The organism is Pseudomonas koreensis (assembly GCF_012986595.1).
Taxonomy (GTDB): domain Bacteria; phylum Pseudomonadota; class Gammaproteobacteria; order Pseudomonadales; family Pseudomonadaceae; genus Aquipseudomonas; species Aquipseudomonas koreensis.
Genome location: NZ_JAAQYM010000009.1, coordinates 111,133 through 328,857 on the forward strand (window position 1 = coordinate 111,133; position 217,725 = coordinate 328,857).

Below are 217,725 nucleotides of genomic sequence, written 5' to 3' on the forward strand. Positions count from 1 at the left end.
CCGCGTTGGGGCGAACATCATTTGAGCAGCGATGAATAAGCTGCTGGCGATCGTGCTGGCGCTGCAACTGGCCGGCTGCGCCACCGCGCGTACGCTGGATGCCGCAAAACCGGGCGCGCCGGTGGTGTATTCCGGGACGCGCCTGGATTTGTATGCGATGAATGGCGGGTGTTGTGCGATGGACCGGTTCGGGGCTGAGGCGCCGAGCTATCCGGGGGTGGATCTACCGGCCAGTGCGTTGCTCGATACGCTGTTGCTGCCGTTATCGTTACTCACCGTGATCGGTGTGGGGTTTCAGGCGACTGGCGGGTTGTAAGGATCAAAAGATCGCAGCCTTCGGCAGCTCCTACAGGGTGAACATAAATCCCGTGTAGGAGCTGCCGAAGGCTGCGATCTTTTGATTTTGGGGGTGCTTTGCACTCCATTGCCAGCAGGCTGGCTCGCACAGGCATACGCGGCGCAAATGTGGGAGCGGGCTTGCCCGCGAAGAAGCCAGCCCAAAAACCACAAAACTACTTGCCGAGCTTGCGCAATTCATCCGATTCGATAACCCGCACCCCATCCTGTTCTTCCAGCGCCAGACGCCACATCGCCCGGGCCAGTTGGCAGGCTTCGATGCCGCGGTACTTGCCGGGAATCAATTTCGACAGCGGCCCGGCCAATTGCTCGGCCAGGCGTGGCTCCGTGCGCTCACCCAACAGCAGCGACGGCCGGCAAATGGTCAGTTGCGGCCAGTCCTGGGCGCGCAGCGCTTGCTCCATTTCGCCTTTGACCCGGTTGTAGAAAATCGATGACTTCGGATCGGCGCCCAGCGCACTGATCACGATCAGATGCCGTGCGCCCATCTCCCGCGCGCGTTTGGCGAACGCCACCACCATGTCCAGATCCACCGCGCGAAACGCGGCTTCCGAGCCGGCCTGCTTGATGGTGGTGCCGAGGCAGCAATAGGCGATATCGACGCGACCACTGAGTTGCGGCAGAAACGCCTGTGGGTCGCCGACCGGGTTTTCCAGGTGCGGATGTTCGGCCAGCGGCCGGCGTGACGGGGCGAGCACGCGGGTGATCGTCGGCTCGTTGAGCAAACGGTCGAGCAGGTGTTCACCGGTCAATCCGGTGGCTCCGGCAAGCAATACGTGCTGAGGCGTCAAGTACATAGTGTCTCTCCCTTGATACTGTTCAGCTTAGTTGCTGTTTGTTGCTCCGTCGTTCAATGCAGCGCTTTGCAACGCTTTTCTTGCTTGCTGTTTGCGTAGCAGTTGCCAGTGCGACAGCACGGTCTTGGGCGCCCAGATCTGTGGTTCCGAGGCTTCGAAATTGTCCGCCAGTTCACGTTCGGCAACGGTGGCCTTGGCCAGTTTGAAGGCTTGTTCCAGGTCGTCGGTCTGGTTCAGCGCCTGGGCAAACAAGGCGTCGCCGAAGTAGGTGAAGTTGGCTTCTTCCGAGCAGCCGAACGACACGCGATCGGCACGCGACGCGGTCATGATCAGTGTGCGCTCATCTTTCAGCGCGGGGATGAAACCGCCGGAGTAGCACGAGGAAATCACGATCACCTTGTCGCGATTTTTCAGGGGGGCGAGCACGGCTGCGAGTTCGTCGGCGGGCAGGTCGGCCAGTTCCATACGCGGCTGGTCGAGCACCAGCTCGTGTTCGGCAGTGCCGTGGCTGGTCAGGTAGATGAAGATCAGGTCTTCCGGGCCGCTGCGTTCGGCCAGGGTCTGCGCGGCACGGCGCAGGTTTTCGCGGGTGGCCATCGGCCGGTCGGCGAGATGTTCGCGGTGGTTGACCAGACGAATCTGGCCATAGGCACCGAAGCGCGTGGTGAGCATGTTGGCGACGTAGTCCGATTCGCGCAGGAACACGCTTTGCTTGCCGTCGCCGCCGAGGGTCAGGGTGTACAGCTCCACCGCCGGGGTCGAGGCGGGCACGGCGGCCAGCGCGTTGTCGAGCAGGCGGCCCTGAGCCAGCAGGCCGAGTTCGAGGGTGTCGGGCAACAGCTTGCCGTCAGCGTCACGCACGCGCTGGCCGTTGATCCAGGTGCCGCTGAGCACGGTGCCATCGGTCAGCACCAGGGTGCCGCGCCCGGCGTAGCTGTCGCTGTCGAACTCGCCGATGTAGAAACTGCCGTCAGACAGGTTCAATCGGCCCTGTCCGCTGAAACGCCAGTCATTGAAGTAGCCGACGTAGTGGCTGCCGTCGGCGCCGATCAATTCGCCCTTGCCGGTCAGCGCGCCTTCCTTGAACTGGCCGAGCCAGACGTCGCCATCGGCGTTTTCATAGCGGCCCTTGCCGTGCAACTGGCTGTTCTTGAAGCCGCCGACATAGATGTCGCCATCGGCACTGTTGAAGGTGCCGTTGCCTTCGAGCTGGCCGTTGACGAAATGGCCGCTGAACGTATTGCCACTGGCGTCGCCGCGCTGGCCTTCGCCGTTGGGTTTACCGTGGGCGAACTGGCCCTGATAGGAGCTGCCGTCGTCCATTTCCAGACGGCCCAGCCCGGAATACTGATCAGCCTTGAACTCGCCACGGTAGGTCATGGCGTTTTCCTTGAGGGTGCCTTCGCCGTCGCGTCGACCCTGCTTGAAACCACCGGTGTAACTGCTGGCGTTGGTGGTCAGGCTGCCCTGACCATCGAACAGACCCTGCTGGAACTGGCCGCGATAGACCTCGCCGTTGCTGCCGTGCCACTCACCCTGGCCGTGCCATTGGCCCTTGTCGAACTGCCCGGCGTACCAGCTGCCGTTGGGGTAGTCGACGCGGCCCTGGCCTTGCAGCAAGCCGTTGACCAGTTCGCCGCGATAGCGTCCGCCGTCCGGCAGGCGCGCATCCGGAGGCAGCAGCGATTCGCCGTCGCCGCACGCGGTGAGCATCAGGGTCAGGGCAAGGGGGGCAAGAGAAGCGAGTGAGCGCATAGCGGGATCCGGGCAATTAGGCGACCGAGTATGCCGCAGCTATGTGACCTTATACAGCCGGGAAAACAGCGCTGATGCGAAACAGCGTGCGCCGTTTCGCATCCGGTCAATCAAACGAAGCAGAGCGACAGCGGCTCGGCGATGTAGGCCGGTTTGTCCGAGCCCTCTATCTCCAGCGTGGCGGTGGCTTTGAGCAGCCATTGCCCGGGTTTCTTCTCGGTGACTTCGGCGAGGTCGACCTTCAGGCGGACTTTTGAATTGACCTTCACTGGCTGGATGAAACGCACGCTGTCCAGGCCGTAGTTGACCACCATCTTCAGGCCTTGCGGCAGCACGAGGATGTCTTCCATCAGTTTGGGGATCAGCGACAGTGACAGGAAACCGTGGGCAATGGTGCTGCCAAATGGCGTTTGCGCGGCTTTGACCGGGTCGACGTGAATGAACTGGTAATCCCCGGTGGCTTCGGCGAACAGGTTGATGCGCTCCTGATCGATGGTGAGCCATTCGGAACGTCCGAGTTCCTTGCCGACATAATCTTTGAGCTCTGCAACGGGAACATAGGGCATTGAGACTCTCCTTGGGTTCATCGGTTTTATAGTTTTTCAGGTGGGGGATTTGACCGCCCTGCGAACCACTGTAGATCATCATGGCGATTTGCTCCGGTCAACTGACCATGCTTTTGGCGAATGCCGATCCATAGCGCTGCCGTGCTTATAATGCCGAGGACTTGCGGGGGGAGATGTCTGATGTTGTTACGTGGCCTGACCATGCTGGTGCTGTTCCAACTGCTCGGCACGGCGCTCAACCATTTGCTGTTGCCGGTGCTGCCGGGCCCGATCATCGGCCTGCTGCTGTTGCTGGTGTTCCTGATCATTCGCGGCGAAGTCGGCGAGCCGCTGAACCTCGCGGCCGGCAGCCTGTTGCGTTATCTGCCGTTGCTGTTGGTGCCGCCCGCCGTCGGCGTGATGGTTTATGCGAGCGACATTGCCGCCGATTTCTGGGCGATTGTCGGCGCACTGGTGCTGTCGTTGATCCTGTCGATGGCCTTCGCCGGGGTGCTGATGCAGCGGCTGGTCAAGCGCCACGCGCACCGCTCGGAGGAGTCCTGATGCTGTTCGATTGGCAGGGGGCGTGGGCCTCGGTGATCCATCATCCGCTGTTCGGCATCGGCATCACCCTCGGTGCCTATCAACTGGTGCTGGCGGCGTTCGAGAAAACCCGCTGGATCTTTTTGCAACCGGTACTGGTCTCGATGCTGTTGGTGATCGGCGTGCTGGTCGGCTGCGGCCTGACCTACGCCGAGTACCGCAAGAGCACCGAGATCCTCAGCATTCTGCTGGGCCCGGCGACGGTGGCGCTGGCGGTGCCGCTCTATCTCAACCTCAAGCGTATCCGCCAATTGTTCTGGCCGATTTTTACTACGCTGGTGATAGGCGGGGTGGTCGCGACAGGCATGGGCGTTTTGCTCGGCTGGTGGTTCGGTGCCGAGCACATGATTCTGATGACCATGGCGCCGAAGTCGGTGACCTCGCCGATTGCCATGCTGGTGGCCGAGCAGATCGGTGGAGTCGCGGCGCTGGCGGCGGTGTTCGTGTTGATCACCGGGGTGATCGGCGCGATCTTCGGTCCGGCGTTGCTGACCCGGCTCGGCGTGCACAGCCCCGAGGCGCGCGGCATGGCACTGGGCATGACCGCACACGCGGTCGGCACCTCGGTGGCGTTGCAGGAAAGCGATGAATGCGGCGCCTTCGCGGCGCTGGCGATGAGTCTGATGGGCGTGGCCACGGCGGTGTTCCTGCCGTTGGCGGTGTCGATGGTGGTGTAAGGAAATGTCTATGAGTCTGCCGCTTTTCCCGCTGAACACAGTGCTGTTTCCTGGCTGCAATCTCGATTTGCAGATCTTCGAGGCGCGCTATCTGGACATGATCGGTCGCTGCATGAAACAGGGCGTCGGCTTTGGCGTGGTGTGCATCCTCGACGGCCACGAAGTCGGCGTCGCGCCAGAAGGCTTTGCTCTGGTCGGCTGCGAAGCGCGGATCACTGATTTCCAGCAACAGGACAACGGTCTGCTGGGGATTCGTGTGCAGGGCGGGCGGCGTTTTCAGGTGCTGCGCACCGAAGTGCAGCGCGATCAGTTGATCCTGGCCGACGTCGAGTGGCTGGACGACGAACCCGAGCAACCGCTCCAGGACGAGGACGCTGATCTGGTGGCGCTGCTCAAGGCCTTGGCCGAGCACCCGATGGTCGAGGCTTTGAACATGGGCACTGAGGCGTTGGGCCAGCAGTCACTGGCCAATCAACTGGCCTATCTGCTGCCGTTCGCCGAAGAGGACAAGATCGACCTGCTGCAACTCGACGATCCGCAGCAGCGGCTGGATGCTATTCAGGCGTTACTTGATGAGTTGCAAGGCGAGTTGTTCGCGTAGTTTTACTTTGAATTAACTTGGTGTGTTTGCCAGCATTGTTTTGGTTTTGTCTTTATCTTACTTTTTATTCATCAACAAGAAGTTGATGGTTTTAATAAAGATAAGGATGGAATCATGACGGTTTACGAGGATGAATGGGCGTTTTGGGATGACATAGCCGGGAAGTATATTTTCAAACACGCAGACACCGATCAAAACGTTTCAAAGGTTATTGAGGCTGCAGGTGTTTACGCTGATCTGATGGTCGTCGCTCGTCGTAAACGAAGGGCGGGAAGAATTCCTGAAGGCGATATGCCCCGGGTGTCAGTAACGGCAGCCAGTTTCAGGATGGATGGCGCTTCCAAATAAACTGCATGTTTCAATAATTACGGCCATTTGCAGTTTGTAGGCAGTATGGCGTCTGCGTGAGTGTCTTTTATGTCTCCGATCAAAATCAATGGCAATTCCTTTACTGTAAATCTTTACGTGGATGGCCTGCCGGTCGTTCTTAATCAGCAGCGTTTGAAGCAGCGCTTGCGCGATGTGCGGATTACCAGGCGTGAGCGACTGGAGGTCGAGGTTGCTCTGGCGAGCCGCGAGGGTTCGGACTTTCTGACATTGGCAGATCATGAAGACGATAAGCCTCTGTTGTTCCGGTTGGTGCCGCAAGGTGACAAGTACACAATCCAAACGATTTTAAAAGGCGATTATGATGAGGGGTATCTGGCGATCAGTAAGTCTGCTCGCCATGTTTTTGTCGGTGATGTGGTTCAGAGTCGTCAATTCACGTTGGTAAAACATGATGTGGAGAGTGCGCGGTTCAGTGATCTTGATAAAGGCCCTTGTTATGTTGCTCTCGCGGTTGACGGGCGGGGCGCGATATACCTGGCCCATGAAAATGGCAAGCGCTACTTCAAGGACGTTGATCCGAATATGACCAAGCATGATGCGTTCAACAACAAGCCAGTTACGTTTGTTCTGAAAGTTATCGAAAGACCCGAAGGCTAATGATGATGAGCGCCAGCCGATTCGATTTGACTGTCTCGGCGGCGCCTCATCAACGTTGCCATCAATAGGCGTAACGCAACATCGTATGCGGTAAATGCCGAAGGACGAAGAAACCGAACAGTGCGACCAGCGCCGGCAACACCAGCCACCAGACTTTTGGCGGCAAGGGGGCGAGTGGCATCTGGCGTTGACTCAGCCACAGGGCTGCCGCGCAGACGCACGCCGCCAGCATTGCGCCGGCCAGAACATCGGTCGGCCAATGCGCGCCCAGGTACACCCGTGACAAGGCAATCGCCAGTGCCGGAATACAGCCGAGCAGCAGCCACGTCAGGCGCATGCGTGGCGGCTGGCCGCGTCCGGCCAGCACAGCGAGGGAGAGAAACAGCGCAAACGACCCCGATGCGTGACCACTGGGCATGCTGAAACTGGTCAGCGGTTCGGTCAGGACTTCCGGTCGTACCCGGGCGAAGAACTGTTTGGTCCCGGTATTCGCCAGCGCCGTGAACAACAGTGTGCCACCCACGAAAATAGCCTGACGCCATTGTTTGCACAGCAACAGCAGGCCGGTCAGCAAGGCGCTGAAGATGAACATGTTGCGGAACTCGCCGATCAGCGTGAAGGTGACCGCGATTTCATCCAGTGCCGGTTGGCGGTGTTCCTGCACCAGCGTCATCACACCTTGATCGAGTGCCGAGAGATACGGATAGCCGATGAACAGGCCGATCAGAATCAGCAGGCTCATGCTGCTGATCCACAATGTGGCCCGGCGATGCCGGCGCAAGCTGCTGTTGACACTGAGGCCGACCATCACCGCGATGCTGGCGGCGACGATCCCGGCCTGTAGCCAGAAACCTTCCGGCAACGGCAAGCGGATTGCCGCGCTGGTGGCCCAGCCTGGCAGCAGATAGGCGACACTCCAGCCGGCAGCGGCCAGCAGGCTGACGGCGGCAAAGCGCGCGAAGGGCATGTCGCACATGCCGGCGACCATCGGCAGCATGGGGCGCAACGGGCCGATAAAACGGCCAACCAGCAGGCTGGCGATGCCGTAACGCTGGAAGTAGGTTTCAGCGCCGGCCATCCATTCCGGGTGATGGCGCAGGCCGGGCAAACGGCGGATGTTCTGGTGGAAATGGCGGCCGAGGTAATACGACACCGCATCGCCCAGAAGCCCGCCGAGAAAGCCCAGCAGCAGGGTTTCGCTCAACGGCAGTGCGCCGCTGCCGGCCAGGACGGCCACGGCAAACAACAGCACGGTGCCAGGCACGATTATCCCGGCAATCGCCAGACACTCCACGAATGCGACGATAAATACCGCAGCCGCCAGCCACTGCGGATTGGCGGCAAGCCAACCGGTCACGCTATCGAGCCATGGGCCCATAAAACCACTCCATCAAATCTTCAATTGATCCTTGTAGGAGTGAGCCTGCTCGCGATGGCGCCTGGTCAGTCGACTTCTTCGTTGACTGATACACCGCTATCGCGAGCAGGCTCACTCCTGCAGTGAGTTCCTTTTACTTCAGACCTGCCTCTAACCCCGGCAGCAGCAAGTAATCGCGCCCTTCGACCTGACCCCGGCGCAGGGGGTTCCGCGTGCACCATGGTGCATAGCTGGCGTCGACGAAACGGTACATCAGGTGTTCATCCCGGCCCTGGGGGATACCCAGCCGGGTCGTCTGAATGATCTGTGACGGCGCCGGGCCAGTGTCTTCCACCAACAGCCATTCATGGTCGAAACGCTTGGCGTCCCACGCCGGCACCTTCAAGCCCAGTGCCTTGCACAGCAACGTCTGGCCGGCGCAGAGCTTTTGCGAAGGGCGTGGACGGCCCTGTGCATCGGGGTTGTTCAGCAGCATCTGCGCCAGGCTCGCCGGCCCGCTGATTTCATCGACCCAGGGATAGGCGGATTTGATCAGCACGGCGTTGCCCGGTCCCTGGGCGCTGAAGTTCAACGAATCACCACCGCGGGCGTAATACATATAGATGTGCCCGCCATCCAGAAACAAAGCCTTACGCTTTTCCGTGTAGCCGAGGGACGCGTGACTGCCTTTTTCCGCGCAGTAATAGGCTTCGGTTTCGATGATCCGGGCGCTGAGCCACAGATCACCGACCCGGTGGCGGATGACTTTACCGAGCAGGTCGCGAGCCAGCACTTGCGCATCACGGTCGAAAAAAGCGTCCGGAAGGCCCAGTGGCAGGCGCTCGGCGGTGGCGCGAACGGTCAGGTTGGACATGGCAAACGGTGTTTATCCAGGCGAAGGAGGTCGTGATGATAACAATCCGAGACTTAATTACGGCTGAACGTCGGCAAATTGCGGTCCATTTCGACCATCCGCCTGTCACCGCTGTTAGTCCCGGGACGCGACAGCTATAATCTGCCGCTTTCCTCTTTGCCAAGACCCCAGCAGACCATGACTGAGTCCGTTCTTGACTACATGACCCGATTGGGTCGCGCCGCCCGCGAAGCTTCCCGGGTCATCGGCCGTGCCAGCACCGCGCAGAAAAACCGCGCCCTGCAGGCTGCTGCCAATGCCCTGGACGCCGCGCGCGCCGAGCTGGCCGCAGCCAATGAACAGGACCTGGCCGCCGGTCGCGCCAACGGCCTGGAGCCGGCGCTGCTGGAACGTCTGGAACTGACCCCGGCACGCATCGACGGCATGATCGTCGGCTTGCGCCAGGTCGCGGCACTGCCGGACCCGGTCGGGGCGATCCGCGACATGAGCTTTCGCCCATCCGGTATTCAGGTCGGCAAGATGCGTGTGCCGCTGGGCGTGATCGGGATCATCTACGAATCCCGTCCCAACGTGACCATCGATGCCGCCAGCCTGTGCCTGAAGTCGGGCAACGCGACCATCCTGCGCGGTGGCTCCGAAGCGATTCATTCCAACCGGGCGATTGCCGCGTGCATTCAGCGCGGTCTGGCCGAGGCCGAATTGCCGGCAGCGGTGGTGCAAGTGGTCGAAACCACTGATCGTGCGGCGGTTGGCGCGATGATCACCATGCCCGAGTACGTCGACGTGATCGTGCCGCGCGGTGGCCGCGGCCTGATCGAACGCATCAGCCGCGATGCCCGCGTGCCGGTGATCAAGCACCTGGACGGCATCTGCCACGTCTATGTCAGTGCCCACGCCGATCTGCCGAAAGCCCAGCGCATCGCCTTCAATGCCAAGACCTACCGTTATGGCATTTGTGGCGCGATGGAGACCCTGCTCGTCGATCAACGTGTTGCCAAGGATTTCCTGCCGTCGATGGCTGCGCAGTTCCGCGAAAAAGGCGTCGAGCTGCGTGGCTGCGAGCGTACCCGGGCGGTCATTGACGCCGTGGCGGCCAGCGAAGACGACTGGAGCACCGAGTATCTGGCGCCGATTCTGTCGATTCGTGTGGTTGACGGATTGGACCAGGCGATCAAACACATCAACCATTACGGCTCGCACCACACCGATTCGATCGTCAGCGAAAACCTCGCGGACACCCGTCGTTTCGTGGCCGAAGTCGACTCGGCGTCGGTGATGATCAATACCCCGACGTGTTTCGCCGATGGATTCGAATACGGATTGGGTGCCGAGATCGGCATTTCTACTGATAAGCTGCACGCCCGTGGCCCGGTGGGCCTTGAAGGACTGACCTGCGAGAAGTACATCGTGGTCGGTGATGGCCAGTTGCGCGGCCAGGCGACGGTCTGACTTGTCCGACCTCGACCTGACAGTGCCGCAAACCGGCAGCGAGTCGCAGCCCCGACGCATTGGCGTCCTGGGTGGCACGTTTGACCCGGTGCACATCGGCCATTTGCGCGGTGCACTGGAAGTGGCCGAAGCGCTGCTGCTCGACGAGCTGCGCATGATGCCCAGCGCCCGGCCGCCGCACCGCGATACGCCGCAGGTGTCGGCGCAGGACCGGTTGGCGATGGTCGAGTGCGCGGTGGCCGGCGTGCCGCCGCTGGTGGTGGACGCCCGCGAATTGCAGCGGGACAAACCGTCCTACACCATCGATACCCTGGAGTTGATGCGTGCCGAAATGGCCGCTGAGACCCAGGTTTTTCTGCTTTTGGGCTGGGACGCATTTTGCGGCCTGCCCACTTGGCACCGCTGGGAAGAGTTGCTCCAGCATTGCCACATCCTGGTGCTACAGCGCCCGGACGCCGACAGCGAACCGCCGGATGCCTTGCGCAACCTGCTGGCAGCGCGTTCGGTGAGCGACCCGCTGGCCCTGAAAGGGCCGAGCGGACAGATTGCATTCGTCTGGCAGACACCGCTCGCGGTTTCCGCCACCCAGATCCGTCAACTGCTGGCCAGCGGTAAGTCGGTACGTTTCCTGGTGCCCGACGCGGTCCTGGCCTACATCGATGCGCACGGTCTGTACCGTGCGTCGAACTGAACAAGGCGTGCTTCACTGATACGAATCCACGTATCGCCAAGCCGCCGAATACATGAGCAAAACGAGTTTTATATGACCGACAAAGATGTAAGCAAAGTTAAGCGCAAAGGCACGTTCAAGAGCGCACCGCTGCCAGAAGTCGCCAACACCAACGAGCCGCTCAAGGGCGACGAGCTGGTCAAGGTTGCCGTGGCAGCCCTGGAAGACGTCAAGGCACAAGACATCCAGATCATCGATGTTCGCGACAAGCAGAGCATCACTGACTACATGATCATCGCTACCGGTACGTCGAATCGCCAGATCAACGCGATGCTGGACAAGGTCCGCGAAGAAGTCAAAAAGCAGGGCGCCAAGCCGCTGGGCGAAGAAGGCAAGGGCGACAGCGACTGGGTACTGCTCGACCTGGACCTGGTGATCGTGCACATGATGACCGCCTCGGCACGTCAGTTCTACGACCTGGAGCGCCTGTGGGCCGGTGCCGAGCAAAGCCGTGCGGCAGATGCCAAGCACCACAGCCCGGAAAACACCCACGAGCACTTCACCAAGCTCAACAAAGACCAGCTGTAAGGGATTGCTGTGCGACTGCGACTGATCGCCGTCGGTTCACGCATGCCCAAGTGGGTGGAAGAAGGCTGGCATGAATATGCCAAGCGTCTTCCGTCCGAGCTGGCGCTGGAACTGGTGGAAATTCCGCTCAATACCCGTGGCAAGAACGCCGACGTGGCCCGTTTCATCCGCCAGGAAGGCGAAGCCATGCTGGCCAAGGTCGGGCCGAACGAGCGGATTGTCACGCTGGAAGTCCACGGCAAGCCCTGGAGCACCGAGCAACTGGCGGTCGAACTCGACCGTTGGCGGCTGGATTCGCGCACGGTCAACTTCATGGTCGGCGGCCCCGAAGGGCTGGCGCCGGAAGTCTGCGCCCGCGCCGATCAGCGCTGGTCGTTGTCGCCGCTGACCTTGCCGCACCCGCTGGTGCGGATCCTCATCGGCGAACAGCTGTACCGTGCCTGGACCGTGCTGTCCGGTCACCCTTACCACAAGTAGTCCTGCCCTCATGTCTCAGCCGATCCGCATCAAGGACCACGAAAAGGACGCCCGCCTGGTGCGCAGTCGCGTCGTGTTCGGGGCCGTTGCGGTCATGCTGTTGATCTGCGTACTGATTGCGCGGCTGTACTACTTGCAGGTGATCCAGTACGAGTACCACTCGACGCTTTCGGAAAACAACCGCGTCCATGTGCAGCCGATTCCGCCGACTCGCGGGCTGATCTTCGACCGCAACGGCGTGGTGGTGGCGGACAACCGTCCCAGCTTCAGCCTGAGCATGACCCGCGAACGCTCCGGCGACTGGCAGCAAGTGCTCGACGTGATCGTCGAAGTGCTGCAGCTGACGCCCGAGGACCGGGTGATCTTCGAAAAACGCATGCGACAGGGGCGCCGGCCGTTCGAGCCAGTGCCGATCCTGTTCGAGCTGACCGAAGAGCAGATCGCCCGGATTGCGGTGAACCAGTTCCGCCTGCCAGGGGTGGAAGTGGTTGCGCAACTGGTACGCCATTACCCGCAGGGCGCGCATTTTGCGCACTCGGTGGGTTACATGGGGCGGATCAACGAGAAAGAGCTGAAGACCCTCGACCCGGTCAACTACAGCGGCACCCATCACATCGGCAAGACCGGCATCGAGCGTTTCTACGAGCCTGAACTGCACGGGCAGGTGGGTTACGAGGAAGTCGAGACCAACGCCCGGGGCCGCGTATTGCGCGTACTCAAGCGTACCGATCCGATTCCCGGCAAGGACATCGTCCTCAGCCTCGACATCAAACTGCAGGAAGCGGCGGAAGCCGCGCTCGGCGGGCGTCGGGGTGCGGTGGTGGCGCTGGATCCGAAAACCGGCGAAGTGCTGGCGATGGTCAGTCAGCCGAGTTTCGACCCGAACCTGTTCGTGACCGGTATCAGCTTCAAGGCCTATGCCGAGCTGCGCGATTCCATCGACCGGCCGCTGTTCAACCGGGTGCTGCGCGGTCTGTATCCGCCGGGCTCGACGATCAAACCGGCGGTGGCGATTGCCGGCCTCGATGCCGGTGTGGTGACAGCGTCGAGCCGGGTCTTCGACCCCGGTTACTACATGCTGCCCAACTACGATCACAAGTACCGCAACTGGAACCGTACCGGTGACGGTTTCGTCGACCTCGATACGGCGATCATGCGGTCCAACGACACCTATTTCTATGACCTGGCGCACAAGCTGGGCATCGATCGGCTGTCGGCCTACCTGAACAAGTTCGGCATCGGCCAGAAGGTCTCGCTGGACATGTTCGAAGAATCCCCCGGCCTGATGCCGTCCCGCGAGTGGAAGCGCGCGACCCGCAAACAGGCGTGGTTCCCGGGCGAAACCCTGATTCTGGGGATCGGCCAGGGCTACATGCAGTCCACGCCGTTGCAGTTGGCGCAGGCCACGGCACTGGTGGCCAACAAAGGCATCTGGAACCGGCCGCACCTGGCCAAGACCATCGAAGGCGCAAAACCGCTGGACGAGAACCCGATGCCGGACATCATTCTGCGCGATCCGTCGGACTGGACCAAGGTCAACCACGGTATGCAGCAGGTAATGCACGGCGCTCGCGGTACCGCGCGCAAGGCGGCGATCGGTGCGCAATACCGGATCGCCGGCAAGTCCGGTACGGCGCAGGTGGTGGCGATCAAACAAGGTGAGAAATACGACCGCTCCAAGGTTCAGGAGCGCCACCGCGACCACGCCTTGTTCGTCGGGTTCGCCCCGGCCGACAACCCGAAAATCGTGGTCTCGGTGATGGTCGAGAACGGTGAATCCGGCTCCGGTGTCGCCGCGCCAGTGGTGCGCCAGGTGATGGATGCCTGGCTTCTGGACCAGGATGGTCGGTTGAAGGCCGAATACGCCGGTCCTATCAGTGCGGAGGCTACGGCCCGTGATGAATAATTTTGATCGCATGCTCTCCAGCGAGGATGTGATGCGTCGCCGTGCGACGCTGCTGCAACGTCTGCATATCGATGGTCCTTTGTTGATCCTGCTGCTGATCCTCGCCGCAGGCAGTCTGTTCGTGCTGTATTCGGCCAGCGGCAAGAGCTGGGACCTGCTGGGCAAACAAGCCACGTCGTTCGGCATCGGCCTGGTTTCGATGATCGTCATCGCGCAATTCGAACCGCGTTTCATGGCCCGCTGGGTGCCGCTCGGCTACGTGGTCGGGGTGGTGCTGCTGATGGTGGTGGACATCATGGGCCACAACGCCATGGGCGCCACGCGCTGGATCAACATACCCGGGGTGATTCGCTTCCAGCCTTCGGAGTTCATGAAGATCCTGATGCCGGCGACGATTGCCTGGTACCTGTCCAAGCGCACGCTGCCGCCGCAGCTCAAACACGTTGGCATCAGCCTGCTGCTGATCGGCGTGCCATTCATTTTGATTGTGCGGCAGCCCGACCTCGGTACGTCGCTGCTGATTCTGGCCGGCGGCGCGTTCGTGCTGTTCATGGGCGGGCTGCGCTGGCGCTGGATCCTCAGCGTGCTGGCCGCCGCCGTACCCGTGGCGATCGCCATGTGGTTCTTCATCATGCACGACTACCAGAAGCAGCGGATCCTGACTTTCCTCGACCCGGAAAGCGATCCGCTCGGCACCGGCTGGAACATCATTCAGTCGAAAGCCGCCATCGGTTCCGGCGGCGTGTTCGGCAAGGGCTGGCTGCTGGGCACCCAGTCGCACCTGGACTTTTTGCCGGAAAGCCACACCGACTTCATCATTGCCGTACTGGGCGAAGAGTTCGGCCTGGTGGGCATCTGCGCGCTGTTGCTGATCTATCTGTTGTTGATCGGTCGCGGCCTGGTGATTACCGCCCAGGCGCAGACGCTGTTCGGCAAATTGCTCGCCGGCGCGCTGACCATGACGTTTTTTGTTTATGTTTTCGTCAACATCGGTATGGTCAGTGGCCTGTTGCCGGTGGTGGGGGTGCCGTTGCCCTTCATTAGCTACGGAGGAACTTCGCTGGTGACACTGCTGTCAGCGTTTGGGGTTTTGATGTCGATTCATACGCATCGCAAGTGGATCGCACAGGTTTGAATAAGGTGAAGAGTTCAATGCAAGTCATGCGCAGCTGGGCGACTCGATACGCGCCATGGGTCGGCCTGGTCGGCATCCTTGGCAGCGCGCAGGAAGCGCTGGCCGGCGATTACGAAGGCTCGCCGCAGGTGGCCGAGTTTGTCGGTGAAATGACCCGCGACTACGGTTTTGCCGGTGAGCAACTGATGGCGGTGTTTCGCGAGGCCCAGCGCAAGCAGGCAATTCTCGACGCCATCTCCAAACCTGCCGAGCGCGTCAAACAGTGGAAAGAATACCGCCCGATGTTCCTCACCGACGCGCGCATCGCCCGCGGTGTGGACTTCTGGCGTCAGCACGAGGCAGTACTGGCCCGCGCTGAGCAGGAATACGGCGTACCGGCACAAGTCATCGTGTCGATCATCGGCGTCGAGACCTTTTTCGGACGTAATACCGGTAATTATCGGGTGATCGATGCCTTGTCGACCCTGGGTTTCGACTATCCTCCCCGTGCCGAATTTTTCCGCAAGGAACTGCGTGAGTTCCTGCTGCTGGCCCGTGAGGAGCAGGTCGATCCGTTGACTCTCAAGGGCTCGTACGCCGGAGCGATGGGTTTGCCGCAGTTCATGCCGAGCAGCTTTCGCGCCTATGCGGTGGATTTTGACGGTGACGGTCACATCAACATCTGGACCAATCCGGATGATGCGATCGGCAGCGTTGCCAGCTATTTCAAGCGCCACGGCTGGGTCGCCGGCGAGCCGGTGGTCAGTCGCGCGGATGTGCGTGGCGAGCAGGTCGACGACGGCCTGACCACCGGGATCGAACCGACAAAGACGGTTGGAGAGTTGCGGGCGCTGGGCTGGTCAAGTCATGATGCGCTGCGCGATGATATGCCGGTTACTGCATTTCGCCTCGAAGGCGACAACGGCCCTGAATACTGGATGGGCCTGAAGAATTTCTACGCGATCACGCGTTATAACCGCAGCGTGATGTACGCCATGGCCGTATATCAACTGTCTGAAGAGCTGGTAAAAGCACGGGGCGTCAAGTAATGCGGGCATTGCCTATGAATAAACCCCTGAAGCTGGTGGCTTTCGCTGCATTGGCGGCGCTGGTCGTCAGTTGTTCGACCAGTCGCGCGCCCACTCAGAAAACCTCCTCTACTACCGCGGTGCGTGCGCAGCCGGGTCTGGACATCAACCGCGCGCATAAAGATGGCGCGCCGTGGTGGGATGTGGATGTTTCGCGCATTCCGGACGCCACGCCGACCCTGCACACCGGCCCGTACAAGGCCAACCCGTACACCGTGCTGGGCAAGACCTATTTCCCGTTGCAGGAATCCAAGACCTACGTGGCTTCGGGCACGGCGTCCTGGTACGGCACCAAGTTCCACGGGCAGAACACCGCCAACGGCGAAGTGTATGACCTGTACGGCATGAGTGCCGCGCACAAGACTCTGCCACTGCCAAGTTACGTTCGGGTGACCAACCTGGACAACAACAAGAGCGTGATCCTGCGGGTCAATGATCGCGGCCCGTTCTATTCGGACCGGATCATCGACTTGTCCTACGCGGCCGCCAAGAAACTCGGTTATGCCGAAATCGGCACCGCGCGGGTCAAGGTCGAGGGCATCGATCCACAGCAATGGTGGGCCGCCAAGGGCCGTCCGGCGCCTCTGATGCTCAACGAGCCGCAAGTCGCGCAGAATAGCGCCCCGGTGATCACGGCTTCGGCCGGTACCATCGAGCAGTGGACGCCGCCGCCACAGCAACATGCTTCTGACACTGTCCCTGTACAGATCAGCGCAAAAAAAAACGCTTCTGCACCAGCGTCTGGCCAGTATCTGCAGGTGGGCGCGTTCGCCAACCCGGACGCTGCAGAACTCCTGAGGTCGAAGCTCAGCGGGATGGTGAGCGCTCCGGTGTTCATCAGCTCGATCGTGCGCAATCAGCAGACCCTGCACCGGGTACGCCTGGGGCCGATCGGGTCGCCGGGTGAAATCGCCCAGGTGCAGAACAGCGTGCGCCTGGCCAACCTCGGTTCGCCGAGCGTGGTCACAGAGTAAGAAACGTAGCACTTGATTGACGGTTCACTTGCGGTTTTGGGGGGTGAACCAGGTTGTTGGCTCGTCGAAGAACAAAAGCCCGGCAAGGGTGACTGGAGTGAGCAACTGAACACGCGATGGCCCGTTAGAAGGCTGTCTGAATAGTTTTGCCCTCGGGCAAGTTTCCATTAGCGATTTCGAGAGACGGATGAACATCACCACCTTTGCCAAACGCCTGTGTCTGCTAGTCCCGCTGCTCCTCTCGCCAGCCGCCTTCGCGGCCGAGATGATGCCGTCGCCACCTCAACTGGCTGCAAAAGCCTACGTGCTCATGGACGCCAGCAGCGGCAACGTGCTGGTGGAGAACAACGGTGACCAGCGTCTGCCGCCAGCCAGCCTGACCAAACTGATGACCGCGTACATCGCTACGCTGGAAATCCGTCGTGGCCAGATCGGTGAAAACGACCCGGTGACCGTCAGTGAAAACGCCTGGCGTACCGGCGGTTCGCGGATGTTCATCAAAGTCGGCTCGCAAGTGACCGTCAGCGACCTGCTGCACGGCATCATCATCCAGTCCGGCAACGACGCCAGCGTCGCGCTGTCCGAGCACATCGCAGGTAGCGAAGATGCCTTCGCCGACCTGATGAACAAGACGGTCGCCGATCTGGGCATGACCAACTCCCACTTCATGAACCCGACCGGTCTGCCAAACCCTGAGCACTACTCGTCGGCTCACGACATGGCGATCCTGGCCCGCGCGATCATCCACGAAGACCCGGCTCACTATGCGATCTACTCGCAGAAAGAGTTCTTCTGGAACGGCATCAAGCAGCCTAACCGCAACCTGTTGCTGTGGCGCGACAAGACCGTTGACGGTCTGAAAACCGGTCACACCGACGAAGCCGGCTACTGCATGGTGTCCTCGGCGGTACGTGACGGCCAGCGTCTGATCGCGGTGGTGTTCGGCACCAACAGCGAAGTGGCCCGTGCTGCTGAAACCCAGAAGCTGCTGACCTACGGCTTCCGCTTTTTCGAAACCCAGACCTTCTACCAGAAGGGCACCGAACTGGCTCAGGCCCCGGTGTGGAAGGGCACCACCAGTCAAGTCAAGGCCGGCCTGGCTGAAGACCTGACCATGACCCTGCCAAAAGGCCAGCTGAAAAAGCTCGCTGCGAGCATGACCATGAACCCGCAACTGACCGCGCCAATCGCCAAGGGCGACGTGATCGGTAAAGTCGAAGTGAAACTGGACGACAAGGTGGTGCACAGCGCCGACCTGATCGCCCTGGACGCTGTCGAGGAGGGTGGTATCTTCCGCCGCATGTGGGATAGCATCCGTCTATTCTTCTACGGCTTGTTCAACTGATTAGTGTTGACCTGCATGGCCCCGCCCCGATCCGGTGCGGGGCCATGCGCGTTATCACGGCTTGCGCTCAAGAGGCCGTTACGCCATGACCGATACTGAAGTAAAGGCGCCAAAGATCGAATTCCCGCAGACTGATTATCCGATTAAGGTGATCAGCGATACGGGTGTTGGCAACAAGGACAAGATCATCGAGATCGTCCTGAAACACGCGACCATCAATGATGAGCGCATCGACGAGCGTTCGAGCAGCAACGGCAAATACACCACTATTCAATTGCACATCGTCGCGACCGATCAGGACCAGCTGTACAACATCAACAGCGAACTGCGGGCGACCGGCTTCGTACACATGGTGTTGTGATGCCGGGCACGCTGGGCTTTCGCGAGCTGGGCCAGATGGCTTACGAGCCGGTCTGGCATGCCATGCAACGCTTCACCAACGAACGCGGCAGTGATGCCGCCGACGAAATCTGGCTCGTCGAGCACCCTCCAGTGTTCACCCAGGGCCAGGCCGGCAAGGCCGAACACCTGTTGCTGCCGGGAGATATCCCGGTGGTACAGGTCGATCGCGGCGGGCAGGTGACTTATCATGGCCCCGGCCAGTTGGTCGCCTATCTCTTGCTGGATGTGCGCAAACTGGGTTTCGGCGTACGTGATCTGGTCACGCGCATGGAACAGTGCCTGATCGAACTGCTGGCCAGCTACGGCGTAACCGCTGCAGCCAAGCCGGATGCTCCCGGCGTCTACGTCGACGGAGCGAAAATCGCTTCTCTGGGTTTGCGGATTCGCCACGGTTGTTCCTTTCATGGCCTGGCCCTGAACGTGGATATGAACCTGGAGCCGTTTCGACGGATTAATCCCTGCGGCTATGCCGGGCTGGCGATGACCCAGCTGAGCGATCACGCAGGATCGATTGAATTTGCCGAGGTAAGTGCCCGGCTGCGTGCGCAGCTCGTCAAACACCTCGACTATGCTGAGCAGACGACCCTGACGGGCGGAATCGACTGATATGACTACTGATGCAGTGCAAACCATGATCCCGACGCTCGACGTGACCGAGCGCCCGGCCCCGCGTCCCAAGGTTGAAGCCGGCGTCAAGCTGCGCGGCGCCGAGAAGGTTGCACGCATCCCGGTAAAGATCATTCCGACCACCGAGTTGCCGAAGAAGCCTGACTGGATTCGTGTACGCATCCCGGTTTCGCCGGAAGTCGACCGGATCAAGAGCCTGCTGCGCAAGCACAAGCTGCACAGCGTCTGCGAAGAAGCGTCCTGCCCGAACCTGGGCGAGTGCTTCTCCGGTGGCACCGCGACCTTCATGATCATGGGCGACATCTGCACCCGTCGCTGCCCGTTCTGCGACGTTGGCCACGGTCGTCCGAAGCCACTGGACGTCAACGAACCGGAAAGCCTGGCGATTGCCATTGCCGACCTGAAGCTCAAGTACGTGGTGATCACCTCGGTTGACCGCGACGACCTGCGCGACGGCGGTGCCCAGCACTTTGCCGACTGCATCCGCGAAATCCGCAAGCTGTCGCCGAACGTGCAGCTGGAAACCCTGGTCCCGGACTACCGTGGCCGCATGGACATCGCCCTGGAAATCACTGCCGCCGAGCCGCCGGATGTGTTCAACCACAACCTGGAAACCGTGCCGCGCCTGTATAAGGCCGCGCGTCCGGGTTCGGACTACCAGTGGTCGCTGACCCTGCTGCAGCGCTTCAAGCAGATGATGCCGCACATTCCGACCAAATCCGGCCTGATGCTGGGCCTGGGCGAGACGGACGAGGAAGTCATCGAAGTCATGAAGCGCATGCGCGAACACGACATCGACATGCTGACGCTGGGCCAGTACCTGCAACCGTCCCGCAGCCACTTGCCGGTGCAGCGTTTCGTGCACCCGGACACCTTCGCCTGGTTCGCCGAGGAAGGTTACAAGATGGGCTTCAAGAACGTTGCTTCCGGCCCGCTGGTACGTTCGTCGTACCACGCCGACGAGCAGGCGAAACTGGTCAAGGCCGAACTGCTCGGTTCCTGATTCAGCGCTGAATGCTTCACAAAATACCCGCTTCGGCGGGTATTTTTGTTTGGGGGTGTTGAGCACTGAACCTTGTGGCGAGGCAGCTCGCTCCCGCTGGGTTGCGAAGCGCCCCCCAATATCTTCGGGACTGCTGCGTACTCCAGCGGGAGCAAGCTCCCTCGCCACAAGTCACTGGGCCACAGTGCCTCTTTTGTTTATCTCTGTTCCTGACTACTGTGTGCCCATGACTTTTCGCAGGGAGACCCATGGATGACCGTTCGACCGACTCACACCCTCGTTGCCCACAAACCTGTACCGGCACTGCCATCCGAAGGGCTGATTGGCGTGATCGCCCCTGCCGGGCCCGGTGCGCTGGACACCGAAAAAGCCGTGCAGTGGATGCGCGCCCGGGGTTACCGGTTGCGGGTGTTTCCCGGTGTCTACGAAAAGGACGGCTACCTGGCCGGCAGCGATGACGTACGCCTCAATGACCTGCATGCCGCGTTCGCCGACCCTGAAGTTGACGCGATCATCTGTCTGCGCGGTGGCTACGGCACGCCGCGCCTGCTGGACCGGATCGACTTCGATCTGCTGAGCCGCCACGCCAAGCCGTTTGTCGGCTACAGCGACATCACCGCGCTGCATCTGGCGATCAGCCGCTACGCCGGGTTCGTCACCTTCCACGGTCCGTTGCTCAATGCCGACCTGTTGGGTGACAAGGAGCCGCCGACCGTTACCTCCTTCTTCGCCATGCTGCGCGGTCAATTGAAGGCGGGCAGTGTGCTGAGCCATCCGGTGGCTTATCCGTTGACCACAGTCGAGCCCGGCATTGCCCATGGGCGGCTGCTGGGCGGCAATCTGGCGATGATTGCCTCGACGCTGGGGACGCCTTACGAGATCGACGTCGAGGGTGTGATCCTCTTGATCGAGGACGTCAACGAGCCGCTGTACAGGATCGATCGCTTGCTCACGCAGATGCGTCTGGCCGGCAAACTCGCAAGGTTACGTGGGGTGCTGGTTGGTGATGTCGCCGGAGTCGATGTCGAGGCGTTGAACCGCTTGCTCAAGCAGACTTTCGAACCGTTGCGAATTCCAGTGCTGTCGGGGTGGCGGAGCGGGCATTGCGATCCGAACCTGACGCTGCCGATGGGCGCGCTGGTTCGACTGGATGCGGGGAAGAAGGAGTTGATGCTCGAGCAGGATGTGGTGACCCGATAAAGCAAAAGATCGCAGCCTGCGGCAGCTCCTACAGGAACGCATTCCGATGTAGGAGCTGCCGCAGGCTGCGATCTTTTGATCTGGCTTTATTGAGTCCGCAGGCTCTCAAGCAGCTTATGCGTCGGATACCCGTCCGCCGGCCAGCCAAACGCCTGCTGGGCGCTGCGAATCGCTTTACGCGTGTTGGCGCCGATGATTCCGTCAGCCGTGCCTGCATCGTAATTACGTGCGCTCAGCAGGGTCTGCAATTCGATGCGCTCGGTGCGGCTCAGTGGCAGGTCGTCTTTCGGCCATGTGCCGTTGATCAGGCCAGCGCCTTTGAAACGCTCGGACAACAGACTGACCGCCAGTGCGTAGGACGAGGAGTTGTTGTACTTGAGGATCGCCCGGAAGTTGTCGAGGATCAGGAACGCCGGGCCACGGTAACCGGCCGGCAGCAGCAGGGCGGCGGACAGTTGTTCCGCACCGGCTGGGGCCTGACCGCCATTGGGCAGGATCACACCCAGTTGACGCCATTCGGCAACGGTCTTGCGAATCGCGCCATCGGCCAGGGTGTAGTTGAAGCCGCTCGGCAGTTGCACTTCGAAGCCCCACGGCTGACCGCGCTGCCAGCCGGAGCTTTGCAGGTAGTGCGCGGTGGAGGCCAGCGCATCGGCCGGGCTGCCCCAGATGTCGCGGCGACCGTCACCGTCAAAATCCACGGCGTGGGTGTTGTAGGTGGTCGGAATGAACTGGGTCTGGCCCATCGCACCGGCCCACGAGCCGAGCATCTTCTCCGGTGTGATATCGCCCTGCTGCAGGATCTGCAGCGCGGCGATCAGTTGCGCATGGGCAAACCCCGGGCGACGGCCTTCGTAAGCCAGGGTCGCCAGCGAGTTGATAACAGACTTGGTGCCCTGGAACTGGCCGAAATTGCTTTCCATGCCCCACACCGAGACGAGTGCCTGGCGATCCACGCCATAACGCTGCTCGATGCTCTGCAGGACGTCGGCATACTGACTGATCAACGCCTGACCCTTGCGTACTCGCAGCGGCGACAGCGCGCCGTCGAGGTATTCCCAGACCGGGCGGGAGAACTCCGGCTGGCTGCGGTCGGCGCGGATCACGCTGTCGTCGAAACTGACATTGGCGAAGGCGCGGTCGAAGACATCCGCACGAATCCCGGCGGCGAGGGCGTCCTTGCGGAAACCTGCCTGCCATTCGGCAAAGGTCTGGGTCGGTTGAATATCGAGATTGTCACCGGACAGCACTACCGGCGGGATGACCGCGGGGGCCGTGACAGCGGGTACGGTCTGTAACGGTTGCGCATCGGCGGCGGTCGGTTTTTCTGCGCAGGCGACAAGCAGAATGAAGCTGGAGGCAGCGATCAGTTGGCGAACGGGCCAACGACGGGAAAGACTCAAGGGCATGCACAGTTCCAGGGGATACGAATCAGGTGCAGACCTTAACATGACCGGGGGGTGCTGTGCTTCAGGCAGCCAGAAAGTAAGAAGCCTCCCAGCTATTAGACTGGAAGGCTTCGCGGCGGTAGCTGCCTTTACCCTTGGTTGGTCGTTCCTGGCGGCTGCGGAACAGGGGTTGGGCGATGATGGATTTGGCCTTGTTCGGGCCATGTTTCGATGGCTTTTTGCTCATGAGGGTTCTCTTGAGTGAGTGGGTTTTGCGCGGCAAATAATCTGCCGATGTCTGGCGTCTGTCTATAGGGCGAATGCAGGTGTTTTTGTAGGAAAACAAGATCAAAAGATCGCAGCGTGCCGCAGCTCCTACAGGGATTAGTGTAGGAGCTGCCGAAGGCTGCGATCTTTTGCTTTTATTCGGCGGGAAGAGTCAGACGCTGCCCAGCCATCAACAGCGCCAGTCGGCTCAGGCTCATCCACGGCGAACCGGCGGCCTGGCCCTTGATCTGTGCGTCGATGCGCTGGGCTTCGAGCAACAACTGCGCCCAGCGTGGCGCCGAGTAGCGTTGCAGGGCTTTGCTCATCAGCGGTTTGCGCTTGTCCCAGACCGGCGGTTTCGCCTGACTGAAGCACTTGTCCAGTGGCGTGCCCTGGCTGTACTGCAGCGAGATATTGGCCAGCAGGCGCAACTCCCGCGCCAGCGCCCAGAGAATCACCGGTGGTTCGACGCCTTCACCGCGCAGCCCTTCGAGCATGCGCAGTGCGTGGGCCGGTTCGCCGTTGAGCACGGCATCGGTCAGGCCGAATACGTCAAAACGGGCGCTGTCGGCCACCGCGGCCTGCACGGTTTCGAGGGTGATCTGCCCACCTTCGGCCATCAGCTTGAGCTTTTCGATTTCCTGCGCGGCGGCGAGCAGGTTGCCCTCGACGCGCGCGGCAATCAGTTCGACCGCGTCCTGACTGGCAGACAAACCGGCCTGCGACAGACGCTGGCGAATCCAGCTCGGTAGCTGATTGGCATCCACCGGCCAGATCTGGATGAACTGGGTCTGTTGACCTTCGACCAGCGCCTTGCCCCACTTGGTCTTCTGCGCACTGCCATCGAGCTTGGGCAGGCTGATCAGCAGCACCGTGTCTTCGGCAGGGCGCGAGCAGTATTCGATGAGCGCGGCAGCGCCCTTGTCACCGGGCTTGCCCGAAGGCAAGCGCAATTCCAGCAGGCGCTTTTCGGCGAACAACGACATGCTGGCACCGGCCTGCAGCAACGTGCCCCAATCGAAATTGGCGTCGGCGGCGAACACCTGGCGTTCGTCGAAACCTTGCTGGCGGGCAGCACTGCGGATGGCGTCGGCGGCTTCCTGGCACAACAGCGGATCATCGCCACTGATGATATAGACGGGCGCAAGCGCGCCTTGCAGGTGTTTGCCGAGTTGAGCGGGAGCGAGCTTCATAAGAGAGGGCGAACGGGGCGCCTTAGCGCCCCGTACGTCTTACTGCTGCGGCAGTTCGAGCGGCGACTGGCGCGGGGTTTCCGCTTCAGCCTTCTGTGCCGCCTTCAACGCATCGGCTTCAGCCCGGGCACGGTCGTTGGCCGCTTGCTGCAACTGCTGCAGTTGAGTCGGGGTCAGCTGTTGCAGGCGCAGCATCATGCGCTGAACCAGCTCGCGACGGGTTTCGTTGCGGGCGTCGTTCGCTTCCTGGTCGGAACCGACGAGGTTGTTGCCGTCGTGGATGAACACCTTCTGCACTTCAAGCTTGTCGCTCAGCAGGTTCAGATTGTGTTCGCCAACGATGTCGTAGTTCAGCACGGTGGTCACTTGGTACTCACCCGTACGACCGGCGCCGGCGTAGCTGAGAATGCGCTGGTTTTCCTGTTCGTCAGCCAGGTACAGCTTGTACTGCGCGCCGTTGTAGACCTTGACGCCGCTGGACTCGAGCACCTGGCGCAGTTGAGTCACGGTCGGGCCATAGGCGTTACGGGCGCTCAGGTCGAGCTCCTTGATCGCCAGTTCGTTGGTGCCGGTGCCACGCAGCTGGAAACCGCAGGCGCTCAGCAGAACGGCGAGGCCCATCACCAGCAGATTGCGTTTGATCATTGTGTTGCTCCCCTTGAAACCATGTGGGCCGACCCTGCGGCCCGAAAGGTTTTACAGAGCGCCAGGCAGGCCTGACGCTCAATCCAATTTAGCTGGCGACGATGTTGACCAGTTTGCCTGGCACGACGATGACTTTGCGAATGGTCAGGCCGTCGACGAAACGCAGGACGTTTTCGTTGGCGCGGGCAGCCGCTTCGACTTCTTCGCGCGTTGCGCTGGCCGGCATGTCGATCTGGCCACGCAGCTTGCCGTTCACTTGAATGACCAGTTGCAGGCTGTCTTGTACCAGGGCGCTTTCATCCAATGCAGGCCAGCCGGCATCGATCACGGCGTCGGCATGGCCCAGTTGCTTCCACAACTCATGGCTGATGTGCGGCGTGATTGGAGCCAGCAACAGCGTGACGGCTTCCAGGCCTTCGTGAATCAGCGCGCGGTCCTGTTCGGTGGCTTGCGCGGCTTTCTCCAGCACGTTCATCAGCGTCATCACCTGAGCGATGGCGGTGTTGAATTTGTGGTTCTGGCCGACGTCGTGGCTGGCTTGCTTGATGGCCAGGTGGATCGCGCGGCGAACGGCTTTCTGCTCGTCGTTCAGGCCGGTGATGTCCAGTTTGCCCGGCAGGCCCTGGGTCACGTGGGCCTGCGCCAGACGCCAGACGCGCTTGAGGAAACGGTGCGAGCCTTCAACGCCGGAGTCGGACCATTCGGCGCTCATGTCAGGCGGCGAGGCGAACATCATGAACAGACGGCAGGTGTCAGCACCGAACTGATCGATCATCGACTGTGGGTCGACGCCGTTGTTCTTCGATTTGGCCATTTTTTCGGTGCCACCGATTTCCACCGGCAAGCCGTCGGATTTCAGTTTGGCGCTGATGACCTTGGCCTTGCTGTCACGCTCCAGTTCCACGTCCGCCGGGTTGAACCAGGTGTAGGCACCATTGGCTTCACGACGATAATAGGTTTCGGCGATCACCATGCCCTGGGTCAGCAGGTTCTTGAACGGCTCGTTGGAGCTCACCAGGCCTTCGTCGCGCATCAGCTTGTGGAAGAAGCGCGCGTACAGCAGGTGGAGAATCGCGTGCTCGATACCGCCGATGTATTGATCCACCGGCAGCCAGTGGTCGGCCGCGGATTTTTCCACCAGACCGCCTTCGAAGTGCGGCGAGGCGTAACGGGCGTAGTACCACGAGGACTCGACGAAGGTGTCCATGGTGTCGGTTTCACGCTTGGCAGGCTGGCCGCATTTGGGGCAGCTGCACTCGTAGAATTCCGGCATGCGCGCCAGCGGCGAACCGGCGCCGTCCGGCACCACGTCTTCCGGCAGCACCACTGGCAACTGGTCTTCCGGAACCGGGACATCACCGCAAGTGGCGCAGTGAATGATCGGGATCGGGCAGCCCCAGTAGCGCTGACGGCTGATGCCCCAGTCGCGCAGGCGGAACTGGGTGCGCGAGGCACCGAGGTTTTTCTTGATCAGGGCGACTTCGATGGCGTCGAACGCGCTGGTGAAGTCCAGACCGTCGAATTCGCCGGAGTTGATCAGCGTGCCGTGCTCGCCGTAGGCGTCCTGCCACGGGGCCGGGTTGGTGTCACCGGAACTGGTGCGCACCACCGATTTGACCGGCAGGTTGTACTTGTGGGCGAACTCGAAATCGCGCTCGTCGTGAGCCGGCACAGCCATTACTGCGCCGTCGCCGTAGTGCATCAACACGTAGTTGGCGACCCACACCGGCAGTTTTTCACCGGTCAGCGGGTGCTCGACGAACAGGCCGGTCGGCAGGCCTTTCTTCTCTTGAGTGGCAACGTCGGCTTCGGCCACGCTGCCGCCCTTGCATTCAGCGATGAACGCTTGCAGCTCAGGATTGTTCTGCGCGGCCTGGGTTGCCAGCGGGTGCTCGGCGGCCACGGCGACGTAAGTCGCGCCCATCAGGGTGTCAGGACGGGTGGTGAAGACCTTGAGGGTGCCTGCTTCGCCGATCGAGTCGACGTTGTACGGGAACTGCACTTCCATGCCGCGGGATTTGCCGATCCAGTTGCGCTGCATGGTCTTGACCTGTTCCGGCCAGCCCGTCAGTTCGTCGAGGCTCTCCAGCAGCTCATCCGCGTAAGCGGTGATCTTGAAGTAGTACATCGGGATTTCGCGCTTTTCGATCAGCGCGCCGGAACGCCAGCCGCGACCGTCGATCACCTGTTCGTTGGCCAGTACGGTCTGGTCGACCGGGTCCCAGTTCACGGTGCCGTTCTTGCGGTAGATCACGCCTTTTTCGAACAGGCGAGTGAACAGCCATTGTTCCCAGCGGTAGTAGTCCGGCTTGCAGGTGGTCACTTCACGGGACCAGTCCACCGCCAGGCCCAGGCTGCGCAACTGGGACTTCATGTAGGCGATGTTTTCGTAGGTCCACTTGGCGGGCGCCACGTTGTTCTTCATCGCGGCGTTTTCCGCCGGCATGCCGAAGGCGTCCCAACCCATGGGTTGCAGAACGTTCTTGCCTTGCATGCGCTGGTAGCGGGAGATCACGTCGCCGATGGTGTAGTTGCGCACGTGCCCCATGTGTAGCTTGCCGCTGGGGTAAGGGAACATCGACAGGCAGTAGTAGGTCTCCTTGCCTGGCTGTTCACTGACTTCAAAGGACTTTTGCTCGTCCCAGAACGACTGGGCGGCGGCTTCGATTTCACGGGGCTGATATTGTTCGTGCATGGCTACTTTTGTACTGGATAGGGGTGGCCTAATCCTCTTCAACGCGCCATCCGGGGGTGCTCCGGACAAGCTGGAAGTGGAATTACAGGAAGCGCCGTAGCATACATGACCGCGCTTGGCCTAGGGAAACCCTGATTACAGCAGTTTGGCCGGTAAAAAACGTGGCGAGGGCCGTTGGTCGCGGCGTGCAGCCGGTTTGTGCAGCGAAGCTAAGCTCTAATTGGGGAGTGAGTCTTATCTTCAATGAGGTGAGGGATGGTGGAGCAACGGCAAAAAAACGTGACGAAACCCGAGTTGTACGAACGGTTGATGGATCGTCTGGGCATGGCTCTGGACGCTGCAAAAACCGCTGGCCGGCTGCGCGATGAGCGCCCCCTGGAACTGGAATTGCGTGGCTTGAGCCCCGCCGAGTTCAAACTGGTCAAGGCCTATCTGGATCGCAGTGAGCGTGAAACGCATGGATACCTGTCGCAGGCAGTGAAACAGCTCGATGCAACACATTCAGCCAAGGTCATCTGGCTCAAGGACAAGGCGCCCGGCAGAGACACCGTCAAGGTTCGTTCTGTGCAGGCCAAGTAAGCGCATGGCAGGTCAAAAAACGGATCTTTTTCACAGGGATCCTACCTATCGGTTGTAACGCTTTATTAACACTCTTAGGCTTCGGGCATCTCTGGAGATGCCCCGATGCCTTTTCGTTACTTCATCAAACAACTTCTATTGCCGCCCGGCATTCTTTTGCTGCTGTTGCTGGTCGCCTGGTGGCTGCGCCGCTCCCGGCCGCGGCTGGCCGGCCTTTGCTTTGCCCTCGGTTTGGGCGGGTTCTGGCTGATGAGCCTGCCGGTGGTCGTGCAATGGGGCGCCAAAGCGCTTGAGCGCGAACCGCCGCTGCCCCTTGATGCGTGGACGGCGCTGGCGCAACGGGCCGATGCCATCGTGGTGCTGGGCTCGGGGCGTGAGCGCGGTGATCTGGCCTGGGGCGAGGATCAGCCGACCGGTGTGGGGCTGGAGCGTCAGCGCTATGCCGCGCGGCTGGCCAAGGCCTCGGGGTTGCCGATCCTCACCAGTGGCGGCTTGCACTACGGCACGCCGCCGACCGAGGCGAAGCTGATGGCCGATTCGCTGCGCGATGATTTCGGCGTGACCACGCGTTGGCAGGAAGGCGAAAGCCGCACCACGTGGGAGAACGCCAAGTTCAGCGCCGACATCTTGTTGCCTCAAGGCATCAAACGCGTCGTGGTGGTCACGCAGGCCTGGCACATGCCCCGAGCGGTGTGGTGTTTCGAGCAGGCAGGATTCGAAGTGGTGCCGGCGCCCGTAGGGTTTCTCGGCACTGACAATGCGCGACCGTTTGGTGGCTGGCTGCCGGAGTTCAAGTCGATCTGGCAGAGCGGGCAACTGTTGAATGAGGCGGTGGGGCAGGTGGGGTATTCGCTTTTTTACCGCTGAAGATCAAAAGATCGCAGCCTGCGGCAGCTCCTACATGGGGATTTGTGTTTTCCCTGTAGGAGTTGCCGCAGGCTGCGATCTTTGCTTTTAAAGGGTTTTCGACATCCGGCTCGCCATCAGCGCCCAGCCAAACAGCAACACGCACACGATGATCAGCGGCCACGAGCGCCATTGCAGGTACGGCGTCAGGTTGTGCATCGGCACCACTTCGCCATACAGGATGCCCTGCTCGAACTGAGGGATCTGCTCGGTGATCTGCCCGTACGGGTTGATCAATCCGGTCACGCCGTTGTTGGTGGCGCGGATCATCCAGCGCCCGGCTTCAAGTGCGCGCATCTGCGCCATCTGCAAGTGTTGCAGCGGTCCGATCGAGGTGCCGAACCACGTGTCGTTGCTGATCGTCAGCAACAGATCGCTACGTGCCGACAGGCCGGCGGCGAATTCCGGGTACACCACTTCGTAGCAGATGAACGGCGCAATCTGATAACCCTTGGCCTGCAGCAACGGTTGATCCGCCGGGCCGCGAGCGAAGTCGGACATCGGCAAGTCAAAGAACGCGATCAAACCGCGCAGCAGATCCTGCAACGGCACGTACTCACCGAACGGCACCAGTTTCTGCTTGAGGTAGGTGCCATCGCCTTCGCCGACGACAGTGATGCCATTGAAGAAGCGTCTTTCATGGCGGACCATTTCGCGAATCGGCACACCGGTGATCAGCGCCGATTTACGCTCGGCGGCGAAGTTGCCCATCATGTTCAGGTAGCCCTCGGCGGACTCCTTGAGCACCGGCACCGCGGTTTCCGGCCAAATCAGCAGGTCCACCCGCTTGGAGCGGAAGCTCAGGTCGCGGTACAGCGCCAGTTGCGCGTTGAGCTGCGCCGGGTCCCACTTCATGCTTTGTTCGACGTTGCCCTGAACCGCGGCAACGCTCAGCGCGGGGCCGGATGGGCTGGTCCAGGCGTGACCCTTGAGGGCAATGCCGGCGACCCACGGCCCGACCAGCAACAGCAGGCCGGCGGCGATAAAACCTTTGCGACCGGTCTGCAGCAGGCGCGGTGCGTTGTAGATCAGTGCCGCTGTCAACGCGAGAACGAAAGACACTAGCCACATGCCGCCGACCGGTGCGAGCCCGGACAACGGGCCGTCGAGTTGGCTGTAACCGGAGTAGAGCCACGGGAACCCGGTGAGGAACCACCCGCGAAAGGCCTCCTGACCGACCCACAACGCGGCAAACGCCAGCGCGTCGGCCAGCGGAGCTTCGTTGCGGCGCAACCAGCGCGCCCAGACCCATGCGGGCAGGGCGAAGAAAAACGCGATCGCTGCGGTAAACAGCAGCATCAGGAACCCGGCCAGCAGCACCGAGGCGCCGCCGAAATGGTGGATGCTGTAATAGATCCAACTGGTGCCGGCGCCGAACAGGCCGAAACCGAAGCACCAGCCACGTCCCAGCGCCTGACGCGGTTTTAGCTCACGCAGGCCGGCATAGAACAGACCGACCGCCAGCAAGGCCAGCGGCCAGATGTTGAACGGGGCCAGCGCGAAGGTAGTGATTGCACCGGCCGCCACGGCCAGCAGGTTACCGGGCCAGCCGGGGCGGGTTGTCCAGCGCATTTCTATCCTTAATGATTACCGAGCGATTGGCGTGAGTCGCAGCAAATGAATCCGACGGCTGTCGGCGTTCAGGATGCGGAAACGATAGGCGCCGATTTCAGTGATTTCGTTACGTTTTGGCAAGTGCCCGAACGCGCTCATCACCAGACCGCCGACGGTGTCGAACTCGTCGTCGGAGAACTCGCTGTCGAAGAACTCGTTGAAGTTCTCGATCGGCGTCAGTGCCTTGATCAGGAAGTCACCGCTGGGCAGCGGCTTGATGTAACTGTCTTCTTCGACGTCGTGCTCGTCTTCGATGTCGCCGACGATCTGCTCCAGCACGTCTTCAATCGTCACCAGACCGGCCACGCCGCCGTATTCGTCGATGACGATGGCCATGTGGTTGTGGTTGGCACGGAATTCACGCAGCAACACGTTCAGGCGCTTGGACTCCGGCACGAACGTGGCCGGGCGCAGCAGATCCTTGATGTTGAAGCTGTCGCCGTTCTCCTTGAGGATCAGCGGCAGCAGGTCCTTGGCCAGCAGGACGCCCATCACGTCGTCGTGGCTTTCGCCAATGACCGGGTAGCGCGAGTGGGCCGAATCGACCACGGCCGGGAGGAATTCGCGAGGTGTCTGGTTCGCCTTGATGCTGACCATTTGCGAGCGCGGGACCATGATGTCGCGTACTTGCAGGTCTGCCACTTGAATGGCGCCTTCGACGATGGCCAGCGCTTCGCTGTCCAGCAGTTTGTTCTGATGTGCATCACGCAGCAGCTCAAGCAGCTCCTGACGGTTCTTCGGCTCGTGGGCAAAAGCCTGGGTCAGTTTACCCAGCCATGACTTCTGCCCGTTGCTCGATCGATCTTCGCTCATAGCGATTACTCTGAATCCTTTGTTGTAACGATAGGGGATGTTTCGGTTTCGTCGTCCGCGTACGGATCGGGATAGCCCAATTCGGCAAGCAACTCGCGTTCCAGTGCTTCCATTTCTTCGGCTTCGTCGTCATCTATATGGTCGTAACCGAGTAGATGCAAGCAGCCGTGAATGACCAGATGTGCCCAGTGTGCTTTAAGTTCCTTGCCCTGCTCGACGGCTTCGCGCTCGACCACGGCGACGCAGATCACCAGATCGCCGAGCAGCGGGATGTCGAGAAACTCGTCGGGCACTTCGGCCGGGAACGACAGGACGTTGGTCGCGTAATCCTTGTGGCGCCAGGTGTGATTCAGCTCACGCCCTTCTTCCTCGTCAACCAGACGAATGGTCATTTCCGAATCGGCGGTGCGCTGGCGCAGGGCCAGTTCGCACCATTGACGGAACTCGGCTTCGCTCGGTGCGTTCGCTTCAGTGGCGATTTGCAGGTCCAGCTCAAGCATCGCGCGAAGGTTCCTTGGGGGCATCGGCACGACTTTCGAAGCGCTCGTAGGCTTCGACAATCCGCTGCACCAATGGGTGGCGCACGACGTCTTTGGGCTGGAAGTGGGTGAAGCTGATGCCCGGAACGTCCTTGAGCACTTCGATCACATGATGCAGGCCGGACTTGGTGCCGCGCGGCAGGTCGACCTGGGTGATGTCGCCGGTGATGACCGCAGTGGAGCCGAAGCCGATCCGGGTCAGGAACATCTTCATCTGCTCGACAGTGGTGTTCTGGCTTTCGTCGAGAATGATGAAGCTGTTGTTCAGCGTACGACCGCGCATGTAGGCCAGTGGCGCGACTTCGATCACCTGGCGCTCGATCAGCTTGGCCACGTATTCGAAGCCGAGCATCTCGTAGAGTGCGTCGTAGAGCGGGCGCAGGTACGGGTCGATCTTCTGGGCGAGGTCGCCGGGCAGGAAGCCGAGTTTTTCACCCGCTTCTACCGCCGGACGCACCAGCAGGATGCGGCGGATCTGCTCGCGCTCCAGGGCATCGACGGCACACGCCACGGCCAGATAGGTCTTGCCGGTACCGGCCGGACCAATGCCGAAGTTGATGTCGTTGCCAAGGATTTCCTTCACGTAGCGCAGCTGATTCAGGCCGCGTGGGCGAATCATGCCTTTCTTGGTGCGCAGGGCGACGGACGCTTCGGCCGGGGCGTGATTGTCCAGCTCGACCACGGCCGATTCCTGGAGGAACAGGTGCACCAGGTCTGGCGACAGCTCGGTACCCTTGGTTTCCCGGTACAGGCGGCGCAGCAGGTTTTCCGCAGACGTGGTGTGCTTGGGATCGCCGATCAGTTCGAACTGGTTTCCGCGGTTGCGGATCTCGATGGCGAGGCGCTGTTCGATCAAGCGCAGATGCTCGTCGAATTGCCCGCACAGATTGGCGAAGCGGCGAGCCTCAAAGGGCTCGAGGATAAAACGATGTGGTTCTATGGGTGCGTTCAAGGTCGTATTTAGCCGCCCTGGGGCAATTAAGATGAAATCAAGGATAACGCCAGTGGCGTGGGTGCGAAAGCTCTTAAAACAGTCTCAGTGGATAACGGTGGCGAGGGAGCTTGCTCCCGCTGGAGTGCGAAGCGCTCCCAAATCCTCCAGCCTCGATCATTCAGGATGATCGGGGTGTCTGGTTTGCGGCTGCTTCGCAACCGAGCGGGAGCAAGCTCCCTCGCCACAAAATATCTGCGACTGGCGTTACTGAATTAAAGAGCCACGCAGCGAATGCGGTTGCGCCGCGTCGATGTGCACGTCGGCGAACTGGCCGATCAGGGTCGGATTGTCGCAGCGGAAGTTGACGATACGATTATTCTCGGTACGCCCTTGCAGCTCGCCCGGGTCTTTCTTCGAGTAGTCGGTGACCAGAATGCGCTGGATCGAACCGACCATTTGTCGGCTGATCTCGAACCCTTGTTGATTCAGACGGTGCTGCAAGGCATTCAGGCGTTCTTTCTTCAGTTCTTCCGGGGTGTCATCGGCCAGATCGGCCGCCGGGGTGCCCGGGCGCTGGCTATAGACGAACGAATAGGAGAAGTCGAAGCCGACATCGGCAATCAGTTTCATCGTCTGTTCGAAGTCTTTCTCGGTCTCGCCCGGGAAGCCGACGATGAAGTCCGAGCTGATGCAGATGCCCGGTACGGCGGCGCGCAGTTTGCGCAGCTTGGACTTGTACTCCAGCGCCGTGTGGTTGCGCTTCATTGCCGCGAGAATTCGATCGGAACCCGACTGCACCGGCAAGTGCAGGTGTTTCACCAGCTCCGGCACTTCGGCGTGGGCCTGGATCAGGCTGTCGGAAAACTCCAGCGGGTGCGAGGTGGTGTAGCGGATGCGGTCGATGCCGTCGACGGCGGCCACCACGCGAATCAGCTCCGCCAGATCGGCCAGGCGACCGTCGTGGGTGGTGCCGCGATAGCCGTTGACGTTCTGCCCCAGCAGGGTCACTTCACGCACGCCGTTTTCGGCGAGGTGGATGATTTCGGCGATCACGTCGTCGAACGGCCGGCTGACTTCTTCGCCACGGGTGTAGGGCACCACGCAGAACGTGCAGTATTTGCTGCAGCCTTCCATCACCGACACGTAAGCGCTCGGGCCATCGATGCGCGGCTCGGGCAGGTGGTCGAATTTTTCGATTTCCGGGAACGAGACGTCGACTTGCGGCAGCTTGCTGCTGCGCGCAGCGTCGATCATTTCCGGCAGGCGGTGCAAGGTCTGCGGGCCGAACACCACGTCGACGTACGGTGCGCGATCACGGATCGCCGCGCCTTCCTGGCTGGCCACGCAACCGCCGACGGCGATCACCATGTCCGGGTTGGCCAGTTTCAGTTCGCGCCAGCGGCCGAGCTGCGAGTACACCCGGTCCTGGGCGCGCTCGCGGATCGAGCAGGTGTTGAGCAGAATCACGTCGGCGTCTTCCGCGCGCGCGGTGACTTCCAGGGCCTGATGTTCGCCCAGCAGATCGACCATGCGCGAGCTGTCGTACTCGTTCATCTGGCAACCGTGGGTTTCGATGTAAAGCTTCTTGGCCATGGAGTAGGGTCGTCACGTGATTCAAAGAACCGCGCATTATAGGGAACAAGCCCTCAGGTTCCTACCGCTGCGCGTCCGGTGGCTATGCTATAGTTTGCGCCCTCATTTTTATCCCCGATGTTATCCCCCCGCCATGACCAAACGCGAAGCTCCAATCTATAAGGTGATTTTCCTCAACCAGGGCCAGGTGTTCGAAATGTACGCCAAGCAGATCTATCAAAGTGATCTGTGGGGCTTTCTGGAAGTGGAAGAGTTCGTCTTTGGCGAGCGCACGCAAGTGGTCGTCGATCCGAGCGAAGAGAAGCTCAAGGCGCAGTTCGAAGGCGTGGTGCGCAGCTTTGTGCCGATGCATTCGATCGTGCGCATCGACGAAGTGGAACGTCTGGGCACCCCGAAAATCAGCGAAGCCCGTGGCGCGGTTGGCAATGTGATGCCGTTCCCGATGCCGATGCCTGAGAAGTAAAACTGATTGAGTGAGGGGCTCTTGTGGCGAGGGGATTTATCCCCGATGGGCTGCGAAGCGGCCCCTCACCTGCAACTTTGATTTTCCTGAATTACCGCGCTGAATGGATTTGCGACTGCTGCGCAGCCGATCGGGGATAAATCCCCTCGCCACGATGAGTAATCACCACAGACTCATTCTGCTGACGTTCAGGGAAGCGGCGAAAACGGCGTACGCCCGTCGGCGCTCTGCAGTTCCATCAGGTATTTACGGAAAATTTGCCCGAGCACCTGGGTTGCGGTTTCGAGGTCTTCGCGGGACATTTTTTCGGAGACTTCGTCGGCCGTGTCCAGGGCATCTTCGGCGCCGTTGACCGCAGCCATCTTCAGCACGATATACGCCTGAATGTTGTTGGCCTGCACGCCTTCACCGTGGAAGAACATGGTGCCGAGCTTGAACTGCGCCTGAGCGTGGCCTTGCAACGAGGCCTTTTCGAAGTAGCTCAGGGCTTGATTGAGGTCGCGTGGCGCATTCTTGCCGTCGTAGTAGAACTCACCCAACTCGTATTGCGCTTGCGCATCCCCTTCGTCCGCCGCTTTCTGGCAGGCAGCCAGCGCCTGCGTGACGTCTTGCGGCTGAGTATTGAGGGTGCAACGACCCATCGCCGGGATCAACAACGAGTTGCCGCCTGCTTGTGCATGCGCGAGCAGGGGCTGAAGGAGCAACAGGCAGCCCAAGGCAAGGGTGCGGCCGGTGCGGTTCATGGGAATCGACTTACCTCTGAAGGGCACGCGGACCCATCGAGGGATCCAATAAGCGCGCATTATGAAATAAGCAGGGCCAACCTTACAAAGTCTTTACTCGTTTTTCTGCTGCGCGGGGAATATATCGCCCACTTTCTGGCGGATTTGTAGCAGAGGTGTGGGGAAAATGGCGTGGGTGTAGGTGAAAGCTGACGCTGGCAATGGCCAACGTCAGCGGTACGGCCATTACTTCAGTGCAGCGAAGGCGCGCTCGGCAGCGTCCAGGGTGATTTTCAGCTCGGCGTCGCCGTGGGCGATCGAGGTGAAACCGGCTTCGAATGCGCTTGGCGCCAGGTACACGCCGCCTTCCAGCATCAGGTGGAAGAAGCGACCGAACAGTGCCGCGTCGCTGGCCATCACATCTTCAAAGGTGACGATGTCGTCGGCGCCGCTGAAGTACAGACCGAACATGCCACCCGCCTGCGTGGTCACGAACGGGATGCCCGCCGCATCGGCGCGTTGTTGCAGGCCGTCGAGCAGGCGCGTGGTGTAGTCGGTCAGTTCGGCGTGGAAACCCGGACGGCTGATCAGGCGCAGGGTGGTCAAGCCGGCGGCCATCGCCAGCGGGTTACCCGACAGCGTGCCGGCCTGATACACCGGACCCAGCGGCGCGATGCGCTGCATGATTTCACGCTTGCCGCCGAAGCAGCCGACCGGCATGCCGCCGCCGATGATCTTGCCGAAGGTGGTCAGGTCCGGAGTCACACCGTAGTAGGCCTGGGCACCGCCGAGGGCAACGCGGAAACCGGTCATCACTTCGTCGAAAATCAGCACCACACCATGCTTGTCGCACAGCGAACGCAGGCCTTCGAGGAAACCCGGCGCTGGCGGCACGCAGTTCATGTTGCCGGCCACCGGTTCAACGATGATGCACGCCACGTCCTGGCCAACTTCGGCGAGCATCTGCTCAACCGCGTTGATGTCGTTGAACGGCAGGGTCAGGGTGTGTTTGGCGAATGCCGCCGGCACACCGGCGGAGCTCGGTACGCCTTGGGTCAGTGCGCCGGAGCCGGCCTTGACCAGCAGGCTGTCAGAGTGACCGTGGTAGCAGCCTTCGAATTTGATGATGCTGTCGCGACCGGTGTAACCACGGGCCAGACGGATTGCGCTCATGGTCGCTTCGGTGCCGGAGCTGACCATGCGCACCATGTCCATCGACGGCACCAGCGAGCAGACCAGATCGGCCATCTCGGTTTCCATCGCGGTCGGCGCGCCGTAGGACAGGCCGTGTTGCAGTTGATTGCGCACCGCGTCGAGCACTTCCGGGTGGCTGTGGCCGAGGATCATCGGCCCCCACGAGCCCACGTAATCGACATAACGCTTGTCATCTTCGTCAGTGACGTAGGCGCCTTCGGCGTGCTTGAAGAACAGCGGCGTGCCGCCCACGCTCTTGAACGCGCGAACCGGCGAGTTCACGCCTCCGGGAATGTGTTTCTGGGCATTGGCAAACAGCGTTTCGGAACGAGACATGATCGGGCTCTCAAATCAGATTTTCAGAAGTTCGTTGAAGGCGCGGGCGCGGCGGGTCACTTCGGCGGTGCTCTGGGCACCGAACAAACCGTGGACCACGGCCAGCAGGTCGACGCCATGGGCCACCAGCGGCGCGGCGTTGTCGAGGGTGATGCCGCCAATCGCGCAGACCGGCAGATGCAGCTTGCGTTTGGCCTCGTCGAGCAGATCGAGGCTGCAGCTTGGCGCGCCGGGTTTGGTGTTGGAATTGAAGAAGCGGCCGAAGGCGACATAGCTCGCGCCTTCTTTGGCGGCTTGTTCGGCCAGTTCGAGTTGCGCGTGGCAGGTCGAACCGATGATCGCCTTGGAACCGAGCAGGGCGCGGGTCGGTGACAGCGGGCCGTCGGTCTGACCCAGGTGCACGCCGACATTCAGGCGTGCGGCCAGTTCGGCGTCATCGTTGATGATCAACTGGGTCTTGTAGCGCTCGCACAGGTCGCGCAGTGCTTCGGCCTCGCGCAGGCGGCGGGCCTCGTCGCTGCTTTTGTCGCGGTATTGCAGCAGGGTGACGCCGCCTTCCAGCGCCGCCTCCACGTACGACAGAAACTTGCCCGCCAGCAGTTCGCTGTCGGTGATGGCATACAGGCCACGTAGTTTCATCAGGCAGACCTCACGACGTTACGAGCAAAAATCCAGCGGCAGGCGACGCGGGACGAACTGGCCTTTGCCCAGTTGTTCGGCATCGCGCAGGGTACGCCAGGTGTAATCCAGTGCCGTGCGTACGGCGCTGGCGAGGTTTTCACCCTGGGCCAGACGACCGGCGAGGGCGCTGGCCAGGGTGCAGCCGGAACCGTGATAGCTGCCTGGCAAACGCTGGCAATAGAAGGTTTCACGCAGGCCGTCACGGCTGTACAGGCGATTGTGGATTTCAGTTTCGTCGCCATGACCGCCGGTGATCAGCAGGTTTTTGACGAACGGCAGGAGTTTTTCAGCGCACTCGTCTGCGGTGCCTTCCGGCAGTTCGGCGAGGATCCGCGCCTCGGGCAGGTTGGGCGTGGCAATGATCGACAGCGGCAGCAGACGCTCGCGCATCGCATAGCCGACTTCGTCCTTGCCCAGGCGTCCGCCGCCACCGGCGCGCAGCACCGGGTCGCAGACTACTGGCAGGTGCGGGTGCGCCGAAAGCAGTTCGACCACGGTGTCGACCATTTCCAGCGAACCGAGCATGCCCAGTTTGACCGCAGCGACTTCGGAGTCGTTGAGCACGGCATTGGCCTGGGCCAGTACCCACTCACGGTCGAGGACGCGGAAGTCAGTGACGTTGACGGTGTCTTGCACCGTCAGGGCGGTGACGGCCGGAGCCGCATGGCAACCCTGCGCGAGCAGGGCTTCGATATCTGCCTGCAAGCCGGCGCCACCACTGGGGTCGTGGCCGGAGAGACAGAGGACAACGGGGCGGGAGCTGTAGATATTCATGGTGCGCGAGCTTACCACCAAACCTGATTTTCGGGTTCAGTCCTGACGGTGTTTGCGAGCAGATTGTCGGACAACACTGCAGCTACCATTGTGGCGAGGGAGCAAGCGCCCTCGCCACAAAAGCGGATCACAATGATTAAGCTGACCAACTCAACAGCTCTAGTCCGCTGCTTTGCTCTGAAACGCCCGTTCTAGAGCCTTTGTAGGAAAAATTTCGATGGTGCTCAATGGCCATCAACGGCTATGCTAGTCTGGATCCAAACCAATAACAGGTAATACCGGTTTTACGTCTACTCAAAGGGAATGGGGGGCTTCCTGACACAACCGGACGAGCCACGCTGGGGCTTCAATGCGCTATTTGCTGATGTTGCTGTTCTGCTTGCCCCTCCTCGCAAGCGCCGTCGAGTTCGACGAAAATACCCAGAGCCTTCCCCTGGGCCGCTCCCTGCAAGTGTTCGAAGACCCGAGTGGTCAGGCGAGCATCGCCGACGTCCGCGCCCAAGCGGCGGCGGGCAATTTCAAACCCCACGATAAAGCCACGCTCAATGCCGGTTACTCGCGCTCGGCGTTCTGGCTGAAGATCGACCTGCATTACCGTCCGAACAATCCGGCCGCGCAGCGCACCTGGCTGCTGGAGCTGGCGTACCCGCCGCTCGATCATCTTGATCTGTATAGGGCGGATGCCAACGGCGACTATCGCCTGATCCGGCAGACCGGTGACGCCTTGCCGTTTGCCAGTCGCGAAATCCGTCAGAACAACTACCTGTTCGACCTGAGCTTCACCCCCGACCAGCAGCAGACCCTGTACTTGCGGCTGGCCAGCGAAGGCTCGATCCAGGCGCCGGTGACGTTGTGGTCGAGCACCGCGTACCTCGAAGACCAGCCGGTGCGCCTGTATGTGCTGGGGATCATTTATGGCGTGCTGCTGGGGATGCTGGTCTACAACCTGTTCATCTACCTGAGCGTGCGCGACACCAGCTACCTCTATTACATCTTCTACATCGCTTCGTTCGGCCTCTATCAACTGTCGGTAAACGGCGCGGCGGTGCAGTATTTCTGGCCGGACAATCCGTGGTGGGCCAACGCCGCCACACCGTTTTTCATCGGTTGCGCCGGGCTGTTCGGCAGCCAGTTCGCCCGCAGTTTCCTGCAGACCAAAACCCACAGCCGCTGGCTCGACCGCTTGCTGATTGCGCTGATCGCCTTCGGCGCGCTGGTGGTGGGCTTGTCGTTGATGACCAGTTACGCGTTGTCGCTGCGCTTGGCGACCGTACTGGCGCTGACCTTCACCGTGGTGATCTTCGCCGCCGGGATCCTCGCCTGGTGGCGCGGCCTGCGGGTGGCGCGTTATTTCATCATTGCCTGGTCGGCGTTCTTGCTCGGCGGCATCGTCAATACGCTGATGGTGCTCGGCCTGCTGCCGAACGTGTTCCTGACCATGTACGCCAGCCAGATCGGTTCGGCGATTGAAGTGGCGCTGCTGTCGCTGGCGCTGGCCGACCGCATCAACGCGATGCGCGAGCAGCAGGCACAGACCCTGTTCGACGCCGGGCAGAAACTCGAAGTGCTCAACCAGCAACTGGCCCACAGCAACAAGCTCAAGGACGAATTCCTCGCGACCCTGACTCACGAATTGCGCACGCCGATGAACGGGGTGATCGGTTCGCTGGAGTTGATGCAGACCGTCGAGCTGGAACCTGAGCTGGAGCAATATCAGCAAACCGCCGCCGGTTCCGCCCGGGACATGATGCGCATGGTCAATGGCATCCTCACCCTCACCGAATTGCAGGCCGGCAAGCTCAAGGCGACGCCGGGCAGCTTCAGCCTGCGCGCGGTGGTCGAGGCCTTGCGCGTGCAGTTCGACGGCAACGCGGCGAGCAAGTCGCTGGACTTCAAGGTCGAGGTGCTGCCGACCCTGCCGGACCGTTTGCACGGCGACAGCGCCAAACTGGCGCAATGCCTGGAGTGCCTGCTGGACAACGCGATCAAGTTCACCCGGGTGGGTGGCCTGGCGCTGCGGGTAACCGGCAAACCGGCGGCGGACAACCGCTTGGCGCTGTCGTTTGCAGTGATCGACACCGGCATCGGTTTCACCGATCTGGGCGAAGCGACGATGTATCAGCGCTTCTTCCAGCTCGACGGCTCGATGACCCGCGAATACGGCGGGCTGGGCGTGGGGCTGGCGATCTGTCGGCAACTGGTCGAGCTGCTCGGCGGCAAGCTCACCCATCGCTCCGAACCGGGGCGCGGCAGCCGTTTTCAGTTGGATGTCGAATTCGAACTGCCGGCGGTCGAAGCCGCGCCGAGCCCAGCCCCGCTACAGGAGCGCAGCCGCGCACCGCAGGACTGCACGGTGTTGCTGGTGGATGACAACAGCGTCAATCAACTGGTGATGCGCGGCATGCTGCTCAAGCTCGGTTTCCGTGTGCGCACGGCGGACAACGGCGCGGCGGCACTCGATTGCCTGCAACGGGAAACCGTTGACGCGGTGCTGATCGACTGCCAGTTGCCCAGCCATGAAGGCGCTTCGCTGTGCTGCCAGATCCACGCCTTGCCGGGCTGTGCCAATGTGCCGGTATTCATGCTGGCCCAGGGCGCGGATCGCGAACATTGTGCGCCCGGCACACGCATTGATTACCTGAACAAACCGGTGAAATTCGAAGACCTGCAAACGGCGCTGGAGCGTCGGGTGCTCAGCGCGTAACAGGGTGAAAGCGCCGGCAGTTCGGCGTATATGACACTTTGATCAGCCACGGGCCAGTGCTTAACTGAATCCCTTGGCTGACCAAAGGAGCCCCGTCATGAACCTGCATCAGTTCGCCGAAACCCACGAAGTCACCAACCAGCCACCGTCGCTGGACGGCGCCAACCTGTACCGCATCGACCTGCCGCTGCAGGAGTGGTCGCGCCGTTTTGGCGCCGGTTGGGCCGAGTCGCGGATCGATGCCTACGGTGCGCTGGCGGGCGGGCCGCTGATGGAAGCGGGGTTCCTCGCCAACCAGAACAAACCGGTGTTCGTCAGCCATGACCGCTACGGCCATCGCATCGATCTGGTGGAGTTTCATCCGGCCTATCACGAACTGATGCGCACCGCGATTGAACATGGCCTGACCTCGTCGCCCTGGACCCATCCGCAGCACGGCGCGCATGTCGCCCGCGCCTCGATGAGCTACCTGCACAGCCAGGCCGAGGCCGGCAGCGGTTGCCCGTTGACCATGACCTTCGCCAGCGTGCCGGCGCTGCGCTTGCAGCCGGATCTGGCCGAGCAGTGGCTGCCGAAAATCCTCGCCACCGAATATGACCCGCGCAACGTCGGCATGGCGCACAAGGCCGGCGTGACCATCGGCATGGCGATGACCGAGAAACAGGGCGGCACCGATGTGCGGGCCAACACCACCAAGGCGTATCCGGTGGGTGCCAGTGGTCCGGGCCAGGCGTATGAACTGGTCGGGCACAAGTGGTTCTGCTCGGCGCCGATGTGCGATGCGTTCCTGACGCTGGCGCAGACCGACAAAGGCCTGACCTGCTTCCTGCTGCCGCGCCATCGTCCGGACGACACGCGCAATCAGTTCTACATCCAGCGCCTGAAAAACAAACTCGGCAACCAGTCCAACGCCTCCAGCGAAGTGGAATTCCGTGGCGCCCTGGCGTGGATGGTCGGCGAAGAGGGGCGTGGCGTGCCGACCATCATCGAGATGGTGGCGATGACCCGTTTCGATTGCATGGTCGGCTCCAGCGCATTGATGCGTCAGGCGCTGACCCAGGCCAGCCACCACTGCGCGCACCGCAAGGTCGGCGGCAAACTGCTCAGCGAGCAACCGTTGATGCAGAACGTGCTGGCCGATCTGGCCCTGGAAAGCGAAGCCGCGCTGGCCCTGAGCCTGCGCATGGGCCAGGCGCTGGATCATCTCGACGACCGCCACGAAGCACAATTCGCCCGGCTGGTGACGGCGGTGGGCAAATACTGGATCTGCAAGCGTGCGCCGGCGATGATCAACGAAGCCGCCGAATGCATGGGCGGTGCCGGGTACGTCGAGGAGAGCATCCTGCCGCGCCTGTATCGCGAGGCTCCGGTCAACTCGACATGGGAAGGCTCGGGCAACGTGCAGTGCCTGGACGTGTTGCGGGCACTGTCGAAGGAACCGGGTGTGCTCGATGTGCTGTTCAGCGAGTTGGGGGACGGTCATGGCGACAAGCGCCTGGCCGCGCATATCCAGCAGTTGCAGGCGCAGTTCAAGGACACCAGCGATATTCAGTACCGTGCGCGGCAGTTGACCGAGGATATTGCGCTGGGGCTGCAGGCCAAGCTGTTGCTGGAGGCGGGGAATTCGGCGGTCAGCGATGCGTTTATTGCCAGCCGGCTGAGCGGCGGCGGTCGAGTCTACGGCGCGTTGCCGCGTGGGCTGGATGTTGAAGCCATCGTCGCCCGCGCAACCCCACAAGACTTCTGACCCTACACAAATCCCCTGTAGGAGCTGCCGAGGGCTGCGATCTTTTGATCTTATAAACAGCAAGATCAAAAGATCGCAGCCTTCGGCAGATCCTGCAGGGATCTAGGTGACCCATATATTGTGCGGTTGCCAACATGCCACTGTTCCCGTGAGACCACGATGCAGGCAAGATGAAGCTCTGCAAGTCAGAACACAGGAAGCTGATCGTGACCGAAGCGTTTATTGTCGTTCAAACCGCCGAACAAGCCGTGGACCGTCTGGCCGAGCTGCACGAGCGGGCCACCACTGCGCTGAACTCGGCGCTCAAGCGTTACCTCAAGGATCGCGTCGAGCCTGACGCCGAGCAGCGTGCTCTGTTTCGTTATCCCGAACTGCGTCTGACCTACCACTGTCAGGGCGAAGTCCCGCAGACCACCCGCGCCTACGCCAAGGTGCAACTGCCGGGCACCTACAGCGTCACCGTCACCCACCCCAAGGCGTTCCGCAAATACCTGCTGGAACAACTGGTGCCGTTGATGCACGACTTCACCGTGACCGTGGAAGTCGGCGTCAGCCAGCAGAATATTCCGTACCCGTACGTGGTCGAGCAGGGCGATGAACTGGCCGGCTCCGGCGTCACCGCTGCGGTGCTGGCGCGGGTGTTCCCGAGTACCGACCTGTCCGCCGCCACCGATGGCATCGCCGACGGTCTCTATGACTGGGAAAACACCGATCCGCTGCCGCTGGCGCTGTTCGACGCCGCGCGGGTCGATTTCTCCCTGCGCCGACTGGTGCACTACACCGGCAGCGACTGGCGCCATGTGCAGCCGTGGATTCTGCTGACCAACTATCACCGCTACGTCGACCAGTTCATCGTCCATGGCCTGGAACAACTGCGCAACGACCCGCGTTTCGTGCGCATGGTCCTGCCGGGCAACGTGATCATCGAGAAGGGCATGGACCACGGCGAAGCTTCGGCAATTGCCGCTGGCGTGGTCTGGCACCGCTACCAGATGCCGGCCTATCACCTGATCGCCAACGATGGCCATGGCGTGACCCTGGTCAACATCGGCGTCGGCCCGTCCAACGCCAAGAACATCACCGACCACCTGGCGGTGCTGCGTCCACATTGCTGGCTGATGATCGGCCACTGCGGCGGGCTGCGTCAGTCGCAGACCATCGGCGACTACGTGTTGGCCCACGCCTACATGCGTCGCGACGGGATTCTTGATCGCGTGGTGCCGCCGAACATTCCGATCCCGGCACTGGCCGAAGTGCAGCTGGCGCTGCAACAAGCGGCGGCCAACATCACCGGCGAGCAGGGCGAAGAGCTGAAAAAGCGCCTGCGCACCGGCACCGTGCTGACCTACGACGACCGCAACTGGGAGCTGCGCTGGGCCCAGGAACGTCCGCTGATCAACCTGTCCCGCGCCGTGGCCGTGGACATGGAAAGCGGCACCATCGCCGCCCAGGGTTATCGCCTGCGGGTGCCGTATGGCACGTTGCTGTGTGTCTCGGACAAACCGCTACACAGTGAAATCAAGCTGCCGGGTTCGGCCAACGCGTTCTACGAGCGCGCGGTCAGCCAGCACTTGAAGATCGGCATCGAGGCGGTGGATCTGCTGCGCACCGAACTCAACTCGCTGCACTCGCGCAAACTGCGCAGCTTCGACGAGCCGCCGTTCCGTTAACGGTTAGTCGTGGTCATTTGGCGATCCGGGCACTAGCATTGTCAGCCCAGATCGCCAGATGTTGTTTTGCCCATGTCCCGTCCTCCGCGTCCCCCTTCACGCCGTCCCGGTGCGAAGCCATCCTCCTCAGCTCCACGCCGTGTCGCCAAGGCGCCGCCTGCCGAGCCGAAGCTAATCCTGTTCAACAAACCGTTCGATGTGCTGACGCAGTTCAGCGACGAAGGCGGGCGGGCGACGCTCAAGGATTTCATCGAGGTGCCCGGCATCTACCCGGCCGGACGCCTTGATCGCGACAGCGAAGGTTTGTTGCTGCTGACCAACGACGGGCAGTTGCAGGCGCGGATTGCCGACCCGAAACACAAATTGCCGAAGACGTACTGGGTGCAGGTCGAAGGCGAGCCGACGGCCGAGCAATTGCAGCGGCTGCGCGACGGTGTCGAACTGAATGACGGCATGACCCTGCCCGCCGAGGCGCGGCAACTGGATGAACCTGAACTGTGGCCACGCAACCCGCCGGTACGCTTTCGCAAAAGCGTGCCGACTTCATGGCTGGAGTTGGTGATTCGCGAAGGACGTAACCGTCAGGTACGACGCATGACCGCAGCGGTCGGCCTGCCGACGTTGCGTCTGGTGCGGGTGCGGATTGGTGACTGGACGATCGAAGGCCTCGATCAGGGCCAATGGAAAGAAGTGCCGGCGCGTCTATAGAGCGCCGGATTCGATCAGGCCGATCACCACGCTCTTGATGATGAAAGCGGCCACGCCCAGGCCCAGCACGAAGAACAGAATGAACGAGCCGAAACGTCCGGCCTTGGACTTCTTCGCCAGATCCCAGACGATGAAACCCATGAAAATGATCAGGATGCTGACCAGGCCAGTCATCATCCACTCTTCGAATACTGCAGGATCCATTGGGCATCTCCGGCGCGCGCAGGGCTGAAAGGGCTGGGCGATTATACGCCGAGGGGGATTGCGGGCGCATTGACCTGTGTCGGTGTGCCACACCTCTCCAAACAATGCTGCCCCCTGTAGGAGCTGCCGAAGGCTGCGATCTTTTGATCTTGATCTTGAAAAGCAGAATCAAAAGATCGCAGCCTTCGGCAGCTCCTACAGTACGGGAGTTAGTTGCGCAGGTGGGTCAAGGGCAGTTCAGTGCTGTTGAGCACCTGATTCAGCACAAAGCTCGAACGCACGCTGGTCACGCCTTCAATCCGCGTCAGGTGCCCCAGCAGCAGTTTCTGATAGTGATCCATGTCCGGCACCACCACTTTCAACTGATAGTCGGCATCGACCCCGGTCACCAGGCTGCATTCCAGCACCTGCGGCAGGGTGCGGATCGCCGCTTCGAAGTTTTCGAAACGCTCCGGTGTGTGCCGGTCCATGCCGATCAGCACGTAGGCGGTCAGGCTCAGGCCGAGCATCTTGCGATCGAGCAACGCCACTTGACGTGAGATGTAGCCGTCGTCCTCCAGTTGCTTGACCCGGCGCGAGCAGGGCGAGGGCGACAGACCGATGCGCTCGGCCAGTTCCTGGTTGGAGATGCGGGCGTCGCGCTGCAATTCAGCCAAAATACTCAGGTCGTAGCGGTCGAGTTTGCTCATGAATCAGTCCTTGTTTGTAACTATTGCGGCAGATTATCTATCCAGGGTTAAAAATTGCGCAAGTGATGTTTATTTGAGCAATCTTCGCAATCCTCTGTCGCCGCTCCCGGCCTATTCTTATCACCAGAATCACTGCTCGGTAACACAGTCCACTGCGGCCCGCCCAAACAGGCCCGCCGCGGCCGCCACCCCCACCGGGGATGTGCCGGCCCCCGAGCTGCACACTGTCCAGAAGACGGCGTGAGGTGAGCCGACGTCAAAAGCGTCGAGCCAGGACGAAGTTCTCTAGAAGGGAGGCCGACGGGTCTCCCTTTTTTCTTGCCCGCGATTTTTGTGCCTCGCAGCGCGGCGATCCTCAATAAATAAGTTTCGTGACTGATAACCTGTCGCAGAACCCGGTGTGTGTAATCCCGGTCTTAGTAGCAAGCCCTGTTAATACCCGCAGTGAGGAAAAGCATGAAGTCGCGCATCTGGCGTCTGGCCGGTGTTGGTTTGCTGTGTGTGAGCGTCAGTGCGCAGGCACTTGCCGACGATCCGGAGAGCCGCAGTCCTAATGGTGGACGCGGCCCTGAGCATCAGGGAAACAACCAGGGCCATGGCGGCAATAATCAGCCCCACGGGCAGAACAATCCGCCGCCGCAAAATCAGCCGCGGCCGCAGAACAACGAAATCATTCGGGGCGACAACAGCCGCCAGTTCGAACACAACGGCCAGCAGCACAATAACGGCCAGTGGCAGAACCAGAACCGCGCACCGAACCCGCCTGCTCCGGTTCACCAAGCGCCACCGGCCAACAACCTGCCAATCCAGCCGCGGCCCGACACCGTGCGCCAGACTCAGGAGCCGCGCCAGGGCTACTACCGCGACGAGCGTCCGCAGAACGGCTACCACAACCAGCAATGGCAAACCGGCAACCGGCCCAATGACAATCGCTGGCCGGGTCGCCCGGACGGGCATGGCAACGGTTGGGGCCCCGGCCCGCAATACCGCCCGGGGCATGTGATCGACCGCTTCCCGGATCGCGAATATCGTGTGCCGTATCGCGGCCAGGATTACTTCTATTCCGGCGGCTACTGGTATCGCCCGCAAGGCCCGCGCTACATCGTCGTGCAGCCGCCGCGAGGGATTCGTACCCAGTATCTGCCGGACTATGCCCGTGAAGTGTGGATCGGCGGGGCGCTGTTGTTCCTCGCTGCCGGTTCCTACTATGCGTATGAGCAAGCCACGCAGGATTACGTGGTGGTCGAACCGCCGGTGCAGCAACCGCCGCAACCGCAGCCGCAATCCCAGGGCTATGACGTCGAGGCTTATCCGGCCAACGGTCAGTCACCGGAACAGGTCCAGCAGGACGGTTACCAGTGCTACCAATACGCGGTGCAGCAAAGCGGTTTCGATCCGCGTACCGCGACGTATCAACCGGCGCCCGAAGTGGTGCAGGCGTACCGTCAGGCTCAGGGCAATTGCCTGAGCAGTCGCGGTTATCAGGTGTCTTACTGAAGCCGGGTTTGCGCCCGTTCGGTCTTGACCACTTCCTGCGGGTCGGCGTGCACCAGCACCTCGGCTCGCGGGTAGGCGGCGTGGATCGCATCCGCCGCCTGATCGCTGATGCCGTGAGCGACTGACAGCGTCAGTTCTCCCGGCAATTCCAGATGCAGCTGCACGAACCAGTGATTGCCCGAGATCCGCGTGCGCAGATCATGCGCACCCAGCACGCCGGGCACGCTGCAGGCCAGTTCGAGCATGTGCTGACTGACGTCCGTCGGCAGCTCTTCATCCATCAGCACCGAAAAACTTTCCCGGGCGATCTGAATCGCACTCCACAAAATGTACCCGGCAATTCCCAAACCGAACCATGCATCGAGCTGATGAAAGCCCATCCCGGCGAGAATCAGCGCGATCAGAATGCTGCCGTTGAGCAGCATGTCCGAACGGTAGTGCAGCGAGTCGGCGCGTACGGCGTTGGAGCCGGTCTGCTTGACCACGCGATGCTGCAATGTCAGTAGCGCAGTGGTCAGCAGCAGGGAGAACACGATCACCCCGATGCTCAGCCACGGCGCGCCGAGCGGCTCCGGTTGCTGGATGCGCTCATACGCCTGAAAGGCGATCAACACCGCACTGCCTCCGATGAACAGCGCCTGCGCCATGCCCGCCAGCGATTCGGCCTTGCCGTGGCCGTAACGGTGATCGTCATCGGCCGGGCGCAGGGCGTAATGCACTGCCAGCAGATTGAGCAGCGAGGTGACGCCATCCAGCGCCGAGTCGGTGAGGCCGGCGAGCATGCTCACCGATCCGCTGAGCCACCAGGCGATGGCTTTGGCGATGATCAGCGTGCAGGCCACCGCCACCGAGGCGCGGGTCGCCAGCCGCAGCAGGCGGGCGTGTTCGGGGCTGGTGGTCATGTGATTTCCTTATGCGGCGGGTTGCAGGCCAAACATCGCCAGTTGTTGCGTGCTGCCCTTGTGCTGGATCAGACGTGGATCGTCCAGTGGCAGGTTGCGGCCCAGTTCAGTTTCGAGAATAGCCTGCAACTTGAGGTTATCGACCTGACCGTCCGGGCCAATGGCCTGTTTCAGTTTGGCTGGATCGACCTGGGCGGTGTGGCCCGGTTCGAAATAGATCGCGCCGGTGGTGAAGTCGACCGCGAACGCGATCAGGCCGGGGATGACGTAGAACAGCAGGCCCACGGCGTCGAGCACGGCAATGGCCGGGTCGATCTTGCCGTCAATCTGACCGCGCCGGTCCGGGTAGAAAATCGAACCACAGGCGGTGAGTTGAGTGAGCAGGGTGGCGACCAGTACACCGCCGATCAGGCGAGAAGGTAAACGCATGGGATAGATCTCCTGAGTCATCTAAAAACGAAGCAGCGCTGTGTGGAATTAAGACCCTGACAAACGCCCGGCAGTTCGCCGTTATACTCGCGCCTCTGTTTGGGAGCCAGCATGATTTCTTTGCCGATCGATGAAGTTTTACCCGCCCTGCGTGAAGCGTTGGCGACACGCCACGAAGCCGTGCTCGAAGCACCGCCCGGCGCCGGTAAAACCACCCGCGTGCCTCTGGCCTTGCTCAATGAAGCGTGGCTGGCCGGGCAGACCATCCTCATGCTCGAACCGCGCCGTCTCGCCGCGCGTGCGGCGGCTGAACGACTGGCCAGCGAACTGGGCGAGAAGGTCGGTGAAACCGTCGGTTATCGCATTCGCCTCGACAGCAAGGTCGGCCCCGACACCCGTATCGAAGTGGTCACCGAAGGTATTCTCACCCGGCGCCTGCAGGACGATCCGGCGCTGGAAGGCGTAGGCCTGCTGATCTTCGACGAATTCCACGAACGCAGCCTCGACGCCGATCTGGCGCTGGCCCTGAGTTTGAACGGTCGCGAACTGTTCCGAGCTGAACAGCCGCTGAAAATTTTGCTGATGTCCGCCACGCTGGAAGGCGAGCGTCTGGCCGGGTTGCTGGATGACGCGCCGATCCTGCGCAGCGAGGGGCGCATGTACCCGGTGACGATGCGCTGGGGGCGGCCGTTTCAGCCCGGCGAATACATTGACCAGCGTGTGACCCAGACTGTACTCGAAGCCCTGCACGATGAGACCGGCAGCCTGCTGGTGTTCCTCCCGGGGCAGGCGGAAATCCGTCGCGTGCATCAGCAGTTGAGTGATGCCATTGGCGAGCGCAATGACGTTTTGCTCTGCCCGCTGCACGGCGAACTGGATCTCAACGCTCAGCGCGCCGCCATCGACCCGGCCCCGGCCGGCCAACGCAAAGTGGTGCTGGCGACCAACATCGCCGAGACCAGCCTGACCATCAACGGCGTGCGCGTGGTGATCGATGCCGGGCTGGCGCGGGTTCCGCGTTTCGACCCCGGCAGCGGCATGACCCGCCTCGACACCCAGCGCATTTCCAAGGCCAGCGCCACCCAGCGCGCGGGTCGGGCAGGGCGCCTGGAGCCAGGCGTGTGTTACCGCTTGTGGTCGCAGGATCAACACGAGCAAATGGCCGCTTACGGCAGTGCGGAAATTCTGTCGGCGGACCTGGCCAGCCTGGCCCTGCAACTCGGGCGTTGGGGTGTAACCCCGGGCGAACTGGTCTGGCTCGATGTGCCTCCGGCAGCGGCTTATGCACAGGCGCAGGATCTGTTGCAGCGACTCGGCGCGCTCGAAGGCGAGGCGCTGACTTCGCACGGTCAGGCCATGGCCGAGTTGCCGGCGCATCCGCGCATCGCCCATCTGTTGCTGCGCGGTCAGGCGCTGGGGCTGGCGCACATGGCGTGCGATGTTGCGGCACTGCTCGGCGAGCGCGATATCCTGCGCGGTGCCGGTGCGGATCTGCACAGCCGACTGGTCCTGCTTTCCGGCGAAGAACGTGCGGCACGCGGGGCTCAGGGTGGCGTGCAGCGCGCCCGGCAACTGGCGCGGCAATATCGTGGTTATCTGCGCGGCAAGGCTAGCGCGCCGGTCAGCGATCCCGATCACCCGCGCTGGCTCGGTGCGCTGCTGGCGCTGGCCTATCCGGACCGTGTCGCCCAACAGCGGCGTGCCGGTGGCGCCGAATATCGTCTGGCCAATGGTCGCGCTGCGCTGTTCGCCGAAGCCGACAGCCTGATGAAGGAGCCGTGGATTGTGATTGCCGACCTCGGCAGCCGTCAGGGCCAGCGCGAGGAACGGATTTATCTGGCGGCGGATTTTGATCCGGCGCTGTTCGATTCAGTGTTGGCCGAGCAGGTCCGTTGCGTCGATCAACTGGACTGGGACGAACGCGAAGGCGTGCTGCGCGCCGAGCGTCAGCGCAAGGTCGGCGAACTGATCCTCAGCCGTGAACCGTTGAACGGTCTCGACGAAGCCGCGCGCAGTCAGGCGCTGGTCAATCTGGTGCGGCGCAAAGGTCTGGAGTTGCTGCCGTGGACGCCGGAACTGCGTCAATGGCAGGCGCGGGTCGCCTTGCTGCGACAACTGGATCTGAACGCTCAGGCTGAAAGCCAATGGCCGGATGTCAGCGACGCGACGTTGCTGAACACCCTCGAGCATTGGTTAATGCCTTACTTGGGCAAGGTCTCGCGGCTCAGCCATTTCGCCAATCTGGACCTGTCGAGCATCGTCCGTAACCTGCTGCCGTGGCCGTTGCCGCAGAAGCTTGATGAGCTGGCGCCGCATCACCTCAGCGTGCCGTCGGGGTCATCGATTCGTCTGGATTACAGCGAACAGCCACCGATTCTCGCGGTGCGTTTGCAGGAGCTGTTCGGCCTCGCCGAGACGCCCCGGATTGCCGGCGGCCGGCAAGTGGTCAAGCTGCACCTGTTGTCCCCGGCGCGGCGCCCGGTGCAGGTGACGCAGGACCTGGCCAACTTCTGGCGCAGCACCTATGCCGAGGTGAAGAAGGATCTGAAGGGGCGGTATCCGAAGCATTATTGGCCGGATGATCCGCTGGTGGCCGAGGCCACGGCACGGATCAAGCCACGCAAGTGAGCCATGCTTGCCCGGTCTCGTCCGGGCAGTGCCTGCTATTGATCAGGCCTTGCCGTAGAGACTTTGCGAAGCACGGCGTCTGTGCTTGATGCTGTGGCATACCCACACCAGGGCGATCCAGATCGGAATTGCGTACACCGCCATCCGGTTGACAGGATCCATCAGCATCACCGCCATGATGAACACCATGAAGGCCAGACAGACATAGTTGCCGTAGGGGTACCACAGGGCCTTGAATCGCGGTGTCTGTCGGGTCTGGTTCAGGTGTTGGCGAAATTTTCCATGGGCCAGACTGATCATCGCCCAGTTGATCACCAGCGTTGCAACCACCAGCGACAAGAGCACTTCCAGGGCGTGCTGCGGGATCACGTAGTTCATCACGACGGCGATCAAGGTCACTGCCGCGGTGGCGAGGATCGAGCGCACGGGAACGCCGCGTTTGTCGATCTTGACCAGGCTTTGCGGCGCGTCACCTTGCTGGGCCAGCCCGAGCAATATCCGGCTGTTGCAGTAGGTGCCGCTGTTGTAGACCGACAGCGCAGCGGTGAGGACCACGAAGTTCAGAATGTGCGCGGCGGTATTGCTGTCGAGCATTGACCACACGCGTACGAACGGGCTGCCACTGTAGGTATCGCCAGACGCATTGAGCGACGTCAGCAGGCTGTCCCACGGCATCAATGACAACAGCACGACGAGTACGCCGATGTAGAAAATCAGGATGCGGTAGATCACCTGATTGATGGCCTTGGGAATGACACTGCGAGGCTGTTGCGCTTCAGCGGCGGTAAAACCGAGCATTTCCAGCCCGCCAAAGGACAGCATGATAATCGCCATGGACATGGCCAGGCCGCCAATCCCGTGCGGGAAAAAGCCGCCGTGCTGCCACAGGTTACTCACCGACGCCTGCGGTCCTCCGTTACCGCTGACCAGCAGGTAGCTGCCCATGGCGATCATCCCGATCACCGCCAGGACCTTGATGATGGCGAACCAGAATTCCGCTTCGCCAAACACTTTGACGTTGATCAGGTTGAGCGCATTGATCAGCACGAAGAACACCGCAGCCGATACCCAGATCGGTATCTCGGGCCACCAGTAATGCACGTACTTGCCGACGGCCGTCAGCTCGGACATGCCGACCAGGGTGTACAGCATCCAGCAGTTCCATCCCGACAGGAAACCGGCGAATCCGCCCCAGTACTTGTGGGCGAAATGGCTGAAAGAGCCGGCCACCGGCTCTTCAACGATCATTTCGCCCAGCTGCCGCATGATCATGAAAGCAATGAAGCCGCAAATCGCGTAGCCGAGGATCATCGACGGCCCGGCAAACTTGAGTGCGCCCGCCGAGCCCAGGAATAGTCCCGTACCGACGGCGCCCCCCAGGGCGATCAATTGAATGTGTCGGTTTTTCAGGCTGCGTTTCAGTTGGCCTGAGTATGCATGGAGGCCATTCATGAGAAAGCACCTTCGCAAGGTTGCGTGGATTTTTGCAGGGAGTTTGCGAGGTGCAAGGCAAGCCGTTGCAACGACGCGCCGGTGCCAATCGCGGGAGAAAGGGGTTTTTCCACAGTCATACGGATTCTGATCCTTCAGATTATTTCTATTTTTATCAGTGAGTTAGATCGATTTTGCAGCGCGGTTTGCGGCGAATCAGTGCGCGTCGTCGCTAGAAATCTATTGGAAGAAACATATTTCTATATGTTGAATTTGTAAATGGGGGATGGTATCTAATGCACCGCACATGGACATGCCAACGATTCCAGGGACGTGAGGAGTGATGACTGTGACGGGCAGTAATGCACAAGGGATATTCGATTTTGCGGTCGGCACCCATGCCGATCCGGCAGGCTATTTTTCAGCGGCGGCAGACGACATCCGGGCACAGCTGCTGAGTGAAGGTGCGGTGCTCATTCGCGGCGCCCATCCGTGCAGGGATCCTGAACTGTTTGAACGGGCCATCGGCGCGCTGGGATTTCACACTCGCGATTATGTCGGTGGCAGCTCTCCACGCTCGACGATCCAGGGCAAGGTCATGGAAGCGACGCGCACCCCGCCTGACTGGTCGGTGATCCTTCACCAGGAAATGGCCTATGTAAAACATCCCCCCGAGATCATCGCCTTCGTCTGTGTCGAGCCTGCGGGGCGAGGCGGAGAGTCGGTGGTCGGGGACATGCGCAAACTGGAGCAGTTGATTGATCGCTCGACCTTCAAACAACTGACCGATCGCGGGATTAAGTTGCGCCGGACGCTGCCCGGCGAGGCACGGGTGAATCTCAAACCCGGGGTGAAAAAAAGCTGGCAGGAGACGTTCTCCACTTCCAGCACCGCTGAGGCAGAAGTGCTGTGCCGGGCGCGGGGATGGGACTTCGAATGGAGTGGCGGCGACCTGATCCTCTGGCAGGACTGTATCTCCCCGATGCGCCAGCACCCGCGCAAAGCGGCAGAGATCTGGTGCAATCAAGCGCACTTCTGGGGGGCGGCCGCGATGATCGAGTGGGCGCGTATCGATGGTCGCGAACAGGACGCCAGTGAACTGGCGAAGGCGCAGCGCAACACTCCGCAACTGTTGGAGGCCATGTGTTTCGGTGACGGCGAACCACTGCCGGATGAACTTACCCTCGAGCTGTTCCACACCGTCAGAAGTGTTGAACAGGATGTCGATCTGGGGGCGGGCGATATTTTACTGCTCGACAATTTCCAGTATGCGCACGGTCGGCGCGCATTTTCGGGCAACAGGACAATCAACGTGATCATCGCCAATTGGGCCGATGATCAGGCACACGTAGCTCAGGGATGAAAAGATGACGATTCAGGAAAAGAACTTCACGTCGGACAGCACGTTTGTACTGAACCCCGGCGTCGATGTCAGTCTCAAGGACTTGATCAAGTATTCCCGGCCCGGGGCCCAGGTGGTCGCCTCGCAAGCCACCCGGCAACGGGTTCAGGCATCGCGAGAAGCCTTGGAAAACCTCGTCGCACAGGGCGCGGTGATTTATGGCGTGAACACCGGAATGGGTGGTTTCGTTGATCATCTGGTGCCCATCGAGAAAGCCCACGAGCTTCAATCGAACCTGATTCAGGGCGTCTCGACCAACGTTGCCGAGCGGTTCCCGGACAACGTGGCGCGAGCCACCATGTTTGCGCGAATCGTCTCCCTGTCCCGTGGCAATTCGGCACTCTCGCTGGAGAATTTCGACCGCTACATTGCTATCTACAACGCGGGCCTGATTCCGGAAATTCCGAGCAAGGGCTCGTTGGGGACGAGTGGCGACCTGGGGCCTCTGGCAGCGGTTGCGCGGATGCTGACCGGAGACGGTTACGCCTATCTTGACGGCGTCCGGATTCCGGCAGCGCAAGCCCTCGAGCAATTGGGCCTGGCGCCGCTCCACCTGAGTTACAAGGAAGGGCTGGCGCTGATCAATGGCACCTCCTGCATGGTCGCAGTCGCGGCGATGAATGTGGTCGAAGCCCGGGAATTGCTCGAGCAATACACATCGATCTCCGCCTTCTCATTTGAAGCGTTGCAGGCTCGAGTGCGTCCTTTTCATCCCGATGTTCACCAATTGAAACCGCACCTGGGCCAGCAAAAAATTGCCGAAGCCATCTGGGCCGATCTTCAAGGCTCGGAACTGGCAATTGACGATCTCGAGCTTTCTTCGCAATTGAGCGCCCTGCGCACCGACCAGGTACGCCAGGAAGACATGCCCATTGAAGATGCCTATTCCATTCGCTGCACCCCGCAAATCCTCGGACCGGTGCTGGAAACCATCGAGTTTGTCGAGCGCGTGGTCGGCAACGAACTGAACTCCTCCAACGACAACCCGTTGATCACCCCTGAAAACGGCCAGGTTTTTCACAACGGGCACTTTCATGGGCAGTACATCGCTTCGGCCATGGACTACCTGACAATCTCCATCATCACCCTCTGCAACCTTTCGGATCGGCGGATCGATCGCTTCCTGACCAAAGCCAACAGCAATGGTCTGCCGTCGTTCCTGTGCGCGGAAAACGGAGGTCTGCGTTTCGGCCTCATGGGCGGGCAATTCATGTCGGCGTCGCTGACGGCGGAAAACCGTTCGCTGGCCACCCCTGTCTCGATCCAGACCCTGACCACCACCGGTGATTTCCAGGACGTGGTTTCCTTCGGCCTTGTCGCCGCACGCCGTGTGACCGAAGTGCTGCAGAACACCCGTTACGTCCTCGCGTTCGAACTGATCTGTGCGGCCCAGGCCGCCGATATTCGTGGCAGCGCCAAACTCGGGCCGAAGGGCCGCGCCTGGCATGCGCGGGTGCGTGAACATATTCCGTATCTGGATCGGGATGTGGCATTGACCAGTTACCTGGAAGCGATCGTCGCCCAGGTACTGGGAGGGCACAGCCGATGAGTTCGTCCGGGAAGGGCAATCTGTTCGCAACGGCGACCACTGACCGTGTCCGGTTGCATGCCAACGAAAATCCGTTGGGTGCATCGGGTCTGGCCCTGCATCTGTGCGCCTCGATGCCGGCGCTGCTCAGCGAATATCCCGAAGTCACTTACAAGTCTCTTCGCCTGGCAATCGGCGAGCGCTGGCGGGTTGATCCCGAGCGCGTAGTGGTGGGGGCGGGCTCCGATGAACTGATCGATATCGCATTGCGTAGCCTGTTGAAGCCCGGCAGTCGCATCGTGACGCAGCAGCACAGCTTCAAGATGTACAAAATCCGCGCCGCGCTGCTCGGGGCCGACTACAGCGAGATGGCCCCGGACGCCAACGGCGACTATGAAGCTGCATTGATACGTGCGCTGGAGAACAAGCCGGACGTGGTGGTGCTGGTCAATCCGTCCAATCCTTTGGGCGACTATCTGTTGCCCGCGCAACTGTTATCGCTGGTGGCCCTGATTTCGCCGACCACGACCGTCATCATCGATGAAGCGTACGCAGAGTTCGCGCCGGACCGGGAAAACACTGCCGGCATTCAGATCGTCAACAGCCGGGAAAACGCGATATGTCTGCGCACGTTTTCCAAGGCCTACGGTATTGCGGGTCTACGCCTTGGCTGGGCTTACGCGAGCGGCGATCAGGTGCCGGCGCTGCAAGCGCGGCGTGCGCCGTACAACGTCAGTTCGTTTTCCGCCCTGGCAGGAGAATACGTCCTGCAGGACTGCGATCATCTGGACAAGACGGCGGCGTATTGTCAGGCCTGGGGGCAGGAGCTCGTGAGTCTGTTCAAGGCTCATGGCATTGAAGCCAGAAGCCGCTACGTCAACTTTGTTTTCGTCGAATGCGTCAGCCAGCCACGCTGCAAGGACTTGCATCAGCACCTGGAGAGTGCAGGTTTCCTGACGTCTCGGTTGACCGACTATGGTCTTGATACGTGCCTGCGAATCTCTTTCGGAAACGAGGCCCAGATGACCCGCTTGTGCACTGTACTCAAGCAAAAACTGCAAACCATGGAGCTTGCCTGAAGCCAGCGGGGCATGGAGGCCCTCGGCGATTGCCTGGGGCCTCCAAGGCAAGATCAGCGAGACTTTACCTGAGGTAAACATGAGCCAGACGCTGCCTTTGTTTCACGATGAACCGTACCTCAAGCAGCTGGATTGCCGAGTCGATCTGCTTGAACGCGACGACGCCGGTCTGCCGTTCGCACTCCTTGGCGAGACCGTGTTCTACCCCCAGGGCGGCGGGCAGCTGGGCGATCGGGGGGTGTTGAACATTGCGCCCGGCGGGGAGGGTGAGGCACAGCGCACGCTGGAGATCGTCGCGACGAAAAAAAGGGATGACCAGATCAGGCATTACCTGGGCATTGATGACGAAGCGTTCACCCAACTGCAGGCGCGGGTGATCGGCCAGCAGGCGACCGCCACGCTGGATTGGTCATTGCGATATCATCAGATGCGTGTTCATTCGGCGATGCATTTGATTCATTGCATGCTTGAGCGGACGCTCGGGCGAGCGATTGCACACCCCGTACGTTCGCCGCTGAGCGACGAGGGTGGAGAGAATCAATACGAGTTTGTCGGTGAGTTCGACGAAGACAGTCTGAGGCGGGCGACAGACGCCTTGAATGAGTTTTGCTCTGCAAGTCATGAGATTCGTACGGAAGCGGATACCAGCCAGGGACAGGGATTTCGTTGGTGGCAATGCGAAGACTGGTCAATCCCCTGCGGGGGCGTTCATGTGCGTAATACGCAAGAAATAGGCGTGGTAACTTCCAGTATGAAGATCAAGAAGAATACGACCAGAGTGGTCGTCACTCTGTCGGCAGAGGCTGAAGAGCTTGGATAGCAAACGAGCGTTTGGCGCATTTCTCATGCAGTTTCGAATCGACGCGGGGCATCTGAAGATTTCCACGTTTCTCGACGAGGTCGATATTCCCTTTTCGGCCAATTACTACCGCGATGTCGAGGCTGGAAGGAAGTATCTGAGCATCGATGCCGCCGTCGAACTGCACGATCACCTTGGAATCGATGCCGCCAGCAAAGTCAGTTTTGATTATTTCTGGCACTACTTCAGGGACTTGTTGCCGGCTGACGTCCACGAGATGTTGTTCGGCAAAGGCGTCGAAGTCCCCGATCTGTCTTCGCGGCTGGAGCTGCGCGAGCACGACTCCAAAATCTTGCGTCGGGCTCTGAGTCTGAGCCGCTACGAGCGTGAGTTCATTGTCACCGAAGAGGTGATAGCCGCATTCGAGGCGCAATTCGAACTGCTGCCATTGATGACGTATCTCTACATGGTCGACAGCGCCTCCGTGGCGGAGATTCAGCTGGTGTGCCAGCAGCTCGGTCTTGCCTACGACCCAAGCACTGAAGCGTTCCTCAACCTGGTCTCCAAGGCACGGGCAACGCCGGATGAGCCGTTTGTCCGGCATGCACCCACGCTGAGGATGCCAAGGACCGTGGACGCGTTGAAGTTGAAGGATCAGTTCCTGCGCCATGAAGTGGACCGGTCGCTGCTCAAGCCTGAGAAGAGTGAATACTTCGATGTTTCTGGCTCCTTCAAATACAGCTCGATGGTGACGCTCAAGGACGCCGAAATAGAACAGATTCAGGACCGTCTGGTGGATCTGTTCTCTGTCATTGAAGTGCACAACAAGTCAGGCCGTCAGCTGGAGGATTCAGGCGCGCAGCCTTATTTCTTCGGGTTGGTCGTTTCCGGACGTCCGGAGTACGACGGGCGTGCGGCCCGAGCCAGTAAAAAAGCCGAGGAGTGAACAGCCACAGGGCGCTCGCCGCCTCTGTGTTGCATGAACCGGCGAGGGCCAACCGTTCACAGGAGTGCGCGGGACAGTGCAGTGAACGGGTCGCTGAAAAATAGCCCGGCCGTAATCAGTCAGAACAGGGATGAGATGAATGAATGCTCCAGTCGTAGAGAAACTCCGTCAGTTGTTCGGCGAGCGTTTAAGGCTCGAACAGGGGATCCGGCAACAGTTCTGCCAGGCGCCTCCGGGGATCGAGCTGAGCCCTCCCGATGCCGTGGTGACGGTTCACAGCGAAGACGAAATCGTTCAGGTCGTGAAGCTCTGCCGTGAGTACGGTGTTGCGCTGATCCCGGCGGGCGCGCGTTCATCCCTCGAGGGGCAAATCAATGCGCCTCAGGGTGGCGTCTGTGTCGACTGTTCGGAAATGAACGCGATTGTCGATGTGAACGTCACCGACATGACGGCCACGGTTCAGCCGGGCGTCACTCGCGAACAACTCAACAGCCATTTACGTGACACCGGGCTGTTCTTTTCCGTCGACCCCGGCGCCAACGCTTCCATGGGCGGGATGGCGGCCACCCGTGCTTCGGGTACCAACTCGGTGCGCTACGGGACGATGGCCGGGAATGTCAAAGCCGCGCGCTGGATCATGGCGGACGGCTCAGTCGCCGCCATCGGTTCTCGCGCGCCGAAATCGGCCATGGGTCTGGATCTGTTGGCGGTTGCCGTAGGTTCAGAGGGCACGCTGGGCATCTTCAGTGAATTGCAAGTCCGGCTGCATCCGGTGCCCGAGGCCATCGTTGCCGGTGTCTGTTCGTTCGACTCGGTGGACAGCGCGGTACAGACCGTGGCCAGCGCCCTGGGCCAAGGTCTTTCGATTGCCCGGATCGAGCTGCTGGATGTCACGGCCGTGCGTGCCTGCAATGCCTATTCCCCCGCATTGGGTCTGGTGGAAACGCCGCATCTTTTTCTGGAGTTCCATGGCGACCGGTCCACGGTCGCCAGCAGTGTCGAGCTGTTCAAGGATTGCGCCGGCGAGTACGGCGGGCAGGTCAGGATTTCCGAGCGTCTTGAAGAACGCACGGCCCTGTGGAAAGCCCGCCATGACGCCTGGTGGGCATTTCACGCGTTCTACAAGGGGCGCAAGGGGCTGGCCACCGATGTCTGTGTTCCGTTGTCTTGCCTGAGTGCCTGCATCAGCGCCACTGCGGCCGACATTGCTGCCTCCGGTCTTGATGCGCCGCTTATCGGTCATGTTGGCGACGGTAATTTTCACCTGCTGATCATGCTCGATGAAGGTCAGGACGAAAGTGCAGAAATTCAGGCGTTTCTCAGTCGACTGTCGAGTCGCGCGTTGTCATTCGGCGGCACGGTCAGTGGCGAACATGGGGTCGGTCAGGGCAAGTTGAAGTGGATGTCGGCGCAACACGGAGCGGCGCTGCAATGCATGGCGGCCATCAAATCGGCACTGGACCCGGACAACCTCTTCAATCCCGGCAAGATGTATCACGCACTGCCTGTTGATGCTCGATAACCATCGATTTTTCATTTTTAAGGATGGATGTGAAAGATATGCGCCATATTTTGATAGTGGGTATTAACAAGGTCTCCATCAAGTACGTGTGTGAGGCGATCCGCAGTGCAGGCTTTGAACCGATATTGTCCGTTGACCCTTCGGGTTTTCACGGCGCGGCGAAAAACGTCTTTGAAGGCGTCACCTGCATTCCGGCCTTTAGCGACAAGGAAGCGCTGTCCGGTTACTTGAAGTCCGAGCCGGCGCTGGTCGGAATGATCCATAGCATCACGACCTTCTTTGACGAGTTGTTTCCGGTTGTCTGCGCGATTGCCCAAGAGTTCGGCTTCAACGCGCCACCCGCGGTGTTTGCGCAGCTGTCATCCAAGGAATACGTGGGCAGCCTGGTCCCCGAGCACGTGCCTGCCGAGACTTGCGTGTCGCTGGCCGATGGCGACTTCACCTTGCCCTGGCTGACACCCGGTCAGCAAAACGATGTGGTGCTCAAACCTTCGGTCGGCTCCGGTGCGGTGGCAACCACGCTGCTCTCGATTGCCCCGGACGCTGATCCTGTCGCTGTGATCCGCTCGGCCATCCTCGACAGCGGAATCGATGACCCGCAAGCCATTGCCTGGATTGTCCAGGCGCATTGCGTGGGTGATCTCGTCAGCCTGGAGGGCTTCGCCCAGGATGGCCGAGTGGTTTTCCTTGGCCTGTCACGGCGCGATCGCGTGGGATTCACGGAAGTCGCCAACCAATTCCCGGCCAACGCCCGGATTGCCTCGCCCGTGCGCACGAAGATCGAGACGGCGGTTCGTGATCTGATCGCCCGCTCAGGCTTTGACAATGGCTTCTTCCATTGCGAGTTCATCGCGAACGAATCCACGGCTTATCTGATCGACGCGAACATGGGGCGTCTCGGCGGCGCGAGCATCGTCGAGCAGATTGCGCTGGCCTACGATCTGGCACCCGCGACGGTCCTGCAGCACGTGGCGCTGCTGCCACTGGGCTTGCTGGAAGCTCCGCTTCAATACCAGCCTGTCGAGTCCTGTCGCCAGACCTTGAGCTACTGGTATTGCCTGGATCACGAGGCGATCGTGCATGACTGGGAGATTCCGCCAATGGCCTCCATTCATACGCCCATCGCCAACGTCGGCAGCGTGATCCAGCCCATCGGCACGTCTGACTACGCCTGGATCGGCATGCTCACCGGCTATGCCGATGTCGTTGCGCGCGAGATTGGCCAGGTACGTGTCCTGACCGATCGTGGCCCTAGAAGCCCGGTCTTCAAATGATTTACTTCGTCCGGTTTCTTTCGTCCGCCGCCTGGAGTTGCTTCTATCCGTTCATGGCCATCTGGCTCAATGCCGCCGTAGGCCTCAGTACCAGTGCGGCGGGGGTCGTTGTCGGGTTCGCGATTGTCTCCAACCGCATCGGAGCATTGGCCTTTCAGGGCATGCTGGACAAGGTCGAGCGGCGCCGGGAAATAGCCTTGGCGTTGTTCTGTGTGGCGGTGGTGGCGCTATTGATGCTGGTCACGGCCTCGATGGGCATCACCAACGTGTTCATCTGGGTCGCGCTGGTCGTGGTGTTCGGTGTCTCCAACTCGATCGCCACAATCTCGCAGATTTCCTACATCGTTCAGTATTTTCGCGAGGGCGAGCACGAGCGCGTGCTCTCCTACGAGAATGTTGCCGCGAACGCCGGGGCCGGGGTTGCACCATTCGTGGCGTCGTTGATCCTTGCCGGCACCGGCTACTGGTTCGTCGCCCTGCCGCTGTTGCTGGGTGTGCTTGCCACCGCATCCACCCGTCTGATTCCACAGGTGGTGCGCAGCGCAGGCGTGGAGTTTGCCGCGCAGTCTTCCACGTTGGGCGAAACCGAGGCCTCTCCCAAAGTCGTGGCATTCATGGCGATCAACTTTTTGACCATGATCGGCTATGCGCAGTTTTATTACGTGTTCCCTACCTATGCCACCGAGCGCTTCTCCAGTGAACTGGTGGGCGTGCTGTTCCTGGTGGCCAGCGGCATCATCATCTTCAGTCAGGTTTACGTCACCTCATTCGCGCAACGTGTCTCGCGGCTGTGGCGGGTCATCGTTTCCAACCTGTTGATCGGCGCGGGCTGCCTGCTGTTGATCATTTCCTCGCAGGCGCAGGCGATCCTGTTTGTCGTGGTGGTGTTTATCGTGATCGGCGAGATGATCTGCGGCCCGCTGTACCAGGCGCAGGCCGTGAAGATCTGGCGCGGGCGCAGTTCCGTTGCGATGGCCGTGCAGACCTGTGTCTGGGGCGCCGCCGAGGCGACCGCCGCAGTGCTCGGCCTTCTGGCGGTGGCGAACGAACTGAGCTTCATGTCGTTCCTGCTGGGGTTTGCCGCCTGTGTGATCGCCGCTGTGGGCGCCTGGATATCGATTGCGCTGAAACGCCCACTGATCGGCATCGACGTCGAGCAGCGGTCAGTTCAGGTTTCCTGAGGACGCCAGACCGGGGCGGATCAAACAGATGCTCGATGTGCCGATTGAGCGCCCGCGCTCACTGGACTGGTCATGCAGCGCGCGTTCATCGACATGAAACGCGAGATTCTCGTGCTGCTGCATGATGACCTCGAGGAAGTGCATTGACCTTCCGGTGGCCCACACGGATTTTTGTGTGACTTGTGTTCTATGGCGCAGCCGGGAGCAGGAACCGCGCAATCACCGGCAAGTGATCGGAAATGCGCAAGGTATCGTCCTGGCGCACCCTCGCTTCCACCCGTTTGATCTTCGGGCTGTAGAACAGATAGTCGACGGTGCGATCCGGGCCATTCAGGCCGGGGTCGTTGGGGTAGTGGGTCAACCAGTGTGCGCGGTCGATGCCGCTGGCTTCGTTGTTGGTCGGGATCATCGGGTACTTGTCCCACAACAGGTGCAACGCGCTGTCGATCGAGTAGGGCGTGCGCTGCTCGGTGGGCAGGCGCTGATACTGGCCCAGCGGCAGCAGGTTGAAGTCACCCCCGATCAGCCACGGCAAGCCCTGGCTTTCGTACTTGTCGAGCACCTTGGCCACCGCCGTCACTTGCGCCTGCAAGGTGTCGTCCGGTTGGCTGGCGCGATCCAGGTGTGTGTTGAACACCGTCAGTTGCCCGCCGTCGCTCAGCGGCAGTTTGGTGGCGAGCAGGGCATCCTTGGGGGCGAACTGACGGGCGATGATGTTCGCCGCAGGCACCAGCAATTGCAGGCGTTCAGCGTGTTCGATGCGGTAGCGGCTCAGGGTCGCCAGTTGCCGGCCAACGCTGCCGAAGATGTGCGGGTCGGGAACGAAATCGGCCTTCCAGTCGAAGGCGTGGGCGCTGCACGGGTAGAGGTCGGTGAGCCGTTCTTGCAGCAGCTTGAGCTGATTCTGGTAATCACTGGCCTTGGCGCCGTCATCCAGTTCCTGCAGCAGCACCACATCGGGCTGCTCGTCGCGAATCACCCGCGCCACTTCATCGAGGCTGAAGGCCATGTCTTCCGGGGTGGGCGCCTCATCCGTGCCCTGGGCCAGGTCATTCCAGAACACATAGCGCTTGCCCGCCAGGTACTGCACGTTCCAGGTCATGACTTTCAGGGCTTGCCCGGGCACCAGGTTCGGTGGGGACCCAATGCAGGTGACGGGCAGGGTTTCCCGGGCATCGGGGCGCCAGGTCAGGCTGTAGATCAGCCCGCCGATCAGGGCGATGGCGAACACAATCAACAACAGGGTGTAGCGCAGCAGACGGGGCATGGCTCGGCTTATCGCGTTACAAAAGTGACCCCGAGCATACCCGACCGCAGACGCTTGGCCCAAGGGCCGTGAAGTCAGACCGCTCCGCTGCGTTTGTCAGGCAATTCGCTGATCAGCATGAACAGGCGGAACAGCACCACACTGGTGAACAGTTGCAGGAAGCTGTGCGCACTGTCGATCAGCACCGCGATCAACGGATTCTGCGGGTCGGGGTACACCGCCAGGGTCGCGCCCTTGAGCAACCACAACGGTCCCATCACGCACAGAATGCACAGCAGGATCCGCCAGAAATGGCCACGGGTCAGGCGCAGGCTTTCCTTCATTGCCTGCAACGGCCCCATGCCGCGCAGCACCAGCAGGTATTCACCGAATGCGAGCATGACCATCAGCATCAGACCCGGCAGGAAATACAGCGACAGCCCCAGCAGGATCAGCAAGGTATTGAGTGCCGTGAGCAGGGCGAAGCGCGGCCACAGGCGGGTGGACATCGCCAGCAGGTCGAGGGTGCGCGGGGCTTCGCCACGGGTGCGTGCGTCGAGGAACAGGATCAGCGCGGCGGTGTACAGCGGATACACCAGCAGACCGACCACCACGCTGGCGGCGGAGAAACTGTCCGGGTCGGTGACGTGGTCCACCACTTGCTGCAGCGCCGCCTCGAAGATCACGAGGGGCAGGCACAACTGCACGATGCTGGCCAGATGGCGTTTGAAAAAATACAGAGAGTCGCGCAGTACATCGAAGGCATTCATCAGTCGGTATCGCAGGTCGAAAACAGTGGCTCACTTTAACCGATGATGCGCGGGCCGACACAAACGTAAACATTCGGTAAAGGTCGTTGAAACATCCTGTCACTGCCTCCATTACAGAGATGCGCCATGTCCACAGTGGACACGGGCAACGTTATCCCCGGCAATCTACGAGGTCGCCATGAACAGCGAAGAGCAAACCCTGATCGATGGACTGTTTTCCCGGCTGCAACAGGCCGAAACGGAGGCAGCCCCGCGCGACGCCCAGGCCGAGGCGCGGATCAAGGAACACCTGACCCGCCAGCCGGCGGCAGGTTATTTCATGACCCAGGCGATTCTGGTGCAAGAGGCGGCGATCAAGAGCCTCGACGAACAGAACAAGCAGCTGACTCAGCAAGTCCAGCAATTGCAGGCCGAACTGCAAGCAGCCAAGGCCCAGACCGCGGCCCCGGCAGCCAGCGGTGGCGGCGGTTTCCTGTCCAGCATCTTCGGCGGCGGCAGCTCGCGCCCGGCGCCGACTCCGAGCGCTCCGGCCTCTACTGGCGGCTGGCGTGAACCGGCACCGCAGCAGAACTTTGGTGCGCCACCGCCACAACAGAACTATGCCGCGCCACCGCCTAACTACGCACAGCAGGCAGCCCCGGCAGCGGGCAGCAGCTTCCTCGGCGGTGCCCTGAAAACCGCCGCTGGCGTGGCCGGTGGTGTGATGCTGGCACAAGGCATCAGCAGCCTGTTCCATCACAACCAGCAGCCCGAAGAAATCGTTGAAGTGATCAAGGAAGAGCCAGCGCAAGTCGCTGACCAGAGCGGCAACGACTGGGGCAACGATCAGCGCATGGCCGATAACGGTTTCTCTGGCAATGACCAAAGCGGGTTTACCGACACCGACTACAGCGACGACAGCTCATCGTTCTTCGATGACGACGATTCGTTCGTCTGACCAACGGTCGGCATCGAACCTTGTGGCGAGGGAGCTTGCTCCCGCCGGGGCGCGTAGCGGCCCTTTCTTTTAAATAGAAGGGCTTGCTGCGCAATCCAGCGGGAGCAAGCTCCCTCGCCACACTGCCTTTTACTGGCATACTGAGCGCCTTTTTCGGGCCCGGCGCCTGATCCCGCTTCGTGCGCTATGCGCTCACAGGAATCCCGGTGAAAAAAATCGCAGTGTTCGCCGACGTGCAGAACCTCTACTACACCGTGCGTCAGGCCTATGGTTGTCACTTCAACTACGCCGCATTGTGGGCCGACATCAGCAAGGACGGGCAGATCGTCGAGGCCTATGCCTACGCGATCGACCGTGGCGACAGCAAGCAGCAGCAGTTTCAGCAGATCCTGCGCAACCTCGGCTTCACTGTGAAGCTCAAGCCCTACATCCAGCGCAGCGACGGCTCGGCCAAGGGCGACTGGGACGTGGGCATCACCCTCGACATCATGGACGCCGCCGATCACGTCGACGAAATCGTCCTGGCCTCTGGTGACGGCGATTTCGACATGCTGCTCGAACGCATCATCAACAAACACGGCGTACAAGCGGTGGCCTACGGCGTGCCAGGCCTGACCGCCAACTCGCTGATCCGCGCCGCCAGCCGTTACGTGCCGATCGAAGGCGCGTTGCTACTGAAGAATTAAGCTGAAAAATTGATTTGAACGGAGTTGAACCCGGTTTGGAACGCATTGCAGTCATCGACTTTGAAACCACCGGCCTGTCGCCGAACAGCAGCTGTCGCGCCACGGAAATCGCCGTGGTCATGCTGGAAAACGGACACATCGTCGAGCGTTACCAGAGCCTGATGAACGCTGGCGTGCGCGTCCCGGCCTTCATCGAGCAACTGACCGGCATCAGCAACGCCATGCTGCGCAGCGCCCCATCGGCGGAAAAGGTCATGGAAGAGGTCAACGAATTCGTCGGCTGCACGCCACTGGTGGCGCACAACGCATCGTTCGACCAGAAATTCTGGGACTTTGAACTGGGACGGATCAAACGCACCCGGCTGCAGAACTTTGCCTGCTCGCTGTTGCTGGCGCGTCGGTTGATGCCGGCGGCGCCGAATCATAAGCTCGGCACCCTCACCACCTTCGCCCGCCTGCCGCACACCGGCCAGGCGCACAGGGCGATGGCGGATGCGGAGATGGCGGCCAACCTGATGGCGCATCTGGCTGAGGAACTGCGGCACAAGCATGGGGTGCGTGAGCTGAACCACGACCTGTTGTGCAAACTGCAGAAAGTCCCGGCGGCCAAAGTCAGCGAACACCTGCAGCGCTACCGCTGATCCCGAACCTTCGCGGATCTCTGTAGGAGCTGCCGAAGGCTGCGATCTTTTGACTTTGACTTTTAGAAGCAAGATCAAAAGATCGCAGCCTTCGGCAGCTCCTACAGAGGCGTTTCGGTGGGGCTGACTATTTGCCGTTGCTTTCGATATGGCTAAGCGGCACGCGCTTCTCGATCGCACTCGACAACACAATCGAGGTCTTGCTGAAGCCGAACTTCGCCACCCGATTGATCAACTCCTCCAGCTCCGTCATCGAACCCACCGCGCCCTTCATCATCACGCAGGGATCGCCGGTCACTCGAAAGCACTCGGTGAGTTGCGGGATTTTCGCCAGTTCGTCGTAGACCTTCTGACTGCCGTTCTGGTGCAGGCGCAGTTCGATCATGCACTGGATCGGCAAGCCGATTTTCGACAGGTCAATGTTCGCCTGATACCCGGTAATCACCCCGGACGCCTCAAGCTTGGCGACGCGCTCGGCCACCGCCGGGGCGGACAGGTTCACCTTGCGCGCCAGATCGGCGTAGGACGCTCGACCGTTTTCCAACAGGGCGCTGAGCAGCATGCGGTCGTATTTGTCCAAGGCCGGACTCCTTAAATTGCCAGACTTTCGAAATCACGGTTTATCCCGCTGATCTCCGTTCTTTCAAAAGTGTACCGGCGCGATAAACAGGTTTTGTAGCTTATTTTTGCTCGCGGGCCTTTCTAGAATAATTCATCCGCTACCGCTGACTGTCGAGCTGCCCATGCCTGCCTTGCGCCGTTTTTCCTTGCCGTTGATCGCCGCGTTTTTCGCGCTGTACGTGATTTGGGGATCGACCTATCTGGTGATCCGCCTCGGCGTCGAATACTGGCCGCCGCTGATGCTCGGCGGGGTGCGTTTCGTGATTGCCGGCAGCCTGATGTACGCCTTCCTGCGCTGGCGCGGGGCACCGGCGCCGACCTGGGCGCAGTGGAAAGCGGCGGGGATCATCGGGATTTTGCTGCTCAGCTTCGGTAACGGCGCGGTCAGTGTGGCCGAACACACGGGCGTGGCGTCCGGCGTGGCGGCATTGGCGGTGGCGACGGTGCCATTGTTCACCTTGCTCTGCGGCTATTTCTGGGGTGCGCGCAATACGCGGCTGGAGTGGGCCGGGGTGGCGCTGGGGATTGTCGGCATCGCCATGCTCAACATGGGCTCCAACCTGCAATCGAGTCCGTTGGGTGCGGCGCTGCTGATTTTTGCGGCGGCGACCTGGGCGTTTGGCTCGGTATGGAGCAAGCACCTGCCGCTGCCGCAAGGGGCGATGGCCAGTGCCGTCGAGATGCTGGTGGGCGGCGTGGTTTTGCTGATCGGCAGCGCGGTGAGCGGCGAACACCTGCAAGCGCTGCCGCCGGTGGAAGGCTGGCTGGCCTTGGGCTATTTGATTTTCTTCGGCTCGATCATCGCCTTCAATTCCTACATGTATCTGCTCAAGCACGTGCGCCCGGCGGCGGCCACCAGTTATGCCTACGTCAACCCGGCGGTGGCGGTGCTGCTGGGGATCGTGTTCGTCGGCGAGACCATCGGCATGGAAGAAGCGCTGGCGATGCTGGTGATCATCAGCGCGGTGGTGCTGATCGGTCTGCCACAGTGGCGTCGGCCGGCGCAGCCGCTCGTCGTGGAGGCGCCGAAGACAGTCGTTCCAGCAGAACAGCGTGTGAATTAGGGTAAACTGCGCGGCATTGCACATTCTTTTTGCAGACTTTTTTGCACATCCGCGCTGAATTTTCCTACGGTACTCCCATGACTTTCGCCTCCCTTGGCCTGATCGAACCCTTGCTGCGCTCCCTCGAGACGCTCGGCTACCAGACCCCGACGCCGGTTCAGGCGCAAGCCATTCCGGCCGTGCTGGCCGGTCGTGACCTGATGGCTGCAGCCCAGACCGGTACCGGCAAGACTGCCGGTTTCGCCTTGCCGCTGCTGCAGTTGCTGGCCATGGAAGGGCCGAAAGTAGCCGCTAATTCGGCGCGTGCGCTGATTCTGGTGCCGACCCGCGAGCTGGCCGAGCAGGTTCATGAATCCGTGCGCCAGTACGCGGAAAACCTGCCGCTGCGCACGTATGCGGTGTACGGCGGCGTCAGCATCAATCCGCAGATGATGAAGCTGCGCGGCGGCGTCGATGTGCTGGTCGCCACGCCGGGTCGCCTGATCGACCTGTTCCGCCAGAACGCGCTGAAACTCGATCAGTTGCAAACCCTGGTGCTGGATGAAGCCGATCGTATGCTCGACCTGGGCTTCTCCGAAGAACTGGCGAACATTTACCGCATGCTGCCGAAAAAGCGCCAGACCCTGCTGTTCTCCGCGACCTTTTCCGATGACATCCGCCTGCTGGCCGGGCAGATGCTCAACGATCCGCTGAGCATCGAAGTCAGCCCGCGTAACGTCGCGGCCAACACCGTCAAGCAGTGGATCGTGACGGTGGACAAGAAGCGCAAGGCCGAACTGTTCGTGCACCTGATGCGCAAGAACAAGTGGAAGCAGGTGCTGGTATTCGCCAAGACCCGTAATGGTGTGGATGCACTGGTCGAGAAACTTCAGGGCCTGGGCGTGAACGCTGACGGTATCCACGGCGACAAACCACAGGCGACCCGCCAGCGTGCGCTGGATCGGTTCAAACTCAGCGAAGTGCAGATTCTGGTGGCCACCGATGTGGCTGCCCGTGGTCTGGATATCGAAGATCTGCCGCTGGTGGTCAACTTCGACCTGCCGATCGTGGCTGAGGATTACATCCACCGCATCGGTCGTACTGGCCGTGCCGGTGCGACCGGTGAGGCGATTTCGCTGGTGTGCGCCGATGAGGTGAACATGCTCTCGGCCATCGAGATGCTGACGCGTCAGACGCTGAAGCGTCAGAACGAACCGGACTTCGAACCTGAGCACCGCGTGCCGGATACCGATGCCAGCGGTCAGGTGATCAAGAAGCCGAAGAAACCGAAAAAGCCGAAAACCTCCGGCGGCGGTGGCGGCAAGCGCAATCTCGGTAAATGGGTCGACAGCGGCGAGACTCAGGCGCCGGAGCCTTCGATCAAGCCTGTACGCAAGGTGCCGGTGTTCAACACTGGGCCGCGCAAGCGTAAACCTTAATATTCGCTGCACCTGTAAGACCGCTATCGCGAGCAGGCTCACTTCTACATTGGATCGCATTCCCCTGTAGAAGTGAGCCTGCTCGCGAAGGGCGCAACGCGGTCCTCAGTTCTTGCGCAACCACTCCAGCATCCCCAAACCCGCAGATCGCCCGCTGGCAAAGCACCCGGTCAGCAGATAGCCGCCTGTCGGCGCTTCCCAATCCAGCATCTCACCCGCACAAAACACCCCCGGTAACGCCTTGAGCATCAAGCGCTCATCCATCGCCTCGAACGTCACGCCACCCGCGCTGCTGATCGCTTCGTCCAGCGGACGGGTTTTCACCAGGGTCAACGGCAACGCCTTGATCGCCCGAGCCAGCAGCGCCGGATCGGCAAAGGTCGCAGCGTCAGTCAATTCACGCAACAACGCCGCTTTCACCCCATCAATCCCGACCTGACTGTGCAGATGCTTGGCCATCGAGCGCGAACCACGCGGTTTGCTCAACGCTGCCTGCAATTTATCCACAGGCCGGCCGGGCAGCAGATCGATGTGCACCGTGGCCGAGCCGTGCGCATTGATCGCCTCGCGAATCCGTGCCGACAGCGCATAGATCAGGCTGCCTTCAACCCCGGTCGCCGTAATCACGCATTCGCCCAAGCGTGGGATATCGTCGTTCAAACCGATGGCGACGTTTTTCAGCGGTGCGCCGGCGAATTTGCTGACAAGAAGTTCGCTCCAGGCCTGCACCTCGAAGCCGCAATTGCTCGGCTGCAATGGCGCCAGTCCTACGCCTTTCTGCTCCAGGGGCAGCATCCACGCGCCGTCCGAACCCAAGCGTGACCAACTGCCACCGCCGAGGGCGAGCAGGGTGGCATCGGGTTTGACGGTGATTTCGCCGTCGGGGCTGGCGATGCGCAGTGCGCCTTGTTCATCCCAACCAAGCCAGCGGTGGCGGGTGTGGATAACCACGCCGCTGTCGCGCAGGCGCTTGAGCCAGGCGCGCAGCAAAGGCGCGGCCTTCATGTCGGTGGGGAATACCCGGCCGGAGCTGCCGATAAAGGTTTGGATGCCCAGGTCATGAATCCAGCGGCACAACGCGTCGGCGTCGAAGGCGCGCAGCAGCGGGGCGATCTGCGGTGCGCGTTCGGCGTAGCGCGAGAGGAACGCCGGGTAGGCTTCGGAATGGGTGATGTTCATGCCGCCGACCCCGGCCAGCAGGAACTTGCGCCCCACCGACGGCATGCCGTCGTACAGATCGACGCGCACGCAGGCCTGGCTCAGCACTTCGGCGGCCATCAGGCCGGCGGGGCCACCGCCGATGATGGCGACGTGAGCGGGGAGGGGGGCGGAGGTATGGGTCATGGCGTGCGCTGCGGTATGGCGGGATAAGGCGCGCATTCTAACAGCCGGGATCCGTGTAGGAGCTGCCGCAGGCTGCGATCTTTTGATCTTGGACTTGAGCAAACAAAGATCAAAAGATCGCAGCCTGCGGCAGCTCCTACAGGTGGATCGACGGTAAAGTCAGTGGGCTGGTCAAAAAACAACCATCGCGCTGTACGCCAAGCTCACTGTGACCTGTAGTCCCTTTCGCTCAGGTTATCCACAGGCCGTTCCACAGCCATTGTGGGTAACGCAGCACAGCTTAGTGACAACCGTGTGACGTCCAGACCCGTTGCGCGCTGTGATGCAGGATGCCGTGGCGGCGGGCGAGGGCGTGGCGATCCTTGCTGTAACCACCACCAATTACGCCGACCACCGGGATATCGCGACCCAGGCAATGGCGCATCACGCTTTCATCGCGGGCGGCGACGCCAGCGTCTGTGAGCTGCAGATAACCGAGGGCGTCGTCCTTGTGCACATCGACCCCGGCGTCGTACAGCACCAGGTCCGGTTGATACATCGGCAGCAGGTAGTTGAGCGTGTCATCCACCACTTTCAGGTAATCAGCATCGCCCATGCCCTTGGGCAGCGGAATGTCCCAATCACTTTCGGCCTTGCGTGCAGGAAAGTTCTTTTCGCAGTGCAGGGAAACGGTGATCGCCTCCGGGGTGTCATGGAGGATTCGCGCGGTGCCGTCGCCTTGATGCACGTCGCAATCGAAGATCAGCACCCGGTTCACCCGACCGCTTTGCAGCAGGTAATGGCTGATGATCGCCAGGTCATTGAAGATGCAGAACCCGGCCGGGTAATCGTAGTGGGCGTGATGGGTGCCGCCGGCCAGGTGACAGGCCAGGCCATGCTCGAGGGCTTTCTCTGCCGCCAGAATCGAACCGCCGACCGCCCGCACGGTGCGTCGGGCCAGCGCTTCGTTCCACGGCAGACCGAGGCGCCGCTGGTCTTCGCGGGACAACTCACCGCTCATGTAGCGTTCGATATAGCGACGGTCATGGGCCAGGGCGAGGATGTCGTTGGGGCAGATCTGCGGGCGCAGCAGGTCGGCGTCGCGGGTCAGGCCGCTGTCCACCAGGTGATCGCGCAGCAAACGGAATTTATCCATCGGGAAGCGGTGATCCGCCGGAAACTCGGGGCTGTAGTCTTCGTGGTAGATCAGCGGCAGTGGCATGGTGATTTCGTATGGCTGTTGAAGATAGGGAACGCAGGAAAGCGTGAACGATCCTACCAGCGATGTAGACTTGCGGCATGGAAATGGAGGGGCACGATGGAGCCGATAAACGAACTCGAAAGCGCACGCTTGTTGATGCGCCAGTGGCGCGATGAGGATTTGCCGGCATTTGCAGCGATGTGCGCCGATCCTCAGGTGATGCGCTATTTTCCGGCGCCGATGAGTCGCCTGGAAAGCGCGTCGATGATCGGCCGCGTGCGCGGGCATTTTGCCGAGCACGGTTACGGCCTGTGGGCGCTGGAGCGCAAGGACAGCGGCGAGTTCATCGGTTTTACCGGCCTCGGTGTGGTGGGCTTCGATGCGCCCTTCACCCCGGCGGTGGAAATCGGCTGGCGCCTGGCCCGCGAGCATTGGGGCCTGGGTTACGCCAGTGAGGCGGCCTGGACGGCATTGCGCGCAGGCTTTGATCGGCTGGCCCTGAAGGAGATCGTGTCCTTCACCGCGCAGAGCAATCTGCCGTCGGAAAAAGTCATGCAGGCGATTGGCATGCATCACGATCCGGCCGATGATTTCGATCACCCCAAGCTTGCCGTCGATCACCCGCTGCGTCGGCATCTGTTGTACCGCATCACCCGGGAGCAATGGCTACAGACCTTGCATGGCTAAGCCGACACGGACGTTTACAATGGCGCGACAGTGGCTCGCGCCAGAACCTGAATGGGCCGCCGCAGCCAAGACTGCGCGGCATAGCGTTGTGTGAGGAGAGTCTGAATGAGCCAAGTGTTGGAAGATCTGGTCGACCTGCTGACCCTGGAACCGATCGAGGAAAACCTGTTCCGTGGCCGCAGCCAGGACTTGGGTTTCCGTCAGTTGTTCGGTGGTCAAGTGCTCGGCCAGTCGCTGTCGGCGGCCAGTCAGACGGTTGAAGAGGCGCGCCATGTGCATTCGATGCACGGCTATTTCCTGCGCCCGGGCGACGCCAAGTTGCCAGTGGTGTATTCGGTGGATCGTGTGCGTGATGGCGGCAGCTTCAGCACCCGCCGCGTCACGGCGATCCAGAAGGGGCACCCGATCTTTACCTGCAGCGCGTCGTTTCAGTACGACGAGGAAGGCTTCGAGCACCAGAGCCAGATGCCGGTGGTGGTCGGCCCGGAAAACTTGCCGTCGGAGCTGGAGCTGACCCAGCAGCGTGCGCACCTGATCCCCGAGCACATGCGCGAAAAACTGCTGTGCCCGAAACCGATCGAAGTACGCCCGGTCACCGAAAAGGACCCGTACAACCCGCAGCCGGCCGATCCGGTGAAATACGTGTGGTTCCGCGCCGACGGGGCGCTGGCCGACATTCCGGCGTTGCACAAATACCTGCTGGCCTACGCCTCGGACTTCGGTCTGCTGACCACCTCGATGCTGCCCCACGGCAAGTCGGTCTGGCAGAAAGACATGCAGGTCGCCAGCCTCGATCACGCGCTGTGGTTCCACAACGATCTGCGCGCCGATGACTGGTTGCTCTACGCCATGGACAGCCCGTGGGCCGGCAATTCCCGGGGTTTCTCCCGTGGCAGCGTGTACAACCGCGCCGGGCAACTGGTGGCGTCGGTGACCCAGGAAGGCCTGATTCGTCACCGCAAGGACTGGGCATGAGCTTGAGCGATGTGAAGCACTGGGTGTTCGACATGGACGGCACCCTGACGGTCGCGGTGCATGATTTTGCGGCGATCCGCGTGGCACTGGCGATTCCGCCGGAGGACGACATCCTCACTCATCTCGCGGCGTTGCCGGCCGACGAAGCGGCGGCAAAACACGCGTGGCTGCTGGAGCATGAACGTGATCTGGCGTTGGGTTCAAAACCGGCGGCCGGTGCGGTGCAATTGGTGCGCGAGCTGCACGGGCGGGGTTATCGCCTTGGCATCCTGACGCGCAACGCGCGGGAGCTGGCGCATGTGACGCTTGAAGCGATTGGCCTGGCCGACTGCTTTGCGGTGGAAGATGTACTGGGCCGCGATGAAGCACCGCCCAAGCCGCATCCCGGCGGTTTGCTGAAACTGGCCGAGGCCTGGAACGTGCCGGCCAGCGAGATGGTGATGGTCGGTGATTACCGCTTCGACCTCGACTGCGGGCGAGCGGCCGGGGCGCGGACGGTGCTGGTGAATCTGCCGGATAACCCGTGGCCGGAATTGACCGACTGGCATGCGCAGGATTGTGTCGAGTTGCGGCGGATGCTCTCGGCCTGAGTTCTTTATTGTCTGAAATGACGTCTTCGCGAGCAGGCTCGCTCCCACAAGGGAATGCATTTCAACTGTGGGAGCGAGCCTGCTCGCGAAGAGGCCAGAACCGCCGCAAGGATTACTGATCGAACAGGGCCTTCTGCCCCTCGGGCGACGTCAGCATCCCATCACCGTTATGCCCGACCCCGGGCACTTCCACCAGGCGCTGGTTCACGCCTTCCGGATGCCGGCGCAGTAAATAACCGAAAAACAGTTTGCCGCGCATCAAGCGGTAAGCCCCTTGCGCCTCGGCCTCACAGCCTTTATCCAGCGCCGGATGTTGCGGGTCGATGTCCTGCTGCCCGAGCAGATAAATCACTTCGCGTTTGATGTAACTGCTTTCAAGCTGCAACGGCGTTTGTCCACCGGCGTACACCGGCATGTCGCTCAGACCGTACTTCCAGCGATTGAAACCCGGGCACTGCGCGTGATCGAACGCCACGGGCCGCTGTTCGTTGAAATAAGCATACGAAGACGGATTGGCCACGACGTAACGCAGGCGAATGCCGTTGGCCTTCAGCGCCGGTTGATCCTTGGCCAGCAAGGCATAACGCTGCACCACCTGACCGCCACCGGAATGGCCGAAAATCACGATCTGCTTCACATCCGGAAACTGCTTGCGATCGGTAACCCGCGTGACGATTTCATCCAGTGCGGCGTAGGAGCTCAGCGGATTCGGGCCTGTGGATAACCCGCCGCCCATCCACTCGTTGCCTTTCCAGCGCAGCAAGGTGTTCGGCAGGGAATACAGAGCCACGTCACTTTCGTTGAGGAACTGCGGCGCGATCACCAGCGTGTGGGCGGTCTGCCCGGCCAGTTCGGCGGCGCTCTCGGCGCTTTTGCGATAGGTCTCGGCGTTGCGCAGACGACCGTGGATGACGATCAGCACGCGTTCGATTTTCTCCGGCGCCGGACCGATGCCGACGGCCATTTCCCCGGCCTTCAATTGCAGGCGCCCGGGGCTGATCGCGTCGACACCGGCGGCCTGGGCACTGCCGCCGATGATCAGTAAAGCCAAAAGCCATTTGCGCATTTACAGGTTTTTCGCCGCGAAGGTATCGCACTGGCCGACCTGGCCCTGCGCGAAACCGGTTTTGAACCAGCGCACCCTTTGCGCCGACGTACCGTGGGTAAACGAGTCCGGCACCACTCGGCCCTGACCCTGTTGTTGCAGGCGATCATCACCGATGGCGTTGGCCGCGTTCAAGGCCTCTTCGACGTCGCCGGGTTCCAGCCAGTTCAGGCGCTTCTGCGCATGGTAGGCCCAGACGCCGGCCAGGCAGTCGGCCTGCAATTCCTGACGCACCAGCAAACCGCCGTCGCCCTGCATCTGCCGGCCTTGCTGGCGCGCGGCCTGAATTTTCGCCGAGACGCCAAGCAGCGTCTGCACATGGTGCCCGACTTCGTGGGCGATCACGTAGGCCTGGGCGAAGTCGCCGGCCGCCTTGAAGCGCTGGGCCATTTCCTGGAAGAACGCCATGTCCAGATAGACCTTCTGATCCGCCGGGCAATAGAACGGCCCGGTGGCAGAAGTCGCCAGACCGCAGGCGGAATTCACCCGGTTGCTGAACAGCACCAGGGTCGGGTCTTTATATTGGCGCCCGGCCTGCTGAAAGATCGCGCCCCAGGTGTCCTCGGTGTCGCCGAGGATCGAACGGACGAATTCGGCCTGCTGGTCGTTGGCCGGGGGCGCCTGACGGGTTTGCGTGCTGGCCGGCGCCGATTGCTCGGTCATTTGCCCGGTGAGCTGGCCGAGGATCTGCAATGGATCCTGTCCGGTGATCCAGCCGATGCCGACGATCAGCAGAATGGCCCCGAGGCTCAGGCCCTTGCCGCCACCGAAACGCATGCCACCGCCACCGCTGTCGCCCTCATCACCCCGGGCGTCGACGACGTTGTCACTGCGTCGGCCTTTTTTCCATAGCATGTGGGAATCCTCTATCTGTACGTGGTGATGAGTGTTGCTGGTGTGTGAGTGTGGCGCCAGTCCGGTCGTCCGTCCATTGGCGCACACGCAAGCAGGCCCGGCCTCGGGTGCCGAGGACGGGCCTGTTATTGACGAGCCTTTGGGCGACTAATTCAATCGATTGGCGGATTTCTCTTGCCGCACGGCGCCTCAGCGGTCGAAGGCGTCCCACACGGGTGCGAAATCCGGGCTGACCTGACGCTGGTCCTTCGGCAGTGCGGCGATCAGTGCGCGGTCTTCATCATCCAGTTCGACCTTCAGCGAGGCCAGGTTCGCCAGTTGATTGGCCCGGCTGCTGGCTTTGGGAATGGCCGCCACGTTGGGCTGATCCAGCAGCCATTTCAGCGCCACTTGAGTCGGCTGCACACCGTGTTTTTCGGCGATCTGCCGGATCTGCGGGACGTCCGAGACCTTATTGCGCGCCAGCGGTGTGTAGGCGGTCAGCGCCAGTTCGCGTTGGCGCGCGTAGTCGAGCAGGGCGTTCTGGCCGAGCAGGACGTGGTACTCGACCTGGATTGCGGAGAGGGGAATACCGTATTCCTCGACGACTTTGCGCAGCAGCGGCAGCGGAAAATTCGCCACGCCGATGTTGCGCGCCAGACCCTGTTCCTTGAACGAGGCCAAGGTGTCGAGGGTGCGCGGCAGATCCCAATCGGTGCTCGGCCAGTGGATCATGAACAAGTCGACGTAATCACTGCGCAAGGCCTTGAGGCTGCGCTGCATCGAGTGGCGCATCGCGTCGGGTTGCAACTGATCCCACCAGACCTTGGTGGTGACATGAATCTGTTCGCGGGGTGTCGGCGTATTCGCCAGCGCTTGTCCGACAGCGTCTTCGTTGTTGTAAGCCGCTGCCGTGTCGATGTGGCGGTAGCCGAGTTCCAGTGCTTGTTCCACGGCGCGGGTACATTCGTCGCCGAGCATCGGCCAGGTGCCGAGGCCGAGTTTCGGCATGTTCAAACCCTGGGCATTAACGATGTGCTGCATGGTCGATCTCCTGTTCGAAAGCAGTGATGCCGGCGATATCCCGGGCGGCGATGTAGCCGAACGTCAGCGCCGGGCCGAGGTTGATCCCGCCCGCCGGATAATGCCCGCCCATGATGCTGGCCATGTCGCCACCGGCGGCGTAGAGCCCGGTGATGGGCTGGGCATTGGCGTCCAGCACTTGCGCGTGCGGGTTGACCTTGAGGCCGGCGAAAGTGCCGAAGCAGCCCGGTTGGACTTTCACGGCATAAAAAGGGCCTGTCTCTATTGGGGCAACGCAGGGGTTGGGAAGGTTCGCCGGATCGCCCTGTTTGCGGTTATAGGGCGTTGAACCGCGCCCGAATAGCGGGTCTTCACCGAGGCGAGCATGCTGGTTGTAGTGCTCCACGGTATGGCGCAACCCGTCGGGTTCGATGCCACAAGCAATGGCCAATTCTTCAAGGGTGTTACCGGTTTTCAGATAGCCACTGCGGATAAATTCCGACACCGGCAACGGAAATGGCCGCGAGATGCCCAGGCCATATCGTCGTTGAAAGGCGCGGGTGCAGATCAGCCAGGAGGCGACTTGTTCGCCCTCGGGCGCGGCGGCGACCATGGCGCTGACGTAGTCGTAATAACCGTTGGCTTCGTTGACGAAGCGCTGGCCGTTGCGCAGCACGCCGATGATCCCCGGTTTGCCGCGTTCGATGATGTGTGGGAAATGGCCGATGCTGCCGTCGGCATGCGGCACTTGTGAGACCGGCGCCCAGGCCACGGGCGAAGCCACGTTGGTATTGACCTTGGCACCGACGCTTTCGCCCAGGCGCAGGCCATCGCCGTTCACCGCCAACGGTGGCAAGGCCCAATGTTCATGACCGGTGGGCGTGCGCGGAAACAGCGCTTGGCGCCGTTGGATGTCGTTGGCAAAACCACCCGCCGCGAGCACCACGGCTTTGCGTGCATGAATGCGACGCGGGCCTTTGTTGGTGTTGACCATGGCCCCCGAGACGCGGGCGCCGTCACGCAACAATTCTGTCACCGGCGCAGACGCCCACAGCAGGACGCCAAGGTCCTCGGCGGACTTCGCCAGGCGCGCAACCAGCGCCACACCGTTGACCAGTTGCAGGGCCCGTCCATGTATCGCCAGATCGAGCAAGTGCCGAGTGAAACGGCGGGTTACGTGCCAGGCGGCTTTTAATGAGCGAGTGAGGTTGAGAAACGCCGAAAGATCAGCGCCGGCCATGATCGGCATGCCCATGAAGGAGGTTTCGCGCATAGTTGTGCGCAAACGCTTGAGCAGGCGTCCGACCTTTCGCCCGTCGTAAGGCGCAGCGATCACCGAACGGCCGCCAGTGCCGGCGCCGGGTGTGTCGCCGTGAATATCGGCGATGGCATTGCCGTCGGCGAATTGCAGGGCCGTGTGCTGTTCGAAAAACGCGACCATGTGCGGCGCCGCAGTGAGGAAGGCGTCGACCATTGCCGGGTCGTAATGCTCGCCGAGTTCATGGCGCAGGTAAGTGCGCGGTTGCTCGACGTCTTCGACGATGCCTGCGCGCCGGGCCAGTGGATTGCGCGGCACCCACGCCCAGCCACCGGACCAGGCGGTGGCACCGCCGAATACCGGGTCTTTTTCGACGACGATGACTTTCAGGCCGTGCCACGCCGCCGTGACCGCCGCAGACAGACCGGCAGCGCCGGAGCCGACGACCAGCACGTCGCAGTCAATATCGGGAAGTTCGGCAGGCATCAAGTAAAGCTCCGCAGATTAATTTTTATTGGAATTTGATTCCAGAAATTAACCAGTGAGCGTGAGCTGTAACAAGCCTTGTTTGGGTAAAGTGGGCGGTTATCGCACGGCCAGTTCCGGATTTCGCTTTGCGAGAGATGTCTTCTAGAATCGGCCAAATTTCACTTGGATTTACCCATGGCCGGCAGTCAGATCGAACGGGTTTTCAGCGTGCTGGAAAGCCTCACCAGTGAATCGCGCGGGCTGCCGATGCAGACCTTGGCCGAGCAACTGGATATCCCGAAAAGTGCGACCCACCGTTTGCTCGCCGAGCTGATTCGTCTGGGTTACGTGCGGCAGAATGCCGACACCCTGCGCTATCACCTGTCGACCAAACTGGTGGCGATGGGGTTTCAGTATCTGGCGAGTAGCGGTGCCGACATCGTGCAACCGGTGCTGGATCGACTGGCGCAGGAAACCGGTGAACTGGTGCGTCTGGGGGTAATCGATGGCGAGCGCCAGACCTGGATCGCCAAGGCCCAGGGCGCGCGCACGGGCCTGCGTTATGACCCGGACATGGGCCGCGATGCGCCGCTGTTCTACACCGCCTCCGGGCATGCATGGCTGGCTTGCATGAGCGACGCCGAAGCGTTGTCGCTGGTTGAACGCCAAGGCGTGGAAGTGCCGGTGGACATCGGGCCGAACGCGCCACGCTCCAATATCGAACTGCTGGAACGCCTGCGCCTGGCGCGGGAGCAGGGCTACGCCTGTGTCGAGGAAAGCTCGGCGGTGGGCACCTCGGCGATCGCTGCCGTGGTCAAGCATCCCGTTGATGGGCGGGTCATCGGTGTACTGAGCATTGCCGGGCCAAGCGCGCGGATGCCTGGCGCGCGTCTGCACGAACTGGCGCCGTTGCTGGTGACGTTCACCGAGGAGTTGTCGGCGGCCAGTCTGGCCTCTGAATTGTTCATCTGACCCGCACCGCCCCCTGTAGGAGCTGCCGCAGGCTGCGATCTTTTGACGTTGATTTTCAAAATCAAGATCAAGAGATCGCAGCCTGCGGCAGCTCCTACAGGTTGAGCGTCGAGTATGAAATTGTGCGGTGTTCGCACGGTTTTCCCATCACTGGGTGTTTGATTCTGGAACGCGGTTCTAAATTGTTGCTGGAGTGACTTTTCTAACAACAATCACAAGAGGATCGCGCCTTGACTCTACCCCTTCGCATCGCCCTGATCGGCGCCGGCAACATGGGCCAGCAGCATTATCAGCACCTGAAAACCATGAACGAGGCTCGCTTGTGCGCGGTGGCCGATCCCGGCCCGCAGGCGCCTGCGCTGGCGGCAGAGTGGGGCGTGGCGCATTTCGCTGATCATCGTCAGATGCTGGAGCAGACACGGCCAGACGCGGTGATTGTGGCCAATCCGAATAATCAGCATGTCAGTACAGCTCTGGATTGCCTCGCTGCCGGTGTGCCGGTGCTGCTGGAGAAACCGGTCGGTGTGCATCTGCAGGAGGTGCGCGAGCTGGTGGCGGCGGTCAAACGCAGTGGCGTGCCGGTATTGGTCGGCCATCATCGGCGCCACAATCCGCTGATCGTCCGTGCCCATGAGTTGCTGCAGAGTGGTGCGCTCGGGCGGCTGACCACGGTCACCGCGCTGTTTCAGCTGCGCAAACCCGACGCTTATTTTGAGATCCCGTGGCGCCGTGAACCGGGGGCGGGCCTGTTGCTGACCAACCTGATTCACGACCTCGATCTGCTGCGCCACCTGTGCGGCGAAGTGCACTCGGTGCAGGCCATCACCGACAACGCGGTGCGTGGTTTTGCCAATGAAGACAGTGTGGCGCTGTTGTTGCGGTTTGCCGACGGTGCGCTGGGGACGTTGACCGGGTCTGATGCGGTCGCCGCGCCGTGGAGCTGGGAGCTGAATTCCGCAGAGAACCCGGTCTATCCGCGTCAGGCTGATCAATCGTGTTACTTGCTGGCGGGCACCGCCGGGGCTCTGAGCATTCCACAACTCAAGCGTTGGCATTACGCTGCCGATCAAGTCGATGCCGGCTGGCACCAGCCCTTGATTGCGGTGCAGGAACATTGCGAGGCGGGAGATGCTTTGCGTTTGCAACTGCAACATTTTGTGCGGGTAGCGCGGCGTGAAGTCGAGCCATTGGTCAGTGCGGCGGATGCCGCGCGGACCCTGGCGCTGGTCGAGGCGATTCGCGGGGCGGCGGCCAGCGGTCGCGCCTGCACGCCGGCAGAGGTCTGAACATGCGCGAACGAATCCTGTCCCTGGCCAGTCTCACCGTACTCGAATTGTCGCCACCGCAGATAGTCGAGGTGGCCGCCCGTGCCGGTTACAGCCATGTCGGCCTGCGCCTGGAACCGGCGACCCCTGAGGAATACCACTTTGCGCTGGTGGCCGATGGCGGTTTACGGCGTCAGACGCTGGCGCGGTTGCGCGACACTGGCATCGCTGTGCTCGACGTGGAAATCCTGCGCCTGAAGCCGCACACCGTGGTCGCCGATTTCGAGAAAATTCTGGCCGTTGGAGCGGAGTTCGGCGCCAGTGAATTGCTCGTCGCCGGCAATGATCCGGACGAGCAGCGGCTGACCGATCACTTTGCCGCACTGTGCGATCTGGCGGCACCTTACGGCTTGCACCCGCATCTGGAGTTCATGCCCTGGACCGATGCGCGCAACCTCGAACAGGCGCTGCGCATCGTCGCCAATGCCGACCGGGACAACGCCGCGGTGCTGGTCGATGCCTTTCATTTTGATCGCTCCGCTTCACGACTGGAGGATTTGGCCGACGTCCCGCCTGCACGTCTGCGTTACGCGCAATTGTGCGATGTAGCGGGGCCAAGACCGGCGGACATGGCCGAGATCTTGCGTCAGGCTCGCAACGAGCGGCGGTTTCCCGGCGAGGGCGATTGTGACTTGCTCGGTTTGCTGCGCAGTCTGCCGGCTAATATTCCACTGAGTCTGGAGATTCCCACGGTCAAACTGCTGGAGCAGGGCGTGAGCGGATTGCAGCGGGCGCGGATGGCCCTCGCCAGGACGCTGGAATTGTTGGCGCGCTTGTAAGTCTTGTTTGTGGCGGGGCGCCAGCGTCCTCGCCAGTGTTTATTTTTCCTTCAGAGAGAGCCCATGACCGTTAGCACCCCGCTGTCCGGTGTCAACCAACCCTTCAAGGGGATCTTGCTGATTGTCGTGGCGACTTTCCTGTTCTCCAGCCACGACGCCCTGTCGAAATACCTCTCGGGTTTTTACCCGATCATCATGGTGGTGTGGGCGCGGTATCTGGTGCACACCTTGCTGATGGCGGGGATTTTCCTGCCGCAATCGGGGTTGCGCGTGCTGCGCACCAAACGGCCGTTGTGGCAGTTGGCGCGGGCACTGTGCCTGCTCGGCACCAGCCTGTTTTTCACCACTGCGTTGCTGTACATCCCGCTGGCCGAAGCGACGGCGGTCAACTTTCTCGCGCCGGTGCTGGTCACCGCATTGTCGGTGCCGTTGCTCAAGGAAAGGGTGACGCGCGGGCAGTGGATTGCGGTGATCTGCGGATTCATCGGCGTGCTGATCATCGTCCACCCGGGCGGTGAATTGTTCACCCCGGCGGTGTTGCTGCCGTTCTGCTCGGCGCTGTTTTTCTGCTTCTACCAGCTGCTGACCCGCAAGCTCAGCGAGGTCGATAGCCCGACCACCAGCAACTTCTTCGCCGGTTTGTGCAACACGCTGGTGATGAGTGCGCTGGTGCCGTTCTTCTGGCAAGTGCCGACGTTGACGCACGCCGTGTTGATGCTGGCGCTGGGCAGTTGCGGGATGACCGCGCACCTGTTTCTGACCCAGGCGTTCCGTCACGCTGCGCCGGCGTTGCTGGCGCCGTTCGGCTACTGCCAGATCGTGTTTGCCGGGTTGTTGGGCTGGGTGGTGTTCAATCACACGCCGAGCTTGTTGACGGTGATCGGTATCGCGGTGATCTGTTGCAGCGGCCTGGCGGCGGCGTGGCAGCAAAGCCGTAGGTGAAGGATCCACAACCCCCTGTGTAGGAGCTGCGGCACGCTGCGATCTTTTGATATTGAACATCAAAAGATTGCAGCGTGCCGCAGCTCCTACAGGGGGAGGCCGGTTACTCGGTGATCTCGGGAATCTTGCGCGGCGCCATAAAGTACATCCAGGTCAGCGCAATGAAGTACATCGCCGGAATCAGCGTGAACAGCACGGTGTAGTTGTTGTTGGTGACGGTCAGGATGTGGCCGACGATCTGGGTCATGAACATCCCGCCGATCGCGGCGCACATGCCGCCGAAACCGAACACCGTGCTCATCATGTGCTTGGGCGTGTAGTCCATCACCAGGCTCCAGATGTTCGCAGTCCAGGCTTGGTGCGCGCCGATCGCCAGGGAGATGGCCGCCACCGCCACCCACAGATTGCTCGAACCGGCGGCCATGATCACGCCGATGATGCAGCAGGCGAACAGGAACATCGACAGCAGCCGCGCCTTGATCGAGTTCATGCCGCGACCGATCAGGAACGAGGACAGAATGCCGCCGCCGACGCTACCGAAGTCAGCCGTGACGTAGATGATGATCAGCGGGATGCCCATCTGGGTCACGTTGATGCCCAGGTTGTATTGCTGATTGAGGAACGGCGGCAGCCAGTACAGGTAGAACCAGAACACCGGCGCCGTCAGCGAATAGGCGAGGGCGAAGGCCCAGGTGCCACGCATGCGCAGGATGCGCGAGAACGGCACGCGAGCCTGTTCCGGTTCGACTTCCTGCTGGATGTAGTCCAGTTCGGATTGTTTAACGTTCGGATGATCTTCCGGGTTGAAGTATTTCAAGCCCCAGAACAGTAGCCAGATCCCGCCCAGTGCCGACATGCACAGGAACGCGGCCTGCCAGCCCCATACGTGGAGGATCAGCGGCAGGAGCATCGGCGTGAACATCGCGCCGACGTTGGTGCCGGCGTTGAAGATGCCGGTGGCGACTGCGCGTTCACCGGCCGGGAACCACAGGCGAGTGGTTTTCACGCAGGCCGGGTAGTTGGCCGCTTCGGTCAGACCGAGGATGAACCGGCAGACCATGAAGCCGACGGCCGACGTCGCCAGGCCGTGGGCGCCGGTGGCCAGGCTCCAGAGCAGCACTGCGCAGAAGAACACGCGCTTCACGCCGACGCGGTCGATCAGGCGGCCCTGCAGGACGAAGCCGATGGCGTAGCCGACCTGAAACCAGAAGTTGATGTTGGCGTAATCCATCGCCGTCCAGCTCATTTCCTTGGCGAGGATGGGCTGCATGACGCCGAGGGCGGCGCGATCGATGTAGTTCAGGGTCGTGGCGAAAAACACCAGCGCCAGCATGCCCCAACGGGTCTTGCCGACGGCCATGGCGCCGCGGATCTTGTCGCCGATGCCACCCGTGGCAGTGCTCATGGCCGGGGCCATGCGGGAAGTCTGTGAAGGAATCATTGTTCCACCCGTTTTTGAATTTGTTATGTGGTGTTGTTTGCAAGGCACTGCGACCGAAGGTTCACTTGCGGACTCAATGTGACGTCGATGGTGGGCAGTGGACGAAAAATCGTCAATTCGTCGAATCGCCATAGTGTTCGATAATCGCACGCAAAACTAACCGGCTGGTACACTTTAAATTGCTGCTGAAGACGATGCAGCCAATAATTTCCCTCACTATAAAAAACGTCCTGTGTAGGAGCTGCCGAAGGCTGCGATCTTTTGAATTTCCTTTTCAGGATCAGGATCAAAAGATCGCAGCCTTCGGCAGCTCCTACCTTAAAGATAAGCGCGGCGAAGTCCGGGAGTAGAAACATGCAGCGTTCCATTGCCACCGTTTCCCTGAGCGGCACCCTGCCGGAAAAGCTCGAAGCCATCGCTGCCGCCGGGTTTGACGGTGTCGAGATCTTTGAAAACGACCTTCTGTATTACGACGGCAGCCCTCGGGAAATCCGGCAGATGTGCGCCGACCTGGGCATCGCGATCACCCTGTTCCAGCCGTTCCGCGACTTCGAAGGCTGCCGGCGTGATCGCCTGGCGCGCAATCTGGAGCGCGCCGAGCGCAAGTTCGACCTGATGCAGGAACTGGGCACCGACCTGGTGCTGGTATGCAGCAATGCCTCGGCGGACAGCGTCGGCGACCGGCAGATCCTGGTCGATGATCTGCGACTGCTGGCCGAACGTGCGGGCGCTCGCGGGCTGCGCATCGGTTATGAAGCGCTGGCCTGGGGCCGGCACGTCAATACTTATCAACAGGTCTGGGACATAGTGCGCGAGGCCGATCACTCGGCACTCGGCGTGCTGCTCGACAGCTTCCACACTTTGTCGCTGAAGGGCGATCCCCGCGCGATTGCCGACATTCCCGGCGACAAGATCTTCTTCGTGCAAATGGCCGACGCGCCGATTCTCGCCATGGATGTGCTGGAGTGGAGCCGGCATTTCCGCTGCTTCCCCGGGCAGGGCGAATTCGATCTGCCGGGGTTCCTCGCGCCGATCATCCAGAGCGGGTACACCGGGCCGTTGTCGCTGGAAATCTTCAACGATGGTTTCCGCGCCGCGCCGCCACGGGCCAACGCCGCCGACGGTTTGCGTTCGCTGTTGTACCTGGAAGAGAAAACCCGTGAGCGTCTGGAGCAACACGTCACGCCGGTGAGCAACCGCGAAATCCTGTTCGAAACGCCGCAGGCCAGTGAGTACAACGGCATCGAGTTTCTTGAGTTCGCGGTGGACGAAGCGCTCGGCGCCAAACTGACGAACTGGCTGGAACGCCTCGGTTTCGTCAAGGCCGGGCAGCACCGTTCCAAGAGTGTGAGCCTGCTGCGTCAGGGTGATATCAACCTGATCCTCAACGCTGAACCGTATTCATTCGGCCACAGTTTTTTCGAGGCCCACGGCCCGTCGCTGTGCGCCACCGCTGTGCGGGTCAAGGACAGCGCCAGCGCCCTGGCTCGTGCGGTCGCCTATAAGGGCCAGCCCTATCGCGGACTGGTCGGCCCCAATGAGCTGGAACTGGCCGCGGTGCGGGCGCCGGATGGCAGCCTGATTTATCTGGTGGATGAAGCGGCGGATGTCTATGGCACCGACTTCAACCTGCTGCCGAACGCTCAGGCTCGTGGCGGCCTCAAGCGCATCGATCACATGGCCATGGCGCTGCCGGCCGACAGCCTCGACAGTTGGGTGCTGTTCTACAAGAGCCTGCTGGATTTCGAGGCCGACGATGAAGTGGTGCTGCCCGACCCTTACGGGCTGGTGAAGAGCCGCGCGCTGAGAAGCCGCGACAGTTCGATCCGCTTGCCGCTGAACATCTCCGAGAACCGCAACACCGCGATCTCACATGCGCTGTCGAGTTATCGCGGTTCTGGCGTGCATCACATCGCCTTCGATTGTGACGACATCTTCGCCGAAGTCAGTCGCGCCAAAGAGGCTGGCGTGCCACTGCTGGATATCCCGCTCAACTACTACGATGACCTCGCTGCTCGCTTCGATTTCGATGACGAATTTCTCAGCGAACTGGCCTATTACAACGTGCTCTACGACCGTGATGCGCAGGGCGGCGAGCTGTTCCATGTGTACACCGAGCCGTTCGAAGGGCGCTTCTTCTTCGAGATCATCCAGCGCAAAAACGGTTACGCCGGTTACGGTGCGGCGAACGTCGCGGTGCGTCTGGCGGCGATGGCCAAATCACGCAGTGGCGCGGTACGCCAGGCGAAGTTGTAGGAAATTCGTAAACGCGGGATTAAACACGGGCCACGTGGCTTCCTTCACTGTGCAGCGCGGCCCATAATCGCCAACCTGTGCAGTGATGGCCGTGAGCCCGCAATGACAATGACATCAGAACTCCCCGCCGCTCCCGTCGTATCTGGCATCGAGCCGCGCAAGAGTCGCAAGAACAACCCGGAAAAGACCCGCGAGAACATCCTGCAGGAGGCGATCGTCGAGTTCGTCCAGCAGGGCTTGTCCGGCGCCCGCGTCGACGCGATCGCCGAGCGCATCCACACCTCCAAACGCATGATCTATTACTACTTCGGCAGTAAGGAGCAATTGTACGTCGAGGTGCTGGAGAAGCTTTACGGCGACATCCGCAGCACCGAAAGCCGCTTGCACCTGGCCGAGTTGCCACCGGTGTTGGCGATCCGCCGGCTGGTGGAGTTCACCTTCGATCACCATGACCGCAACGTCGATTTCGTGCGCATCGTATGCATCGAAAACATCCACAACGCCGAGTTCGTGAAGCGTTCCGATGCGATCAAGGCGATGAACAACACCATCCTCGATTCGCTGGGCGAGATTTTGCATCGTGGTGCCGAGGAAGGCGTGTTCCGCGCCGGCCTCGACGCGCTGGACGTGCACTTGCTGATCAGTTCGTTCTGCTTCTACCGCGTGTCGAACCGGCACACGTTTGGCGAGATTTTTCAGATCGATCTGCCGGATGAAAACATCAAACAGCGGCATCGCGAGATGATTTGCGAGTCGGTGTTGCGCTACCTGCAAGCCTGACGCATTCCCCCGGCAGGAGTGAGCCTGCTCACGATGGCGGTGTATCAGTTGTCATTGTTGTTTACTGACACACCGCCATCGCGAGCAGGCTCACTCCTGCATATTCACCCATTCATGCTTTGGAAATGCGCGAGCATCCGCTGCGCATCCGGCACCACACCGCTGAACAGTTCAAACGCCTTCACCGCTTGAAACACCGCCATGTTGCCGCCATCCAGCGTGCGGCAACCGAGGGCGCGGGCGTTGCGCAGCAGTTCGGTTTCCAGCGGGAAATACACGATCTCCGCGACCCACAATTCCTTGCGCAGCAACTCCACCGGCACCGGCATGCCCGGTAGTTTGGCCATGCCCATTGGTGTTGTGTTAACCAAACCGTCGGCCATATTCAGCGTGCCCGGCAGATCGCGCCCGGCGACGGCACGGCCGGCGCCGAAATGCTGGTTGAGGTTGTTCGCCAGACTCTCGGCGCGCTCGCGGTCGACGTCGAAGATGCTCAGTTGCCGGACACCTTCGCTCAGCAGCGCGTGAGCCACTGCTGCCCCGGCGCCGCCAGCGCCCATCTGCACCACTCGCTCACGGGTAACGTCCTGCAAGCCGCGACGAAAACCTTCGGCAAAGCCCAGGCAATCGGTGTTGTGGCCGATGCGCTTGCCGTCCTTGAGCACCACGGTATTGACCGCACCGATACCCCGGGCTTCCGGCGACAATTCATCGAGCAGCGGGATAATCGCCTGCTTGCACGGGAAGGTGATGTTGAGGCCGGTGTAGTGCATGCGCTCGGCGGCCTGCAGCAAATCGGGCAGGGCGTTGCTGTCCAGTTGCAACTGATCGAGGTCGATCAGGCGATACAGGTAGCGCAGGCCTTGCGCGTCGCCCTCATGTTCATGCAGCGAGGGCGTGCGCGAGGCTTGAATCCCGGCGCCGATCAGTCCGGCCAGTATTACCGGTTTGCGGCTCATGCTGCGCGCCCCTTCAGCCGCTGGCTGAAATGTTCCAGGGCCAGACGATAGCCATGACTGCCGAAGCCGCACATCACCGCAGTGGCGATGGCCGAGACGAACGAATGATGGCGGAACGGCTCGCGCGCGTGGACGTTGGACAGGTGCACTTCGATCACCGGCAACTCACTGGCAACCAGCGCGTCGCGGATCGCCACCGAAGTGTGCGTCCACGCCGCCGGATTGATCACGATCCCGGCGCAACGACCGCGCGCGGCATGAATCCAGTCGAGCAATTCGCCTTCGTGATTGGTCTGGCGAAACTCCACGGCCAGACCGAACTCTTCGGCAGCGCGGCCGCACAGGGCAGAGATATCAGCCAGGGTTTCGTGACCGTAGGTCGCCGGTTCACGGGTGCCAAGCAGGTTCAGGTTCGGGCCGTTGAGCACCAGAACGATAGGGGGCATGGGGTCAAACTCCACTTATTGTTTTTGGCTTGGGCCGAGGATTTCAGCCTGTGGAGGTAAAATGTACCAGATGGTTACCATGGTCAATTGAAGTGCTTGAGCCTAAGAGTTTTGTGTTCGGTGATCGCACAGATCAAAAAACGCACCCACAAAAAAGCCGTCATCACGACGGCTTTTTTGCATCCGGGAACCGGTAATCAACGCCGGGTAAGCAACACCCCGGACTCCATGTGATGCGTCCACGGGAACTGGTCGAACAGCGCGCAGCGGGTGATGCGGTGCGTGTCGTGCAACTGGGCGATGTTGGCGGCCAGGGTTTCCGGGTTGCAGGAGATGTACAGGATATTGTCGAAACGCCGGGTCAGCTCGCAGGTGTCCGGGTCCATGCCGGCGCGCGGCGGGTCGACGAATACGCTGCCGAACTCGTAGCTTTTCAGGTCGATGCCGTGCAGGCGACGGAACGGACGCACTTCGTTGAGCGCTTCGGTCAGCTCTTCGGCGGACAGGCGCACCAGCGTGACGTTATCCACAGCGTTTTCGCTGAGGTTGCTCAGTGCGGCGTTGACCGACGTTTTACTGATCTCGGTGGCCAGCACGTTGCGCACGCGGGTGGCGAGCGGCAGGGTGAAGTTGCCGTTGCCGCAGTACAGCTCCAGCAGGTCGTCAGTGCGATCGCCGAGTGCTTCGTATGCCCAGTTGAGCATCTTCTGGTTCACCGTGCCGTTGGGCTGGGTGAACGCGCCTTCCGGCTGGCGGTAGCTGAAGGTGCGGCCGCCGACTTCAAGCTTCTCGACCACGTAATCGTGGCCGATGACTTCACGTTTGCCCTTGGAACGACCGATCACGCTGACGTTGAGATCCGCGGCCAGTTGGGTCGCAGCGGCATGCCAGTGCTCGTCCAGCGGACGGTGATAGCACAGGGTGATCATCGCATCGCCGGCCAGAGTGGTCAGGAATTCCACCTGGAACAACTTGTGGCTCAGCGCCGAGCTGGCCTGCCACGCAGCCTTGAGCTGCGGCATCAACTGGTTGATGCGCAGGCTGGCAATCGGGAACTCTTCGATCAGGATCGGCGTGCGTTTGTCGTCCTGGGAGAACATCGCGTAATGCCGCTCACCGGCCTCGCGCCACAGGCGGAATTCGGCGCGCAGGCGGAAGTTCTGCAGCGGCGAGTCGAACACCGTCGGCTCCGGCGCATCGAACGGGGCGAGCAGGTCACGCAAGCGCGTGACCTTGTCTTCGAGCTGAGTGGCGTAGGCCTGGGAATCGAAAGTCATGCGTTGAACCAACCCAACTTGATCACGAACAGAATCGACAGGATCACCAGCGCCGGGTTTAGCTCACGGGCGCGGCCCGACAGCAGTTTGATCACGGTCCAGGAAATGAAGCCGAACGCGATGCCGTTGGCGATCGAGTAGGTGAACGGCATCGCCAGCGCGGTCACGACAACCGGTGCGGCGACGGTGATGTCTTCCCAGTCTATTTCCGCCAGGCCCGAGGTCATCAGCACGGCGACGAACAGCAGTGCCGGCGCGGTGGCGAAGGCCGGCACGCTGGCCGCCAGTGGCGAGAAGAACAGCGCCAGCAGGAACAGGAACGCCACAACGACAGCCGTCAGACCGGTGCGGCCGCCAGCACTCACGCCGGCCGCGGATTCGATGTAGCTGGTGGTGGTCGAGGTGCCCAGCAGCGAACCGGCCATGGCCGCGGTGCTGTCGGCGATCAGGGCGCGACCCATTTTCGGCATGTGGCCATCCTTGCCCATCAGGCCGGCGCGCTTGGCGACGCCGATCAGGGTGCCGGAGTTGTCAAACAGGTCGACGAACAGGAAGGCGAAGATCACGCTGACCAGACCGATGTCCAGTGCGCCCTTGATGTCCAGTTGCATGAAGGTCGGGGCCAGCGAAGGTGGCATCGAGGTCACGCCGCCAAACGGAGTGAAGCCCATGGCGATCGATACGATGGTCACCGCCAGAATGCCGATCAGCACCGCACCGCGCACTTTCAGGGCCTCAAGCGCAACGATCAGGGCGAAGCCGAGGGTGGCGAGGATCGGCGCCGGTTGTTTCAGGTCACCGAGGCCGACCATGGTCGCCGGGTTGCTGACCACGATGCCGGCGTTGTGCAGGGCGATCAGGGCCAGGAACAGACCGATACCGGCGGCAATCGCCGAGCGCAGCGGCAGCGGGATGCTGTTGATGATCCATTCGCGGATGCGGAAGATCGACAGCAGGAAGAAGCACACCGCCGAGATGAACACCGCGCCCAGCGCCACTTGCCAGGTGTGGCCCATGTGCAGAACCACGGTGTAAGTGAAGAAGGCGTTCAGGCCCATGCCCGGGGCGAGGGCGATCGGATAGTTGGCGATCAGGCCCATGATGGTCGAGCCGATGGCGGCTGCCAGACAGGTGGCGACGAACACCGCGCCCTTGTCCATGCCGGTCTCGCCGAGAATGCTCGGGTTGACGAACAGAATGTAGGCCATGGCCAGGAAGGTCGTGACGCCCGCCAGAATCTCGGTACGCACGTTGGTGTTGTGTGCCTTGAGTTGAAACAGCCTTTCCAGCATGTCTGCTCCCCGTGGCGCGCGTGGCGCCGTGAATGTATCGACCTCAACAGCAAAGCACAGACCGTCGCAAGCGCCTGGGAATTTGTGGTGGGCCGGAAAAAGCCGCGCATCATACCAGCAGCGTGAGGAATATGGCGGTTGTTGGTGCCGAACGTCGTCGAAGTTTTGCCACAGGGCCAAGTGCGCCATACTGCGCGCTGAATTTTTCGGGGAAACGCGATCACATGGGCAAGCGCTGGATGAAGGCTTTCTGGGTACTGGCGGGGCTGATGGCCGGGTCGAATGCGGCGCTGGCCGCCTCGGCGGCGCCGTTGACGCAAGTCAAAGTGATCAAGGTTCAGTCGCCGGCCTGCGGCCTGGAAGACATTGCCGACAACCAGCCGCAAACCCAGTGCAATCACAGTGGCCCGAGTATCAAGGTGTATGTGCTGGAAGTCGGCTATGGCCAGAATCAGCCGCACGCCACCCTGGACGGTTTTGAAGTCAACGGCACCCGGGCTCCGGTGTGCGCTTTTGATAACGGTAATCTGACCGAGTGCACCCCCGGCAGCAACACTGTCGGCTCGCTGTATACCTTCGATCTGGCGGGCAAGCAGGAAGGCACGTTCAGCTTCAGCAACACCTCGCTCAACGCGCCGCGCAACACGATGTCGACTCAGCTTTACATCAAGTAACGGCTGGCACCGAACAGGGTGGGGCAAAGCTGACTACGCTTGGAAGATCACCCAGCGGATGGCGCCCATGACCTTTAGAGCCCTGATTACCCTCGCCGAGGGCATCGATGATCTGCAATGCGTGACCCTGATCGACGTGCTGCGCCGCGCCGGCGTCGAAGTCGTGGCGGCCAGCATCGAAGGCCGGCGCATGCTGACCTGCGCGCGCGGCACGCGCCTGACGGCGGATGGCATGCTGATCGATGTGCTGGCGCAGACCTTCGACCTGATCGTCCTGCCCGGCGGCACCATCGGCGCCCAACACCTCGCGGCGCATCAGCCACTGCAACAACTGCTCAAGGACCAGGCCAGCGCCGGACGCCTGTTCGCCGCCATCGCCGAATCCCCGGCTGTCGCCCTGCAAGCCTCGGGCGTCTTGCGCCAGCGGCGCATGACCTGCCTGCCGAGTGCCAGTCATCAACTGTCAGGCTGTACGTTTGTTGATCAACCGGTGGTGGTCGACGGCAACTGCATCACCGCCCAGGGCTCTGGTGCCGCACTGGCGTTTGCCCTGACGCTGGTTGAGCAGCTTGGCGGTAAAGCATTACGGACCAAGGTGGCGGGGGAGATGTTGGTTTGACGAGAGTCAGACCTTCGCCTCTTCCACCGGCACATGCATCCGGTCGCGTTTGGCCAGGGTCGGGAACAGTTTGATCCACGTCCCGGTCACCACCAGGGTGCCGATTCCGCCCATCACCACCGCCGGCACAGTCCCGAACCAGTGCGCAGTGAGGCCGGATTCGAATTCGCCCAACTGGTTCGAGGCGCCGATGAACAGGCCGTTCACCGCGCTGACCCGGCCGCGCATTTCATCCGGGGTTTCCAGTTGCACGAAGGAGGCGCGGATCACCATGCTGATCATGTCCGCCGCGCCGAGCACCACCAGCACTGCCAGCGAGAACCAGAAAGAAGTCGACAGGCCGAAGGCGATGGTCGCAACGCCGAATACGCCGACGGCGGTGAACATCACCCGGCCGACATTGCGCTCGACGGCAAATCGCGCCAGGAACAGCGACATCCCCAGCGCGCCGACCGCCGGCGCCGAACGCAGCAGGCCCAGGCCCCAAGGCCCGGTGAGCAGGATGTCTTTGGCAAACACCGGCAGCAACGCGGTGGCGCCGCCGAGCAGCACGGCGAACAGATCCAGCGAGATCGCTCCGAGAATGTCCGGACGGCTGCGTATGAAGCGGATGCCCGCCAGTAACGAGTCCAGCGTGGCTTTGCCTTTGTTCAGCGGCGTCTGTCGCGCGGGCAGGTTGAGCATCAATGTGCAGGCGATGACGTAGAGCAGCACCGTCGGACCGTAGACCCAGACACTGCCGAACGCATAGAGCAAGCCGCCCATTGCCGGGGCGACGATGGTCGCCGATTGTTGTGCCGACTGCGCGGCAGCAACGGCCCGGGGGAACAGCGCGGTGGGCACGATGCTCGGCAGCAGCGCCTGGGTGGTCGGCAACTCGAAGGAGCGTGCGCCGCCGAGCAAGAAGGCGAGGATGAAGATCATTTCCCGGGTGATGTGATCAGTGGCGCTGCCAATCGCCAGCGCCAGCGCGATCAACGCCTGCAGCGACTGACAGATCGCCGCGACCCGGCGCCGGTCATAGCGGTCGGCGACATGCCCGGTGTGCAGCATGAACAGCACCCGCGGAGCGAACTCGACCAGACCGACCAGACCGAGGTCGAGCACGTTGCCGGTCAGTTGGTACAGATTCCAGCCGATCGCCACGGTAAGCATCTGGAAGCCGCTGGCAGTGAAGATCCGGGCGAACCAGAACGCGAGAAATGGACGATGGTGACGTAACAGCAGGGGCTCTTGGCTGGGCATCTGAAGGCAGGTCTGGCTCGAGGGGAACCACGAGATTATCACCAGTCTGTAACAGGAAGTTGCTATGACAAAAAAATTAGTTAGCCAGACATCTATCCTCCAATCCTTGTTCTCCTGTGGTTTTCCTGTGGCGAGGGAGCTTGCTCCCGCTGGAGGGCGAAGCCCTCCTGAGCATTTCTCTAAATAGGTCAAGGTTGCAGGTTTTACGGCCGCTGCGCAGGCGAGCGGGAGCAAGCTCCCTCGCCACAAGGGATTTCGCCGCTCCGGGAATGTCTTTCAGTGCGTTGCCCAGGCGATGAGGCAACTTGTCACGCGGCAAACGACCACGCGGTTCTTCGTCGGAAATGGGACTACTCTTTCAACGTTGCTTGATCCAGATCAAGACCCTCCCGGGCCATGCTCTGGTGGCCCGATGGCCAGACTCCCTGCGTTGCGATGGTTGTTAAAAAAGAACGAATCAGAATTCGCCGCACTCCATATCCGTGGGGGCAGTAGGTGCAGGGGCCACAAGCCCCGACGCCGGTATTACCTGACAGAGGAAGACTTATGTTCGGTTTAGAGGCACTCGATCTCGCCCGAATTCAGTTCGCGTTCACGATCTCGTTCCACATCCTGTTCCCGGCCATCACCATTGGTCTGGCGAGTTACCTGGCGGTGCTCGAAGGCTTGTGGCTGAAAACCCATAACGACACCTACCGCGACCTTTACCATTTCTGGTCAAAGATCTTTGCCGTCAACTTCGGCATGGGCGTGGTGTCCGGATTGGTCATGGCCTATCAGTTCGGCACCAACTGGAGCCGCTTCTCGGACTTCGCCGGTGCCGTCACCGGGCCGTTGCTGACTTATGAAGTGCTCACGGCATTCTTCCTCGAGGCCGGTTTCCTCGGGGTGATGCTGTTCGGCTGGAACAAGGTCGGGCGCGGCCTGCACTTCTTCTCCACCGTGATGGTGGCGATCGGCACGCTGATCTCGACGTTCTGGATCCTCGCGTCCAACAGCTGGATGCAGACCCCGCAGGGCTTCGAGATCGTCAACGGTCAGGTGATCCCGACCGACTGGCTGGCCATCATTTTCAACCCGTCGTTCCCGTACCGCCTGATGCACATGGCGACGGCGGCGTTCGTCGCCACGGCGTTTTTCGTCGGCTCGTCGGCAGCCTGGCACCTGCTGCGCGGCAGAGACAACCCGGCAATCCGCACCATGCTGTCGATGGCGATGTGGATGGCGCTGATCGTGGCGCCGATCCAGGCGGTCATCGGTGACTTCCATGGCCTCAACACCCTCGAGCATCAGCCGGCGAAAATCGCCGCGATCGAAGGCCATTGGGAAAATAAAGGCGACGAAGCCACGCCGTTGATCCTGTTCGGCTGGCCGGACATGAAAGAAGAGAAAACCAAATTCGCCGTGGAGATCCCGTACCTCGGCAGCCTGATCCTGACCCACTCGCTGGATAAGCAGGTTCCGGCGCTCAAGGAGTTCCCGCCTGAGGACCGGCCGAATTCGACCATCGTGTTCTGGTCGTTCCGGATCATGGTCGGCCTCGGTTTCCTGATGATCTTCACCGGTCTGTGGAGCCTGTGGCTGCGCAAGCGTGATTCGCTCTACACCTCGCGGCCGTTCCTGTACCTGGCGTTGTGGATGGGGCCGTCCGGCCTGATCGCGATCCTCGCCGGCTGGTTCACCACCGAGATCGGTCGTCAGCCGTGGGTGGTCTACGGGTTGATGCGTACGGCGGATGCGTCGTCCAACCACAGCTTCATGCAGATGAGCATCACCCTGATCATGTTTGTCGTGGTGTATTTCGCGCTGTTCGGCGCCGGCCTGGGTTACATGATGCGCCTGGTGCGCAAAGGGCCGAAAACCGACGAGGGCAAGGAAACCAACGACGGTGGTCCTGGGCAGAAACGCACACCGGCCCGTCCGTTGTCCGCGGCGGATGATGAAGGCGCCGACGCTGACCAGGCTCGCAGCCTGGAAAAGGAGATTTGACTCATGGGTATTGATCTTCCGCTGATCTGGGCCGTGATCATCATCTTCGGCATCATGATGTACGTGGTCATGGACGGCTTCGACCTGGGGATCGGGATTCTCTTCCCGTTCATCCCGGGCAAGACCGACCGTGACGTGATGATGAACACCGTCGCCCCGGTTTGGGACGGCAACGAAACCTGGCTGGTGCTGGGCGGTGCGGCGTTGTTCGGCGCCTTCCCGCTGGCCTATTCGGTGGTGCTGTCGGCGCTCTACCTGCCGCTGATCTTCATGCTGATCGGCCTGATTTTTCGCGGCGTGGCGTTCGAGTTCCGCTTCAAGGCCAAGGACGACAAGCGCCACCTGTGGGACAAGGCGTTCATCGGCGGTTCGGTGGCGGCGACGTTCTTCCAGGGCGTGGCACTGGGCGCGTTCATCGACGGCTTGCCGGTGGTCAATCGGCAATACGCCGGCGGCTCACTGGACTGGCTGACACCCTTCACCCTGTTCTGCGGCGCCGCGCTGGTGGTGGCCTACGCCTTGCTCGGCTGCACCTGGCTGATCATGAAAACCGAAGGCAAGTTGCAGGAACAGATGCACAACCTGGCGCGGCCGCTGGCGTTCGTGCTGCTGGCGGTGATCGGCATCGTCAGCCTGTGGACGCCGCTGGCCCATCCGGAAATCGCCACGCGCTGGTTCAGCAAGCCGAATCTGTTCTGGTTCATGCCTGTGCCGATTCTGGTGCTGGTGACTCTGTACGGCTTGATCCGCGCCGTGGCGCGCAACGCCAACTACATGCCGTTCCTGCTGACCCTGGTGCTGATTTTCCTCGGCTACAGCGGTCTGGGCATCAGCCTGTGGCCGAACATCGTGCCGCCGTCGATCTCGATCTGGGACGCCGCCGCACCGCCGCAGAGCCAGGGCTTCATGCTGGTCGGTACGCTGTTCATCATCCCGTTCATCCTGGGCTACACCTTCTGGAGCTACTACGTGTTCCGCGGCAAGGTCACCCATGAAGACGGTTACCACTAGTCTGCCGCTCCCCTCACTTGGTGGGAGCGAGCCTGTTCACGCTGGCGTCGTACGCGGCGCCAGCGTCTGACGGAGGATCGATGCAATGAACGGCAAACATTCCCTGCACGAGATTGAAGAAGCCGAAAAAAAGCCGCTGTGGCAGCGGCTCGGCTGGTTGGCCCTGATCTGGATCGGTAGCGTCGGCGCGCTGTTCATTGCGGCCAGCCTGATGCGCCTGTTCATGAACGCGGCCGGCCTGACCACCCACTGAAACATCCCGTCCCGTTGCCTTTGGGCACGGATTTATGACCCTCTGTACCGCGGAGGGTTTTTTTTGCCTGGCGTTTACTTGCGCGCTTTGAGAATCACGAATTTCGGCGTTGCCGCCACTTGCTCGACGCCACGGAACAGCCGCGCCAGTTTGCTGTGATACCCCAGGTGACGGTTGCCGACGATGTACAACGCACCGCCCACCACCAGCGCCTCGCGCGCCTGCTGGAACATGCGCCAGGCGAGGAAATCGCCGACCACTTGTTGTTGATGGAACGGCGGATTGCACAGCACCACGTCCAGCGACTGCGGCTCCTGCCCGGCCAGACCATCACCGGCCCGCACGGTCACTGCGCGCTCGCCCAGGGCGGCGCGCCAGTTTTCAGCGGCCGATTGCACGGCCATGAACGATTCGTCGACCAGCGTGTAATGCGCGTCAGGGTTCTGCAGCGCACTGGCAATGGCCAGCACGCCGTTGCCGCAGCCGAGGTCGGCGACGCGCGCGCTGCCGAGGTTCTTTGGCAGATGCGGGAGAAAGGCGCGGGTGCCGATGTCCAGGCCTTCGCGGCAGAACACGTTAGCGTGGTTGAGCAACTCGATGGCGGGCTCGTCGAGTCGGTAGCGCGAAGGGTAGGGCGAAGTCGCCGGGGCTTTGGCTTCGGGCGTGGCGATCAGCAGGCGAGCCTTTTTCACCGCCAGCGAAGCCTGCACCGGGCCAATGTAGCGTTCCAGCAGATCCCCGGCCGCACGCGGCAGGTGCTTGACCATGGCCGCCGCCACCACTTCGGCGCCGGGCGCCAATTGCCCTTGCAGGCGAATCAGTTGTTCTTCCAGCAAGGCGAGGGTCTTGGGCACGCGGATCAACACCCGGTCAAACGGCCCGATCAATGGTTCGCTGGCCGCAATGCCGGGCACCGCATCGAACGCAAGGCCGTTGCGCACCAGGTTTTTTTCCAGGCCCTGAAAGGCCAGAAACGAGTCGCCACTGCTGCTGACCTGAACCTTGCCCGCCAGACTTGCAGCCAGCGCTCCAAAGCTGTCGTTGAGCACCAGAACCCGAGTGTCTGCAGCCGGTTGCTGCGCGGCCAGGTGGTTGAGCAGGTATTCGTCAGCCGCATCGAAGGCTTGCAGCGGTTCGTTCTGCTGTTCGGGTTGGCGGATCAGATCGAGTTGGGCGAAGGGGGTTTCGAGCAAGGGCATGGTGCGGAAACTCTGGTTAATCAACGGGTGGCCCGCAGCCCAGGGTCTCGCGGCGGACCGTCCGAGTGGACTTCGGCGCTTAACTCACGCCATCACTCAGGAAGGTCACAAATGGTACGTTCTTTTTCGCTCAAATACTCGCAGGTTTTAGGCGGTGGGGGCGTCGAGCAAACCACAACGAGTGGCGGCGGTGACGGCGGAAATCTTGTTGCAGACGTCCAGTTTGACGATCACGTTTTGCACGTGATAATTCACGGTCCGCTCGCTCAGACAAAGAATCCGGGCAATCTCGTAGGCCGTTTTGCCCACAGCGGAGAGCTGCAGCACTTCCAGTTCCCGCGGCGAAAGGTGCGGGGGCTGGGGCTTTTTGAGCGGTTTGGGCAGGGTTCTGGCAAATAGCTCACTCATATGGCTGGCCGCATAGAAGATATAGCCAAAATGCTCGTACAGCTCGAGCGCCTCCAGCGCCGCATTTTTCCTGACAAGACTGAGCGTGGTACACAAGCCGCTGGCTTGGTTGTGGAACGACTGGGACCAACCGTGGCGCAAACCGTGTTGCTGTTGTGCTCCCCATAACTGTGGCGTCTGCGCAAACACTTCTTCGGTCCAGACAATGGGCAGTACGCAGAGATTGCAGTGGGCTATTACCGGATCGATCTTGCTGTAGCTTTCTTTTTCATAGAGTTGATTCCACTCTTTAGGGTAGTTATTGATTTGCAAGGCTTTAAAGTCGGCATTCCGTTCAGTTGATGTCAATGTGATAGCGCAAAAATTGAAACCAATGTTTTGAGCAAATCGCAGCAGAATCGGATAAGCCGTCTCTATTTCTCTTGCGAAAGACAGTTGCTTTAATTGAGACGCCTTCCACCTTTCCATGAAAACTCTCCGTTACGCGTTACTGGGGTGCCGGTTTGGATCCAACGAATCCTGCACGGAAACGAGTGTAGGACATGTCCTACACGAAGAGTCGAATTTTTCGCTCTTTGGATAGAAGTATTCATGGCGATAAAGTTATTAAGCCGGAATAGAGCGGTATATTTAAGTTGTCATTCAATGTGTGAGCGGTTGTTTTAAATAGGTAAATATTTCAATGGGTGACGCCGCCAAATGAGATGACATTACAAAAACAGTGGTGTTTGTCGTGGCGGATTCAGCGAAACTGTCAGAGTCCCTTCAGTGGAGTCGCCCATGACTGCCAGCGCAGAGAAATTCACCGCCCAGACCTTGCTCGACGTGCAACCCCTGACGCCCAGCCTGTTCACGCTGCGAACCACGCGCGATGCAGGTTTCAGGTTCCGTGCAGGGCAGTTCGCCCGCCTTGGGGTGGAAAAGGCTGATGGCAGCAGGGTGTGGCGCGCTTATTCGATGGTGTCCTCGCCGTTCGACGAATTTCTCGAGTTCTTTTCCATCGTGGTGCCGGGGGGCGAATTCACCAGTGAGCTAAGCCGATTGCGGCCTGGCGATACATTGCTGGTAGAACGCCAGGCTTTTGGCTACCTGACGCTGGATCGTTTCGTCGACGGTCGGGATCTGTGGCTGTTGTCCACGGGAACGGGGGTGGCGCCGTTTCTGTCGATCCTGCAGGACTTCGAGGTGTGGGAGCGGTTCGAGCGGATCATCCTGGTGTACAGCGTGCGCGAGGCGCGAGAGCTGGCCTACCTGGATCTGATCGAGCAACTGGCCCAGCGTGATTACCTGGCCGAGCATGCGCACAAGTTGCGATTCATCCCCACGGTCACCCGCGAGGTCCATCCCGGTGCTCTGAACGGCCGTATCACCACACTGATTGAAAGCGGTGAGCTGGAACGCGAGGCCGGGCTGGAGCTGACAGCGGAACATTCGCGTGTGATGTTGTGCGGCAATCCGCAGATGATCGACGACACCCGGGCACTGCTGAAAAAACGCCACATGAACCTGAGCCTGACGCGGCGTCCCGGGCAGGTGGCGGTGGAAAACTACTGGTAAAAAAAACGGCGCCCTCAGGCGCCGTTTTCAATCATGCTAGCGTCAAGGCCGGTCGTTCTGGGCTTTGAGCAGATCGCGGATCTCGCCGAGCAATTCTTCTTCCTTGGTCGGAACCGGTGGCAGGGAAGGTGCCACGGCTTCTTCGCGCTTGAGGCGGTTGATGGCTTTGACACCCATGAAAATCGCGAAGGCGACGATCATGAAGTCGAGGATGCTCTGGATGAATTTGCCGTAAGCCAGGACCACTGCCGGGGCCGTGCCCTCGGCGGCTTTGAGCGTAATGGCCAAATCACTGAAGTCCACCCCACCGATCAACAGGCCGATTGGCGGCATGATCACGTCACCGACAAACGACGAAACGATCTTGCCGAAGGCGGCACCGATGATGATACCGACGGCCATGTCGACCACATTGCCTTTGACCGCGAAGGCCTTGAACTCACTTAGCACGCCCATAGGTTATTTCCTTGTTACAGATGAGGTTGGTGTACGCAGTGTAAATCAGCAAAACGCGTCCTGCGCGAAACACCTTCTTACAATGCCCGATTTTATCGACACATGAATCGACGATTAGTTTGCAAAGTGCCACTAATCGCGCGCGAAATACGCTGTAACTCGCTGATCGGGAAGCGAAAATTTTCAATCATCGAGTTACGAACTTTCTATTTATGTTCGCGGACATAGCCCTCTAGCCTCTGGTTGGCGCACCTGGATGCGCCCAAAAAACCAGAGGAACCTGATATGAATTCCACGTTTGGATTGGGGGCTTTTCCCCATCGCCGTACGCTCGGCGTACTGACCGCCAGCCTGTTGACCTTCTCCGTGCACGCCGCGCCCCTGACCCGGGACAACGGTGCCGCGGTGGGCGACAACCAGAACTCGCAAACCGCCGGCGCCACTGGCCCGGTGCTGCTGCAGGACGTGCAGTTGATTCAGAAACTGCAGCGTTTCGACCGTGAGCGCATTCCCGAGCGCGTCGTGCATGCACGCGGCACAGGTGCCCACGGCACATTCACGGTGACCAACGACCTCAGCGACCTGAGCAAGGCCAAGGTGTTTGCCGCCGGCCAAGTGACACCGGTGTTCGTGCGGTTCTCCGCCGTGGTGCACGGCAACCACTCCCCGGAAACCCTGCGCGATCCACGGGGCTTTGCCACCAAGTTCTACACCGCCGATGGCAATTGGGATCTGGTGGGCAACAATTTCCCGACGTTCTTCATTCGCGATGCGATCAAATTCCCGGACATGGTGCACGCCTTCAAGCCTGATCCGCGAACCAATCTGGACGATGACTCGCGTCGTTTCGACTTCTTCTCGCATGTACCAGAAGCGACCCGCACCCTCACCGAGCTGTATTCCAATTCCGGAACGCCGGTCAGTTATCGGGAAATGGATGGTAACGGTGTACACGCCTACAAGTTGGTCAATGCCAAGGGTGAAGTTCACTACGTGAAGTTTCACTGGAAGAGCCTGCAGGGAATAAAAAACCTGACCCCGGGGGAAGTGGAAAAAGTTCAGGGCAAAGATTACAGTCATATGACAAATGATCTGGTCGCCAATATTAATAAAGGCAACTTCCCGAAGTGGGACTTGTACATCCAAGTGCTAAATCCGCAAGATTTGTCCAAGTTTGATTTTGATCCATTGGATGCCACCAAGATCTGGCCAAATGTTCCAGAGCGAAAAGTTGGACAAATGGTGTTGAACCGTAATCCGGCGAATGTATTCCAGGAAACCGAACAAGTTGCCATGGCACCGGCCAATGTTGTTCCGGGTATCGAACCTTCCGAAGATCGTCTGTTACAAGGACGAGTGTTCTCTTATGCCGATACGCAGATGTATCGCCTGGGTGCCAATGCTCTGCAGTTGCCGATCAATGCGCCCAAAGTTGCCGTCAACAATGGCAATCAGGACGGTGCGATGAACTTCGGCGCCACCCAGTCTGGCGTCAACTACCAGCCGAGCCGTCTGCAACCGCGCGAAGAGCCACAAAGCGCGCGCTACAGCCAGTTGGCGCTGTCGGGCAGCACCCAGCAGGCGAAGATCCAGCGTGAGCAGAACTTCAAGCAGGCCGGCGATCTGTACCGCTCGTTCAGCCAGCAGGAGCGTCAGGACTTGATCAACAGTTTCGGCGGTTCGTTGGCGACCACCGATGACGAGAGCAAGCACATCATCCTGTCCTTCCTTTATAAGGCCGACCCGGAATACGGGACCGGTGTGACCAAAGTGGCCAAAGGCGATCTGAGCCGGGTCAAGGCACTGGCAGCGAAACTGGTCGACTGATCTCGACGCCATGCAACGCGGGGCCTGGTTCAGGCCCCGTTCTGCCAGGAGAGTGTTTATGCGTGTTTGTCTTTTACTGTTGCTGGGTTGCCTGTGCTGGACAGCGCAGGCCGGGCAAAGCCCTGAGGCGATCAAGGCGCAGTTGCAGGATTATTACTTCGATGCCGCCCGGCGCGGTGATGTGCCGATGCTCGACACCTTTATCGAGTCCGGTTACTCCCTCGATACCCGCGACAGCAAGGGTTACACCGCGCTGATTCTGGCGGCGTATCACGGCCAGGGCGCGGCGGTTGAGCGCTTGCTGGCGGCGGGCGCGGATGCCTGCGCGCAGGATCAACGCGGCAACACGGCGTTGATGGGCGCGATTTTCAAAGGTGAGATGCAGATTGCCCGGCGGTTGATGGCGACTGATTGCAGCCCCGATCAGCGCAACGGCGCGGGGCAAACTGCCGCGATGTATGCCGGACTGTTCAAGCGTGTCGAACTGCTCGATGCGCTCAAGGCCAAGGGCGCCGACCTCAATGCCGAGGATCCGCTGGGCAACAGTGCCGCACGTCTGGCCAACGGCGAAATCCACACCGCCACGCCGCGCTGAACGGTGGCTGCGTTATCATCGCGGTTTTTCCCGGGGGATCCAGATGGCCAAGGCCAAGCGCATGTACGGCTGCACCGAGTGCGGCGCAACCTTTCCCAAGTGGGCGGGCCAGTGCGGCGAATGCGGCGCCTGGAACACCCTGACCGAAACCATGATCGAAAGCGGCGGTGCCACGGCGCCCACCGGGCGTACCGGCTGGGCCGGGCAGCAAGCGCAGATCAAGACCCTGGCCGAAGTCAGCATCGAAGAGATCCCGCGCTTCTCCACCGCGTCCGGTGAGCTGGATCGGGTGCTCGGTGGTGGGCTGGTCGACGGTTCGGTGGTGCTGATCGGCGGTGACCCGGGTATCGGCAAGTCGACGATCCTGCTGCAGACCCTGTGCAACCTCGCCAAGAGCATGCCGGCGCTGTACGTGACCGGCGAAGAATCTCAGCAGCAAGTCGCCATGCGCGCCCGCCGGCTGGGGCTGCCACAGGATCAACTGCGGGTGATGACCGAAACCTGCATCGAAACCATCATCGCCACCGCCCGCCAGGAAAAACCCAAGGTGATGGTGATCGACTCGATCCAGACCATCTTCACCGAACAATTGCAGTCAGCCCCCGGTGGCGTGTCGCAAGTGCGCGAGAGTGCGGCGCTGCTGGTGCGCTATGCCAAGCAGAGCGGTACGGCGATTTTCCTCGTCGGCCACGTCACCAAGGAGGGCGCGCTCGCCGGCCCGCGCGTTCTGGAACACATGGTCGATACCGTGCTGTATTTCGAAGGCGAGTCCGATGGCCGTCTGCGGTTGTTGCGTGCAGTGAAAAACCGTTTCGGCGCGGTCAACGAACTCGGTGTGTTCGGCATGACCGACAAGGGCTTGAAAGAAGTCTCCAACCCTTCGGCGATTTTTCTGACTCGCGCTCAGGAAGAAGTCCCGGGCAGTGTGGTTATGGCGACGTGGGAAGGCACCCGGCCGATGCTGGTGGAAGTGCAGGCGTTGGTCGATGACAGCCATCTGGCCAACCCGCGTCGCGTAACACTGGGTCTGGATCAGAACCGCTTGGCAATGTTGCTGGCGGTCCTGCATCGCCACGGCGGCATTCCGACTCACGATCAGGATGTGTTCCTCAACGTGGTCGGTGGGGTCAAGGTGCTGGAAACCGCGTCCGACCTGGCGTTGATGGCGGCGGTGATGTCGAGCCTGCGCAACCGGCCGTTGCCGCATGACCTGTTGGTGTTCGGCGAAGTCGGGCTGTCGGGTGAAGTGCGTCCGGTGCCGAGCGGGCAGGAGCGCTTGAAGGAAGCGGCCAAGCATGGTTTCAAACGCGCGATCGTGCCCAAGGGCAATGCACCGAAAGAGGCGCCGGCGGGGTTGCAGATCATCGCTGTGACCCGGCTGGAACAGGCCCTCGATGCATTGTTTGAGTGAACTCATAACCTGTGGGAGCGAGCCTGCTCGCGAAGGGGGCGTGTCAGTCGGCATCATTGCTCAATGACACAGCGTCTTCGCGAGCAGGCTCGCTCCCACAGGGGATTTGTATTGATGGCTAGATGTCGATCAGGGCGGCCAACTCGCGCTCAAGTTCGGCCTCATCCGCCAGATTGAGTTCGATCAACCGCCGCAAGCGCTGGATCGACTCCAGGCCGATATGCCGGCAGACAAACCCCAGTTGCCCGTGATCTTCATGGGCCAGATGCACGTCCATCTGGATATTCACGTCATCGCTCAGATGAATGTCGACGAAAAAATCCTGCTCCTTATCCCCAAGCCACGGCTCCGGCCGCTCGATCAGCAGCCCCTTGAGCGACAGATCGATCAGCTTTACCGGCCAGATGAATTGGCCCTGACTCAGCTCGGTTCTGGCATCGAACGCAATACGTTTGAAGCGACGGCGATTGGCTGGGTGTTCGCTCATGGCGCAATCCTCGGAAGAGTTCGCTGACTATAGACCCGACCACTGGGGGGCTGCCAATCAACAAGGCGTCTAGACCAACGTCGGGGTATGGCCTTTGGCGCCGTAAGCGCTAAACTCGGGGTGGCTGTCCTTCTTGTCCACCCTGGCTGGAATAATAAAATGAAAAATAATAATAGCCTGCTACGCCATCTACCCTGGCTAGTGCTGGCAATCGTAGGAGCGTGCGCCCTGGGCGTAGTGGCATTGCGCCGAGGAGAGGCGATCAACGCCTTGTGGATCGTGGTCGCGGCAGTGGCCATCTATCTGGTCGCGTACCGTTACTACAGCCTGTTCATCGCAAACAATGTGATGCAACTCGATCCGCGTCGGGCCACCCCCGCCGTGCTCAACAACGACGGTCTGGACTACGTTCCAACCAACAAACACATTCTTTTCGGTCACCACTTTGCGGCGATTGCCGGCGCAGGCCCGCTGGTCGGCCCGGTGCTGGCGGCGCAGATGGGTTATCTGCCCGGCACGCTGTGGCTGATTGCCGGGGTGGTGCTGGCGGGGGCGGTGCAGGACTTCATGGTTCTGTTCATGTCGACCCGGCGCAACGGCCGTTCCCTGGGCGACATGGTGCGTGAAGAAATGGGCCGCGTGCCTGGCACCATTGCCTTGTTCGGCTGCTTCCTGATCATGATCATCATCCTCGCGGTGCTGGCGCTGATCGTGGTCAAGGCGCTGGCGGAGAGCCCGTGGGGCATCTTCACCGTGATGGCGACCATCCCGATCGCGATGTTCATGGGCATCTACATGCGCTACATCCGTCCGGGCCGCATTGGCGAGATCTCGGTCATCGGCGTGTTGCTGCTGCTCGCTTCGATCTGGCTGGGCGGGCAGATTGCCGCTGATCCGGTGTGGGCCAAGGCCTTCAGCTTTACCGGCATTCAAATCACCTGGATGCTGATTGGTTACGGTTTTGTCGCGGCAGTGTTGCCGGTGTGGCTGATTCTGGCGCCACGCGACTACCTCTCGACGTTCCTCAAGATCGGCACCATCATCGCCCTGGCGATCGGCATTCTGGTGACCATGCCCGAGCTGAAAATGCCGGCGCTGACCCAGTTCGTCGACGGCACCGGTCCGGTGTGGAAGGGTGGTCTGTTCCCGTTCCTGTTCATCACCATCGCTTGCGGTGCGGTGTCCGGGTTCCACGCGCTGATCTCTTCGGGCACCACGCCGAAGCTGTTGGATAACGAAACCAACGCCCGCTACATCGGTTACGGCGGCATGCTGATGGAATCGTTTGTCGCGATCATGGCCATGGTTGCCGCTTCGGTGATCGAGCCAGGTGTGTACTTCGCCATGAACAGCCCGGCGGCCGTGGTCGGCGGTGATGTGGCTTCGGTTGCGCAAATGGTCAGCAGCTGGGGCTTTGCGATCACGCCGGAAGCGCTGCAAGCCGTGGCGCACGACATCGGCGAAACCACCATCCTGGCCCGTGCCGGCGGTGCACCGACCCTGGCGGTCGGTATTGCGCAGATCCTGCACAGTGTCCTGCCGGGTGAAAACACCATGGCGTTCTGGTACCACTTCGCGATCCTGTTCGAAGCGCTGTTCATCCTGACCGCGGTCGACGCCGGCACCCGTGCCGGGCGCTTCATGCTGCAGGACCTGCTCGGCTCCTTCGTTCCGGCGCTGAAACGTACCGAATCGTGGACCGCCAACCTGATCGCCACCGCCGGTTGTGTGGCGATGTGGGGCTGGTTGCTGTACCAAGGCGTGATCGATCCACTGGGCGGCATCAACACCCTGTGGCCGCTGTTCGGTATCTCCAACCAGATGCTGGCCGGTATCGCGCTGATGCTCGGCACCGTGGTTCTGATCAAGATGAAGCGTCAACGCTACATCTGGGTCACTCTGCTGCCAGCGGCCTGGCTGCTGATCTGCACCACGACGGCCGGCTTCATCAAACTGTTCGATGCCAATCCGGCGATCGGCTTCCTCTCGCTGGCCAAGAAATACAGCGATGCGCTGGCCAATGGTCAGGTGCTGGCACCGGCAAAAAGCGTCGAGCAGATGCAGCACGTGATCTTCAACGCTTACACCAACGCAACGCTCACCGCGCTGTTCCTGTTCGTGGTCTTCAGCATCCTGTTCTATGCGCTCAAGGTCGGCATCGCCGCCTGGGGCAAGAAAGAGCGTACGGATAAAGAATCGCCATTCCAGGCCCTGCCGGACGCGTAACCAGAGGATTGCACCATGTTCAATGACCTGAGTCGCCTCGGTAAATACCTCGGTCAGGCCGCGCGCCTGATGGTCGGCATGCCCGACTACGACACCTACGTCGAGCATATGCAAACCAAGCACCCGGACAAACCGGTGATGAGCTACGAGATGTTCTTTCGCGAACGTCAGGAAGCGCGTTACGGTGGCAAGGGTGGGCCGAAGTGCTGTTGAGCTGACAGCCAGAGGTTGATGCAATCCCCCTGTGGGAGCGAGCCTGCTCGCGAAAGCGGTGTGTCATCGAGCAATGATGTCGACTGACACTACCTCTTCGCGAGCAGGCTCGCTCCCACATTTGTTTTGTGTCGTTCATTCATTTTGTGAAGGGGATCAGTTTTGTCTTCTCCCATACCCGTAACGGTACTCAGCGGTTTCCTCGGCGCCGGCAAGACCACCTTGCTGCGCCATTTGCTCAAAGCCGAGCACGGCCTGAAAATCGCCGTGATCGAAAACGAATTCAGCGACGCCGGCATCGACACCCAACTGTTGGGCGATGAGCCGGTACAAGTCATGACCCTGGCCAACGGCTGCGTGTGCTGCACCATTCACACCGACCTGACCAAGGCCCTGTACCTGCTGCTCGAACGTCTGGACAGCGGCGCGATCGCCTTCGACCGACTGGTGATCGAGTGCACCGGCCTGGCCGACCCGGCCCCGGTGGCGCAGACCTTTTTCATCGATGAAGAACTGCGCGAGCGCTATCTGCTCGACGGCATCATCACCCTGGTGGATGCCGCTCACGCCGACCTGCACCTGACCCAGACCATCGCCCAGGCGCAGATCGGTTTCGCCGACCGCTTGCTGGTGAGCAAGACCGATCTGGTGGACGAGGCGACGTTTACCGCGCTGAGCGAACGCCTGACACGGATCAACCGGCGTGCGCCGATCCGCGTGGTCGAGCATGGCAACATCGATCTGGCCGAACTGCTCGACGTACGCGGCTTCAATCTCAATGCCGACCTTGGCGGCGGGGTGAGCCTGCGCCCGGTGAGCAAGGCGCCCTCGATCGACCGAATATCCAGCCTGGTGCTGCGCACCGACCGGCCGCTGGATATCGATCAGCTCAGCGAATTCATGAATGAGCTGCTGGAAGAGCACGGCAAGCAATTGCTGCGCTACAAAGGCGTGTTGAACATCGCTGGCGAAGATCGGCGTCTGGTGTTTCAGGGCGTATTGAAACTCTACGGTTTCGACTGGGACACCGAGTGGGCCGAGGGTGAGGCGCGGGAAAGTGTGATTGTGTTTATTGCTGATGATTTGCCGGAAGAGAAGATCCGGGCGGGGTTTGCGCGTGTAGCGGCGGGCTGATGGTTTTGCAGCCTCAATGGTGACGCCATCGCGAGCAGGCTCACTCCTACAGGGGAATGCATTTCAAATGTAGGAGTTAGCCTGCTCGCGATAGCCATTTAACCGACAGCACAATGCCCAAAGTCTGAACCCAGCAACGTCTGCTCAAGATGGTCCAGATGCCGATTCATCAGTAACCCGGCCTTGGCAGCATCGCCGCACTCCACCGCCATCACCAACGCCACATGCTCCTGCCAGACACAACAGCTGTGCGTGTTGCGCGAGCTTCGCGCAATCGCCAGTGACGTCAACGGCACCAGGCTGCCGAGAAAATGCGCCAACGGTGCATTCCCCGCCATTTGTGCCAACTGCAGGTGAAACTCCCCTGACAACCGAATCGCCGTGCCACGTTGACCCTGCTCCACGGCCTGACGCTCACGTTCGATCAAGGCGCGCAGACGCTTCAGCCCTTCAACCGACGGCCGCTGACAAGCCAGCCGCACCAGCGTGCTTTCGGCAAGTCGGCGTGCGTGCAACGTCTGCCTGGTGTGCTCCGCGTCCAGCTCGGCAACGCGTGGCCGATGATTGGCGCGCAGCACGATGATGTGCTCATGCGCCAACTGCGTAAGCGCTCGCCGCACATCGGCGCGGCTGACGCCGAACATCTGCTTGAGGCTGTCTTCGGTGAAGCGGTTGGCGGGTGCGATACGTTGTTCCAGAATTGCATCGAACAGCCGTGGATACAGATCCTCCACCGGCTCCCGCATGCGGGAGAAGGGCAGGGCAGCCGACATCGGGTGGTTGTGCGACGGCGTGGCAAGACTGTTCATGGCCGGTCTCCAGTGTGAAGGAATTCAGTTGCTCAAGTTGTCTTCCGGAATGTTCAGCTCGATGCCCATGCGCTGGCCTTCGCGCAGAATGTGCCGCCGCATTTCGGCGCTGGCCTGGGCGCTGTTCTTGCTGCGGATCGCGCGCACCACGGCTTCGTTTTCTTCCAGGCGTTCGGCCAGGTGCTCAGGTGAATTACGCAGCACTTCGGCGCTTTGCTTGAGGGCATTGCTGGTCTGCTGCACCACGCTCTGGAAGATCGGGTTCGACGTCAGGGTGAACAGCTCTTCGTGGAACGCGATGTAGGCGCTGACCCCGGCTTCGCTGTCGCCAGCTTCGAGGGCTTCGCGCATGTCCATCAGGGTCAGGCGCAATTGCCCGACCTCCTTGCTGCTGATCGATTGCGCCACCAGGCCAACGATAAACGGCTCCAGGGTGTAGCGCAGTTGCAGCACGTCTTCGAGGCTGGCGCCGGCCACGGCGCTGTCGTGGCTCTGGCTGTCGCTGAGCTGGGCGTCGAGCACGACCACGCCTTTGCCCGGCATCGAGCGCACGAGACCGAGGGTTTCCAGGACAATCACCGCTTCGCGCAGGCTCGGGCGGCTGATGCCCAGTTGTTCGGCCAGTTCGCGCTGGCCCGGCAGCATGTCGCCGGAGCGCCACTGACCGCGGGCGAGGGCGGCGCGCAGTTTTTCTACGACTGAGTTGACGACGGTTGATGTGGTTATCACTTGTCTGGCTCCGTAAGCCCATAGGGGATGCCGCCAACGAGATCAAAAGATCGCAGCCTGCGGCAGCTCCTACAGGGTTGAAAATCAGAACTCTTGCTGGTGCGCCGGAGTTCCGGTTTTACGCGGTTGAAAGGTGTAGCCCTGCTGACCGCTGAGTACTTTGTTTGCCCGTTGCACATCGATGTCCTTTTCCCAGCGGGCGATGGCCACGGTGGCGACGCAGTTGCCGATCAGGTTGGTCAGCGCCCGGCCGATGCCCATGAACCAGTCCACCGCCAACACCAGCACCAGACCCACTACCGGAATCGCTGGAATGGCTGTCAGCGTCGCGGCCAGAATCACCAGTGCCGAGCCGGGAATACCGTGGGCACCCTTGGAGGTGATCAGTGACACCAGCAGAATCGTCAACAGGTCGGTCATCGCCAACGGCGTACCGGTGGCATTGGCGATAAACACAATGGCCAGGGTCAGGTAGATCGAAAAGCCGTCGAGGTTGAACGAGTAGCCGGTGGGAATCACCAGCCCGACCGTCGAGCTGCCGATGCCCAAGTGTTCGAGTTTGCGCATGATCTGCGGCAGCACGGCGTCGGAAGACGCGGTGCCCATGACAATCAGCAACTCTTCACGCAGGTATTTGAGCAGTGGCCACATGCGCAGACCGGAGGCGCGCATCACCAGACCCAGGATCACACTGACGAAGGCCATGCAGGTCAGGTAGAACAAGCCGACCAGACTGCCCAGGTGTTGCAGCGAATCGAGGCCGTACTTGCTGGTGGTGAAAGCGATGGCGCCGAACACGCCGATCGGCGCCAGACGCACGATCATGCCCATGATGCGGAAGATCACGTGGCTCAGCTCGTTGATCAGTCGCGAGATGCCCGAAGCCGCTTCGCCCACCAGATTCAACGCGCTGCCGAACAGCACCGAGAACAGCAGCACCTGCAGGATGTTGTTGTCGGCGAAGGCACCGATCACCGAGGTCGGGATCAAGTCCATCAGGAACTGCGTGGTGGTGTGCATGTGCTGACCGCGCTCGGCGATGTCGCCCATGTCGGCGGCAGATAGCTGTTCCAGATGGATATTCGCGCCGCTGCCAATGCCGGTGCTGAAGGCGAACACCAGACCGATCACCAGCGCGATGGTGGTCAACACTTCGAAGTAGATCACCGACTTGAGGCCAATGCGCCCGACCTTCTTCAGATCGCCCGCGCCGCTGATGCCGCTGACCACCACGCAGAACACGATGAGGCCGATGAGCATCTTGATCAGTTTGATGAAACCGTCGCCGAGCGGTTTGAGCTGGGCCGAGTATTCAGGAAGAGTCAGCCCGCAGACGATGCCGAGCACCAGTCCGAGAACCACTTGAAGGAAGATTGAACGCGAGCACCATCTGAGCATGGGAGGAATCCTGGTCGGTGTCCTGGCTGCCGTGTGCGGGGCACATCAGATTCAGGACTTAATTATTGTGGTCTTACCGGTATGTCCAGTGCAGGCGCAGTCTACGTCCGGATTTTTCTGGAACACAAGGGGGAAACACAAAATTGGCATGACCGGTCTGACCAGTGGTGCAGGCGTCAGGATTTCGCTGAGGGCGACGATGGCTGGCGGAAGCCCGGCCATCATCGACCGGGCGGTGTTGCGCTTACCCTGTGACTCAATAGGGCACGTTACGCTGAAGGATATTCAGCTTGAATTCGATAGGACTTGCACTGCGATACGGATCGGTGCGGACGAAAGTACCGACCACAGGATCGTATTTGTTACGGCTTTTGCCTGCACTCAGCAGATCCCCGCCGCGTGTCTGGATTCTGACGGTGGGTGTGTCGGTATCGATCTGATCCAGGGTGATAATCTTGCCTTTGGAGTTCAGCAAGTTGAACGTGGTCTGGTCACCGTCTTCAGTTGAATAAGCATTCAGGAAGTCCTTTTCCTCTCGGCTGAGCGTTCGGTAGTAATACGCGCCGGGGGTGAAGATATAGATTGTGTAGTAGTCGTCGAGGCAGCGGAAATAGAACGTCAGCGCATTTGGTGCGACATCGGGTTTGAGGAAAAGATAGTCGGAAACATCGATGTGGTGAGAGAAAGAAAAAGTCTCATAGTCGGGTCGTAGAGTCTTGGTTGTTCCGCCATAGGTCAACTTCGGGAAGTGCGGATAACCAAAGCGAGTGCTCATGGTTGCAGTAAAGGATTTTTCCTGATCGGTACTCATAAATATTTATCAAATGTCTGAAGTGAGGTAATTGATAGTCGGGGTGTGCAGGGCGCAAACAGTAAATGTTTACGGTGTAGTGTCAGACTTCGTCGGGATCACTGAGGAATGAAGCATTGCGTTCAATGATTCGTAGAGTGAACGGAATACCGTCGTTATCTGTCCCGGCGAGGTAGCTGTAGGGCGCGCCTCGGCGGCGCACGGCGCCGATGTGATCGGCGTTGCGGGCCTTGAGCCGAACCCGCTGGATGTTCCGGCCCATGTTCTCCAGGGTGATGGTCCGATTGTCCAGAGTCAGCAGATTGAACGAGGTGGTGTCGCCGCTATCCGGCAGGAACGCGCCCAGCACGCCGGCGGCGTCCTTGCTGATGCAGTGGCCGGTGTGAGTGGCGTGGGAGCGGATGTAAAGGTGGTAGTAGTCATCCGTGCAGCGGAAGTAAACAGTCAGTGGCGAAGCATTTCTGACTTCCCCGTGCGGACGGCGACCCAATAGATGCGCATCATCGCGTTCGATGGATGCTCCGGTATAAAAACCACCCGAGAAGGATGCGTCAGTTCGCAATATCGGGGTTTCGTATAACGCCCCAAGAATGTCCAGGTGATCGTGGTCAAGTTCCAGTGTTGCTATGAAGGATTTCTGTCTGTTAGTGGTCATGAGCTCTTCCTTGAGTTTGAGATGTTTCGATGTTTGATGGTTTTCGTATGGTTTGATAAAGCTTTATTAGTTGCTTGTTTGTTTGTCTCGGATAAACCCTAACAGCTAAGTTTTATCGAGGGTGATGTTTTTATCTGTGTTGTTGTTTCAAGTTTTTAAGCGGTGATACTGATAACCCCGAAGTGCGGGATTCAGGGTCACTTTGTTACAGGCGAAAAAAAACCGGCCAATCACTTGGCCGGTTTTTCATGCTGCGGATTTAACGTCGCGATTAAGCGCCGTACACCGGCAGTTTCTTGCAGATGGCTTTGACTTTCTCACGAACGGCGTCGATCACCGCTTCGTTGTTCAGGTCAGCCAGGATGTCGCAGATCCAGCCGGCCAGTTCTTTGCACTCTGCTTCCTTGAAGCCGCGAGTGGTCACAGCCGGGGTGCCGAAGCGCAGGCCGGAGGTGACGAACGGCGAGCGTGGGTCGTTAGGCACGGAGTTCTTGTTCACGGTGATGAACGCTTTGCCCAGAGCGGCGTCGGCGTCTTTACCGGAGATGTCCTGCTTGATCAGCGACAGCAGGAACAGGTGGTTCTTGGTACCGCCGGACACCACGTCGAAACCGCGCTCGATGAACACTTCGGCCATGGCCTGGGCGTTCTTCACCACTTGTTCCTGGTAGGCCTTGAACTCAGGCTGCAGCGCTTCTTTGAAGCAGATCGCTTTAGCGGCGATCACGTGCTCCAGCGGGCCACCCTGGGCGCCCGGGAATACTGCGGAGTTCAGCTTCTTCTCGATCTCGGCGTTGGCGCGCGCCAGGATCAGGCCGCCACGTGGACCGCGCAGGGTCTTGTGCGTGGTGGTGGTCACGACGTCAGCGAAAGGCACCGGGTTCGGGTAGACGCCAGCGGCGACCAGACCGGCTACGTGAGCCATGTCGACGAACAGGTAGGCACCGACTTTGTCAGCAATGGCGCGGAAACGCGGGAAGTCCAGGATCTGCGAGTAGGCAGAGAAACCGGCCACGATCATTTTCGGCTTGTGCTCAACCGCCAGACGCTCGACTTCGTCGTAGTCGATCAGACCGTTGGCGTCGATGCCGTACTGCACGGCGTTGTAAAGCTTGCCGGAGGAGGAAACGCTGGCGCCGTGGGTCAGGTGACCACCGTGGGCCAGGCTCATGCCCAGAATGGTGTCGCCACCTTGCAGCAGGGCCAGGTAAACCGCGGCGTTGGCTTGGGAACCGGCGTGCGGCTGAACGTTGGCGTAATCGGCGCCGAACAGCTCTTTGGCGCGGTCGATGGCCAGTTGTTCAACAACGTCGACGTACTCGCAACCACCGTAGTAGCGCTTGCCCGGGTAGCCTTCGGCGTACTTGTTGGTCAGTACCGAGCCTTGAGCTTCCATCACCGCAGGGCTGGTGTAGTTTTCCGAAGCGATCAGCTCAATGTGCTCTTCCTGGCGCTGAGCTTCTTGCTCCATGGCGGCAAAGAGATCGGCGTCGTACTTGGCAATAGTCAAATCACGGCTGAACATGGCGGTCCTCAAGGATCGGGGGCAGAAAAGGGGGGCATTCTAACCCAATGGGTTTTGGATGGCATATGAAACGACATCATGTCGCAGACAAGTGGCGTTCATCACAGATGTGCGGTGCTTTTACCGGCCCGAAAAGATCGCAGCCTTCGGCAGCTCCTACAGTAATCGGAGCTGATCCCGCATATCGTGACCGACATCAATCCCTGTAGGAGCTGCGGAAGGCTGCGATCTTTTCGGCCACTCAACAGGCTTTCAGTCGAACATGAACAGCGCGTCGTTACTGAACTGCGCCTCAAACCGGCTTGCCGGCATCGGCCGCCCGAACAGATAGCCCTGCACCTCGTCGCAACCATGCTCGCGCAGGAAGTCCAGTTGCTCGTGGGTTTCCACGCCCTCGGCGATCACCGCAAGATTGAGGCTGTGGGCCATGGCGATGATCGCGCGGGCGATCTGCGCGTCTTGCTCGCCGGACGGCAGGCCGTCGACGAAGGTGCGGTCGATCTTCAGCACGTCGATCGGGAACTGCTTGAGGTAGTTGAGCGAGGAGTAACCGGTGCCGAAGTCGTCGACCGCGATGCTCAGGCCGAGGTTTTTCAACCCGGCAAGAATCTGCATCGCCTCGCTGACTTCGCGCATCAGAATACTTTCCGTCAGTTCCAGCTCCAGACACGCCGGCGGCAGACCGGTTTCGCGCAGGATCGTGGCGATCCGCGTGCCGAGCTGGCCGTCGGAGAACTGTCGCGCGGAAATGTTCACCGAGACTTTCGGCACGCGCACCCGGCTCTGGTGCCAGGTCTTGAGCTGACGGCAGGCCTCGCTGATCACCCAGTCGCCAACGTCCACCACCAGCCCGAGTTCTTCCAGTACCGGAATGAAATCCCCCGGCGGCACCAGCCCCCGGCGCGGATGGCGCCAGCGCAGCAACGCTTCGGCGCCGGTCAGGCGTTTGCCGTCGCCGCTGAATTGCGGTTGGTAATACAGGACGAATTCGTTCTGCTCCAGCGCGTGGCGCAGGTCGCTTTCCAGCTCCAGACGCTCCAGCGCACTGGCGTTCATGTCGGCCTGATAGAACTGGAAGTTGTTCTTGCCGCGCTCCTTGGCGTGGTACATCGCGGTGTCGGCGTTCTTCATCAACTGGCTGAGCTCGTTGCCGTCCTGCGGGCTCAGGGCGATGCCGATACTGGCGGTGACGAAGAATTCGCGGCCTTCCAGCACGAACGGTCGCACCAGGCTGGCAAGGATCTGCTCGGCCACGTGAATCGCCCGGTTCAGCGCCATCTCCCGGCTGGAACGGTGTTGCAGGAGCAAGGTGAATTCATCGCCGCCCATGCGCGCCACGGTGTCGTCATCGTCGACACAGGCCAGCAGACGCGTGGCCATGTCTTTCAACATGCGGTCGCCGGCGGCGTGGCCGAGGGAGTCGTTGATCGGTTTGAAGCGGTCGAGGTCAAGGAACATCAGCACCACCCACGACTTCTGCCGCTCGGCCGATTGCAGCGCGGTGTGCAGGCGATCCTGGAACAGCGTGCGGTTCGGCAGGTGGGTCAGGGCGTCGTAGTAAGCGAGGCGATGGATGCGCTGCTCGCTGGCCTTGCGCTCGCTGATGTCGCTGAAGAAGCACACGTAACTGGCGAGGTCGCCTTCATCGTCGAGCACCGCGGTGATGCCGACCCACGCCGGGTAATGCTCGCCATTGCGCCGCTTGAGCCAGACTTCGCCTTCCCAGGTGCTGTGCTGATGCAGTTGCTTGAGCACATAGCGCAAGTGCGCGTCCTGTTGCTCGTCGACAGTGAGCATGTTCGGCAATTGGTCGAGAACTTCGGACACGGCGTAACCGCTGACCCGGCTGAACGCTTCGTTGGCCTGGACGATGTAACCGGCCGGGTCGGTGATCAGGATCGCCGAGGTCGAGTGCTCGAATACCGTGGCCGCCATGCGCAGGTCTTTCTCGGCGCGGCGCTGCTGGCTGATGTCGCGGCCGACGCCGAGCACGCCTTCGAACGCACCGTGTTCATCCCACACCAGCACCAGACGCAGCTCGATCGGGATCTTGCGGCCATCGGCGCGCAGGCAGTCGAACAGGAACATCTGGGTCTGCACCTGGCTGCGCAACAGCGCCAGTTGCTCGGGTTTGTCCAGCGATTTGCTGACCCGGTCCATCAGGGTGTAGATGCCGCTCAGTTGCTGCGGGTTGGCGATGGTCGATTGCCAGCCGTTCTGGAAAATCCACTCGGCGTCGTAGCCCAGCACGGCTTGCACCGACGGGCTGACGTAGTTCAGCGACAGCTTGCTGTCGGTGGAGAAAATCACGTCGCTGATGCTTTCGGCGAGCATCCGGTAGCGCTGTTCGCTGTCACGCAGCGATTCGCTGGCTTCGATCTGTTCGGTGATGTCCTTGGCGACGCCGATGATCCGCGTGACCTGATCGTGCTTGTCGCGAGCCAAGGCCTGCTCACGGATGTCGAAGCGCCGCCACTTGCCGTCGCGATGGCGGAAGCGCAACTGACATTGCAGCAACTGGCTGTAGCCGGCGTGCCGCTGCATCTGCCGCGAACGGTGGTAATAGTCGGCGTCTTCCGGGTGCAGGAGGATTTCCCAGAAATACTCGCCCATCTGGTGCAGCTCGGAGCGGTTGTAACCGAGGGTCTGGCCGAGGTGGTGATTGCTGAAAATCATCCGCTGGCTGATCACGTCCTGCACGTACAGATGATCCGGCACGGTACGCACCACATCCGACCAGAAGCCTTCGCGCTCCAGCAGCGACAGTTCGATCAGCTTGCGGCTGGTGATGTCGTTGATGCTCAGGATCACCGCTTTGTAGTCGTGCTGTTCCTGAGGCAGGCGCAGCACCATCCACAGGTGCTGGTCGCGACCGTTGATGTCCGGCAGTCTGATTTCCAGTTCCAGCTGATTCTGTTGCTGCAGGACGGCGTCGAGCACCTGGTTGCCGATGGCGCACTGGGTGTGTGGCTGACCGTCGATCAGCAGTTGCCAGGCGTGCTCGCAGGAATTGACGTTGAGCAGTTGCAGCGCCACCTGATTGACCTCGGTGACGCGCAGCTCCTGCAGCAGTTGCTGGCGCTGGGCCGGTTGGTCGAGCCAGGCCTTGAGCTGGTCGCTGGTCTGGATCTGCGCTTTGTCGAAGACCTGCTTGAGGCCGGACAGGTCGAGCACGCACAACGCCACGCCGGTGCCTTCGAAGATGTCCTGATAACGTCGACGGCCTTCATGCAGCTGGCGCTGGCGCCGGCGCATGTTGAGCAGGGCAATCACCGGCAACATCGAGAACGCCAGGCCCAACAGGCATTTGCCAATGAACGCCGGCAGCAGTTCTTCGAGCACGCGCTGGCGATCGAACAGTCCGCGCAACTGCCAGTCGCTGCTGCTCAGTGGCACGGTCAGCACGGTGTTGGCCATGTCGTCCGGGCTCAGCACGCCAGGCCGGGCCGAAGGCTGTGCTTCGTCGCGGCTGATGATCTGATGGTTGAGGCGGTTTTCCACCAGCCACAACGGACGGATGCCGGTTTCGCCCTGTTTGGTCAGCGAGTCGAAGAACGTCGGGGTCAGGCGCAACGCCCAGTAGCCGCGCGTGCTGCCGCTGGCCTGATGCAACAACAGATGCACCACCGAGCCGTCGTCGGCGTTGCTGAAGTAATGCGCCTGGGCGCGGCTGCGGCGCACCAGTTCGCTGAGGTAATCGGCGTCGTGGCTGTCGCCGGCACTGTCGCTGATGATTTTGCCGGAAGGGCTGAGCAGGGCCAGGCTGCGCAGGTCCGGCAGCGATTGCTGGAGTTTGCGCAGCAGCGCCTGCTGTTCGTCGGAGGACTGCGGCTGTTCGACGATCGGTAGCAGGTTGAGGGCGATTTGTGCGTTCAGCGACATGTTCAGGCTGACCTGCGAGGCGAGGTCGGCGGTGTAGTCGATGGTGTACTGGCGCTGGTTTTTCTGGGTTTCACGCAGTTGGTCGAGCAGTTGCCAGAACAGCAGCGCCAGCAGCAAAAGCACGAGTGTCGCCAGCGCGCCCTTTAATGTTCCGCGCAGGGGCGAACCGGTCCCCGGATTGGACGCGCTCACAGAAGCTGGCGGGGTAACGTTGGACAAGCTGTAATCCTGCGGTTTGGCTGGACTGGCGCGACGTGCACTATAAGCCGGACGCCCGAAGGGCGGCTAGCATGCCTTGAGTTGTGGCGAAGTGCCAGCCCCACTCGGCTGGACTGCCTTCCGTCATTAAGGTAGCTTTGCCGGTTACGCGGGAGCGTTCCAGCTCCTAGACTCAGGTTTTTTTAGCGCGCACGCCTTGATGGCCAACAAGTGATCAAGTGAACGACGCGCATCGGCCTGGCCGGGCATCGCCTGCGCTCCAATCATTCATCTGTCACTGACCCAAGGTTCTCCATGGCTCAATACGTCTTCACCATGCATCGGCTGGGCAAAGTTGTTCCGCCGAAGCGGGAAATCCTGAAAAACATTTCTCTGTCGTTCTTCCCCGGCGCCAAGATCGGCGTACTCGGCCTCAACGGTTCGGGTAAGTCCACGCTGCTGAAAATCATGGCCGGCGTCGACACCGAGTTCGAGGGCGAAGCCCGTCCGATGCCGGACCTGAATATCGGTTATCTGCCGCAAGAGCCACAACTTGATCCGACCAAGACCGTGCGTGAAGTGGTCGAGGAAGCGGTCAGCGTGATCAAGGATGCGCAAGCGCGTCTGGACGAAGTCTACGCCGCCTACGCCGACCCGGATGCCGACTTCGACAAGCTGGCGGCCGAACAGGCCAAGCTCGAAGCGATCCTGCAGGCCAGCGATGGTCACAACCTTGAGCGCCAACTGGAAGTCGCGGCCGACGCCCTGCGTCTGCCGGCCTGGGACGCCAAGGTCGAACATCTGTCCGGTGGTGAAAAACGTCGTGTCGCCCTGTGCCGTCTGCTGCTGTCCGCCCCGGACATGCTGCTGCTCGACGAACCGACCAACCACTTGGACGCTGACTCCGTGGCGTGGCTGGAGCACTTCCTGCACGACTTCCCGGGCACCGTGGTCGCGATCACGCACGACCGTTACTTCCTCGACAACGTCGCGGGCTGGATTCTGGAACTCGACCGCGGCGCGGGCATTCCTTACGAGGGCAACTACTCCGGTTGGCTGGAAGCCAAGTCCGATCGTCTGGCGGCCGAATCCAAACAGCAGTCGGCTCACGAAAAAGCCATGAAGGAAGAACTGGAGTGGGTGCGCAAAGGCGCCAAGGCCCGCCAGTCGAAATCCAAGGCTCGTCTGCAACGCTTCGAAGAAATGCAGTCGCAGGAATTCCAGAAGCGCAGCGAAACCAACGAGATCTACATCCCGGCCGGTCCGCGTCTGGGCGACAAGGTCATCGAATTCAAGAACGTCACCAAGGGCTACGGCGATCGCGTGTTGATCGACAACCTGTCGTTCTCCATGCCGAAGGGCGCCATCGTCGGCGTGATCGGCGGTAACGGTGCCGGTAAGTCGACCCTGTTCCGTATGCTGATGGGCAAGGAAACGCCGGATTCGGGCACCATCGAAGTCGGCGAAACCGTGCAACTGGCCTGCGTTGACCAGAGCCGCGAAGACCTCGACGGCAGCAAGACCGTGTTCCAGCAGATCTCCGACGGTTCCGACCAGATCCGCATCGGCAACTACGAGATCCCGTCGCGCACTTACGTCGGTCGCTTCAACTTCAAGGGCGGCGACCAGCAGAAGTTCGTCAAGGACCTGTCCGGTGGTGAGCGCGGTCGTCTGCACCTGGCGTTGACCCTGAAGGAGGGCGGTAACGTCCTGCTGCTCGACGAACCGTCCAACGACCTCGACGTTGAAACCCTGCGTTCCCTGGAAGAAGCCCTGCTGGACTTCCCGGGCGCCGCCATTGTGATCTCTCACGATCGCTGGTTCCTGGACCGCGTCGCGACCCACATCCTGGCGTACGAAGACGACTCGCAAGCGGTGTTCTTCGAAGGTAACTACACCGAGTACGAAGCCGACCGCAAAAAGCGCCTCGGCGAAGCGGCTGCCCAGCCACACCGGGTACGCCACAAGAAACTGGCCTGATTCGGGCTGGTGGCATGAAAAAGCGGAGCCTTCGGGCTCCGTTTTTTTTTGCCTTTTTTCTTCAGTGAGATCGAGTCGCAGCATTCGCGAGCAGGCTCGCTCCCACAGGGGAATGCATTGCAAATGTGGGAGCGAGCCTGCTCGCGAAAGCGGTGTAACTGTTGGTGCATCATTTGTATTTCGCCTCCCCATTCAGGTGCGAAATCAGGCCAAAAAACGAACTAATTTATATCCTGTGCACCATTTAATTTCATAACTGCGACATTTTGCGCTGTTGCTGTGCGCAATTCGTTTGTTACAGTCCGGCTCAATCGCTTCCAACGACAATAAATTTGCCGAGACTTTTCCCATGATCGAATCCGTCGAATCCTTCCTCGCCCGGCTGAAAAAACGCGACCCGGATCAACCCGAATTCCACCAGGCCGTCGAAGAAGTCTTGCGCAGCCTGTGGCCGTTTCTCCAAGCCAATCCGCATTACCTGAGCTCGGGGATTCTGGAGCGCATCTGCGAGCCGGAGCGGGCGGTGGTGTTTCGCGTGTCGTGGGTCGACGATCAGGGCAAGGTCCAGGTCAATCGCGGTTTCCGCATCCAGATGAACAGCGCCATCGGCCCGTACAAGGGCGGCTTGCGATTCCATCCTTCGGTGAACCTGGGCGTGCTGAAGTTTCTCGCCTTCGAACAGACCTTCAAGAACTCCCTGACCTCGCTGCCCATGGGCGGCGGCAAGGGCGGTTCGGACTTCGATCCGAAGGGCAAGAGCGACGCCGAAGTCATGCGGTTCTGCCAGGCGTTCATGAGCGAGTTGTACCGCCACATCGGCTCGGACGTTGACGTGCCGGCCGGTGACATCGGCGTCGGCGCGCGGGAAATCGGTTTTCTGTTCGGCCAGTACAAGCGCCTGAGCAACCAGTTCACCAGCGTGCTGACCGGCAAGGGCATGACCTACGGCGGCAGCCTGATTCGTCCGGAAGCCACCGGTTTCGGATGCGTGTATTTCGCTGAAGAGATGCTCAAGCGCCGCGGGCAGACCGTCGAAGGCAAGCGCGTGGCGATCTCCGGTTCCGGCAACGTCGCCCAATACGCGGCGCGCAAGGTCATGGACCTCGGCGGCAAAGTGATTTCGCTGTCCGACTCCGAAGGCACGCTGTACTGCGAGTCCGGCCTGAGCGAAGCACAATGGCTGGCGCTGCTGGAATTGAAGAACGTCAAACGCGGACGCATCAGCGAGCTGGCCGCAGCGTTCGGTCTGGAATTCCGCGCCGGGCAGTTGCCGTGGTCGCTGCCATGCGACATCGCGCTGCCATGCGCTACCCAGAACGAACTCGATGCTGAAGCTGCGCGCACGTTACTGCGCAACGGCTGCGTGTGTGTGGCTGAAGGCGCGAACATGCCGACCACGCTTGCGGCTGTGGATGTCTTCATCGAGGCGGGGATTCTGTTCGCCCCGGGCAAGGCTTCGAATGCCGGCGGGGTCGCGGTCAGCGGGCTGGAGATGTCGCAGAACGCCATGCGCCTGCTATGGACGGCGGGCGAGGTGGACAGCAAGCTGCACGCGATCATGCAGTCGATCCACCACGCTTGCGTGCATTACGGCGAAGAGAATGGGCAGGTCAATTACGTCAAAGGCGCGAACATCGCCGGCTTCGTCAAAGTGGCCGATGCGATGTTGGCGCAGGGCGTGGTTTAAGCCGGTTCGATGCGGATCACTTCAATCACTTGATCGCCGGCGGGGCGCTGCCACAGCACCTCATCGTTGAGTCGGGCGCCAAGCAATGCCCGGCCCAACGGTGAGCCCCAATTGATCAGGTCTTTGCTGGCGTCGGCCTGATCTTCACCGACCAGTTGCACCCGGCGTTCGGTGTTGTGTTCATCGGCGTAGGTCACCCAACTGCCGATCTGTACCTTGTCGGTGGAGGTAGCGGTGGTCGCGACCTGCGCGCTGCCCAGGCGCTGATTGAAATAGCGCAGATCCCGTTCCAGATCGGCCAGACGTTGCTTGTCGGCCTGTTCGCCCTTGGCCGATTGCTCGGCGTGCAGGCTTTGCAGCTCGGCGACTTTGGCCTGCAGCTGGGCCAACCCCTGCGGTGTGACGTAATTGGGCTGCGCGCTGACCTGCCGTTCGACGGGCTGATCGGCTTGCGCGGCGGCGTTGTCTTCGTTGACGAAAGCGCGGCTCATGGTGTCCTCCTCTGCATAGAGTTTGGGCCATGGTCGCCGGCATTTGGTTTCACTGGATGTCTGGAAACGACCTATTGCGAGCGATACGCCCGTCCGGCGTCCTGATCTTTTTGCTGCTGCCAGGCACGTTCGCGTTCGTCCCAGTGCTCGTTGCGGTACTCCTCGCGATCCTTGTTCTCCAGCATCGCCTGACACTGGCGGAAGCCGTCGGTCCAGCCTTCGGCGTATTGCTTGTCCTTGAGATAGCGCGGCACGTTCTTGCGAAACTCGCCGCTGATCGAGCCGGCGGCTTGTCGCCCACTGACGCAACCGTCATCGAAACCATCGGCGAAGGCCGGCGGATAACCTTTGGCGATCAAGTCTTCATGGGTGGTCTGGCAACCCCCGAGCAACAACAAAACACTCAACAGTCCCGCACACCGCCACATCGCACTCTCCCGCGCCGATATTCGGCTGATAGGGAAAGTCTAGAAGGGGATTCGTTGATGGGGTGTGAAAGAAAGATCAAAAGATCGCAGCCTGCGGCAGCTCCTACAGTTGGAATGCATTTCCCCTGTAGGAGCTGCCGCAGGCTGCGATCGGATCAGTAGTGATACCACTTCACTTCAAGCATCACTTCCGTCTCCGGCGTCGCCAGATGACTGAACTCACGCTGCGCACTCAGGCGCAAACCGAGGTTGCGCGACAACTCCCACTGCTGGTTCAGGCTCAGGCTGCGACGCACTTCGCCGTTGGTGAAGTAATCGCCCTTGGCCTCGACACTGAGATTACCCAGCGGGTTTTTCCACAGCACGCCGGTGTTGAAACCACCGGCCGGCGTAACGAACCCGGCGAAGTCATTGTTGTGCTCGATGCGTACGGTGCCGAGGGCAAATCCGAGCGTGTCTTCGCCCAACTGCCAGGTGCCGCCACCGCCGCCGTTGACATGGCTGACCAGGGTTTCGTCATCATGCTTGCCCGGCACACGCTCAAGGCCGCCGGTGACTTGCCATGACAGCGGTTGCAGCAACTCATTGCGCGGCGTCAGCGAGCGGATGGTCGCCAGGTCCAGTTGCTGGAACTGCCACTGGTTGCCTTCGTATTGGCGCAGTTTCATCTGCAGGATTTCGATCTGCGCGCCGAGGGGGAAGCTTTCGGCGTTGTCGTTGAGGTCGTGATAGGCCATGCGTAAGCCGTACTCACCGAAGGCGCGATCGCCCCGGGTACCGACGCCGGCCTGCCAGGTGCGCGATTCGTGGCCGTCTTCCGGCAAGCCCGGTTGTGGAATTTCCAGCTCCGGCGCCGGGTTCTTGTTGATCGCGCGCAGCAGTTCGAAGCTGCGCTGCGCCCGTTGCGCATCACGTTCCTGACCGTTGGCGCGGTAGCGCTCCAGACGATACGCGGCATCGATGATCAATGCCTGACGATCCCGGGGCAGGGCCTTGAAGGTCGGGTCCTGCAGCACCTGTTGATCGGCGCTGACTTTCAATACCCATTGCTGTTCGTCGTTGCTCAACGGCTCGGCGCGGCTGAGCAGTTCGCGCTCGCGGGACGGGCGGTATTCGATACTTTCCACCAGCCCGGCCTCTTTCACCGCTTTGACCGTGTCGGTGGGGATGGCCGTCAGCGGGAATTGCTCGGTCAGGCGCAGGCTCGGGCGCGCCACTTGCAGCAGTTCGAGCAGGCGATACGAGCAGTTTTCGTCGAAGAAGAAATAGTCGAACTGGATCTGCTTCAACTCCCACACGTGCTCGACCATGCGCGCGGTTTCGGCTTGCGTCAGGTTCAGCCGGTATTCCCACAGGTCGCGGTTTTCCAGGCTGCGGTACTCGGAGAGTTTTTCCTGGTAAGGCACCAGCGCGAACAGCCCCGGATAGCCGCCCATCAAACCTTTCCAGGCGTAAAGAATGCTGTTGTCGGAACCTTCGATGTAGGCGCCGAAGTTGATCGCGTAGCTGAGCAGCGAGGTCTTGTCGGCCTGCACATCGGCCTGATCGATGCGCAGCAGGGTGTGGCCGAACATCGATGACGGGCTGTTGAGGTACGCCGCCGGGAAGATCATCACCGCGCTGTGCGGCGAGACATCCTTGAACCACTGTTTGAATTCGGCGCAATCGGGGGCGGGCAGGTCGCTGAAGTTGAGCTGTGCTTTCAGCCAGCGCGTGCGTGCCGGGTAGACACACTGCGCATGTTGCTCGCCGAGACTGGCCGGGGCGTACAGCGCTTGCACGGTGGCGGCCAGTTCATGGTCAGGGTGTTCATTGCCGTCGGCGGCGAGAAAGAATTTCTTGTCGCTGACATAGCTGCGCCAGCCGCCGAGCTTGGCGGTTTCGTAATGGCCGAGGGAAATCCAGAAGCGATCGTTGGCCAGTTGCTGCAAACGTTGAGGGTCGATGTGGGGCGCGGCGGACAGCGGGGCGCAGACACAGAGCGCCAGCCAGGCAAGGCGTTTGAGCATAAGTGGCAACTTAAACAAGAAAGAAACAAAAGCCCGAATGGCGGGAATACCGAGCAGTCAGCGGGGAAACTCATACCCCGTGGCGAGGGGATTTATCCCCGATGGGCTACGCAGTAGCCCCCCTCCCTGCAACTCCATTGCATCAGATACACCGCATGCAAAGGTTTCACGACTGCTTCGCAGCCGATCGGGGATAAATCCCCTCGCCACAGGTCACCGTCAAACATGACTTTTCTGGTATTGCCCGGGAAGGGCACGTTCAAAAACAAAACCCGCTTCCCGAAGGAAGCGGGTGGGTCGAGCTTAAGCTTGAGTTGCGTACTTGGCCAGACGAGGGTCCGATTTCAGTACGGCCAGGGTGTTGGTATGCACGTCTTCGGCGGTCACGTCAGCCTTGCTGAAGATCTGCTGGAAGTGCTCGTGAGTGACAGCGGCGAAGTGCGCACGGTCTTCCGGCGCCACGCCCAGTACCACGGCATAAGTCGTCAGCGCTTCGCCGTTGCCTTTTGCCATGTCTTCGGACAGCTCGTTCATCATGCCATTCATGGCGAACCAGGATTTACCGCCGTAAGTCAGCGACGCGTTGGTCGAGCAACCGTTGGTGCCGGAAGTCATACCGAACGTGGCGTTACCGGAGGTGCCGTTGGTGGTGGATGCCAGGAAGTGTGCCGGGGTGCCACGCTGACCTTCGAACAGCATGTTGCCCCAACCGCAATCCGGACCGCCTGGCGCTTGAGCCATGGCATTGAGGGAAACAACGGTGAAGAGAGTACCGAGAAGAATCCGTTTCATAGCTTTGTTCTCTTTATGTGCATACCAATGGACAGGGTTCTGGCCCCCCAAGTGCTGCCTAGACAGACCCTTTTGAAGCCAGTGGGCCGGTTATTAGTTCCAGCCGCGCAGTTTGGAGTTTAGGCACGTTCCTGTGGTTCCGTGATTTTTTGCTGATTATTCGTTGAAAACCCCGGTTTCACGGGGCGGGCCGCGCGGCACGGCGTTTGTCTATGCTTTGACACGTGGCGCGCCTTGCCAGTGGGGCACGGGCAGCGCCAGAATGCCGCTATCTGCCCCGCCTGATTGTTAAGGAAGTCCGATGCCTGATCCTGTTGCTGCCAGCTTGCGTCTAGCGCCTGAAGCGCTGACCCGTCCGTTTTCCGCTGAACAGTTCAGCTTCACTACCACCAATGATCTGGAGCCCTTTCGCGGTGTGCTTGGCCAGGAACGTGCGGTCGAAGCCTTGCAGTTCGGTGTGGCCATGCCACGCCCCGGTTACAACGTGTTTGTCATGGGCGAACCCGGCACCGGCCGCTTCTCGTTCGTCAAACGCTACCTGAAAGCCGAAGGCAAACGCCTGCAGACCCCGGCGGACTGGGTCTACGTCAACAACTTCGATGAACCGCGCGAACCCCGCGCGCTGGAACTGCCTTCGGGCACGGCCGCTGCGTTCATCGGTGACATCAACGGCTTGATCGACAACCTGCTGGCGACATTCCCGGCGGTGTTTGAACACCCGTCCTACCAGCAGAAGAAGAGCGCCATCGACCGCGCCTTCAACCAGCGCTACGACAAGGCACTGGACGTCATCGAACGTCTGGCCCTGGAAAAGGACGTCGCCCTGTACCGCGACAGCAGCAACATCGCCTTCACTCCGATGCTCGAAGGCAAGGCGCTGGATGAAGCCGAGTTTTCGCAATTGCCGGAAGCCGAGCGCGAACGTTTTCACGAGGACATTTCCGGTCTTGAAGAACGGCTGAACGAAGAACTCGCCAGCCTGCCGCAGTGGAAGCGTGAGTCGAACAACCAACTGCGTTCGCTCAACGAAGAAACCATCACCCTGGCCTTGCAGCCACTGCTGTCGCCGCTGTCGGAGAAGTACGCGGAGAACGCCGCGGTCTGCGGTTACCTGCAAGCGATGCAGGTGTACCTGCTGAAAACCGTGGTCGAGCAACTGGTCGACGACAGCAAGACCGACGCCGTCGCCCGCAAGCTGCTGGAAGAGCAATACGCGCCGAGCCTGGTGGTCGGTCATCCGCACAGTGGCGGTGCGCCGGTGGTGTTCGAGCCACACCCGACCTACGAAAACCTGTTCGGGCGCATCGAATACACCACCGATCAGGGCGCGCTCTACACCACCTATCGGCAGTTGCGTCCGGGTGCGCTGCATCGCGCCAACGGCGGCTTCCTGATTCTGGAAGCGGAAAAAATGCTCAGCGAGCCGTTCGTGTGGGATGCGCTGAAACGCGCCCTGCAATCGCGCAAGCTGAAGATGGAGTCGCCGCTGGGCGAGATGGGCCGCTTCGCCACCGTGACCCTCAACCCGCAGCACATTCCGCTGCAGGTCAAAGTGGTAATCATCGGTGCGCGGCAGTTGTATTACACGCTGCAGGACCTGGATCCGGACTTCCAGGAGATGTTCCGGGTACTGGTCGACTTCGACGAAGACATCCCGATGGTCGACGAAAGCCTGGAGCAGTTCGCCCAGTTGCTGAAAACCCGCACTTCGGAAGAAGGCATGGCGCCGCTGACCGCCGACGCGGTGGCGCGTCTGGCCACCTACAGCGCGCGTCTGGCCGAACATCAGGGGCGTTTGTCGGCGCGGATCGGCGACCTGTTTCAGCTGGTCAGCGAGGCGGACTTCATTCGTCATCTGGCCGGCGATGAAATGACCGACGCCGGACACATCGAACGGGCGCTGAAAGCCAAGGCCACTCGCACCGGCCGCGTATCGGCACGGATTCTCGACGACATGCTCGCGGGGATCATCCTGATCGACACCGACGGCGCGGCGGTCGGCAAATGCAACGGCCTGACCGTGCTCGAAGTCGGTGACTCGGCATTCGGTGTGCCGGCGCGGATTTCCGCCACGGTGTACCCGGGCGGCAGCGGCATCGTCGACATCGAGCGCGAGGTCAACCTGGGTCAGCCAATCCACTCCAAGGGCGTGATGATCCTCACCGGGTATCTGGGCAGCCGTTATGCCCAGGAATTCCCGCTGGCGATTTCCGCGAGCATCGCGCTGGAGCAATCCTACGGTTACGTCGATGGCGACAGTGCGTCGCTGGGCGAGGCGTGCACGCTGATTTCGGCGCTGTCGAAAACCCCGCTCAAGCAGTGTTTCGCGATCACCGGTTCGATCAACCAGTTTGGTGAAGTGCAGGCGGTCGGCGGGGTCAACGAGAAGATCGAAGGTTTCTTCCGCCTCTGCGAAGCACGCGGGCTGACCGGCGAGCAGGGCGCGATCATTCCGCAGGCCAACGTCGCCACGCTGATGCTCGACGAGAAGGTGCTGGCGGCGGTGCGCGCCGGGCAATTCCACGTGTACGCCGTGCGTCAGGCTGACGAGGCGCTGAGCCTGCTGGTGGGCGAGCCGGCCGGTGAGCCGGATGCCGATGGTCAGTTCCCGGAGGGCAGTGTCAACGCACGGGTGGTGGAGCGTCTGCGGGTGATTGCCGAGATGATCAGCGAAGAGGACCTGAAGGAAGCTGAAAAAGAATTAGCGCAGGAAGCCCTGGCTGAAGCCAAGCCGGCCTAAGCCTGGCGCGGTCAAACTGTAGGAGTGAGCCTGCTCGCGATGGCGGTGTGTCAGTCGGCAAAAATGTTGCCTGACGCGCCGCCATCGCGAGCAGGCTCACTCCTACATTTGTTTTCAACATTGGTTATTGCGGTGATCTTCAGGAAAAGTGCCACTACTCTGACGTCAGAATTCACACAATGACCATTCGGCGCCTTCTGGTTCTATCCGGCTTGCGCGGCGGACTTTTCTTCTATTCTCAGCTCAAGGACATCGACAGTATCACTGGATCGAAACAGCCTTCGCGTGAGGGCTGAATACAGGTTTTACCGAGGGTCGCCGCCATGTCGCGCAACCTCTGCCTCACCCGTCAATGCCTGGGTCTTGTGACCCGTATCGAGTGCGCCATCAAGCCTTTGGCCGGCGATAACGGCATGTGGACTCTGCTCTTCGCCGCCGGCATGGCCGGTGAGCAACCTTCCGCGATCAAGGCCCAGGGCCCGTTCCACGGGCCGGTCGCCGCCGAGTCGATTCTCGACACCATTGTTGAAAGCCTGACCATGCACGGCTATGAGTTGGCCGACGATCCGCAGATCTGGAGCCTGCACCTGCAGGCACAGCTGCGCCAGATCAACGGTGGACGCGGGCGTCCGGTCGGCGTGTTCGACCATTAGGCGAAATCACGGCGCAGTGTCGGGCAACTGCGCCTTGTCGAGCTTGACCTCAAAGCCGTATTGCACGGTATTGAGTTCGGTTCGCTGATAGGTCTCCACGCGCGTTGGACGGCCATAGAAATAATGCACGCCAAACAGCGCCGGGCCTTCCGCGCTCGCATCGTGGCTGACCGAGAGAATCTGTTTCAGGTAGTTGCCACTGTCATCCTTGACGAAGAATCGCCAGGCGTTGGCCGGGAACCGTTTCAGGTCCACCACCAACATGTTGTTCTTGATCTCCAGACCTTTGGGCAGCGATTTGGCGTCGTAGGCTTGTTTGTCTACGGTCGCGAGGAACAGCGGCATCGAGCCCACGGCAATCGCCGGGGTTTCCGGGAACAGGTTCAGATCGTAGGTGATGGTCGCTTGCAGCGGATCGACCTGATACGCCTCGGGCGGCAGTTCGATCGGCTCATCGAGTTTGCCACTGCGTTTCTCGGTGAAGAACGTCACCGGGCTTTCGCCAGGGCTGAAGTCATCGCCGAGCAATTCATCGTTGAAGGTTCTGCGGTGGGAGAACTCGATGCGTGCAGCGCTCGGCTCTTCTACGGACTGATGGATGCGAACGCCGGCCTTCAGCTCTTCCTCGGTCAGGCTCGCGCCCTTGAGCCAGTTCGGCGCCAGATCGTCATACACCACCACCGGCAGGTCCAGCGGCTGGATGGCTTTGTCCGTGGTGTGTTGGTCGAACGTGCGCACCGGCAGGTCCAGGGCCTTGCGGGTCACGGTCGCCGATGAGAAATCGAGCACGCTGACTTCCAGGGTCTCGACAGGGCCGTTGAAGTAGACCTTGTTATAGCGGCGCGGGTGCTGCTGCTCGAAGGCATGCTGGTCGTCCTCCAGCTGTTTTTCCAGGGTCTCGCTCCAGGTTTTCTGCTGTTGCAGATGCGCCAGTTGTTTCTCGTAGAACGCCACTTGTGCCGGGCTCTCGTTGATCGAGCCGGCGCGCACCAGGTATTGCCCGGTAGTGTCGCGGGCCTGAACGATCAGCGGATTGAGCTGCGCCCCTTCGACCTCGGGGGCCAGGGGCAGGCTGTTATTGAATTCGACTTCGGCGTAGTTCTTTTCCAGCTTCAGCAGGGTGACGCTGAGGTTGTCGTCGGTGCGGGTCTGGCCGACGTCTTTCTGGCTCAGGTTGAAGCTGAACAGGCGGCGCGGCGTGATGACTTCGACTTTGCCTTGCAGGCTCACCGGTTGCGGCTGGCTCTTCTTGTCGACGTCCAGGCCTTCGATGAACGGGTAGGTCACGGTCAGGTCATCAGGGTTGTTGACGTTGGAACTGGACGGGCTCAACTGGATGCCGGGGTCGGTTTCCGACCACTCCGGCTGATAGGCGATCACGCGTTTGTTGCTCAGCGTCACCGACTGCCATTCCACGCCGTGGGGAAACAGGAAGCCGCCGGGAATGTTGAGATTGAAGGGGAACACCGGTTGCAGGTCGGTGAGGTAGTCGGAGCTGGCGTCCTTGTGCAGCACGAATAGCCCGTTGATGAAGGTATCGACCAGCGCCTGCGGGGAAGGGTAGTGCTTGAGGATGCCCAGGGTGTCTTCGCCGTACACGGTTTTCAGCGGTGTGCTGTCGAGCTTGAGCTGCGCGCGCTCCAGCAGCAACAGTGAGCCGCCGAGTTCGGTCACGGCGTCCTTGAGCTTCGGATCGGTAATCGCGTCCAGTGAATGTTCGAACGTCGCCGTTTTGGCTTCGAGGCTGACCGAGGGTTTTTTCTCCTCGCCGGGAGAGCAGCCACCGAGCAGCAGCGCGAGGCAAATTCCGGCAGTCGTCAACGGCAATCGCACATCCATTTCCAGTCGTCCTGTCCACTTTCGCTAGGCGGTCAATGGTTTGGACAGTAGCAGAAAAAAAATCATGCACACACGCAGGTTGCGGCGATTGGAGGTGCGAACCGGGCGGTTTCTGGCGGTCACAGGTGACTGTTATACTCGCCCCCGATTACAACCCCCCTTGTGTGAGATTCAATGGAACGCTTTTTCGAAAACGCAATGTACGCCTCGCGCTGGCTGCTGGCGCCGATCTACTTCGGCCTGTCCCTCGGGTTGCTGGCGCTGGCACTGAAATTTTTCCAGGAAGTCTTCCACGTCATCCCCAACGTGTTCTCGATGGCCGAATCGGACCTGATCCTGGTGCTGCTGTCGCTGATCGACATGGCGCTGGTCGGCGGCCTGCTGGTGATGGTGATGATTTCCGGCTACGAAAACTTCGTCTCGCAACTGGACATCGACGACAACAAGGAAAAGCTCAACTGGCTGGGCACCATGGACTCTTCGTCGCTGAAGATGAAAGTGGCGGCCTCCATCGTGGCGATTTCCTCGATCCACCTGCTGCGGATTTTCATGGACGCCAAGAACGTCGATCCCGAGCACCTGATGTGGTACGTGATTATCCACATGACCTTTGTGATCTCGGCGTTCGCCATGGGTTACCTGGACAAGGTCACCAAGCACTGATCACTGATTGATCGTTGCAAAAACACCGCCCGTCTGTTGCGAAACAGACGGGCGGTGTCGTTTGCGGCTTGTGCTTTGGTGCGCGCGGGCATATCCCTGTAAGGGTCTTCGCTCGCCACCGCGTGAGGTGCGTTCATGAACCTGCAAGAGTTGAATGCGTTTGCCATTGCCAGGAAGGTCGATGAGCTGAACCTGATCTCCATGGAGGGCGGGATTTATCTGCTCGAGGCGCGGATGCACGGGGCGGCGTATCCGCTGAGTGATCCCAAGGGCGAGATGCTGACGCTGCGTTCGGTGGAGCATGCGCGGGAGTTGCTGCATAACTTCCCGGTGCTGCCGTTCAACCTCGTGCACACCTCGGTACACGATGAAATGTGCGGACTTGGCGCCAGTGACGAGGAAAGCCTGAAAGTGCCGCTGGTCTGGCGCTCGGCCCTGTAGGCCTTGCGCGCCATCGCCGGGCATCTGTGCTAGTCTGCTCGCCCTTTTAGGTTCCGGGCGCGCCGGGACGCGCTGTGCACGCACGGCAAGTCTGATGGCCGTCCGCACAGCGGAGCAGTGTCATGTCCGAAGTAAATCTGTCCACCGACGAAACCCGCGTCAGCTACGGCATCGGCCGTCAGCTGGGTGACCAGCTGCGCGACAACCCGCCACCGGGTGTCAGCCTAGACGCTATCCTGGCCGGTCTGACCGACGCATTCGCCGGTAAGCCAAGCCGCGTGGATCAGGAAGCAATGTCCGCCAGCTTCAAAGTGATCCGCGAGATCATGCAAGCCGAAGCCGCCGCCAAAGCTGAAGCCGCCGCAGGCGAAGGCCGTGCGTTCCTGGCTGAAAACGCCAAGAAAGAAGGCATCACCACCCTGGCCTCCGGTCTGCAGTTCGAAGTGCTGACCCAAGGCGAAGGCGCCAAGCCATCCCGTGAAGACACCGTGCGTACTCACTACCACGGCATGCTGATCGACGGCACCGTGTTCGACAGCTCCTACGATCGTGGTCAGCCAGCAGAATTCCCGGTAGGCGGCGTGATCGCCGGCTGGACCGAAGCCCTGCAACTGATGAATGCCGGCAGCAAATGGCGCCTGTACGTGCCGAGCGAACTGGCTTACGGCGCTCAAGGCGTTGGCAGCATCCCGCCGCACAGCGTTCTGGTATTCGACGTCGAGCTGCTGGACGTTCTGTAAGACCTCGCCTGCAGGCTGATGTGGGCGCCCGCCTGCTGGCGATTGGGTCGACCTGGTTTTCTTCAAGACCGGGTTGATGCCATCGCCAGCAGGCTGCCTCCCACAATTTTTTCAGCGCTACTCATATTTCGATCTTGTGATGCAGCTCATGGGTCGGGCGCAAGGCCCGGGCATAGCAGAACAGGAACAGATTGCGCACCAGCTCCTTGAGCACCAGCGGTTCGCTGGAATTCAGGCTGCTGACGTCCAGATCACCTTGATCCTGCAGTTCATGCAGAGCTTCTTCTTCCAGTACCGCACAGACTTCTCCGGTTTCCCGATGCAGGATCCTGAGGTACGGGTGTGGGCGATCCAGCCAGGCGTCGATCAAATAAGTCATGGGTCTCATCTCCTTGAAAGGTTTCAATGAGAATAATTCTTATTCGTCAAATAGCAAGTGCCTATTGGCGGATTGCGATTTTTTCCGGGTAAAGATTGCGTAAGGTCAAAACGGCTGGCGTCTGGCTATTACGCGTCGGTGCAGGGGCAAGCGGGGAGGGCGAAGCACCATCCCACGCCGGGCGCGGGATGGTTGACAGCAGGATCAGACTTTTCTGACGAACTCGGACTTGAGCTTCATCGGGCCGATGCCGTCGATCTTGCAGTCGATGTCGTGGTCGCCGTCGCACAGGCGGATGTTCTTGACCTTGGTGCCTACCTTGACCACCAGCGAAGTGCCCTTGACCTTCAGGTCCTTGATCACGGTGATGGTGTCGCCATCCTGCAGGACGTTGCCGACCGAATCCTTTTTCACGGCATCATCGGACGCCACTTCGGCTTCGCCGCTGGCCGACCACTCGTGGGCGCACTCAGGGCAGATCAGTTGGGCACCGTCTTCGTAGGTGTATTCGGAATTGCATTTCGGGCAGGGTGGCAACGTGCTCACTAAGGCTCCTTGAGGGATGTGGTTCGCTAAAAGTCGCACATTGTATAAGGTTTTAGCGCTCAGAGGGCAGGCAACAAAAAGCCGCAGGCTTCTGGGGAAGGCTGCGGCTCTTTGATTGCGCGGTGATCAGTGCGTGCGGGCGACCGCAAATTCACTCAGTTCCACCAGTGCATCGCGGTATTCGCTGGCCGGCAGTGCGTCGAGGCACTTGATCGCACGGGCCACGTAGTCGCGGGCCAGTTGCGCGGTGTACTCCAGCGAGCCCGAGGCTTCCACGGCAATGCGAATGCTTTCGAGGTCTTCGATCCCGCCTTTCTGGATCGCCTGACGCACCAGCGCCGCCTGTTCAGGGGTGCCTTCGCGCATGGTGTAGATCAGCGGCAGAGTCGGCTTGCCTTCGGCCAGATCGTCGCCGACGTTCTTGCCTAGGGTCTCGGCGTCGCCCTTGTAGTCGAGCAGGTCGTCGACCAGCTGGAATGCCACGCCCAGGTGATCGCCGAAGGTGCGCAGGGCTTCGCTCTGCTCGGCGGTGGCACCGGCCAGCGCCGCCGCGCTGTGGGTCGAGGCTTCGAAGAGCATCGCGGTCTTGCCGCGGATGACTTCCATGTAGGTTTCTTCGGTGGTGCTGGCGTCGCGCACCTTGGACAGTTGCAACACTTCGCCTTCGGCGATGATGCGCGTGGCCTGGGACAGGATCTTCATCACCGGCATCGAGCCCAGCTCGACCATCATCTCGAACGAGCGCGAGTAGAGGAAGTCGCCGACCAGTACGCTCGGGGCGTTGCCCCACATGGCGTTGGCGGTCGAGCGGCCGCGGCGCATGCCGGACATGTCGACCACGTCGTCATGCAGCAGGGTTGCGGTGTGCAGGAATTCGATGGTGGCGGCCAGCAGGCGCAGGTCATCGCCTTCGCGGCCGAGCGCCTTGCCACACAGCAGCACCAACAAAGGACGCAGGCGTTTGCCGCCGGCCGAAGTGATGTAATCGCCGATTTTCGATACCAGCGGCACTCGGGAAGTCAGCTGCTTCTTGATGATGCCGTCGACGGCGCTAAAATCGTCCGCCACCGCGCGGTAGAAAGCTTGGGGTTGCATCAGCGACAGTTGCTCCAGAAGGGTTGCGCGGCATGCTAGGACCCCCACCGGGGCCTGTCAAGGCGCGATGGACGGCCACTTGCGTGACTCTCGCGGCTTGCGTACAATCGCGCACCCTGAACTTCCTGGGCAGCACCTGCCTTACGCAATTGCACTTGGGCCGTTCCAGCCCCATGCAGCCATGCCAGCCAATACCTCTTCTTATAAAGAGCTGGGTGAGCAGGATTATCGGAGAAATACCATGTACGCAGTAATCGTTACCGGCGGTAAGCAATACAAGGTCGCTGAAGGTGAATACCTGAAGATCGAAAAACTGGAAGTCGCTACTGGCGAATCCGTGACTTTTGACCGCGTTCTGCTGGTCGCCAATGGCGACGACGTGAACATCGGCGCACCTGTTGTTGCTGGCGCAACCGTCAAGGCTGAAGTGATCTCCCAAGGTCGTCACGATAAAGTCCGCATCATCAAGTTCCGTCGCCGTAAGCACCACATGAAGCGTATGGGCCACCGCCAGTGGTTCACCGAGATCAAAATCACCGGTATTCAGGCTTAATTACAGCCTAATTCCTCACTAGGAGAATTGAACTCATGGCACACAAAAAAGCTGGTGGTAGTACCCGTAACGGTCGCGACTCAGAAGCCAAACGCCTTGGCGTGAAGATGTATGGCGGCCAGGTCATCAAGGCCGGCAACATCATCGTGCGTCAGCGCGGCACCCAATTCCACGCTGGCTACGGCGTTGGCATGGGTAAAGATCACACCCTCTTCGCGAAAATCGAAGGCGTGATCAAGTTTGAAGTAAAAGGCGCCTTCGGTCGTCGTTACGTGAGCGTTGTCGCGGCTTAATCGCGAGATCGCTGGAAGAGCCCTGTCTTGCGACGGGGCTTTTTCGTTTGTGGGGTGAGTCTCTTGCAAAACTGTTTGTATGGGCTGTCGGCGTGCGATGCAGGTCGTGTTTTGGAGTCGCTGCGCTCATTTTTGCAAGAGTCTTATGTCTTGATTGTTTTTCGGCTCGTCCGTATGGCGAGAGGCGTTGAGTTATGAAGTTTGTAGACGAAGTATCGATCCGCGTAAAAGCTGGCGACGGTGGCAATGGCTGCATGAGTTTCCGTCGGGAAAAATTCATTGAAAACGGCGGTCCGAACGGCGGCGATGGCGGTGACGGCGGTTCCATCTACATGATGGCCGACGAAAACCTCAACACCCTGGTCGACTACCGTTACACCCGGCACTTCGATGCCGAGCGTGGCTCCAACGGTGGCAGCACCGATTGCACCGGCAAGAAGGGTGAAGACCTGATCCTGCGCGTGCCGGTCGGTACAACCGTGATCGACTCGGCCACCCAGGAAGTGATTGGCGACCTGACCAAGGCCGGCCAGAAACTGATGGTGGTGCAGGGCGGCTGGCACGGTCTGGGCAACACCCGTTTCAAGTCCAGTACCAACCGTGCGCCACGCCAGACCACTCCGGGTAAACCGGGTGAGCAGCGTGACCTGAAACTGGAAATGAAAGTGCTGGCCGACGTCGGTCTGCTGGGCTTGCCGAACGCCGGTAAAAGTACCTTTATCCGTTCGGTGTCGGCCGCCAAGCCGAAAGTCGCCGACTACCCGTTCACCACGCTGGTGCCGAACCTCGGTGTGGTCAGCGTCGATCGCTGGAAAAGCTTCGTCATCGCCGACATTCCGGGGCTGATCGAAGGCGCTTCCGACGGTGCTGGTCTGGGCATTCGCTTCCTCAAACACTTGGCGCGTACCCGCCTGTTGCTGCACCTCGTCGACATGGCGCCGCTGGATGACAGCAGTGCGCCGGATGCGGCTGAAGTGATCGTCAACGAGCTGGTCAAGTTCAGTCCGTCACTGGCCGAGCGTGATCGCTGGCTGGTGCTGAACAAATGCGACCAGATCCTCGAAGAAGAGCACGAAGAGCGCGTCAAGGAAATCGTTGAGCGTCTGCAATGGGAAGGCCCGGTCTATGTGATCTCGGCCATCGCCAAAGAAGGCACTGAGCGCCTGACCCGCGACATCATGCGTTATCTGGAAGATCGTGCCGATCGCCTGGCCAACGACCCTGCGTACAAGGAAGAGCTGGCCGATCTCGATCAGCGCATCGAAGACGAAGCCCGTGCTCAGTTGCAGGCGCTGGATGACAAGCGTGCCCTGCGTCGCAGCGGCGTGAAGTCGGTCCACGACATCGGCGATGATGACTGGGACGAAGAAGATGTGGATGATGAAGACGGTCCGGAAATCATTTACGTGCGCGACTGATTCGTTGCAGTAAACTTAAGCGCCGCTCAATCGAGCGGCGTTTTAGTATCTGGAAATCGATCGCTGGTCACCAATAGCCACGATTAACGTCATGGGCAGCGCTGGGTCGCGCTGTCCTCAAGCTAAGGTTGAAGATGATGCGGAGCAAAGTGACAGGTGCGCAGCGTTGGGTCGTGAAGATCGGCAGCGCTTTGCTGACGGCGGACGGCAAGGGGCTGGATCGCAAGGCAATGGGTGTCTGGGTTGAGCAGATGGTGGCCCTGCATGAGGCGGGCGTCGAGCTGGTGCTGGTGTCTTCCGGCGCCGTCGCAGCCGGCATGAGCCGCCTGGGCTGGACCGCACGACCCACTGCGATGCACGAGCTCCAGGCCGCCGCTGCAATCGGCCAGATGGGGTTGGTGCAGGCCTGGGAGTCGAGCTTTGCCGAGCATGGTCGTCACACCGCGCAGATTCTTCTGACTCACGACGACCTGTCCGACCGCAAACGCTACCTGAACGCCCGCAGCACCCTGCGTGCGCTGGTCGAGCTGAAAGTCATTCCGGTGATCAATGAAAACGACACCGTGGTGACTGACGAAATCCGTTTCGGTGACAACGATACGCTGGCGGCGCTGGTGGCCAACCTGGTCGAGGCTGATCTGTTGGTGATCCTGACCGACCGCGACGGCATGTTCGACGCCGACCCGCGCAACAATCCTGACGCGCAGCTGATTTACGAAGCGCGCGCCGATGACCCGACCCTGGATGCAGTGGCGGGCGGTACCGGTGGTGCGCTGGGCCGTGGTGGTATGCAGACCAAGTTGCGTGCGGCGCGGCTGGCAGCGCGTTCCGGGGCGCATACGATCATTGTCGGTGGTCGCCTGGAGCGTGTGCTCGATCGGCTCAAGGCCGGCGAGCGCATCGGCACGTTGCTGTCGCCTGAGCGCGGCATGCTGGCGGCGCGCAAGCAGTGGCTGGCCGGGCATCTGCAGACTCGCGGCACACTGGTGCTGGATGAGGGGGCGGTGTCGGCATTGTCGCAGGGCAACAAGAGTCTGCTGCCGGTCGGCGTGAAGCTGGTGCAGGGTAGCTTCCGTCGTGGCGAGATGGTGGTTTGCGTGGCGCCGGACGGTCGTGAGATCGCCCGTGGCCTGGCCAACTACAGTGCTCTGGAAGCGCAAAAAATCATCGGTCAGTCGTCAGATGCGATTGTCGGCGTGCTGGGCTACATGGCTGAGCCGGAGCTGGTTCACCGTGACAACCTGATTCTGGTCTGAGGGGAAAAACACATGCGCATGGCAAAAGGATTGTTGGGCCTGCTGATGGCGTTGCCATTGCTGGCCTCGGCCGAGGAAATCGGTCAGGTGTCGACGGTATTCAAGTTCGTTGGTCCGAATGATCGGATCGTGGTCGAGGCCTTCGATGATCCGAAGGTCGACGGCGTAACGTGCTATCTGTCGCGCGCCAAGACTGGTGGAGTCAAGGGTGGTCTGGGTCTGGCGGAGGATCGCGCCGAGTCGTCGATTGCTTGTCGTCAGGTCGGCCCGATCAAGTTCAAGGGTGAGCTGAAGGATGGCGACGAGGTGTTCAAGGAGCGCACGTCGCTGGTGTTCAAGACCATGCAGGTGGTGCGTTTCCTCGACAAGAAGCGCAATACACTGGTGTACCTGGTCTATAGCGATCGTGTGATTGAGGGCAGCCCGCAGAATGCGGTGACGGCGATCCCGATCGTGCCGTGGGTGCCGGTTCAGCAGTAACAGCGCAAAACTCATTGTGGGGGTGAGCCTGCTCGCGAAGCGGTGTGTCAGTCAGTGATGATTTATCTGGCAGATCACTTTGCGAGCAGTCTCGCTCCTTCATTTTTTGCGCTGGATTTGCCAAATCGCAGGCAATAAAAAACCGACCCTAGAGTCGGTTTTTTAATGACTACGTCGATTAAGCAGCTTCTTTCAGTGCCTTGACGTGGCCATTCAGACGGCTCTTATGACGAGCAGCCTTGTTCTTGTGGATGATGCCTTTATCGGCCATACGGTCGATAACTGGCACAGCCAGAACGTATGCAGCTTGAGCTTTTTCAGCGTCTTTTGCGTCGATGGCCTTAACTACATTCTTGATGTAGGTACGAACCATGGAACGCAGGCTGGCGTTGTGGCTGCGACGCTTCTCAGCCTGTTTTGCACGTTTTTTGGCGGAAGGTGAGTTGGCCACCGTCGAGCTCCTCGAAAGACTTTTTAGGAAATAGCAAACAAAATAGGCCGCGAATCATGCCGATGAAGACTTGTCTTGTCAAGGGCACTTGAATCGTTCCGCTAAGTGGTAGGTATGAAGAGGCGGGATATTTATTTCCGGCGCTTGACCTGTAAACTCGCGAGCTTTGGCTCTGTGCTGTTGCGGCGCGGAGTATCGCACAAGTGGGCGCATTGTTCGCCTGCTGTTTATCGACAGGCACAAATTCCCTCAATGAATCTGCTCAAATCGTTGGCCGCTGTCAGCTCTATCACGATGCTTTCCCGGATTCTCGGGTTCGTCCGTGACACGCTCATCGCTCGCACATTCGGCGCCGGAATGGCGACGGACGCCTTCTTTATTGCCTTCAAATTGCCCAATCTGCTGCGACGAATCTTCGCCGAGGGCGCGTTCTCCCAGGCATTCGTGCCGATCCTGGCGGAATACAAAAGCCAGAAGGGCGAGGAGGCGACCCGAACCTTTATTGCCTATGTTTCCGGCTTGCTGACATTGGTGCTGGCGCTGGTCACGGCGCTGGGCATGATTGCCGCACCTTGGGTGATCTGGGCCACGGCGCCCGGTTTTACCGACACACCGGAAAAATTCCAGCTCACTTCCGACCTGTTGCGGGTGACCTTCCCTTATATATTGCTGATTTCCCTGTCCTCGTTGGCCGGGGCGATCCTCAATACCTGGAACCGCTTCTCGGTGCCGGCCTTTGTGCCGACGCTGCTGAACGTCAGCATGATTGTGTTTGCGCTGTTCCTCACGCCGTATTTCGATCCGCCGGTCATGGCCCTTGGCTGGGCGGTGCTGGTCGGCGGCCTGGCGCAGTTGCTCTATCAACTGCCGCACTTGAAAAAGATCGGCATGCTGGTACTGCCGCGCCTGAACCTGCGTGATAGCGGTGTCTGGCGGGTGATGAAGCAGATGCTGCCGGCGATCCTCGGCGTGTCGGTCAGCCAGATTTCGCTGATCATCAACACCATTTTTGCCTCGTTTCTGGTGGCCGGCTCGGTGTCGTGGATGTATTACGCCGACCGTTTGATGGAATTGCCGTCCGGCGTGCTCGGCGTGGCGCTGGGTACGATCCTGCTGCCGACCCTGGCCAAGACCTACGCCAGCAAGGATCGTCACGAGTATTCGCGAATCCTCGACTGGGGTTTGCGTCTGTGCTTTGTGCTGGTGCTGCCCTGTTCGCTGGCGTTGGGCATTCTCGCCGAACCGTTGACCGTTTCATTGTTCCAGTACGGTCAGTTCAGTGGCTTCGATGCCGAGATGACCCAGCGTGCGTTGATTGCTTATTCTGTCGGTCTACTCGGCATTATCGTGATCAAGGTGCTGGCGCCTGGCTTTTATGCGCAACAGAACATCCGTACGCCGGTGAAAATCGCAATCTTCACGCTGGTGTGCACGCAGCTGTTCAACCTGGTGCTGATCGGTCCGTTGGCTCATGCCGGTCTGGCATTGGCGATCAGTGCCGGGGCCTGCCTCAATGCCGGCCTGTTGTTCTATCAACTGCGCAAGCAAAAGATGTATCAGCCGCAACCGGGCTGGTACACCTTCGGCTTCAAGCTGGTGGTGGCGGTGGCGGTGATGTCGGCGGTGCTGCTGCTGGGCATGCATTTCATGCCGGCCTGGGATCAGGGGCACATGCTGGAGCGCTTCCTGCGACTGGGAGCGCTGGTGGTCGCTGGCGTGGTGGCTTATTTCGGCATGTTGCTGCTGCTCGGTTTCCGCCTGCGCGACTTCAATCGCAAGGCCTTGAGCTGAGGTTTCATCCTTTAAAGACGGGCACGGGCCGGCAGTTTTGTCGGCTCGATCACTTTGCGTTACGGTGTTGCCTGTCGTCGGCCGTCGGGTGTGGTTATAATCGACCACTTTATGAGCAAGAAGCGCGTTATGCAGCTGGTTCGAGGCCTCCACAACTTGCGCCCCCAGCATCGGGGCTGCGTCGCCACTATTGGCAACTTTGACGGTGTTCACCGTGGTCACCAGGCTATCCTCGCCCGGCTGCGTGAGCGTGCGCTCGAGTTGGGCGTACCCAGCTGCGTGGTGATTTTCGAGCCGCAGCCACGGGAATTCTTTGCCCCCGAGACCGCTCCGGCGCGTCTGGCCCGCTTGCGCGACAAGCTGCAGCTGCTGGCCGCCGAAGGCGTCGACCGGGTCTTGTGCCTGGCGTTCAACCAGCGCCTGAGCAAGCTCAGCGCCAGCGAGTTCGTCGACACCATCCTGGTGGACGGTCTCGGCGTACAGCATCTGGAAGTCGGCGATGATTTCCGTTTTGGCTGCGACCGCCTCGGTGATTTCGATTTCCTGATGCAGGCCGGACAAGTTCACGGTTTTACCGTTGAAGCCGCGCAAACCGTCGAGCTGGACGGCATTCGTGTCAGCAGCACCCAGGTGCGCAACGCGTTGGCCGCCGCCGATTTTGCCCTGGCCGAACGCCTGCTCGGCCGCCCGTACCGGATCGCCGGTCGCGTGCTGCACGGCCAGAAACTGGCCCGGCAACTGGGTACGCCCACTGCCAACATTCAACTCAAGCGTCGTCGCGTGCCGTTCACCGGGGTGTATCTGGTGGATGTGGACATCGACGGCAAGACCTGGCCCGGCGTCGCCAACATTGGCGTGCGGCCCACGGTGCAAGGTGATGGCAAGGCCCACCTTGAAGTTCATCTATTGGATTTTGCCGGCGATCTGTATGACCGGCGTCTGACGGTGGTTTTCCACCAAAAGCTGCGTGAAGAGCAGCGCTTCGCCTCCCTGGAGGCACTGAAAACGGCGATCAACGCGGATGTCGCCGCCGCCCGTGCACTAGCCGCACCTAGCGCCCATCGCTAATGAAGAGCCTTAAATGACCGACTATAAAGCCACGCTAAACCTTCCGGACACCGCCTTCCCAATGAAGGCCGGCCTGCCACAGCGCGAACCGCAGATCCTGCAGCGCTGGGACAGTATTGGCCTGTACGGAAAGTTGCGCGAGATTGGCAAGGATCGTCCGAAGTTCGTCCTGCACGACGGCCCTCCGTACGCCAACGGCACGATCCACATCGGTCACGCACTGAACAAGATTCTCAAGGACATGATCATCCGCTCGAAGACCTTGTCGGGTTTCGACGCGCCGTATGTTCCGGGTTGGGACTGCCACGGCCTGCCGATCGAGCACAAGGTTGAAGTGACCCACGGCAAGAACCTGGGCGCGGACAAGACCCGCGAGCTGTGCCGTGCCTACGCCACCGAGCAGATCGAAGGGCAGAAGACCGAGTTCATCCGCCTCGGCGTGCTGGGCGACTTCGCCAACCCGTACAAGACCATGGACTTCAAGAACGAGGCCGGTGAAATCCGTGCCCTCGCCGAAATCGTCAAGGGCGGTTTCGTGTTCAAGGGCCTCAAGCCAGTGAACTGGTGCTTCGACTGCGGTTCGGCCCTGGCCGAAGCGGAAGTCGAGTACGAGAACAAGAAGTCCTCGACCATCGACGTGGCCTTCCCGATCGCTGATGAAGCCAAACTGGCTGCCGCGTTCGGTCTGCCGTCGCTGAGCAAGCCTGCCTCGATCGTGATCTGGACCACCACCCCGTGGACCATCCCGGCCAACCAGGCACTGAACGTTCACCCGGAATTTAACTACGCGCTGGTTGATATCGGCGACAAGCTACTGGTGCTGGCAGAAGAGCTGGTTGAGGCCTGCCTGGCGCGCTATGGCGTCGAAGGCTCGGTCATCGCGACCACCACCGGTAAAGAACTGGAACTGATCAACTTCCGTCACCCGTTCTACGACCGTCTGTCGCCAGTGTATCTGGCTGACTACGTCGAACTGGGCGCTGGCACCGGCGTGGTTCACTCCGCCCCGGCCTACGGTGTGGACGACTTCGTGACCTGCAAGAAATACGGCATGGTCAACGACGACATCCTCAACCCGGTGCAAAGCAACGGCGTTTATGTGCCGTCGCTGGAATTCTTCGGCGGCCAGTTCATCTGGAAAGCCAACCCGGCCATCGTCGACAAGCTGACCGAAGTCGGTGCGCTGATGCACACCACGGTCATCGAACACAGCTACATGCACTGCTGGCGCCACAAGACTCCGCTGATCTACCGCGCCACCGCGCAGTGGTTCATCGGCATGGACAAAGAGCCGGTCAGCGGCGACACCCTGCGTGTGCGCTCGCTCAAAGCCATCGAAGACACCAAGTTCGTTCCGGCCTGGGGCCAGGCGCGCCTGCACTCGATGATCGCCAACCGTCCGGACTGGTGTATCTCCCGCCAGCGCAACTGGGGCGTGCCGATCCCGTTCTTCCTGAACAAGGAAAGCGGCGAACTGCACCCACGCACCGTCGAACTGATGGAAGAAGTCGCCAAGCGCGTTGAAGTTGAAGGTATCGAAGCCTGGTTCAAGCTCGACGCCGCCGAACTGCTGGGCGACGAAGCGCCGCAGTACGACAAGATCAGCGACACCCTCGACGTCTGGTTCGACTCGGGCACCACCCACTGGCACGTGCTGCGCGGTTCGCACCCGATGGGCCACGAGAGCGGCCCGCGTGCTGACCTGTACCTGGAAGGTTCCGACCAGCACCGCGGCTGGTTCCATTCGTCGCTGTTGACCGGCTGCGCCATCGACAACCACGCGCCGTACCGCGAGCTGCTGACCCACGGCTTCACCGTCGACGAGTCCGGCCGCAAGATGTCCAAGTCGCTGGGCAACGTGATCGCGCCGCAGAAAGTCAACGACACCCTGGGCGCCGACATCATGCGTCTGTGGGTCGCTTCGACCGACTACTCCGGCGAAATGGCCGTGTCCGAGCAGATCCTGCAACGCAGCGCGGACGCCTATCGCCGCATCCGTAACACTGCACGCTTCCTGCTTTCCAACCTGACAGGTTTCAACCCGGCCAGCGACCTGCTGCCGGCTGAAGACATGCTGGCGCTGGATCGCTGGGCCGTTGACCGTACGCTGCTGCTGCAACGCGAGTTGCAAGAGCATTACGGCGAATACCGTTTCTGGAACGTCTACTCGAAGATCCACAACTTCTGCGTGCAGGAGCTGGGTGGTTTCTACCTCGACATCATCAAGGACCGCCAGTACACCACCGGCGCCGACAGCAAGGCCCGTCGCTCGTGCCAGACCGCGCTGTTCCACATCTCCGAAGCGCTGGTGCGCTGGATCGCCCCGATCCTGGCGTTCACCGCCGACGAGCTGTGGCAGTACCTGCCGGGCGAGCGTAACGAGTCGGTGATGCTCAACACCTGGTACGAAGGTCTGACCGAACTGCCGGAAGGCTTCGAGCTGGGTCGCGCGTACTGGGATCGCATCATGGAAGTGAAGGTTGCGGTCAACAAAGAGATGGAAATCCAGCGCGCGGCCAAAGCCGTCGGTGGCAACCTGCAGGCCGAAGTCACGCTGTTCGCCGAAGACGCGCTGAGCGCCGACCTGGCCAAGCTGAGCAACGAACTGCGCTTTGTCTTGATCACCTCGACCGCCAGCGTTGCGCCGTTCGTTCAGGCACCTGCCGACGCGGTCGCCACTGAAGTCAGCGGCCTGAAACTGAAGATCGTCAAATCGGCCTTCCCGAAATGCGCCCGTTGCTGGCACTGCCGTGAAGACGTCGGCGTGAACCCGGAGCATCCGGAAATCTGCGGTCGTTGTGTCGACAACATCAGCGGCGCCGGTGAGGTTCGTCACTATGCCTGATTCCGTTGGCCGTTTCGGACGGCTGAGCTGGCTCTGGTTGAGTTTGCTGGTTTTGGTCATTGACCAGGCCAGCAAGTTCTACTTCGAAAACAAGCTCGAAATGTTCCAGCAGATCGTGATCATTCCCGATTACTTCAGCTGGACCCTGGCTTACAACACCGGCGCGGCATTCAGCTTCCTGGCTGACAGCTCCGGCTGGCAGCGCTGGCTGTTCGCCCTGATCGCGATTGTGGTCAGTGCGGTGCTGGTGGTCTGGCTCAAGCGTCTGGGGCGCAACGATACCTGGCTGGCTGTCGCACTGGCACTGGTGCTGGGCGGTGCGCTGGGCAATCTGTATGACCGTATTGCCCTGGGCCATGTGATCGACTTCATCCTGGTGCACTGGCAGAACCGCTGGTACTTCCCGGCGTTCAACTTCGCCGACAGCGCCATTACCGTTGGCGCGATTATGCTGGCACTGGATATGTTCAAACCGAAGAAAACCGGAGAAGCCGTTCATGACTGAACAGGTATTGGCTGAGCAACGCATCGGTCAGAACACGGAAGTCACCTTGCACTTCGCATTGCGCCTGGAGAACGGCGACACGGTCGACAGCACCTTCGACAAAGCCCCAGCCACCTTCAAGGTCGGCGACGGCAACCTGCTGCCGGGTTTCGAAGCGGCACTGTTCGGTTTCAAGGCCGGCGACAAGCGCACGCTGACCGTCGAGCCGGAAAACGCCTTCGGCCAGCCGAACCCGCAAAACGTGCAGATCATCCCGCGGTCGCAGTTCGTCGACATGGAGCTGTCGCCGGGGTTGCTGGTGATCTTCAACGATGCGGCCAATACTGAGCTGCCGGGTGTGGTGAAAGAGTTCGACGACGCGCAAGTGACCATCGACTTCAACCACCCGCTGGCCGGCAAGACGCTGACCTTTGACGTCGAAATCATCAACGTCAAAGCGCTGTAAAAGTACACGGGAGCCTTTGTGGTGAGGGGATTTATCCCCGATGGGGTGCGAAGCACCCCCAATACCTGATACCGCGGATCCATTCAGAATCGCAGGGACGGGATCGGGGGCGCTTCGCACCCATCGGGGATAAATCCCCTCGCCACAGGGCTCGCTCCCACCGTTTTCGTTATTTCTTGCGCGTAAGACACGAGGCACAGCATGCAAATCAAACTCGCCAACCCCCGTGGCTTCTGCGCCGGCGTGGACCGGGCGATCGAAATCGTCAACCGCGCCCTGGAAGTCTTCGGGCCGCCGATCTACGTGCGTCACGAAGTGGTGCACAACAAGTTTGTCGTCGAAGACCTGCGCAATCGTGGCGCGATCTTCGTCGAGGAACTGGATCAGGTGCCGGATGACGTCATCGTGATCTTCAGTGCCCACGGCGTTTCCCAAGCCGTACGCAATGAAGCCGCCGGCCGTGGCCTGAAAGTGTTCGACGCCACCTGCCCGCTGGTGACCAAGGTGCACATCGAAGTCGCGAAATACAGCCGCGACGGCCGTGAGTGCATCCTGATCGGCCACGCCGGTCACCCGGAAGTCGAAGGCACCATGGGCCAGTACGACGGCAGTAACGGCGGCGCGATCTACCTCGTCGAAGACGAAAAAGACGTGGCTGAACTGCAAGTGCGTAACCCGGAAAAACTGGCGTTCGTGACCCAGACCACGCTGTCCATGGACGACACCAGTCGGGTGATCGATGCCCTGCGCACACGTTTCCCGGCCATCGGTGGCCCGCGCAAGGACGACATCTGCTACGCCACACAAAACCGTCAGGACGCGGTCAAGCAATTGGCTGACGAATGCGATGTGGTGCTGGTGGTGGGCAGCCCGAACAGCTCCAACTCCAATCGCCTGCGTGAGCTGGCCGAACGCATGGCCACGCCGGCCTACCTGATCGACGGCGCCGAGGATCTGCAGAAGAGCTGGTTCGATGGCGTCGAGCGGATCGGCATCACCGCCGGTGCCTCCGCGCCTGAAGTGCTGGTGCGCGGCGTGATCCAGCAACTGCAGGCGTGGGGCGCGACCGGTGCCGACGAACTGGCCGGGCGCGAAGAGAACATCACGTTCTCGATGCCGAAAGAACTGCGCGTTCGCTCGATTTAACGTTTTTCGCTTTCTCGCACAGCGCCTGCGCGGTTTTTTTTCGGGTCAGGCGCACTCGACCGGTCGCCGCCAGCACCACCTGGAGCTGGCTGACCGGCTCGCGTGCCGAACACAGATGTAACGTCCCTGCCTGAAACGCCCGCCCGGGCATCAGCGGTTGCCCCAGACTGCTGAAGCGCACGTAACGACTGACCGCCCAATTGCCGACAATCGGTATCCGCCCGTCATTCGCCTGCTCCTGCAGCAGCGGATTGTCGCGGTCCTGCGCCCCCTTGCCGCTGATATCCAGAATGATTCGCCAGCCCTGACTCCAGTCGTTGTTGATGCCGTGAATCACCACGCTCTGATTGCGCGTGATGGCCTGCGTGCGGGCATTGCGAATGCCATCGAGCAAGGACTGCGCCGCGTGGTCGCGCTGGGTCGATTCGCTGAAGGCGGCAAACGCCGGACTGACCAGCGCCAGAACAATCGCGCCAATCGCCAGTCCCATAAGCAATTCAATCAGACTGAAACCCTGTTGTGGCATGAGCAGTTCCTCCCTGAAGCATGAGGCCCGACGCAATCCTTGCGCCGGGCAGGGCAAATCAACCGACACGGGCCGGTTGAATGTTCTAGTTTGTAGAGGCAGGTATAGCCGACGGCAACGGAGGGCATCGATGGATCATCGTACAAAAGGTTTCACGCTGCCCGAGTTGCTGGCCGCGGTCGCCGTGATGGTGATTCTCATCACCCTGGCGGTGCCGGGCTTCACCCGTTCGATCCAGAGCAGCAAGGCCGATACCGAAATGGGCGATCTGCAGCGCGCCATCAACTATGCGCGGCTCGAGGCGATCAATCGCGGCGTGACCACGCGGCTGCGGCCCAGCGCTGGTGGCAGTGTGTGGACCGGCGAGTTGTCGGTTTACGACAGTACTGGCACTCCGGCCAATGTATTGCGGGTTGTTCCAGCGATGAGCAGCGGCGCGACTCTGACGCTACCCTCAGGAGTGACCGCACTGGATTTCAATAATCTGGGTGGTCTGGCGGCCCCGTCGACGGCGGTGACCATCAGTTATGTGCTGGGAACGCAAAGCAGGACGCTGAACGTGTGTCTGAACGGACGAATTCAATCGGGTGGAAGTTGCGGATGAGGGCAGGGAGTAAACAGGCACAGGAGGGCATGTCGCTGATCGAGGTGTTGGTCGCGTTGCTGATTCTGACCGTCGGCATATTGGGCGCGGCAGCCGTGCAACTCAATGCGCTGAAGTACACCGACAGTTCGCGGATGACCAGCCAGGCGAGCTTCATCGCCTACGACATGATGGACCGCATCCGCGCCAACGCCGCCGCCGATTACACGATTACGCCGCCGACTTCGGGCAACCTCAGCGTTGCCCGCGATCAGGACCTGTACGACTTCAGCACCAACATCGTCAATTTCGGCGGGCCGACGGCCACCGGCACGATCAGCCTGAACCAGCGGGTGTACACCATCACCATCAACTGGAATGACTCACGGGCCGCGAATGCCACCGGCACCACGCGCAGCTTCGTCCTGACCAGCCGTGCCACGGTCGATCCGGTGGCCACGCCATGAAGCACTCCAATCGTGGCTTTGGCCTGATCGAAATGCTCATCGCTTTGGCGATCGGGCTGATCATCGTACTCGGGGTAGTGCAGACGTTCCTTGCCGCGAAAAACACTTACGTCAGCCAGAACACGGCGGCGGCAATGCAGGAAGACGCCCGTTTTGTCCTGAGCAAAATGATTCAGGAGCTGCGCATGGTTGGCATGTTCGGCTGCCTCGGCAGCATTACCGACGCGAGTTCCGCAGGGGATTTCAACGCAGCACAGATCACCCCGATCAGTTGGGACAACAGCAACCTCAAGCTGACCCTGGTCACCGCCGACGTCGGCGGCAATGGCGGCACGCCGACCTGGACGGTGGTCTCCGATTGCCGCAACAGCGCCACGGCGTATACCGGGTTGCGCGCCGCTGCCAGCGGGCAGATCGCCTTTCCGATCCGCCGCCTGATCTACAGCTTCAGCAACAACCAGATCCTTATGGGCACGGGCAGCGGCACCCCGACCCAGCAGGTGCTGGTGAACAACGTCAGTGCCTTCAGCGTGATGTTCGGTCTGGCGACGTCTGCCACCGATGTCGCGGCGTCCTCCTACAGTGCCAACCCCAGCGACCCGGCGCGCATCCGCAGTGTGCGCTTGAGCCTGACCCTCACCGACCCGAACAACCGGGTGGCCAATCAAACCTTCAACGTGGTTGCCGCGTTGCGCAACCGCTTGCAATGAGGGCCGGGTCGATGAGGATTTCTTTGCAGCAGAGGCAAACCCAGCGCGGCATGGTGCTGCTGGTCAGCCTGGTGTTCCTGTTATTGCTGACATTGGTTGGGCTGTCATCGATGCAGAGCGCCAACCTGCAGGAAAAAATGGCCGGCAGTGTCAGCTTGCGCAATCAGTCGTTCCAGACTGCCGAAGCAGCGTTGCGCATCGGCGAAAGTGCGGTGCAGCTCGAGGGTTATTCGCTGGCCGTGTGTGCCAGCACTACACAATGTGCGCCGCCGGCGGAGTCCTCGGTGGTCAGCGCGGCGGGGCTCAATTCGACTTCAGGGGTAACGTGGATCGCTGCCGGTAACGGCTTTTATGGTGTGCAGAACATCGGCACCACCCTGACGGCGGTGAATGTGCCGAGCAACACGTCGGCGACCCTGTATCGAGTGACTGCGGTCGGTATCGCCGGCACTTCGCGCAGCGTGGTGGAGAGTGTCTATGCGAAGTATTAAGCGCTGCTGGGCGTTGTTGGCCGGCATGCTGCTGAGCCTGTATCTGGCGGCGCCGGCGTATGCGTTCACGCCGTCCGATTCACCACTGTTGAGCGCTGCGGCGGTGCCGCCCAACGTGATGTTGTTGATCGACGATTCCGGCAGCATGAACAGCATCATTTACGCAGCGGGATTCGATCCGACCGTCACACGCACCCCGGCCCGGCAATGTAACGCGTTGCTCGGGCTGTGCCTGAGTTCGACGGCGATCACTGGCGATCCGGTATTTCTCTCGAACCTGCCGACCTCCGGGTGTTCCGGTGGCGCCTTTGCGTTCTACAACAACAGCGTCGCGCCGTTGTGCCTGAAGCTGCCGGACCCAGTGGGCGGCGGCAACACCCGCTACACGGGTGATTACATCGCCTATGTGGTCGGGCTGGCGATCAACAATGGCACGCGCGACTTCACCACCGGCGCAATCCCCAACGACTACCGGATCAACGTGGCGCGCAATGTGTCCACCGCACTGGTCACCAGCAACCGTACCTTGCGCATGGGCCTGTCGACGTTCAACCCGGTGACCAACAACAACCCGGGGAATGGTGGATACATCGCCCGCGCCATCAGCGACCTGGCGCCGGTCTCCGGCAGCGTGACCCAGGCCCAGGCCGATACCAACTACAACGCGCTGATTTCATCGATCAACGGCTTGAGCGCCGTGGCCAACACGCCGCTGGCAGAAACCTATTACGAAATCACCCGCTACATGCGCGGCATGGCGCCGTACTACAACAGCACGCCGACGACCTACACCAGTCCGATCCAGTACCGCTGCCAGAAAAACTATGGCGTGGTGATCACCGACGGTCTGCCGACTTACGATCGCACCTTCCCGAGCAACGACCCGCTGGGCGGTAGTCGCTTGCCGAACTGGGACGGCATCAACAATGACGGCAACAACCTCAATGGCGATAACGAGGGTGACACGCTGTATCTGGATGACATCGCCAAGTTTGCCTTCGACATCGACATGCGTTCGACAGGGACTGACGCCGCCGGCAAAAGCTGGAATGCCGTGGATTTTCCCAAGCAGAACATGAACACCTACACCGTGGGTTTCACTGCCGACAATGACATGCTCTCGGATTCGGCCAGTTACGGGCAGGGCCGTTATTATCAGGCAACCGACAGTGCCGGCCTCAATGCCGCGCTGTCCTCGGCGTTGAGCGACATCACGTCCAAGGCAGGCTCCGGAGGCAGCGGCGTCACCAGCGGCACCACGCTGGCCAGTGGCACCAGTTATTTCCAGACCAGCTACGACCCCAAGGACTGGCGCGGCACGATCAAGTCCTTTGGCTTCACCTCGGCCGGCGCGGTGAATACCGCGGCGGCCTTGTGGACCACCGACACCACTATCGTTCCGGGCGCGACCGCACCGACCTATCAATCGTGGAACACCACCAGCAACGCCGCTGTGACCCTGGCCTACGGCAACTTTTCCGCCGCCCAGCAGGCCACGCTCAGCCAGAGTCTGCCCAGCGGCATCAGCGGCAACGATCTGGTGGAGTGGAGCAAGGGCACCAACAAGACCGGGCTGAAGGTACGCAGCGTATTGCTCGGCGACATCATCAACTCGCCGCTGGTGCTGGCCTCGCCCAGCGATAAAACCGCCTCTGACCTGTCGGGCGACACTACCTACACCACGTACCTGACCACCAAAGCGGCGAACATGAACGCCAATCTGGTGGTGAATGCCAACGACGGTTTCGTCAACGTCATCAACTCGGCCAACGGCACCCGGCGCTACGCCTACATGCCGTCCAGCGTGTTGCCGTCGCTGCGGCTGATTGCCGACCCGGCGTACATCAATGGCGTCAGCCACAAGTTTCTGGTGGACGGTCAGGTCGGGGTTTACGACCTTCAGTTCAACAGTGCCTGGAAAACCGTAGCCATTGGCGGCACCGGCGCCGGCGGCAAGACCTTCTACGCGCTGCAACTGTTCGATGCGTCCGCAGGTAATATTCTCAATGCCCTGTGGGAAGTCAGTGCACCTGCCACAGCGAACACCGCCAACGCCTTTAATGATCTGGGTTACGCCTATGCCCGGCCGGAAGTGGCACGCTTGGCCGATGGTCGCTGGGCGGCGTTCATCGCCAATGGCTATGGCAGCAACTCCGGAGTGGCGGCTTTGTATGTGCTGGATGTGCGTGACGGTTCACTGATCAAGAAAATCGTGATCGACAGCAGCGAAACCACCAATGGCCTGTCGTCGGTGAAGCTCAAGGTCAACTCTTCGAACGTGGTGCAGGCCGCTTACGGCGGAGATTTGAAAGGGCGTTTGTGGAAATTCGATCTGAGCGCGACCACCACTGACAGTTGGGGCGTGGCGTTTTCCGGCAAGCCGTTGTTCACCGCGGCGGGCGGGACAACCCAGCCGATCACTGCGCAGCCGCTGCTGGCGGACAATTCACTGGGGGGCAAACAGGTTTTTTTCGGCACCGGCAAATTCAACGAGACCGCCGACAAGACCAACAAGGATTTGCAGGCGTTTTATTCGGTGTGGGATGCCGATGGTGGTTCCGGACAACTGACGGTCAGCAGTTTGCAGGCGCAAGCCGTGACCGGGGTGTTCTCCGGCAGCACCGGACAGTTCATCACCACCAGCCAGAACGACACGACTTATCCGGGGGAGAAGGGTTGGTACCTGCCCTTGGTGTACAACAACGTGCTGACCGGTGAACGGGTGATCAATCAGGCCAGCCTGGTGCTCGGGCGCATCGTGTTTACCACCGCCAGTGTCGACACCACGGACCCGTGCGCCAGTTTCGGTACCGGCAAACTGGTCGAACTCGATGCGTTCAGCGGTAAGATGCTCAACTACGCGGTGCTCGACACCAACGCCGATGGCGTGGTCGACAGCAACGACACGATCTCCAGCGGCGTGGTGTTCACCGGCGGCATTCCGACCCTGAACGCCATCGTCAACGGCGCCACGCGCAAGATCGTCAACGATTCCAGTGGCACCGTTACCACGCTGGTGGAAAAATCCGGCGGCGGCAGCCGTCGTATCATGTGGCGGCAAATACAGTAAGTGAGAGTTTGAGGCATGCGCAGATTCAACCGAGGCTTCACCCTGATCGAAATCATGATCGTGATTGCGATCATCGGGATCATCATCACCATCGCCGCACCGAGCTACACCGAATACCTGAAAAAGGGCCGGCGCGCCGAGGTGGTCTCGTTGCTCTCGGAGCAGGCGCAGAGCCTCGAACGCTTCTATACCAAGAACAACGTCTACACCGGCATCACCGGCCTGAGCACGGGCAATGACTTCTACACGCTCACCCCGACCATTGCCGACCAGACCTTCCTGCTGACTGCCACCCGCAAGGCTGGCACTGCCATGGCGACCGACAAGTGCGGGGACTTCACCCTGACCAATACCGGCGTCAGAAGCATGAACAACGCTACCACCGGGCTGACCACCAAGGATTGCTGGGGCCGCTGAGGTACCTTCTTAAGGGCGCCTTTTTGCGCCCACTGTCTTTTTTACGGTTGGATCAAACATGACCAGGCAACAGCAAGTGGTGATTGTCGGTGGCGGGGTGATTGGCCTGCTGACCGCCTACAACCTCGCCTCCGAAGTGCGCAGCGTGGTGCTGCTGGATCGCTCGAATGTTGGCCAGGAATCGTCCTGGGCCGGTGGCGGCATCGTTTCCCCGCTGTACCCGTGGCGCTATAGCCCGGCAGTCACCGCGCTGGCGCATTGGTCGCAGGATTTTTATCCACAGCTGGGCGAGCGCCTGTTTGCCGATACCGGCGTTGATCCCGAAGTGCACACCACCGGCCTGTACTGGCTGGACCTGGACGATGAAGCCGAAGCGCTGGCCTGGGCGGCGCGGGAAAACCGTCCGTTGCGGGCTGTGGATATCTCGGCGGCGCACGACGCGGTCCCGGTGCTGGGCGGAGGTTTTTCGCGGGCGATCTACATGGCCGATGTGGCCAACGTCAGAAACCCACGACTGGTGAAGTCGCTGAAAGCGGCGTTGCTGGCGCTGCCGAATGTGATTATTCACGAGCAATGCGAGGTCAGCGGGTTTGTGCGTGACGGGGCGCGGGTGGTGGGCGTTGAGACGTCCAAGGGCCTGATCAGCGGCGATCAGGTCGTGCTGACGGCCGGAGCGTGGAGCGGTGATCTGCTCAAGACCCTGGACCTGACCCTGCCGGTGGAGCCGGTCAAAGGCCAGATGATTCTCTACAAGTGCGCGGCGGATTTCCTGCCGAGCATGGTGCTGGCCAAGGGGCGTTATGCGATTCCGCGTCGCGACGGGCACATTCTGATCGGCAGCACCCTGGAGCATGAAGGTTTCGACAAGACCCCGACCGATGTGGCCCTGGAGAGTCTCAAGGCTTCGGCCGTCGAACTGCTGCCGGCGCTGGCCGAGGCCGAAGTGGTGGGGCATTGGGCGGGTTTGCGTCCAGGTTCGCCGGAGGGAATTCCCTACATCGGGCGGGTCCCGGGTGTTGACGGCTTGTGGCTGAACTGCGGGCATTACCGCAACGGGCTGGTGCTGGCGCCAGCGTCGTGTCAGTTGTTTGCCGATGTGATGCTGGGGCGTGCGCCGATTATTGATCCGGCGCCGTATGCGCCTGAAGGCCGGATTTAGAGTCAGGATCAAAAGATCGCAGCCTTCGGCAACTCCTACAGGGAACGCATTCCAATGTAGGAGCTGCCGAAGGCTGCGATCTTTTAGGGGCTAATCCAGTCCCAACTTCTTCAGTCGATAGCGCATCGACCGAAACGACAGACTCAAGCGTTGCGCCGCCGCCGTGCGGTTCCAGCGGGTTTCCTCCAGCGCCTGCAGGATCAATTTGCGCTCGACGTTCTCCAGATAGTCCTCAAGGTTGTCGATCTGCGTCAGGTCGGCGATGCCGCCCTCGACCGCGCCATGCCCTTCGCTCAGACGCAAATCCTCAGCCTCGATCAACTGGTTTTCGCACAGCGTGTGCGCCCGTTCGAGGACGTTCTCCAGTTCCCGTACATTGCCCGGAAAGCGGTAGCGCTTCAGTGCTTCAAGCGCTTGCGGATGCAGGCGCGCAGCGGTCTGGCCGCTACCGCTGGCCAGACGCTGGAGCATGTGCGTAGCCAGCGCTTCGATGTCGTCGCGCCGTTCGCGCAGAGACGGCACCCGCAGTTCGATCACGTTCAAGCGGTAATACAGATCCTGGCGAAAGCGCCCGGCGGCGACTTCCGCTTCGAGGTCCTTGTGGGTGGCACAGAGAATGCGCACATCGACCACGGTTTCCTGCTGGCCGCCAATACTGCGCACGGCTTTTTCCTGAATGGCCCGCAGCAGTTTGACCTGCATCGACAGCGGCAGGTCCGCCACTTCATCGAGAAACAGGGTGCCGCCTTGCGCGGCCTGAAACAGCCCAGGTTTATCGTCTACCGCGCCGGTGAAACTGCCCTTGCGGTGGCCGAAAAACTCGCTTTCCATCAGTTCCGACGGAATCGCCCCGCAGTTGACCGGCACGAACGGCTGATGGGCGCGTGGCCCCTGTTCGTGAATCAGCCGCGCGACCAGCTCTTTGCCGCTGCCCGACTCACCGCTGATATAGACCGGGGCCTGACTGCGGGCGAGCTTGTCGATTTGTTTGCGCAGCGTGCGCATCGGTTGCGAGTCACCCAACAGTCGCCGGTCGATCGACGTGACGCTCCCGCCGGCGGCAGGCATGCGCAGTGCGGTGTTGACCAGTTCGCGCAGGCGGGTGAGATCGACCGGTTTGGTGAGGAAGTCGAAGGCCCCGGCTTTCAAGGCGTTGATCGCGGTTTCCAGGCTGCCGTAGGCGGTGATCATCGCCACCGGCAGTTGTGGATAACGTTGCTGGATGAACTGCACCAGTTCCAGCCCCGTGCCGTCCGGCAGGCGCATGTCGGTCAGGCACAGGTCGAACGCATTGCGCTGCAACAGCGCCTGGGCCTCACCGAGGTTACGCGCGCTGAAGGTGTCGAGTTTCATCCGTCCCAGGGTGATTTCCAGGAGTTCGCGGATATCCGGTTCGTCGTCGACGATGAGGATTTTTTGCCGTGGGCTCGTGTTCAACTTTGTTTCCGTCCGTGAGCAAAGGTGATGCGAAAGCAGCCGCCGCCTTGGCGTGGTTTGAAGTCTAGGCGCGCCTGGTTGCTTTCGCACAGCTCACGGGACAGATAAAGCCCAAGGCCGGTGCCCTGGCTGCTGGTGGTGAAGAAGGGTTCGAACAGATGCGGTTGTTGATCCACCGGCACGCCGGGGCCGTTGTCCTGGACTTCGAGCACCGCCAACTGGCTGTCAGGATCGATGATCAGCACCAGCCAGACTTCGGCGGGATCATGCAGCAGCGCGCTGTGGCGCCAGCCATTGCGTAACAGGTTGTCGAGAATCTGTGTGAGTTGGTCAGGGTCCATCAGCGTGATGAAGTCCCCGGAATTGATCCGCAAATGAATCAACTGCCGGTCAGTGGCCTGTTCGCGGCTTTCGGCGACGAACTGTTCCAGCCACGGCTTGAGATCCAGCCGTTGCGGAGCGCTCTGCTGGCGACGTGACAATTGCAGGACGTTTTCGATGACTCGGTTCATGCGCTGGGAGTGGTCTTGAATGATCTGCGTCAGACGCCGATCAGCGCTATCGAGTTCCTCGGACTCCGCCAATAGCTGCGCGGCATGACTGATGGCGCCCAGCGGATTGCGGATTTCATGGGAAATCCCGGCGGTCAGGCGCCCGAGCGCGGCCAGTTTGAGCTGCTGGGCTTGCTGGGCGACTTGCGCCAGATCTTCAAGAAACACCAGGGTTTGCTGGTTGGGGCTTTGTTCAAGGGCGATGAAGTTCGGTTGCAGCTCCAGGCCGTTGCCGGGAATCTTCAGGCTTTGCGGGCGTAGGGTCGGGTTGTTCAGCCACAACTGCAGGCGATCGACCAGCGGCTTGGAATAGTCGTCGATCAAATGCCCTTCAAGGTGCGACTGGGCCAGCAGGCTTTTCGCGCTGTGGTTGGCCAGTTGCACCCGGCGCTGTTCGTCGAGCACCAGGATGCCGGTGCGCATGCGTTGCAGAATCAGGGCGTTGAGGGCTTCGAGGCTGATGACTTCGCTGGCGCGCTGTTCGGCGAGGTGCTCGCTGACTTCCAGACGCCGGACCAGGCCCTGGACCAGCCACGATGCGGCAAAGCACAAGGCGCCGAGGGTGCCGGCCTGCAGGTAATCATTGGCGCTCAGGGGGTGGCTGAAACCCAGCAGGAAACTTGAACCGACAATGCCGAGGGCGCCGATGGCGGCAATCAGCAGGCCGATGCGCCGCCGCAGCAAGGTGTTGCTGATCGCCACGGAGACAATCAGCAGGTTGCCGATGGCGCTGGCGACCCCGCCCGCCGCGTAGAACAAACCGCACAGCAGCAGGACATCCACCAGCGCCAGGCTGAACAGCTGCGCCGGGCGGCGGGTGTTTTCCAGAAACACCACCAGCAGGATGTTCAGCACCAGATACAGCCAACTGCCGCTGCGCAGCAGGTCGTCGTCGGCCGACGTCAGCAAGCGGTTGTCCATGTTGCTGGAGATCAACAGCACCAGCGTGATGCCGACGCTTAAACGGTAGAGATGATAAAGGCGCAGCAGACGCTGAGCCTGTTTGCTGTCGGCGTTGTCGGCCTCAGCGATCACTGGAGCCTGGGCCTTGCTCGAGGTGAGCCTGGCTGCAATACCACTGTTGCTGAAGGTTCAGCGCGCGATCGCGCGGCAGGTGCACGCCACAATGGGCGCAACGCACCATCGGCGCGGCGTCCTGCTCGCGGGGCGCTTGGGCAGACGAGGCGGGCGCCTTGAATTTACGCCACAGCCATACCGCAGCGAAAATCAGGACAATCCAGAACAATAAACGAAGCATGATGGGCGGCTTTTCGGCTAATGATTCGGCAGTTTAGCCAAGGAGCCGGCAAGCGCACAGACTATTAACGCGCAGGCATGAAAAAGGGAGATCCGCAGATCTCCCTTTTTTGGACAGCCGGTGTGATCAGTCGAACACGCCGAAGGTCATGTAGCTGAACCACGAGCGGTCGTCGTTGTTGCCGGTGGCTTCGTGTTCTTCTTCGATCACGTCGCCATTGTCGTCTTTAGGCTTGAGCTCGTTCGGGATCGCGTCTTTCGCGTCCTGGAACTGCTTCTGCACGTCCTGGTTGGCGCGGGTTTCTCCCGGCGGCAGCGGTGGACGCGATTCGATCAGGCCCAGGGTCGCCTTGCTCAGGAACGAGCGGTTGTCGGCTTCGGCAACCGATGGCACGAACTGGCCATCCTTGAGGCTCGGGTGGTTCGGGTAGTTGAGTTTCAGGGTTTCCAGACTGGTGGCGGCCAGGTCGTCCAGGTGCAGACGCTGGTAAGCCTCGGTCATCACCGCCAGGCCGTCGCCGACCGATGGGGTTTCCTGGAAGTTTTCCACCACGTAACGGCCACGGTTGGCGGCAGCCACGTACGCCTGACGAGTCAGGTAGTAGTCGGCCACGTGGATTTCGTAGGCAGCCAGCAGGTTGCGCAGGTAGATCATGCGCTGCTTGGCGTCCGGCGCGTAGCGGCTGGTCGGGTAGCGGCTGGTCAGCTGGGCGAACTCGTTGTACGAGTCGCGGGCAGCGCCCGGATCACGCTTGGTCATGTCCAGCGGCAGGAAGCGCGCCAGCAGACCGACGTCCTGGTCGAACGAGGTCAGGCCCTTGAGGTAGTAGGCGTAGTCCACGTTCGGGTGCTGTGGATGCAAACGGATAAAACGCTCGGCGGCGGACTTGGCAGCTTCCGGCTCGGCGTTTTTATAGTTGGCATAAATCAGTTCAAGCTGTGCCTGATCCGCGTAGCGACCGAACGGATAGCGCGACTCCAGAGCCTTCAGCTTGGCCGTGGCACTGGTATAGCTGTTGTTGTCCAGGTCGGTCTGAGCCTGCTGGTACAGCTCGGCTTCGCTCAGGTTTTCGTCGACGACTTCCTTCGATGAGCAAGCAGCGGTCAATGCGAGGATGGCGATCAGCAGCAGGTGTTTCACTTGCATGGCGGCTTGCGTCCCTATGACGGCCGCTGTCTTGGGCGGGGCCGTCCTGTTATGATGAGCGCCCCGTTGAAAAGCCTCGGGGCAAAAGACGCCGTATTTAACCACAAGCGCGCAGCCGAAACCAAAGGCTGTGCCGACGCCCAGTCAGAGCATGTCCGATAAAATTGAACTTCGCGCAGAGGTGCCGTCCGATTTGGGCGGCCAACGCCTCGATCAAGTCGCCGCCCAACTCTTCGCTGAGCACTCACGCTCGCGCCTTTCCGCCTGGATCAAAGAAGGTCGCCTGACTGTGGACGGAGCGGTCATCCGCCCCCGCGACATCGTGCACGGCGGTGCCATCCTTGAGCTGACTGCCGAGCAGGAAGCCCAGGGCGAATGGATCGCCCAGGACATCGAGCTCGACATCGTCTACGAAGACGACGACATCCTGGTCATCAACAAGCCTGCGGGCCTGGTGGTGCACCCGGCTGCCGGCCATGCCGATGGCACCTTGCTCAACGCCTTGCTGCACCACGTGCCGGACATCATCAATGTCCCGCGCGCCGGTATCGTGCATCGCCTGGACAAGGACACCACCGGTCTGATGGTGGTGGCCAAGACCATTCAGGCGCAGACCAAACTGGTTGCCCAACTGCAAAGCCGCAGCGTAAGCCGGATCTACGAGTGCATCGTGATCGGCGTGGTGACGGCCGGTGGCAAGATCAACGCCCCGATCGGCCGTCACGGCCAGCAGCGCCAGCGCATGGCGGTGATGGAAGGCGGCAAGCCGGCCGTCAGCCACTACCGCGTGCTGGAGCGGTTCCGTTCGCACACTCATGTGCGGGTCAAACTGGAAACCGGTCGTACCCACCAGATCCGTGTGCACATGTCGCACATCAACTTTCCGTTGGTCGGCGACCCGGCGTACGGCGGTCGTTTCCGCATTCCGCCTGCCGCGAACCCGACCATGGTCGAGTCGCTCAAGCACTTCCCGCGTCAGGCCCTGCACGCGCGTTTCCTCGAGCTGGATCATCCGACCACCGGTGAGCGCATGAGCTGGGAATCGCCGCTGCCGGAAGATTTCGTCTGGCTGCTGACCCTGCTCAAGCAGGATCGCGAGGCATTCGTCGGATGAACTGGCTGACGCCGGACTGGCCTGCGCCGGCCAGCGTCAGGGCTTGCGTCACCACCCGCGAGGGGGGTGTCAGCGAGGCGCCGTTCGACAGCCTCAACCTCGGCGATCATGTCGATGATCGCCCAGAGGCCGTTACCGAGAATCGCCGGCGTCTGACCGATCACTTCTCGATCAAGCCTGCCTGGTTGCAGCAAGTGCACGGGATCGTCGTGGCCCACGCTGATCCTGCTGTGGTTGCCACCGCCGACGCCAGTTGGACGGACACTCCGGGTATTGCCTGCGCGGCCATGACCGCTGATTGCCTGCCAGCATTGTTCTGTGATCGTGCCGGCACGCGCGTGGCGGCGGCTCATGCCGGTTGGCGCGGGTTGGCGGCGGGTGTGCTTGAAGCTACCCTCGATCATCTCGATACCGCTCCGGCGGACGTGCTGGTCTGGCTCGGCCCGGCCATCGGCCCGACAGCGTTTGAGGTCGGCCCGGAAGTACGTGAAGTCTTCGTCAATCAACTCCCCGAGGCGGCATCAGCCTTCGTCCCAAGCCACAATGCTGGCAAGTTCATGGCCGACATCTACCTGCTGGCGCGCCTGCGTCTGGCTGAGCGAGGTGTCACTGCGGTTTATGGCGGCGGTTTCTGTACCGTGAACGATCCGCGCTTCTTTTCTTACCGCCGTGCGTCGCGCACCGGTCGCTTTGCCTCCCTCGTTTGGCTCACCCGCTAGACTTGCCTGACCTGAATCAACTCTCTGACGCTTGAATCTCCCAGAATCGACCGCATCTACAGTGGTATCTGGCAGGTTTCTTTATTCAGGATGGTTTCTTAGGTCCGGCCTGCTCAAAAGGAAGGTGACCCATGCGTATAGACCGTTTAACCAGCAAATTACAGTTGGCGTTATCCGACGCCCAATCCCTGGCCGTTGGCCACGATCATCCGGCCATCGAGCCAGCGCATTTGATGCAAGCCATGCTTGAACAGCAGGGTGGTTCGATCAAACCCCTGTTGATGCAAGTAGGCTTTGACGTCAACAGCTTGCGCAAAGAGCTGACCAAAGAGCTCGATCAATTACCGAAAATCCAGAACCCGACCGGCGACGTCAACATGTCGCAGGATCTGGCGCGCCTGCTCAATCAGGCCGATCGCCTGGCCCAGCAGAAGGGTGACCAGTTCATTTCCAGCGAACTGGTGCTGCTCGCCGCGATGGACGAGAACAGCAAGCTCGGCAAACTGCTGCTCGGCCAAGGCGTGAGCAAGAAAGCCCTGGAAAACGCGATCAACAACCTGCGCGGTGGTGAGGCCGTCAATGACGCCAACCACGAAGAGTCGCGTCAGGCGTTGGACAAGTACACCGTTGACCTGACCAAGCGCGCCGAGGAGGGCAAGCTCGATCCGGTGATCGGCCGTGACGACGAAATTCGTCGCACCATCCAGGTTCTGCAACGCCGGACCAAGAACAACCCGGTGCTGATCGGCGAGCCTGGCGTGGGTAAAACCGCGATTGCCGAAGGTCTGGCCCAGCGCATCATCAACGGCGAAGTGCCGGATGGCCTCAAAGGCAAGCGTCTGCTGTCACTGGACATGGGCGCGCTGATTGCCGGTGCCAAGTACCGCGGTGAGTTCGAAGAACGCCTGAAATCCCTGCTCAATGAACTGTCGAAGCAGGAAGGTCAGATCATTCTGTTCATCGACGAACTGCACACCATGGTTGGCGCCGGTAAAGGCGAAGGCTCGATGGATGCCGGCAACATGCTCAAGCCGGCACTGGCGCGCGGTGAGCTGCATTGCGTCGGCGCAACCACGCTCAACGAGTACCGCCAATATATAGAGAAGGACGCGGCCCTCGAACGGCGCTTCCAGAAAGTCCTGGTGGACGAGCCGAGCGAAGAAGACACGATTGCCATCCTGCGTGGCCTTAAAGAGCGTTATGAGGTGCACCACAAGGTGGCGATCACCGACGGCGCGATCATCGCCGCGGCCAAGCTCAGCCATCGCTACATCACTGACCGGCAGTTGCCGGACAAGGCCATCGACCTGATCGACGAGGCCGCCAGCCGTATCCGCATGGAAATCGACTCCAAGCCGGAAGTACTGGATCGTCTGGAGCGCCGCCTGATTCAGTTGAAGGTGGAATCCCAGGCGCTGAAGAAAGAAAGCGATGAAGCGGCCATGAAGCGCCTGGAAAAACTCCAGGAAGAAATCGTCCGCCTTGAGCGTGAGTACTCGGATCTGGAAGAAATCTGGAACTCGGAAAAAGCCGAGGTGCAGGGTTCGGCGCAGATTCAGCAGAAGATCGAGCAGTCGCGTCAGGAACTGGAAGCCGCGCGCCGTAAAGGCGACCTCAACCGCATGGCCGAATTGCAGTACGGGGTGATCCCGGATCTGGAGCGCAGCCTGCAAATGGTCGACCAGCACGGCAAGAGCGAAAACCAGTTGCTGCGCAGCAAGGTGACTGAAGAGGAAATCGCCGAAGTCGTTTCGAAGTGGACCGGTATTCCGGTATCGAAAATGCTCGAAGGCGAGCGCGACAAGCTGATGAAGATGGAAAGCCTGTTGCACCAGCGTGTGATCGGTCAGGACGAGGCGGTGGTGGCGGTGTCCAACGCGGTACGGCGTTCCCGTGCCGGGCTGGCGGACCCGAATCGTCCGAGCGGCTCGTTCATGTTCCTCGGCCCGACCGGTGTCGGTAAAACCGAGCTGTGCAAGGCGTTGGCCGAATTCCTCTTTGATACGGAAGAGGCGATGGTGCGGATCGACATGTCCGAGTTCATGGAGAAACATTCCGTGGCACGGCTGATCGGTGCACCACCGGGCTACGTGGGCTACGAGGAGGGCGGTTATCTGACCGAAGCGGTACGTCGCAAGCCTTACTCGGTGATCCTGCTGGATGAGGTCGAGAAGGCGCACCCGGATGTGTTCAACATCCTGCTGCAAGTGCTGGAGGATGGACGACTGACCGACAGCCACGGGCGCACGGTGGATTTCCGCAATACCGTGATTGTCATGACCTCGAACCTCGGTTCGTCGCAGATCCAGGAACTGGTGGGAGATCGTGAGGCGCAGCGGGCAGCGGTGATGGACGCGCTGACCAGTCACTTCCGTCCCGAGTTCATCAACCGGGTCGACGAAGTGGTGATCTTCGAGCCATTGGCGCGGGATCAGATCGCGGGCATTACCGAGATCCAGCTGGGCCGTCTGCGCAGCCGTCTGGCCGAGCGCGAGCTGAAGCTGGAACTGAGTCCGGAAGCGATGGACAAGTTGATTGCCGTTGGTTACGACCCGGTTTATGGCGCACGTCCTCTCAAACGTGCGATCCAGCGCTGGATCGAAAACCCGTTGGCGCAGTTGATCCTGTCGGGGCATTTCCTGCCGGGCGACACGGCGACCGGCAAGGTCGTGAACGACGAAATCGTTTTCGACTGAGCGGCAAAGCCAATGAAATAAGGAAGGCCTCGCTTTGCGAGGCCTTTTTTTCGTTAGGCTGTTGAACTCTAAGGAAAAGGCTTGTAAAGTGCGCCCCGCAGTCAGTCACCCGCAGCATCTCAGCTCACTGAGCTGAAATCTGAAATAAGTTGCAAATCATTAACTTGAAAGCGATTTAGGGGGTTGACAGAGGTGTTCTAGGTTGTAGAATAGCGCGCCTCAGACACACGAACGCAGCGATGCGAACGATGTCTGGAAGCTGTAAGATTCACCGTTGTAAATTGAAATATGTAGTTCCGTGATAGCTCAGTCGGTAGAGCAAATGACTGTTAATCATTGGGTCCCAGGTTCGAGTCCTGGTCACGGAGCCAATTTCAAACCGGGGTATAGCGCAGTCCGGTAGCGCGCCTGCTTTGGGAGCAGGATGTCAGGAGTTCGAATCCCCTTACCCCGACCATTTTTGGGTCGTTAGCTCAGTTGGTAGAGCAGTTGGCTTTTAACCAATTGGTCGTAGGTTCGAATCCCACACGACCCACCATTTTTGAAACCAGGTTACACTGGGATCGAATCTTAAGATCAGAGGCCAAAAGCGCTGATCGAAGAAGGCGATCTTTGAAAGATCGCCTTTTTTTTACCGGGGTATAGCGCAGTCCGGTAGCGCGCCTGCTTTGGGAGCAGGATGTCAGGAGTTCGAATCCCCTTACCCCGACCATATTAAAAATCCTCGTATCGAAAGATACGGGGATTTTTTTTGCCTGCAAAAAACTCTCGATCGCACCGCAAAAACAAATATGGGAGCGAGCCTGCTCGCGAAGGGGGTGTGTCATTCAACAATGGCGTCGACTGACACACCGCTTGCGCGAGCAGGCTCGCTCCCACATTTTTTAGATCAGTGCAGCTTCAGGCGTGGCTCAGTCCCGCGACCGATCTTGCTGCCCAGCATCAGCATTGCCGTGCGGAACGGCCCGTACAGCGCCATCTGGTGCATGCGGTACAGCGAGACGTAGAACATCCGCGCCAGCCAGCCTTCGAGCATCACGCTGCCGGTCAGGTTGCCCATCAAGTTACCCACAGCCGAGAAACGTGACAGCGAAATCAGCGAGCCGTAGTCGGTGTACTTGTACTCCGGCAGGGATTTGCCTTCGATGCGCAATTTCAGCGATTTGGCCAGCAGCGACGCCTGTTGGTGCGCGGCTTGTGCACGTGGCGGCACGTTGCGATCCGAACCCGGTTGCGGGCAGGCGGCGCAATCACCGAAGGCGAAGATGTTTTCGTCACGGGTGGTCTGCAGCGTCGGCAATACTTGCAGTTGATTGATGCGGTTGGTTTCCAGGCCGTCGATGTCCTTGAGGAAACCCGGTGCGCGAATACCGGCAGCCCAGACTTTCAGGCTGGCCTTGATCTCATTGCCATCGGCCGTGATCAGACTGTCGGCGGTCACTTCGCTGACCGACGCGTTGGTCATCACGTTGACCCCGAGCTTTTCCAGAGTCTTGTGCACCGGCCCGCTGATGCGCTCCGGCAGGGCGGGCAGCACCCGTGGCCCGGCTTCGATCAGAGTGATGTGCATGTTTTCCGGTTTGATCCGGTCCAGACCGTATGCCGCCAGCTCATGCGCGGCGTTGTGCAGTTCTGCCGCCAGTTCGACACCGGTGGCGCCGGCACCGACGATGGCCACGCTGATCTGTTCGATCACGTCGGTCTGCCCGGCATGGGCGCGCAGGTAGTGGTTGAGCAGTTGCTGGTGGAAGCGCTCGGCCTGTTTGCGGGTGTCGAGGAACAGGCAGTGCTGCGCTGCGCCCTGGGTACCGAAGTCGTTGGTGGTGCTGCCGACGCTGATCACCAGCGTGTCGTACGGCACTTCACGAGCCGGCACCAGCTCTACGCCGTTCTCATCGTAGGTCGCCGCCAACTGGATTTTTTTCTCTGCGCGATCAAGCCCGCTCATGCGCCCCAGCTGGAACTCGAAGTGGTTCCATTTGGCTTGGGCAACATAGTTGAGTTCGTCTTCGGAAGAGTTCAGGGATCCGGCGGCCACTTCGTGCAGCAGTGGTTTCCAGATGTGCGTCAGGTTCGCGTCGACCAGCATCACACTGGCCGTGCCGCGCTTGCCCAGAGTCTTACCCAGACGGGTAGCCAGCTCCAGACCGCCGGCGCCGCCGCCGACAATAACAATACGATGGGACATGGGGATAACTCGCAAGGTTTTTAAAGGAAATCGGTGCGGTTACCCGAGCGAGCGCGAGGCAGCTCATAGCGTCAGGTAACTGATAAGTCGGCTCAGCAGGCCCAGACCAATGGTCACTGCAACCACCAGCACGAGGAGCATCCACGGCCGGAAAGGCCGGCGCTCGACTCGGTGTTGGGACAACTGCAGGTACTCTTCGACATGCTTCTGGTCTTCGGGGTTCAGGCGGCTGGTCATAAAGGCCTCGTCAGGTAGACGTTGCTGAAGGTGGGGAAGCTACAGCGGTTTTTATCCCGGGTTGAACGCAGCATAGCCACTGGCCGGAACCGGTTCGACCGAAACACCGTCGTCGAGGCGAATGATCCCGCTTTGTAACACTCGTGCGGTAATTCCGCCATGCCCGCGCACCGCTTGAAAGGTGCCGGGGCCGAGGTTGTTTTGCAGGCGCGCGCAGGGCTGACACCAGCCGGTGGTTTCGAATATGGCCTGACCAATGCGAAAGCGCCGCCCCTTGAGACTGAACAAATTGATGCCGCTGATGACCAGATTGCGCCGCAGATCTTCAGGCCTCACCGGTTGATCTTCAGGCCGGCCCATCAACGCGCTGATGACGGCCAGGTGTTCGAACTGAATCAGCGTGACTTGCCGCGCGTTACGCACCCCGGGACGGGCGTGGTCGCCGGTTAATCCAGCCTCCAGACGAGCCTCGACTGCATCGAGTTCGAGCATCGGGCCACGGGATTGCGGGCGCACGCCGATCCAGCGCACGCGGCCGGTCTGCGGGACGTCGGCAATCAACTGCTGCAGTGGTGTCACAGGCTGATCCCGACATCGAAGACGATGCTGCGTCCCAGGTTGCTGCGCAGAAAGTCCGGCGCGTCGGGATGGGCGAACAGCACCCGGGCGAAGGTCGGGCCGACCAGCGACAGCGAGCGCCAGCCCTGGCGCAGGTATTCGGTGGGCGGCGGAAAGTGGCTGTTGAGGTCCAGCACTTCGCGCTTGAGGCTGGCGAAGGCAATGATGTCCAGCTCACCCAGATCCATGCCGCGTTCCTTGTAGTTGTGCGCTTTTTTGCGCAGGGTCGGCGCCAGGCGCAACAGAAATTCGTTGGCCGGGATCCGCCGCGGCTTGGCTTCACGGCGCACCAGTTGGCTGAGCGAGAACGCGCTGCGCCGCCGCTGCAGTTCGTCGCGCCATTCGTCGTTGAGCCGACGCCCTTCATCGAGGACGAAGAATACTTCGAAATTGGCGTCGCGAAACAGCACGTCCGGCGGCTCGCCGGCAGGGGCGAACTCGTCGGCGCGGTAAGGGATGTTCAAGCCTTGCAGCAGGCGCTGGCAGACCCAACGCTCACGCTCCCATTTGCGGGCATTGGACAGGAACGCGTTGGCTTGCTCGGCCGCAATGGTCAGCAGGCGTAAGTAATCTGAGTCATCCATAAGCCCAAGCTTAGCGTTCAAATGCGACAAGCTGAAAGCACCGCGCGGCAAAGTGTGTCAGTGGGCAGCCGGAAAGGGCGGTGTAGACTGATGAAAACCGTCCGTTAATGCCATATCGAGGGGATGAACGTGAAATATCGCTGGCTGCTGCTGTTGGCTGTTGTTCCGCTGTGGGCCCAGGCCCTTGAAGTTGGCGAACGCCTGGCGCCCTGGACGTTGCTTGATCAGTACGATCAGGCGTTCACCCTCGACAACCGCACCACGACGCTGCTGGTGGCGCGCGACATGGACGGCGCCAAGCTGATCAAACAGGCGTTGAAGGACCAGCCCAAAGGCTATCTGGAAGCGCGTCACGCGGTATTCGTCGCCGATATCCAGCGCATGCCGGCACTGATTGCCAAAATGTTCGCCGTTCCGGCCATGCGCGACTACAGCTATCGAGTCCTGCTCGACCGCGAGGGCCGGGTGGCCTCGCGCTATCCGGGCGCCGAAGGCTCGGTGCTGTGGCTGCAACTCAAGGACGGCCGACTGCTCGAACAACGTGAGTATGCCGACGCGGCCCAGTTGCACGAGGCACTGGAGAAGGCCCGCCCATGATCGGCGCCGAGCTGCTGTCACCTGAAAGCCTGACGGTGGGCTGGCTGATTTATGCGCCGGTGCTGGTCTGGGCGATCTGTCGTGCGCCGTGGGTCGAGTTGTTCAGTGACAGTCGCCGGCAGCATTTGCTGTTCGGCACCGTGTTCGCCTTGTTTCTGTTGTGGATGGTGCGCAGGGATTTCGACACCGGCGTCTCTTACCACTTCATCGGTATGACCGCCGTGACACTCTTGCTCGACTGGCCGCTGGCGATTGTCGGCGGGCTGGTGGCGCAGCTCGGGTTGGTGTTGCTCGGGCGTCAGGATCTGGTGGCGGTCGGGGTCAACGGCACGCTGCTGATCCTGTTGCCGGTGTTGATCACCGAGTGTGTGGCGATCGTCGTCGAGCGCGCCCAGCCACGTAATCCGTTTGTGTATATCTTCTGTTCCGGATTCTTTGCGGCGGCGTTGTCGGCCTTGTTGTGCCTGGTGCTGAGCCTGAGCCTGCTCTGGTACGACGGACTGTTTGCCATGCCGGAATGGCTGGAAGATTTTATCGGCTACCTGTGGCTGCTGATTTTTCCCGAAGCGTTCATCAACGGCATGGTGATCAGCGCGCTGGTGGTGTTCAGTCCCGAGTGGCTGGAGACCTTCAACCGTACCCGCTACCTTTCGGCGCCGTGGAAGGACGACGATCCCAAGTCTTGATCCACATCAAATCCGCCACCCGCGCGGCATTTCATGCTCGGCCAAATTCCTTCAGGAGCAGCGGCATGAGTGTGTACGAGTGGGCGAGGCAGGAAACGCGGCAGAGTCTGGAGATGGCGCAGGAGGTGGGTTTCGATCCGGGCCTGAGCTTGCGCGCCTTGCTCAGCGCGGTGGTGCAACAGAGCAAGACGGTGCGCAACGCCGAAGACCTGGCCGACGAGTTGCGCTTTCTGGCGGAAAACCTCGACGACGATCAGGACTACGGCTTCATGCGGCCCTGATGGCGATCAGTGGCGCGGGTCGAAATCGCCGGAGAACATTTCGTCTTCGGCGTCCGGGGCCACCGGGATCTTGTGTTCTTCCGACGCCCACGCACCCAGGTCGATCAGCTTGCAGCGATCAGAGCAGAACGGACGGAATTTGTTCTCAGGTGTGAATTCCACGGGGGCGCCGCAGGTTGGGCATTCGACGGTTGTAGGGCTCATGACTGGCCTCCGGATAAAGTCAGGTAAAAGTGATGCAGGCGCTCGACTTCGCTGTGCAGCCAGGCGAGGTCGCGGTCGTTGACCACCACATCGTCGGCACGGCTCACGCGGTCTTCGCGGCTCGACTGGGCCTTGAGGATCGCCTGGACCTGCTGTTCGCTGGTCTGGTCACGCTGCAAGGTGCGTTCGATCTGCAGTTGTTGCGGGGCATCGATCACCAGGATGCGCTGGGTCATCGTGTATTGCCCGGATTCGATCAACAGCGGTGACACCAGAATCGCGTAAGGCGATTTTGCCAGTGCCAGATGCTGGGCGATCTCCTCGGCGATCAACGGATGCAGCAGGGCTTCGAGCCAGCGGCGTTGCTCCGGCAGTTCAAAAATCAGCTGGCGCAGGGCCGCACGGTTCAGCGTGCCGTCGGCCTGCAACACCTGCGGGCCGAAGTGTTCGGCAATCTTCGCCAGCGCCGGACGCCCCGGCTCGACCACCCAGCGTGCCGCATGGTCGGCGTCGACCACGTGGACCCCAAGGTCGATAAAGTGCTGGGCCGCAGCGCTTTTGCCGCTGCCGATGCCGCCGGTCAGGCCGAGAATCCAGGGTTTTTCCACAGGGGTATTCATTTCAAACCGACAAACTGCCAATAGAAGTCGGTTATTTGACCACCCCAGAGCAAGGCAATCCAGCCGGCAATGGCCAGATACGGGCCAAAGGGGATCGGCGTCGAGGTTTTCTGTTCGCGCAGACGCAGCAGAATCACCCCGACAATCGCGCCCACCAGCGATGACAGCAGGATCGTCAGCGGCAGAATCTGCCAGCCGCCCCAGGCGCCGAGCAACGCCAGCAGCTTGAAATCGCCATGGCCGATGCCGTCCTTGCCGGTCAGCAGCTTGAATAGCCAGAACACTGACCACAACGCCATGTAACCGGCCACCGCACCCCACAGCGCCGCGTGCAGCGAGACAAATACCCCGAAACTGTTGACGATCAAGCCCAGCCACAGCAACGGCAGCACCAACACATCGGGCAGCAGTTGATGTTCGGTGTCGATCAGGCTCATCGCCAGCAGCCCCCAGGTGAGGACGATCAACAGGCACGCCGCCCAGCCAAAACCTACCTGCCAGGCGATGAACGCCGAGAGCAGGCCGCAGGCCAGTTCCGTCAGGGGATAACGCTTGCTGATCGGTGTGGCGCAATCGGAGCAGCGCCCGCGCAGGGCCAGATAGCTGAGCAGGGGAATGTTCTCCCACGCACGAATCCGATGGCCGCAGTGCGGGCAAGCGGAGTGCGGCAGCATCAGGTTGTAGGTGGGCAGGGGCGTGTCGGTCGGCAGGCCGAGGACGTCCTGGGCCTGCTGGCGCCAATCGCGCTCGAGCATTTTCGGCAGACGCCAGATCAGCACGTTGAGAAAACTGCCGATCACCAGACCCAGCAGCAGTGCGGTGCACACAAAGGCCAGCGGATACAGACTGAAAAGTTCGTCGATAGGCATGTCAGATCGCTGAGCCGAGTTGGAAGATCGGCAAGTACATGGCCACGACCAGACCGCCGACGATGACCCCGAGCACTACCATGATGAACGGCTCCATCAGGCTGGTGAGGTTGTCGACCATGTTATCCACTTCGTCCTCATAAAAACCGGCGACTTTGTCGAGCATGTCATCCAGCGCGCCGGACTCCTCGCCGATGGCAGTCATCTGCACCGCCATGTTGGGGAATACGCCGGTGCTGCGCATGGAAAAATTCAGCTGCATGCCGGTGGCGACGTCCTGGCGGATGCGCAGCACCGCGCGCTTGAACACCACATTGCCGGTGGCGCCGGCCACTGAATCGAGCGCTTCTACCAAAGGCACGCCAGCGGCGAACGTGGTCGACAGGGTGCGGGCGAATCGCGCCACCGCCGACTTGTACATCAGCGTGCCCACCAGCGGCAGTTTCAGCAGCCAGGTGTCTTTGCGGTCACGCAGTGCCTGGGATGTTTTCAACGCGCGACGCGTACCGAAGAACACCGCAACCAGTACGCCAAGCACCGCCCACCACCATTGCTGCATGAACTCGGAAATGCCGATCACCATCAGCGTGAAGGCCGGCAGTTCCGCACCGAAGCCGGAGAACACCGCCTGAAACTGCGGCACCACCTTCACCAGCAAAATCCCGGTGACGACCATCGCCACCAGCACCACCGCTGTCGGGTAGGTCATGGCTTTCTTGATCTTGGCCTTGAGTGCTTCGCTTTTTTCCTTGTAGGTCGCGACCCGCTCAAGCAGCGTGTCGAGGGCGCCGGATTGCTCGCCGGCATCCACCAGGTTGCAATACAACTCATCGAAATACTGCGGCTTCTTGCGCAGGGCAGTGGCGAAGCTGTTGCCGGCGGCCACTTCCTGCTTCATCTCGTCCACCAGTTTGCGCATCGCCGGATTGTCGAAGCCTTCGCCAATGATGTCGAACGACTGCAGCAAAGGTACGCCAGCCTTCATCATGGTCGCCATCTGCCGGGTGAACAGCGCGATGTCCTGGGCCTTGATGCGTTTGCCGAAACTCAGCAGGGACGCGGATTTCTTGCGCACCTTGCCGGGGTTGATCCCTTGCTTGCGCAGTTGGGCCTTGATCAGCGCGGGGTTCTGCCCACTCAATTCGCCGGTAACCTTGCTGCCTTTGCGGTCCGTGCCTTCCCAGGCGTAGACACTGATTTTTGCTGCCTTGACCGCCATGTTCAGTCCTTGGTGACCCGGTTGATTTCTTCCAGGCTGGTGATGCCTTGCATGGCCTTGTGCAGGCCCGAGGTGCGCAGATCGTCGAAACCGTCGCGACGCATCTGGCTGTCGATTTCCAGCGAGTTGCCTTCGGCCATGATCAGCCGTTGCAGCTCGGGGGTGTTTTTCACCACTTCATAAATCCCCACGCGCCCCTTGTAGCCGCCGTTGCAATGATCGCAACCGACCGGCTCATAGATCGTGAAACTGCCGATCTGTTCCGGCGCAAAGCCCTCCTTGATCAGTGTTTCGCGAGGGATCTCGATCGGTTTCTTGCAGTGGCTGCACAGCTTGCGCGCCAGGCGCTGGGCGATGATCAGGCTCACCGAGGTGGCGATGTTGAAGCCGGGGATACCCATGTTGTGCAGGCGGGTCAGGGTTTCGGCGGCGCTGTTGGTGTGCAGTGTGGACAACACGAGGTGCCCGGTCTGCGCAGCCTTGATCGCGATCTCGGCAGTTTCCAGGTCGCGGATCTCGCCGACCATGATCACATCCGGGTCCTGGCGCAAAAACGAGCGCAGCGCCTGGGCAAAATCCAGCCCCTGTTTCGGATTGACGTTGACCTGGTTGATGCCTTCCATGTTGATTTCCACCGGGTCTTCGGCGGTGGAAATGTTGATGTCGACGGTATTGAGGATATTCAGGCCGGTGTACAGCGATACGGTTTTCCCCGAGCCGGTTGGCCCGGTCACCAGAATCATCCCCTGCGGTTGCTTGAGCGCCGCCATGTACAGGTCTTTCTGCGCCGGCTCGTAACCCAGCGCATCAATGCCGATCTGCGCACTGGACGGATCGAGGATCCGGATCACCACTTTTTCACCCCACAGGGTCGGCAGGGTGTTGACCCGGAAGTCGATCGACTTGCTCTTCGACAGGCGCATCTTGATCCGCCCGTCCTGGGGTTTGCGTCGTTCCGAGATGTCGAGGCTGGCCATGACTTTCAGGCGTGCGGCGATCCGGCCGGCCAACTGGATCGGCGGTTTGGCCACTTCGCGCAGGATGCCGTCGGTCCGCACCCGCACCCGGAAGTTCTTTTCGTAGGGTTCGAAGTGCAGGTCGGAGGAACCACTCTTGATCGCGTCGAGCAGCATCTTGTGCACGAAGCGAACCACCGGGGCATCATCGGCATCGAGCCCGCCGATGGCGTCCTGGCGGCTGTCGTCGACGGATTCGACATCCACGCCGTCGAGATCAACATCGGCCATGTCTTCCAGCCCGCTGGCGTGGGTGTCGAAGAACTTCTCGATGGCATCGGTGAGCTTGTCGTCCTCTACCAGAATCGCTTCGGTGCTCAACCCGGTGCTGAACTGAATGTCGTTGATCGCCTGGTGATTGCTCGGGTCGGAAATGCCCACGAACAGTTTGTTGCCGCGCCGCCACAAGGGCAGGGCGTGATGCTGGCGCACCAGTTTTTCACTGACCAGGCCCTTGGGCTGGGTTTCCTTGTCGAGGCAATTGAGGTCCATGAAGGCCATGCCGAAATGCTCGGAAGCGATTTCAGCCACTTGGGAACTCTTTACCAGTTTGTTCTGCACCAGATAGCTGACCAGCGACAGCCGATTGCGCTGTGCCTGTTGCCAAGCTTGCTGGGCGCTTTTTTCCGTCAACAGTTCAGCCTGTACCAGTTGCTTGGCCAGACCGCTCAGAGCGATGTCATTCATGGGGATTCCGCACGCTTGCCGTTCATGACTTATAGCCTAGTCAAGTGACAGCGCCAAACACGTCGGGCACAGGTGACAAAAAGTGTCAGATAGTGCGGTTGTCGGTTGTAGGAAGGGCCGTCGCATCGCGCTCATGCCGAGTATTCGGGGGCATGGCACGGTTGGCATGGGCTATGCTGAGCCCATCTCAGATCATGAGATTCCGACTCATGCATGGAGCGTGGCTATGAAAAAACAACAGGGCTTTACTCTGATCGAGCTGCTGATCGTCGTGGCGATCATCGGCATTCTGGCGACCATCGCCTTGCCGCAGTATTCGAAGTATCAAGCGCGGGCCAAGGTGACCGCCGGGATTGCTGAAGCTTCTGCGCTCAAAGTCAATTTTGAAGACGTGATCAACGCAGGCTCGGCCGACCCGACCATCACCAATGTCAATGGCGGAACAGCTGCCACGCAAAACTGCACATTGGCTGTGACCGGGAAAGTTTCCGACGGCAGCGGAACCATTACTTGCACGCTGCTCAATGCTCCGGCCCCGGTGCTGAGTCAAACCGTTACTCTCACACGTGTGGCCGCCACCGGGTGGACCTGCAAATTTTCCGGCTCGAAGGATTACTCAACGACGGGCTGCCCTGGCGTCTGATCGAACGTATGAATCAAGTTTGGAAAAAGCCCCGCATTGCGGGGCTTTTTTGATTTTTCGGTTTAAAAAGATTCAATAATTTCAGCGTGTTAGGAACTTTCCGAAAAGCCGCAACTTGCATGTCAATAATGCACTTGTCATGCAAATTGCATGATTTCGAAAAATTGCTTAACTTATAACTTATTGATTTTTAAAGATTTATTGTATTTGGAAAAGTTGGCACAGCGTTCGCAATATATCCAGTAACCCTGCTGACAAGACAACCAGCAGACTTTCCAGAAAAACAGGAGTTACTCGTATGAAGAAGTTCGCTATCACTGCCGCTGCTGCTACCGCGCTGACCCTGACCATGGCTTCCGGTGCCTTCGCACAATCCACCCAGGCTACTCAGGCTCCAATGACTCTGGCTGCTGGTGAAATGACCAAGGCTAAGGAAACTACTTCCGATACCTGGATCACTACCAAAGTGAAAAGCGACCTGGTCACCGAAAAAGGCATTCCAGGTACTGACATCAAAGTCGAAACCAACAAAGGTGTTGTATCGCTGTCGTCGACTGTAGCCATCACCGAAGCTCAGAAAACTACCGCTGTAAACATCACCAAGAAAATCAAAGGCGTTAAAGCGGTCTCCGCTGACGGCCTGAAAGCCGAGTAAGGCATGACTTCTCGCCTGGACCGGGAGAAGGCGCGACAGACGGGCCGAGCAATACGTCTGCCGCAACTTTAGAGTTCATGCGAACGGTCACACGGATGTGACCATTACAGGCCCCGGCACTTGTGTCGGGGCCTGTTCTATTTCAGGGGCACCACAAAACAACTGTAGGAATGAGCCTGCTCGCGATAGCGGTGTGTCAGTCAGCAAAACGTGCCGCTGAAAGACCGCTATCGCGAGCAAGCTCACTCCTACAGAGGGATGGTGTGACTCAATTGCCGCGCTTGCTGTTGATCTGTCGCAGGCGATTGCCTTCAAAGCGCAGGTACTGGTACATGCCGTTGCTCGGGCCGTAGGTCCATTCCTCGACCTGAAACTCTTCGCGGCGATTGGCGCTGCGCTTGTAGCCGAGGGCGTCGCGACTGACCGGCTCGCCGCACTTCTGCAGCACTTCGCTGGCGCGGTCGCCGAGGCTGACCAGTTGGCTGCCACAGCGCAGCGTGTCGGAGGCCAGGGCAGGGCTGGCGGCGAGTATCAACGTCAGCGCAACCAGCCATTTGTGGTTCATCATTCGGCGTCCAGATGCATTTGCGTCACGACCCGGCCATCGCTTTCGGCCTCACCCAGGTTGGTGTCGATGAAGTACACCCGATCATCCGCCAGTTGGCCTTTGTCGACCAGATAGTCCTTGATGCTGCTGGCGCGTTCCTGACCCAGCTGGCGCAGCAGCACATCGCTGGAACTCCAGAACTTGATGATGCCTTCACGCATTTTCGCCGTGCGCTCTTCCTTGCCCAGGTCCTTCCATTCGGCCGGTGGCTGGGTTTTCAGGCGGGTGCGGTAGATGCCTTCGAGCAACGGGCCTTTCTCGTTTTCCGGGACCTGCAGCAGCGAGGCTTGCGCCGGCACCTTGTCGCCACGGCGCTGGAGCATCTTGTAGTAGTTGTACTGGTATTCGCGTTCCAGACGCTGTTCGGCGATCAACGGACCATCGCTGCTCTGCGCGGCAGTGCCTTCGATTTCCAGGCGCAGGGCCGGACGCTCCTTCAGGGCTTTGGACAGTTTATCCAGGGCCGACTCGGCGTCCTTGCTCAGGTCGCTGGAACCCGGGGCAAAGGACACGGTGCCGAGGTCTTCGGAACCGCCGCCGTTGATCAGCCCGCCAATCATCTTGAACGGTGCTGCAGCCGCTTTGACGATCAGATTGCGCAGGGTTTGCCAGACAATCGGCATCACGCTGAACTGCGGATTGTTGAGGTCGCCGGTGACCGGCAGCTCGATGGAGATCTTGCCGTCGACATCCTTGAGCAGGGCAATCGCCAGTTTCAGCGGCAGGCTCACGGCATCCGGGCTGTCGACTTTCTCACCGAGTTGCAGTTGTTCGACCACCACTTTGTTTTCAGCCTTCAACTGGCCCTTGGTGATCAGGTAATGCAGGTCGAGGTTGAGACGGCCCTTGCGGATGCGGTAACCGGCAAATTTGCCCGAGTACGGGGTCAGGGTGGTCAGCTCGACACGCTTGAAACTGGTGGCGATGTCGAGGCTGGCCATCGGGTCGAACGGGTTGACCGCGCCTTTGATGGTGACTGGCGCATAGCGGTCGACCTTGCCCTTGATGTCGACGCTGGCCGGTTTCGCCTGACGACTGTCGATGGTGCCGATCTGGCCGTTGAGCTGTTGAACCGCGGTGGCGAAGTTCGGCGTCAGGCTGAAGTCGGCGAAGTTGGCCGAGCCGTCGTTGATTGCAATCGCGCCGATGTGAATGCCCAGCGGCTTGTCCTTGCTGGCCGGTTTGGCGGCGGCAGTCTTCGCACCGCTGTCGGGCGGTTGCGGGATCAGCAGATCGTCAATGTTGGTGGTGCGGTCATCGTTGATCATGAATCGCACGTACGGCTGGAACAGGTTGACCTTGTCGATCGACAGGCTGTCACCGTGTTGATAGTTGATGCCTTCAACCACCACTTGCTGCCACTTGAGGAAGTCGCGGGTTTTCAGGGTGTCGAGGGTGTGCAGTTGATCGATCTGCGCACGCCCGGTCACGCCGAGTGCCAATGGCTCGGTACTCTTGAGATTGACCTTCAGGTCGCTGCCGAGCATGCCGCTGCGCAGTTCCAGGCGAATGAACGGATTGATGTAGGACTGCGCGACCCGCAGGTCGATGTCCTGGGTTTTCACGTTGAGCTGGGCGGTGACCGGGGCGAGGTTGACCACGCCGTCGGCGTTGATCTTGCCTTGTTTGCCCAGCCCGCTGTCGAGTTTGACCTTGAAGGGCGATCCGTTGAGGCTGTCGAAATCCTGCAGATCAATGTTCAGCGGCGTGACATCCAGCGCCACCGGCGGTTTCGCCGAACGGTCGGCCAGATGCACCGTGTAGTTGCGCAACTGCACGTCTTTGAGCAGCACTTGCCATGGCTTGCTCGGCGCGGGCGATGTTTTCGGAGAGTCGGCGGCTGCCGGGGTATTGGCAGGTTCCGCCGCGGCTTTGGCTGCGGGTTTGGACGGTTGGCTGGCGAACAGTTTCTGCCAGTCCAGTTGACCGTCGGCCTCGAGCGCGGCCCAGGTTTCCAGTTTGTTGCTGCGAATCTTGCCGACCACCACTTGTTGTTTGGCCAGGTCCACCGAGGTTTCGCTGACGTCGAGGCGTTCAAGTTTTGCCAACGGGCGGCCGTCCGGCGCCTTGATCGCGAATGGCGCAATGCTCACCGCGACGTTGTTGAGCAGCAGTTCGGTTTCTTTCGACAGATTGAGTTTGTACTCGGTGCTGAGGTTGATCACACCGTCTTCGAGCACCAGCGGCAGCGCGTCACGCACGTAGGGCCAGAACGATTTCATCTTGCCATCGGTGACCTTCAGCGTGCCTTCAGAGGTGAAGGGGATCAGGCTGAAGTTGCCCTTCCAGTCGATCTGCCCACCGGCCGGGCCGGCAGCCACCAGCGTCATGTCGGCATTGTCTTCGGGCAGGGTGCTGAGGTTTTTCAGTTCGAAGTCGAGTTTGTCGTAGAGGAACTCGATCGGCTCGCTCGGCCGGGCGTCTTCGAAATGCACATTGCCACCGGCCAACTGGATGCGGTCGATGCGCAGCGGGAACGGCTTGGCATTCGGATCGACCGGGGTCGGCTCGCTGGCGGGGAGTTTGAACAGGCCCAGCAGATTCAGCTGACCGTCCTTGGCGAAGAGGATTTCAGTCTTCGGCTTGTCCAGCTCGATATCGGCCAGGTGCAGGGCTTTGGTCCACAGGCTGTCGATTTGCAGGTTGGCGTACAACCGCTCGAAGCCGACTTGTTCCTTGCCCGGCTCACCAATGATCAGGCCCCACAGGGTGACTTCAAGGCTGAACGGATTGAGTTCGATGCGCTGGATATGCGCAGGCACCGTGGCGTAGTTGGCCAACTGCTGGTTGGCAATGCGCAGGGCGATGCCCGGCAAAATCAGAAACCCCAGCAGGCTGTAGAGGGCCAGAGCAGTCAACAAGGCGCCAATCGCGCGAATCAATCCTTTGGGCATGTGCGGCTTCATCTGTCTGAATCGGAGTGCCTTGGAGTATGGCACGCGATTCCGGTTCCGAAGTACATCGTGGGGGGCAGGATTGTTCAGATTTGTCCGCAATCGTTGTAGGAGCTGCCGCAGGCTGCGATCTTGTGATCTTGTTTTTTTAACAATCAAAGTCAAAAGATCGCAGCCTGCGGCAGCTCCCACTGGGGATTACTATCAGAGCTGGAGGATCAGGGTTTTCAAAGGGGGTTGCTGGTCCATGGAAGGGAAGTCCGCACCCGGGGTCATCACACTCCACTCGCGTACCGGACGCCCGGCTTTTTCCGCGCAGCGCAGGACCTGTTCGCGCCAGTCGTCCATGCTGACTTTTGCCAGGTTGTTGCAGCAGATCAACACGCCGTTGTCGGCGGTGGTCAGCAGGGCCGGTTTGAGCAGGCTCTGATAGTCGCGCAGCAGGTCGACGGTGCCGAATGCGCTCTTGGCCCACGCCGGCGGATCAAGCAGGACGAGGTCGTATTGACGCTGTTCGAGACGCTGATAGCTCGGCAGTTTCTGCCCGCGCCGTTGGCTGATGGGCAGACCGGCGAGTTGGCGGATTGCCGGGAAATAATCGGACTGGATGAATTGCATCTCGGGCAGTTGCGGGTTGAGCAGACCGTTTTCGCGACCGACCGCCAGGTTGCCTTCGGCAAAGTCCAGGTTGCACACCTCACGCGCACCGCCGGCCGCCGCGCTGAGGCCAACGCCGCAGGTGTAGGCGAACAGGTTGAGGACGCTTTTGCCTTTGGCGTGATCCTTGACCCAGCCGCGGGTGTTGCGCAGGTCGAGGAACAGCAGCGGATCCTGCCCGGCATGGCGCCCGCGCACGCGGTAATTGAGGCCCCACTCATGACCGATGAGATCCGCCAGTGCGGCGTCGTCGGCTTTGTAGACGCTGTCTTCGCGATCGATCCGCGAGTTGCCGCGGGAGCGGTCGTTGTAGACCAGCAGGGTGTCGAAGCCCAGCGTCTGGTTGACCATGGCGTGCAGTTGCAGCAGGTCATCCCGTTCCAGCGTCTGGTGGAAACTCTGCACCAGCAATTGCGCACCGTAGCGGTCGATGGTCAACCCACCGGCGCCTTCCTGGCTGCCGTGGAACAGCCGATAGCAATCAGTGCCCTGACTGTGCAGTGTCGCGAGCAGGTCCTGGCGTTGGTCGAGGGCGGCGCGCAGCGCCTGATTCAAGGAAGACATGCGGGCGCCTTGCTGGAGAGAATTGGGGCGCGGGAGTTTAGCAGTTACCGATGCCCTGAGACATTGCGCAGATCTGTGGCGAGGGAGCTTGCTCCCTCTCGAGTGCGAAGCGCTCGCAACATTCCGAGGATCGCTGCGCAATCCAGCGGGAGCAAGCTCCCTCGCCACAGGTTCTGTGCATAGATCAGGTCAACAGCCCCATTCGGCGTTTGGCCCGCTGCACCGAGCCATTGCGCATTGCCCAGCGCAGCATCGGCGCACTGCGTTTGACGCTGGCGCGAATCAATTGGCGCTGCAGCGAACTCTGGTGGACATCAAGCATGTCGCTGGCCCAGTCCGGCAGCAGGTCGATACCGGCCTTCATCATCAGATCGCCAAACGGTCGCGCCAGCACACTCGGAGCCGGAGCGTCGAGCAGCAAGCGCAGGACTTCGCGGCTGCGATCATCACACAGCAACTGTGGACGCATGCGTTGCAGATAATCGGCCACGGCGTGGCGGGATTTCGGTACGTCCCGCGCACCGAGGCGCTCGGCGACCACGGCGATTTCCGCGTAGTAACGATCCTGATCTGCCAGCGACAGCTGTGGGTTGCGGTAACGCAAATGCGCGGCGAGGAAGTTGCTGACTTCGGCCACATGCACCCAGGTCAGCAAGTCCGGATCGCTGGCGGCGTAAGGCCGGCCGTCCGGCGCGGTGCCGACCACTTGCAGATGAATGGTGCGCACTTTTTCGATCAGCCATTCGGCGTCGCGGCGCGAGCCAAAGGTGGTGCCGGAGACAAACTGGCTGGTGCGGCGCAAGCGTCCGAGCATGTCCTGACGAAAATTCGAATGGTCCCAGACCCCGGCCAGCGCCAGCGGATGCAGGGCTTGCAGCAACAACGCGCTGATGCCGCCGATCAGCATGCTGCTGAAGTCGCCATGAACTTGCCAACTGATCGAATCGGGGCCGAACAGCCCGGGATCGCCCTTGGGATTTTCCAGGTCAAGCTGACCCAGCGACAGCCCGGTCAGGCTCATGAGTTGCTGTTCGATACGGCTGCGGATGAATTCCATGACAACTCATTGCGGGTGGACGGGCGCGGCCGGTTGACCGCGCCGCAGACGTTACTGATTCAGGCGCTTGTCGATCAAGCCCTGTAGGACGCTCGGATCGGCCAGGGTCGAGGTGTCGCCAAGGCTGTCGAGCTCATTGCAGGCAATCTTGCGCAAGATGCGGCGCATGATCTTGCCTGAACGGGTTTTCGGCAAGGCCGGCGCCCATTGGATCAGGTCCGGTTTGGCGAAGCTGCCGATTTCCTTGCTGACATGGGCCAGCAGTTCTTTCTTCAGCTCATCGCTCGGCTCGACGCCGTTCATGGGGGTGACGAAGGCGTAGATGCCCTGGCCTTTGACGTCGTGCGGGTAACCGACCACGGCGGCCTCGGCGATGCTGTCGTGCAGCACCAGCGCACTTTCCACTTCGGCGGTGCCGATGCGATGGCCGGAGACGTTGATCACGTCGTCGATGCGCCCGGTGATCCAGTAGTCGCCGTCCTCATCGCGGCGCGCGCCGTCACCGGTGAAGTAATAGCCGGGGTAGGGTTTGAAGTAGGTGTCGACCATCCGTTGCGGGTCGCCGTAGACGCTGCGGATCTGCGCCGGCCAGCTCGACTTGATCGCCAGCACGCCGCTGCCGGCGCCTTTGATTTCCTTGCCGTGCTCGTCCAGCAGCACCGGTTGCACGCCGAACATCGGCTGTGTGGCGCAACCCGGTTTGATTCGCTGCGCACTCACCAGCGGGCTGAGCATGATGCCGCCGGTTTCGGTCTGCCACCAGGTATCGATAATCGGGCAACGCTGTTCGCCGACCACGTTGAAGTACCATTCCCACGCTTCCGGGTTGATCGGCTCACCGACGCTGCCGAGCAGTCTGAGGCTCGCGCGCGACGTTTCCTGCAATGGCCCGGCACCCTCGCGCATCAGCGCCCGCAAGGCCGTCGGCGCGGTGTAGAAGATGTTGACGTGGTGTTTGTCGATCACCTGCCAGAAGCGCGACGTGCTTGGGTAGCTCGGCACGCCTTCGAAGATCAGCGTGGTCGCGCCATTGGCCAGGGGGCCGTAGACGATGTAGCTGTGGCCGGTGACCCAGCCGACGTCGGCGGTGCACCAGAACACTTCGCCGTCTCGGTAATCGAGCACGTACTTGAAGGTCATCGCCGCTTGCAGCAGGTAGCCGCCGGTGGTGTGCAACACGCCTTTGGGTTTGCCGGTACTGCCGGAGGTGTAGAGGATGAACAGCGGGTCTTCGGCGTCCATCGGCTCTGGCGGGCAGTCGTCGCTGACGTCACGCACGGCCTGGTGATACCAGAGGTCACGGCCCTCGACCCAATCGACCTGGCCTTGGGTGCGCTCGACCACCACGACGGTGCTGACGTCCGGGCAGCTTTGCAGGGCCTTGTCGACGTTCTGCTTGAGCGGCACGAACTTGCCGCCGCGCACGCCTTCATCGGCAGTGATCACCGTGCGGCAGTCGGCGTCGAGGATGCGGTCACGCAACGAATCCGGGGAGAAGCCGCCGAACACCACTGAGTGAATCGCGCCGATCCGCGCGCAGGCGAGCATGGCGTAGGCCGCTTCGGGGATCATCGGCATGTAGATGCACACCCGGTCGCCTTTTTTCACGCCACGGCTTTTCAGCACGTTGGCCAGTCGGCAGACATGGTGATGAAGTTTTTTGTAGGTGATCTGCGCCGATTCGGCCGGGTCGTCGCCTTCCCAGAGTATCGCTGTCTGTTCGCCGCGTTGCGCGAGGTGGCGGTCGATGCAGTTGTAGCTGACGTTCAGTGTGCCCCCGGCAAACCAGGAGGCTTCACCGGTTTTCAGGTCGTAGCGCTGGACGGTCTGCCACGGCGTGCTCCAGTCGAGGAAGCGGGTGGCCTGTTCGGCCCAGAAGGCGCTGGGGTGTTCAATGGATTCGCGGTACAGGCGCTTGTAGTCGTCCTGACTGAGTTGAGCTGCCCGGCGGACGGCATCGGCTTTGGGGAACGTGCTGATATCGAACATGACGGTTCCTTATTCTTGTTGTGCGAAGAATAAAGATGCGCCGAGAGGGCCAAGGGTTCAAGCCGCATCAGGAATCTGATGTTTGAGCCTGATTATGAATACACCCAAAACAACTGTAGGAGTGAGCCTGCTCGCGATCGCGGTGTGTCATTCAACATCAATGCTGATCGACACGCCGCAATCGCGAGCAGGCTCACTCCTACAGGGGATTTTTTGCCCACAGGGTCTGGGGGAGACAAAGCCTGTGGGCCGAGCCATCAAATCACCCGCGGTGACGACCGCGGAAGTAGTTGATCAGGCCTTGGGTGGAGGCATCGTCAGCGCTGGTTTCATCGCTGCCGACCAGACGGTTGTAAACGCCTTTGCCCAGTTCCTTGCCCAGTTCCACACCCCACTGATCGAAGGCGTTGATGCCCCAGACCACGCTTTGCACGAACACTTTGTGCTCGTACATGGCGACCAGCGCGCCGAGGCGACGCGGGCTGATGCGTTCGACCACAAGGGTGTTGCTCGGACGGTTGCCCGGGATCACCTTGTGCGGAGCAAGCTTGTGCACCTGGTCTTCGCTCATGCCTTTGTCGCGCAGTTCGGCCTCGGCTTCCGGCAGGGTCTTGCCGAGCATCAGCGCCTGGCTCTGCGACAGGCAGTTCGCGTACAGCCACTGATGGTGGTCGGAGACCGGGTTGAAGCTGACGATCGGCACGATGAAATCGGCCGGAATCAGTTGGGTGCCCTGGTGCAGCAACTGGTGGTAAGCGTGCTGACCGTTGCAGCCGACGCCGCCCCAGATGACCGGACCGGTGTCGGTCGACACCGCGGTGCCGTCCTGACGCACGCTCTTGCCGTTGGACTCCATGTCCAACTGCTGCAAGTGCTTGGTGATGTTGCGCAGGTAGTGGTCGTACGGCAGGATCGCGTGGCTTTGCGCGCCCCAGAAGTTGCCGTACCACACGCCGAGCAGGGCCAGCAGCACCGGCATGTTCTGTTCGAACGGCGCGCTTTGGAAATGCTGGTCCATGGTGTAGGCACCGGACAGCAGTTCCTTGAAGTTGGACATGCCGATGGCCAGGGCAATTGGCAGGCCGATGGCCGACCACAGCGAGTAACGACCGCCGACCCAGTCCCACATCGGGAAGATGTTTTCTTCACGGATGCCGAACGCGACCGCTGCGGCGTTGTTGCTCGATACCGCGATGAAGTGGCGATACAGCTCGGCTTCCGAACCACCCTGAGCCAGATACCAGGCGCGTGCGGCCTGGGCGTTCTTCAGGGTTTCAAGGGTGTTGAAAGACTTCGACGAAACGATGAACAGCGTGGTTTCGGCGCGCAGCTTTTGCGTCAGTTCGTGGAACTCACTGCCGTCGATGTTCGCCAGATAATGGCAACGCACGCCTTTCTGCGCGTAGGACAGCAACGCCTCGGAAACCAGCTCCGGGCCGAGGAACGAACCACCGATGCCGATGTTCACCACGTCGGTGATCGGCTTCTCGGTGTAGCCCCGCCACAGGCCATCGTGGATGCGGCCAACCAGATCAGTGATCTGGTTCAGCACCTTGTGCACTTCCGGCATCACGTTGACGCCATTGACCGACAGCTTGTCGCCCACCGGACGGCGCAGGGCCGTGTGCAGGGCCGGGCGGCCTTCGGAGGCGTTGACGATTTCGCCGTCGAACAGCGCTTTGATCGCGCCTTTCAAATCGACTTCATTGGCCAGGCCCACCAGCAGATTGCGGGTCTCGGCGTTGATCAGGTTCTTCGAATAATCGAGAAACAGTCCGCAGCTGCTGAGGGTGAATTGATTGAAGCGCTGCGGATCGGCGTTGAAGGCTTCGCGCATGCTGAAATCCTGCATGGCTTGGCGGTGATCTTTCAACGCTTGCCAGGCAGGCAGAGCGGTAACGTCGTGAGGAGTGCGGTAGTACGCCATCGCTGCGGTTTTCCTTTTTACTTGAACGGCCTTTTGAACACAGAACAGACCGATACGCCATGTTTGGGCGAGGGTCAAATGCGTCGACACGATTTTTCGATGCAGGGCGAATACAGTAAACCTCGCGCTGCGATCTGTCTTGACTTCTTCTGACCTGTTCCCTGTACTTTTTTAACATCGATACCGGGAACAAGCCGACCAACGGAAGGGGAGTGGCGCGTCGAAGCGGCTCAGGCCACCTGCACCGGGATGGCGTTGCTGGTGTGACTCAGCTCATTGCCGGGTGCCATGTACAGCATGCGTGGCTTGAAATTCAGCAGTTCCGCTTCGCTGTAATGGGCGTAGGCGCAAATGATCACCCGGTCGCCGACCTTGGCCTTGTGTGCGGCTGCGCCGTTGACCGAAATCATCCGCGAACCTTCTTCACCGCGGATCGCGTAGGTGGTGAAGCGCTCGCCGTTGTCGACGTTGTAAATCTGGATCTGCTCGTACTCACGGATGCCGGACAAGTCCAGCCACTCGCCATCAATGGCGCAGGAACCTTCGTAATCGAGTACCGCATGGGTGACTTCGGCGCGATGCAACTTGGCCTTGAGCATGATGGCGTGCATGAGGGATTTCCCGGGTTGGAAGCGAACGGCGGGCAGTGTGCCCGAAGGCTTTGGGGGCGGCAATACAACGCAAAAGATCGCAGCCTGCGGCAGCTCCTACATGGACTCATGTGTAGGAGCTGCCGCAGGCTGCGATCTTTTGATCTTGTTTTAAACGGGGGTATCGAGGTTCAGGTGCAGGTTGTCGATCAACCGGGTAGTGCCGAGGAACGCGGCCACCAGAATCACCAGATCGCGGTCTTCAGCCGTCGCCGGGCGCAGGGTCAGAGCATGGCGGATTTCCAGGTAATCGGGGCGCAGGCCGGCGGCTTCCAGCTGTTGCACCTGGGCGGCGATCAGCGCCGGGTAATCGCGCTCACCGTGCTTGATCGACTCGGCGATGGCGCTCAGGGTGCGATAGACCACCGGGGCCACCGCACGCTGGTCTTCGCTGAGGAAACCGTTGCGCGACGACAGCGCCAGGCCGTCGGCCGCACGCACGGTCGGTTCGCCGATGATCTGGATCGGCATGTTCAGGTCGTGCACCAGCGCGCGAATCACCGCCAGTTGCTGGAAGTCTTTCTGGCCGAAGATCGCCAGGTCCGGCTGGACCATGTTGAACAGCTTGCTGACCACCGTCGCCACGCCTTCGAAGTGCCCCGGACGGCTGGCGCCGCACAGGCCTTCAGACAGTTGCGGGACGCTGACCCGGGTCTGTCCGGCCATGCCGTCGGGGTACATCTCTTCGACCGTCGGGGCGAACAGCAGATGGCAGCCGGCTTGCAGCAGCTTCTCCTGATCCGCCGCCAGGGTGCGCGGGTATTTGTCGAGGTCTTCGCCGGCGCCGAATTGCAGCGGGTTGACGAAGATGCTCGCGACCACGAAATCCACCCGTTGACTGGCTTTGGTGATCAGCGCGATGTGGCCGCTGTGCAGGTTGCCCATGGTCGGCACGAAGCCGATGCGCTTGCCTTCACTGCGGGCGCGCGCCACGGCAGCGCGCAGTTCGCGTACGGTTTTAACGGTGTTCATGCAGAGAATCCGTGTTCGATGCCAGGGAAAGTAACGCCTTTGACTTCGTTGACGTAAGCCTTCAGTGCGGACTGGATGCTGTCCTGGCCGTGCATGAAGTTCTTGACGAATTTCGGTACGCGGCCGGTGATCGACAGGCCGAGCATGTCGTGCAGCACCAGCACCTGACCGTCGGTGGCACTACCGGCGCCGATGCCGATGACCGGGATCTTCACGGCCTGGCTGATTTCCGCAGCCAGTTCGCTCGGTACGCATTCGAGCAGCAGCATGGCCGCGCCAGCCTGTTCCAGCGAGATCGCATCGGCACGCATCTGCCGTGCCTGGTTCTCGTTGCGGCCTTGCACTTTATAGCCGCCGAGAATGTTCACCGCTTGCGGGGTCAGGCCCATGTGTGCGCAGACCGGCACACCGCGTTCGGCCAGCAGGCGGATCGACTCCGCCAGCCACAGCGCACCTTCAACCTTGACCATGTGCGCACCCGCCTGCATCAGCATGGCGCTGTTGGTCAGGGTTTGTTCGATGGTGGCGTTGGCCATGAACGGCAGGTCGGCCAGGATCAGGGCATCGGTGTTGCCGCGTTTGACGCAGGCGGTGTGGTAGGCCATTTCTGCGATGGTGACCGGCAGGGTGCTGTCGTGACCTTGCAGAACCATGCCGAGGGAGTCGCCCACCAGCAGCACTTCGACACCGGCCTCGTTGCAGGCGTGGGCGAAGGTCGCGTCATAGCAGGTCAGCATGGTGATCTTTTCACCTTTCTGCTTGAGGCTCTGGAGCGTGGTCAGGGTGATGGCTGGCATGTAAAAAATCCTCGTTCAGGCGCTCTGAAAACTACTGCGAGTAACGCGCGTGATTCTTCGTCTACTCAGGCGCACGGTCTTTTGTCGTGCTTATAAGGCCTGGATTGCGCCCGTATGTGCCGGGTTGGCGGCAGCGGGACGCCTATAGTCGTGATGAGCCAACAGGAAGTCAATTGCGTGTGTTACCGCATTGTTACGAGGGGAGTGTTACCGGCGTTACTGATGCGATTCAGCGGCGCGGCGGGCCTGATTCGCGGGTTTTTTGTCCGACAAAATGGCAATGCCGCATGCTCTCTGTGTAGGAGCTGCCGGAGGCTGCGATCTTTTGATCTTGCTCTTGTTTCTAAACAAACAGGATCAAAAGATCGCAGCCTTCGACAGCTCCTACAGGGGATTTCTGTCAGGCGTGGGAGAGGCGTTCCAGGCCGACGAACGGGCAGGCGGCCAACAGGTCGGGCAGTGCGCGACCATCGGCCAGGCGCAGATCCTCGGGGGCCAGTTCGGCCAGGGGATAGAGAACGAACGCGCGTTCCTGAATCTGGTAGTGCGGGACTTTTAGACGTGGCTCGTCGATCAGGCGATCGCCGTACAGCAGGATATCCAGATCCAGCGTGCGCGGTCCCCAGCGCTCCAGGCGCTCGCGACCCTGATCGTTTTCGATCGCTTGCAGCGCATCGAGCAGATCCAGTGGCGCCAGTTCACTGTCGAGGGCCGCAACCGCGTTGGTGTAACGCGGTTGGCCCGGCAGCAGTGAATCGCTCTGATAAAACGCCGAGACACCGGCGAGGCGGGTCTCTGGCAATTGCCCCAGCGCGCTGAGCGCGCTGCGCAATTGTTCTGCCGGATCGGCGAGGTTGCTGCCCAGGCCGATATAGATGCGTTCCATGCCTTATTCGCCCGATGCGCTCGGAGCCCCGGCGCGCTTGCGCTTGGAACCGCTGCTACGGCGACGTTTGCGTGGCGCGCCACTGGCGTCATCACCCTTGCCGCTGAGGTCGCGGATCATATCGCGACGTTCGCTGTCGTTGGCGTCCTGATAGTCGGTCCACCATTCGCCCAGGCCATCGGTCTGCTCGCCAGCGCTTTCGCGTAACAGCAGGAAGTCGTAGCCGGCGCGGAAACGCGGGTTGTCCAGCAGCAGGTCGGCACGTTTGCCGCTGCGGCGGGGCAGGCGCTCCTGCATGTCCCAGATCTCGCGGATCGGCATGGTGAAGCGTTTTGGAATCGCGATGCGCTGGCACTGCTCGGCGATCAGCTCGTGCGCGGCTTCCTGCATCGCCGGAATCGGCGGCATGCCGCGCTCTTGCAGACGCAACACGCGGGCTGGCAGGGCAGGCCATAGCAGGGCGGCAAACAGGAACGCCGGGGTCACCGGTTTGTTCTGCTTGATGCGCAGGTCGGTGTTGGTCAGCGCTTCGCTGATCAGCGTATGGGTGTATTCCGGGTTGTGCTCGAGTGCATCGGCACTGGCCGGGAACAGCGGGGCGAACAATTGCAGATCGACCAGCATCTCGAAGGTGATCGCGCCGTGGCCGGAGAGGAACAGCTTGAGCACTTCCTCGAACAGACGGGCTGACGGGATCTCGCGCAGCATCGGCGCCAGTTCACGGATCGGCTGCACGGTGTGCTTCTCGATACCGAAATTGAGCTTGGCGGCGAAACGCACGGCGCGCAGCATGCGCACCGGGTCTTCCTGGTAGCGCTGCTTCGGATCGCCGATCAGGCGGATCAGGTGATTGCGGATGTCGTGTACGCCGTTGGCGTAATCGAGAATGCGCTCGCTGACCGGATCGTAATACAGGGCGTTGATGGTGAAGTCGCGGCGTTGCGCGTCTTCTTCCAGGGTGCCGTAGACGTTGTCGCGCAGAATCCGCCCGCTCTCGTTACGCGAAGACTGATTGCTGTCTTCTTCGTCTTCGTTTTGCGGGTGATTGGCGCGGAAGGTCGCGACTTCGATGATTTCGCGACCGAAATGGATATGCACCAGTTTGAAGCGGCGACCGATGATCCGCGCATTGCGGAATTCGGCACGGACTTGCTCGGGGGTGGCGCTGGTGGCGACGTCGAAATCCTTGGGTGTGATGCCCAGGAGCATGTCACGCACGCAACCACCGACCAGATAAGCCTGGTAACCGGCACCTTGCAGGCGTTCGACGATATTGACCGCATAGCGGCTGAATTGCCCTTTTTGCAGCGAATGTTGGCCGCTGTTGAGGACTTCAGGCGTGCTACGGATGTGTTGCGTACGACGCAGGGGAGTTCGGAATGACTGGAACAGCTTCTTCAGCATGGGATGCACTGTTTGAAGGAATGTTCGGCCATACCAAAGAATGACCGCATGATGGGCGCAGATTCTAGCATTTAGTCGGGGGATGGTGTAGGAGGCTGCCGATTTGCCCTGAAAGCCGCTGGCTACAGGCGTCGAGCGGGGTGTAGGCCGAGGATTTTGCCGAAAGGCAGAAACCACAAGGGGAGCCGAAGCTCCCCCAGAAGTAGTTGCGTGCTCTTTTTATTATTGATTCGGGCTTCTTGTTTTTGTTGAGTGCCCTCGCCATGAAGTATTTCCTTCATGACCCTCCCAATCGGGAGCCAAGAGCAAACGGATTGCTTTGGTCGCTGAGTTGCAGTGATCTTGCGATCCAACCAGTACAGGCTCTGTCTTAGGACAGTTTTTGTTGTTCTCGGCCTGGTCGCGGGGCTAGCCCCAAATACAACGCCTCTCCAAAAGAATCAGTTAGCTGCGCCTCTCGCCGTCTTGTTTTTATTGTGCGTGAGTCGATTCGTCTTATTTTTATTGTCTTGTGCATTGCTTGTTATTGTTCTTGTACCAAACATATAGCAGGTGCCGTGCCAACTTTTGCGAGGCCCAATAAAACAAGGGGTTAGGTCGATATAACCGTTTTCTCGGGGCGTAAAAAAGCCGGGGTTTCGTTACCGATAACCCCGGCTTCTGTTACGTGAAAGGACTGAGGTAACAGTTTTTTCACATCTTCAAGCGTTACCCGCACACTCGACAGGTAACGTTCAGCTCTCGCTGGTGACGCCGGTCTTGCGTCGTGGAATGCCCAGGCGCTGACGGCGTTCCCACAGGCACTTGCGGCTGACGCCCAGTTTGCGCGCCAGTTCGGTCTCGGTCATGTGGTCCTGATGCTCAAGCACGAAGTGCTGGAAGTAGTCTTCCAGCGACAGGTCTTCGGTCGGCTCATGGCTGCTGTTGCTGGTGTTACCCGCGGTTTGTGCCGGCAAGCCGATGAACTCGTCGTCTTCCAGATCGCTCAGCTCGATGTCGATGCCCAGCAGTTCGGCAGAGATTTCCGGGCTTTCGCTCAGGATCACCGCACGCTCGACCGCGTTTTCCAGCTCGCGCACGTTACCCGGCCACGAATAGTGACGGATGGCCTGTTCGGCATCGGCGGCAAATTTCAGGTCGGTACGGTTGATGCGCGCACTCTGGCGGGCGAGGAACGCCGTGGCGATTTCATTGACGTCGGCGCCACGTTCGCGCAACGCCGGCAGTTTCAGGGCGATCACGTGCAGACGGTAATAAAGGTCTTCACGGAACTGGCCGATTTTCGCCAGGCTCTTGAGGTCGCGGTGGGTCGCGGCGATCAAACGCACATCGACCTTTTGCGACTGCACCGAACCCACGCGGCGAATTTCACCTTCCTGCAGCACTCGCAGCAGACGTGCCTGGGCTTCCAGCGGCAGTTCGCCGATCTCGTCGAGGAACAGCGTGCCGCCGTCCGCCGCTTCCACCAGACCGGCACGACCGGCGCTGGCGCCAGTGAACGCACCTTTTTCGTGGCCGAACAGTTCGGACTCGATCAGGCTTTCCGGGATGGCTGCACAGTTCACCGAAATCATCGGTGCCTTGGCGCGCTTGGACAGGTTGTGCAGGGCGCGGGCGACCAGCTCTTTACCGGTGCCGGACTCGCCCTGGATCAGGACATTGGAGTCGGTCGGCGCGACTTTGCGGATCTTGCTGTACAGATCCTGCATCGGCGGGCACGAACCAATGATGCCGATCTCGCCGTTGCTGTTGTCGACAGACGACTTGCCGCTGCCATTGGCCGCTTTGCCGGCAGGCACTTCGCCAGCGGCAGGCGCCGACTGGTGATCTCGCAGGATCCGCGCGACCGCCTGGAGCATTTCATCGTGATCGAAAGGCTTGGCGATGTAGTCCACCGCGCCCATCTTCATCGAGTCCACTGCCGAACGCAGGCTGGCGTAACTGGTCATGATCAGCACCGGCTTGCCCTGACCAAGCTTGATCAGCTCGGTACCGGGGGCGCCAGGCAGGCGCAGGTCGCTGACGATCAGATCGAATGTGGGAATACTGAAGCGTTCTTGTGCTTCCTGCACAGAACCGGCTTCGCTGACCTGGTACTGGTTGCGTTCCAGCAGGCGGCGCAAGGCGGAGCGGATAATGGTTTCGTCTTCGACGATCAAAATGTGCGGCATTGATTCGATACTCTCGACGGTCTCAGTTCACAGCGGACGTCGCTTCGACATGACGCGGTAAGGTCACCCGGATACGGGTGCCGCGCTGGCTTTGTACATCAGCCGGGCTGTCGATGGTGATTTGTCCATAATGCTCTTCAACGATGGAATAGACCAGTGCAAGGCCCAGACCGGTACCTTCACCCGGGTCCTTGGTGGTGAAGAAAGGTTCGAACAATCGATCCATGATGTTCTGCGGAATGCCACTGCCTTCGTCCTCGACGATCAGATCGACCGTGTGTTCGCCGGCTTCGCTCTTGACCCGCACCGCACTGCCCGCAGGCGAGGCGTCACGGGCATTGGAGAGCAGATTGATCAGTACCTGAGCGAGCCGCTGCGGGTCGCCTTCGACCCAGTGATCCGGGTCGCACAGGTTGTAGAACTGCACTTCGAAGTTGCGCCGGTTCAGCGCCAGCAGGCCAATCGCATCCTGCGCGACTTCGGCCAGGCAGACGGGCTCGTCGCTGTGCTGGTGGCTGCCAGCGTGGGCGAAGCTCATCAGCGACTGCACGATGCGCGACACGCGCTTGGTCTGTTCGAGGATCTGCCCGCTGATTTCCGTCAGTTCGCCGTCTTCTTCGCGCTCTTCGCGCAGGTTCTGCGCCAGACAGGCGATGCCGGTGATCGGGTTGCCGATTTCATGGGCCACACCCGCCGCCAGTCGGCCGATGCTCGCCAGACGCTCGGAGTGCACCAGTTTGTCTTCGAGCATCTGGGTTTCGGTCAAGTCTTCCACCAGCAGCACCAGGCCGCTGTTGCCCGGCGCCAACGGTTCGTCGATCGCCGCTTTGTGCAGGTTCAGCCAGCGGGTCTGGCCGTCGAGGGCCAGGTGCTGCTTGTGCAAATGCTCGTCGGGCAGGTTGATGAAGCCTTGCAGCAATTGCTTCCACGGATTGGCAATGGTGCTCAGGCGCGAACCGACCACCCGCTGCGCAGCGATCCCGGTGAGCTCTTCCATGGCCTTGTTCCACATCAGGATCTCTTGATCCTTGGCCAGCGAACAGACGCCCATCGGCAGTTCCTGCAGGGTCTGGCGGTGGTAGCGGCGCAGGGCGTCGAGTTCGGCGGCCAACCCGGTGAGCCGCGAGTGGTAGTCCTCGAGGCGGCTTTCGATGAAGTGGATGTCTTCGGTGACGTAGTTTTCACCTCCGGCCTTGTACGGCAGGAAGGTTTCGACCATGTCTTGCGCCACGCTCGGGCCCATCAGGCCGGAGAGGTTGGCTTCGATCCGGTCACGCAGGCGGCGCAGCGCATAAGGGCGGCGTTCGTCGAACGGCAGATACAGATCGCGCAGCGCCTGCTCGACTTCTTTCTGTGCCGCCTTGGCGCCCAAGGGTTTGGCCAGTTGCGTGGCGAATTCCTGGGGCGAGGCCGCGTGCAGTTCGCGGCGTTGCGGACGACGCACGTTATCCACTGCGCAGGCTTCGGCAGCGCTGGCTTCTTCGGGGCTGGCGTTGGTGAACAGCGAGATCAGGGTGAACATCAGCACGTTGGCCGCCAGTGAGGCGATGGCCGCCATGTGCCAACTGGTGTCGTCCAGCACGTAAATCATGTTCAGCAGGGGAATGTAGAAGCCCTGCAGATTGCCGACCAGCGGCAACAGCATGGTCACCACCCACACCAGAATCCCCGCCAGCAGACCGGCGATAAAGCCGCGACGGTTGGCGGTCGGCCAGTACAGCACCGAAAGCACGCCGGGCAGGAATTGCAGGGTCGCGACGAAGGCGACGATGCCGAGGTTGGCCAGATCCTGTCCGGCGCCAAGCATCAGATAGAAGCAGAAACCGGCCATGATGATCGCGACGATCAGCGCCCGGCGCGTCCACTTCAGCCAGCGATAGATATTGCCTTCGGCCGGCGGCTGATAGAGCGGCAGCACCAAGTGGTTCAGCGCCATGCCCGACAGCGCCAGGGTGGTGACGATGATCAGGCCACTGGCGGCCGACAAACCGCCGACATAAGCCAGCAGGGCCAACGGCTTGCTGTTGGCGGCAATGCCGATGCCGAGGGTGAAGTACTCCGGGTCGGTGGTGGCGCCAAGCTTCAGGCCGGCCCAGAGAATCAGCGGCACCGCCAGGCTCATCAGCAACAAGAACAGCGGCAGGCCCCAGCTGGCGCTGACCAGCGAGCGCGGATTGAGGTTTTCGGTGAAGGTCATGTGATACATGTGCGGCATCACGATCGCCGAGGCGAAGAACACCAGCAACAGTGTGCGCCATGGGCCTTCCTGCAGCGGCGTGTGCAACGCGGCGAGGGCGGTCTGGTTTTGCAGCAGCCACAGTTCGAGCTGTTGCGGACCGTCGAACACGCCGTACAGCGCATACAGACCGACGCCGCCGAGGGCGATCAACTTGATCACCGACTCGAAGGCAATCGCGAACACCAGCCCTTCGTGCTTCTCGCGAGTGGCGATATGCCGGGAGCCGAAGAAAATCGTGAACAGAATGATCAGCGCACAGAACGCTAGCGCGACCCGGCTCTGGATCGGCTCGCCGGTGAGGATGCCGATGGAGTCGGCCACCGCTTGAATCTGTAGTGCCAGCAGCGGCAGCACGCCGATCAGCATGAAGATCGTGGTCAGCGCGCCGGCCCAGGTGCTGCGAAAACGGAAGGCAAACAGATCCGCCAGCGACGACAGTTGATAGGTGCGGGTGATTTTCAGGATCGGGTAAAGCAGCACGGGCGCCAGCAGAAACGCGCCGGAGACCCCGAGATAACTGGAGAGAAAACCGTAGCCGTATTGATAGGCCAGGCCCACCGTGCCGTAAAACGCCCAGGCACTGGCGTAGACCCCCAGCGACAGGGTGTAGGTCAGCGGGTGGCGAATGATCGCCCGCGGGATCATGCCCCGTTCACTGATCCAGGCAACGCCGAACAGCACCGCCAGGTACGCGGCGCTGATCAGGATCATCTGGGTCAGGCTAAAGCTCATCGGCATCTTTTTGGCTCTGCAGGATGAAGGTCACGACAATCAGGATCAACCAGAGCAGATACGGCCGATACCAGGCGCCCGTGGCGTCGATCCACCAATCCATGATGGCTGGCGAAAACAGATAGATTCCCACGACCAGAAGCAGGACCAAGCGATAGATGTACATCCCGGCCTCTCTTTTTTATGCGCGTGCCCGAAAACGTGCGGCGATGGTAACGGATGGCGGCGCGACTGCAAGTGTCGTCATTGCAGTTGCGCCTCGGGCAACGTCAGTGTGCGCGGGATCCTGGATGCATCCCAGCGGGCTGCGCCCCATTTCAGCAACTCCTGCGCTGAAGCGTGGGCCAGTTCGGTGCCGGGGTTTTGCCCTAGTGCACGCAGCGCCCGCAGCAGCAGCGGGGTGGCTTGATCGGCCTCAAGGGGGGGCGAACGGTAGGATTTGCCGAGCTTGTTGCCGTCCGGCTGCGTAATCAGTGGCAGGTGCAGATAGCGCGGCTGGCGCAGGCCCAGCAGTTCCTGCAGATAGAGCTGGCGCGGCGTGGAGTCGAGCAGGTCGGCGCCGCGCACGATGTCGGTAATGCCTTGCCAGGCGTCATCCAGCACCACCGCCAGTTGATAAGCGTAGAGGCCGTCGCGGCGGCGAATCACGAAATCGCCGACATCACGCCCCAGATGCTGGCGAAACTCTCCCTGCACCCGGTCGATGAAGTGATATTCCAGCTCCGGCACGCGCAGGCGAATCGCCGCGTCTTGCTGTTCATGACCGGCATTGCGGCACAAGCCCGGATAAATGCCGTTGTAAGACTCCAGCTGTTTGCGCGAACAGGTGCAGGCGTAGGCCAGGCCGTGATTGAACAGGCTGTTGAGGACTTCGGCGTAGGCGGCATGCCGGTCACTCTGACGCACCATCTCGCCGTCCCACTCGAAACCGTAGCTTTCCAGCGCCTTGAGGATCGCCGCCTGCGCGCCGGGCTCTTCCCGGGGCGGATCTAGATCTTCCATGCGCACCAGCCAGCGTCCGCCCACCGCGCGCGCGTCGAGGTAAGAGGCGAGGGCAGCGACCAGCGAACCGAAGTGCAGGTGGCCACTGGGGGTGGGGGCGAAGCGTCCGATGTAGGCGGGGGAGGTTTTGGCAGTCATGGAGTGAAACTACTTTTCAGGGCGTGCGCAGGTCAACTTGTAGGAGTGAGCCTGCTCGCGATAGCAATAGGTCAGACAACATAGATGTTGAATGTCAGGCCGCTATCGCGAGCAGGCTCACTCCTACAGGGCAAAAGGCAGAAACAAAAACGGAGCGTTCGCACGCTCCGTTTTTCGTTCAGGTCGAGATTACTTGCCGACCTGCTTTTCCTTGATTTCAGCGAGGTTCTTGCAGTCGACGCACATGTCGGCGGTAGGACGGGCTTCGAGGCGCTTGACGCCGATCTCGATGCCGCAGGAATCGCACCAACCATATTCACCGTCTTCGATCAACTGCAGTGTCTTGTCGATCTTCTTGATCAGCTTGCGCTCGCGATCACGGGCGCGCAGTTCGAGGGCGAACTCTTCTTCCTGACTGGCACGGTCGGCCGGGTCGGGGAAGTTGGCTGCTTCGTCCTTCATGTGATCAACAGTGCGGTCGACTTCCTGCATCAAGTCCAGTTTCCACTTGGTCAGGATCTTGGTGAAGTGCGCGCGCATGGGCTTGCCCATGTACTCTTCGTCTTTGGCCTGAACATAGGGTTCGAAGCCACTGATCGCCGTTTGCTGCTGTTGCTTTGCTTGGGTGGGCATGAAATGGACCGCCTCTACTCTTGTAATCCATTGCGCAGGATTGCTCCATCACCGACACCTGCCGGCCCTGCGGCTGCAAGCGGGCGAACTTACCAGATCAATTCGGCCTGCGCTACTCCCGGATGTCGAGGCCCCGGCGGGTGGCGCTTGCAAATGTTTGGCAAGCCGTGTCTGGCGGTGTGGGAGACCTGTTCAATCACTGATTTTAGTCAATCCTGGAGCGTACGTGCGTATCGTTACAGTCCAGCGTTCTTGAGGCTGTGACCGCGACGGGTTCTCGCTCGTTCCGGCAGATGGGTAGAATCGTCTCTTTTTCGCCGCCGAAGGAAAACCAATGGCTCAGCCCTACAGTGCGCGCAGTCGTGCGATCGAACCGTTCCATGTGATGGCGCTGCTGGCGCGGGCCAACGAATTGCAGGCCGAGGGTCACGACGTGATCCACCTGGAAATCGGCGAGCCGGACTTCACCACGGCCGAGCCGATCATCCGTGCCGGGCAAGCGGCGCTGACGGCGGGCAAGACCCGCTACACCGCCGCACGGGGCATTCCCGAACTGCGCGAGGCGATCTCCGGTTTTTATCAAACGCGTTATGGCCTGAACATCGATCCACGGCGGATCCTGATCACGCCCGGCGGCTCCGGCGCCCTGTTGCTGGCCAGTGCCTTGCTGGTGGATCCCGGCAAACACTGGCTGCTGGCCGACCCGGGTTACCCGTGCAACCGGCACTTCCTGCGTCTGGTCGAAGGCGCGGCGCAACTGGTTCCGGTCGGGCCGGAGGTGCGTTATCAACTGACTCCGGATCTGGTGGCGCGGCACTGGGACCACGACAGCGTGGGAGCCTTGGTGGCTTCGCCGGCCAACCCGACCGGGACAATCCTGACCCGTGATGAACTGGCCGGGTTATCCACAGCGATCAAGGCGCGGCACGGGCATCTGGTGGTGGACGAGATTTATCACGGCCTGACCTATGGCACCGAGGCAGCGAGCGTGCTGGAAGTTGATGACAGCGCGTTCGTCCTCAACAGTTTCTCCAAATATTTCGGCATGACCGGTTGGCGTCTCGGCTGGCTGGTAGCGCCTGAGGCGGCCGTCGGCGAGCTGGAAAAACTCGCGCAGAACCTCTACATCAGTGCCCCGAGCATGGCGCAGTACGCTGCGCTGGCCTGTTTCGAACCGGACACCATCGCCATTCTTGAAGAACGCCGCGCCGAGTTCGGCCGCCGCCGCGACTTCCTTCTGCCGGCGTTGCGCGAGTTGGGTTTCAACATCGCCGTGGAGCCGGAAGGGGCGTTCTATCTTTACGCTGATATCAGCCAGTTCGGCGGCGATGCCTTCGCGTTCTGCCGACATTTCCTCGAAACCGAGCACGTAGCCTTTACGCCGGGGCTGGATTTCGGTCGCTATCAGGCCGGGCACCATGTGCGTTTTGCCTACACGCAAAACCTCCCTCGCTTACAAGAAGCGGTGGAACGAATCGCCCGTGGCCTGAAGAGCTGGCAAGGCTGATGCGCTTTTATCCGGCTCTGGAAGAAGCGCGGCTGATCCGCCGCTATAAACGGTTTCTCGCTGATGTTGAAACGCTCAACGGCGAACTGTTGACCCTGCACTGCCCGAACACCGGCTCGATGCTCAATTGCCAGGTCGAGGGCGGGCAGGTGTGGTTCAGCCGCTCCAACGACCCCAAGCGCAAGCTGCCCGGGACCTGGGAAATCGGTGAAACCCCGCAGGGCCGGCTGTTTTGCGTGAACACCGGGCGCGCCAATGCGCTGGTCGAAGAAGCGTTACAGGCTGGGGTTATCAGTGAGTTGAACGGCTTCACGGCACTTAAACGAGAAGTGGCGTATGGGCAGGAAAAGAGCCGCATCGACTTTCGCCTCGAATACCCGAGCGGCCCGGCCTACGTGGAAGTGAAAAGCGTCACCCTGGGGTTCGACGGGACAAATGTGGCGGCGTTTCCCGACGCAGTCACCCAGCGTGGCGCCAAGCATCTGCGGGAACTGGCGCATCTGGCCCGTGACGGCATTCGTGCGGTTCAGCTGTATTGCGTCAATCTCAGCGGGATCGACGCGGTGCGTCCGGCCGAGGAAATCGATGCGGCCTACGCGGATGCCCTGCGCGAGGCCGTCGCGTGCGGGGTCGAGGTGCTGGCTTACGGCGTACGGTTAAACCATGAGGAGATGGTGATCGACCGTCGACTGGACGTCTTGCTCAACGGTTAAACATCGATCCACAGCCCTTCGGCATCTTCGCGGCAAGGGATAGCCGTCAGTGATTGCCCGGCACAGGGGCCGGCAACACATTCGCCGTCCTCGATCAGAAACAGTGCGCCGTGGGTGGCGCACTGGATCAGGCTGTTGCTGGGGTCGAGAAACTGGTCGGGCTGCCATTCCAGGCCAACGCCGCGGTGCGGGCAACGGTTGATATAAACATAGGCCTGACCATTGCGGCGCACGGCAAACAATTTGTTGCCGTCGATGTCGAACCCACGGCTGCCGGCCTCGGCCAGATCGGCCCCCGCGCACAAAAACTTCATGGCTATCCTCAAGTGTCGGCTCGTAACGGGAAATGTCCGAGCTTGACGTTTAAATGCAAACAATTATCAAATGGCCGCCTTCATTCGCCATACGGTGACCGATGCCTAGGATACTGGGCCCGCTGTCCCGCTGCGCGGAAAAACCTGTTCAAGGAAGCTGTGTATGCGCCTGAAAACCCGCGTGGCTGTGCTGTGTGTCGGACTGCTCGCCAGCCTGCAGGTGCTGGCGGCCGATTTGCCACAACGCTGGGTCAGTGCCGGCGGGGCGCTCTCGGAGTGGGTGAGTGCCTTGGGCGGCGAATCGAAACTGGTCGGCGTCGACACCACCAGTCAGCATCCGCAATCCCTGCAAGCACTGCCGAGCATCGGTTATCAGCGCAGCCTGTCGGCAGAAGGCATTCTCAGCCTGCGCCCGGACATTCTCATCGGCACCGAAGAAATGGGGCCACCGCCGGTCATCGCTCAAGTGAAGAGCGCCAAGGTGCGGGTTGAACTGTTCTCGGCGCAACCGGATCTGCCGACGCTGGAGAAAAACGTTACGCATCTGGGGCAGTTGCTGGGGGCGCAAGCGCAGGCGACGCAGTTGTTGGAGCGTTATCAACAGCAGCTGAAGGCGCAGCAATCCCGGGTCGCCAAGTTACAGGCCCAACATGAAGCTCCCGGTGTGCTGGTGCTGATCGGGCATGCCGGTGGCAAACCGTTGATCGCCGGCAAGGACACCGCTGTCGACTGGCTGTTGCAACAGGCCGGCGGGCATAACCTGGCGACGCATACGGGTTACAAACCCTTCTCCGTGGAGTCGCTGGCCGGGCTCGATCCCGAGGTGCTGGTGTTCGCTGATCGCGCGCTGAGCGGTGAGGCGGCGAAAGCGGCGCTGTTCAAGGAAAACCCGATTCTCCAAGCAAATCGCGCAGCCAAGGCCGGACGAGTGCTGGAGCTGGATCCGACGCTGCTGGTTGGCGGGCTCGGGCCACGTTTGCCAGCGGCGGTGCAACGTCTGGCTGACGGTTTCTACCCGGCCAAGGGCAACCCATGACCCCATTGGTCAAACCGCGCAGCCTGTTCCTCGGCCTGATACTGCTGTGTCTGCTGGCCATCTGGCTGTCACTGGCGCTGGGGCCGGTCAGCCTGCCGCTGTTCGATACCTTGCGCGCTGCATTACGCATGCTCGGCTTGCCGCTGGCGCCGGACGGCCTGGAGCAGGCTGAGCTGATCCTCGGGCAGATTCGCTTGCCCCGCACCTTGCTCGGGCTGGCGGTCGGCGGCGTGCTGGCGCTGTCCGGTGTGGCGATGCAGGGCTTGTTTCGCAATCCGTTGGCCGACCCCGGGTTGGTCGGGGTGTCCAGCGGTGCGGCGTTGGGCGCGGCGGTAGCGATTGTCGGTGGCTCATTGTTTGGCGGTTTGCCGGAGTGGTTCGGGCCGTATCTGTTGTCGGCGTGTGCGTTTCTCGGTGGGCTCGGGGTGACCGCGCTGGTTTATCGGCTCGGCCGCCGCAACGGTCAGACTAATGTGGCGACCATGCTGCTGGCGGGGATTGCCCTGACGGCGCTGGCAAGCTCGGCGGTGGGGCTGTTCACCTATCTGGCGGATGACGCGACCCTGCGCACGCTGACGTTCTGGAACCTCGGTAGCCTCAATGGCGCCAGTTACGCGCGGCTCTGGCCGTTGCTGATCATCAGCACCGGTGTGGCACTGTGGTTGCCGCGTCGCGCCAAGGCCTTGAATGCCTTGTTGCTAGGTGAGTCCGAAGCGGGGCACTTGGGTCTTGATGTCGAGCGACTCAAGCGAGAGTTGGTGTTTTGCACGGCGCTGGGTGTCGGTGCGGCCGTGGCGGCCGCGGGGATGATCGGCTTCGTCGGGCTGGTGGTGCCGCACCTGGTGCGCTTGCTGGCCGGGCCGGATCATCGCGTGCTGCTGCCGGCCTCGGTATTGGCCGGGGCCAGTCTGTTGTTACTGGCGGATCTGGTTGCGCGGCTCGCGTTGGCGCCGGCGGAGTTGCCGATCGGTATTGTCACTGCGTTTATCGGTGCGCCGTTCTTCCTTTACTTGCTATTGCGAGGACGTGCCTGATGCTGCGTGCGCACAATCTGCACGTCCGTCGCGGGCGCGAAACAGTGCTCAGCGAAGTCACCCTGCACCTTGAACCGGGTGAAGTGCTGGGTGTGCTCGGGCCGAACGGTGCCGGTAAAAGCACACTGCTCGGCGCACTGTGCGGAGAGCTGGCGGCCAGTGAAGGCGAGGTTTCGCTGGAGGGTCAGGCCTTGAGCCACTGGGCGGGCACGCAGCGCGCTCAGCGTCTGGCGGTATTGCCGCAGGTGTCGACGCTGGACTTTGCCTTTCGCGTCGAAGAAGTGGTCGGCATGGGCCGCTTGCCTTACCAGAGCGGTCGGGTGCGAGATGACGAGATTGTCGCGGCAGCCCTGAATGCCGCGGATGCCGGGCATCTGAGCGGTCGCAGTTATCTGGCGTTGTCGGGCGGCGAGCGTCAGCGCGTGCATCTGGCGCGGGTGCTGGCTCAGTTGTGGCCGGGGCAGGCCGGGCAAACCCTGCTGCTGGACGAACCGACGTCGATGCTCGATCCGCTGCATCAACACACGACGCTGCAAGCGGTGCGCGCATTTGCCGACCGCGGCGCGGCAGTGCTGGTCATCCTGCATGATCTGAATCTGGCGGCGCGCTATTGTGATCGTGTGCTGTTGCTTGCAGGCGGACGCCCGGTGGCGCTAGATACACCGCAGCAGGTATTGCGACCGGATACGCTCAAAGCCGTGTTCGGTCTTGAAGTCTTGGTGCAGCCGCACCCGGAGCGTGGGCATCCGCTGATCATCGCCCGCTGATTCTCATCGAGGTGATGGCATGCGTTGGATGTGGCTATTGATCGTGTGGTTGCTGGCGGGGTGTCAGCATGTTGCCGCGCCGCCGCCGCCGATCAGCGGCGAGATTCGCGATCTGCGCAGCGGTCAGGTGCTGACGGCGCAGGAACTGCTGACGCGTCTGGCCAAGCCGCAACAGCTGATCATTGGCGAGCAACATGACAACGCCGATCACCACGCCGCGCAGTTGTGGCTGTTGCAGGCGCTCGGTGAACAGCGGCCCCAGGGCAGCCTGCTGCTGGAAATGCTCACGCCAGATCAACAGTCGAAAGTTGATCAAGTTCGTCACGCGACAGCGCCGCCCACTGATCTTGCCGGCGCCTTGGCCTGGCAGGACGGTTGGGACTGGAATCTCTATGGCCCGATCGTTCGGTTCGCCCTCACGCAACCGTATCCGCTGTTGGCGGCCAATCTGGATAACAGCGAAATTCGCGCGTTTTATCGTCAGCCGCCAGATTTGAGCGGTGCGCGCAGCAATGCGGCCTCGGTGCAGGCCACCCTGCTGGAGCAGATCAGCGACTCACACTGCGGCTTGCTGCCCACATCGCAGATGCCGGCGATGCTCGCCGTTCAGCAGCAACGTGATCGGCGCATGGCTCAGCGGTTGCAGGCAGCGCCCACGCCAGCCGTGTTGTTGGCGGGGGCCTGGCATGCGCGCAAGGATGTTGGCGTGCCGCTGCATGTTCTGGATTTGGGCGCTGCTCAGGCGCCGACGGTGCTGCTGTTGGCCGAGCAGGGGAGCGAAGTCAGCGCAGCGATGGCTGATTACGTCTGGTACACCCCGGCAACACCCAAGCAGGATTACTGCGCGCAGATGCGCAAACAGTTCGGCCAATGACTTTTCCACAGGCAAAAAAAGACCCGGTAAAAACCGGGTCAAATAACCGTGATTAGCCTGATGAGGAGATAATCTGAGAGTCCGAACCAAGGGCTTTTCAGAATATCGACTGATCTCGCGACCAGTTGTGATAATCATAGCGATTCTCATTATCGAGTCAACCACTGTTTTTGCATTTGCTTGATTTAGTCATGCCGACGGTCGCAGCGCCCCGGAAACACGGGGCCTGGCGCTAACCTTTGAGTGCGCTCAGCTGGGTGATCTGCTGGTTGAGCTGGCCGATCCGGCGCGCCATGCTCTCAATCAGGCTGTGAGCGATTTTCGGATTGTTGCGCGTCATGCTCAAAAACTGATCGCCGGGAATCAGCATCACCGTGCTGGGCTCGCGAGCGATGACCGTGGCATTGCGCGGCTCACCGGTGAACACCGCCATGGCACCGAAAATCTCGTCTTTGGGCACGTCGCCGACCTTGTGCCCGTCAACAAATGCTTCGGCATGCCCATCGATGATCACAAAGACGTGATCGGCCACATCGCCCTGCTGGATCAACACCTCACCGCTCTCGACCCGCTTGAAGCCATTAGTGCTGCGAAACTCCCGCGGCTTCAGCTCAGCCACCGCGTGGGCCAGCATTGCCATCTGCCCCAGCAGGTACTCCAGCAGTTGCTCGGCCCGTTCGGGTCCGGCAAACACATGTTGCAGCAGTTCAGCGCGCCTAAAAGGCAGCAATCGCAATGGCCCGTCACTGCACAGACGGCAGTCGGCCCAGGCTTGACCTTGCTGCAGACCGATCAAGTCGCCTTCCTGCCAATAAAAAACCGCGCGGCCTCCGAGGCAGCCGTTGATCACGCCTTCTGTCAGCAGAAACAACTGATCGGCAGGTAATTGTTGCAGCAGATCGTCAGTGGTTTGCAGCTCCAGCGCCGGTCCGCTCGGCGTAAGCCCTTCGAGCCAGCGACCAGGCAAGCTCTGTAAACGATTGATCAGTGCATCGACCGGTGCCGACTGTTCCCCAAGCAAATACATGGCCGTCAGCGCCCGTTCAATTCTTGTGCCGCGCGGAAATGGCCTCGAGCTGCTTGTTCAAGGCGTCTTTGCGTTCGGCCGGGATGTCGTTCCAATGCACATCCATCAGCGCCCCTTCGATCGCATACAGCAACACCTTCGATGCGCGAAACCCACGGGTACGCACCGCCCGATAGGCGTCCACCGCCCCAAGGCGACGCAAGTCCGAGGCGCTGTGGATGCCCACGGCATGCAGCCACTGCGCCGACGTCTTGCCAAGATTCTTCAAGTGTTGCAGTTCATCATTCATCAAGCCTCCTTGCGACGGCCGAATGGTGCGTGGGCGAGCTTCTCAGGAGTGTAGCCATCAGTAGGAAAAGCGTGGTTGTTTGGTCGGATTAGACGCAAATGCTTCTAAGAAAAGGGCGGTGTAGGAGGGGGCGAAAGGTCTGCGGACGCAGGTAGACGGGGAGAGTTGCCAATAAATGTGGGAGCGAGCCTGCTCGCGAAAGCGGTTCAACTCTCACATTCATGTCGACTGACACTGCGTATTCGCGAGCAGGCTCGCTCCCACCGGGCGGGTGTCGTGTCGGAGAAACGGGTGTATCAGCGGGTGCGATAACGCAAGCGGGTACCAAAATTCATCGACATCAGGATTTCGTCGGCACTCAGTTCCGGCGGGAAGTACGCTCCGGAAATCTGTGCGTGGGCCAGGCTTGCGCCTTCCAGTGATGAATTTCGGAAATCAATGCCGCGCAAATCGGCGGAACGGAAGTACGCGTCCCGGAAATCCACGCCATCGGCATTCAGTTCACGCAGGTCGAGACCGCGGAAATCGCCGCCGACCATGTCGATCGGGCTGTCTTTCGGGCGTTCCTTGTTGAAGCCTGCGATGTCGTCTTTGTGCAGCAAGGCATAAAGCGGGGTGTCGAGAAGTTTCGGCTGGCTCATGTCACATCACCTGTTGGTTTTATGACGCCAGTATAGTGCCACTATTTGACGGCCGTGAAGCTAGCGAGGGCTTCACGGCCGAAATAGTTTCTTACAGGCCCGGCAGACGCTGGCGGATTTGCGCGACGACGGTGTCGAGAGTCCCGCTTTCATTGGTTTGCACGCGTTTGCTGCGCAGGATTTCTTCTGGCGTCAGGGCTTCGCGGTTGGCCTGTTGCGCCTCGATCACGGCCAACGTGGCGTCAGACGGATCTTTTTTGTCGGCCTGACGAATCGCCAGCCAGCTCTCGATCACTGCTTGCGGCGCGTTGCAGTCAAGGATCAGGAACGGTGTGCCAGTGGCTTCGGCCACTTTCGCCGCGTCGTCACGTTGCTCGCGCTTGAGGTAGGTCGCATCAATCACCACCGGGAACCCGGCGTGCAGGATGACATCCGCAATTGTGTGCAGGCGGGCGTAGGTGGCAGCGCTGGCATCGGCGCTGTAAATCCCGGCCTGCACGTCGTTGGCCACGGTTTGTTCGCCGAACAGGCGCTTGCGCTCGACGTCGGAACGCAGGCGAATCGCGCCCAGTGCTTCGACCAGGCGCATCGCCACATGGCTCTTGCCGACTGCCGATACACCGTGGGTGATGGCCATGAAACGCGAAGGAATGGTGCTGTAGCTTTCTGCCAGGTTGGCGTAGTTGCGGTATTGGCGCAGGGTGGTGGCGCGCTGCACCGGGGTAGCGTCCGCTGGCATGCTGAACAGCGCAACCTTGGCGCGAACCAGGGCGCGGTAGGCTTTGTAGAAGTTCAGCACTTCCAGGCCTTGATAGTCGCCGGTCAGTTCCAGGTATTGGCTGATGAAACGACGGGCCAGGGATTTCAGGCCACGGTCTTCAAGGTCCATCGCCAAGAAGCCGGTGTCGGCCCAGACGTCGGTGAAGCGGAACGGTTCGTTGAACTCGATGCAGTCGAAGATCACCACTTTGCCGTCGATGACCGTGGCGTTGCCCAAGTGGATGTCACCGTGACATTCGCGGGTGAAACCCTCGGTCTTGCGCTGGGCGAACAGTGGCTTGAGGCGTTCGAAGCTGCTTTCGGCCCAGGCTTTCAGCGCTTCGAGTTGCAGCAGATCGTTCTTGTCGCTGAGGAACGGCAGGATCTGTTCGAAGTTTTGCGAGACCGGCGCCATCACTGCATCCGGGGTGCCGGCTTCGTGCTCGGCCGGAACCTTCGGTGCGCTGAGGTGGAAGTGGGCGATCTGCTCGGCCATTTCGTCGATGTGCTGAGTGGTCAACTCACCGTTGGCCTGCAGGGTGTTGAGCAGGCCGGCCTGCGGGAACTGACGCATTTTCAGCACGTATTCGATCACCGGGCCGTCGCCGCCCAGTTGTGGCGCCTCGACGCTGCCGGTGACCGGCAACACGTCCAGATACAAATCATCGGTCAGGCGCTGGTTCAGGCGCAGTTCTTCAGCGCAGAAATGTGCGCGCGATTCCAGACCGGTGAAGTCGAGGAAGCCGAAATTCACCGGCTTCTTCACTTTATAGGCAAAGGGACCGGTGAGGATCACCCACGAGATATGGGTTTCGATGACCTGGAACCCTTCGACGGGGTGCGGGTAGAGGGCCGGGTTTTGCAGGGCAGCGATCAGTGACTGGCTCACGGGCGATCCTTCAGAGACTGGGAAATTCGAGGTCGCCATTATGGCCGCTCGCCAGCCCGACGCAAACCTCGGAGCGCTCCTGTTGAGTATGAATAAAGTGCGTATAATCCGCCGCCATGACTCGAACTCGATCCCCTCGTACCAAGAAAAAACCACCTGCCAAGGGCCTGCGCCCGTGGTTGGGCTGGGCCATTAAACTCAGCCTGGTCGGCCTTGTGGTGCTGGCCGGCTTCGCCGTTTACCTCGATGCCGTGGTGCAGGAGAAGTTCTCCGGCAAGCGCTGGACCATCCCGGCCAAGGTATACGCGCGTCCGCTTGAGCTGTTCGTCGGACAAAAGCTCAGCAAGGACGATTTCCTCACCGAACTCGACGCCCTCGGCTATCGCCGCGAAGCCGTGAGCAATGGCCCCGGCGCTGCTGCAGTCAACGGCAATACCGTTGATCTGAACACCCGCGGCTTCCAGTTCTATGAAGGCCTGGAAAAAGCCCAGCCGGTGCGCGTGCGTTTCTCCGGCGACTATGTGGCCGAACTCTCCGGGCTCAACGGTTCGAAACTGTCGGTGGTGCGGCTGGAGCCGCTGATGATCGGCGGTATTTATCCGAAAAACCTTGAAGACCGCATTCTGATCAAGCTCGATCAGGTGCCGCCGTATCTGCTGGATACCCTGGTAGCGGTGGAAGACCGCGACTATTACAGTCACTGGGGCGTATCGCCGAAATCGATTGCCCGGGCCATCTGGGTCAACACTTCTGGCGGCAAAATGACCCAGGGCGGCAGTACCCTGACCCAGCAACTGGTCAAGAACTTCTACCTCACCAACGAACGCAGCCTGAGCCGCAAGCTCACCGAAGCGATGATGGCGATGTTGCTGGAGCTGCATTACGACAAGAAAGAGATTCTTGAGGCGTACCTCAACGAAGTCTTCGTCGGTCAGGACGGTCAGCGTGCGGTGCACGGTTTCGGTCTGGCCAGTCAGTTCTTCTTCGGCCAGCCTCTGTCCGAGCTCAAGCTGCATCAGGTTGCGTTGCTGGTCGGCATGGTCAAAGGCCCGTCCTACTACAACCCGCGTCGTAATCCGGAGCGTGCGCTGGAGCGGCGTAACCTGGTGCTCGACGTGCTTGAGCAGCAAGGCGTGGCGACGGCCGAACAGGTCGAAGCGGCGAAGAAAATGCCGCTGGGCGTGACGACGCGCGGCAAGCTCGCCGACAGCTCGTTCCCCGGCTTTATCGATCTGGTCAAACGTCAATTGCGTGAAGACTATCGCGACGAAGACTTGACCGAAGAAGGCCTGCGGATCTTCACCAGTTTCGACCCGATTCTGCAGATGAAGGCCGAGGCGTCGGTCAACGACACCTTCAAGCGTCTGGCGGGGCGCAAGGGCTCCGATGACGTGGAAGCGGCGATGGTCGTGACCAATCCGGAAACCGGCGAAGTCCAGGCGATGATTGGTAGCCGTCAGGCCAGTTACGCCGGTTTCAACCGGGCGCTGGATGCCGTGCGGCCAATCGGTTCCCTGGTCAAGCCGGCGGTGTATCTGACCGCGCTGGAGAAACCGAGCCATTACACGCTGACCAGTTGGCTGTCGGATGATCCGTTGTCGATCAAAGGCGCGGACGGCCAGGTGTGGAAGCCACAGAACTACGACCGCCGTTCCCACGGTACGGTGTTCCTCTATCAAGGGCTGGCGCACTCCTACAACCTGTCCACCTCGCGTCTCGGCCTGGAAGTCGGTGTGCCGAATGTGCTCAAGACCCTTGCGCGTCTGGGCGTGACCCGGGAATTCCCGGCGTTCCCGTCGATGCTGCTGGGGGCCGGCGGCATGACCCCGATCGAAGTGGCGACCATGTACCAGACCCTCGCCAACGGTGGTTTCAATACGCCGATGCGCGGGATTCGCAGCGTCCTGACCGCCGAGGGCGAGCCGCTCAAGCGTTACCCGTTCCAGATCGAGCAGCGTTTCGATCCGGCGTCCATCTACCTGATCCAGAACGCCATGCAACGGGTGATGCGTGAAGGTACCGGCAGCTCGGTCTACAACGTGCTGCCCAAAACCCTGACCCTGGCTGGCAAGACCGGTACCAGTAACGATTCGCGTGACAGCTGGTTCGCCGGGTTCAGTCAGGACCTGCTGGCGGTGGTCTGGCTCGGTCGTGATGACAACGGCAAGACTCCGTTCACCGGGGCGACCGGTGCGCTGCAGGTCTGGACCAGTTTCATGCGCAAGGCCGACCCGCTGCCGCTGGACATGCCGCAGCCGGACAACATCGTTCAGGCGTGGGTCGATTCGCGTACCGGACAAGGCTCTGATGCCAACTGTCCGGGGGCGGTGCAGATGCCGTATATTCGCGGCAGCGAACCGCCACCCGGCGCCGCGTGTGCAAGCGAAACGCCTGCTTCACCGGAGTCGGTGATGGATTGGGTCAAGGGCTGGATGAATTAAGCAAAGAGGGTTTCAAGTGAACAAGTGGTTGATTCCAGCGGTGACCGCCGTGGCTTTGCTCAGCGGCTGCTCTACCGTACAGCGTGGTTCGATCCCGGTGGTGGACTCCGGCACAGCCGTATCCAACAGCGAACGTCTGTCGGCCAACGGCGGTTTCCGCAAGACGACAGTCAAGCGTCCGGTACAAGGCCAGGCGCAATCCCAGGCCATTCCGCAGGGTGATACCGGCGTGGTGGTGATGGTGCCGGGTGGCGGCGCCACGACATCGGCGCCGATCAGCACCTCGCCGATCGTGCCAGGTCCGGCTTCCGGCGGTATCACCGCGGGGCCGTACAACCCGTCGCCGGTCGAGTCGGCGCCGATCAACACCGGCAGCTACAGCATGCCGTCGACACCAAGCGGAATTCCTTCGGCCAGCAGCGGCGGTGGTCTGTCGGCAGACGAGCAACTGGACGGCCCGGTGCTCGCCTTGCTGACCACCGCACAGCAACAGCAGGCCGGCGGCGACCTCAACGGTGCGTCCTCCAGCCTGGAGCGTGCCCAGCGCGTTGCCCCGCGTGAGCCGCAAGTGCTTTATCGTCTGGCGCAGGTGCGCATGGCGCAAGGTGATGCGCCGCAGGCCGAGCAGTTCGCCCGTCGCGCGTTGACCATGGCCAACGGCCGTCCGGACTTGCAAGCCAACCTGTGGGAAATCATCGCGCAGTCCCGTGAGAAGCAGGGCGACTCCGCCGGCGCAGCGCTGGCCCGTCAGAAGGCCAAGGTTTCGCTCTGATGGATACTCGTTTCCCGAAAATCGCCGATCAGTTGCTGCTGATCGAGCGTGAACTGCGCACGCAGGGTTGGTGGGATGAGGTTCAGCCATCGCCCGAAGCCCTGAGCAGTGTCGAGCCGTTTTCGGTCGACACGCTGGATTTCGAGCAATGGCTGCAATGGATCTTCCTGCCGCGGATGAAAATGATCCTCGAACAGGACCTGCCGCTACCCAATGCCTCGGGCATCCAGGAAATGGCTGAGATGGTCTTCGCCCAGCGCAACCTGCAGGGCAAGGATCGACAGCTGCAGGTGCTGCTCAAAGAGTTCGACCGGCTGATCACGGCCTCGCGCTAATACCGCTTCTGTGTAGGAGCTGCCGAAGGCTGCGATCTTTTGATTTTGCTTTCAAAGATCAAAAGATCGCAGCCTTCGGCACCTCCTACAGGTACCTAGTTACAATTCTCGGCTATCTGTTTCTGAGCCTCGACAATACGCTCCTGTCGCTGCGCATCATCCAGCCTTCGCAACTGTCCCTCGACCTCTTCCCTCAACCGCGGATTGTTCTGCAATTGCGCCAGGTTCGTTCGTGCCTGCTCGCAAAACGCCTTGAGCTGCGCCTGCTGCTCGGTTACCTGTTTCTTGACCTTGTCGTCGATGGCTTTCTGATCGCCCAGCGCACCGCCGCCAGGCATCGCTGCGGGTTTGGACGGGGGCGAGGAGGGTGTTTGCAGGGTGGTCGCCGGCTGACCTTGCGGGGGCTGCGCATCAAAGTGTGTGACGCCTTGGGCATCGACCCATTTGTAGATTTGAGCGGCCGAGCACCAGGGGCTGAGGCCGATCAGCAGAGTTAACAGAAGCGTTCGCATGCTGATTCCTTGGCAAAATTGCGCAATTGACGCTAACAGAGTAGCGGTTTTCAGGTTTTTTCTTGCGTTCTCATGTGCTTACCCACAATTAAGCACATTGACGGCTTGACTTGGAGAGGGCGAAACAGAAGAATCCAAAGTCCGCTGTAGAGGGACTGCCAGAAGCAGACCCACTCGGTAGATCATGAGGCGCATATCCGCGTCGACCTGTTACACCCGCAACGCGTTACCTCGCGCTGGGTGGGAAAGGCCCGCAACACTTGGGACGATCCCAATACTTGCTCAGTCAGTGCTGACGTAGTCGGCGACCACCGTCGCTCATGCTCTGCCGAGAAGTAAACCTATTAAGACCCGCCCCTTTTGTGTGGACGGTATTCTGGCGTTTTAGAGGTGAACAACGTGGAGCTTTTATCTGGCGGTGAGATGCTCGTCCGCTTCTTGCGTGACGAAGGCGTCAAATATATCTACGGGTACCCGGGTGGTGCTCTCCTTCATGTTTACGATGCCCTGTTCAAAGAACCGGAAGTGACCCACATCCTGGTTCGTCACGAACAAGCGGCGACCCATATGGCTGACGGCTACGCCCGTGCCACCGGTAAAGCCGGCGTGGTATTGGTGACTTCCGGTCCAGGCGCCACAAACGCCATCACCGGTATCGCCACCGCCTATATGGATTCGATTCCAATGGTGATCATCTCCGGTCAGGTGCCAAGCACCATGGTCGGTACCGACGCGTTCCAGGAAACCGACATGATCGGTATCTCCCGGCCGATCGTGAAGCACAGCTTCATGATCAAGCACGCTTCGGAAATCCCGGAAGTCATGAAGAAGGCGTTCTACCTGGCGCAATCCGGTCGTCCGGGCCCGGTCGTGGTCGATATCCCGAAAGACATGACCAACCCGGCCGAGAAGTTCGAATACGTCTTCCCGAAAAAAGCCAAGCTGCGCTCCTACAGCCCGGCCGTTCGCGGTCACTCCGGGCAAATCCGCAAGGCGGCAGAAATGCTTCTGGCGGCCAAGCGTCCTGTGCTCTATTCCGGTGGCGGGGTAATTCTGGGCAACGGCTCTGCGCCGCTGACCGAACTGGCGAAAATGCTCAACCTGCCCGTGACCAACACCTTGATGGGCCTGGGCGGTTTCCCTGGCACCGACCGTCAGTTCATCGGCATGCTCGGCATGCACGGCAGCTACACCGCCAACCTGGCGATGCACCACGCCGACGTGATCCTGGCAGTGGGCGCGCGTTTCGATGACCGTGTGATCAACGGCGCGGCGAAGTTCTGCCCGAACGCCAAGATCATTCACATCGACATCGACCCGGCTTCGATCTCCAAGACCATCAAGGCCGACGTGCCAATCGTTGGCCCGGTGGAGAGCGTCCTGACCGAAATGGTCGCGATCCTCAAGGAGATCGGCGAGACCCCGAACAAGGAGTCCGTTGCCAGCTGGTGGAAGCAAGTCGATGAATGGCGCGGTGATCGCGGCCTGTTCCCTTATGAAAAGGGCGACGGCAGCCTGATCAAGCCGCAGACCGTGATCGAAACCCTGTGCGAAGTGACCAAGGGCGATGCCTTCATCACTTCCGACGTGGGCCAGCACCAGATGTTCGCTGCGCAGTACTACACGTTCAACAAGCCGAACCGCTGGATCAACTCCGGTGGCCTGGGCACCATGGGCTTCGGTTTCCCGGCGGCCATGGGCATCAAGTTGAACTTCCCGGATGACGACGTTGCCTGCGTCACCGGCGAAGGCAGCATCCAGATGAACATCCAGGAACTGTCGACCTGCCTGCAATATGGCTTGCCGGTGAAAATCGTCATCCTGAACAACGGTGTTCTGGGGATGGTTCGTCAGTGGCAGGACATGAGCTACGGCAGCCGTCACTCGCACTCTTATATGGAGTCGCTGCCTGACTTCGTCAAACTGGCTGAAGCCTACGGTCACGTCGGCGTGCGCATCACCGATTCGAAAGATTTGAAATCGAAGATGGAAGAAGCGTTCGCCATGAAAGATCGTCTGGTGGTGATCGATATTTCGGTCGATACCAGCGAGCACGTCTATCCGATGCAGATCAAAGACGGCTCCATGCGCGATATGTGGCTGAGCAAGACGGAGCGTACTTAATCATGCGGCACATTATTTCCCTGCTTCTGGAAAACGAACCCGGCGCTTTGTCTCGCGTAGTCGGCCTGTTCTCGCAGCGCAACTACAACATTGAAAGCCTGACGGTGGCCCCGACCGAAGACCCGACTCTGTCGCGTCTGACGCTGACCACCGTCGGCCATGATGAAATCATCGAGCAGATCACCAAAAACCTGAACAAGCTGATCGAAGTGGTCAAGCTGGTGGACCTGTCGGAGAGCGCTCACATCGAGCGCGAGCTGATGCTGGTCAAGGTCAAGGCCACTGGCGCCCAGCGCGCCGAGATCAAACGCACCACCGATATTTACCGTGGACAGATCGTCGACGTCAGTGCCAGCGTGTATACCGTTCAATTGACCGGTACCAGCGACAAGCTCGACAGCTTCATTCAGTCCATCGGCACCGCATCGATTCTGGAAACCGTCCGTAGTGGCGTGACCGGCATTGCCCGCGGCGACAAAGTACTCAGCATCTAAACCAAATTAGCGAATGGCCTGAACGGCCTGGATATATAGGGGAAATTCATGAAAGTTTTCTACGATAAAGACTGCGACCTGTCGATCATCCAGGGCAAGAAAGTTGCCATCATCGGTTACGGTTCCCAGGGCCACGCCCAAGCGTGCAACCTGAAAGATTCCGGTGTCGACGTTACTGTCGGTCTGCGTAAAGGTTCGGCCACTGTTGCCAAAGCCGAAGCTCACGGCCTGAAAGTGACTGACGTGGCTGCCGCTGTTGCCGGCGCCGATCTGGTCATGATCCTGACCCCGGACGAGTTCCAGTCCCAGCTGTACAAGAACGAAATCGAGCCGAACATCAAGAAAGGCGCCACCCTGGCCTTCTCCCACGGCTTCGCGATCCACTACAACCAGGTTGTTCCGCGTGCCGACCTCGACGTGATCATGATCGCGCCGAAAGCCCCGGGCCACACCGTGCGTTCCGAGTTCGTGAAGGGCGGCGGTATCCCTGACCTGATCGCGATCTACCAGGACGCTTCGGGCAACGCCAAAAACGTAGCCCTGTCCTACGCTGCTGGTGTGGGTGGCGGTCGTACCGGCATCATCGAAACCACCTTCAAGGACGAGACCGAAACCGACCTGTTCGGCGAACAAGCCGTACTGTGCGGCGGTACCGTTGAGTTGGTAAAAGCCGGTTTCGAAACCCTGGTTGAAGCTGGCTACGCGCCGGAAATGGCCTACTTCGAGTGCCTGCACGAACTGAAACTGATCGTTGACCTCATGTACGAAGGCGGTATCGCCAACATGAACTACTCGATCTCCAACAACGCTGAGTACGGCGAGTACGTGACCGGTCCGGAAGTGATCAACGCCGAATCCCGTCAGGCCATGCGCAACGCCCTGAAACGTATTCAGGACGGCGAATACGCCAAAATGTTCATCAGCGAAGGCGCAACCGGCTACCCTTCGATGACCGCCAAGCGTCGTAACAACGCCGCTCACGGTATCGAAATCATCGGCGAGCAACTGCGCTCCATGATGCCGTGGATCGGTGCCAACAAGATCGTCGACAAAGCCAAAAACTAAGTCGTCGTCCCTTGTATGAAAAAACGCGGCCTCGGCCGCGTTTTTTCGTTTGAACCGGAGGTTCTGGTATAAAGCTGCAGCGTTTGTGGCCGAACCGTCGTCCCAGACACCTGTCGAAACTTTCCAAATACGTTGCAAGGTAATGTCCATGAGCGAACGTCCCGAAGAGCCGAACCAGGCTTCTGACGCCGAAAGCCTGCTGCCCATCGATGAACACATCGAGGAAGGGCACGACGCAGAAGGTCGTAAAGTCCGGCATCGTGGTATCTATCTGCTGCCGAACCTGTTCACCACTGCGAACCTGTTTGCAGGGTTTTATTCCATCATCAACTCGATGAGTGCCCAGGCGGCCTTGAGCGCCGGGGACTCGGCGAACGCGAGCAAGTATTTCGCGTTCGCCGCGATCGCGATCTTTGTCGCGATGGTGCTCGACGGCCTCGATGGCCGCGTGGCGCGCATGACCAATACGCAAAGTGCATTCGGCGCCGAGTACGACTCGCTGTCCGATATGGTTGCCTTTGGTGTGGCGCCGGCGCTGCTGGCCTTCGGCTGGGCGTTGGGTGACATGGGCAAAGTCGGCTGGATGGTCGCCTTCATCTATGTGGCCGGTGCAGCGTTGCGTCTGGCGCGCTTCAACACCCAGGTCGGTACGGCCGACAAGCGCTACTTCATCGGTCTGGCCAGCCCGGCAGCTGCCGGCGTGGTGGCGGGGATCGTCTGGGCGTTCAGCGATTACGGCATTCAAGGTTCGAAGATGTCCTTCCTGGTTGCCTTGATGGTCGCGGCTGCCGGCATGCTGATGGTCAGCAACATCAAGTACAACAGCTTCAAGGAGCTGGATCTGAAGGGTCGCGTGCCGTTCGTGGCGATTCTTGCCGTCGTGCTGGTGTTTGCCGTGGTCTTCAGCGATCCACCGCGCATTCTGCTGCTGGTGTTCCTCGCTTATGCGGCTTCCGGCCCGGTGCAATACCTGCTGCATCTTCGTCGTCACAAAAACGCCGAGTGATGTAATTTCCCGCATACTCCGCAGTCTATGGGTGCATCTGTCCTCCAAAGCTGCGGAGTTGCCATGCTGATCAAAATCCCCAAAGCTTCCGACTGCCATGAGTCGGAAGTCACGCCTGAATTCATTTATCTCTCCCGTCGTCAATTGCTCGGAGCTACCGCCGCCGGCATCGCCGTGAGCAGCTTGCCGCGTTGGGCTGCCGCGGAAGAGGCGGCACGTTATGCCGACGTCGAGCCGGGGAAGGCGCCGGCCTGGTTTGCCGACAAGCTTTCCTCTACCAAGTGGGGAGCGGTCAACGTCAAGGATGAGGCGATCACGCCTTATAAAGACGCGACCCATTACAACAACTTCTATGAGTTCGGTACTGACAAAGGGGATCCGGCAGCCAATGCCGGTTCGCTGAAAACCGAGCCGTGGAGCGTGGTCGTGGATGGGGAGGTCGGTAAACCCGGGCGCTATGCGCTGGAAGACTTCATGAAGCCCTATCAGTTGGAGGAGCGTATCTATCGCCTTCGCTGCGTTGAGGCCTGGTCGATGGTTATTCCGTGGATCGGCTTTCCGATCTCTGCGCTGCTCAAGCAGGTCGAACCCACTTCCAAGGCCAAGTACATTCGCTTTGAAACCTTGCAGGATCCCAAAAGCATGCCCGGCCAGCGCTCGGGTTTTGCCCTGATCGACTGGCCTTATGTAGAAGGCTTGCGTCTGGACGAGGCGATGAATCCATTGGCGATTCTGGCGGTTGGCATGTATGGCCGCGAATTGCCGAATCAGAATGGCGCGCCGCTGCGCTTGGTGGTGCCGTGGAAGTATGGGTTCAAAAGCGTTAAATCCATAGTGCGTATCAGTCTGGTCAGCGAGCAGCCAAAGACAACCTGGCAGAGCATCGCCGCGGATGAGTACGGCTTCTACGCCAACGTTAACCCAACAGTGGATCATCCGCGCTGGACTCAGGCGCGGGAGCGTCGGTTGCCCAACAGTCTGTTCAAACCGAACGTGCGTGATACGCAGATGTTTAACGGTTACGCCGATGAAGTCGCTTCTCTCTATACAGGGCTCGATCTGCGGAAGAACTATTGATGCGATATCCGTACTGGCGTGTAGGCGTTTTCATTGCGGCGGCGATCTGGCCATTGCTTTGGTTTTATCAGGCGTTCGCGGATTTGCTTGGGCCGGATCCTGGCAAAGTGCTGGTGGATCGGCTGGGGCTGGGGACATTGGTGCTGCTGTTGATAACCTTGGCCATGACGCCCTTACAGAAGTTGACCGGGTGGGCGGGGTGGATTGCTGTTCGTCGGCAGTTGGGGCTGTGGTGTTTTGCGTATGTGGTTTTGCACTTGTGCAGCTACATGGCATTCATCCTGGGCTTTGACTGGTCTCAGTTGGGCGTGGAGTTGCGTAAGCGGCCGTACATTATTGTGGGTACGCTGGGTTTTCTCGGATTGTTGGCGTTGGCGGTCACGTCCAATCGCTACAGTCAGCGTCGTTTAGGTGTGCGCTGGAAGAAACTGCATCGGTTGGTGTACGTGATTCTGGGGCTGGGATTGCTGCATATGCTGTGGATCGTGCGTGCTGATCTCAAAGAGTGGGCGATCTATGCCTTTATAGGTGCAGTGCTTTTAGTGCTGCGTGTACCTGCCATAGCGCGTCGAATCCCGCGTTTGCTGACTAAAAAGCGGGTTTTGCAATAAAACTGAAATTAACGGTTGACGGCAGATTCCAGAGGTCTATAATTCGCCCCACTTCCGGCGCAGTCGAAACGGAAAACTCCTTGAGATTCAATGAGTTACGCAGTTTTCGATAGTGGCTCGCTTCAGTTCATCGAAGCCTGGAAGGAGTTGAAAGAGTGGTGATGTTTGGCTCTTTTAACGGTTCGATCTTCTCGGTCGAAAGCGGAGAAAAAGAGGTGTTGACAGCAGCGTGTAACGC

206 protein-coding genes, 4 tRNA genes and 1 pseudogene (1 of these 211 only partly in view) are annotated in these 217,725 nt (G+C 60.7%); 116 read left to right on the plus strand and 95 right to left on the minus strand.

Features of this window, described 5'->3' with window-relative positions; genetic code table 11:
* Positions 1-39 carry the 3' portion of a flavin prenyltransferase UbiX gene (ubiX, locus tag HBN98_RS25985; RefSeq protein ID WP_064589411.1) on the plus strand. It extends 609 nt beyond the left edge of the window, so the window shows 39 of its 648 coding nt (coding positions 610-648); the start codon falls outside the window, past its left edge; the stop codon is at positions 37-39.
* The gene (locus HBN98_RS25990; RefSeq protein WP_047602534.1) at positions 32-316 is read left to right on the plus strand and encodes a YceK/YidQ family lipoprotein; all 285 of its coding nucleotides are present in this window, start codon (positions 32-34) and stop codon (positions 314-316) included. The genes ubiX and HBN98_RS25990 overlap by 8 nt, the downstream gene beginning before the upstream one ends.
* A gap of 196 nt (positions 317-512) precedes the next feature.
* On the opposite strand, the gene HBN98_RS25995 is transcribed toward HBN98_RS25990, so the two are convergent.
* From HBN98_RS25995 to HBN98_RS26005, 3 genes are all read right to left on the minus strand, one after another.
* Entirely contained in the window at positions 513-1,154 is a 642-nt protein-coding gene (locus HBN98_RS25995) for an oxidoreductase (protein ID WP_064589409.1), read from the minus strand.
* A 27-nt stretch (positions 1,155-1,181) separates the two neighbouring features.
* Complete coding sequence (locus HBN98_RS26000; protein WP_064589408.1) at positions 1,182-2,909, minus strand: C13 family peptidase; 1,728 nt, start codon at positions 2,907-2,909, stop codon at positions 1,182-1,184.
* Between the two features lie 110 nt (positions 2,910-3,019).
* Positions 3,020-3,475 carry a MaoC family dehydratase gene (locus tag HBN98_RS26005; RefSeq protein ID WP_003228575.1) on the minus strand — a complete coding sequence of 152 codons (456 nt, stop codon included), beginning with the start codon at positions 3,473-3,475 and terminating at the stop codon, positions 3,020-3,022.
* A gap of 180 nt (positions 3,476-3,655) precedes the next feature.
* Here HBN98_RS26005 and HBN98_RS26010 point away from each other — a divergent pair, with 180 nt between their 5' ends.
* From HBN98_RS26010 to HBN98_RS26030, 5 genes are all read left to right on the plus strand, one after another.
* A complete protein-coding gene (locus HBN98_RS26010; protein ID WP_064589407.1) occupies positions 3,656-4,018 on the plus strand; it encodes a CidA/LrgA family protein in 363 nt (120 codons plus the stop codon).
* Positions 4,018-4,734, plus strand: coding sequence for an LrgB family protein (locus tag HBN98_RS26015; protein WP_007960614.1), 717 nt, complete (start codon positions 4,018-4,020; stop codon positions 4,732-4,734). The genes HBN98_RS26010 and HBN98_RS26015 overlap by 1 nt, the downstream gene beginning before the upstream one ends.
* A 10-nt stretch (positions 4,735-4,744) precedes the next feature.
* Entirely contained in the window at positions 4,745-5,335 is a 591-nt protein-coding gene (locus tag HBN98_RS26020) for an LON peptidase substrate-binding domain-containing protein (protein WP_064589405.1), read from the plus strand.
* Between the two features lie 114 nt (positions 5,336-5,449).
* The gene (locus HBN98_RS26025; protein ID WP_064589404.1) at positions 5,450-5,683 is read left to right on the plus strand and encodes a hypothetical protein; all 234 of its coding nucleotides are present in this window, start codon (positions 5,450-5,452) and stop codon (positions 5,681-5,683) included.
* A gap of 69 nt (positions 5,684-5,752) precedes the next feature.
* Positions 5,753-6,322, plus strand: coding sequence for a hypothetical protein (locus tag HBN98_RS26030; protein WP_083367815.1), 570 nt, complete (start codon positions 5,753-5,755; stop codon positions 6,320-6,322).
* A 61-nt stretch (positions 6,323-6,383) separates the two neighbouring features.
* Here the strand turns inward: HBN98_RS26030 and HBN98_RS26035 are convergent, their stop codons facing one another.
* Together HBN98_RS26035 and HBN98_RS26040 are read right to left on the minus strand one after the other, a co-directional pair.
* Entirely contained in the window at positions 6,384-7,700 is a 1,317-nt protein-coding gene (locus tag HBN98_RS26035) for a bifunctional DedA family/phosphatase PAP2 family protein (protein ID WP_083367816.1), read from the minus strand.
* Between the two features lie 133 nt (positions 7,701-7,833).
* Entirely contained in the window at positions 7,834-8,553 is a 720-nt protein-coding gene (locus HBN98_RS26040; RefSeq protein ID WP_083367817.1) for a DNA-3-methyladenine glycosylase, read from the minus strand.
* Between the two features lie 177 nt (positions 8,554-8,730).
* Here HBN98_RS26040 and HBN98_RS26045 point away from each other — a divergent pair, with 177 nt between their 5' ends.
* From HBN98_RS26045 to HBN98_RS26105, 13 genes are all read left to right on the plus strand, one after another.
* Positions 8,731-10,002, plus strand: coding sequence for a glutamate-5-semialdehyde dehydrogenase (locus HBN98_RS26045; RefSeq protein WP_064589400.1), 1,272 nt, complete (start codon positions 8,731-8,733; stop codon positions 10,000-10,002).
* The gene (nadD, locus tag HBN98_RS26050; protein WP_082920360.1) at positions 9,971-10,693 is read left to right on the plus strand and encodes a nicotinate-nucleotide adenylyltransferase; all 723 of its coding nucleotides are present in this window, start codon (positions 9,971-9,973) and stop codon (positions 10,691-10,693) included. Before HBN98_RS26045 ends, nadD begins: the two co-directional genes overlap by 32 nt.
* 72 nt (positions 10,694-10,765) lie before the next feature.
* The gene (gene rsfS / locus HBN98_RS26055) at positions 10,766-11,260 is read left to right on the plus strand and encodes a ribosome silencing factor (RefSeq protein WP_007960601.1); all 495 of its coding nucleotides are present in this window, start codon (positions 10,766-10,768) and stop codon (positions 11,258-11,260) included.
* 9 nt (positions 11,261-11,269) lie between these two features.
* Positions 11,270-11,737, plus strand: a complete 468-nt coding sequence (rlmH, locus tag HBN98_RS26060) for a 23S rRNA (pseudouridine(1915)-N(3))-methyltransferase RlmH (protein ID WP_003185785.1) — start codon at positions 11,270-11,272, stop codon at positions 11,735-11,737.
* Positions 11,738-11,747: 10 nt separating this feature from the next.
* Entirely contained in the window at positions 11,748-13,643 is a 1,896-nt protein-coding gene (gene mrdA, locus HBN98_RS26065; RefSeq protein ID WP_064589398.1) for a penicillin-binding protein 2, read from the plus strand.
* Positions 13,644-13,674: 31 nt separating this feature from the next.
* Positions 13,675-14,778 carry a rod shape-determining protein RodA gene (rodA, locus tag HBN98_RS26070; protein ID WP_049827977.1) on the plus strand — a complete coding sequence of 368 codons (1,104 nt, stop codon included), beginning with the start codon at positions 13,675-13,677 and terminating at the stop codon, positions 14,776-14,778.
* 17 nt (positions 14,779-14,795) lie between these two features.
* On the plus strand, positions 14,796-15,806 hold the full coding sequence (mltB, locus tag HBN98_RS26075; protein WP_083367818.1) for a lytic murein transglycosylase B: 1,011 nt from the start codon (positions 14,796-14,798) through the stop codon (positions 15,804-15,806).
* Positions 15,806-16,819: a septal ring lytic transglycosylase RlpA family protein gene (locus HBN98_RS26080; RefSeq protein WP_083367819.1), complete on the plus strand. Its 1,014-nt coding sequence runs from the start codon at positions 15,806-15,808 to the stop codon at positions 16,817-16,819. Before mltB ends, HBN98_RS26080 begins: the two co-directional genes overlap by 1 nt.
* Positions 16,820-17,006: 187 nt before the next feature.
* Entirely contained in the window at positions 17,007-18,164 is a 1,158-nt protein-coding gene (locus tag HBN98_RS26085) for a D-alanyl-D-alanine carboxypeptidase family protein (RefSeq protein ID WP_003228546.1), read from the plus strand.
* A gap of 85 nt (positions 18,165-18,249) precedes the next feature.
* Positions 18,250-18,525: a DUF493 domain-containing protein gene (locus HBN98_RS26090; RefSeq protein WP_064589396.1), complete on the plus strand. Its 276-nt coding sequence runs from the start codon at positions 18,250-18,252 to the stop codon at positions 18,523-18,525.
* A complete protein-coding gene (gene lipB, locus HBN98_RS26095) occupies positions 18,525-19,172 on the plus strand; it encodes a lipoyl(octanoyl) transferase LipB (RefSeq protein ID WP_027612894.1) in 648 nt (215 codons plus the stop codon). Before HBN98_RS26090 ends, lipB begins: the two co-directional genes overlap by 1 nt.
* A 25-nt stretch (positions 19,173-19,197) precedes the next feature.
* Positions 19,198-20,196, plus strand: a complete 999-nt coding sequence (gene lipA, locus HBN98_RS26100; protein ID WP_160768663.1) for a lipoyl synthase — start codon at positions 19,198-19,200, stop codon at positions 20,194-20,196.
* A gap of 252 nt (positions 20,197-20,448) precedes the next feature.
* Positions 20,449-21,396, plus strand: a complete 948-nt coding sequence (locus HBN98_RS26105; protein ID WP_083367820.1) for a S66 peptidase family protein — start codon at positions 20,449-20,451, stop codon at positions 21,394-21,396.
* 86 nt (positions 21,397-21,482) lie between these two features.
* Here HBN98_RS26105 and HBN98_RS26110 read toward each other — a convergent pair whose 3' ends face one another.
* From HBN98_RS26110 to leuS, 5 genes are all read right to left on the minus strand, one after another.
* A complete protein-coding gene (locus HBN98_RS26110) occupies positions 21,483-22,805 on the minus strand; it encodes a lytic murein transglycosylase (RefSeq protein WP_083367821.1) in 1,323 nt (440 codons plus the stop codon).
* Positions 22,806-22,866: 61 nt separating this feature from the next.
* Positions 22,867-23,031: an alternative ribosome rescue factor ArfA gene (gene arfA / locus HBN98_RS26115; protein ID WP_027612891.1), complete on the minus strand. Its 165-nt coding sequence runs from the start codon at positions 23,029-23,031 to the stop codon at positions 22,867-22,869.
* A gap of 175 nt (positions 23,032-23,206) precedes the next feature.
* Positions 23,207-24,244, minus strand: coding sequence for a DNA polymerase III subunit delta (holA, locus tag HBN98_RS26120; RefSeq protein ID WP_064589391.1), 1,038 nt, complete (start codon positions 24,242-24,244; stop codon positions 23,207-23,209).
* Positions 24,245-24,283: 39 nt separating this feature from the next.
* Positions 24,284-24,889 carry an LPS-assembly lipoprotein LptE gene (locus tag HBN98_RS26125; protein ID WP_064589388.1) on the minus strand — a complete coding sequence of 202 codons (606 nt, stop codon included), beginning with the start codon at positions 24,887-24,889 and terminating at the stop codon, positions 24,284-24,286.
* An 88-nt stretch (positions 24,890-24,977) separates the two neighbouring features.
* On the minus strand, positions 24,978-27,584 hold the full coding sequence (gene leuS, locus HBN98_RS26130) for a leucine--tRNA ligase (RefSeq protein WP_083367822.1): 2,607 nt from the start codon (positions 27,582-27,584) through the stop codon (positions 24,978-24,980).
* Between the two features lie 255 nt (positions 27,585-27,839).
* On the opposite strand from leuS, the gene HBN98_RS26135 reads away from it, so the two are divergent.
* Positions 27,840-28,163, plus strand: a complete 324-nt coding sequence (locus tag HBN98_RS26135; RefSeq protein WP_064589384.1) for a hypothetical protein — start codon at positions 27,840-27,842, stop codon at positions 28,161-28,163.
* Positions 28,164-28,268: 105 nt separating this feature from the next.
* Entirely contained in the window at positions 28,269-29,030 is a 762-nt protein-coding gene (locus HBN98_RS26140) for a YdcF family protein (protein WP_083367823.1), read from the plus strand.
* A gap of 87 nt (positions 29,031-29,117) precedes the next feature.
* Here HBN98_RS26140 and lnt read toward each other — a convergent pair whose 3' ends face one another.
* The 5 genes from lnt to miaB all read right to left on the minus strand — a co-directional run bounded on the left by lnt (position 29,118) and on the right by miaB (position 34,562).
* Entirely contained in the window at positions 29,118-30,641 is a 1,524-nt protein-coding gene (gene lnt, locus HBN98_RS26145; protein WP_083367824.1) for an apolipoprotein N-acyltransferase, read from the minus strand.
* A gap of 15 nt (positions 30,642-30,656) precedes the next feature.
* Entirely contained in the window at positions 30,657-31,496 is an 840-nt protein-coding gene (locus HBN98_RS26150) for an HlyC/CorC family transporter (RefSeq protein ID WP_064589378.1), read from the minus strand.
* Between the two features lie 5 nt (positions 31,497-31,501).
* Positions 31,502-31,996, minus strand: coding sequence for an rRNA maturation RNase YbeY (gene ybeY, locus HBN98_RS26155; protein ID WP_083367825.1), 495 nt, complete (start codon positions 31,994-31,996; stop codon positions 31,502-31,504).
* Positions 31,989-32,987, minus strand: coding sequence for a PhoH family protein (locus tag HBN98_RS26160; protein ID WP_064589375.1), 999 nt, complete (start codon positions 32,985-32,987; stop codon positions 31,989-31,991). The genes ybeY and HBN98_RS26160 overlap by 8 nt, the downstream gene beginning before the upstream one ends.
* 246 nt (positions 32,988-33,233) lie before the next feature.
* Positions 33,234-34,562 carry a tRNA (N6-isopentenyl adenosine(37)-C2)-methylthiotransferase MiaB gene (gene miaB, locus HBN98_RS26165; protein WP_064589373.1) on the minus strand — a complete coding sequence of 443 codons (1,329 nt, stop codon included), beginning with the start codon at positions 34,560-34,562 and terminating at the stop codon, positions 33,234-33,236.
* A gap of 133 nt (positions 34,563-34,695) precedes the next feature.
* On the opposite strand from miaB, the gene HBN98_RS26170 reads away from it, so the two are divergent.
* Positions 34,696-35,025, plus strand: coding sequence for a DUF1820 family protein (locus HBN98_RS26170; protein ID WP_003185742.1), 330 nt, complete (start codon positions 34,696-34,698; stop codon positions 35,023-35,025).
* Between the two features lie 188 nt (positions 35,026-35,213).
* Here the strand turns inward: HBN98_RS26170 and HBN98_RS26175 are convergent, their stop codons facing one another.
* The 4 genes from HBN98_RS26175 to HBN98_RS26190 form a co-directional block, all read right to left on the minus strand.
* On the minus strand, positions 35,214-35,768 hold the full coding sequence (locus tag HBN98_RS26175; protein ID WP_003228518.1) for a tetratricopeptide repeat protein: 555 nt from the start codon (positions 35,766-35,768) through the stop codon (positions 35,214-35,216).
* Positions 35,769-35,993: 225 nt separating this feature from the next.
* Positions 35,994-37,277, minus strand: coding sequence for a glutamate-1-semialdehyde 2,1-aminomutase (gene hemL, locus HBN98_RS26180; protein ID WP_083367826.1), 1,284 nt, complete (start codon positions 37,275-37,277; stop codon positions 35,994-35,996).
* A 15-nt stretch (positions 37,278-37,292) separates the two neighbouring features.
* Positions 37,293-37,916: a thiamine phosphate synthase gene (gene thiE / locus HBN98_RS26185; protein ID WP_083367827.1), complete on the minus strand. Its 624-nt coding sequence runs from the start codon at positions 37,914-37,916 to the stop codon at positions 37,293-37,295.
* 18 nt (positions 37,917-37,934) lie between these two features.
* On the minus strand, positions 37,935-38,732 hold the full coding sequence (locus tag HBN98_RS26190) for a hydroxymethylpyrimidine/phosphomethylpyrimidine kinase (protein ID WP_007960553.1): 798 nt from the start codon (positions 38,730-38,732) through the stop codon (positions 37,935-37,937).
* 349 nt (positions 38,733-39,081) lie between these two features.
* Between HBN98_RS26190 and HBN98_RS26195 the strand changes: the two genes are divergently transcribed.
* The 4 genes from HBN98_RS26195 to HBN98_RS26210 all read left to right on the plus strand — a co-directional run bounded on the left by HBN98_RS26195 (position 39,082) and on the right by HBN98_RS26210 (position 45,561).
* Entirely contained in the window at positions 39,082-41,436 is a 2,355-nt protein-coding gene (locus tag HBN98_RS26195; RefSeq protein ID WP_083367828.1) for a hybrid sensor histidine kinase/response regulator, read from the plus strand.
* 97 nt (positions 41,437-41,533) lie between these two features.
* Positions 41,534-43,183, plus strand: coding sequence for an acyl-CoA dehydrogenase family protein (locus HBN98_RS26200; protein WP_064589365.1), 1,650 nt, complete (start codon positions 41,534-41,536; stop codon positions 43,181-43,183).
* A gap of 170 nt (positions 43,184-43,353) precedes the next feature.
* On the plus strand, positions 43,354-44,853 hold the full coding sequence (gene amn, locus HBN98_RS26205) for an AMP nucleosidase (protein WP_162276295.1): 1,500 nt from the start codon (positions 43,354-43,356) through the stop codon (positions 44,851-44,853).
* Between the two features lie 72 nt (positions 44,854-44,925).
* Complete coding sequence (locus HBN98_RS26210; RefSeq protein WP_064589363.1) at positions 44,926-45,561, plus strand: pseudouridine synthase; 636 nt, start codon at positions 44,926-44,928, stop codon at positions 45,559-45,561.
* On the opposite strand, the gene HBN98_RS26215 is transcribed toward HBN98_RS26210, so the two are convergent.
* Together HBN98_RS26215 and HBN98_RS26220 are read right to left on the minus strand one after the other, a co-directional pair.
* Positions 45,556-45,765 (minus strand): DUF2788 domain-containing protein, encoded by a 210-nt coding sequence (locus tag HBN98_RS26215; protein WP_003228500.1) that lies wholly within the window; start codon positions 45,763-45,765, stop codon positions 45,556-45,558. The two genes, HBN98_RS26210 and HBN98_RS26215, sit on opposite strands and share 6 nt — an antisense overlap.
* A gap of 209 nt (positions 45,766-45,974) precedes the next feature.
* Positions 45,975-46,454, minus strand: coding sequence for an Lrp/AsnC family transcriptional regulator (locus tag HBN98_RS26220; protein WP_008081091.1), 480 nt, complete (start codon positions 46,452-46,454; stop codon positions 45,975-45,977).
* 456 nt (positions 46,455-46,910) lie between these two features.
* On the opposite strand from HBN98_RS26220, the gene HBN98_RS26225 reads away from it, so the two are divergent.
* Positions 46,911-47,951 (plus strand): DUF6515 family protein, encoded by a 1,041-nt coding sequence (locus tag HBN98_RS26225; protein WP_083367829.1) that lies wholly within the window; start codon positions 46,911-46,913, stop codon positions 47,949-47,951.
* On the opposite strand, the gene HBN98_RS26230 is transcribed toward HBN98_RS26225, so the two are convergent.
* Entirely contained in the window at positions 47,945-48,853 is a 909-nt protein-coding gene (locus HBN98_RS26230) for a cation diffusion facilitator family transporter (protein ID WP_083367830.1), read from the minus strand. The genes HBN98_RS26225 and HBN98_RS26230 overlap by 7 nt on opposite strands.
* A 9-nt stretch (positions 48,854-48,862) precedes the next feature.
* Positions 48,863-49,282: a hypothetical protein gene (locus tag HBN98_RS26235; RefSeq protein WP_025108718.1), complete on the minus strand. Its 420-nt coding sequence runs from the start codon at positions 49,280-49,282 to the stop codon at positions 48,863-48,865.
* A gap of 111 nt (positions 49,283-49,393) precedes the next feature.
* Here HBN98_RS26235 and hrpB point away from each other — a divergent pair, with 111 nt between their 5' ends.
* Entirely contained in the window at positions 49,394-51,910 is a 2,517-nt protein-coding gene (hrpB, locus tag HBN98_RS26240) for an ATP-dependent helicase HrpB (protein WP_083367831.1), read from the plus strand.
* Between the two features lie 42 nt (positions 51,911-51,952).
* Here hrpB and HBN98_RS26245 read toward each other — a convergent pair whose 3' ends face one another.
* Positions 51,953-53,362, minus strand: a complete 1,410-nt coding sequence (locus HBN98_RS26245; RefSeq protein WP_083367832.1) for an amino acid permease — start codon at positions 53,360-53,362, stop codon at positions 51,953-51,955.
* Positions 53,363-53,684: 322 nt separating this feature from the next.
* Between HBN98_RS26245 and HBN98_RS26250 the strand changes: the two genes are divergently transcribed.
* The 9 genes and pseudogenes from HBN98_RS26250 to HBN98_RS28000 form a co-directional block, all read left to right on the plus strand.
* Positions 53,685-54,704: a TauD/TfdA family dioxygenase gene (locus HBN98_RS26250; protein WP_186352920.1), complete on the plus strand. Its 1,020-nt coding sequence runs from the start codon at positions 53,685-53,687 to the stop codon at positions 54,702-54,704.
* Positions 54,705-54,708: 4 nt separating this feature from the next.
* Positions 54,709-56,292, plus strand: a complete 1,584-nt coding sequence (locus tag HBN98_RS26255; protein ID WP_083367833.1) for a phenylalanine aminomutase (D-beta-phenylalanine forming) — start codon at positions 54,709-54,711, stop codon at positions 56,290-56,292.
* Positions 56,289-57,350 carry a pyridoxal phosphate-dependent aminotransferase gene (locus HBN98_RS26260; protein WP_083367834.1) on the plus strand — a complete coding sequence of 354 codons (1,062 nt, stop codon included), beginning with the start codon at positions 56,289-56,291 and terminating at the stop codon, positions 57,348-57,350. The genes HBN98_RS26255 and HBN98_RS26260 overlap by 4 nt, the downstream gene beginning before the upstream one ends.
* 79 nt (positions 57,351-57,429) lie before the next feature.
* Positions 57,430-58,170, plus strand: coding sequence for an alanyl-tRNA editing protein (locus HBN98_RS26265; RefSeq protein WP_083369398.1), 741 nt, complete (start codon positions 57,430-57,432; stop codon positions 58,168-58,170).
* Between the two features lie 25 nt (positions 58,171-58,195).
* Complete coding sequence (locus HBN98_RS26270) at positions 58,196-59,095, plus strand: hypothetical protein (RefSeq protein WP_229755018.1); 900 nt, start codon at positions 58,196-58,198, stop codon at positions 59,093-59,095.
* Positions 59,096-59,234: 139 nt separating this feature from the next.
* Entirely contained in the window at positions 59,235-60,617 is a 1,383-nt protein-coding gene (locus HBN98_RS26275; RefSeq protein WP_064589347.1) for an FAD-binding oxidoreductase, read from the plus strand.
* Between the two features lie 38 nt (positions 60,618-60,655).
* Positions 60,656-61,891 carry an ATP-grasp domain-containing protein gene (locus tag HBN98_RS26280; RefSeq protein WP_083367836.1) on the plus strand — a complete coding sequence of 412 codons (1,236 nt, stop codon included), beginning with the start codon at positions 60,656-60,658 and terminating at the stop codon, positions 61,889-61,891.
* Positions 61,888-63,072 (plus strand): MFS transporter, encoded by a 1,185-nt coding sequence (locus tag HBN98_RS26285; RefSeq protein ID WP_083367837.1) that lies wholly within the window; start codon positions 61,888-61,890, stop codon positions 63,070-63,072. Before HBN98_RS26280 ends, HBN98_RS26285 begins: the two co-directional genes overlap by 4 nt.
* 4 nt (positions 63,073-63,076) lie before the next feature.
* Positions 63,077-63,219 (plus strand): annotated as a pseudogene (locus HBN98_RS28000) (ABC transporter ATP-binding protein); the annotation flags it as partial.
* 40 nt (positions 63,220-63,259) lie between these two features.
* On the opposite strand, the gene HBN98_RS26295 reads toward HBN98_RS28000, so the two are convergent.
* Complete coding sequence (locus HBN98_RS26295) at positions 63,260-64,339, minus strand: endonuclease/exonuclease/phosphatase family protein (RefSeq protein ID WP_083367838.1); 1,080 nt, start codon at positions 64,337-64,339, stop codon at positions 63,260-63,262.
* 74 nt (positions 64,340-64,413) lie between these two features.
* Positions 64,414-65,088, minus strand: a complete 675-nt coding sequence (locus HBN98_RS26300; protein ID WP_064589339.1) for a YciC family protein — start codon at positions 65,086-65,088, stop codon at positions 64,414-64,416.
* Positions 65,089-65,266: 178 nt separating this feature from the next.
* Between HBN98_RS26300 and HBN98_RS26305 the strand changes: the two genes are divergently transcribed.
* The 3 genes from HBN98_RS26305 to HBN98_RS26315 all read left to right on the plus strand — a co-directional run bounded on the left by HBN98_RS26305 (position 65,267) and on the right by HBN98_RS26315 (position 67,352).
* Positions 65,267-66,025 (plus strand): DUF2076 domain-containing protein, encoded by a 759-nt coding sequence (locus HBN98_RS26305; RefSeq protein WP_083367839.1) that lies wholly within the window; start codon positions 65,267-65,269, stop codon positions 66,023-66,025.
* 206 nt (positions 66,026-66,231) lie between these two features.
* Positions 66,232-66,711 (plus strand): LabA-like NYN domain-containing protein, encoded by a 480-nt coding sequence (locus tag HBN98_RS26310; RefSeq protein WP_003228475.1) that lies wholly within the window; start codon positions 66,232-66,234, stop codon positions 66,709-66,711.
* Positions 66,712-66,746: 35 nt separating this feature from the next.
* Positions 66,747-67,352: a 3'-5' exonuclease gene (locus tag HBN98_RS26315; protein WP_083367840.1), complete on the plus strand. Its 606-nt coding sequence runs from the start codon at positions 66,747-66,749 to the stop codon at positions 67,350-67,352.
* A 127-nt stretch (positions 67,353-67,479) separates the two neighbouring features.
* Here the strand turns inward: HBN98_RS26315 and HBN98_RS26320 are convergent, their stop codons facing one another.
* Positions 67,480-67,932, minus strand: a complete 453-nt coding sequence (locus HBN98_RS26320; protein WP_064589331.1) for an Lrp/AsnC family transcriptional regulator — start codon at positions 67,930-67,932, stop codon at positions 67,480-67,482.
* Positions 67,933-68,095: 163 nt separating this feature from the next.
* Between HBN98_RS26320 and yedA the strand changes: the two genes are divergently transcribed.
* Entirely contained in the window at positions 68,096-69,037 is a 942-nt protein-coding gene (yedA, locus tag HBN98_RS26325; protein ID WP_083367841.1) for a drug/metabolite exporter YedA, read from the plus strand.
* Positions 69,038-69,114: 77 nt separating this feature from the next.
* The gene (locus tag HBN98_RS26330; RefSeq protein ID WP_064589327.1) at positions 69,115-70,455 is read left to right on the plus strand and encodes an RNA helicase RhlE1; all 1,341 of its coding nucleotides are present in this window, start codon (positions 69,115-69,117) and stop codon (positions 70,453-70,455) included.
* Positions 70,456-70,560: 105 nt separating this feature from the next.
* Here the strand turns inward: HBN98_RS26330 and HBN98_RS26335 are convergent, their stop codons facing one another.
* On the minus strand, positions 70,561-71,799 hold the full coding sequence (locus HBN98_RS26335) for a TIGR03862 family flavoprotein (protein WP_083367842.1): 1,239 nt from the start codon (positions 71,797-71,799) through the stop codon (positions 70,561-70,563).
* Between the two features lie 280 nt (positions 71,800-72,079).
* Positions 72,080-73,000, minus strand: a complete 921-nt coding sequence (locus HBN98_RS26340) for a histone deacetylase family protein (protein ID WP_083367843.1) — start codon at positions 72,998-73,000, stop codon at positions 72,080-72,082.
* Between the two features lie 96 nt (positions 73,001-73,096).
* On the opposite strand from HBN98_RS26340, the gene HBN98_RS26345 reads away from it, so the two are divergent.
* From HBN98_RS26345 to HBN98_RS26355, 3 genes are all read left to right on the plus strand, one after another.
* The gene (locus tag HBN98_RS26345) at positions 73,097-73,666 is read left to right on the plus strand and encodes a GNAT family N-acetyltransferase (RefSeq protein ID WP_083367844.1); all 570 of its coding nucleotides are present in this window, start codon (positions 73,097-73,099) and stop codon (positions 73,664-73,666) included.
* 105 nt (positions 73,667-73,771) lie between these two features.
* Positions 73,772-74,641, plus strand: a complete 870-nt coding sequence (gene tesB, locus HBN98_RS26350) for an acyl-CoA thioesterase II (RefSeq protein WP_064589320.1) — start codon at positions 73,772-73,774, stop codon at positions 74,639-74,641.
* Positions 74,638-75,231 carry an HAD family hydrolase gene (locus HBN98_RS26355; protein ID WP_064589318.1) on the plus strand — a complete coding sequence of 198 codons (594 nt, stop codon included), beginning with the start codon at positions 74,638-74,640 and terminating at the stop codon, positions 75,229-75,231. Before tesB ends, HBN98_RS26355 begins: the two co-directional genes overlap by 4 nt.
* Before the next feature lie 112 nt (positions 75,232-75,343).
* Here the strand turns inward: HBN98_RS26355 and HBN98_RS26360 are convergent, their stop codons facing one another.
* The 4 genes from HBN98_RS26360 to HBN98_RS26375 all read right to left on the minus strand — a co-directional run bounded on the left by HBN98_RS26360 (position 75,344) and on the right by HBN98_RS26375 (position 79,937).
* Entirely contained in the window at positions 75,344-76,297 is a 954-nt protein-coding gene (locus HBN98_RS26360) for an alpha/beta fold hydrolase (protein WP_083367845.1), read from the minus strand.
* Positions 76,298-77,191, minus strand: coding sequence for a KPN_02809 family neutral zinc metallopeptidase (gene ypfJ, locus HBN98_RS26365; protein ID WP_064589314.1), 894 nt, complete (start codon positions 77,189-77,191; stop codon positions 76,298-76,300).
* Between the two features lie 189 nt (positions 77,192-77,380).
* A complete protein-coding gene (locus HBN98_RS26370) occupies positions 77,381-78,214 on the minus strand; it encodes an aldo/keto reductase (protein ID WP_083367846.1) in 834 nt (277 codons plus the stop codon).
* Positions 78,198-79,937, minus strand: a complete 1,740-nt coding sequence (locus tag HBN98_RS26375; RefSeq protein WP_083367847.1) for an FAD-dependent oxidoreductase — start codon at positions 79,935-79,937, stop codon at positions 78,198-78,200. Before HBN98_RS26375 ends, HBN98_RS26370 begins: the two co-directional genes overlap by 17 nt.
* A gap of 177 nt (positions 79,938-80,114) precedes the next feature.
* Between HBN98_RS26375 and HBN98_RS26380 the strand changes: the two genes are divergently transcribed.
* The 4 genes from HBN98_RS26380 to HBN98_RS26395 all read left to right on the plus strand — a co-directional run bounded on the left by HBN98_RS26380 (position 80,115) and on the right by HBN98_RS26395 (position 83,937).
* Complete coding sequence (locus HBN98_RS26380; protein ID WP_083367848.1) at positions 80,115-80,891, plus strand: IclR family transcriptional regulator; 777 nt, start codon at positions 80,115-80,117, stop codon at positions 80,889-80,891.
* A gap of 230 nt (positions 80,892-81,121) precedes the next feature.
* A complete protein-coding gene (locus HBN98_RS26385) occupies positions 81,122-82,177 on the plus strand; it encodes a Gfo/Idh/MocA family protein (RefSeq protein ID WP_083367849.1) in 1,056 nt (351 codons plus the stop codon).
* Between the two features lie 2 nt (positions 82,178-82,179).
* Positions 82,180-82,995: a sugar phosphate isomerase/epimerase family protein gene (locus HBN98_RS26390; RefSeq protein ID WP_083367850.1), complete on the plus strand. Its 816-nt coding sequence runs from the start codon at positions 82,180-82,182 to the stop codon at positions 82,993-82,995.
* A gap of 63 nt (positions 82,996-83,058) precedes the next feature.
* Positions 83,059-83,937, plus strand: a complete 879-nt coding sequence (locus tag HBN98_RS26395) for a DMT family transporter (RefSeq protein ID WP_064589306.1) — start codon at positions 83,059-83,061, stop codon at positions 83,935-83,937.
* A 103-nt stretch (positions 83,938-84,040) separates the two neighbouring features.
* Here the strand turns inward: HBN98_RS26395 and HBN98_RS26400 are convergent, their stop codons facing one another.
* The gene (locus tag HBN98_RS26400) at positions 84,041-85,378 is read right to left on the minus strand and encodes an MFS transporter (RefSeq protein ID WP_083367851.1); all 1,338 of its coding nucleotides are present in this window, start codon (positions 85,376-85,378) and stop codon (positions 84,041-84,043) included.
* Between the two features lie 354 nt (positions 85,379-85,732).
* On the opposite strand from HBN98_RS26400, the gene quiC reads away from it, so the two are divergent.
* Complete coding sequence (gene quiC / locus HBN98_RS26405; protein ID WP_083367853.1) at positions 85,733-87,634, plus strand: 3-dehydroshikimate dehydratase QuiC; 1,902 nt, start codon at positions 85,733-85,735, stop codon at positions 87,632-87,634.
* Positions 87,635-87,736: 102 nt separating this feature from the next.
* Entirely contained in the window at positions 87,737-88,414 is a 678-nt protein-coding gene (locus HBN98_RS26410; RefSeq protein ID WP_064589299.1) for a TetR/AcrR family transcriptional regulator, read from the plus strand.
* Between the two features lie 104 nt (positions 88,415-88,518).
* Here HBN98_RS26410 and HBN98_RS26415 read toward each other — a convergent pair whose 3' ends face one another.
* From HBN98_RS26415 to HBN98_RS26430, 4 genes are all read right to left on the minus strand, one after another.
* Positions 88,519-89,373, minus strand: coding sequence for a shikimate dehydrogenase (locus HBN98_RS26415; RefSeq protein WP_083367854.1), 855 nt, complete (start codon positions 89,371-89,373; stop codon positions 88,519-88,521).
* A complete protein-coding gene (gene aroQ / locus HBN98_RS26420; RefSeq protein ID WP_025108744.1) occupies positions 89,370-89,819 on the minus strand; it encodes a type II 3-dehydroquinate dehydratase in 450 nt (149 codons plus the stop codon). The genes HBN98_RS26415 and aroQ overlap by 4 nt, the downstream gene beginning before the upstream one ends.
* A gap of 197 nt (positions 89,820-90,016) precedes the next feature.
* The gene (trmA, locus tag HBN98_RS26425; RefSeq protein ID WP_083367855.1) at positions 90,017-91,096 is read right to left on the minus strand and encodes a tRNA (uridine(54)-C5)-methyltransferase TrmA; all 1,080 of its coding nucleotides are present in this window, start codon (positions 91,094-91,096) and stop codon (positions 90,017-90,019) included.
* Positions 91,093-92,388, minus strand: coding sequence for an NCS2 family permease (locus HBN98_RS26430; RefSeq protein WP_083367856.1), 1,296 nt, complete (start codon positions 92,386-92,388; stop codon positions 91,093-91,095). The genes trmA and HBN98_RS26430 overlap by 4 nt, the downstream gene beginning before the upstream one ends.
* Positions 92,389-92,612: 224 nt before the next feature.
* On the opposite strand from HBN98_RS26430, the gene HBN98_RS26435 reads away from it, so the two are divergent.
* Entirely contained in the window at positions 92,613-93,062 is a 450-nt protein-coding gene (locus HBN98_RS26435; RefSeq protein WP_064589290.1) for a DUF4879 domain-containing protein, read from the plus strand.
* 67 nt (positions 93,063-93,129) lie between these two features.
* The gene (locus HBN98_RS26440; RefSeq protein WP_083367857.1) at positions 93,130-93,681 is read left to right on the plus strand and encodes a DJ-1 family glyoxalase III; all 552 of its coding nucleotides are present in this window, start codon (positions 93,130-93,132) and stop codon (positions 93,679-93,681) included.
* A gap of 6 nt (positions 93,682-93,687) precedes the next feature.
* Here HBN98_RS26440 and HBN98_RS26445 read toward each other — a convergent pair whose 3' ends face one another.
* Complete coding sequence (locus HBN98_RS26445) at positions 93,688-94,926, minus strand: MFS transporter (RefSeq protein WP_025108751.1); 1,239 nt, start codon at positions 94,924-94,926, stop codon at positions 93,688-93,690.
* A 546-nt stretch (positions 94,927-95,472) separates the two neighbouring features.
* On the opposite strand from HBN98_RS26445, the gene HBN98_RS26450 reads away from it, so the two are divergent.
* From HBN98_RS26450 to HBN98_RS26460, 3 genes are all read left to right on the plus strand, one after another.
* Positions 95,473-96,915, plus strand: coding sequence for a cytochrome ubiquinol oxidase subunit I (locus tag HBN98_RS26450; protein ID WP_083367858.1), 1,443 nt, complete (start codon positions 95,473-95,475; stop codon positions 96,913-96,915).
* 3 nt (positions 96,916-96,918) lie between these two features.
* The gene (gene cydB, locus HBN98_RS26455; protein ID WP_064589287.1) at positions 96,919-97,926 is read left to right on the plus strand and encodes a cytochrome d ubiquinol oxidase subunit II; all 1,008 of its coding nucleotides are present in this window, start codon (positions 96,919-96,921) and stop codon (positions 97,924-97,926) included.
* Positions 97,927-98,011: 85 nt separating this feature from the next.
* Entirely contained in the window at positions 98,012-98,179 is a 168-nt protein-coding gene (locus HBN98_RS26460) for a DUF2474 domain-containing protein (protein WP_007963754.1), read from the plus strand.
* Between the two features lie 74 nt (positions 98,180-98,253).
* Here the strand turns inward: HBN98_RS26460 and HBN98_RS26465 are convergent, their stop codons facing one another.
* Both HBN98_RS26465 and HBN98_RS26470 read right to left on the minus strand, forming a co-directional pair.
* A complete protein-coding gene (locus HBN98_RS26465; RefSeq protein WP_083367859.1) occupies positions 98,254-99,378 on the minus strand; it encodes a methyltransferase in 1,125 nt (374 codons plus the stop codon).
* Positions 99,379-99,525: 147 nt separating this feature from the next.
* Entirely contained in the window at positions 99,526-100,254 is a 729-nt protein-coding gene (locus HBN98_RS26470; RefSeq protein WP_083367860.1) for an autoinducer binding domain-containing protein, read from the minus strand.
* Positions 100,255-100,566: 312 nt separating this feature from the next.
* On the opposite strand from HBN98_RS26470, the gene HBN98_RS26475 reads away from it, so the two are divergent.
* A complete protein-coding gene (locus HBN98_RS26475; RefSeq protein ID WP_083367861.1) occupies positions 100,567-101,343 on the plus strand; it encodes a ferredoxin--NADP reductase in 777 nt (258 codons plus the stop codon).
* A gap of 42 nt (positions 101,344-101,385) precedes the next feature.
* Here HBN98_RS26475 and mscL read toward each other — a convergent pair whose 3' ends face one another.
* Entirely contained in the window at positions 101,386-101,799 is a 414-nt protein-coding gene (gene mscL, locus HBN98_RS26480; RefSeq protein WP_064589280.1) for a large-conductance mechanosensitive channel protein MscL, read from the minus strand.
* A 285-nt stretch (positions 101,800-102,084) separates the two neighbouring features.
* Here mscL and katB point away from each other — a divergent pair, with 285 nt between their 5' ends.
* The 3 genes from katB to radA are packed head-to-tail and all read left to right on the plus strand — an operon-like array spanning position 102,085 to position 105,632.
* A complete protein-coding gene (katB, locus tag HBN98_RS26485) occupies positions 102,085-103,626 on the plus strand; it encodes a catalase KatB (RefSeq protein WP_083367862.1) in 1,542 nt (513 codons plus the stop codon).
* 58 nt (positions 103,627-103,684) lie between these two features.
* The gene (locus HBN98_RS26490; protein WP_064589277.1) at positions 103,685-104,221 is read left to right on the plus strand and encodes an ankyrin repeat domain-containing protein; all 537 of its coding nucleotides are present in this window, start codon (positions 103,685-103,687) and stop codon (positions 104,219-104,221) included.
* A 43-nt stretch (positions 104,222-104,264) separates the two neighbouring features.
* Positions 104,265-105,632 (plus strand): DNA repair protein RadA, encoded by a 1,368-nt coding sequence (gene radA, locus HBN98_RS26495; protein ID WP_003228407.1) that lies wholly within the window; start codon positions 104,265-104,267, stop codon positions 105,630-105,632.
* A 118-nt stretch (positions 105,633-105,750) separates the two neighbouring features.
* On the opposite strand, the gene HBN98_RS26500 is transcribed toward radA, so the two are convergent.
* Positions 105,751-106,119, minus strand: coding sequence for a PilZ domain-containing protein (locus tag HBN98_RS26500; protein WP_083367863.1), 369 nt, complete (start codon positions 106,117-106,119; stop codon positions 105,751-105,753).
* 159 nt (positions 106,120-106,278) lie between these two features.
* Here HBN98_RS26500 and HBN98_RS26505 point away from each other — a divergent pair, with 159 nt between their 5' ends.
* The 3 genes from HBN98_RS26505 (at position 106,279) to yjiA (ending at position 109,692) form a co-directional block, all read left to right on the plus strand.
* On the plus strand, positions 106,279-108,345 hold the full coding sequence (locus HBN98_RS26505) for a carbon starvation CstA family protein (protein WP_064589275.1): 2,067 nt from the start codon (positions 106,279-106,281) through the stop codon (positions 108,343-108,345).
* 15 nt (positions 108,346-108,360) lie between these two features.
* A complete protein-coding gene (locus HBN98_RS26510; protein WP_003228401.1) occupies positions 108,361-108,558 on the plus strand; it encodes a YbdD/YjiX family protein in 198 nt (65 codons plus the stop codon).
* A gap of 162 nt (positions 108,559-108,720) precedes the next feature.
* Entirely contained in the window at positions 108,721-109,692 is a 972-nt protein-coding gene (gene yjiA, locus HBN98_RS26515; protein ID WP_083367864.1) for a GTPase, read from the plus strand.
* A 98-nt stretch (positions 109,693-109,790) separates the two neighbouring features.
* Here the strand turns inward: yjiA and HBN98_RS26520 are convergent, their stop codons facing one another.
* The 7 genes from HBN98_RS26520 to morA form a co-directional block, all read right to left on the minus strand.
* Entirely contained in the window at positions 109,791-110,501 is a 711-nt protein-coding gene (locus tag HBN98_RS26520) for a GntR family transcriptional regulator (protein WP_083367865.1), read from the minus strand.
* Between the two features lie 24 nt (positions 110,502-110,525).
* Positions 110,526-111,230, minus strand: coding sequence for a FadR/GntR family transcriptional regulator (locus HBN98_RS26525; RefSeq protein ID WP_064589272.1), 705 nt, complete (start codon positions 111,228-111,230; stop codon positions 110,526-110,528).
* Between the two features lie 84 nt (positions 111,231-111,314).
* Complete coding sequence (locus tag HBN98_RS26530; RefSeq protein WP_064589271.1) at positions 111,315-112,628, minus strand: C4-dicarboxylate transporter DctA; 1,314 nt, start codon at positions 112,626-112,628, stop codon at positions 111,315-111,317.
* A 256-nt stretch (positions 112,629-112,884) separates the two neighbouring features.
* Positions 112,885-113,439, minus strand: a complete 555-nt coding sequence (locus HBN98_RS26535) for a hypothetical protein (protein ID WP_156792140.1) — start codon at positions 113,437-113,439, stop codon at positions 112,885-112,887.
* A gap of 82 nt (positions 113,440-113,521) precedes the next feature.
* Positions 113,522-114,094 (minus strand): hypothetical protein, encoded by a 573-nt coding sequence (locus tag HBN98_RS26540; RefSeq protein WP_083367867.1) that lies wholly within the window; start codon positions 114,092-114,094, stop codon positions 113,522-113,524.
* 271 nt (positions 114,095-114,365) lie between these two features.
* On the minus strand, positions 114,366-115,619 hold the full coding sequence (gene glyA, locus HBN98_RS26545) for a serine hydroxymethyltransferase (RefSeq protein WP_003228394.1): 1,254 nt from the start codon (positions 115,617-115,619) through the stop codon (positions 114,366-114,368).
* Positions 115,620-115,871: 252 nt separating this feature from the next.
* Positions 115,872-119,720, minus strand: coding sequence for a cyclic di-GMP receptor MorA (gene morA, locus HBN98_RS26550; RefSeq protein WP_083367868.1), 3,849 nt, complete (start codon positions 119,718-119,720; stop codon positions 115,872-115,874).
* A gap of 294 nt (positions 119,721-120,014) precedes the next feature.
* Between morA and ettA the strand changes: the two genes are divergently transcribed.
* Positions 120,015-121,679 (plus strand): energy-dependent translational throttle protein EttA, encoded by a 1,665-nt coding sequence (gene ettA, locus HBN98_RS26555; RefSeq protein ID WP_003228391.1) that lies wholly within the window; start codon positions 120,015-120,017, stop codon positions 121,677-121,679.
* A gap of 349 nt (positions 121,680-122,028) precedes the next feature.
* A complete protein-coding gene (gene gdhA / locus HBN98_RS26560) occupies positions 122,029-123,366 on the plus strand; it encodes an NADP-specific glutamate dehydrogenase (RefSeq protein ID WP_083367869.1) in 1,338 nt (445 codons plus the stop codon).
* Here gdhA and HBN98_RS26565 read toward each other — a convergent pair.
* The 4 genes from HBN98_RS26565 to HBN98_RS26580 all read right to left on the minus strand — a co-directional run bounded on the left by HBN98_RS26565 (position 123,363) and on the right by HBN98_RS26580 (position 127,086).
* Positions 123,363-123,857 carry a GreA/GreB family elongation factor gene (locus HBN98_RS26565; RefSeq protein ID WP_083367870.1) on the minus strand — a complete coding sequence of 165 codons (495 nt, stop codon included), beginning with the start codon at positions 123,855-123,857 and terminating at the stop codon, positions 123,363-123,365. The two genes, gdhA and HBN98_RS26565, sit on opposite strands and share 4 nt — an antisense overlap.
* Before the next feature lie 71 nt (positions 123,858-123,928).
* Positions 123,929-124,285 (minus strand): hypothetical protein, encoded by a 357-nt coding sequence (locus HBN98_RS26570; RefSeq protein WP_064589267.1) that lies wholly within the window; start codon positions 124,283-124,285, stop codon positions 123,929-123,931.
* Positions 124,286-124,440: 155 nt separating this feature from the next.
* Positions 124,441-126,294: an Lnb N-terminal periplasmic domain-containing protein gene (locus tag HBN98_RS26575; RefSeq protein ID WP_083367871.1), complete on the minus strand. Its 1,854-nt coding sequence runs from the start codon at positions 126,292-126,294 to the stop codon at positions 124,441-124,443.
* A 303-nt stretch (positions 126,295-126,597) separates the two neighbouring features.
* Positions 126,598-127,086 carry a DUF3015 domain-containing protein gene (locus tag HBN98_RS26580; protein ID WP_041065261.1) on the minus strand — a complete coding sequence of 163 codons (489 nt, stop codon included), beginning with the start codon at positions 127,084-127,086 and terminating at the stop codon, positions 126,598-126,600.
* A gap of 301 nt (positions 127,087-127,387) precedes the next feature.
* Here HBN98_RS26580 and HBN98_RS26585 point away from each other — a divergent pair, with 301 nt between their 5' ends.
* Entirely contained in the window at positions 127,388-129,826 is a 2,439-nt protein-coding gene (locus HBN98_RS26585; protein WP_064589265.1) for a Lon protease family protein, read from the plus strand.
* Between the two features lie 323 nt (positions 129,827-130,149).
* Positions 130,150-130,479 (plus strand): PA4575 family protein, encoded by a 330-nt coding sequence (locus HBN98_RS26590; RefSeq protein WP_064589264.1) that lies wholly within the window; start codon positions 130,150-130,152, stop codon positions 130,477-130,479.
* Between the two features lie 6 nt (positions 130,480-130,485).
* Here the strand turns inward: HBN98_RS26590 and HBN98_RS26595 are convergent, their stop codons facing one another.
* Positions 130,486-132,318 (minus strand): hypothetical protein, encoded by a 1,833-nt coding sequence (locus HBN98_RS26595; RefSeq protein WP_083367872.1) that lies wholly within the window; start codon positions 132,316-132,318, stop codon positions 130,486-130,488.
* Between the two features lie 174 nt (positions 132,319-132,492).
* Between HBN98_RS26595 and HBN98_RS26600 the strand changes: the two genes are divergently transcribed.
* From HBN98_RS26600 to HBN98_RS26610, 3 genes are all read left to right on the plus strand, one after another.
* Complete coding sequence (locus tag HBN98_RS26600) at positions 132,493-132,981, plus strand: TIGR00645 family protein (RefSeq protein ID WP_003228371.1); 489 nt, start codon at positions 132,493-132,495, stop codon at positions 132,979-132,981.
* Positions 132,982-133,116: 135 nt separating this feature from the next.
* The gene (locus tag HBN98_RS26605) at positions 133,117-133,422 is read left to right on the plus strand and encodes a DUF6482 family protein (RefSeq protein ID WP_064589262.1); all 306 of its coding nucleotides are present in this window, start codon (positions 133,117-133,119) and stop codon (positions 133,420-133,422) included.
* Between the two features lie 122 nt (positions 133,423-133,544).
* Positions 133,545-134,162 carry a BamJ family beta-barrel-assembly machinery protein gene (locus tag HBN98_RS26610; protein ID WP_003228367.1) on the plus strand — a complete coding sequence of 206 codons (618 nt, stop codon included), beginning with the start codon at positions 133,545-133,547 and terminating at the stop codon, positions 134,160-134,162.
* A 121-nt stretch (positions 134,163-134,283) separates the two neighbouring features.
* Here HBN98_RS26610 and HBN98_RS26615 read toward each other — a convergent pair whose 3' ends face one another.
* From HBN98_RS26615 to HBN98_RS26625, 3 genes are all read right to left on the minus strand, one after another.
* Positions 134,284-134,541, minus strand: a complete 258-nt coding sequence (locus HBN98_RS26615; protein WP_008078558.1) for a PA4570 family protein — start codon at positions 134,539-134,541, stop codon at positions 134,284-134,286.
* Positions 134,542-134,745: 204 nt separating this feature from the next.
* The gene (locus tag HBN98_RS26620) at positions 134,746-135,087 is read right to left on the minus strand and encodes a zinc ribbon domain-containing protein YjdM (RefSeq protein ID WP_025108781.1); all 342 of its coding nucleotides are present in this window, start codon (positions 135,085-135,087) and stop codon (positions 134,746-134,748) included.
* Positions 135,088-135,213: 126 nt separating this feature from the next.
* Entirely contained in the window at positions 135,214-136,182 is a 969-nt protein-coding gene (locus HBN98_RS26625; RefSeq protein WP_007963807.1) for a polyprenyl synthetase family protein, read from the minus strand.
* 241 nt (positions 136,183-136,423) lie between these two features.
* Between HBN98_RS26625 and rplU the strand changes: the two genes are divergently transcribed.
* The 5 genes from rplU to HBN98_RS26650 all read left to right on the plus strand — a co-directional run bounded on the left by rplU (position 136,424) and on the right by HBN98_RS26650 (position 140,182).
* On the plus strand, positions 136,424-136,735 hold the full coding sequence (rplU, locus tag HBN98_RS26630) for a 50S ribosomal protein L21 (protein WP_003228361.1): 312 nt from the start codon (positions 136,424-136,426) through the stop codon (positions 136,733-136,735).
* Positions 136,736-136,770: 35 nt separating this feature from the next.
* Complete coding sequence (rpmA, locus tag HBN98_RS26635; RefSeq protein WP_003228360.1) at positions 136,771-137,028, plus strand: 50S ribosomal protein L27; 258 nt, start codon at positions 136,771-136,773, stop codon at positions 137,026-137,028.
* Positions 137,029-137,222: 194 nt separating this feature from the next.
* Positions 137,223-138,446, plus strand: a complete 1,224-nt coding sequence (gene cgtA, locus HBN98_RS26640) for an Obg family GTPase CgtA (RefSeq protein ID WP_064589260.1) — start codon at positions 137,223-137,225, stop codon at positions 138,444-138,446.
* Positions 138,447-138,583: 137 nt separating this feature from the next.
* A complete protein-coding gene (gene proB, locus HBN98_RS26645) occupies positions 138,584-139,702 on the plus strand; it encodes a glutamate 5-kinase (protein ID WP_083367873.1) in 1,119 nt (372 codons plus the stop codon).
* A gap of 12 nt (positions 139,703-139,714) precedes the next feature.
* On the plus strand, positions 139,715-140,182 hold the full coding sequence (locus tag HBN98_RS26650) for a CreA family protein (protein WP_064589258.1): 468 nt from the start codon (positions 139,715-139,717) through the stop codon (positions 140,180-140,182).
* Between the two features lie 178 nt (positions 140,183-140,360).
* Here HBN98_RS26650 and rpsT read toward each other — a convergent pair whose 3' ends face one another.
* On the minus strand, positions 140,361-140,633 hold the full coding sequence (rpsT, locus tag HBN98_RS26655; RefSeq protein ID WP_003228351.1) for a 30S ribosomal protein S20: 273 nt from the start codon (positions 140,631-140,633) through the stop codon (positions 140,361-140,363).
* Positions 140,634-140,885: 252 nt separating this feature from the next.
* On the opposite strand from rpsT, the gene murJ reads away from it, so the two are divergent.
* The 6 genes from murJ to ispH all read left to right on the plus strand — a co-directional run bounded on the left by murJ (position 140,886) and on the right by ispH (position 148,433).
* Complete coding sequence (gene murJ, locus HBN98_RS26660) at positions 140,886-142,424, plus strand: murein biosynthesis integral membrane protein MurJ (protein WP_083367874.1); 1,539 nt, start codon at positions 140,886-140,888, stop codon at positions 142,422-142,424.
* A 129-nt stretch (positions 142,425-142,553) separates the two neighbouring features.
* The gene (gene ribF / locus HBN98_RS26665; protein WP_064589256.1) at positions 142,554-143,492 is read left to right on the plus strand and encodes a bifunctional riboflavin kinase/FAD synthetase; all 939 of its coding nucleotides are present in this window, start codon (positions 142,554-142,556) and stop codon (positions 143,490-143,492) included.
* Between the two features lie 13 nt (positions 143,493-143,505).
* Positions 143,506-146,337 carry an isoleucine--tRNA ligase gene (gene ileS, locus HBN98_RS26670; protein WP_083367875.1) on the plus strand — a complete coding sequence of 944 codons (2,832 nt, stop codon included), beginning with the start codon at positions 143,506-143,508 and terminating at the stop codon, positions 146,335-146,337.
* Positions 146,330-146,842 carry a signal peptidase II gene (lspA, locus tag HBN98_RS26675; protein ID WP_064589254.1) on the plus strand — a complete coding sequence of 171 codons (513 nt, stop codon included), beginning with the start codon at positions 146,330-146,332 and terminating at the stop codon, positions 146,840-146,842. Before ileS ends, lspA begins: the two co-directional genes overlap by 8 nt.
* 7 nt (positions 146,843-146,849) lie before the next feature.
* On the plus strand, positions 146,850-147,287 hold the full coding sequence (fkpB, locus tag HBN98_RS26680; RefSeq protein WP_169843368.1) for an FKBP-type peptidyl-prolyl cis-trans isomerase: 438 nt from the start codon (positions 146,850-146,852) through the stop codon (positions 147,285-147,287).
* A 201-nt stretch (positions 147,288-147,488) separates the two neighbouring features.
* Positions 147,489-148,433 carry a 4-hydroxy-3-methylbut-2-enyl diphosphate reductase gene (ispH, locus tag HBN98_RS26685; protein WP_083367876.1) on the plus strand — a complete coding sequence of 315 codons (945 nt, stop codon included), beginning with the start codon at positions 147,489-147,491 and terminating at the stop codon, positions 148,431-148,433.
* On the opposite strand, the gene HBN98_RS26690 is transcribed toward ispH, so the two are convergent.
* Complete coding sequence (locus HBN98_RS26690; protein ID WP_083367877.1) at positions 148,390-148,959, minus strand: GspH/FimT family pseudopilin; 570 nt, start codon at positions 148,957-148,959, stop codon at positions 148,390-148,392. The genes ispH and HBN98_RS26690 overlap by 44 nt on opposite strands.
* Positions 148,960-149,089: 130 nt before the next feature.
* On the opposite strand from HBN98_RS26690, the gene HBN98_RS26695 reads away from it, so the two are divergent.
* The 7 genes from HBN98_RS26695 to thiO are packed head-to-tail and all read left to right on the plus strand — an operon-like array spanning position 149,090 to position 155,856.
* Entirely contained in the window at positions 149,090-149,563 is a 474-nt protein-coding gene (locus tag HBN98_RS26695; RefSeq protein WP_064589251.1) for a GspH/FimT family pseudopilin, read from the plus strand.
* On the plus strand, positions 149,560-150,009 hold the full coding sequence (pilV, locus tag HBN98_RS26700; RefSeq protein ID WP_083367878.1) for a type IV pilus modification protein PilV: 450 nt from the start codon (positions 149,560-149,562) through the stop codon (positions 150,007-150,009). The genes HBN98_RS26695 and pilV overlap by 4 nt, the downstream gene beginning before the upstream one ends.
* A complete protein-coding gene (locus HBN98_RS26705) occupies positions 150,006-150,719 on the plus strand; it encodes a PilW family protein (RefSeq protein ID WP_083367879.1) in 714 nt (237 codons plus the stop codon). The genes pilV and HBN98_RS26705 overlap by 4 nt, the downstream gene beginning before the upstream one ends.
* Before the next feature lie 11 nt (positions 150,720-150,730).
* Positions 150,731-151,210 carry a pilus assembly PilX family protein gene (locus tag HBN98_RS26710; RefSeq protein ID WP_083367880.1) on the plus strand — a complete coding sequence of 160 codons (480 nt, stop codon included), beginning with the start codon at positions 150,731-150,733 and terminating at the stop codon, positions 151,208-151,210.
* Positions 151,197-154,280: a pilus assembly protein gene (locus HBN98_RS26715; protein ID WP_083367881.1), complete on the plus strand. Its 3,084-nt coding sequence runs from the start codon at positions 151,197-151,199 to the stop codon at positions 154,278-154,280. The genes HBN98_RS26710 and HBN98_RS26715 overlap by 14 nt, the downstream gene beginning before the upstream one ends.
* Positions 154,281-154,295: 15 nt before the next feature.
* Positions 154,296-154,697: a type IV pilin protein gene (locus HBN98_RS26720; RefSeq protein WP_064589246.1), complete on the plus strand. Its 402-nt coding sequence runs from the start codon at positions 154,296-154,298 to the stop codon at positions 154,695-154,697.
* Between the two features lie 58 nt (positions 154,698-154,755).
* A complete protein-coding gene (gene thiO / locus HBN98_RS26725) occupies positions 154,756-155,856 on the plus strand; it encodes a glycine oxidase ThiO (RefSeq protein ID WP_083367882.1) in 1,101 nt (366 codons plus the stop codon).
* A gap of 90 nt (positions 155,857-155,946) precedes the next feature.
* On the opposite strand, the gene HBN98_RS26730 is transcribed toward thiO, so the two are convergent.
* From HBN98_RS26730 to HBN98_RS26745, 4 genes are all read right to left on the minus strand, one after another.
* Complete coding sequence (locus tag HBN98_RS26730) at positions 155,947-157,293, minus strand: sigma-54-dependent transcriptional regulator (protein WP_083367883.1); 1,347 nt, start codon at positions 157,291-157,293, stop codon at positions 155,947-155,949.
* Positions 157,290-158,879, minus strand: a complete 1,590-nt coding sequence (locus tag HBN98_RS26735) for an ATP-binding protein (RefSeq protein ID WP_083367884.1) — start codon at positions 158,877-158,879, stop codon at positions 157,290-157,292. The genes HBN98_RS26730 and HBN98_RS26735 overlap by 4 nt, the downstream gene beginning before the upstream one ends.
* Positions 158,869-159,102: a PP0621 family protein gene (locus HBN98_RS26740; protein WP_082920358.1), complete on the minus strand. Its 234-nt coding sequence runs from the start codon at positions 159,100-159,102 to the stop codon at positions 158,869-158,871. Before HBN98_RS26740 ends, HBN98_RS26735 begins: the two co-directional genes overlap by 11 nt.
* Before the next feature lie 126 nt (positions 159,103-159,228).
* On the minus strand, positions 159,229-160,248 hold the full coding sequence (locus HBN98_RS26745) for an outer membrane protein assembly factor BamD (RefSeq protein WP_083367885.1): 1,020 nt from the start codon (positions 160,246-160,248) through the stop codon (positions 159,229-159,231).
* A 151-nt stretch (positions 160,249-160,399) separates the two neighbouring features.
* On the opposite strand from HBN98_RS26745, the gene rluD reads away from it, so the two are divergent.
* The 7 genes from rluD to HBN98_RS26780 all read left to right on the plus strand — a co-directional run bounded on the left by rluD (position 160,400) and on the right by HBN98_RS26780 (position 165,489).
* Positions 160,400-161,362: a 23S rRNA pseudouridine(1911/1915/1917) synthase RluD gene (gene rluD, locus HBN98_RS26750; RefSeq protein ID WP_007963852.1), complete on the plus strand. Its 963-nt coding sequence runs from the start codon at positions 160,400-160,402 to the stop codon at positions 161,360-161,362.
* Positions 161,359-162,081: a peptidoglycan editing factor PgeF gene (gene pgeF / locus HBN98_RS26755; protein WP_083367886.1), complete on the plus strand. Its 723-nt coding sequence runs from the start codon at positions 161,359-161,361 to the stop codon at positions 162,079-162,081. Before rluD ends, pgeF begins: the two co-directional genes overlap by 4 nt.
* A 131-nt stretch (positions 162,082-162,212) precedes the next feature.
* A complete protein-coding gene (gene clpB / locus HBN98_RS26760) occupies positions 162,213-164,777 on the plus strand; it encodes an ATP-dependent chaperone ClpB (RefSeq protein ID WP_064589239.1) in 2,565 nt (854 codons plus the stop codon).
* A 295-nt stretch (positions 164,778-165,072) separates the two neighbouring features.
* Positions 165,073-165,148: transfer RNA gene (locus HBN98_RS26765), tRNA-Asn, on the plus strand.
* A gap of 9 nt (positions 165,149-165,157) precedes the next feature.
* Positions 165,158-165,234: transfer RNA gene (locus tag HBN98_RS26770), tRNA-Pro, on the plus strand.
* A 5-nt stretch (positions 165,235-165,239) separates the two neighbouring features.
* Positions 165,240-165,315, plus strand: a tRNA-Lys gene (locus HBN98_RS26775).
* Positions 165,316-165,412: 97 nt separating this feature from the next.
* Positions 165,413-165,489, plus strand: a tRNA-Pro gene (locus HBN98_RS26780).
* A 177-nt stretch (positions 165,490-165,666) separates the two neighbouring features.
* Here HBN98_RS26780 and HBN98_RS26785 read toward each other — a convergent pair.
* The 4 genes from HBN98_RS26785 to HBN98_RS26800 form a co-directional block, all read right to left on the minus strand.
* Positions 165,667-166,965, minus strand: coding sequence for an NAD(P)/FAD-dependent oxidoreductase (locus HBN98_RS26785; RefSeq protein WP_083367887.1), 1,299 nt, complete (start codon positions 166,963-166,965; stop codon positions 165,667-165,669).
* Between the two features lie 63 nt (positions 166,966-167,028).
* Positions 167,029-167,202: a DUF3094 family protein gene (locus HBN98_RS26790; protein ID WP_064589237.1), complete on the minus strand. Its 174-nt coding sequence runs from the start codon at positions 167,200-167,202 to the stop codon at positions 167,029-167,031.
* A 51-nt stretch (positions 167,203-167,253) separates the two neighbouring features.
* Positions 167,254-167,781 carry an MOSC domain-containing protein gene (locus tag HBN98_RS26795; RefSeq protein ID WP_064589236.1) on the minus strand — a complete coding sequence of 176 codons (528 nt, stop codon included), beginning with the start codon at positions 167,779-167,781 and terminating at the stop codon, positions 167,254-167,256.
* The gene (locus HBN98_RS26800) at positions 167,778-168,404 is read right to left on the minus strand and encodes a DUF1780 domain-containing protein (RefSeq protein WP_003228301.1); all 627 of its coding nucleotides are present in this window, start codon (positions 168,402-168,404) and stop codon (positions 167,778-167,780) included. The genes HBN98_RS26795 and HBN98_RS26800 overlap by 4 nt, the downstream gene beginning before the upstream one ends.
* Before the next feature lie 129 nt (positions 168,405-168,533).
* On the opposite strand from HBN98_RS26800, the gene HBN98_RS26805 reads away from it, so the two are divergent.
* From HBN98_RS26805 to HBN98_RS26815, 3 genes are all read left to right on the plus strand, one after another.
* Positions 168,534-169,001 (plus strand): FAD/FMN-containing dehydrogenase, encoded by a 468-nt coding sequence (locus tag HBN98_RS26805; protein WP_083369399.1) that lies wholly within the window; start codon positions 168,534-168,536, stop codon positions 168,999-169,001.
* Positions 168,998-169,687, plus strand: a complete 690-nt coding sequence (locus tag HBN98_RS26810; RefSeq protein WP_064589235.1) for an energy-coupling factor ABC transporter permease — start codon at positions 168,998-169,000, stop codon at positions 169,685-169,687. The genes HBN98_RS26805 and HBN98_RS26810 overlap by 4 nt, the downstream gene beginning before the upstream one ends.
* A gap of 65 nt (positions 169,688-169,752) precedes the next feature.
* Positions 169,753-169,968 (plus strand): hypothetical protein, encoded by a 216-nt coding sequence (locus HBN98_RS26815; protein ID WP_064382081.1) that lies wholly within the window; start codon positions 169,753-169,755, stop codon positions 169,966-169,968.
* A 6-nt stretch (positions 169,969-169,974) separates the two neighbouring features.
* Here the strand turns inward: HBN98_RS26815 and yacG are convergent, their stop codons facing one another.
* The 5 genes from yacG to pilB are packed head-to-tail and all read right to left on the minus strand — an operon-like array spanning position 169,975 to position 174,583.
* Positions 169,975-170,172, minus strand: a complete 198-nt coding sequence (gene yacG, locus HBN98_RS26820) for a DNA gyrase inhibitor YacG (protein WP_003228296.1) — start codon at positions 170,170-170,172, stop codon at positions 169,975-169,977.
* Positions 170,169-170,792: a dephospho-CoA kinase gene (coaE, locus tag HBN98_RS26825; protein ID WP_083367888.1), complete on the minus strand. Its 624-nt coding sequence runs from the start codon at positions 170,790-170,792 to the stop codon at positions 170,169-170,171. Before coaE ends, yacG begins: the two co-directional genes overlap by 4 nt.
* Positions 170,789-171,661 carry a prepilin peptidase gene (locus HBN98_RS26830; RefSeq protein WP_083367889.1) on the minus strand — a complete coding sequence of 291 codons (873 nt, stop codon included), beginning with the start codon at positions 171,659-171,661 and terminating at the stop codon, positions 170,789-170,791. Before HBN98_RS26830 ends, coaE begins: the two co-directional genes overlap by 4 nt.
* A gap of 1 nt (position 171,662) precedes the next feature.
* Positions 171,663-172,880 carry a type II secretion system F family protein gene (locus HBN98_RS26835; RefSeq protein WP_083367890.1) on the minus strand — a complete coding sequence of 406 codons (1,218 nt, stop codon included), beginning with the start codon at positions 172,878-172,880 and terminating at the stop codon, positions 171,663-171,665.
* 2 nt (positions 172,881-172,882) lie between these two features.
* On the minus strand, positions 172,883-174,583 hold the full coding sequence (gene pilB, locus HBN98_RS26840) for a type IV-A pilus assembly ATPase PilB (RefSeq protein ID WP_083367891.1): 1,701 nt from the start codon (positions 174,581-174,583) through the stop codon (positions 172,883-172,885).
* 226 nt (positions 174,584-174,809) lie between these two features.
* Here pilB and HBN98_RS26845 point away from each other — a divergent pair, with 226 nt between their 5' ends.
* Both HBN98_RS26845 and HBN98_RS26850 read left to right on the plus strand, forming a co-directional pair.
* On the plus strand, positions 174,810-175,226 hold the full coding sequence (locus tag HBN98_RS26845) for a pilin (RefSeq protein WP_083367892.1): 417 nt from the start codon (positions 174,810-174,812) through the stop codon (positions 175,224-175,226).
* Between the two features lie 298 nt (positions 175,227-175,524).
* Positions 175,525-175,881 carry a BON domain-containing protein gene (locus HBN98_RS26850; protein WP_016986244.1) on the plus strand — a complete coding sequence of 119 codons (357 nt, stop codon included), beginning with the start codon at positions 175,525-175,527 and terminating at the stop codon, positions 175,879-175,881.
* A gap of 268 nt (positions 175,882-176,149) precedes the next feature.
* On the opposite strand, the gene HBN98_RS26855 is transcribed toward HBN98_RS26850, so the two are convergent.
* The 16 genes from HBN98_RS26855 to dksA form a co-directional block, all read right to left on the minus strand.
* Positions 176,150-176,446 carry a DUF2845 domain-containing protein gene (locus tag HBN98_RS26855; protein WP_064589229.1) on the minus strand — a complete coding sequence of 99 codons (297 nt, stop codon included), beginning with the start codon at positions 176,444-176,446 and terminating at the stop codon, positions 176,150-176,152.
* Entirely contained in the window at positions 176,446-179,394 is a 2,949-nt protein-coding gene (locus tag HBN98_RS26860; RefSeq protein WP_083367893.1) for a DUF748 domain-containing protein, read from the minus strand. The genes HBN98_RS26855 and HBN98_RS26860 overlap by 1 nt, the downstream gene beginning before the upstream one ends.
* Positions 179,395-179,586: 192 nt before the next feature.
* Positions 179,587-180,603 (minus strand): class I SAM-dependent rRNA methyltransferase, encoded by a 1,017-nt coding sequence (locus HBN98_RS26865; protein ID WP_064589227.1) that lies wholly within the window; start codon positions 180,601-180,603, stop codon positions 179,587-179,589.
* 184 nt (positions 180,604-180,787) lie between these two features.
* Complete coding sequence (locus HBN98_RS26870; protein WP_083367894.1) at positions 180,788-181,660, minus strand: oxygenase MpaB family protein; 873 nt, start codon at positions 181,658-181,660, stop codon at positions 180,788-180,790.
* A 51-nt stretch (positions 181,661-181,711) separates the two neighbouring features.
* Positions 181,712-183,649 (minus strand): acetate--CoA ligase, encoded by a 1,938-nt coding sequence (acs, locus tag HBN98_RS26875; RefSeq protein WP_083367895.1) that lies wholly within the window; start codon positions 183,647-183,649, stop codon positions 181,712-181,714.
* 262 nt (positions 183,650-183,911) lie between these two features.
* On the minus strand, positions 183,912-185,576 hold the full coding sequence (pgi, locus tag HBN98_RS26880; protein ID WP_064589224.1) for a glucose-6-phosphate isomerase: 1,665 nt from the start codon (positions 185,574-185,576) through the stop codon (positions 183,912-183,914).
* A 230-nt stretch (positions 185,577-185,806) separates the two neighbouring features.
* On the minus strand, positions 185,807-186,187 hold the full coding sequence (gene panD / locus HBN98_RS26885) for an aspartate 1-decarboxylase (RefSeq protein ID WP_003228271.1): 381 nt from the start codon (positions 186,185-186,187) through the stop codon (positions 185,807-185,809).
* A gap of 150 nt (positions 186,188-186,337) precedes the next feature.
* On the minus strand, positions 186,338-187,198 hold the full coding sequence (gene panC / locus HBN98_RS26890; RefSeq protein ID WP_064589223.1) for a pantoate--beta-alanine ligase: 861 nt from the start codon (positions 187,196-187,198) through the stop codon (positions 186,338-186,340).
* Positions 187,195-187,995, minus strand: coding sequence for a 3-methyl-2-oxobutanoate hydroxymethyltransferase (gene panB / locus HBN98_RS26895; RefSeq protein WP_064589222.1), 801 nt, complete (start codon positions 187,993-187,995; stop codon positions 187,195-187,197). The genes panC and panB overlap by 4 nt, the downstream gene beginning before the upstream one ends.
* 400 nt (positions 187,996-188,395) lie before the next feature.
* Positions 188,396-188,881: a 2-amino-4-hydroxy-6-hydroxymethyldihydropteridine diphosphokinase gene (folK, locus tag HBN98_RS26900; protein ID WP_083367896.1), complete on the minus strand. Its 486-nt coding sequence runs from the start codon at positions 188,879-188,881 to the stop codon at positions 188,396-188,398.
* A gap of 3 nt (positions 188,882-188,884) precedes the next feature.
* Complete coding sequence (locus HBN98_RS26905; protein ID WP_064589220.1) at positions 188,885-190,285, minus strand: polynucleotide adenylyltransferase PcnB; 1,401 nt, start codon at positions 190,283-190,285, stop codon at positions 188,885-188,887.
* A gap of 734 nt (positions 190,286-191,019) precedes the next feature.
* Positions 191,020-192,456 carry a sigma-54-dependent transcriptional regulator gene (locus HBN98_RS26910; RefSeq protein ID WP_064589219.1) on the minus strand — a complete coding sequence of 479 codons (1,437 nt, stop codon included), beginning with the start codon at positions 192,454-192,456 and terminating at the stop codon, positions 191,020-191,022.
* Between the two features lie 22 nt (positions 192,457-192,478).
* Positions 192,479-195,433 (minus strand): sensor histidine kinase, encoded by a 2,955-nt coding sequence (locus HBN98_RS26915; protein WP_007963899.1) that lies wholly within the window; start codon positions 195,431-195,433, stop codon positions 192,479-192,481.
* Complete coding sequence (locus tag HBN98_RS26920; protein ID WP_003176118.1) at positions 195,417-195,593, minus strand: hypothetical protein; 177 nt, start codon at positions 195,591-195,593, stop codon at positions 195,417-195,419. The genes HBN98_RS26915 and HBN98_RS26920 overlap by 17 nt, the downstream gene beginning before the upstream one ends.
* 77 nt (positions 195,594-195,670) lie before the next feature.
* On the minus strand, positions 195,671-196,567 hold the full coding sequence (gluQRS, locus tag HBN98_RS26925) for a tRNA glutamyl-Q(34) synthetase GluQRS (RefSeq protein ID WP_083367897.1): 897 nt from the start codon (positions 196,565-196,567) through the stop codon (positions 195,671-195,673).
* A 189-nt stretch (positions 196,568-196,756) separates the two neighbouring features.
* Positions 196,757-197,200 (minus strand): RNA polymerase-binding protein DksA, encoded by a 444-nt coding sequence (gene dksA / locus HBN98_RS26930; protein ID WP_007909922.1) that lies wholly within the window; start codon positions 197,198-197,200, stop codon positions 196,757-196,759.
* Positions 197,201-197,534: 334 nt separating this feature from the next.
* Between dksA and HBN98_RS26935 the strand changes: the two genes are divergently transcribed.
* Both HBN98_RS26935 and sfsA read left to right on the plus strand, forming a co-directional pair.
* The gene (locus HBN98_RS26935; protein ID WP_083367898.1) at positions 197,535-198,707 is read left to right on the plus strand and encodes a pyridoxal phosphate-dependent aminotransferase; all 1,173 of its coding nucleotides are present in this window, start codon (positions 197,535-197,537) and stop codon (positions 198,705-198,707) included.
* On the plus strand, positions 198,707-199,420 hold the full coding sequence (gene sfsA / locus HBN98_RS26940) for a DNA/RNA nuclease SfsA (RefSeq protein ID WP_083367899.1): 714 nt from the start codon (positions 198,707-198,709) through the stop codon (positions 199,418-199,420). Before HBN98_RS26935 ends, sfsA begins: the two co-directional genes overlap by 1 nt.
* Here the strand turns inward: sfsA and HBN98_RS26945 are convergent.
* Positions 199,417-199,734, minus strand: a complete 318-nt coding sequence (locus HBN98_RS26945) for a Rieske (2Fe-2S) protein (protein WP_083367900.1) — start codon at positions 199,732-199,734, stop codon at positions 199,417-199,419. The genes sfsA and HBN98_RS26945 overlap by 4 nt on opposite strands.
* A 163-nt stretch (positions 199,735-199,897) precedes the next feature.
* On the opposite strand from HBN98_RS26945, the gene HBN98_RS26950 reads away from it, so the two are divergent.
* Genes HBN98_RS26950 through HBN98_RS26965 form a run of 4 tightly spaced genes read left to right on the plus strand, consistent with a single transcriptional unit; the run spans position 199,898 to position 203,445 of the window.
* Positions 199,898-200,770 (plus strand): heme/hemin ABC transporter substrate-binding protein, encoded by an 873-nt coding sequence (locus HBN98_RS26950; RefSeq protein WP_083367901.1) that lies wholly within the window; start codon positions 199,898-199,900, stop codon positions 200,768-200,770.
* A 50-nt stretch (positions 200,771-200,820) separates the two neighbouring features.
* Complete coding sequence (locus HBN98_RS26955) at positions 200,821-201,804, plus strand: FecCD family ABC transporter permease (protein WP_169844083.1); 984 nt, start codon at positions 200,821-200,823, stop codon at positions 201,802-201,804.
* Positions 201,804-202,571, plus strand: a complete 768-nt coding sequence (locus HBN98_RS26960; RefSeq protein WP_083367903.1) for a heme ABC transporter ATP-binding protein — start codon at positions 201,804-201,806, stop codon at positions 202,569-202,571. The genes HBN98_RS26955 and HBN98_RS26960 overlap by 1 nt, the downstream gene beginning before the upstream one ends.
* A gap of 19 nt (positions 202,572-202,590) precedes the next feature.
* Entirely contained in the window at positions 202,591-203,445 is an 855-nt protein-coding gene (locus HBN98_RS26965) for a ChaN family lipoprotein (protein ID WP_083367904.1), read from the plus strand.
* A gap of 232 nt (positions 203,446-203,677) precedes the next feature.
* Here the strand turns inward: HBN98_RS26965 and HBN98_RS26970 are convergent, their stop codons facing one another.
* The 4 genes from HBN98_RS26970 to HBN98_RS26985 all read right to left on the minus strand — a co-directional run bounded on the left by HBN98_RS26970 (position 203,678) and on the right by HBN98_RS26985 (position 207,050).
* Positions 203,678-204,472: a Crp/Fnr family transcriptional regulator gene (locus HBN98_RS26970; protein WP_083367905.1), complete on the minus strand. Its 795-nt coding sequence runs from the start codon at positions 204,470-204,472 to the stop codon at positions 203,678-203,680.
* Positions 204,473-204,488: 16 nt separating this feature from the next.
* Complete coding sequence (locus HBN98_RS26975) at positions 204,489-204,761, minus strand: TfoX/Sxy family protein (protein WP_016773175.1); 273 nt, start codon at positions 204,759-204,761, stop codon at positions 204,489-204,491.
* Positions 204,762-205,057: 296 nt separating this feature from the next.
* A complete protein-coding gene (locus HBN98_RS26980) occupies positions 205,058-205,402 on the minus strand; it encodes a pentapeptide repeat-containing protein (RefSeq protein ID WP_083367906.1) in 345 nt (114 codons plus the stop codon).
* Between the two features lie 91 nt (positions 205,403-205,493).
* Positions 205,494-207,050 carry a bifunctional aminoglycoside phosphotransferase/ATP-binding protein gene (locus tag HBN98_RS26985; protein WP_083367907.1) on the minus strand — a complete coding sequence of 519 codons (1,557 nt, stop codon included), beginning with the start codon at positions 207,048-207,050 and terminating at the stop codon, positions 205,494-205,496.
* Between the two features lie 116 nt (positions 207,051-207,166).
* Here HBN98_RS26985 and mrcB point away from each other — a divergent pair, with 116 nt between their 5' ends.
* Genes mrcB through HBN98_RS27000 form a run of 3 tightly spaced genes read left to right on the plus strand, consistent with a single transcriptional unit; the run spans position 207,167 to position 210,598 of the window.
* Positions 207,167-209,491 carry a penicillin-binding protein 1B gene (mrcB, locus tag HBN98_RS26990; protein WP_064589206.1) on the plus strand — a complete coding sequence of 775 codons (2,325 nt, stop codon included), beginning with the start codon at positions 207,167-207,169 and terminating at the stop codon, positions 209,489-209,491.
* 16 nt (positions 209,492-209,507) lie between these two features.
* Positions 209,508-210,263 (plus strand): tetratricopeptide repeat protein, encoded by a 756-nt coding sequence (locus tag HBN98_RS26995; RefSeq protein WP_064589205.1) that lies wholly within the window; start codon positions 209,508-209,510, stop codon positions 210,261-210,263.
* Positions 210,263-210,598: a YqcC family protein gene (locus HBN98_RS27000; RefSeq protein ID WP_083367908.1), complete on the plus strand. Its 336-nt coding sequence runs from the start codon at positions 210,263-210,265 to the stop codon at positions 210,596-210,598. Before HBN98_RS26995 ends, HBN98_RS27000 begins: the two co-directional genes overlap by 1 nt.
* A gap of 95 nt (positions 210,599-210,693) precedes the next feature.
* Here HBN98_RS27000 and HBN98_RS27005 read toward each other — a convergent pair whose 3' ends face one another.
* Positions 210,694-211,110 (minus strand): DUF4124 domain-containing protein, encoded by a 417-nt coding sequence (locus HBN98_RS27005; RefSeq protein WP_083367909.1) that lies wholly within the window; start codon positions 211,108-211,110, stop codon positions 210,694-210,696.
* A 399-nt stretch (positions 211,111-211,509) separates the two neighbouring features.
* On the opposite strand from HBN98_RS27005, the gene HBN98_RS27010 reads away from it, so the two are divergent.
* From HBN98_RS27010 to msrQ, 6 genes are all read left to right on the plus strand, one after another.
* The gene (locus HBN98_RS27010) at positions 211,510-213,234 is read left to right on the plus strand and encodes an acetolactate synthase 3 large subunit (RefSeq protein ID WP_064590094.1); all 1,725 of its coding nucleotides are present in this window, start codon (positions 211,510-211,512) and stop codon (positions 213,232-213,234) included.
* Positions 213,235-213,236: 2 nt separating this feature from the next.
* Positions 213,237-213,728: an acetolactate synthase small subunit gene (gene ilvN / locus HBN98_RS27015; RefSeq protein WP_003205610.1), complete on the plus strand. Its 492-nt coding sequence runs from the start codon at positions 213,237-213,239 to the stop codon at positions 213,726-213,728.
* 48 nt (positions 213,729-213,776) lie between these two features.
* Positions 213,777-214,793, plus strand: a complete 1,017-nt coding sequence (gene ilvC / locus HBN98_RS27020) for a ketol-acid reductoisomerase (RefSeq protein WP_007959661.1) — start codon at positions 213,777-213,779, stop codon at positions 214,791-214,793.
* Between the two features lie 148 nt (positions 214,794-214,941).
* On the plus strand, positions 214,942-215,799 hold the full coding sequence (gene pssA / locus HBN98_RS27025; RefSeq protein ID WP_064589202.1) for a CDP-diacylglycerol--serine O-phosphatidyltransferase: 858 nt from the start codon (positions 214,942-214,944) through the stop codon (positions 215,797-215,799).
* A gap of 63 nt (positions 215,800-215,862) precedes the next feature.
* A complete protein-coding gene (gene msrP / locus HBN98_RS27030; protein WP_083367910.1) occupies positions 215,863-216,876 on the plus strand; it encodes a protein-methionine-sulfoxide reductase catalytic subunit MsrP in 1,014 nt (337 codons plus the stop codon).
* Entirely contained in the window at positions 216,876-217,487 is a 612-nt protein-coding gene (msrQ, locus tag HBN98_RS27035; protein WP_064589200.1) for a protein-methionine-sulfoxide reductase heme-binding subunit MsrQ, read from the plus strand. Before msrP ends, msrQ begins: the two co-directional genes overlap by 1 nt.
* Positions 217,488-217,725 lie beyond the last annotated feature (238 nt).

Excerpts from the sequence above, each read along its gene's own strand:
- HBN98_RS26395 (WP_064589306.1), top strand. The coding sequence starts at position 83,059 with ATGACCGTTAGCACCCCGCTGTCCGGTGTCAACCAACCCTTCAAGGGG.
- HBN98_RS26375 (WP_083367847.1), bottom strand. The coding sequence starts at position 79,937 with ATGCCTGCCGAACTTCCCGATATTGACTGCGACGTGCTGGTCGTCGGC.
- radA (WP_003228407.1), top strand. The coding sequence starts at position 104,265 with ATGGCCAAGGCCAAGCGCATGTACGGCTGCACCGAGTGCGGCGCAACC.
- HBN98_RS26570 (WP_064589267.1), bottom strand. The coding sequence starts at position 124,285 with ATGTGGCGGTGTGCGGGACTGTTGAGTGTTTTGTTGTTGCTCGGGGGT.
- HBN98_RS26605 (WP_064589262.1), top strand. The coding sequence starts at position 133,117 with ATGAACCTGCAAGAGTTGAATGCGTTTGCCATTGCCAGGAAGGTCGAT.
- HBN98_RS26255 (WP_083367833.1), top strand. The coding sequence starts at position 54,709 with ATGACGATTCAGGAAAAGAACTTCACGTCGGACAGCACGTTTGTACTG.
- HBN98_RS26335 (WP_083367842.1), bottom strand. The coding sequence starts at position 71,799 with ATGACCCATACCTCCGCCCCCCTCCCCGCTCACGTCGCCATCATCGGC.
- HBN98_RS26505 (WP_064589275.1), top strand. The coding sequence starts at position 106,279 with ATGAAAAATAATAATAGCCTGCTACGCCATCTACCCTGGCTAGTGCTG.
- HBN98_RS26035 (WP_083367816.1), bottom strand. The coding sequence starts at position 7,700 with ATGGGCCCATGGCTCGATAGCGTGACCGGTTGGCTTGCCGCCAATCCG.
- HBN98_RS26790 (WP_064589237.1), bottom strand. The coding sequence starts at position 167,202 with ATGACCAGCCGCCTGAACCCCGAAGACCAGAAGCATGTCGAAGAGTAC.
- HBN98_RS26150 (WP_064589378.1), bottom strand. The coding sequence starts at position 31,496 with ATGAGCGAAGATCGATCGAGCAACGGGCAGAAGTCATGGCTGGGTAAA.
- HBN98_RS26860 (WP_083367893.1), bottom strand. The coding sequence starts at position 179,394 with ATGAAGCCGCACATGCCCAAAGGATTGATTCGCGCGATTGGCGCCTTG.
- HBN98_RS26965 (WP_083367904.1), top strand. The coding sequence starts at position 202,591 with ATGCGTTGGATGTGGCTATTGATCGTGTGGTTGCTGGCGGGGTGTCAG.
- HBN98_RS26025 (WP_064589404.1), top strand. The coding sequence starts at position 5,450 with ATGACGGTTTACGAGGATGAATGGGCGTTTTGGGATGACATAGCCGGG.
- msrP (WP_083367910.1), top strand. The coding sequence starts at position 215,863 with ATGCTGATCAAAATCCCCAAAGCTTCCGACTGCCATGAGTCGGAAGTC.
- HBN98_RS26470 (WP_083367860.1), bottom strand. The coding sequence starts at position 100,254 with ATGGAAAGGTGGAAGGCGTCTCAATTAAAGCAACTGTCTTTCGCAAGA.
- HBN98_RS26135 (WP_064589384.1), top strand. The coding sequence starts at position 27,840 with ATGGTGGAGCAACGGCAAAAAAACGTGACGAAACCCGAGTTGTACGAA.
- nadD (WP_082920360.1), top strand. The coding sequence starts at position 9,971 with ATGGCCAGTTGCGCGGCCAGGCGACGGTCTGACTTGTCCGACCTCGAC.
- HBN98_RS26415 (WP_083367854.1), bottom strand. The coding sequence starts at position 89,373 with ATGAGCCGCAAACCGGTAATACTGGCCGGACTGATCGGCGCCGGGATT.
- HBN98_RS26215 (WP_003228500.1), bottom strand. The coding sequence starts at position 45,765 with ATGGATCCTGCAGTATTCGAAGAGTGGATGATGACTGGCCTGGTCAGC.
- HBN98_RS26600 (WP_003228371.1), top strand. The coding sequence starts at position 132,493 with ATGGAACGCTTTTTCGAAAACGCAATGTACGCCTCGCGCTGGCTGCTG.
- HBN98_RS26020 (WP_064589405.1), top strand. The coding sequence starts at position 4,745 with ATGAGTCTGCCGCTTTTCCCGCTGAACACAGTGCTGTTTCCTGGCTGC.
- HBN98_RS26080 (WP_083367819.1), top strand. The coding sequence starts at position 15,806 with ATGCGGGCATTGCCTATGAATAAACCCCTGAAGCTGGTGGCTTTCGCT.
- yacG (WP_003228296.1), bottom strand. The coding sequence starts at position 170,172 with ATGAGCCCTACAACCGTCGAATGCCCAACCTGCGGCGCCCCCGTGGAA.
- ybeY (WP_083367825.1), bottom strand. The coding sequence starts at position 31,996 with ATGCTTGAGCTGGACCTGCAAATCGCCACTGAAGCGAACGCACCGAGC.
- HBN98_RS26210 (WP_064589363.1), top strand. The coding sequence starts at position 44,926 with ATGTCCCGTCCTCCGCGTCCCCCTTCACGCCGTCCCGGTGCGAAGCCA.
- HBN98_RS26445 (WP_025108751.1), bottom strand. The coding sequence starts at position 94,926 with ATGCCCAGCCAAGAGCCCCTGCTGTTACGTCACCATCGTCCATTTCTC.
- thiE (WP_083367827.1), bottom strand. The coding sequence starts at position 37,916 with ATGAAACTACGTGGCCTGTATGCCATCACCGACAGCGAACTGCTGGCG.
- sfsA (WP_083367899.1), top strand. The coding sequence starts at position 198,707 with ATGCGCTTTTATCCGGCTCTGGAAGAAGCGCGGCTGATCCGCCGCTAT.
- ilvC (WP_007959661.1), top strand. The coding sequence starts at position 213,777 with ATGAAAGTTTTCTACGATAAAGACTGCGACCTGTCGATCATCCAGGGC.
- HBN98_RS26650 (WP_064589258.1), top strand. The coding sequence starts at position 139,715 with ATGCGCATGGCAAAAGGATTGTTGGGCCTGCTGATGGCGTTGCCATTG.
- HBN98_RS26195 (WP_083367828.1), top strand. The coding sequence starts at position 39,082 with ATGCGCTATTTGCTGATGTTGCTGTTCTGCTTGCCCCTCCTCGCAAGC.
- ilvN (WP_003205610.1), top strand. The coding sequence starts at position 213,237 with ATGCGGCACATTATTTCCCTGCTTCTGGAAAACGAACCCGGCGCTTTG.
- murJ (WP_083367874.1), top strand. The coding sequence starts at position 140,886 with ATGAATCTGCTCAAATCGTTGGCCGCTGTCAGCTCTATCACGATGCTT.
- HBN98_RS26810 (WP_064589235.1), top strand. The coding sequence starts at position 168,998 with ATGATCGGCGCCGAGCTGCTGTCACCTGAAAGCCTGACGGTGGGCTGG.
- miaB (WP_064589373.1), bottom strand. The coding sequence starts at position 34,562 with ATGGCCAAGAAGCTTTACATCGAAACCCACGGTTGCCAGATGAACGAG.
- HBN98_RS26585 (WP_064589265.1), top strand. The coding sequence starts at position 127,388 with ATGCCTGATCCTGTTGCTGCCAGCTTGCGTCTAGCGCCTGAAGCGCTG.
- holA (WP_064589391.1), bottom strand. The coding sequence starts at position 24,244 with ATGAAGCTCGCTCCCGCTCAACTCGGCAAACACCTGCAAGGCGCGCTT.
- clpB (WP_064589239.1), top strand. The coding sequence starts at position 162,213 with ATGCGTATAGACCGTTTAACCAGCAAATTACAGTTGGCGTTATCCGAC.
- HBN98_RS26490 (WP_064589277.1), top strand. The coding sequence starts at position 103,685 with ATGCGTGTTTGTCTTTTACTGTTGCTGGGTTGCCTGTGCTGGACAGCG.
- HBN98_RS26980 (WP_083367906.1), bottom strand. The coding sequence starts at position 205,402 with ATGAGCCAGCCGAAACTTCTCGACACCCCGCTTTATGCCTTGCTGCAC.
- tesB (WP_064589320.1), top strand. The coding sequence starts at position 73,772 with ATGAGCCAAGTGTTGGAAGATCTGGTCGACCTGCTGACCCTGGAACCG.
- panD (WP_003228271.1), bottom strand. The coding sequence starts at position 186,187 with ATGCACGCCATCATGCTCAAGGCCAAGTTGCATCGCGCCGAAGTCACC.
- lspA (WP_064589254.1), top strand. The coding sequence starts at position 146,330 with ATGCCTGATTCCGTTGGCCGTTTCGGACGGCTGAGCTGGCTCTGGTTG.
- ypfJ (WP_064589314.1), bottom strand. The coding sequence starts at position 77,191 with ATGCTATGGAAAAAAGGCCGACGCAGTGACAACGTCGTCGACGCCCGG.
- HBN98_RS26235 (WP_025108718.1), bottom strand. The coding sequence starts at position 49,282 with ATGCGTTTACCTTCTCGCCTGATCGGCGGTGTACTGGTCGCCACCCTG.
- pssA (WP_064589202.1), top strand. The coding sequence starts at position 214,942 with ATGAGCGAACGTCCCGAAGAGCCGAACCAGGCTTCTGACGCCGAAAGC.
- lipA (WP_160768663.1), top strand. The coding sequence starts at position 19,198 with ATGATCCCGACGCTCGACGTGACCGAGCGCCCGGCCCCGCGTCCCAAG.
- HBN98_RS26530 (WP_064589271.1), bottom strand. The coding sequence starts at position 112,628 with ATGCTCAGATGGTGCTCGCGTTCAATCTTCCTTCAAGTGGTTCTCGGA.
- HBN98_RS26275 (WP_064589347.1), top strand. The coding sequence starts at position 59,235 with ATGAATGCTCCAGTCGTAGAGAAACTCCGTCAGTTGTTCGGCGAGCGT.
- HBN98_RS26440 (WP_083367857.1), top strand. The coding sequence starts at position 93,130 with ATGACCTTTAGAGCCCTGATTACCCTCGCCGAGGGCATCGATGATCTG.
- proB (WP_083367873.1), top strand. The coding sequence starts at position 138,584 with ATGCGGAGCAAAGTGACAGGTGCGCAGCGTTGGGTCGTGAAGATCGGC.
- hemL (WP_083367826.1), bottom strand. The coding sequence starts at position 37,277 with ATGTCTCGTTCCGAAACGCTGTTTGCCAATGCCCAGAAACACATTCCC.
- HBN98_RS26085 (WP_003228546.1), top strand. The coding sequence starts at position 17,007 with ATGAACATCACCACCTTTGCCAAACGCCTGTGTCTGCTAGTCCCGCTG.
- HBN98_RS26270 (WP_229755018.1), top strand. The coding sequence starts at position 58,196 with ATGCAGTTTCGAATCGACGCGGGGCATCTGAAGATTTCCACGTTTCTC.
- coaE (WP_083367888.1), bottom strand. The coding sequence starts at position 170,792 with ATGAATACCCCTGTGGAAAAACCCTGGATTCTCGGCCTGACCGGCGGC.
- HBN98_RS26520 (WP_083367865.1), bottom strand. The coding sequence starts at position 110,501 with ATGAACAGTCTTGCCACGCCGTCGCACAACCACCCGATGTCGGCTGCC.
- HBN98_RS26580 (WP_041065261.1), bottom strand. The coding sequence starts at position 127,086 with ATGAAACGGATTCTTCTCGGTACTCTCTTCACCGTTGTTTCCCTCAAT.
- HBN98_RS26380 (WP_083367848.1), top strand. The coding sequence starts at position 80,115 with ATGGCCGGCAGTCAGATCGAACGGGTTTTCAGCGTGCTGGAAAGCCTC.
- lipB (WP_027612894.1), top strand. The coding sequence starts at position 18,525 with ATGCCGGGCACGCTGGGCTTTCGCGAGCTGGGCCAGATGGCTTACGAG.
- HBN98_RS26915 (WP_007963899.1), bottom strand. The coding sequence starts at position 195,433 with ATGCCGATGAGCTTTAGCCTGACCCAGATGATCCTGATCAGCGCCGCG.
- HBN98_RS26110 (WP_083367821.1), bottom strand. The coding sequence starts at position 22,805 with ATGCCCTTGAGTCTTTCCCGTCGTTGGCCCGTTCGCCAACTGATCGCT.
- HBN98_RS26040 (WP_083367817.1), bottom strand. The coding sequence starts at position 8,553 with ATGTCCAACCTGACCGTTCGCGCCACCGCCGAGCGCCTGCCACTGGGC.
- HBN98_RS26355 (WP_064589318.1), top strand. The coding sequence starts at position 74,638 with ATGAGCTTGAGCGATGTGAAGCACTGGGTGTTCGACATGGACGGCACC.
- HBN98_RS26435 (WP_064589290.1), top strand. The coding sequence starts at position 92,613 with ATGGGCAAGCGCTGGATGAAGGCTTTCTGGGTACTGGCGGGGCTGATG.
- pilB (WP_083367891.1), bottom strand. The coding sequence starts at position 174,583 with ATGAATGACATCGCTCTGAGCGGTCTGGCCAAGCAACTGGTACAGGCT.
- HBN98_RS26625 (WP_007963807.1), bottom strand. The coding sequence starts at position 136,182 with ATGCAACCCCAAGCTTTCTACCGCGCGGTGGCGGACGATTTTAGCGCC.
- HBN98_RS26970 (WP_083367905.1), bottom strand. The coding sequence starts at position 204,472 with ATGTATTTGCTTGGGGAACAGTCGGCACCGGTCGATGCACTGATCAAT.
- HBN98_RS26785 (WP_083367887.1), bottom strand. The coding sequence starts at position 166,965 with ATGTCCCATCGTATTGTTATTGTCGGCGGCGGCGCCGGCGGTCTGGAG.
- glyA (WP_003228394.1), bottom strand. The coding sequence starts at position 115,619 with ATGTTCAGCCGTGATTTGACTATTGCCAAGTACGACGCCGATCTCTTT.
- HBN98_RS26540 (WP_083367867.1), bottom strand. The coding sequence starts at position 114,094 with ATGACCACTAACAGACAGAAATCCTTCATAGCAACACTGGAACTTGAC.
- ispH (WP_083367876.1), top strand. The coding sequence starts at position 147,489 with ATGCAAATCAAACTCGCCAACCCCCGTGGCTTCTGCGCCGGCGTGGAC.
- mrcB (WP_064589206.1), top strand. The coding sequence starts at position 207,167 with ATGACTCGAACTCGATCCCCTCGTACCAAGAAAAAACCACCTGCCAAG.
- HBN98_RS26140 (WP_083367823.1), top strand. The coding sequence starts at position 28,269 with ATGCCTTTTCGTTACTTCATCAAACAACTTCTATTGCCGCCCGGCATT.
- HBN98_RS26225 (WP_083367829.1), top strand. The coding sequence starts at position 46,911 with ATGAAGTCGCGCATCTGGCGTCTGGCCGGTGTTGGTTTGCTGTGTGTG.
- HBN98_RS25990 (WP_047602534.1), top strand. The coding sequence starts at position 32 with ATGAATAAGCTGCTGGCGATCGTGCTGGCGCTGCAACTGGCCGGCTGC.
- pgeF (WP_083367886.1), top strand. The coding sequence starts at position 161,359 with ATGAACTGGCTGACGCCGGACTGGCCTGCGCCGGCCAGCGTCAGGGCT.
- HBN98_RS27000 (WP_083367908.1), top strand. The coding sequence starts at position 210,263 with ATGGATACTCGTTTCCCGAAAATCGCCGATCAGTTGCTGCTGATCGAG.
- HBN98_RS26010 (WP_064589407.1), top strand. The coding sequence starts at position 3,656 with ATGTTGTTACGTGGCCTGACCATGCTGGTGCTGTTCCAACTGCTCGGC.
- rplU (WP_003228361.1), top strand. The coding sequence starts at position 136,424 with ATGTACGCAGTAATCGTTACCGGCGGTAAGCAATACAAGGTCGCTGAA.
- HBN98_RS26715 (WP_083367881.1), top strand. The coding sequence starts at position 151,197 with ATGCGAAGTATTAAGCGCTGCTGGGCGTTGTTGGCCGGCATGCTGCTG.
- HBN98_RS26975 (WP_016773175.1), bottom strand. The coding sequence starts at position 204,761 with ATGAATGATGAACTGCAACACTTGAAGAATCTTGGCAAGACGTCGGCG.
- HBN98_RS26710 (WP_083367880.1), top strand. The coding sequence starts at position 150,731 with ATGAGGATTTCTTTGCAGCAGAGGCAAACCCAGCGCGGCATGGTGCTG.
- HBN98_RS26565 (WP_083367870.1), bottom strand. The coding sequence starts at position 123,857 with ATGAGCCGCGCTTTCGTCAACGAAGACAACGCCGCCGCGCAAGCCGAT.
- HBN98_RS25995 (WP_064589409.1), bottom strand. The coding sequence starts at position 1,154 with ATGTACTTGACGCCTCAGCACGTATTGCTTGCCGGAGCCACCGGATTG.
- HBN98_RS26190 (WP_007960553.1), bottom strand. The coding sequence starts at position 38,732 with ATGAATATCTACAGCTCCCGCCCCGTTGTCCTCTGTCTCTCCGGCCAC.
- HBN98_RS26030 (WP_083367815.1), top strand. The coding sequence starts at position 5,753 with ATGTCTCCGATCAAAATCAATGGCAATTCCTTTACTGTAAATCTTTAC.
- msrQ (WP_064589200.1), top strand. The coding sequence starts at position 216,876 with ATGCGATATCCGTACTGGCGTGTAGGCGTTTTCATTGCGGCGGCGATC.
- HBN98_RS26450 (WP_083367858.1), top strand. The coding sequence starts at position 95,473 with ATGTTCGGTTTAGAGGCACTCGATCTCGCCCGAATTCAGTTCGCGTTC.
- HBN98_RS26855 (WP_064589229.1), bottom strand. The coding sequence starts at position 176,446 with ATGAACCACAAATGGCTGGTTGCGCTGACGTTGATACTCGCCGCCAGC.
- rluD (WP_007963852.1), top strand. The coding sequence starts at position 160,400 with ATGTCCGATAAAATTGAACTTCGCGCAGAGGTGCCGTCCGATTTGGGC.
- katB (WP_083367862.1), top strand. The coding sequence starts at position 102,085 with ATGAATTCCACGTTTGGATTGGGGGCTTTTCCCCATCGCCGTACGCTC.
- HBN98_RS27005 (WP_083367909.1), bottom strand. The coding sequence starts at position 211,110 with ATGCGAACGCTTCTGTTAACTCTGCTGATCGGCCTCAGCCCCTGGTGC.
- HBN98_RS26430 (WP_083367856.1), bottom strand. The coding sequence starts at position 92,388 with ATGCTGGAAAGGCTGTTTCAACTCAAGGCACACAACACCAACGTGCGT.
- HBN98_RS26005 (WP_003228575.1), bottom strand. The coding sequence starts at position 3,475 with ATGCCCTATGTTCCCGTTGCAGAGCTCAAAGATTATGTCGGCAAGGAA.
- HBN98_RS26200 (WP_064589365.1), top strand. The coding sequence starts at position 41,534 with ATGAACCTGCATCAGTTCGCCGAAACCCACGAAGTCACCAACCAGCCA.
- HBN98_RS26510 (WP_003228401.1), top strand. The coding sequence starts at position 108,361 with ATGTTCAATGACCTGAGTCGCCTCGGTAAATACCTCGGTCAGGCCGCG.
- HBN98_RS26705 (WP_083367879.1), top strand. The coding sequence starts at position 150,006 with ATGAAGCACTCCAATCGTGGCTTTGGCCTGATCGAAATGCTCATCGCT.
- lnt (WP_083367824.1), bottom strand. The coding sequence starts at position 30,641 with ATGCGCTGGACAACCCGCCCCGGCTGGCCCGGTAACCTGCTGGCCGTG.
- HBN98_RS26305 (WP_083367839.1), top strand. The coding sequence starts at position 65,267 with ATGAACAGCGAAGAGCAAACCCTGATCGATGGACTGTTTTCCCGGCTG.
- pilV (WP_083367878.1), top strand. The coding sequence starts at position 149,560 with ATGAGGGCAGGGAGTAAACAGGCACAGGAGGGCATGTCGCTGATCGAG.
- HBN98_RS26465 (WP_083367859.1), bottom strand. The coding sequence starts at position 99,378 with ATGCCCTTGCTCGAAACCCCCTTCGCCCAACTCGATCTGATCCGCCAA.
- HBN98_RS26295 (WP_083367838.1), bottom strand. The coding sequence starts at position 64,339 with ATGCCCCGTCTGCTGCGCTACACCCTGTTGTTGATTGTGTTCGCCATC.
- pgi (WP_064589224.1), bottom strand. The coding sequence starts at position 185,576 with ATGGCGTACTACCGCACTCCTCACGACGTTACCGCTCTGCCTGCCTGG.
- HBN98_RS26280 (WP_083367836.1), top strand. The coding sequence starts at position 60,656 with ATGCGCCATATTTTGATAGTGGGTATTAACAAGGTCTCCATCAAGTAC.
- mrdA (WP_064589398.1), top strand. The coding sequence starts at position 11,748 with ATGTCTCAGCCGATCCGCATCAAGGACCACGAAAAGGACGCCCGCCTG.
- HBN98_RS26285 (WP_083367837.1), top strand. The coding sequence starts at position 61,888 with ATGATTTACTTCGTCCGGTTTCTTTCGTCCGCCGCCTGGAGTTGCTTC.
- panB (WP_064589222.1), bottom strand. The coding sequence starts at position 187,995 with ATGCCAGCCATCACCCTGACCACGCTCCAGAGCCTCAAGCAGAAAGGT.
- ribF (WP_064589256.1), top strand. The coding sequence starts at position 142,554 with ATGCAGCTGGTTCGAGGCCTCCACAACTTGCGCCCCCAGCATCGGGGC.
- HBN98_RS26690 (WP_083367877.1), bottom strand. The coding sequence starts at position 148,959 with ATGCCACAACAGGGTTTCAGTCTGATTGAATTGCTTATGGGACTGGCG.
- trmA (WP_083367855.1), bottom strand. The coding sequence starts at position 91,096 with ATGACTTTCGATTCCCAGGCCTACGCCACTCAGCTCGAAGACAAGGTC.
- HBN98_RS26835 (WP_083367890.1), bottom strand. The coding sequence starts at position 172,880 with ATGGCGGTCAAGGCAGCAAAAATCAGTGTCTACGCCTGGGAAGGCACG.
- mscL (WP_064589280.1), bottom strand. The coding sequence starts at position 101,799 with ATGGGCGTGCTAAGTGAGTTCAAGGCCTTCGCGGTCAAAGGCAATGTG.
- HBN98_RS26920 (WP_003176118.1), bottom strand. The coding sequence starts at position 195,593 with ATGTACATCTATCGCTTGGTCCTGCTTCTGGTCGTGGGAATCTATCTG.
- cgtA (WP_064589260.1), top strand. The coding sequence starts at position 137,223 with ATGAAGTTTGTAGACGAAGTATCGATCCGCGTAAAAGCTGGCGACGGT.
- HBN98_RS26740 (WP_082920358.1), bottom strand. The coding sequence starts at position 159,102 with ATGCTTCGTTTATTGTTCTGGATTGTCCTGATTTTCGCTGCGGTATGG.
- HBN98_RS26260 (WP_083367834.1), top strand. The coding sequence starts at position 56,289 with ATGAGTTCGTCCGGGAAGGGCAATCTGTTCGCAACGGCGACCACTGAC.
- dksA (WP_007909922.1), bottom strand. The coding sequence starts at position 197,200 with ATGCCCACCCAAGCAAAGCAACAGCAGCAAACGGCGATCAGTGGCTTC.
- arfA (WP_027612891.1), bottom strand. The coding sequence starts at position 23,031 with ATGAGCAAAAAGCCATCGAAACATGGCCCGAACAAGGCCAAATCCATC.
- acs (WP_083367895.1), bottom strand. The coding sequence starts at position 183,649 with ATGTTCGATATCAGCACGTTCCCCAAAGCCGATGCCGTCCGCCGGGCA.
- hrpB (WP_083367831.1), top strand. The coding sequence starts at position 49,394 with ATGATTTCTTTGCCGATCGATGAAGTTTTACCCGCCCTGCGTGAAGCG.
- HBN98_RS26575 (WP_083367871.1), bottom strand. The coding sequence starts at position 126,294 with ATGCTCAAACGCCTTGCCTGGCTGGCGCTCTGTGTCTGCGCCCCGCTG.
- HBN98_RS26865 (WP_064589227.1), bottom strand. The coding sequence starts at position 180,603 with ATGTCTTCCTTGAATCAGGCGCTGCGCGCCGCCCTCGACCAACGCCAG.
- HBN98_RS26945 (WP_083367900.1), bottom strand. The coding sequence starts at position 199,734 with ATGAAGTTTTTGTGCGCGGGGGCCGATCTGGCCGAGGCCGGCAGCCGT.
- folK (WP_083367896.1), bottom strand. The coding sequence starts at position 188,881 with ATGGAACGCATCTATATCGGCCTGGGCAGCAACCTCGCCGATCCGGCA.
- HBN98_RS26615 (WP_008078558.1), bottom strand. The coding sequence starts at position 134,541 with ATGACTTATTTGATCGACGCCTGGCTGGATCGCCCACACCCGTACCTC.
- HBN98_RS26870 (WP_083367894.1), bottom strand. The coding sequence starts at position 181,660 with ATGGAATTCATCCGCAGCCGTATCGAACAGCAACTCATGAGCCTGACC.
- cydB (WP_064589287.1), top strand. The coding sequence starts at position 96,919 with ATGGGTATTGATCTTCCGCTGATCTGGGCCGTGATCATCATCTTCGGC.
- HBN98_RS26250 (WP_186352920.1), top strand. The coding sequence starts at position 53,685 with ATGACTGTGACGGGCAGTAATGCACAAGGGATATTCGATTTTGCGGTC.
- HBN98_RS26950 (WP_083367901.1), top strand. The coding sequence starts at position 199,898 with ATGCGCCTGAAAACCCGCGTGGCTGTGCTGTGTGTCGGACTGCTCGCC.
- HBN98_RS26230 (WP_083367830.1), bottom strand. The coding sequence starts at position 48,853 with ATGACCACCAGCCCCGAACACGCCCGCCTGCTGCGGCTGGCGACCCGC.
- HBN98_RS26220 (WP_008081091.1), bottom strand. The coding sequence starts at position 46,454 with ATGAGCAAACTCGACCGCTACGACCTGAGTATTTTGGCTGAATTGCAG.
- HBN98_RS26265 (WP_083369398.1), top strand. The coding sequence starts at position 57,430 with ATGAGCCAGACGCTGCCTTTGTTTCACGATGAACCGTACCTCAAGCAG.
- HBN98_RS26815 (WP_064382081.1), top strand. The coding sequence starts at position 169,753 with ATGAGTGTGTACGAGTGGGCGAGGCAGGAAACGCGGCAGAGTCTGGAG.
- HBN98_RS26015 (WP_007960614.1), top strand. The coding sequence starts at position 4,018 with ATGCTGTTCGATTGGCAGGGGGCGTGGGCCTCGGTGATCCATCATCCG.
- HBN98_RS26410 (WP_064589299.1), top strand. The coding sequence starts at position 87,737 with ATGACAATGACATCAGAACTCCCCGCCGCTCCCGTCGTATCTGGCATC.
- HBN98_RS26850 (WP_016986244.1), top strand. The coding sequence starts at position 175,525 with ATGAAGAAGTTCGCTATCACTGCCGCTGCTGCTACCGCGCTGACCCTG.
- rsfS (WP_007960601.1), top strand. The coding sequence starts at position 10,766 with ATGACCGACAAAGATGTAAGCAAAGTTAAGCGCAAAGGCACGTTCAAG.
- HBN98_RS26340 (WP_083367843.1), bottom strand. The coding sequence starts at position 73,000 with ATGCCACTGCCGCTGATCTACCACGAAGACTACAGCCCCGAGTTTCCG.
- rodA (WP_049827977.1), top strand. The coding sequence starts at position 13,675 with ATGCGTCGCCGTGCGACGCTGCTGCAACGTCTGCATATCGATGGTCCT.
- HBN98_RS26695 (WP_064589251.1), top strand. The coding sequence starts at position 149,090 with ATGGATCATCGTACAAAAGGTTTCACGCTGCCCGAGTTGCTGGCCGCG.
- HBN98_RS26720 (WP_064589246.1), top strand. The coding sequence starts at position 154,296 with ATGCGCAGATTCAACCGAGGCTTCACCCTGATCGAAATCATGATCGTG.
- HBN98_RS26590 (WP_064589264.1), top strand. The coding sequence starts at position 130,150 with ATGTCGCGCAACCTCTGCCTCACCCGTCAATGCCTGGGTCTTGTGACC.
- HBN98_RS26170 (WP_003185742.1), top strand. The coding sequence starts at position 34,696 with ATGACCAAACGCGAAGCTCCAATCTATAAGGTGATTTTCCTCAACCAG.
- HBN98_RS26910 (WP_064589219.1), bottom strand. The coding sequence starts at position 192,456 with ATGCCGCACATTTTGATCGTCGAAGACGAAACCATTATCCGCTCCGCC.
- gdhA (WP_083367869.1), top strand. The coding sequence starts at position 122,029 with ATGATCGAATCCGTCGAATCCTTCCTCGCCCGGCTGAAAAAACGCGAC.
- HBN98_RS26905 (WP_064589220.1), bottom strand. The coding sequence starts at position 190,285 with ATGCTGAAGAAGCTGTTCCAGTCATTCCGAACTCCCCTGCGTCGTACG.
- HBN98_RS26535 (WP_156792140.1), bottom strand. The coding sequence starts at position 113,439 with ATGAGTACCGATCAGGAAAAATCCTTTACTGCAACCATGAGCACTCGC.
- HBN98_RS26500 (WP_083367863.1), bottom strand. The coding sequence starts at position 106,119 with ATGAGCGAACACCCAGCCAATCGCCGTCGCTTCAAACGTATTGCGTTC.
- HBN98_RS26175 (WP_003228518.1), bottom strand. The coding sequence starts at position 35,768 with ATGAACCGCACCGGCCGCACCCTTGCCTTGGGCTGCCTGTTGCTCCTT.
- HBN98_RS26610 (WP_003228367.1), top strand. The coding sequence starts at position 133,545 with ATGTCCGAAGTAAATCTGTCCACCGACGAAACCCGCGTCAGCTACGGC.
- HBN98_RS26400 (WP_083367851.1), bottom strand. The coding sequence starts at position 85,378 with ATGATTCCTTCACAGACTTCCCGCATGGCCCCGGCCATGAGCACTGCC.
- HBN98_RS26390 (WP_083367850.1), top strand. The coding sequence starts at position 82,180 with ATGCGCGAACGAATCCTGTCCCTGGCCAGTCTCACCGTACTCGAATTG.
- HBN98_RS26960 (WP_083367903.1), top strand. The coding sequence starts at position 201,804 with ATGCTGCGTGCGCACAATCTGCACGTCCGTCGCGGGCGCGAAACAGTG.
- HBN98_RS26370 (WP_083367846.1), bottom strand. The coding sequence starts at position 78,214 with ATGCAGCACATCGTTAATGCCCAGGGTTTGAACATGCCGAAACTCGGC.
- HBN98_RS26345 (WP_083367844.1), top strand. The coding sequence starts at position 73,097 with ATGGAGCCGATAAACGAACTCGAAAGCGCACGCTTGTTGATGCGCCAG.
- HBN98_RS26090 (WP_064589396.1), top strand. The coding sequence starts at position 18,250 with ATGACCGATACTGAAGTAAAGGCGCCAAAGATCGAATTCCCGCAGACT.
- HBN98_RS26800 (WP_003228301.1), bottom strand. The coding sequence starts at position 168,404 with ATGGATGACTCAGATTACTTACGCCTGCTGACCATTGCGGCCGAGCAA.
- HBN98_RS26475 (WP_083367861.1), top strand. The coding sequence starts at position 100,567 with ATGACTGCCAGCGCAGAGAAATTCACCGCCCAGACCTTGCTCGACGTG.
- thiO (WP_083367882.1), top strand. The coding sequence starts at position 154,756 with ATGACCAGGCAACAGCAAGTGGTGATTGTCGGTGGCGGGGTGATTGGC.
- leuS (WP_083367822.1), bottom strand. The coding sequence starts at position 27,584 with ATGCACGAACAATATCAGCCCCGTGAAATCGAAGCCGCCGCCCAGTCG.
- gluQRS (WP_083367897.1), bottom strand. The coding sequence starts at position 196,567 with ATGACTGCCAAAACCTCCCCCGCCTACATCGGACGCTTCGCCCCCACC.
- rpmA (WP_003228360.1), top strand. The coding sequence starts at position 136,771 with ATGGCACACAAAAAAGCTGGTGGTAGTACCCGTAACGGTCGCGACTCA.
- HBN98_RS26125 (WP_064589388.1), bottom strand. The coding sequence starts at position 24,889 with ATGATCAAACGCAATCTGCTGGTGATGGGCCTCGCCGTTCTGCTGAGC.
- HBN98_RS26330 (WP_064589327.1), top strand. The coding sequence starts at position 69,115 with ATGACTTTCGCCTCCCTTGGCCTGATCGAACCCTTGCTGCGCTCCCTC.
- yedA (WP_083367841.1), top strand. The coding sequence starts at position 68,096 with ATGCCTGCCTTGCGCCGTTTTTCCTTGCCGTTGATCGCCGCGTTTTTC.
- HBN98_RS26745 (WP_083367885.1), bottom strand. The coding sequence starts at position 160,248 with ATGCAAGTGAAACACCTGCTGCTGATCGCCATCCTCGCATTGACCGCT.
- mltB (WP_083367818.1), top strand. The coding sequence starts at position 14,796 with ATGCAAGTCATGCGCAGCTGGGCGACTCGATACGCGCCATGGGTCGGC.
- HBN98_RS26935 (WP_083367898.1), top strand. The coding sequence starts at position 197,535 with ATGGCTCAGCCCTACAGTGCGCGCAGTCGTGCGATCGAACCGTTCCAT.
- HBN98_RS26845 (WP_083367892.1), top strand. The coding sequence starts at position 174,810 with ATGAAAAAACAACAGGGCTTTACTCTGATCGAGCTGCTGATCGTCGTG.
- HBN98_RS26300 (WP_064589339.1), bottom strand. The coding sequence starts at position 65,088 with ATGAATGCCTTCGATGTACTGCGCGACTCTCTGTATTTTTTCAAACGC.
- ileS (WP_083367875.1), top strand. The coding sequence starts at position 143,506 with ATGACCGACTATAAAGCCACGCTAAACCTTCCGGACACCGCCTTCCCA.
- HBN98_RS26105 (WP_083367820.1), top strand. The coding sequence starts at position 20,449 with ATGACCGTTCGACCGACTCACACCCTCGTTGCCCACAAACCTGTACCG.
- ettA (WP_003228391.1), top strand. The coding sequence starts at position 120,015 with ATGGCTCAATACGTCTTCACCATGCATCGGCTGGGCAAAGTTGTTCCG.
- HBN98_RS26830 (WP_083367889.1), bottom strand. The coding sequence starts at position 171,661 with ATGCCTATCGACGAACTTTTCAGTCTGTATCCGCTGGCCTTTGTGTGC.
- HBN98_RS26360 (WP_083367845.1), bottom strand. The coding sequence starts at position 76,297 with ATGCGCAAATGGCTTTTGGCTTTACTGATCATCGGCGGCAGTGCCCAG.
- amn (WP_162276295.1), top strand. The coding sequence starts at position 43,354 with ATGAAGCTCTGCAAGTCAGAACACAGGAAGCTGATCGTGACCGAAGCG.
- HBN98_RS26045 (WP_064589400.1), top strand. The coding sequence starts at position 8,731 with ATGACTGAGTCCGTTCTTGACTACATGACCCGATTGGGTCGCGCCGCC.
- panC (WP_064589223.1), bottom strand. The coding sequence starts at position 187,198 with ATGAACACCGTTAAAACCGTACGCGAACTGCGCGCTGCCGTGGCGCGC.
- HBN98_RS26595 (WP_083367872.1), bottom strand. The coding sequence starts at position 132,318 with ATGGATGTGCGATTGCCGTTGACGACTGCCGGAATTTGCCTCGCGCTG.
- HBN98_RS26460 (WP_007963754.1), top strand. The coding sequence starts at position 98,012 with ATGAACGGCAAACATTCCCTGCACGAGATTGAAGAAGCCGAAAAAAAG.
- HBN98_RS26245 (WP_083367832.1), bottom strand. The coding sequence starts at position 53,362 with ATGAATGGCCTCCATGCATACTCAGGCCAACTGAAACGCAGCCTGAAA.
- aroQ (WP_025108744.1), bottom strand. The coding sequence starts at position 89,819 with ATGCCCCCTATCGTTCTGGTGCTCAACGGCCCGAACCTGAACCTGCTT.
- quiC (WP_083367853.1), top strand. The coding sequence starts at position 85,733 with ATGCAGCGTTCCATTGCCACCGTTTCCCTGAGCGGCACCCTGCCGGAA.
- HBN98_RS26000 (WP_064589408.1), bottom strand. The coding sequence starts at position 2,909 with ATGCGCTCACTCGCTTCTCTTGCCCCCCTTGCCCTGACCCTGATGCTC.